Here is a 222,854-nt window from a genome sequence, read left to right as displayed (position 1 = left end):
CCCTGATCATGGCTGTCGAACCCGACGCTCATAAAGAACCGATGTGTCGCCATCCACCAATCGTTGCAGCACACGCTCACTCTGTTGATCGGTAGCCACCTTGGTTGCCAGCCAACGCCCCAATTCAGCCACACTGGCGACCCCTGCCTGACGGCTGGGCACTTGACTGAGCGAGCGCCCGGCAAAACTCCCGGACATCCGCGCCCCGTCCGTCTTGACCGCGGGCGAAATACCAACGCTGTCTATTTTCATAGCTCTGCTTAAACCCTCATACCGGCGGGTCTGGATTGCGCCTGAGCGGCACTGTCGTGTCCAGGCAGCAATTGCTGCCAGAATTCGGCGTGATCCAGCAGGTTGGCCAAGGTGGTTTCGAAGCGTAACAAGGTCAACTCGGTGGCCGGAATCTGGGCGTACAGCTGCACCAGTCCGGCTTCCTCGTCAAAACCAAAATGCAGGTCGAAGCGATACCAGCGACGGTTGAAACTAGCCAGTTGACGAAAAATCCCCTCGCCAAAGGTTTCAATCCCCGCCACATCGGCTTCCAAGACCAGCCGATCACGTCCGGGCAGCAATACCAGTGTCACGCCCAAGTGATCGTCAAACAGAAGGCTGGCAACCCCCTCTTCATCCAGCGACAAAGCAGGAAGGCCACTGCGACTGGCAAATTCGGCAAGTAGCTGATTGACCCTGATACTCAAATCCATGCATGTCTCCTCGAGCTAGGCGAATGCTAGCACCCGGCCATGCAGTGGTTTTGTCACTGACGGGCTTTTCTTTTAAGAAAAAAGCCACATCACTGCGGCTTTTTTCCTACAACCAAAATCAAATCAGGCTACGCCAGCGGCCGCTCGCCATGCCTGGTTGTGGTTCTGGGTGTACTGCGCAAGTAACTGCAGCATCTCCTTCATGAAGTTGGCGTTGTAGCTCAACTGGTCTTCGACCTTTTGCTTTTCGCTCTGGGCAATCGACGCGTTGACTTCGTCTTCCTTGGCATTGGCCTGAACCGCCGTTTGCTCGACCTGCACCGCGTTATTGGACATCTGTCCAAGTGCCTGATTTACGCCGTTGATGCTTTGCAGCTTGGCGTTGCGGTTGTCCACACCCTGCCCGGCCAGCTTCAGCGCACTGGTGTCGGCAGCTTGATCCTTGGCCCAGATCTTGCCGACTTCGACACGATCGGCATCCGAGGTTTTACCCAATGCCTGCATCTTCGCGTCGATCAGTTCGTTGCGACCGGCGATGTTTTTCTCCAGGCTTTTCTCCTGGCTGATCGCCTTGCCATTCTTGACCGCGCCGATGGCACCGGTAATCGCCGATGCCACGGCCATCACCCCGGAAATCACCGCCATCGCAATCATCAACTTGGAGCCGCTGCGCATTTCATCCACCTGGGCTTGCTGCGCGTTGATAATCGAAGTGTTCTCGCTGTCCCGCTGTACGATGCCCAACTCGCGAGCCTTCTGCGCGATGCGAAACAACAGCACCATCAGCTCGACACTGCCATTGAGTTCACTGCTGACTTTGCCCAGGCCTTCGGGCTTGAACGTTTGACGCGGCTCGATCAGATCGACGCCCGAGCTCTTTTTCGCTTCACCGAGCGGCATCATGCCGGCGGCGTGAACGGTTTCGCTGCGCGCGGCGGATTGAGTTTTTTCCAGCGGCTGAGTATTGCCAACCTGACTCAGCCCGTGAGCGCCATAACCTGTTTCAATAATCATGATGTGCTCCTCAGATAGCCGCAGGACGGCTGGAAAGATTGTGCAGGCTGTCGCCCTTGGCATTGATCATCTGGAAAATCTGTTCCATGACCTGCAAAAAGGACTCGACCATGTGACTGAGCTCTTCCTTGAGCCTGTCCATGACGGCCTGGAACTGCGTGAGCTCGGAGCGCCCCTCCAGGACATCGGCCTGTTTGACGGCTGACTTGGCCTGAAACGCCGAGCTGGCGGTTTGCGCCGCACCGTTGGCGACATCCAGCGTCACATCGGAAATCTGCATGCCGAGTTTGGCGCCATGGGAAAGCGACTGACTGGCAACGTTGCCGAACTTGCTACCCAGATCCGCCACTTTGCCGGCGAGACTGGCAGTGAGCTCGGCGGCCTTGCCACCGATTTTTGCACCCACCTTGGCGACCGCCCCCACGGCAGCCCCCCCGAAACTGACTACCGCAGCGATCACGGCGATGGCGATTTCAATCCCCATCAGAGCCGGTCCGAGCTTTTCCATCACTTCTTTGCTGATCAATCCGTCCTTCGCTGCTTGTTGCACAGCCTGGGAGACGACACCCATTACACCACCGGCAATCATCAGTGCTCCGGCAGCCGCGCCAACGCCCGTTGCCACCAGGATCGCGCCAACGATGATCGAAGCAATGGCACTGATCCAGCCAAAGATCTTGCCGATCAGACCGGACTTCTGCGCTTCTTTAGCCGCCTCGGTCGCCTCCAGAATCTTCTTCTGGTTTTCTTCTATCTTCTGCAGGTTTTGCTCACGCGCCTGCTTGATCTCTTCGATCTTGAGCTTCTTCTGCGTGGACTCCAGTTCGCCGGTCACTTTGGCCAACTCGATTTCGAAGTCCTCCACCGAGCTGAGGCGCGCCACACCCAGCCGAGAGGTTTCAGCGATAAAGCGCTGAGCCAGCGCAGTGTCCTGGCGCACCGACTGCACCAGACGATTGATGTCCGCCCGAGAGCTGGCATCCAGACGCTGCTGACTGGCTGCCAGCGGCGCGGTCAATTGCACCCCTTGAGAATGGAGGGCCTGACGGCCATCCGCTTCGACCCTGGAGACCGCAAGCGCGTCCCCTCCTCGGTCATTGCGTGGACGGGCCACCGGGTCGTTCGATTGAACATCCCCGATGGCAATCGCAACGCGATCAAACGTTATCGGATTCATTGTGTTGATCCTTTCTCGCTAATACGGCTTCCAACATGGCGCCGGCACGCTCGGCCAAAACCGCGTGCGCCGACTGTGCCGAGGCCAAGGCCCGAGCCGAGTAGAAGCCACTCTCGGCTCCGTCGAGATCACCCATTTGCAGGTGACACTCGCCGGCATGAAACGGAAATCTGGGCTCGTTGATGTCAATCACCGCGCCATAGCTGTAGCTCTGCAGTGCCAGCTCGAGCTGCCCCATGGACTGGCGACACGCACCCAGCCCGAGAAAGAAGCGAACGTCGTAATGATCGAGCATGCACAACGATTGAAAGATCTTGTGGGCGTCCTCCCACTTGCCGGCCTGGTATTGATTGAAGGCCAGTGAATAGAGCTGTTCCAGGCTGTCACCGGAGATGTTTTTGAGCATGGCCAGCGTGCCGCCATCGCGCAAAAAAGCTTCCAGTTCCTTCTCGTATTCCTCAGACAAATCTTGTTCTTGCTGGCTCATCAACCGTTCCTATATGGCATTTAGAATGTCGCGCATCACGCTGTCGTATTTCTGGACGAAACGATTCAGGGCCTCGATCGCCGAGTTGTAGCGCGAGCTGACATCGTTCAATAGTGTGGTTTTCTCACTGACCTGGTCGTTGATCGGACGGGAGCGGTCGCCCACCGTCGTGGCGAAGTTGGCAATGGGGTTGTTCTCTTTCTCGAACGCGTAGCTGTTCTGCAAGTCCCCATCTTTCATCGCACCGCTTTCCTTGGGCTCACCTGTCAAAAATGCCTTGATGCTCAGCGGCTTGCCCGCGCTGTAGGTATTGAGACCGGCCATCAACTTGTATTCCGCGCTGGCCTTCCAACTCTCCTCGGTGGGGTAGCCGTACAAGGCCTTGTCAAAAAGATTGAGCCCCGGCTCGATCTCGATTCCTGCTTTGGCCGCCAGCTTCGCGTTGATCTGCGACTGGATCTTGCTGAAGATGTTGAGCTCGGCAGTCAGCGCTTTAAGGTCGTCGCGCAACTCGTTGCGTTTGCCGTCCTGTATCAGCAGAACCTCTTCGTAAACACCGCGAACGTCATCATCGATTCGATCACTCGTCAGTCCGAAATGCGCCTTGGCGAGGAATTCTTTCAGCGGCCATGGCTGGCCTGGGTTGGCATCGGCGTACTGATTGATCAGTTGCTTGACGGACTCGATCCCGGACTTCACCTGCAGCTCATACAGACCGCCCTTCGTGATCGGTACTGGCGGCAGAAAGTAGGAGAGCAACTTGTCCATCTGCGCCGACGACAAGGGTTGGTTGTCATGGGAAAAGCTGACTTTGCGGTTGCTGATCAGCGCCCGCAGTTCTGCGAGCACATCAGTCCCGCGACCTCGCAACTCATCTGCAGGCAGTGTCTGCAACTGGTTCAGAAAACCCGAAAGGTCTTGCTGGTATTGCCTGATATCCATAAGAGGCTCCTTACACTACAAGTCCACGCATCGAGGCCGGACGACGCAGGCGTTTACCTTCATCGGCAACCGGCGGACGGCTGATCCGCATCCGCTGCACTTCCTGCAAAAGCTCTTTTTCCGCGGCTTGCACCAACGGTTGATCCTGTGACCGAAAGACCCGATCACAAACCTCGGCAGACAACCCCAGGCCTTCCCACATTTCACCGAGCAAGCGTTCGCGGTGCTCGTTGTCCTCAATCGCCCTTTCGGCAGCCTGAAGCGTTTTGGCGTAGGTTTCGTCGCGCATATCCATGACTCCTATAGTAGGGACAGGGCGATTGGCTTCCTGTCAGTCACGGTCGATTTTTTGTCGTTTTCGCATTGATTGCAGCGAACACACGTGTCCGGCCTGTAACTCGAACCAGCCGGCTTGCGGCTCGGCCGCGCCCGTCCAGCGACGATAGAAACGCTCCATCCGCTGGCCCTCCAGCGGACTTCCGGCCATCGCATCTACCTTGCCGTACAAACCGGCCTGCGGCCCGAGAACCGCGAGTACCGCTTCAGCCAGTACATAAAGCGCAGCAAAGGAATTGCCCAGACCGAGGCGTCCGTCGACGCGGCGCAGCATGACAATCCAGACCCGCGAACCTTCGCAGCGCCAGGCCAGCTCACAGCCGCCATGCACGAATCGCCAACCCAGCGACAACGAGCTCTGGCGCAGAAAATGCGGCTGAATGTCATAGCCTTTCGCTTGCAGCCAGTGCGTCAATGGATCGCCGTTCATAACGAAACCCGCCCCAAGGGCTGAATGTTGATCTGCTGGGTCAGCTCCTGATACGAGAGCACCGGCAGGCCGTAGTAATCGCCTTCAATCAACTTGCGCACGTAGCGGCGGATGTCCATCGACACCACCAGCACCGGTTTGGTCTGCATTTGCGAGAGGTCGCCGACGGTCAGCCGGACTTGTTCGAGAAAGGACTGGGTGACCGCCGGGTCCAACGCCAGATAGCTGCCGGCACTGGTCTGGCGGATGCCACCACGAATCTGCTCCTCCACCAGCTGGTCGAGCAGATAGGCCGGCAGGATGTTATTGCCGCTCGAATATTTGTAGCAGATGTAGCGTTTGAGACTGCTGCGAATGTATTCGGTGAGTTGCACCACATCCTTCTCTTTTTGCCCCCACTCGACCATGGCTTCGAGAATCGCCCGCAGGTTGCGGATCGAAATGTCCTCGCCGACCAGGCGCTGGAGAATCTCGGTCATGCGTTGCAACGGAATGATGCGTTGGGCTTCTTTCACCAGTTCCGAATAGCTGTGCTCCATCTGCTCCAGCAGGTAACGGGTTTCCTGGATGCCGATAAAGTCTTCGGCGTACTCGCGCAGCACGTGGGACAGGTGCCAGGTCAGCACCTGATCCATGCTCAGAAAGGCGCAACCGGATCGCTCCAGCCGTCCCTCGTGCTCGGCGTCGACCCACAACGTCGGCTGGCCCGGCAACACCGGTTCGCCTTCTTCAAACGGCACGCCGATCAGCTCCAACTGACTGGCCCGTTCCTGCACCAGCAACCGCGCGCTGCGCAGACGCCCACGGGCCACTGGCACTTCTTGCAGCTGAATCAGGTATTCGCCGTCTTTCAAACCGTCATTGAAGCGCAGGTGGATACCCGGAAACGGCACGCCAAAGTCCAGATAAAGCGCACGCCGCACCCGCACCAGCTCATCGTTGAGGGCAAATGCTTCGAGTTCCTGCTGCATGCTCGCGTCGACATCGATCAGCAACGGCACGGTCATGGCGAACTCTTCCTTGTCGGCCAACCGCGAGCTTTTCGGTTTGCTGCCCGAGGGCTTGGGTTTGGGCCTGGCCGACGACGCGGCGCCCGCACCTTGCGCCAATAGCGTCGGCAAGTCTCTGGGGTTGTTCTCGGCCGCCTCGCCGCGTTGACGCAACAGCATGAAATAGCCGCCACCCCCCACTACGGCCGCCAACACCATGAAGGTGATCGTCGGGAAGCCGGGGATAAGGCCGAACAACACCAGCAGCACACCACCAATCAGTAACGCCTTGGGCTGCGCCACGACCTGACCGCCGATGTCATTGCCCAGATCCGAGGCGCCATCGGACGAATCCCGGGTCACGATGATCCCGGCCGTGATCGCGATCAACAGGGCCGGTACCTGGCTGACCATGCCATCGCCAATGGTCAGCACCGAATACAGTTGCAAGGCGTCGCCGGCGCTCATGCCCTTTTGGGTCACGCCGATGGTGATGCCCGCCAGAATATTGATGAAGATGATGATCAGGCCGGCAATCGCATCGCCCTTGACGAACTTCATCGCGCCATCCATCGAGCCGAACATCTGGCTCTCGCGCTCGATCACCGCACGCCGGTCCCGCGCTTCGTTGACGTCGATGACACCGGCGCGCATGTCGCCGTCGATACTCATCTGCTTGCCGGGCATGGCGTCGAGGGAGAACCGCGCACTCACTTCGGCCACGCGCTCGGCACCTTTGGTGATCACCAGAAACTGCACGATGGTGATGATCAGGAAGATGATGCAACCGACCACCAGATTGCCGCCCACCACGAAATTGCCAAAGGTGTAGACGATCTGGCCGGCGTCGGCTTCCAGCAAAATCATGCGGGTGGTGCTGACCGACAAGGCAAGCCGAAACAGCGTAGTGATCAACAACACCGCCGGGAATACCGAGAATTGCAACGGCGAACTGACGTAGACCGACATCATCATCAACACCACCGACACGGTGATGTTGATCGCAATCAGGATGTCGAGCAGAAACGGCGGCAGCGGCAGGATCATCATGAACACCACGGCCAGCAGCATCACAGCCAGCATGATGTCCTGACGATCGCCTACCTTCCTGAGGAAATCAGACAGCGCGTTCATGGGACTCTCGCAGACTCAGAAACCGTTCGTGAGCGACGCGTGCATCGGCGATGCGCCCCTGTAACTGGCACGCGCGGCTGACACAACCCCACAGCGCCAGATCATCCTCGCCATCGGCCAGTAACTGATCGCATTGACGCTCAGCCAAGACACCTTCCTCCAGTTGCAACAACGCCACCACCAACGCACGACGCGCCTGGCAATGAGCCGGATCGACCACCAGCAGAGCTTCCAGAAATATTCGCGCACGGCCTGGCTGGCCGCATTGCAGCTGCAACCAGCCGAGCAACAGCAGCAGGTTTTGCTGTACCGGTTTCAACATCATGGGGGTCATACCTTGTGCAGCAGATGGAGAGCCATCTGCAGCAAGTACTCGTCTTCGTTGCGCGCTTGCAGCAGCGCCAATGCCGCCTGCAACTCGGGCACATCGGATGAGCGAACCTGCTGCTCGAGGTCTTTCAGGGCGTGGCGAAATGCCTGGGGCCGCAGCAGCTCGTCAAAGCCTTCCGTGGGGCAGGCAAACGCCAGCAGCCGCCGCCCGGCAAGATCTGCCGGGTACAAATTATCGAGGTGGGTCTCGATCGAACGACCATCGGGCGGCAGCACATAACGCTCGGGCAAGGCGGCGGTGCGATGGTGCTCGCCGACCTCGGTCAGCTGTTCGATGCCAATGTGCGGGGCGCTGATCCGACTCACGGTTCAAGCACCGCGCGGCGCGCCGAACTCAGGGTCCGCAACGCCTGATGCAGCACCGGGGCGGTGACGCGCCGCTCATCCAGAGTAATCAGCAATAACAGGCGATCGCTCGCCCACGCACACCGCAGCGGCAATGCCGGCCCGGTGCGGCTGAACGTCAACGCCAGCGCGCGAACCGCGCCCTGATGAACCTGATGCCACGCCAGATCCACCGCCAGCCAGAGCGTCAGCTTGCGGTCGTGCTGCTCCAGTTGCAGCGTGCCGCTTTCCTCGAACTCCAGCTGAATCAGCGCGCCTGCCGGAGCGGGCACGGCCACCCCAAGGTCCTGGCAAAACTGGGCCAGCGCCTGGTCAATCCAGTGCATGTCGTTTACTCACTGTGCCTGCCATTCGTCTTCTTCCTGATCGATGGCCAGGTCCAGCGCCAGTTGGCAGGCATTGAGCAGGTTCTGACGCTGCTCCTCATCGCTAAAAATTTCTGTCGGGATCAGACGGATCAGGCGCTTGATCTCGCGAAAGAAATGAATCCGGCGCGCCGCGTCGTTGATTGCCAGCGGCGCGATCAGACGCTGCACGTCCTGCACACTCGCCCAGCGTTTGTCGATCAACTTGATCAGCCCCCCCATAAGGTCAGAAGGCCCGTATGCCATGGACTCGTTCCCCCGTTACCAGCGCTTGCCAGAGTGCATTGACCTGGTCCGACAACCCCTTCAGCACCCGCAACTTGTGCATGTCGCTCATTACCCGTTCGAGCTTGATCGGGTCGATCCACGCCTGCTGACTATCAAGGTCGGCACTCAACGCCTTCATCAAAAATCCGGTCACGCCTTCCAGCGCGCTATTGCTGAACCGCGCATGAATGTCGTCCCACGCCGCACTCAGGCCGCGATAATCCATGACCGCATCGCGGTAGGTGTCTCGCAGTGACTGGATGTCTCCAATCCCCTGCTCTGCCGCCTCCTTCGCCAACGGCCCGATCTTTAAGCCAAGCTCGATGGCGCGGCCCCGTTCCTGGGCCATCTCCAGCAGCGTCTGATCAATCAGCTCGACTATCGCCCAGGCGTCGGTCTTGTCGGCCAGCTCTTTGCGCGCAAAGGTCAGGGCAACAAACTGATGACTGATCTCTCGAGAAAACCCCTTGAGGTACGCCTTGAGCTGCGCAAGGTTGTTCAACTGGCCACTGCCGAGGTGCGCGACGAGGGCGTCGAGTTTTTGTTGCGACTCAAGGTCCGGGACTTTCCTGAGGTGCTCTTCGAGCATTTCGAGGATTTCACTGAGCCGCGCATGGCCGTCGCTGACGCTACGCTTGGCCAACGACTTTTCAACTCGCTCGGAGAGCGCGAAGGTCAGCTCTTCAGCGGCATCAGCCATCGACTGGCTGATGGAAACGTAATGCACACGTTCGCCCTGGAAGCTGCCGGTCGGCCGGCTTTCACGCGCAATACCCGTCTCGGTCTGTCGATCCGGCAGCGACGCCGCAGGGACGACACTCTGAATAATGGCCATAGGAGCACTCGCTTGCAGGCAACGGAGATGTGGGGCCATTGTAGAAATTCGTCCGCCGAGGGCTCTGCCAAAATCAGTCGCATTTTTTTAGGCCTTGCGCCAACCAATTTCTAAAAACTTGCGACCGGCACTGAAATTACCGCAGCGAGCCTTTATTTATAGTGGCGGCCAGTCCCACTCCCAAGCCGACCATGCACCTCTCACTCGAACACATCACCGGCCAGATGCAGCAGGCCATCGATAAAGGTCGGCTGATTCAAATTCGCGGCCGGGTCACCCAGGTCACCGGCACACTGCTCAAAGCGGTGGTCCCGGGTGTGCGCGTGGGCGAACTATGCCAATTGCGCAACCCGGATCAGTCGCTGTCGCTGATGGCCGAAGTCATCGGCTTTCAGCAGCATCAAGCGCTCTTGACTCCGCTGGGTGAAATGCTCGGCATTTCCTCGAACACTGAAGTCAGCCCAACCGGCACCATGCATCAGGTTGGTGTTGGCGATCACCTGCTGGGCCAGGTACTCGACGGCCTCGGCCAGCCGCTCAACGGCAGCAGCCTCGCTGAGCCCGCAGCCTGGTACCCGGTTTACCGCGACGCGCCGGACCCCATGAGCCGCAAGCTGATCGAGCGGCCGATTTCCCTTGGCGTGCGCACCATCGACGGCCTGCTGACGTGCGGTGAAGGTCAGCGCATGGGCATTTTCGCGGCGGCCGGTGGGGGTAAAAGCACGCTGCTGGCCACTTTGATGCGCAGCGCTGACGTCGACGTCATCGTCCTCGCGCTGGTCGGTGAGCGAGGCCGGGAAGTACGCGAATTCATCGAGTCCGACCTCGGTGAGCAAGGGCTCAAACGCTCGGTGCTGGTGGTTGCCACCTCGGACCGTCCAGCAATGGAGCGGGCCAAGGCGGGGTTTGTCGCCACCACGATTGCCGAGTATTTCCGCGATCAGGGTAAACGCGTGCTGCTGCTGATGGATTCGGTCACCCGATTTGCCAGAGCCCAGCGCGAGATCGGCCTGGCTGCGGGCGAACCACCGACCCGGCGCGGCTATCCGCCCTCGGTATTCGCCGCCTTGCCGCGATTGATGGAGCGCGCCGGCCAGTCGGACAAAGGTTCGATTACCGCGCTGTATACCGTGCTGGTCGAAGGCGACGACATGACCGAACCCGTGGCGGACGAGACCCGCTCGATTCTCGACGGGCACATCATCCTCTCGCGCAAGCTGGCCGCGTCCAACCACTACCCGGCCATTGATGTACTGCGTTCGGTCAGCCGGGTGATGAACCAGATCGTGACCGCTGAACACCGTAAAGGCGCCAACCAGTTGCGCGAATGGCTGGCCCGCTACGAAGAGGTCGAGTTGCTGATCAAGATTGGCGAGTACCAGAAAGGCCAGGACCCTGTGGCTGATCGGGCCATCGAAAAAATGGACGGTATCCGGGCCTGGTTACGTCAGGGCACCCACGAGCCCAGTGATTTGCCGCACTGTCTTGAACAACTTGCGAGTCTGACCCGATGACATTACCCACCCTGCTGCGCATCAAGAGCTTGCGCGTCGAGCGCGCGGAACAGGCGCTGCAACGCCAGGAGCGGCGGGTCGCCGAGGCACACCGTAGCCATCAGTCCGCAATCGCCGAACACCAGCAATACCGAGAGTGGCGCCAGGCGCAAGAGCACCAATTGTTCGAACGCTGCAAGGCCAAGCTCATGAACCGCAAGGCGCTTGAACAATGGCAGCAACAGGTTGCCCTGCTGCGAGAAAAGGAAGCAACACTGGAACAGCGCATTGCCGAGCACGCAGAAAATCTGAGCCAGGAACACGAACGCCTGCGCCTGAGCCGACGTCGCTTGCAGGAAGCTCAGCAGCAGGTGGAAAAATTCACCGAATTGACCCGCCATGCCCTCGCCGAGGAACGGCTGTTGCTTGAGTTCAAAGAAGAACAGGAGCTCGAAGAGTTCCGTCGTGTCGAGGCCGTTTCATGAGCAGAACTTCTCCACCGGACTTCCCACAGGATGTCTTTACGCGCACACCGGCACCGGCACGGGTTGCAGCCGACCAGAGCCGTCAGGCTGAATTCGAACGGGCACTCAACCATAAACCTGACGCGAACGAGAAACGTCGGGCCGAAGCTTTGCGCAAGTCCGATAGTCGTGAACCGGGCAAAACGCCTGCGAATGCATCGCGCGTTCCGGAAGATGGTTCCCGGCACGTCACAGAGACCGCAAACCACAGACGAAAATCGCTCACCGGCCCTGAGTCAGATCCAGGCACGCCGGATGAGCGCGCTGAAAAGGACGGAGCCGGCGCGCAACCGGAGCCTGGAGCAGAACTCACGCCATCGCCCACAGGCGCGCATCAGCAACCCGCGCTTGCGAGCGAACGTCCCGTGCCTGCCACAGGCCCGCGCGAAAACACCCCGGTGACCGCGAAGAACCCCGAACCGGGTCTGCCCGTTCCGCTCGGTGGCCCTGCACTCGGGGTCGTCGCAGAAACGGCCTCTGACCAGCACAATTCTTCTGGCGAGCAAGAGCAACAGCCCCCCCTGAATACACTGATCGAAGAGCCGGCACCTGTTGCCGTGACGACTCAGACACCGGGTGACAAGCTGCTGGCTCGCTTGCTCCAAGGCGCCGAGCCGCCTGCACTGGGCAAAGACCTCGACAAACTGATGCAGACCCTGCAACTGCACATCCATGCCGGCGTGACCCGCGATGGCAGCACCACGTTATTGCAGGTGAACCTGGCGCAACTGGGACAGATCGATGTCCAGCTCGCCCATTCGCATGGGCACCTGCACGTTGAAATCCAGGCCAGCCCCGGCAGCTTGCTGCAACTTCAACTCGCCCGTGGCGATCTGATGGAGCGCCTGCAACGGCTCAACCCCGGACAACCGATCCAGCTGACCTTCAACCAGCATCAACAGGGCAGCGATCAGGGCTCGCGCCAGCGTCGGCATGTGCAGGACGAGTGGGAGCCAGACACATGAGCAGCCTGAAACTGCCGCGCGTTGAAGCTTGCGCACTGGCCTTGCAACAGAAAGTCAGTCGTTGTCGCACGCGCTACCCGCTCGCGGACGGCGAAGCCCGGCTGACGTTCCTGCCGCAGCCCGACGCGCTGGATGTGCGGCTCAATGTTCACTGGCAAGGTCTGGCCCTGAGCTGGCGCTGTCACAGTGCAAGCCTGGCCGGATGGCTTGAACCTCACTTGCAGGAAGCCGCGTTCAGCAGCCTGCCACCGCCGCTGCAATTAGCATTGCTGGAGCTGGAAAGTGCGGTGCTGCCGGGGCTCATCTGGAAAAGCATCGAACCGTGTCGACCCGAATCCGGCACGAACACACCGACGCTGGCGTTGACGCTGTCACGTGGCGCGCAGCGTCTGGTGATCTGGCTTGAGGGTGCCCCCGACGCGCTGCTTGCGTGCATGCCCGCGCGCCCATTGGCAGAGCTGACGGCAATTGCCTTGCGACTCTCGCTGCAATGGGGCCCGGTTTGCCTGCTCCCGGCGCAACTGCATTCACTGGCCACCGGTGATCTCCTGTTGCTGCCAGCGCGCCACGACGCCGCCAGCCCCTTACTCGGCGTCGTCGAAGACCGCCCATGGGCACGATTTCGCCACCACGATTCTCAACTGGAACTGCTCGCCATGCACACCGAAGCGCCCGTCGAAACCCCACAGGATCTGGCCAGCCTGGATCAACTCCCGGTCCAGGTCAGCTTCGAAGTGGGCCGTCAGACCCTCGACCTGCAGACCCTCGCCACCCTGCAACCAGGTTCGTTGATCGACCTGGCCGCACCGCTCGACGGCGAGGTGCGAATCCTCGTCAACCAGCGCTGCCTGGGCGTGGGTGAGCTGGTGAATATTCAGGATCGTCTCGGTGTGCGCATCACCCGCCTGTTGCAGGATCAGCCCGCATGATTCAACTGCCTGACGAGCTCAGCCTGATTTTCGGATTGGCGCTGCTGGCATTGCTGCCGTTCATTGCGGTCATGGCCACCTCATTCATCAAGATGACCGTGGTCTTCTCATTGCTGCGCAACGCCTTGGGCGTGCAGCAGATTCCGCCAAATATGGCCATGTATGGCTTGGCAATCATCTTGAGTCTGTACGTGATGGCCCCCATCGGTTTCGCCACCCGCGACTACTTGCGCACGCATGACGTCAGCCTCAGCAATACCGCATCGGTGGAACAATTTCTGGACGAAGGCATGGAGCCGTATCGGGCCTTTTTGAAGAAGCAGATTAATGCCCGTGAACACGCCTTTTTCGTCGACGGCACCCGCCAGGTCTGGCCCAGCGAGTACGCGGACCGCCTGGAACCCGACAGTCTGCTGATCCTGCTGCCGGCATTCACCGTCAGCGAACTGAGCCGCGCCTTCGAAATCGGCTTTCTGATTTACCTGCCGTTCATTGCAATCGACCTGATCATCTCCAACATCCTGCTGGCGATGGGGATGATGATGGTTTCGCCGATGACCATTTCCTTGCCGTTCAAGTTGCTGCTGTTCGTCCTGCTGGACGGCTGGGCGCGGCTGACCCACGGTCTCGTGATCAGTTACGGGGGCTGAGGGTGAACAACGCCGAAATCCTTCACTTCACCAGCCAGAGCCTGTGGCTGGTGCTGATTCTGTCGATGCCCACCGTGCTCATGGCCGCTGCCGTCGGCACGCTGGTGTCGCTGGTGCAGGCGCTGACGCAAATCCAGGAACAAACCCTGGGCTTTGTCGCCAAACTGATTGCCGTGGTGATCACCCTGTTTGTCACGGCCGGCTGGATGGGCAATGAACTGTATGCCTTTGCCGAACTGACGTTGCTCAAGATCCCCCTCGTGCGATGAGCATTCAGGATCTGCAACAACTGCTGCTGGCCTACACCCTGCTGCTGCCCAGAATCATCAGCTGTTTTGTGGTCATGCCGATTCTCAGCAAGCAGATGCTCGGTGGCGGCCTGGTGCGTAATGGCGTCGCCTGTTCGTTGGCGCTGTTTGCCTACCCGACCGTCGCCGGTACGTTGCCGATGACGCTCGACGGTATCGATCTGGCCATGCTGATCGGCAAAGAAGTGTTGCTTGGCCTGCTGATCGGCTTCGTCGCGACGATCCCGTTCTGGGCCATCGAGGCCACCGGTTTCATCATTGATAACCAACGCGGCGCCTCCATTGCCTCGACGCTCAACCCGACACTGGGCAGCCAGACCAGCCCCACCGGCCTGTTGCTGACACAAACCCTGATCACGCTGTTTTTCACCGGTGGTGCGTTCCTGACCTTGATCGGCGCGCTGTACCAGAGCTATGTCAGTTGGCCGGTGGCAACCTTCTTCCCGTACATCGGTAGTCAGTGGGTGGACTTTTTCTACGCTCAGTTCGGGCAACTGTTACGCCTGTGTCTGTTGCTCGCAGCGCCCCTGCTGATCGCCATGTTCCTCGCTGAATTCGGCCTGGCCCTGATCAGCCGCTTCGCGCCGTCGTTGAACGTGTTCATCCTCGCCATGCCGATCAAAAGCATCGTCGCCAGTCTGCTGTTGGTGATTTACCTGAACGTATTGATGGATCACGCCTACGACAGCCTGCTGATCGCCATCGACCCGCTGCGCCAACTGCGCCCGGTACTGGAGACGCCATGAGCGCTGAAAAAACCGAACAGCCCACGCCGAAGAAACTTCGCGATGCACGAACCAAAGGCCAGGTCGTCAAGAGTCGGGAAGTGGTGTCCACCGCGCTGATCCTTGCATTGATCGCCACACTTATCGGCTTTTCCGAATACTACATGGAGCACCTCGGGCAACTGATGCTGATGCCCGAGACGTACCTGAATCTACCTTTTGGACTGGCCTTGAAGTTGATGGTGGAAAACCTGTTCCAGGAGATGATCTACCTCTGCCTGCCACTGTTGGTCGTCGCGGCAGTGGTGGTAATCGCCGCGCATGTGGCGCAGTACGGCTTCCTGCTCAGTGGCGAATCGATCATGCCCGATTTGCAGAAGATCAACCCGGTGGAAGGCGCCAAGAAGATCTTCTCGATCCGCAGCCTGGTGGATTTTCTCAAGTCGCTGTTCAAAGTGGCGTTACTGTCGATATTGGTCTGGACGATTCTGGCCGACAACCTCGATACCCTGGTCCGCCTGCCCGGCTGCGGCCTGACCTGCATTGCACCCGTGATCGGTCTGCTGCTTGAAGACTTGCTGGTGGTCTGCGGCGTGGGCTTCATCGTGATCTCGGCGCTCGACTATGCCTTCGAGCGTTACCAGCACACCAAGCAATTGCGCATGAGCAAGGATGAGGTCAAACGCGAATACAAAGAAATGGAAGGCAGCCCGGAAATCAAAAGCAAACGGCGTCAGTTTCACCAGGAGTTGCAGTCGAGCAACCTGCGCGCCGACGTCAAACGTTCTTCGGTGATCGTCGCCAACCCCACCCACATTGCAGTTGGTATCCGCTACGTGAAGGGCGAGACACCGCTGCCGGTCGTCACCTTGAAACACACCGAAGCACTGGCCCTGCAAGTGCGGCGAATTGCCGAGGAAGAAGGCATTCCGGTGTTGCACCGCGTGCCGTTGGCCCGAGCGTTGTACCAGGATGGCCATGTTGACCAATACATCCCGGCCGAGCTGATTCAGACCACAGCCGAAGTATTGCGCTGGCTCGACAGTCAACAACAGACACCGCCATCGGAGCTGTAACACGCCTGCGCCACCCGTTTTTTTTACGGCAGGCGGAAACGGCACGCCGATCCTGCGGTCAACGCAGACCGGCGTTAACGCCTCGCAGGATGTATCTCCCGCGTAAAACCACGCATCAAAGCTGTGCCCGCCATTGCGGGCAAACTTCTCACGCTCCCATCCAAAGGACCCCGGATGCTTGAACTTGTCGCCGCATTCATCTGCCTCACTACCCTCCTCACCTTCGTCAATTTCCGCTTCATTGGCCTGCCGCCGACCATCGGCGTGATGGTCACCGCGCTGCTGTTTTCGCTACTGCTGCAAGGCTTGAGCCTGCTCGGCTACCCCGGTCTCGAAGAACGCGTGCAGCAACTGATCGGCCAGATCGACTTCGGTGATCTGCTGATGAACTGGATGCTCTCGTTCCTGCTGTTCGCAGGCGCCTTGCACGTCAACCTGAACGACCTGCGCAGCTATCGCTGGCCCATCGGCCTGCTGGCGACCTTCGGTGTATTGATTGCCACTGCGGTAATCGGCAGCCTGGCCTACTATATTTTTGCCCTGTTCGGCTGGCACGTGAGTTTCCTCTACTGCCTGTTGTTCGGCGCACTGATCTCGCCGACCGACCCGATCGCGGTGCTCGGTGTGCTGCGGACCGCCAACGCCTCGAAGCCGCTGAAAACCACCATCGTTGGCGAGTCGCTGTTCAACGATGGCACCGCGGTTGTGGTGTTTACCGTGTTGCTGGGCATTGCCCAACTCGGCGAAACACCCACCGTCGGCGCCACGGCCATGCTGTTCGCTCACGAGGCCATCGGCGGTGTGCTGTTCGGTGGTCTGATCGGCTATCTGGTGTACCTGATGATCAAGAGCATCGAGCAGCACCAGATCGAAGTGATGCTGACCCTGGCGCTGGTGATCGGCGGTTCGGCAATGGCTTCCGAGCTGCACGTTTCGGCGCCGATTGCGATGGTGGTTGCCGGCCTGATCATCGGCAACCTGGGGCGCAACCTGGCGATGAACGACATGACGCGCAAATACCTCGACGGCTTCTGGGAGCTGCTCGATGACATGCTCAATGCGCTGCTGTTTGCGTTGATCGGCTTGGAACTGTTGCTACTGCCGTTCAATTGGCTGCATGTGGCGGCGGCCAGTTTGCTGGCGGTGGCAATCCTGCTCTCGCGCCTGCTCACCGTGGCGCCGGCCATCGTCCTGCTGCGCCGCTGGCGTACGGTGCCGAGCGGCACCATCCGGATTCTGACCTGGGGCGGTTTGCGCGGTGGCGTCTCGGTGGCACTGGCGCTGGCCCTGCCACTGGGCCCGGAACGCGATCTGCTGCTGAGCATCACTTACATCGTGGTGCTGTCGTCGATCCTGTTGCAGGGCCTGACCATCGGCAAACTGGTCAAACACGCGACTCGCAACGAGCCCGCGACGGTCAGTGAACCCGCGCACCACTGATCATTTTTTGATCTGCTGCGGATCGGGCTCTTGCGCCTGATCCGCAGACTCCTTCGGTTTGCCGCTTTCGCTGCGAATCTGCGCATGGCTGATCAAGGCGAAGATGAAACTGCCGCCGATGATATTCCCCGCCAATGTCGGCCCGGCAAATACCATCCAGAAATCACTCCACGGCAATTCGCCGGCAAACACCAGATAAGACACCTCCGCCGAACCCACCACGATATGGGTGAAATCGCCGAGCGCCATCAGGTACGTGATGAGGATGATGATCCACATCTTCGAGCTCTCCATGGACGGGATCATCCAGACCATGGTGGCGATCATCCAGCCGGACACGATGCCCTTGGCGAACATCTGGCTGGCGTGGTTTTCCATGACTTTGCGGCCGATTTCGAGGAAGGCGTGATCCGTCTTGGTGTCGAAGATCGGCAATTCCAGCATCACGTACGCCACCAGAATCGTGCCGCACAGATTGCCAAACAGCACCACCGTCCAAAGGCGAACAAGCCGGCCGACATTGAGCAGGGTCGGTTTGGTCATCACTGGCAGCACGGCAGTCAGGGTGTTTTCGGTGAACAGTTGCTGGCGGGCGAGAATCACCGCGAGAAAGCCTGCGCAGTAACCGAAACTGGCAATCACCTTGAATTCGTCGCCGTCGGGCAACCGCGAAGTGAGCAGCCCCATGCCCATCAGCGACAAGCCCATGGTCAACCCGGCTGCCAGTGCCGACCACCACAGCGCAGCAATGCTGCGCTCCAGCTCCTGATCACCTTGTGTGCGGATGATTTCATGCAGCACCGCCGCGCGGGGCGGTTGGCTTTTCTCGACTTCGTGTTTTTCTTCGGTCGAGAGGTCGGGGGTCTTGCCGTCTGTCGGGGTGGTCATGGCGTGGGAACCGGTGGGGGTGGTGTTTACCTACGACTCCCGCGGCTCACGACTGTTCAGTGGCCAGATAAAGATTCGGTGGCTGCACAACCGCATTCGCGAGCAAGCCCGCTCCCACAGGGGAACGCATTCCAAATGTGGGAGCGAGCCTGCTCGCGAAGAGGCCAACGCCGATATCAGTTAGTGAGCGATTCATCTTCCTTGAACTGGTCTTTGACATACCTGATCTCGGTGCGCCCGTGCGGGGCCGGCAAGCCGTCTTCGCCGAGGTTGACGAAAACCATTTTTTCGACGGTGAGAATGCTCTTGCGGGTGATCTTGTTGCGCACTTCACAGGTCAGGGTAATCGAGGTGCGGCCAAACTCGGTGGCGGTGATACCCAGTTCGATGATGTCGCCCTGGCGCGAGGCGCTGACGAAGTTGATTTCGGAGATGTACTTGGTCACCACGCGCTGATTGCCCAACTGGACGATGGCGTAGATCGCCGCTTCTTCGTCGATCCAGCGCAGCAGGCTGCCGCCGAACAGGGTGCCGTTGGGGTTCAGGTCTTCGGGTTTTACCCATTTGCGGGTGTGGAAATTCATCTTCACTCCTGAGTGTCTTGCCCAATGATGGACGCTATCTTGGCAGACTGAGCGGTCATGCTCCATGCGGCTTCTACTATGGTCGCCATTAGCGATCTTCATTTGGCCGACAGAAACCCTTTGGAAGATCAGTTTAGACGGCTATAATCGCCCCCGTTTCAAAACGGTCATCTTCAATTGATACCGTTTTCCCGCCACCTGTCCGAGGGGCGCTGCAGCAGGTTCAACCTGTCAGGCTCGGATGGGGCGTTGACTGGCTCAGGCCGGACACTAAACGCACAACGGCGCCCATTCGCATACATTACGAATGGAGGCTCTTCATGAGCGCTGTTATCACGCCTGCAGATTTTAACGATTACAAAGTTGCCGACATGTCCCTGGCTGCCTGGGGCCGTCGCGAAACCATCATCGCCGAATCGGAAATGCCGGCCCTGATGGGTCTGCGTCGCAAGTACTCCGGCGAACAGCCGTTGAAAGGCGCCAAGATCCTCGGCTGCATCCACATGACCATTCAGACTGCCGTGCTGATCGAAACCCTGGTTGCCCTGGGTGCCGAAGTGCGCTGGTCGTCCTGCAACATTTTCTCGACTCAGGATCAGGCCGCTGCCGCTATCGCTGCTGCCGGTATCCCGGTTTTCGCCTGGAAAGGCGAGACTGAAGAAGAGTACGAGTGGTGCCTGGAGCAGACCATCCTCAAAGATGGCCAGCCATGGGACGCCAACATGATCCTCGACGACGGCGGCGACCTGACTCAGCTGCTGCACGACAAGTACCCACAAGTACTGGATCGCGTTCACGGCGTGACCGAAGAAACCACCACCGGCGTACACCGCCTGCTGGACATGCTGGCCAAGGGCGAGCTGAAAATCCCGGCCATCAACGTCAACGACTCGGTGACCAAGTCCAAGAACGACAACAAGTACGGCTGCCGTCACAGCCTGAACGATGCGATCAAGCGCGGTACCGACCACCTGCTGTCCGGCAAGCAAGCGCTGGTCATCGGCTACGGTGATGTGGGCAAGGGCTCGGCTCAGTCCCTGCGTCAGGAAGGCATGATCGTCAAGGTTTCCGAAGTTGACCCGATCTGCGCCATGCAAGCCTGCATGGACGGTTTCGAACTGGTTTCGCCGTTCATCGACGGTATCAACAACGGCACCGAAGCAAGCATCGACAAAGCGCTGCTGGGCAAGATCGACCTGATCGTGACCACCACCGGTAACGTCAATGTTTGCGACGCGAACATGCTCAAAGCCCTGAAAAAGCGCGCTGTTGTCTGCAACATCGGTCACTTTGACAACGAAATCGACACCGCTTTCATGCGCAAGAACTGGGCATGGGAAGAAGTGAAGCCACAGGTACACAAGATCCACCGTACCGGCCCGGGCGCGTTCGACGCTCAGAACGACGACTACCTGATCCTGCTGGCCGAAGGCCGTCTGGTTAACCTGGGTAACGCCACTGGCCACCCAAGCCGCATCATGGACGGTTCGTTCGCCAACCAGGTTCTGGCACAGATCTTCCTGTTCGGCCAGAAGTACGCCGACCTGTCGCCAGCCCAGAAAGCCGAGCGCCTGACCGTTGAAGTACTGCCGAAGAAACTCGACGAAGAAGTGGCCCTGGAAATGGTTCGCGGCTTCGGCGGCGTGGTCACTCAACTGACCAAGCAACAGGCTGACTACATCGGCGTCACCGTCGAAGGCCCGTTCAAGCCGCACGCTTACCGCTACTAACAGGCGCTTGCTCGCTCTCCCTGTGGGAGCGAGCCTGCTCCGGGCGGCGATCCGACGAAGGCGGTTTATCATTCAGTATCCGCGTTGTCTGACCCAGCGCTTTCGCGAGCAGGCTCGCTCCCACACGGGATTGCAGCGCCTCGAAGGTTCTTGTTTCCAAGGGTATGACCATGTCCCAAGACCGTCGCTACAGCTTCGAGTTCTTCCCGACCAAGACCGATGCTGGGCATGAAAAGCTGCTCAACGTTGCCCGTCAGTTGGCAACGTACAATCCCGATTTCTTCTCCTGCACCTATGGCGCTGGTGGTTCGACCCGTGATCGCACCCTCAACACCGTTCTGCAACTGGAAAGCGAAGTCAAAGTACCGGCCGCACCGCACCTGTCGTGCGTCGGCGACAGCAAGGACGACCTGCGCGGCCTGCTGAACGAGTACAAGGCTGCCGGCATCAAGCGCATCGTTGCCCTGCGTGGCGACCTGCCTTCCGGCATGGGCATGACCAGTGGTGAGCTGCGTCACGCCAATGAACTGGTTGAATTCATTCGCGAAGAAACCGGCGATCATTTCCACATCGAAGTTGCTGCTTACCCGGAGATGCATCCGCAAGCACGCAATTACGAAGACGATCTCGCCAACTTCGTGCGCAAGGCCCGCTCCGGCGCCGACAGTGCGATCACTCAGTACTTCTTCAACGCCGACAGCTACTTCTACTTCGTCGACCGTTTGCAGGCGCAGGGTGTGGATCTGCCGATCGTGCCGGGGATCATGCCGATCACCAACTACAGCAAACTCGCGCGCTTCTCCGATGCCTGCGGTGCGGAAATTCCGCGCTGGATCCGCAAGCAACTGGAAGCCTACGGCGATGACACGCAAAGCATTCAGCGCTTTGGCGAGCAAGTCGTCAGCGAGATGTGCGAACGCCTGCTACAAGGCGGCGCACCAGGGCTGCACTTCTATTCCATGAACCAGGCCGAACCTAGCCTGGCGATCTGGAATAACCTGAAGTTGCCGCGCTGAAGCAGCTACAAGCTTCAAGCTGAAAGCTACAAGCCAGATCAAAAGATCGCAGCCTTCGGCAGCTCCTACATTGGGATTTAGTTCACCCTGTAGGAGCTGCCGAAGGCTGCGATCTTTTGCTTTAAAGGCCCGAGACAGAGCTTGTGCAGGCACTTTCTGGCTCTTTCGCGTTTCTCGTCGTAATCTCAAGCCATGCCCTTGATCACGCAGTTATTCGCCGTGCTGGTTTTTGCTTGCCTGAGCTTCGCCGCTCGAGGCGAGAAGTTGCGTATCGTCACCGAACCGTGGGCGCCTTACGTCTACGAGGAGAACGGCAAGAGCCTCGGCCTGGACTACGAAACCACCGCAATCGTGTTCAAGCGCCTGGGCATAGAAGTCGAATGGCAATTTCTGCCGTGGAAACGCTGTCTGTCGATGCTGGAAACCGGCCAGGCTGACGGCGCGCTGGACATCTTTCACAGCGACGAGCGCGACGCCACCCTGCTTTACCCCAGCGAACCGCTGTCGGATGTCGAGTTCGTGATGTTCTATGCCAACGACCGGCCACACCCTTTCAGCAAACTCGAAGAACTCAAAGGCCTGACCATTGGCACTTCGCCGGGCTATCTGTACAGCCCCGACTTCAGCGAATCGACGCTGTTTACCCGTGAACCGGCACCGACCCACGAAGCCAACTTCGGCAAACTGCTACGCGGCCGTATCGACTTGCTCATCACTGATCGCCGCGTCGGTCAGCATTTGCTCGATCAGTTGAATATTCGCGATCAGATCAGCGAAAACCCTACAGTCATTAGCCGCCAGAGCCAGTTTCTTGCGGTTCGGCGCAATGCCGGCATGGATTTGCTGGTGCAACGCTTCGGTGCCGAACTCAAGCGTTTCAAGCGCGAACCGGCCTACGCCGAATTGAGTGCTCGCTATGGCGCAGCGCCTGTCGGGGCCGCGCCGCTGGGCAATGTCTCGGCCAACAGCAAAACCGTTGAGCAGCAGGAAAGCAGCGCGCGGTGATTGCTCTGTTATACTCCGGCGTTCCCGCCAGGCTCACGCCCGGACGCCCGGAACCGTAACAGGCCTCTCGACCCGCTACAGCGCAGCTTTGCAGCCCGCGCGAGCACTCCAGACGTGCCTTCGGAACCGCAGCAGGACCGGACGGGATTGCGTCCTCTTAAACGCCATTCGCGCCAGGCAAGACTCCCATTGGGCCAAGCCCTAACTAAAACAGGATTACTCATGTCCTTTGCTTCCCTCGGTCTCTCCGAGGCTTTAGTCCGCGCCATCGAAGATGCGGGCTATACCGAGCCTACTCCGGTGCAACAGCGGGCTATTCCCGCCGTGTTGCAAGGTCGCGACCTGATGGTTGCGGCTCAGACAGGTACTGGTAAAACCGGCGGTTTCGCCCTTCCGATTCTGGAGCGGTTGTTCCCCAACGGTCACCCGGACAAATCCCAGCGTCATGGCCCGCGCCAACCGCGCGTACTGGTCCTGACCCCGACCCGCGAACTCGCGGCCCAGGTTCACGAGAGCTTCAAGATCTACGCCCGTGACCTGAAATTCGTCAGCGCCTGCATCTTCGGCGGCGTCGGCATGAACCCGCAGGTTCAGGCCATGTCCCGTGGCGTCGACGTCCTCGTCGCCTGCCCGGGTCGTTTGCTCGACCTGTGCGGCCAGGGCAGCGTCGATCTGTCCCACGTTGAAATCCTCGTGCTCGACGAAGCTGACCGCATGCTCGACATGGGCTTCGTGCACGACGTGAAGAAAGTCCTCGCACGCCTGCCGTCCAAGCGCCAGAACCTGCTGTTCTCGGCGACGTTCTCCAAAGACATCACCGACCTTGCCGGCAAGCTGCTGCACAACCCGGAACGCATCGAAGTCACGCCGCCGAATACCACGGTCGAGCGCATCGAACAGCGCGTATTCCGTCTGCCGGCCAGCCACAAGCGTGCGCTGCTGGCTCACCTGATCACCGCGGGCGCGTGGGAACAGGTGCTGGTGTTCACCCGTACCAAGCACGGCGCCAACCGTCTGGCCGAGTACCTCGACAAGCACGGTCTGCCGGCTGTCGCGATTCACGGCAACAAGAGCCAGAACGCTCGCACCAAAGCCCTGGCCGACTTCAAGGCTGGCGAAGTGCGCATTCTGGTGGCTACCGACATCGCCGCGCGTGGTCTGGACATCGACCAGTTGCCACACGTGGTCAACTTCGAACTGCCAAACGTCGATGAAGACTACGTGCACCGTATCGGCCGTACTGGCCGTGCCGGTCGCTCGGGCGAAGCGATCTCGCTGGTCGCACCGGACGAAGAAAAGCTGCTGAAAAGCATCGAGCGCATGACCAAGCAGAAGATCGCCGACGGCGACCTGATGGGTTTCGACTCCAGCACCATCGAGGCCGAGAAGCCTGAAGTGCGCGAGCGTCCGGACGTGCGTAACCCACGCAATTCCCGTGGCCCACGCGGTGACGGCCCGAATGGCGGCGGCGGTGGCGGCGGTCGTAAAGACAAAGGCAAGGACAAGGGCAAGGAAAAACCGGCCGGTGAACGTGGCGAGCGTCCTGCCCGTCAACAGAAGCCGCGCGAAGGTACTCCGGCCCGCGAACAGCGTCAGCCATCGCAGCCGCCACGCGCTGCGGCTGATCGCGCTCCGGACGAGTTCCTCGACGACGATATCGATAACTTCGGTAACCGCGTTGACTACGTGCCCAAGCCTGCTCCAGCCGGCGGCCGCGGCCGTCGTCCAGGCGCACCGGCTCAGGGCGCAGGCGCTGGCACCGGCGCACCACGCGGCGGTCAGTCGCAAGGTCGCCAGAACGGCCCGCGCAACAGCAACGGTTCGAGCACTGGCACCCCACCAGCCAAACGCAGCGGCCCGCGCAACGGCGCACCGCGTGATGGTCAGTCGGGTCGTCGCGACGACTCATCCTCGTCCTCGCGCAACCGCCGCCCGGCCCGTGACGATCAGCCACGTAGCGAGCCAGCAGTGCAGAACCCGCGCAGCAACGGCCCAAAGATCATGCACAAGGAATCGAAAGCCGACCGCTTCCCGACACCTGAGCAGCTCGATCAACTGCCAACCCGCCCGCGCGGTGAAAAACCGGCATTGCTCACCCGCAATCGCTGAGTTAACGCCGCCATAAAAAATGCCCCGCCTCGCAAGAGCCGGGGCATTTTTTATGGCGCCACAAATACCCCTGAATCACCGCATTTCCCCTGTGGGAGCGAGCCTGCTCGCGAAAGCGGTCATTCAGCCAACATCATTGCTGACTGACCCGCCGCCTTCGCGAGCAGGCTCGCTCCCACAGGGGATGTGTGTGTCGCAGGCAATAAAAAACGCCCCCGGCCTTTCGACCGGGGGCGTTTTTGTGTGGCGGGGGAAAGTTATTTAACTTTCACGCCTTCCAGCGAGATGTCCAGATCCGCGGTTTGCGAGGAAGGACCTGGGCCCTTGATCCCGAAATCGTTCAGGTTGAGGGTGGTTTTGGCGTTGAAGCCAGCGCGCTCGCCGCCCCATGGATCCTTGCCTTCGCCGTTGAACGTGGCCTTGAAGGTCACAGGCTTGGTCACACCATGCAGGGTCAGATCACCGGTCACGTCAGCGGTCTTGTCACCGGTCGATTTGACGGCGGTGGAGACGAACTTGGCGTCAGCGAATTTGCCCACATCCAGGAAATCTTTGCTGGCGATGTGCTTGTCACGCTCGGCGTGGTTCGACCACAGGCTGGCGGTTTTCACGTCAACGGAAATCTTGCTGGCTTCAGGCTTGGCCGAATCCCAGGAGAAAGTACCGTCGAAATCTTTGAACGTACCGTGGATGAAGCTGTAACCCAGGTGGCTGATTTTCCAGTCAACGAAGGCGTGCTGGCCTTCCTTGTCGATTTTGTAGTCCGCAGCCATGGCCTGACCAGCCGAGAGCAGTGCAGAACCGATTGCCAGAGCGGCCAGAGTCTTTTTCAACATGCTTTCTTTTCCTTTGAGTCGAGGTTGAATTTCAGGCTTTGCGACCGAGCATTCGCGTCAGGGTCGCATCACGATCGATAAAGTGGTGCTTCAATGCTGCCAACGCATGGAGACCGGAAAAAATTACCAGTGCCCATGCCAGCCAGAGATGAATCACCCCAGCGGTATCTGCCTGATCCGGTAGCCCGGAAACCAGTGCAGGAACTTCAAACAGGCCAAACACCGGGATCCCGACACCGTCTGCGGTGGAAATCAGGTAACCGGCAAGCATCACAGCAAACAGCGCGAAATACAGAAACCCATGGCCGAATTTGGCGCCAATTCGGGTCATGCGGCTGTAGCTTTGCAGCGTCGGCGGCGGTGGGCTGAGAAAGCGCCACAGCACCCGCAACACCATCACACCCAGCAGCACCAGACCGATGCTCTTGTGCAGATCCGGCGCGTCTTTGCGCCAGGTGCTGTAGTAATCCAGACCTACCATCCACAGGCCGAGAGCAAACAGTCCGAAGACCGCCAGCGCCACACCCCAGTGCATGAAGATGCTGACCCAACCATAGCGCGAAGAAGAGTTACGTAGCTGCATTGCCCAAATCCTGTGAGAACTGCGAACCAAGACTAGCGAGTTATCTATCGAATTAAAGCGGAAAATTTCGCTTTGAAATATCGAGAAATACGATCAAGAGTCTGAAAGTGACGTGTTAAGGAAAGATTAAAGGCGAAAGTGTGGCGGGATGTTGTTGCCAGGCAATGGAATGGGTATGTCTGAACAGGCCCCTTCGCGAGCAGGCTCGCTCCCACAGGGAATTGCATTCCAGTTGAAGAGCCCGCTCGAATGTGGGAGCGAGCCTGCTCGCGAAAGCGATCTGACAGGCAAAAAAAAAGCGCGACATAAGCGCCGCGCTTCTTCATTCACCGCAAGGCTTTACTGCGCCTTGGTCTCGATCGTTGCCGCAGGCTTGGCTGCAGGCTTGGCCGCCGACTTCTTCGCCGGTTCAGCCTTTTTCGCCGCCGGTTTCGCCGCTGGCTTTTTCGCTTCGGTTTTGGCCGCAGGCTTCTTCGCTGCCGGCTTGGCCGCCGCTTTTTTCGCAGGCTCGGCTTTCACCGGGGCCGCTGGCTTCGGTGCTTCCACCGGAGCTGGCGCAGGTGCCGGGGTTGGCGCAGGCGCTACTGGCGCTGGAGCCGGCTCAGGCGCCTTCACAGGCTCTGGCTTCTTCTCATCATCCGAACCGCCAAACAGATTGCTGAAAAAGTTGCCCTTCTTCGCCGCCACGGCACCTGCCGCGCCTGCCGCTGCTGCGGCCGGCACCACTTTGGCCGGTTCGAACGATTTGCCTGCCGCCAGATCTTCAACCTGGCTGGCTGCACGCTGACCGGTGCGCAAGGCGCCTTCCAGGGTGCCAGGGTACAAGGTGTCGGTGTGTTCGCCGGCGAACGCTACGCGTTGCAGCGGGCGTTCCCAGATACGCCAGAACTTGCTGATCTGGCCCGGGCCGTAGGCCAGGTAAGCGCCGCCCATCGACGGGTCGGTGCTGTAGCGACGGATTTCATAACCGGTGAACGAGCCACGGGCCTGTGGATAAAACGCGTGCAGACGGATCAGCACCTGATCGACCATCTGTTTGTCGCCGAACGCCTGCATCACGCGGGAGTTGTCGCCGGACAGGTTGATCACCACGTTGGCGCCACCCTTCAGCGCCGGCTCGATCCACAACATGCCCAGACCTGCGTTGCTGTAGATTTCGCCGGACATGCGCGCCTTGCTTTCCCAAACCGGCGTCTTGAACTTCAGCATGATCTGGTCGCGCCAGCCGTAGTTGGTGCCCTTGATCGCTGCCATATGCTGGGCATCCAGCGCCGGCGTCAGCTGAATCTTGCTCAGCGCACGCAGCGGTACGGCCAACACCACGTAATCGGCCTGATAACCGACACTGCCGACCTTGACGGTCACGCCGTCCTTGTCCTGGCTGATAGCGGAAACCGGCGAGTTGGTCTTGATGGTCTTGATCTGTTTGACGAAGGCCTGCGCCAGCACCTGGCTGCCGCCGACCAGACGCGAGGCGCGCAGGTCACGGTCGGAGACGCCGCGATACACGCGGTTCTGCTGGGCGAAATACAGCAGCGACAGACGCGAAGGCTCGTCGTAGTGGGTACGGATGTCCTGGTTGATCAACTGACGCGCGGTGGCCGGCAGGTTCTGCTTGTCGAGCCAGCTCGACACGTTGATCTGGTCCAGTGCGTGCAGGGTGTTGGTCGCCGCCGGGTTTTGCGGATCGTCAATCGAGCGCGCCAGGTCGTCGAGGGTTTTCTGGTAACGCTTCAAGGCCTCGGCGGTAGCCGGTTGCTTGGTCGCCAGATCAGCGGCGGAAAAATATTCGCCGTCGATCAGATAACCCGGGGTACGCACGAATTCCGGGGCCGGCGTGGTGCCCAGCTTGAACGTCGAGACGTACTTGTTCAGCACCGGCTGCGTCTTGTCGTTGCCGATCCACTCGCTGGTGGCCATGCCCGAGCGACCGCCCATGCCTGGCTTGGCTTCCAGCAGGGTCACCTGCCAGCCTTTGTTTTGCAGCTCGTAAGCGGCGGTCAGACCCGACAGGCCGCCGCCGATCACGATTGCGGTTTTATCCTTGGCCAGCGCGTTAACGCTGAACAGCCCCAACATCACCAGCGCACAGGCGCGCAGCCAACCGACAGACATTCAGCGAACTCCGGAAAACACGTAGGAAAAAGCAGTTTTGCGGGTCAGACGACCCAAAGAACCGCGAAGAATACGTTAGCCATCAAAACGCCGCCAGCGACGTCTATCGGCTCATACAAAGTAGCTCAATTGACACAATGGGTTGTCCCCGTGCGATGCATTGCATAAGCTTGCGCGATTGTTTGCCCGCGCCTGACGCGAGCCGCCTCGAGGAGACTGTAAATGGGCCTGAATAACCAGTGGATGCAACGCGATCTCGCGGTGTTGTGGCATCCCTGCACCCAGATGAAAGACCACGAACAGCTGCCGCTGATCCCGATCAAACGCGGTGAAGGCGTCTGGCTCGAAGACTTCGAAGGCAAACGCTACCTCGATGCCGTCAGCTCCTGGTGGGTCAACGTGTTCGGCCACGCCAACCCGCGGATCAACCAGCGCATCAAGGATCAGGTCGATCAACTGGAACACGTGATTCTCGCCGGTTTCAGCCATCAACCGGTGATCGAGCTGTCCGAGCGTCTGGTGAAAATGACGCCGGAAGGCCTGAACCGGGTGTTCTACGCCGATAACGGTTCGTCCTGCATCGAAGTCGCGCTGAAAATGAGCTTCCACTATTGGCTCAATCGCGGCACGCCTGCCAAGAAACGCTTCGTCACCCTGACCAACAGCTACCACGGCGAAACCATGGCAGCGATGGCGGTTGGCGACGTGCCGCTGTTCACCGAAACCTACAAAGCCCTGTTGATGGACACCATCAAGGTGCCGAGCCCGGATTGCTACGGGCGTCCGCAAGGCATGAGCTGGGAAGAACATTCGCGCAACATGTTTGCGGCCATGGAACAGACGCTGGCCGAGCACCATGACAGCGTTGCAGCGGTGATCGTCGAGCCGTTGATTCAGGGCGCGGGCGGCATGCGCATGTATCACCCGGTGTATCTCAAGCTGCTGCGTGAGGCCTGTGACCGTTACGGCGTACACCTGATCCTTGACGAAATCGCCGTCGGCTTCGGCCGTACCGGGACGATGTTCGCCTGTGAACAGGCCGGCATCCGCCCAGACTTCCTCTGCCTGTCCAAAGCCCTGACCGGCGGCTATCTGCCGCTGGCCGCGTGCCTGACCACCGACGAGGTCTACAGCGCGTTCTACGACGACTACCCAACCCTGCGCGCCTTCCTGCATTCGCACAGCTACACCGGCAACCCGCTGGCCTGTGCGGCGGCGCTGGCGACGCTGGATATCTTCGAACAGGACAACGTGATCGAGAACAACAAGGCCCTCGCCCAACGCATGGCCTCGGCCACGGCGCATCTGGTTGATCATCCGAACGTCTCTGAAGTGCGTCAGACTGGCATGGTCCTGGCCATCGAGATGGTCAAGGATAAAGCCAGCAAAGAGGCCTACCCTTGGCAGGAACGGCGCGGTTTGAAGGTGTTCCAGCATGCGCTGGAGCGTGGCGCGTTGCTGCGGCCGCTGGGCAGCGTGGTGTATTTCCTGCCGCCGTACGTGATCACCCCGGAGCAGATCGACTTCCTTGCCGAAGTGGCCAGCGAAGGCATCGACATTGCCACCCGTGACAGTGTCAGCGTGGCCGTGCCGAAGGATTTCCATCCCGGTTTCCGCGATCCGGGCTGATTCAAAATTTGTGGTGCCTGAACTGCCGCTTTCGCGAGCAGGCTCGCTCCCACCCTGGAATGCATTCCCCTGTGGGAGCGAGCCTGCTCGCGAATGAAACCGACACCGATTCAACTGATTCACATCTTTTCAGAGACCCGAAATGAGACTGTCCCGCTTCTTTATCGACGCCCCGCTGAGCACCGGCGAACACGAATTGCCGGAAGCCCAGGCGCATTACATCAGTCGCGTGCTGCGCATGGCCGAGGGCGATGCGGTACAGATGCTCGACGGCTCCGGCCATGAGTTTCGCGGATCGCTGGTGGAAGTCGGCAAGAAACGCGTTGTCGTGCAGATCGACGAGCAGTTGCCCGGCCAGGTTGAATCGCCGTTGCAGATTCATCTCGGCCAGGGCCTGTCCCGTGGCGAGCGAATGGACTGGGCGATTCAGAAAGCCACCGAACTGGGCGTCACTGAGATCACCCCGATTTTCAGCGAGCGCTGCGAAGTACGCCTGAAGGACGAACGCGCCGACAAACGCCTCCTGCACTGGCGCCAAGTGGCGATCAGTGCGTGCGAGCAATGCGGTCGTTCGCGGGTGCCGGTGATTCATCCGCCAGTGCTGTTAGCCGACTGGATCAAGCAGACTGAAGCGGATCTGAAGCTGGTGCTGCATCCGGTGGCCGAGCCGCTGGTGAGTCATGCGAAACCTTCGACGCTGGCGTTTCTGATCGGGCCGGAGGGTGGCTTGTCCGACGCCGAGGTCGAGCAGGCCAAAGGCAATGGTTTCCACGCTGCGCGCCTCGGCCCGCGAGTGTTGCGCACCGAGACGGCGCCGGTTGTGGCGTTGGCGGTGGCTCAACAATTGTGGGGTGATTTCTAGGGCCTCTTCGCGAGCAAGCCCGCTCCCACAGTAGATCTTGGGTGTACAAAGAATTTGTGTTCACTGGAAATCCACTGTGGGAGGGGGCTTGCTCCCGAATGCGGTATGTCATTCAACAATGATGTTGGCTGACCTGGCGCCTTCGGGAGCAAGCCCCCTCCCACAGGAATCGCATTCACAGGACATAAAACATAATCGCCACAAAGTGCAGCAAACTCCCGGCAATCACGAACAAATGCCAAATCCCGTGGGCATGCCGCAACCGGTGATCCAGGGCAAAGAAGATAATCCCCACGGTGTACAAAACCCCGCCCGTGGCCAACCAAGCAAAACCGGTGGTGCCCAGCGCCGCCAGTAACGGTTTGACCGCCACCAGCACAATCCAGCCCATCACCGCATAAATGACGATCGACAGAATCCGCGCTTCGGAACGCGGCTTGATCTCTTGCAGGATGCCAATCAGCGCCAGCCCCCAGACAATCCCGAACAGCGTCCAGCCCCAGACCCCGCGCAGGGTCACCAGACAGAACGGCGTGTAACTGCCGGCGATCAGCAGGTAGATCGAAAAGTGATCAACCTTCTTCATGATCGCTTTCTTGCGCCCGCGCACGCTGTGGTACACGGTGGACGCGCTGTAGAGCACCAGCAGGGTAAAGGCGTAAATCGCCACACTGACAATCTTCCACGGACTGCCGTCCAGGCAGGCAATGACCAGCATCCACACCCCGCCAATAAACGCCGCCACCGCCCCGACCAGATGCGTCCAGGCGTTCAATCGTTCTCCGTGATACATGTATTGCTCACCTCAGTTTCGTTACCGCAGCGCGCAAGGCTCGGGCCTTGAGCGTAAAAGCGCAATGTTTCCGTTAAACACGATCCCTGTAGGAGCTGCCGAAGGCTGCGATCTTTTGATCTTGAAAAGCAAAGATCGCAGCCTTCGGCAGCTCCTACAAAGAGCGGCGCATACCGTGCACAATCGACCGACATAAAAAAGAGTCCGCGCCATGCTGATCGACGAAGAGTTGACCCTGAAAAAACTCGAGGTGTTCCTCGCTTTCATGCGCACCGGCAATCTGGCCCGCGCCGCTGCCGAGTTGCAGACCAGCAACGTCAGCGTGCACCGCGCGATTCACTCGCTGGAAAGCGCCCTGCGCTGCCCGCTGTTCAAACACGAAGGGCGCAACCTGACGCCGCTGGAAAGTGCTTACGTGCTCGAAGAACGCGCGCAGAAGCTGATTCAGGACGTGGTCGAAAGCGTGCGCCTGACCCGCGAAGCCGCCGGGTTCTCCGCAGAACGCTTCAAGCTGGGCTCGCTGTACTCGCTGACGGTGAAGACTGTGCCGCAACTGATCATGGGCCTGAAGATCCGCCGCAGCGAACTCAACATCGACCTGATCCTCGGCTCGAATATCGACCTGCTCTACAAGCTGAAGAACATGGAAGTCGACGCGATCCTGGTGTCGCTGGACGACAGCATCAACGATCCGGACTGCGAGCAGATTGCGCTGTTCTCCGACGACATCTTCCTCGCCACCCCGGCGGATTCAAGGTTCGCCCAGCGCAGTGAAGTGGATCTGGCAGAAGTGCGCGACGAGACGTTTATCACCCTGACCCAAGGCTTCGCCACCCATCAGGACGGCAATCGGGTGTTCAAGCAGGCAGGGTTCGAGCCGAAGGTGGCGATGCAGGTGAATGACATCTTCACGCTGTTGAGCATGGTCAGTTCGGGGGTGGGCTATGCGTTACTGCCGGGGCGGATTGCGGCGGTGTATGAGAACCGGGTGAAGCTGATTCCGTTGCAGGAGAAGTACCGGTTGCAGCAGCACATTGGTGTGGTGTTTTTGAAGGCCAAGGAGAGGGATCCGAATTTGTTGGCGCTGTTGGCGGAGTGTCGGATGTATGCCAATCGCCAGGCTTGAGACCGAGGTGCCTCCTTCGCGAGCAGGCTCGCTCCCACATTTGGAATGCATTTCCCTGTGGGAGCGAGCCTGCTCGCGAAGGCGTCAGGCCAGACGACTCAAAACCCGAACCTAGCCCACAATCGCGCGAACAATGAAGAACAACAGCGAAGGCCCCAGCAAGCACCCAAGCCCGGTGTGGAACGTCGCCGTCAACGCCCCATAAGGCACCAACCGCCGATCCGTCGCCGCCAGCCCGGCCGTCACCCCACTCACCGTCCCGGCCAGACCACCAAACACCATCGCCGAACGCGGGTTATCCAGACCCATCCAGCGCGCCGCGACCGGCGTGCCGACCATCACCAGAATCGCCTTGATCAACCCGGTGGCAATCGACAAGGCCATCACGTCCGACGTCGCGCCAATCGCCGCGCCCGTCACTGGCCCGACAATGTAAGTCACCGCGCCCGCGCCAATGGTGGTCATGCTCACCGCATCGCGATAACCAAACGCCCAGGCCATGCACGCGCCGACAATGAACGGCAGGATCGTGCCCAGCAGCAGCGCGATCACGCCGATCATCCCGGCCTTCTTCGCCTCGGTCGCCTGCACCTCAAACGCCGTGGCAACAATCGCAAAATCACGCAGCATCGCCCCACCCATCAAGCCGATGCCAGAGAACAGCGTCAGATCCGCCAGGCCCTTCTGCCCGCCGGTCATGGTGCCGCCGACCCATGCCAGCACCAGACCGATAACGATGGCAATCGCCGAGCCGTGAATGCGCCCGAAGGTCAGGCGTTTGGAGAGAATGACCGACACCCACATGATCACGCCGACGAAGGCGAAGGCAGTGATCAGACCGTTGTGCTCCAGACCTTTTTCGATGAGATCCCACATATCAGCGACCTCCTACTGGCGTGCCGACCGGGGTGATTTTCGCCGGTTCGTCGGGTAACGGTTCGCCCTTGTGGGAGCGGCTGATCAAGGCAATCGTGCAGCCACAGATCACCACCGAACCAATCGCCGCCAACACCGCCACCGGGCCGCCGTGCAGCGCGGTGACGACGTTCTGTTGCGCGGCCATCGCCACCACCACCGGAATGTACATGGCGCCCCAGAAGCCGACGCCCATCTCGCACTCCTTGGTCATGCCGCCGCGTTTTTGCATCCACAGCCGCGCGCAGATCAGCAGGATCATGGCGATGCCGACCCCGCCGACGTTGGATTTGACGCCCAGCAACACGCCGAGCATGTCGCCCATGATCACCCCTGCCAGCGTACAGATCGCCAGCAGCGCCACACCGTAAATAATCATTGTTGTAGTCCTCAAAGTGCATCGTCGAATGTTGTTTTTGTTGTTCGAAGCATGAGTCGGCGGTTTTAGAGTTGGCGGCCACCCTCCTCTCGCAACAGCGCCTGCAAGGTGTCGAGACGAGCACTGTCGAAGGCAGTGACGGTGCCTTGCTCGAACACCCGGCGCGCCAGCCCGGTCAGCACCGCACCGGGCGGCAGTTCGATCTGTAAACGCACGCCACGCTCGTAAGCGCTTTGCACGGTGCTGCGCCAATCCACCACGCGGCACATGTTGAAGGCGAGGTCGTCGCGCAGGGCGTCGACCTTGATCACCGGCCGAGCGCGGCTGCCGCTCAGGTAGGCGATTTTCGGGGTTTTCAACTCTACGTTGGCGAACGCTTGCGCAAGGGTTAGCGCCGGTTCGTCCAGCAGTGGGCAGTGCGAAGGAACACTCACTGCCAGACGTTTTGCCAGACCGGCGCCGCGACTGCGCGCCAGTTCAGCCACCGCTTGCATGGCCTCGTCACTGCCGGCAATCGCCACCTGATTGTCGGCATTGATGTTGGCCAGATACACCGGCGAATCCTCGCTGTGCACCTGCGCCAACAGCGTTTCGACGGTGGATAATTGCAAGCCGATGATCGCGGTCAGGCCAAAGCCCTGTGGATAAGCTTGCTGCATCAACTCACCGCGCAGGCTGACCAGATGCAAGGCATCGCTGAAGCTCAAGGCCCCGGCCACCACCGCTGCCGGATAAGCACCGATGGACAGGCCGGCGACGTAATCCGCCGTGAGTCCGCTCTGTAGCAATTGCCGTGAAGCAGCGACGCCGGCTATCAGCAGGCACAGCTGAACCGCCCTTGTGGTGCGCAACGCTTCGCTGGAATCGAGCAGCAAAACATCCTCACCGAGCACATCACTGGCCTCGACCAAAGTCTCGCGAGGCAATCGCTGCAGCATGCCCGCTTGCTGCGCGCCCTGGCCGGGGAATACCAGCAAGCTACTCACGCTGCCTGCTCCCGCGGGTTCCATGGGTCAGCCACCAGACAGGCCTGATACTCGTTTTTCAGCAACACACGTGCAGATCCGCTGGCCCACTCGCGCAATGCGACCGCACCGAATGGTGTCTGCAATTGCAGGTCGACTCGGCACACAGCCTGATCAAAAAGCGCGACCAGTTTGCGTGCCTGATTACGCGTGATCAGCTGCGGTGCGCGAAGAATCAGATCGAGATCGCTGGCCTCGTGCATCGCCTTAAATCCGCTGGCCAATTCAAACCCGGCACTGCCGCTGACACCCCAGACGCAACCGCAATCATCGAGCATCGGCCGCAATTGCTTGAGCGCACGCAGTGCCGGCAAATCACGCTCACTGTCGACGTGACACAGGGCCTCCGGGCTGACCCGACAGGCAATCGAATCGAGCGCCATGAACGCCGCCAGCCGCTGTTCACGCAATACACCGCGCACGCCCACAGCAACAAAACCCTCAGCACTCAAGGCCCGACGCACCACCACCGGTTGCCCGGCAGTGAGCGACTCAATCGCCCACGGCGGCGCATCCGCCGGCAGTTGCGCCGGCGTCATGCCCCAGAGCAGATCGTGGGCCAGCGGCGTGTTCACCACTGCGCCCTCAGCAACGCGCGCGCGCGGCTGGACGCTTCGCGATTTTTCGCACCGAGACGACCGCCCAAATCACTGCCGGTGACATCGCCGATCGCTTGCTTCAGGCACTCAGTCACCCGCGCCAGATCCTCCGCGGTCGGCTGTTCGATCTGCTGCACCGACAGGGTTTCCCAAAGCAACCCGAGGCTGGCGTAACTGTCGATGTCATAGGCCATCGGCGGCACGCTGGCGGCCAGCGCTTCCAGTTCTTCGACGCTGCGCAAAGTCACCCGCGCCGCCGACGCCTTGCCCATCGCATGCACCATCACGCCGGGATCACGCAGGGCGATCAAGCGGTTGGCCTGATAGCCGTGGGCGAGAAACGCACCGGACATGGCTTTGCCCACCAGCAGCGCAATCACCGGATGCCCGGCCAGCCGTGCACGGGCATAACTGTCCGCCGCACCGGCCAACGCCTGATGAATACCGAGGGCTTCTTCGCGACGACCATAGGCCTGGCTCGGTACGTCGACGATGGCGATCAACGGGCGCTTTTGGGTTTTGTCGCGGTCAGCGGTGATCACATCATCCACAGCCTTGGCCAAACCCCAGCCTTCCAGCAATCCGACTTCGCCGTTGCGAGCACGGGGAAAACGGTTTTCAGGATCAGCGACTACGGCCAGAAAACGTCCGAGTTCGCCATCGGCAACCTTCAACGACGGCGGCAAACCCTCTACCGCTTTCGCGCCAGCGCTCAAGGCGTTGAACCAGTTCAAACCGCGCAATGAATAACCGCTCATGAGCGCTCTCCTTGATACAGATCGCGAACCACCGACGGTTCGATTTGCTTGTCAGTGTCCAGACTCGCCAACCGTTGCAGGAACCACTCGGCCCTTTGGCTGCGCGGCTGAGTCGGCAAGCCTTGCTGCAACAACTCGCCGACCTGCTGACGAATCTTCGCCACGTCATCAGCGACATAACGATCCACCAAGCCACTGGCAAAGCGCTGCTCGCCACCGGTCAGGCTCCAGATGAAAGGCCGGTCGCGGGAGTCGTATTCTTCGATCCCGGCTTCCTGCTCGATCACTTGCGGGCCGTTCAGGCCGAGGCGTGCTTCCTGAGTCACCAGCAAATAGCTGCACAACGCGGCGGCAATCGACATGCCGCCGAAGCAACCGACGCTGCCCGCAACCACGCCAACCACCGGTTGGTACCGCTGCAAATCGACAATCGCCGCATGAATATCGGCAATCGCCGCCAAGCCAAGATTGGCTTCCTGCAAGCGCACACCCCCGGTTTCCAGCAGCAACACGGCGCGGGTCGGGATGCCTTTGCGGTTGTCCTCGGCGGCCAGTTCCAGCGCACCGGCAATCTTCGCCCCGCCGACTTCGCCGAGGCTGCCACCCTGAAATGCGCCTTCGATGGCGGCGATCACCACCGGCAAACCGTCGACGCTGCCCTTGGCGATCACCACGCCGTCATCGGCTTGCGGCACCACGCCCTGGCGTTCGAGCCACGGCGACATCACCCGTTGAAACGGGTCGAGCAATTCGCGAAAGCTGCCGGCGTCGAGCAAGGCTTTCGCCCGTTGCCGCGCGCCGAGTTCGACGAAGCTGTGCTTATTGAGAAGCGCTGCGCTGTCAGTCATGGCCGATCTCCTCGAAACCTTGTTCCAGACGCAAGCGCACCACCCCCGGCGTCGCGCCGAAATCGTGGATATCGATGGCCATCGCTGGCGGCGTGGTGCCGTCGAACATCCGCGCAAACAGATGCTGCCAGCGCAACTGCGCGCCGTTGACCGAGGTCTGCACGTTGATCGTCAACTTGCCGGCCAGCCCCGGCTCGATCAGCACTTCCAGGTCACCGGAGCCAACACAACCGACCAGCGCACGCCCGCGTGGCGGCTGCCCGGCGGGGAATTCAAACGATAGGGTTTCCATCAAAACGCTCCCTGAAGGATGCCGTCGCGCTCGATGCGATCGAGCAGCAGCGCGGCGGCGAGCAAGTCGGCGGCGCCGCCGGGCGAGGCATTCAATGCGATGAGTTGTTGATCCAGTTCATGCAGACGCCGGCGCCCGCTGAGGCTGGCACTGCCGCCAGCGTCGAGCACGGCTTGCGCACCCTGTTGCATGGCTTGCAGGCCTTGCTCTCCGGCGCGATACAAAACGCAGGTGTCGGCCAGGTCGGTCATGATCGCCAGCAGGGCGTCGAGCCGGGCGTTCTGTTCGCCGTAGCCTTTGGCGCGGCTGCGTTTGAGTTGCGGCAGGCCACGTTGCAGCACCGAGGGGAAGCCGAGTTGTGCTTCTTCACGGGCACCACGGGCGCCGTAACGCAAGGCGACTTGGGCGCCGTGGCTCAAGGGTTTGGGTGCGTGGCGATCGTCCAGCAAGGCCAGACGTGCAGCGCGCAGGGTCACGGCATTGGCGCTGGAGGATTGCGCTTCCAGCGCAGCGGCCGTCACCAACAGACCCAAGGCCCAGATCGCCCCGCGATGGGTGTTCACACCGTTGGTGGTAGCGAGCATGGCTTGCTCGCCTTCACGGCCGATGCGACCAATGCTTTCACGTAACGTTTGATTGATCTCGCTGACTTCAATAGCGGCTTCGGCCATCTCTTTGAACGCCGGCCACAACGACAATGCCGAGGCGTGCATCAGGCCCAAATGCAGATCGGTATGCGCGCCATTGCCACGACGATCGACCAGCGCCGGTTTCGGCGACAGATCCGCTTCGTCGATCAACGCGTCCACTGCCAGGTCGGCCAAGTGCTCGGCCAAGGAAAGCGGTTTCGCTTGCAGGTTGAGTGCGTGCATTACCAGCTCCTGAACTTGGCGGGCGGGTTGTAAAGGCCGCCGGACCACTCGACCAGATCGGCCACGCTCTTCGCCGCGAGCAATTCGCGGGTGGCGTCGGTGCGGCGGATGCCGAGGTCTTCGGGCAAGGCGATCAGGCCTTCGCGGCGCATGCGTTCAGTGTCTTTCGGGTTGTGGCGCAGGCCAATGGCGGTGACGCCCGCAACGGCGGCGATCATCGCCTGACGCTCTTCCAGCGAGCGCGCCTTGTACAGATAGGCGATGCCTTCTTCGGTGAGCAGGTGGGTGACGTCGTCGCCGTAGATCATGATCGGCGCCAGCGGCATGCCGCTTTTCTTCGCCACTTCCACCGCGTCGAGGGTTTCGACGAAGGTCGGTTTGCCGCCCTCCTGGAAGGTCTCGACCATTTGCACCACAAGTTTCTTGCCGCGCTCCAACATCGGTTGCTGCGAGTCGTCGTGGCGCATATCGAGCCATGCCGGCGTGCCGTGACGGCGACCGCGTGGGTCGTGGCCCATGTTCGGCGCGCCACCGAAACCGGCGAGTCGGCCACGGGTAACGGTGGAAGAATGGCCGTCTCCATCGACCTGCAACGTCGCGCCGATAAACAGATCCACCGCGTATTGCCCGGCCAGTTGGCAGAACATCCGGTTGGAGCGCAGCGAGCCGTCGCGGCCGGTGAAGAACACGTCGGGGCGCGCGGCGATGTAGTTTTCCATGCCCAGTTCGGTGCCGAAGCAATGCACGCTTTCGACCCAGCCGCTCTCGATCGCCGGGATCAATGTCGGGTGCGGGTTGAGCGTCCAGTTGCGGCAAATCTTGCCCTTCAAGCCAAGAGACTCGCCGTAGGTCGGCAGGATCAATTCGATGGCGGCGGTGTTGAAACCGATGCCGTGGTTGAGCGACTGCACGTTGTGTTTTTCGTAGATGCCGCGAATCGCCATCATCGCCATCAACACATGCACAGGCTTGATGTGCCGTGGATCGCGGGTGAACAGCGGTTCGATGTAGAAGGGTTTGTCGGCCACCACCACGAAGTCGACCCATGACGCCGGGATGTCCACACGGGGCAGTTCGCTGACGTCGTCGACCAACTGGTTGACCTGGACGATGACGATGCCGTCGCTGAACGCGGCCGGTTCGATCAGTGCCGGGGTGTCTTCGGTGCTGGGTCCGGTGTAGATGTTGCCGGCGCGGTCAGCCATGAAACCGGCCGAGAGCACGACGTTGGGGATCAGGTCCACCACAAGGCGGGCGTACAGTTCGATGTAGGTGTGGATCGCGCCGATTTCCAGCAAGCCGTCTTCCAGCAACTGGCTGATGCGCACGCTCTGGGTGCCGGCGAAGGAGAAATCGAGCTTGCGAGCGATGCCGCGTTCGAACAGGTCGAGGTGCTCGGAGCGGCCGACGCTGGGCATGATCATGTGCAGATCGTGGAGTTTTTCCGGGTCGGCCTTGGCCAGCGAGCGGGAGAGGAAATCCGCCTGCTTCTGGTTGTTGCCTTCAAGCACCACACGGTCGCCGGGATGAATCAGCGCTTCGAGCGCGGCGACGATCTTGTCGGTGGGCAACACCACACCGTCGGCCAGCCCGCGCACCTTGTCGAGGCGGCGCTGCTTCTCGTCACGCCGCCGCGTCCAGCGCGAGTCGGGGGAAATTGTTGTTGTCATGCTCACTCCACGGGGTTCGCTGTCGTGGAGCTAAGTTAGGCGTGTGGGGTGAGGGCATCAATCAAGCGCGGTGGTGAATCATTACGCTGAGCGTAACGTTCACTGCCACCTTCGCGAGCAGGCTCGCTCCCACAGGGGATCACTATCGTCCGCAAAAACCGGGGGCACTGAAGATCAACTGTGGGAGTGAGCCTGCTCGCGAAGAGGCCAGCCAAAGCAGCGTAAGTTCTGGATAAGTCCGCCGATGAGTCAGGGGGTTGGCCGGTAGGAAGTTGCTGATGCCACTGGCCCCATCGCTGACAAGCCAGCTCCCACAGGGTTTTGTGTGGTTCACAAGATTCGGATACAACCCGGACACTGTGGGAGCTGGCTTGTCAGCGATGGGGCCAGTGCAATCAGTGAAAGCTCTGGATCAATCCGTAGGCACTAACCTGTCCAGCACCCGATTAACTGCCAGCTCCGCCAGCATCACCACTTGAGCAATGCCTTGCAGGGTTTTGCGGTGCGTTCCTTCAACCATTGCCACATGGTTATGGATCATGACGGTGGCCGAGCCGAGGGTTTCGCTGGCATCTGCCAGGAGAGACTCGGTATCAGCTTCAGGGTCGGTCATGTACAGCTTGTTGGTTTTGTAGGGTGCGGCCATGATTTCGGCGGTTGGCGGGCCGAGGTAGTGGTCGAGCGCGCGCTCGGCGGCTTCGTGAAATTTCTTGGATTCGGGCGATTCGTAGGGGGATGCCGGGTCGGTGACCGGCGGGTTTGGCGTTGGTTTGAACATGGGGATGAACCTCTGTGAGGCCGCACCATCCCGCTGCTAAACGATAGGGTGGCGGCTGTGCGCAAGTTAGCAGACCGGTCAAACCCCAACCCGGCGCACCCGAAGGCGCCATGCGCACAGCCACCATCAAGTACAGGCGAATGCCTGACTGGATGAGATTTGTGCAACCGAGGTAAGGACGAGCCGGGCTGCTAAACCCGATCACTGCGAATCAGTGACCCGATCCAAGTTACGCAGCCAGCCTTGGGCGCACAAGCCGGCGGATTCTGGTGCATGCGTAGGCAGCGGCGCAAGGATTTGTAGGCCAGGGAGCCGTAACACAGAGTGTCTTTAAACAACGAGACTGAAAGTCGTTTATTGCGGACAGAGATTGAGGATTTTTCTGTCGGATTGAGGTGTGGCGACTGGCGCTTTCGCGAGCAGGCTCGCTCCCACAGGGGGTCTGTGTCGTACGCAAAATCCGGGATCACTGAAGATCAACTGTGGGAGCGAGCCTGCTCGCGAAGAGGCCGGCAAGATCAACGCAAACTCAGGATCAGTGGACCAGCCCCGCATCCACCAACAACTGCTCAAGTGCCAACAAATCCGGCACCTTCGCCACCTGTTCTCCCACCTGCACCGCCGCCTGCTCCAGCGCACACAACGGCACATCGACATAGCTCAACTGACTGCCGAGCTTGTAAGACCGTGGAATCCCCTGCACCAGCAGCGCAATGAACTTCAGCTGCGGCAGCCCACCCAGCGCATTGAGAATCACGATCCGCGCCCGCTCTCCAATCACGACTTTCTGCCCGCACGCCGATTCAAAGCTCAGCAACGGAATCTGCCGCTCACGCCAGGTTACCCGCCCCAGATACCACGGCGGCGTGTCCAGATCGAAAGCGCTGGCCTGATAGTCGATCAGCTCGGCCACGGCGACGTTGGGCAGGATCAGGTTGCGATCCGCCAGCGGCAGCAGCAGGCCGGTGAGTTGGCTGGTGCGCGCATTGTGGCGGCGCTCATGCATGTCTCTTGCTCCAGTGGGCAATGCTTTCGAGCAATACCGATTCCTGATACGGCTTGCCGAGGTAGTCGTTGACGCCGATGGCCATGGCGCGGTCGCGGTGTTTTTGCCCGGTGCGTGAGGTGATCATGATGATCGGCAGGTGTTGCAGGCGTTCGTCGTTGCGCACTTGCGTGGCCACTTCGAAGCCGTCCATGCGCGGCATTTCGATGTCGAGCAGCATCAGGTCGGGCATGTGTTCTTCCAGCAGGAGCATGGCGTCGACGCCATCCTTGGCCGTCAGCACGTTCATGCCGTGGCGTTCGAGCAAACGGCTGGTGACCTTGCGCACGGTGACCGAGTCGTCGACCACCATCACCAGCAACGGTTTCTGCGGTTCGCTGTCGATGTCCGGCACCGTCGGATACTGCGCCACCCGTGCCTGCATCGCGCGGATCGGTGCCAGTAAATCAAGAATCAGCACGACCCGGCCATCGCCAAGAATCGTCGCGCCGGACACGCCCTGCACCGCCGCAAATTGCGCGCCGAGGCTTTTCACCACGATCTCGCGAGTCCCGGCCATGGCGTCGACCTGCACCGCGATGCGCCGGTCGTTGTACTGTACCAGCAGCACCGGTAATGGCAGGCTCTGACCCAGCAGTTTTGGCCGCGATGAGGTTTTCAGCAGTTCGCCCAGATAGCACAACTCATAGCGTTGGCCGCCGTATTGATAGCTCGGTGGATCGAGACGGAAATGCCCGTCCAGATCATTCGGCAAGACGCGGACGATGCCGTCGATAGTGTTCAGCGGAATCGCATACTGATCCTCGCCGCACTGCACCATCAACGCGCGGTTGACCGACACGGTGAACGGCAGGCGAATGCGGAAATGCACGCCCTGCCCCGGCACCGAATCAATACTCATGCTGCCGCCCAACTGGCGGACTTCCTCATGAACCACGTCCATGCCGACGCCACGCCCGGAAATCTGGGTAATTTTCTCAGCGGTGGAAAACCCCGGCTGAAGGATAAACTGCAACACATCGCGGTCGCTGATCTCGGCGTCCGGCGCCAGTAAGCCACGCTTGATCGCCTTGTTCCGCACCGCTTCCAGCGGCACACCGGCGCCGTCGTCGCGGATGTCGAAAACAATGTCGCCGCCCTCGCGGGACAGATCCAGCGTGATCGTGCCCTGCGCCGGTTTGCCCGCCGCCAGCCGCGCCTCGACAGATTCCAGACCATGGTCGACGGCGTTGCGCAGCATGTGTTCCAGCGGTGCCGCCATGCGCTCCAGCACGTTGCGATCCATTTCGCCCTCAGCGTTGCCGATGACGAAGGCGACGTCTTTGTTCAACTCTTCGGCGACCTGACGGACGATGCGTTTGAGGCGCGGCAACATCCGTTCGAACGGCACCATGCGCGAGCGCATCAGGCCTTCCTGCAATTCGGTGTTGATCCGCCCTTGCTGTTGCAGCAGGTTCTCGGCGTCGTGGTTGCGGCGGTCGAGGGTTTCCTTGAGGTCGAGCAGGTCGGAGGCGGATTCGAACAGCGCCCGCGACAGTTGCTGCAACTGCGAATGGCGGTCCATTTCCAGCGGATCGAATTCCTCGTAGCCGAGACGCTCGCCATCGACTTGCTGGCGGCTGAGAATGCGCCCCTGGGTTTCGGTGTCGAGCCGGCGCAACTGGTCGCGCATACGCTCGATGGTGGTTTCCATCTCATTGAGCGCGACTTGTGCGTCATTGACTTGCTGTTCGATGCGGCCACGGAAGATCGAGGTTTCGCCGGCCAGATTGACCAGTTCGTCGAGCAGTTCGGCGGAGACCTTGACCATGTCCGCGCTGGCCTCGGCGGCCGCAGGCGCGGTCTCGGTTTTAACCGGCAGAGGCAACAATGGCGGCGCTTCAGGCGTGACCGGATGACTGAAACTCTGGATCGCATTGATCAGCCGATCCGCTGGCGGACACGGTTGTCCGGCGCGCACCGCGTCGAGCATCTGCGCCAGTCGGTCGTGGCCGCGCTGCACCAGCGCAAACAGTTCGGTCGAGGCCTGCAACGTCCCGGCGGAGAGACTTTCGTAAAGGTATTCGAGTTCGTGGGCGAGGTCGCCGATCGGGCCGATTTCGACCATCCGCGCGCCGCCCTTGAGCGTGTGCAGGTCGCGCAGCAGGGTTTCCACTTCCTGCCGATTGCCCGGCTCGGCCTGCCAGCGCAGCAGCGCCGCGCCGGAGTTTTCGATGATGTCGAAACCTTCTTCGAGGAAGATTTCCAGCAACTCCGGATCATGCCCGGCGCCTTCGTGATCAACGGTCGGTTGCGCCATTTCAGCGCTGCCGGACGCGCCCTGACGGAACTGCCGGATTGCCTCGATCAGCTCATGCGCCGGGTTCAACGGCTGATGATTCTGCAACTGTTCAAGCAGCAGCGCCAAACGGTCATGGCTCTTGTGCAGCAAGCGACCAAGCGCTTCGCTGTAGCTATAGCGCCGATCCGCCAGACCTTCGTAGAGACCTTCCAGTTCTTGGGCCAGATCCCCAATGGCCTCGACTTCGGCCATTCGCGCGCCCCCCTTGAGGGTGTGCAAATCGCGCTGTAACGACGACAGCGGCGCAACATTGTTTGCGTCGCTCAGCCAACGCTGCAAGGCTTGCCCGGCGCTGTCGAGAATGTCCACCGCCTCTTCGAGGAAGATCTCGACGATCTCATCGTCCGGTTCGCGCGCGGAGCCGGTTTGTGAAAGTTCAGCAGTCGCGGCACCCAGTTCGCGGATGCTCAACGTGCGGCTACCGTCACTGCGAATCAGGCCCATCGACGACGGATCGAGACTCTCATCGAGCAGCTCGTGCAACGCCCGAATCCGCGCAGGCTGCGGCGTGACTTCCTGGCCGGCGGCCAGTTCGTCGAGCATGTTGATCAGCGCTTCGTGGGCGTGCTGCGCTTCCTGGAAAAACCGGTCGCTGACCGCCAGGCTGCTTTCTTCGACGGCGCCATAGAGGTCGAGCAAGGCTTCGCACAACACATCGACCGGCAACAAATCCGCCAGGTGCGCACCTTCGCCGAGGGTGGTCAATTCATCCAGCAATGCGCTGAGTTCCTGGCGTTCGCCGGGGTGCTGCTGCCAGCGCTGCAAGAGGTTTTCCGCATCGAGCAGGATGTCCATGCCCTGGGCGAGGAAGTTGTTGATCAGTTGCGGGGCGTGCTTGATGCGCAGGCCGCTGCTCGGCGCATTGAGGATCGATTCCAGTCGCTCGGCGAGCAGCTCGCCCGTGCGTTTGATCAGCGACTGCGCGCCGACAATCGGCGCCAGCGGATCGTGATTGAGCTGACGCAGGCCGACGCGGAACAGGCCCTCGGCTTCGAGCAACAATTCCACTTCGTCGAGATCAAGCGGCAGTTGGTGCGCCTTGAACTCGCGGGCCAGTTGATCGAGGGGCGCCGCCAATTCGGCAATCGGCAATACACCCGCCATCGACGCGCTGCCCTTGAGGGTATGCAGGGCGCGCTGCAGCTCGTCGCTGGCCGGCAGCGGCACGTGTTCGGCGGCTTGATCGAGAAAGCGGTTGAGGCTGGCGAGATGGGTTTCGGCTTCGTTGCGGAAGATCTCCAGCAACAACGGATCGAGCGCCGCGACATCTTCCACATCTTCGGCCGCCAACGGTTGGTCGCCCTTGGCCAAGGCATGGGCGCGAGCGGCGAGTTGATCGACATCGCTGCGTTGACGCTGGCGGTTGGTGGCGAATTCGCTGATCAGTTCCGGCAGTAACAGCAGCGTGTCGGTCAGCAATTGCGCTACCGTCGTGCCCGGCTCGACGCTTTGCTCCAGCACGCGGTTAAGCAGGTTTTCCACAGCCCACGCCAGTTCGCCAAGAATCAGCGCACGCACCATGCGTCCGCTGCCCTTCAAGGTGTGAAAGGCGCGGCGCAGTTCGGTCAGCGCCGCGCGATCCTGCGGATTGGCCGACCAGCGTGGCAGGTATTCGTGGAGGACATCGAGGACCTCGTCGGTCTCTTCGAGGAACACTTCGCGCAGTTCATCGTCCACCGGTTCTTCATTGGCCGGCGGCGGCATCAGGCTGCCGGGCGTGACCAGCGCGGGCGGGTTGATCGCCGAGACCGGGCTGGCCAACACATCGGCCAGCGACTGGACGATTTGCCGGTCGTCGCGCGCCTGCAGGTCTTGCATCACCCGCGCTTCGTTGGGGCTGAGCACGTCGTCGAGCACCGGCACATGTGGCTCGCCGGGCTGTTCGCTGGGAAAGAAACCGAGACTGGCGAGGCTCTTCTGCGCGACATCCAGCAGTTGTTCGCTGGGCGCCTGCGGGTCATCGCTCAGGCGTTCAAGGTAATACTCAAGGCTGGTGATGACGTCGGCGAGGTTGTCCAGTTGCTGCCAACCCGGTTCGTGCGGATCGAGCAGCAGGTGTTCGCGAATGAAGCCGTTGCACGCTTCAACGAGACTGGCCGCACGGTTCAGCGGAATCATCGCCAACGCCCCCCGCACTTGGGTCAACAGCTCCGGCAACGGTTGCAGGTGCTGGCGATCCCAGTCGGCGTCGATGTAGTCGACGATCATGTCCTTGGCCTGTTGCAGGCAGATGCGCGCTTCCTTGATCACGATCTGATGGATCTGCGTCAGATCGGTGGTCGGCAGGCGTGAGTCTTCCGGGCTCTCCGGCTCGACCGTGCCGACCATCCCGGCCAGTGTTGCTTCGACATAAAGCAAGGCACCGGCAACGTCCATCAGGATCGCGTCGTTGGGTTCGCGCTGGCCTTGGGCGATGCTCAGGACCACCGCCAGTTGATCGATGATGACCTTGCGCGGCTGGCCGAAACCGAGCACCGCGAGGGTGTCAGCGATCTGCCGCAACGGCGCCAACAGGCTTTCCAGATCCGAGGTATGTTGGCGGTCGCTGCGCACGAACAGATCAAGGCGTTCCTTGACCCGCACCAGTTCTTCGCACAATGCCGCGAGCACCGAGCGCATCGCATCGCGGTCGGGGCCGGCCAGGCGCGCGCGTTCTTCGTCGACCATCGCGCTGTCGGGTAACGCGTCGTCCAGGGAGTAGCGATCTTTCATGGTCAGCATCTGCCCGGTGGGATGTTCGGCTTTGGCAATATAGAACAACAGGCTTTTGAGCAGCTCCGGCGGTGGCGGCTGGTTGAGGCCGCGCATGCCTTGGTCGAGCAGGCGTTTGAGCTCCTTGTCGGCGTCCTTTAACAGGCTGCGCAGCGCCGGGCTGTTGGCGATCACGCCTGCGCGCATGCCTTCGACCAAGGCGGACGCCACCTGCCACAGCGGGCTCAACGGTGCGTCGCCGCTTAGCGCTTCGAGACGGCTGAAGACTTTCGCCAGATAAGCGAGGTGCGTCTGGTCATCCTGTTCGCGCAGCAAACCGACCAGCGCCATTTGCAGCATCTGGCGTAATTTGCGCAGCACGTTCGGCAGTTCCGCCGGTTCCAGCAGCGCCAGGGCTTCCTCACTGAGCGGCGGCAACTCAGGTAATTGCGGACTGAACAGGCTGGTTTCCGAGAGCAGGCTTTCGCCCCGGGCACTGCGTAGATCGTTGAGCAGCGGCAACACTACCAGCGGCAAATCGCGGCGGGCGCTCTGCACGCGGTCGAGGTAGATCGGCAATTGCCCGAGGGCTTGCAGCAGCAAGTGCAGGGCTTCGTCGCGATGGCTGACGCGACCTTGCTGCAAGGCTTCGACCAGATGCTCCATCTCTTCGGCGAGCAAGGCTGCGCCGTAGAATTCGACCATCTGCAAACTGCCGTGAACCTGATGGATATACGCCAGACACTCGTCCAGCCCGGGAAAGGCTTGCGGATCATCGAGCACGGCTTCAATCGCCTGATGCGCCAGCTTCAGCGTTTCGGCAATTTCGCCTTTGACCCATTCGAGGGCCACATAGTCGTGCCGATCACCCATAACCACTCCACTCACGCTTTATCTGTCGCCGCCGGCAAGGTGAATCCGGACACCGAACGCCGTAACTGACTGGCCATTTTCGTCAGGTTGCCGATGCTCTCGGCGGTGGCCGTAGAGCCGGACGAGGTCTGCGAGGTGATCTGCTGGATCACGTTCATCGTCAGCGAGATCTGCCCGGCCGAAGTCGTCTGCTGCTGCGCTGCGTTGGAGATGCTTTGAATCAGCGCCGCGAGGGTCTTCGATACGCCTTCGATTTCTTCCAGGGCCACCCCGGCATCCTGCGCCAGTCGCGCGCCACGCACCACTTCGGTGGTGGTCTGTTCCATGGAAATGACGGCCTCGTTGGTGTCGGTCTGGATCGCCCGCACCAGGGTTTCGATCTGCCGGGTAGCGGCGGACGAGCGCTCAGCCAGCCGCTGCACTTCGTCGGCAACCACGGCAAAACCACGCCCGGCATCGCCAGCCATCGACGCCTGAATCGCCGCGTTGAGGGCGAGGATGTTGGTCTGGTCGGCAATGTCGTCGATCAGGCTGACGATGTCGCCGATTTCCTGGGACGACTCGCCGAGGCGCTTGATGCGTTTGGCGGTGTCCTGAATCTGCTCGCGAATGTTGTCCATGCCGTGGATGGTGTTGTGCACCACCTCGTTGCCTTTGTTGGCGATCTCTACCGACCGCTCGGCCACAGCCGAGGATTCGGCAGCGTTCGCCGAGACCTGATCGATGGATTGAGCCATGTCGTTGATCGCCGTCGAGGCTTCGGAAATCTGCTGGGCTTGATGCTCCGAGGCCTGGGCCAGGTGCATGGCGGTGGCCTGGGTTTCCTGCACGGCGGCGGCGACCTGGCCGGCGGTGAGGTTGATGGTCGCCACCAGGTCGCGCAATTGGTCGACGGAATAGTTGATCGAGTCAGCAATGGTGCCAGTGAAGTCTTCGGTTACCGACGCGGTCACGGTGAGGTCACCGTCGGCCAGATCCTCGATTTCGTCGAGCAGACGCATGATCGCGTTCTGATTGCGTTCGTTCTTCTCGGCGGTCTCGCGCAACTGCCGATTGGTTTCGCGAACCATGACCAGACCGATGAGGATGATCGAGGCCAGCGCCAGCAGGCCCAGCACATAACCGCCGATGGTGTCGGTATTGCGCCCGCCGGCAAGGTTTTCGAAACCGGTGGCCAGGTGCGAGGCTTCGTCGAGCAGGGTTTGCGAGAGGCTGAAGATATTGCTGGCGGATTCGCGAACCTTGAACAGTTCCGGCGAGGTCTCGAGGATTTCATCGACGGAGCCGGAAACGAACTGGAACAGCTCGGAAATTTCGCTCAGCCGCGCACGGGCATCGCGGTCTTCGACCTGGCTGATCTTCAGCGCCGGATTGCCCTGAAGCATGCCGTTAAGCACCTGACCAAACCGCGAGGCATCACGGCCAAAGGCATCGGCGGCTTGCAGCGAGTTTTCATCGCCGGCCAGCACGGTGTTGACCGCACCGAGGATGCGTTCGGCGAGCAGCGATTGACGCTGGGCCATCGCCACTTGCGCCGCTGGTGCACCCCGCTGGAGAAGAATCTCGACGACTTTTTCGTATTCGATCTGCAACTGCGGCACGGTTTCGGCCAGCGTCGCGGCAACCTGATGCAGCGACAGCACGGTCTGTTCGCTGGAGAGAATGGCGTCGGTGTTTTTCAGCAGGCGCTCCCAATCGAGCTGCACGGCGCGCATTTCCGGGCGCACGGTGGCCGGCGCTGGCGGCAGGCCGGTGGCCGGGTCGCCCTTCTTCAGATAACCCCAGCGCTGGGCGAAATCGTTGCGCGCATCGCTGAGCAACTTGAACGCCGCAGCCTTGCCGGCGGCGGCTTCGGTGGCGTTCTTGGCGATGCGTTGCGAGAGCACGCGCAGCTCACCGGCATGGCCGATGTACTGTTTGTCGTAATTCGCCTGGGTGTTGAGGTAAGCGAAGTTGGCGAACAGCAGCATGATGAACACGATCAGTGCGATAAACAGCACGATGATCTGCGAGCGACTGCGCGATCCTTCCGCCGGCTTGCCTGTTTTTGCTTTTGTCATCGGTCCTCGCCCTTAACCCACACCTTTGAGGCCTGCTGCAATCCCTGTGGGAGCGAGCCTGCTCGCGAAAGCGCTGGGTCAGCCAATATTTATCTTGCCTGACACGCCCTCTTCGCGAGCAGGCTCGCTCCCACAGGGGACGGTGTTGAATCTGTTATATCGCGACGCTCATGAACACCGGGGATTTGGCCAGGGCAAACAAACTGAACACCCGCCAGTTCTGCTCGCGCCGGAAATACCCTTTGACGAACTCGGCCTTGGAGCCCTGCCGTTTGCTGATCGAGATGGGCTCGAAACTACCCTGCTCGAAATGCTGCAAACCAAACACCTCATCGACCATCAGCCCGGCAAACACGTCCCCATGCTCAACCACCAATACCCGCCGCTGCTTGCGCAATGGCGACAGCTCATGCCCGAAGAAACCGCACAGGTCCATGATCGGCAGCAGCCGCCCACGCAGGTTAGCCACCCCTTTGACCCACGGTTTGACCCCGGGCAATTGGGTGAAGCGCGGTTCGTGCAGCACTTCGCTGACTTCGCCCATCGGCGCCACGTACCAGTGCTCGCCAAGGCGAAAGCCGATGCCGCTCCAGCGATCCTGGCGCGCCGGTTGCGACGGCAGGTCGGCCGCCAGCAAGCGGCAGCGCTGGTCAATCTGCCAGAGCAGTTCGAACGCGGTCAGCGATTCGCTCATGACCGCGCGATCAACCGGCCAGCACGTTGTTCAGGGTTTTGATCAGGGTTTCTTCATCGACCGGTTTGGTCAGGTAATCCTTGGCGCCCTGGCGGGTACCCCAGACCTTGTCGGTTTCCTGATCCTTGGTGGTGATGATGATCACCGGGATGTGCCCGGTGTCCGGGTCCTTGGTCAGTTGACGGGTCGCCTGAAAACCGTTGAGGCCGGGCATGACGATGTCCATCAGCACCGCGTCGGGTTTTTCCTGACGGGCCAGGGCGACGCCGTCGGCGCCATTTTCGGCCTTGAGCACTTCATGGCCGTGCTTTTCCAGCATGCCGGTCAGTTTGTACATTTCAGTCGGCGAATCATCGACGATCAGGATACGAGCCATGGTCTTCCCCATTTTTCTTGTCGACATCCGGCCCGCTGGCCGAGCGTCACTGTACGTGTCTTACTGCGGCAAAACGGCGGCGAAGCCCGGAACATGGGCCTGGATCGCGTTGAGCAATTCTTCCTTGCTGAAAGGCTTGGTCAAAAATTGATCAGAACCGACAATCCGCCCCTTGGCCTTGTCGAACAGCCCGTCGCGCGACGACAGCATGATCACCGGCGTTGCCTTGAACGCACTGTTGTTCTTGATTAAAGCGCAGGTCTGATAACCATCCAGACGCGGCATCATGATGTCGACAAAGATGATGCCGGGATGGTTGTCGGCGATCTTCGCCAAAGCATCAAAACCGTCGATTGCCGTGATGACCTCGCAACCCACATTTTTCAACAAGGTTTCGGCGGTGCGGCGAATCGTTTTCGAGTCGTCGATCACCATGACCTTCAAGGCGCTGGACTGCTGTTCCATAAGGGGGCTCTACCGTCGCCTTTGCGAATCAAATTGTCCGTTTTGCGATGAGTAATGGCTGGAAACCCTTGATGCTCAAGGGCCAGCACGATATGGCAGCCTTTTTAGCACAGTCTCCAGATGCAATCTATCGACGGGTTTTCCCTTGACCGCAAACCCGCCCGGCGCCACTCTGGCGGCACTTTTTTCATACCGATCCGGTAGCCAATTTTCGAGGAAAACCCAATGAGCGTTCGCGTCGGGATTGTCATGGACCCTATCGCCAGCATTTCCTATAAAAAGGATAGCTCGCTGGCCATGCTGCTGGCCGCGCAGAAGCGCGGCTGGGAACTGTTCTATATGGAACAGCGCGACCTGTATCAGGCCGAAGGTCAGGCGCGGGCACGGATGAAGCCGCTGCGAGTCTTCGCCAACCCGGAAAAATGGTTCGAACTGGACGCCGAGCAGGACAACCTGCTGAGCGATCTGGACGTGATCCTGATGCGCAAGGATCCACCGTTCGACATGGAGTTCGTTTACTCCACCTACCTGCTCGAACAGGCCGAAACCGCCGGGGTGCTGGTGGTGAACAAGCCGCAGAGCCTGCGTGACTGCAATGAAAAGCTGTTCGCCACGCTGTTCCCGCAGTGCACGCCGGCGACCATCGTCAGCCGCCGCGCCGACGTCCTGCGCGAGTTCGCCGCCAAACACGGCGACGTGATTCTCAAGCCGCTGGACGGCATGGGCGGTACGTCGATCTTCCGTCACCGTGCCGGCGATCCGAACCTGTCGGTGATTCTCGAAACCCTGACCGCCCTCGGCGGCCAGCAGATCATGGGTCAGGCCTACCTGCCGGCGATCAAGGACGGCGACAAGCGCATCCTGATGATCGACGGCGAGCCGGTGGATTACTGCCTGGCGCGGATTCCGGCCCAGGGCGAAACCCGTGGCAACCTCGCCGCTGGTGGCCGTGGTGAAGCGCGTCCGTTGACTGACAAGGATCGCTGGATCGCCGCTCAGGTCGGCCCGACCTTGCGTGAAAAAGGTCTGCTGTTCGTCGGTCTGGATGTGATCGGCGAGAATCTGACCGAAATCAACGTCACCAGCCCGACCTGCATCCGCGAAATCGACAACGCGTTCGGCACCGACATCGGCGGCATGCTGATGGATGCCATCGACAAGAAGCTGCAAGCCGCCGGCAAAAAGCCGCAAGCTTGATGTGCGTCACATGCAGTCTGTCGCTTGAAGCGTGAAGCCCAAGGCGTGAAACCAACATTGCGTTATCATGCGCAGCCTCTGAAAAACGCGATGTTGGTTTTCTTGTCATGACCCTCCCGTCCGATCTGCCCACAGAACTCGCCCATCGTGGCGTGCGCCCGGCCGATCGCCTCGGATTTACCCTGTTTCTCGCGGCGCTGATTCACTTGGCGCTGCTGCTGGGCGTCGGTTTCACCATGGTCGAGCCCAAGCAGATCAGCAAAACCCTGGAAATCACCCTCGCCACCTTCAAGAGCGAAAAGAAGCCCGAGAAGGCCGATTTCCTCGCGCAGGAACACCAGGAAGGCAGCGGCACGCTGGACAAGAAGGCGATTCCGAAGACCACCGAGGTCGCGCCGTTCCAGGACAATCAGGTCAAAAAGGTTACGCCGCCACCGGCCGCCAAGCCGCAAGTGCAGGAAGCCGCGCCCAAGGCGGCGGTGACCACCGTCGCGCCGAAGCCGAAAAAAGCCCCGACCAAGAAAGAAGAAAGCAAAACCGAGGTCAAACCGACCGTCGACGCGCCGGAGTTCGACAGCTCGCAGTTGTCCAGCGACATCGCCAGCCTCGAAGCGGAACTGGCCAAGGAACAACAGCTGTACGCCAAGCGCCCGCGCATTCACCGCCTGAGCGCGGCGTCGACCATGCGCGACAAAGGTGCCTGGTACAAGGATGACTGGCGCAAGAAGGTCGAGCGCATCGGCAACCTCAATTACCCCGAGGAAGCGCGGCGCAAGCAGATCTACGGCAATTTGCGCCTGATGGTCTCGATCAACCGTGATGGCTCGCTGTATGAGGTGCTGGTGCTGGAGTCGTCGGGGCAGCCGCTGCTGGATCAGGCGGCGCAGCGCATCGTCCGACTGGCGGCGCCATTTGCCCCGTTTACCGGTGATCTGTCGGATATCGACCGACTGGAAATCATCCGCACCTGGAAATTCGCCCGGGGCGACAAGCTCTCGAGCAATTAAAGACACTACAAAACCCTGTAGGAGCGAGCCTGCTCGCGAATGCGGTGTGTCATCCAACACTGATGTGACTGATCCACCGCTTTCGCGAGCAGGCTCGCTCCCACATTGGATCGGTGTGTCACCTGCATCACTAGCTTGTCAGTTCGCCCCTTGAACGCCACACTAGCGCACATGAAAAACGTCAGCCCCAGCTACCTCAAGCATCACTTCCTGATCGCCATGCCCCACATGGCCGACCCGAACTTTGCCCACACCTTGACCTACATCGTCGAGCACACGGCCAATGGCGCCATGGGCATTGTGGTCAACAGGCCGCAAGAGCTGAATCTGGCTGACATCCTTGAGCAATTGCGCCCGGACATCGATCCGCCGGGCCTCTGCCAGCATGTGCCGATCTTTATCGGCGGGCCGGTGCAGACCGATCGCGGCTTTGTCCTGCACCCGGCGGGGAAGACCTTCCAGGCCACCGCCCAGCTCGACGGCGACCTGGCCTTGTCCACCTCGCAGGACGTGCTGTTCGCCATCGCTGACGGCGTCGGCCCGGCAAAAAGCCTGATTGCCCTCGGTTACGCCGGTTGGGAAGCCGGGCAACTGGAAGCCGAAATGGCCGACAACGCCTGGCTGACCTGCCCGTATGACGCCGACATCCTGTTCAACACCAGCAGCGAATTGCGTCTGGACGCGGCGGCCCGGCACTTGGGGATCGACCTCAACCTGCTAACCAGCCAGGCAGGGCACGCCTGATGGCCCTGCGCCTGATTCTCGGCTTCGACTACGGCACCAAACAGATCGGCGTTGCCGTCGGCCAGGTGATCACCGGCCAGGCCCGCGAACTCTGCACCCTCAAAGCGCAGAACGGCGTGCCCGACTGGAACCAGGTCGAAGCGCTTATAAAGGAATGGAAACCCGACGCCGTCGTCGTCGGCCTGCCGCTGAACATGGACGGCACGCCGAGCGACATGTGCGTACGCGCAGAAAAGTTCGCCCGGCGCCTCAATGGCCGCTTCAACCTGCCCTTCTACACCCACGACGAGCGACTGACGACGTTCGAAGCCAAGGGCGAACGGCTGGCCCGTGGCGGCCAGAAAGGCAGTTACCGCGACAACCCGGTGGACGCCATCGCCGCTGCTTTGCTGTTGCAGGGCTGGCTCGACGAAAACACCGCACTGTTTGAATCCTGACTGCATTTAATTCTGAAAAGCGCTACGGCGCTTTTCTTTTGGCTAAACCCCCAGCCACGTCCGGCAGGACGCGGCTCGGGTCGAAGAAGGAGCAACCATGAGCCTGCCCAATCCCGCCGATCTGATCAGCCAGATGGCAACACGCCTCAAGGCGCACCTTGCCCAGCGTGATATCCGCGAACCGCGTTACATCGGCATCCGCACTGGCGGTATCTGGGTCGCGCAAGCCTTGCTCAAGGAATTGGGCAGCGACGCGCCGCTGGGCACGCTGGATGTTTCCTTCTACCGCGATGACTTCAGCCAGAACGGCCTGCACCCGCAAGTGCGCCCGTCCGCCCTGCCCTTCGAGATCGAAGGCCAGCATCTGGTGCTGATCGACGACGTGCTGATGAGCGGCCGCACCATCCGCGCCGCCATGAACGAATTGTTCGACTACGGCCGCCCGGCCAGCGTGACCCTGGTCTGCCTGTTGGACCTGGACGCCGGTGAGCTGCCGATCCGCCCGAACGTGGTCGGCGCGACCCTGGCGCTGGCCGCCCACGAGCGCGTGAAGCTGTCCGGCCCCGAGCCGTTGACGCTCGAACTGCAAGACCTGAATCCTTAATCCGCCCTATTGAGAGTCCCCCTCGCGATGACGCCTCTAGATACCAAGCGCCCGCTGCAGCTCAATGATCAGGGCCAGCTGCGCCACTTCCTCTCGCTCGACGGCCTGCGCCGCGAGTTGCTGACGGAAATCCTCGACACTGCCGACTCATTCCTCGAAGTCGGTGCCCGGGCCGTGAAGAAGGTGCCATTGCTGCGCGGCAAGACCGTGTGCAACGTGTTCTTCGAAAACTCCACGCGCACCCGCACCACCTTCGAACTGGCGGCCCAGCGGCTGTCGGCGGACGTGATCACCCTGAACGTGTCGACCTCGTCGGCGAGTAAAGGTGAAACGCTGCTCGACACCCTGCGCAACCTCGAAGCCATGGCCGCCGATATGTTCGTCGTGCGCCACGGTGATTCCGGCGCCGCGCACTTCATCGCCGAACATGTTTGCCCGCAAGTGGCGATCATCAACGGCGGCGACGGCCGTCACGCGCACCCGACGCAGGGCATGCTCGACATGCTGACTATCCGTCGGCACAAGGGCGGTTTCGAAAACCTCTCGGTGGCCATCGTCGGCGATATCCTGCACTCGCGGGTCGCGCGCTCGAACATGCTCGCGCTGAAAACCCTCGGCTGCCCGGACATCCGCGTGATCGCGCCGAAAACCCTGCTGCCGATCGGCATCGAGCAGTACGGCGTGAAGGTCTACACCGATATGACCGAAGGCCTGAAAGACGTCGACGTGGTGATCATGCTGCGTCTGCAACGCGAGCGCATGACCGGCGGCCTGCTGCCGAGCGAAGGCGAGTTCTACCGCCTGTTCGGCCTGACCACCGCGCGCCTGGCCGGGGCCAAACCCGATTGCATCGTCATGCACCCGGGGCCGATCAACCGGGGGGTGGAGATCGAATCCGCTGTGGCCGACGGCCCGCACTCGGTGATCCTCAATCAGGTCACCTACGGCATCGCGATTCGTATGGCCGTGTTGTCCATGGCCATGAGCGGGCAAACAGCGCAACGTCAATTCGAGCAGGAGAACGCCCAGTGAAGCTCAGCATTCTCGGCGCCCGCGTCATCGATCCCAGCAGCGGCCTGGATCAAATCACCGACATTCACGTTGAAGCCTGCAAGATCGTCGCCCTCGGCGCGGCACCGGCCGGTTTCAGCGCAGTCGAAACCATCGACGCCACAGGTCTGGTGGCCGCTCCCGGCCTTGTCGATCTGAACGTTGCCCTGCGCGAGCCGGGTTACAGCCGCAAAGGCTCGATTGCCAGCGAGACTCGCGCGGCAGCGGCCGGCGGCGTGACCAGCCTGTGCTGCCCGCCGCAAACCAAACCGGTGCTCGACACCTCCGCCGTGGCCGAACTGATCCTCGACCGCGCCCGCGAAGCCGGCAACACCAAAGTGTTCCCGATTGGCGCACTGAGCAAAGGCCTGGACGGTGAGCAACTGGCTGAGCTGGTGGCGTTGCGCGACGCTGGTTGTGTGGCGTTCGGCAACGGTCTGGAGAGCTTCCGCAATACGCGCACCCTGTGCCGGGCGCTGGAATATGCGGCGACGTTCGACCTGACGGTGATCTTCAACTCGCAGGATCACGATCTGGCCGAAGGTGGCCTGGCCCATGAAGGCGCCGTCGCCAGTTTCCTCGGCCTGCCGGGTATTCCGGAAACCGCTGAAACCGTAGCGCTGGCCCGCGACCTGTTGCTGGTCGAGCAGACCGGCGTACGCGCGCACTTTAGCCAACTGACCAGTGCTCGCGGCGTGGCCTTGATCGCTCAGGCTCAGGCGCGTGGTTTGAAGGTGACCGCCGATGTCGCGCTGTATCAACTGATCCTGACCGATGAAGCGCTGATCGACTTCAGCAGCCTCTATCACGTCCAGCCGCCGCTACGCACCCGCGCGGATCGCGATGGCCTGCGTGAAGCGGTGAAGTCCGGCGTGGTCTCAGCGATCTCCAGCCATCACCAGCCCCACGAGCGCGACGCCAAACTGGCGCCGTTCGGCGCGACCGAGCCGGGCATCAGCAGTGTTGAACTGCTGCTGCCACTGGCGATGACGCTGGTTGAGGATGGCTTGCTCGATCTGCCGACGCTGCTGGCGCGTCTGAGCGCTGGCCCGGCCGAGGCGCTGCGCCTGCCGGCGGGCAAACTGGCGGTGGGCGGTGCGGCGGATATCGTGCTGTTCGATCCAAAAGCGTCCACCGTGGCCGGTGAAGGCTGGCTGTCGAAGGGCGAGAACTGCCCGTTCCTCGGCCACAGTTTGCCGGGTGTGGTTCGTTATACCCTGGTGGATGGGCGGATCAGCCACCAGGCCTGATACCGGGCTGCCCCATTCGCGAGCAGGCTCGCTCCCACATTGGATCTGTGAACGACACAAATCCCCTGTGGGAGCGGGCTTGCTCGCGAAGACTTACTGGAAGGCGCCTCTGCCTTCGGCGTTGCGTACAGACACCTGATCATTCAGCGTCCAGAAGTCATACAGCACGCCAATAAAGAACAACCCGCCCGTCAGCAGGTAGATCAGCCCGCTGATCCATTTCCCTTGGTACATCCGGTGCACGCCGAGCGCGCCGAGAAAGGTCAGCAGAATCCACGCCACGTTGTACTCGATCGGCCCGTCGGCAAAGCGCAGATCCGCTTCGCGATCCATTGCCGGGATCAGAAACAAGTCGATCAGCCAGCCAATCCCCAGCAAACCGAAGGTGAAAAACCAGATCGTCCCGGTCACTGGCTTGCCGTAATAAAAGCGGTGAGCGCCGGTAAATCCGAAGATCCACAGCAGGTAACCGATGAGTTTGCTATGGGTGTCTTTTTCCTTCACACGGGGTAGCTGATAGCTGTTCATGAAGACCTCGTTTCACTCGATAGATAAATATTCTTGAATTCTTTGTGACTTTTTTACAGGTAGCCGACGTATGGCAAATGTTAGGCTGAGCTCCGTCAAAGCCTTATAGCACCGGACTTCTGTCAGACAATCGCGTCAATTTGCCGCTTATTTGGTTCCGTTGCCTCCAGAGTCAATCGACCAACGGACTCGGAAAGGACAAAAAAGCTGTTATAAAGTTGCGCGCTATCACTTAAGAGCCACGCCTAATGCGACCATTTTTCAAGACATGGCTAACTATTTGCCTATTAATGCCACTGGCCGCCCACGCCACCAATCGTGAGCAACGTCTTCCCAACGTTAACGGCTTTACCCCTAAATCCCATGCTTCTGCCCCATCGAGCAAAAGCAAGCAAAGCAAAGTCACCACGCTGAGCAGCAAAGGCAACAGCAAGCTGGTACCACCGATGGCGAGCAAGGAAAGCAGCAATGTCCTTAGCCGCGCGGTGAATGTGCTCGGTACACCTTATCGTTGGGGCGGCAGCAGCCCAAGTAAAGGTTTCGACTGCAGCGGCCTGGTGAAATACGCGTTCAACGACGCTACGTTTGACCTGCCACGCACCTCCAATGCCATGGCCAGCGGCCACGGCGAGAAAGTCGATCGCAAGGATCTGAAGCCAGGCGATCTGATTTTCTTCAACATCAAGAGCCGTCGGGTCAATCACGTTGCCATTTACCTGGGCAACGACCGTTTCATCCACGCACCGCGTCGTGGCAAGTCGGTGAGCATCGATACGTTGAACAAACCGTACTGGGAAAAACATTACGTGGTTGCCAAGCGGGTGCTGCCGAAAGAGCCTGCCAGCAAGCAGATGCGCGTAGTTCAACGCTGAGCTGACTGATCCAGAATCTGTTCAAGCAGTACTGGCCCCTTCGCGAGCAAGCCCGCTCCCACATTTGATTTGTGAACGACACAGATCCAATGTGGGAGCGGGCTTGCTCGCGAAGGGGCCAGTGAAAGCAACACAAGCCTCTCTCAGAAATTATCCGGCGTACGCGCCTTCTCCCGCGCATGCTCGCGGCTGATCAAGCCTTTGGTCACCAGATCCTTCAGGCACATGTCCAGTGTCTGCATCCCCAGCGACCCGCCCGTCTGAATCGCCGAATACATCTGCGCCACCTTGTCCTCGCGGATCAGGTTACGGATCGCCGACGTGCCCAGCATGATCTCGTGCGCCGCCACACGCCCGCCGCCGATCTTCTTGATCAGCGTCTGCGAGACCACCGCCAGCAACGACTCCGACAGCATCGAACGCACCATCGACTTCTCGTCTCCGGGGAATACGTCCACCACCCGGTCGATGGTTTTCGCCGCTGAAGTGGTGTGCAGCGTGCCGAACACTAAATGCCCGGTCTCGGCGGCGGTGAGCGCCAGGCGAATGGTTTCCAGATCACGCATCTCGCCGACCAGAATCACATCCGGGTCTTCCCGCAGCGCTGAACGCAACGCCGTGGCGAAACTGCGGGTATCGCGGTGCACTTCGCGCTGATTGATCAGGCATTTGCGCGATTCGTGAACGAATTCGATCGGATCTTCGATAGTCAGGATGTGGTGATGGCGATGGGTGTTGAGGTAATCGATCATCGCCGCCAGCGTGGTCGACTTTCCGGAACCGGTCGGCCCGGTCACCAGCACCAGCCCGCGTGGGGCGTCGGTGATCTTGCGAAAGACGTCGCCCATGGCGAGGTCTTCCATGCTCAGCACTTTCGATGGAATGGTGCGGAATACCGCGCCAGCGCCACGGTTCTGGTTGAAGGCATTGACCCGGAACCGCGCCACACCCGGCACCTCGAAGGAAAAGTCGGTTTCCAGATGTTTCTCGAAGTCGACGCGCTGGGTGTCGTTCATGATGTCGTAGATCAATTCGTGCACTTGCTTGTGATCCAGCGCCGGCAGATTGATCCGTCGCACATCGCCATCGACGCGGATCATCGGCGGCAGACCGGCCGACAGGTGCAGGTCGGAAGCGCCCTGTTTGGCGCTGAAGGCCAGCAATTCAGTGATATCCATAGCGCTCCTCAATTCCAGTAGAATGCCGCGAACCTTCAGACCGCCGGCGCCTCTTGATGTCCACGATAGCAGACAACATTCAACTGGTTAGTTCGCGCATCCAGGCTGCCACCGCAGCGGCCGGGCGCACTGAAAACAGCGTGCAGTTGCTGGCCGTGAGCAAGACCAAACCCACCGAGGCCTTGCGTGAAGCCTACGCTGCCGGCTTGCGCGACTTTGGCGAGAACTACCTGCAGGAAGCCTTGGGCAAACAGCTCGAACTGGCCGACCTGCCCTTGATCTGGCACTTCATCGGCCCCATTCAATCGAACAAGACTCGCGCCATTGCCGAGCATTTCGACTGGGTGCATTCCGTGGATCGCCTGAAAATTGCCCAACGCCTGTCCGAACAGCGCCCGGCCGACCTGCCGCCGCTGAATATCTGCATTCAGGTCAACGTCAGCGGCGAAGCCAGCAAGTCCGGCTGCACCCCGGCCGACCTGCCGGCCCTGGCCGAAGCCATCAACGCCTTGCCGCGCCTGAAACTGCGCGGGCTGATGGCAATTCCCGAGCCGACCGAAGATCGCGCCGAACAGGACGCCGCTTTTGCGGCTGTGCAACGCTTGCAGGACAGCCTGAATCTGCCGCTCGACACACTTTCCATGGGCATGAGCCACGACCTCGAATCGGCCATTGCCCAAGGCGCCACCTGGGTTCGTATCGGTACGGCCCTATTTGGCGCTCGCGACTATTCCCAATCTTGAAACTTTCCAGATAAGGACCTGACATGAGCAACACACGTATTGCCTTTATCGGTGCCGGCAACATGGCCGCCAGCCTGATCGGCGGCCTGCGGGCCAAGGGTCTGGAAGCCGCGCACATCCGTGCCAGCGATCCGGGCGAAGAAACTCGCGCCAAAGTCAGTGCCGAACACGGCATCGAAACCTTTGCCGATAACGCCGAGGCTATCGATGGCGTCGACGTCGTCGTGCTGGCGGTCAAGCCACAGGCGATGAAAGCCGTGTGCGAAGCGATTCGCCCGAGCTTGAAACCGAATCAACTGGTGGTATCGATTGCCGCCGGCATCACTTGTGCGAGCATGACCGCATGGCTCGGCGAACAGCCGATCGTGCGCTGCATGCCGAACACCCCGGCGCTGCTGCGTCAGGGCGTGAGCGGTTTGTACGCCACGAGCGAAGTGACTGCCGAACAACGCCAGCAAGCCGAGGAGCTGCTGTCCGCCGTCGGCATCGCACTGTGGCTGGACGAAGAACAGCAACTGGACGCCGTGACCGCCGTGTCCGGTTCCGGCCCTGCGTACTTCTTCCTGCTGATCGAAGCCATGACCGCTGCTGGCGTCAAACTCGGCCTGCCGAAAGAAACTGCCGAACAACTGACCCTGCAAACGGCTCTGGGCGCCGCGCACATGGCGGTTTCCAGTGACGTCGACGCCGCCGAACTGCGCCGTCGCGTGACTTCACCGGCCGGTACTACAGAAGCTGCAATCAAATCGTTCCAGGCCGGCGGTTTCGAAGCCCTGGTGGAAAAAGCACTCGGCGCCGCCGCGCACCGCTCGGCCGAAATGGCCGAACAACTGGGCAAATAAGGAGCCTTACATGATTGGATTGAACACCGCAGCGGTTTACGTGCTGCAAACCCTCGGCAGTCTGTACCTGCTGATCGTACTGCTGCGCTTCGTCCTGCAACTGGTGCGGGCGAACTTCTACAACCCGCTTTGCCAGTTCATTGTCAAAGCGACTCAGCCGCTGCTCAAGCCACTGCGCCGGATCATCCCGAGCATGTTCGGCCTCGATATGTCGTCGCTGGTACTGGCGATTCTGGTGCAACTGGCGCTGATGGCGTTGACCCTGCTGCTGACCTACGGCACCACCGGCAACCCGCTGCAACTGTTTATCTGGTCGCTGATCGGCGTGACCGCGCTGTTCCTGAAGATCTTCTTCTTCGCCCTGATCATCAGCGTGATCCTCTCGTGGGTCGCACCGGGCAGTCACAATCCGGGCGCTGAGCTGGTCAACCAGATCTGCGAACCGGCCCTGGCGCCGTTCCGCAAGTTCCTGCCAAACCTCGGCGGGCTGGATCTGTCGCCGATCTTCGCGTTTCTGGCGCTGAAGCTGATCGACATGCTGGTGATCAATAACCTCGCGGCGATGACGATGATGCCGGAAATCCTCCGTCTGCTGATGTGAGCTGGTTTCGTTGGGACGGTGACGACCTGATTCTGGAGTGTCACCTGCAACCTGCGGCCCGTAGCGATGATTTCTGCGGGCTGCACGGTGATCGTCTGAAGATTCGCCTGACCGCGCCGCCGGTCGAGGGCAAGGCCAATGCTTATCTGATGGGTTTTCTGGCCAAGGCGTTTGGGGTGTCCAAGAGCCAGGTCAGTTTGCTCAGCGGCGAGTTGAACCGGCAGAAACGGGTGAAGATTTGCTCGCCGAAGAAGTTGCCGGATTTGCCTGACCTGGTGCGCCCAAACTGAAGCACCGAGTCGCCCCATTCGCGAGCAAGCCCGCTCCCACATTGGAATGCGATCCCCTGTGGGAGCGGGCTTGCTCGCGAATGGCTGCACATCGGTCAGAAGCGAACACATCAGGCCCGATCGTTGCTTGCTGCTAACCCCCGTGGTCATTAGACTTACGCCTCATTTCAACGAGAGCAGGGTCGATGCCAGCTGCCTTTCCCCCCGATTCTGTTGGTCTGGTGACGCCGCAAACGGCGCACTTCAGCGAACCTCTGGCCTTGGCCTGTGGCCGTTCGCTGCCCGCTTATGACCTGATCTACGAAACCTACGGCACGCTCAACGCACAGGCGAACAACGCCGTGCTGATCTGCCACGCCTTGTCCGGCCATCACCACGCCGCCGGCTATCACAGCCCCGACGACCGCAAGCCCGGTTGGTGGGACAGCTGCATCGGCCCCGGCAAGCCAATCGACACCAGCAAGTTCTTCGTGGTCAGCCTGAATAATCTGGGCGGCTGCAACGGCTCCACCGGCCCGAGCAGCATCAACCCGGAGACCGGCAAACCGTTCGGTGCCGACTTCCCGGTGCTCACCGTGGAAGACTGGGTACACAGCCAGGCGCGTCTGGCCGACCTGCTCGGCATCGGCCAGTGGGCAGCGGTGATCGGCGGTAGCCTCGGTGGTATGCAGGCCCTGCAATGGACCATCACTTATCCGGATCGCGTACGTCACTGCCTGGCCATCGCCTCGGCGCCCAAGCTGTCGGCGCAGAACATCGCCTTCAACGAAGTGGCGCGCCAGGCGATCCTCACCGACCCGGAATTCCACGGTGGTTCGTTTCAGGAAGCCGGTGTGATCCCCAAGCGCGGCCTGATGCTGGCGCGAATGGTCGGGCACATCACTTACCTGTCCGACGACTCCATGGGCGAGAAATTCGGCCGTGGCCTGAAGAGCGAAAAGCTCAACTACGACTTCCACAGCGTCGAGTTCCAGGTCGAAAGCTATCTGCGTTATCAGGGCGAAGAGTTCTCCGGACGCTTCGACGCCAACACCTATCTGTTGATGACCAAGGCGCTGGATTACTTCGATCCGGCGGCGAACTTCGACGATAACCTGGCGAAAACCTTCGAGAATGCCACGGCCAAGTTCTGCGTGATGTCGTTCACCACCGACTGGCGCTTCTCCCCGGCCCGTTCGCGGGAGCTCGTAGACGCACTGATGGCGGCGCACAAAGACGTCAGCTACCTGGAAATCGACGCGCCGCAGGGCCACGACGCCTTTCTGATTCCGATCCCGCGCTATTTGCAGGCGTTCGGCAATTACATGAACCGAATCACGTTGTGAGAAAGCCATGAGAGCTGATCTGGAAATCATCCAGGAATGGATCCCCGCCGGCAGCCGCGTCCTCGACCTGGGTTGCGGTGACGGCGAGTTGCTGACCTGGCTGCGCGACCACAAGCAGGTCACCGGCTATGGCCTGGAAAACGACGCCGACAACATCGCTCAATGCGTGGCCAAAGGCGTCAACGTCATCGAGCAGGATCTGGACAAAGGGCTGGGCAACTTCGCCAGCAACAGTTTCGATATCGTGGTGATGACCCAGGCCCTGCAAGCCGTGCATTACCCGGACAAGATCCTCGACGAAATGCTGCGCGTTGGCCGGCAGTGCATCATCACCTTCCCCAACTTCGGTCACTGGCGCTGCCGCTGGTACCTGGCGAGCAAGGGCCGCATGCCGGTGTCCGAGTTTCTGCCGTACACCTGGTACAACACGCCGAACATCCACTTCTGCACCTTCGAAGACTTTGAAGAACTTTGCCGCGAACGTGATGCGAAGGTCATTGATCGGCTTGCTGTGGATCAACAGCACCGCCACGGGTGGGCCAGTAAGCTATGGCCTAATCTGTTAGGTGAGATTGGTATCTACCGCGTCAGCAGCCCGGTGCTTGCAGATCACCGGGTCGCTGTCTGAGCCACGACATTTCGAGGAGACGAACATGGGTCGTTTAGCGTTGTTGTTATTCACAGCCTGCCTGAGCGTCAGCGCCATGGCGGCCGACGTCATCAAGGGCGAACGCAAGGAAACCTTCGGCGACGTGACGGTGCACTACAACACCTTCAATTCCACGTTTCTGACCCCGGACATCGCCAAGGCAGCAGAGCTTGTCCGCAGCAAACACCAAGGCGTGATCAATGTCTCGGTGATCAAGGACGGCAAGCCATTGGTCGCCAACGTTACCGGCACGGTCAAAGACCTGACCAGCCAGAGCGTACCGCTGAATTTCCGCAAGGTGACCGAACAAGGTGCGATCTACTACATCGCCCAGTACCCGGTGGAGCAGCAGGAAACCCGCACCTTTGAAATCAAGGTGCAGAACGGTGACAAGATCAACACCATCAATTTCAACCAAGAACTCTTTCCCGGCGAATGATGAACCTCAAGCAACTCGTACTGGCCAGCCATAACGCCGGCAAACTCAAAGAACTCCAGGCCATGCTCGGCGACTCGGTGCAACTGCGCTCGATCGGCGAATGGAGCAAGGTCGAGCCGGAAGAAACCGGCCTGTCGTTCGTCGAGAACGCGATCCTCAAGGCGCGTAACGCCGCACGCATTTCCGGGCTGCCGGCGCTGGCCGACGACTCCGGTCTGGCGGTGGATTTCCTCGGCGGTGCGCCGGGCATCTACTCGGCGCGCTATGCCGACGGCAAGGGTGATGCAGCGAACAACGCCAAACTGCTCGACGCCCTCAAAGACGTGCCTGAAGCGGAACGCGGCGCGCAATTCGTCTGCGTGCTGGCACTGGTCCGTCACGCCGATGATCCGTTGCCGATCCTCTGCGAAGGCCTGTGGCACGGACGCATCCTGACCGCCGCCAGCGGCGAACACGGTTTTGGCTACGACCCGCTGTTCTGGGTGCCGGAACGTGACGTATCCAGCGCTGAACTGAGCCCGGCCGACAAGAACCAGATCAGCCACCGCGCCCGTGCAATGGATCTGCTGCGCCAGCGTCTGGGCCTGAAATGACCGACAGCCCCTCTGCGTCGTCGCTGATCATCGGCGGGGCCGCTTCTTCGCCTCGGGCGCCGCTGCCAACCCTGCCGCCCCTGGCGCTGTACATCCACATCCCGTGGTGTGTGCGCAAATGCCCGTATTGCGACTTCAACTCGCACACCGCCAGCCCGGTGCTGCCGGAGCAGGAATACGTCGACGCGTTGCTGGCCGATCTCGATCAGGATCTGCACGCGGTGTATGGCCGTGAAATCAGCTCGATTTTCTTCGGTGGCGGCACACCGAGCCTGTTCAGCGCCGAAGCCCTTGGGCGTTTACTGGAAGGCGTCGAACAGCGCATTCCGTTCGCTGCCGACATCGAAATCACTCTGGAAGCCAATCCCGGCACGTTCGAGCAAGAGAAGTTCGTCGCGTACCGCAAGCTGGGGATCAATCGCCTGTCGATCGGTATCCAGAGTTTCCAGCAGGAGAAGCTCAAAGCGCTCGGCCGCATCCACAACGGCGATGAAGCGGTGCGCGCCGCCGGCATGGCGCGTCAGGCCGGGTTCGATAACTTCAACCTCGACTTGATGCACGGCTTGCCCGATCAGTCGCTGGACGATGCCTTGAGCGATCTGCGCCAGGCCATCGAACTGAAGCCGACGCACATCTCCTGGTATCAACTGACGCTGGAGCCGAACACGGTGTTCTGGAACCAGCCGCCGGTGCTGCCGGAAGACGACACGCTGTGGGACATTCAAGAGGCCGGGCAGGCGCTGCTGGCCGAGCACGGTTACGCGCAATACGAAGTGTCGGCTTATGCGCAGGCCGGACGCCCGGCGCGGCATAACCTCAATTACTGGAGTTTCGGCGACTTCATCGGCATCGGCGCTGGCGCCCACGGCAAGCTCAGCCACCCGGACGGGCGCATCGTGCGCACCTGGAAGACGCGCCTGCCGAAGGACTATCTCAACCCGGCGAAATGCTTTCAGGCCGGCGAGAAAGCCCTGACCAACGATGAAATGCCGTTCGAATTCCTGATGAACGCTTTGCGCCTGACCGCTGGCGTCGAATCGCGCCTGTATCCGCAGCGCACCGGGCTGTCGCTGGAAAGCCTCGCCGAAGGCCGGGCAGCGGCAGAACAAAGCGGCCTGTTGCAGGTCGAACCGTCACGTCTGGCGGCCACCGAGCGCGGACAGCTGTTCCTCAACGACTTGCTGCAACAATTTCTGAACTGAGCCCAACCCTCAACTTCTGTCCCAAGGGAAAACGCATGGATTTGATACTCGACCTGCTCGCCACCGTCTCCCGCTGGAGCCGCAGCAACCTCTCGGAAATCGCCCTGGCGCTGGTGGGCTGCCTGCTGGTGCTGTTCGGCGCCGACTTCAAAGGCTGGGTCGAGCAACGCCTGGGCAGCATCGCCGGCGCCCTGCGCGTGCCACTGATGGCCCTGCTGTGCATGATTGGCAGCGGCGCTGCGCTGATCTACGCCACACCGTGGGTGATCAAGGGGTTGAGCCAGTTCAACAACTACAGTCTGGCACCGGTGTTGTTGGTGGTACTGGTGCTGATCGGCGTAGTCGCCGACCGCCGCTGATTCCGCAAACACCCCAAAACAACTGTGGGAGCGAGCCTGCTCGCGAATACGGTGTGTCAGTCAACATCAGTGTTGAATGAACATCCGCTTTCGCGAGCAGGCTCGCTCCCACAGGTTTTGTTGCGTGATGCTTAAGCGAGTTTTTCGAACTTCAGGTCCCACACGCCATGGCCAAGACGTTCGCCGCGGCGTTCGAACTTGGTGATCGGGCGTTCGGCCGGGCGTGGGACGCACTTGCCGTCTTCGGCGAGGTTGCGGTAGCCCGGGGCGACGTTCATCACTTCCAGCATGTATTCGGCATACGGTTCCCAGTCGGTGGCCATGTGCAGAATGCCGCCGACCTTCAACTTGCTGCGCACCAGTTCGGCGAACGACGCCTGAACGATGCGACGCTTGTGGTGACGGCTCTTGTGCCACGGATCCGGGAAGAACAGCATCAGGCGATCGAGGCTGTTGTCGGCGATGCAGCGGTTGAGCACTTCGATCGCGTCGCAATCGTAAACCCGCAGGTTGGTCAGGCCCTGAGTCAGCACACCGTTGAGCAGCGCGCCGACACCCGGACGGTGAACTTCAACGCCGATGAAATCCTGCTCCGGTGCCGCCGCGGCCATTTCCAGCAGCGAGTGGCCCATGCCGAAACCGATCTCCAGCGAGCGCGGCGCCGAACGGCCGAACACCTGATCGTAATCCACCGGCGCGTCGGCCAGCGGCAGCACGTACAGCGGCGCGCCCTGATCCAGACCACGTTGCTGGCCTTCGGTCATGCGCCCGGCGCGCATCACGAAACTCTTGATGCGGCGGTGTTGGCGCTCGTCGCCCTCTTCCGTCTGGATAGGCGTGTCGTTCGATTCAGTCATCAATGGCTCTTACTTGATCAGACCATCCAGCGGCGAAGAGGCGCTGGCATAGAGTTTTTTCGGCATGCGGCCGGCGAGGTAGGCCAGACGGCCTGCGACGATCGCGTGTTGCATGGCTTGGGCCATCATCACTGGCTGCTGGGCGTGGGCGATGGCCGAGTTCATCAGAACGGCGTCGCAACCCAGCTCCATCGCGATGGTGGCGTCGGAAGCAGTACCAACACCGGCATCGACCAGCACCGGGATCTTGGCTTCTTCGAGGATGATCTGCAGGTTGTACGGATTGCAGATCCCCAGACCGGAACCGATCAGACCGGCCAGCGGCATCACCGCGATGCAGCCGATTTCCGCCAGTTGACGGGCGATGATCGGGTCATCGCTGGTGTAGACCATCACGTCGAAACCTTCCTTGACCAGCGTTTCAGCGGCCTTGAGGGTTTCGATCACGTTGGGGAACAGGGTTTTCTGGTCGGCCAGCACTTCCAGCTTCACCAGGTTGTGGCCGTCGAGCAGCTCACGGGCCAGGCGGCAGGTGCGCACGGCTTCGATGGCGTCGTAGCAACCGGCGGTGTTCGGCAGGAAGGTGTAGCGATCCGGCGACAGTACGTCGAGCAGGTTCGGCTCGCCTTCGATCTGGCCCAGGTTGGTGCGGCGCACGGCGAAGGTGACGATTTCGGCACCCGAGGCTTCGATGGCCTGGCGGGTTTCTTCCATGTCACGGTACTTGCCGGTACCAACCAGCAAACGCGACTGGTAAGTACGACCGGCCAGCACAAAAGGCTTGTCGCTACGAACGATGCTCATGGGGAATCCTCTTTAGGGGTGAGGGTCTTGCAGAATTCGGTGCCCTTGCGGGCCGGGCAATTAGCCGCCGCCGATGGCGTGTACCACTTCGACGTTGTCGCCGTCGTTGAGCGTGGTGTCGGCATGCTGGCTGCGCGGGACGATATCCAGATTGAGTTCGACTGCTACCCGGCGTCCGGTCAGATCCAGACGGGTCAGCAGGGCCGCAACGGTTTCACCGTCGGGCAGTTCAAGGGATTCGCCGTTCAACTGAATGCGCATGCGCAAGGCCGCCATCATTTTTAGGGGCTGGCATTCTAGCCCGATCAGACGGGGCGACCCAAGCCATTCATCGTGAAATGGACTACCCGGTCAGCTCAGCCGCCAGGCGGCAAGCCCCAGGCACAGCCAGCCGATCAGGAAGGCCAGGCCACCGAACGGGGTAATGATGCCTAGCTTGCTGATGCCGGTGGTGGTCAGTACGTAGAGACTGCCGGAGAACAGCAGGATGCCGACGGTGAAGGAGACGCCAGCCCATGTGACGAGCCGCCCCTGAATCTGCGTAGCCAGCAGTGCAACGCCAAACAACGCCAGCGTGTGCACCAGTTGATAGGTGACGCCCGTGTGGAAAATCGCCAGATACTCCGGCGTCAGACGGTTTTTCAGGCCATGGGCGGCGAATGCACCCAATGCAACCCCGGTAAAACCAAAGAAAGCGGCCAGCATCAGAAAGCCACGCAGCATGTGGAACTCCAGTCAGACTCGATCGGCAGGGTCTGTATAATGGCCCGCTCCACGGGTTCGGCCAAGCCATCTCTATGCTGCGTTCAATTTTCCGTCGTCTCACGAAGGCCCTGCTCTGGTTCGCGGGCGGCAGCGTTTTGCTGGTCCTGGTGTTTCGCTTCGTGCCGCCGCCGGGCACGGCGCTGATGGTCGAGCGCAAGGTCGAATCCTGGGTCGACGGCGAGCCGATCGACCTGCAGCGCAGCTGGAAGCCCTGGGACGAGATTTCCGATGATCTCAAGGTGGCCGTCATGGCCGGTGAGGATCAGAAGTTTCCCGAGCATTGGGGCTTTGATTTCAGCGCCATTCAGGCCGCGCTGGCCCACAATGAACTCGGCGGCTCGATTCGCGGCGCCAGTACGCTGAGCCAGCAAGTGTCGAAGAACCTGTTTCTGTGGGCCGGTCGTAGCTATCTGCGCAAAGGCCTGGAGGCTTGGTTTACCGCGCTGATCGAGGTGTTCTGGCCCAAGCAGCGGATTCTCGAGGTGTACCTGAACAGCGTCGAGTGGGATGACGGGGTATTTGGCGCCGAGGCGGCGGCGCGGCATCACTTTGGTGTGAGCGCGAAGTCGTTGTCGCGGCAGCAGGCGAGTTATCTGGCCGCTGTTCTGCCGAATCCTCGGGTCTGGAGCGCCAGCCATCCGACGGCTTATGTGTCGCGGCGGGCCGGGTGGATTCGCCAGCAGATGAGTCAGTTGGGTGGGACCAGTTATCTGCTCGGGCTCAATGATTCACGCCGGGCACCTTGGGCTCGATAGCCAGTCACGAATCTTCCAAATCCTGAAAATCCCATGTGGGAGCCAGCCTGCTCGCGAAAGCGGTGTACCAGAAACATCAATGCAAACTGACACACCGCTTTCGCGAGCAGGCTCGCTCCCACAGGGGCCAGCATGTCCGCACAAATGAAAACGCCCCGATCATCGCTGATCGGGGCGTTTTTTATTGCCGAAATACCGGTTATGCGGCAATCGACAACTTGAGTTTGTTCATCGCGCTCTTCTCGAGCTGACGAATACGCTCGGCCGACACGTTGTACTTCTGCGCCAGGTCGTGCAGCGTGGCTTTTTCTTCTGCCAGCCAACGCTGGTAGAGGATGTCACGGCTGCGTTCGTCCAGCACTTCCAGTGCTTCATGCAGGTTATGGTTGGAGTTGTCGCTCCAGTCGGCATCTTCCAGTTGACGCGCCGGGTCGTACCGGTGGTCTTCCAGATAGTTGGCCGGCGACTGGAAAGCGCTGTCGTCGTCCGCTTCCGCAGCCGGGTCGAAGGCCATGTCATGGCCGGTCAGGCGACTTTCCATCTCGCGCACTTCCCGCGGTTCGACGCCGAGGCTTTCCGCCACACGGTGGACTTCCTCGTTGTTCAGCCACGCCAGACGTTTCTTCTGGCTGCGCAGGTTGAAGAACAGCTTGCGCTGGGCCTTGGTGGTCGCGACTTTCACAATGCGCCAGTTGCGCAGGATGAACTCGTGAATTTCCGCCTTGATCCAGTGCACGGCGAACGACACCAGACGCACACCCATTTCCGGGTTGAAGCGCTTTACAGCCTTCATCAGGCCGACGTTACCTTCCTGGATCAGGTCAGCCTGAGCCAGACCGTAGCCGGAATAGCTACGGGCAATGTGTACGACAAAACGCAGGTGGGCGAGCACCATCTGCCGAGCCGCCCCCAAATCCTGCTCATAGTAGAGACTCTCGGCCAGTTCACGCTCCTGCTCCGGGGTCAGCAATGGAATACTGTTCACGGTGTGCACATAGGCTTCCAGGTTCGCACCCGGAACCAACGCGTACGCAGGTTGCAAAGAATTGGTCATACGAAAAAACCTCCCACTTACATAACTCGCGCCTTTCGGCACTGCGAAAAATTGACCGGGAACTCAAGTACAAGTTCCCAAAAAAACCGCAAGGCCAATCACGCGCAAAAAAGATTCTACTTCGGCGCCAGCTCCCTGAGATGACGTGCGACTGCAATCCATGCACCGATATAACCCAACAGCACCGCGCCAAGCAAGAGCGACAGACCGTCGGCAACTGGCACTCCGGCCAGCGCGAAATCACTGCCGTACAAGCCGGCCAGTCCAACCACCGCATCGTTCAGCCAGTTCAGGCCGAACGCCAATACGCCCCAGGACAACAGTCCCGCACCGAAGCCATACAACGCGCCCATATAAAGGAAAGGGCGACGCACATAGCTGTCAGTGCCGCCGACGAGTTTAATCACTTCTATCTCGGTGCGGCGGTTTTCAATATGAAGACGAATGGTATTGCCTATCACCAAAAGTAATGCAGAAACCAGCAGCACCGTCAGACCGAAGACAAAACGATCACCAAGCTTGAGGATGGCGGCCAGACGCTCGACCCAGACTAGATCAAGTTGCGCCTGTTGTACCTTGGGCAGCTCGGAAAGTTTTTGTCTTAATGCTTCCAGGGTCGACTTGTCAACTTCGTTCGGCGTGACCAGCACTACGCCCGGCAACGGGTTTTCCGGCAACTCGCGCAGGGCTTCGCCCAAGCCGGACTGCTGCTGGAACTCTTCCAACGCCTGATCGCGGCCGACATATTCGGCATCAGCTACGCCAGGCATGCCTTTGATCTGCTCGCGCAACGCCTCGCCCTGCGCTGGGCTGGCATCGAGTTGCAGATACAGCGAAATCTGCGCCGCACGCTGCCACGAACCGCCCAGACGTTCGACGTTGTTGAGCAGCAGCGACAAGCCCATCGGCAGGCTCAGCGCCACAGCCATCACCATGCAGGTGAAAAAGCTGCCGATTGGCTGTTTGCCCAGACGACGCAGGCTGTCGAGCAGGCTGGCGCGATGGCTTTCGACCCAGGCGCGGAACAGCGTGGCGAAGTCCGGCCCGTCATCATCGTCATGTTTTTTCTTCTTCGTCGGTTGCGGATCGGCGGCCTTGGGGGCCACGCGCTCGGAAACCTTCGGACTGCGTGTCGCACTCATTCGCCTGCCTCCCCGTCGCCGATCAATCGACCGCGTTGCAAGGTCAGCATGCGGTGACGCATGCGCGCGATCAGTGCCAGGTCGTGACTGGCGATCAGCACGCTGGTGCCCAGCCGGTTGATGTCTTCGAACACGCCCATGATCTCGGCCGCCAGGCGCGGGTCGAGGTTACCGGTCGGTTCGTCCGCCAGCAGCAAGGCCGGGCGGTGAACGATGGCGCGGGCAATGCCGACGCGTTGTTGCTGACCGGTGGACAGGTCGCCCGGGTACAGATCGGTTTTATCCGACAGCGCCACGCGCTCCAGCGCCGAGTCCACACGCTTGGCGATCTCGGCCTTGGACAGCCCGAGAATCTGCAGCGGCAACGCGACGTTGTTGAACACCGTGCGATCGAACAGCAACTGGTGATTCTGGAACACCACGCCGATCTGCCGACGCAGGAACGGAATCTGTGCGTTGCTGATGGTGCTCAGGTCTTGCCCGGCCAGCAGCAGCTTGCCGCTGGTCGGACGTTCCATTGCCAGCAACAGGCGCAACAGCGTGGATTTACCGGCGCCGGAATGGCCGGTGACAAACAAGAACTCGCCACGACGGACTCGAAAGCTCAGCTCATGCAAGCCGACGTGACCGTTCGGGTAGCGTTTACCGACCTGTTCGAAACGAATCATGAACGCTCCCGCTCGGCAAACAATGCCTGGACAAAGGGTTCGGCTTCAAAGGTACGCAAATCGTCGATGCCTTCACCGACGCCGATGTAGCGGATCGGCAGACCGAACTGCTTGGCCAGGGCGAAAATCACCCCACCCTTGGCGGTACCGTCGAGCTTGGTCAGCGCCAGGCCGGTCAGTTCGACGGTCTGGTTGAATTGCTTGGCCTGGTTGATGGCGTTCTGGCCGGTGCCAGCGTCGAGCACCAGCAGCACTTCGTGCGGCGCGTCGGCGTCGAGCTTACCGATTACCCGGCGAACCTTTTTCAGTTCTTCCATCAGGTTGTCTTTGGTGTGCAGACGACCGGCGGTGTCGGCGATCAGCACGTCGATGCCACGGGCCTTGGCGGCTTGCACGGCGTCGAAGATCACCGAAGCCGAATCGGCGCCGGTGTGCTGGGCGATCACAGGAATCTTGTTGCGTTCACCCCAGACCTGCAATTGCTCCACAGCGGCGGCGCGGAAGGTGTCACCGGCGGCGAGCATGACTTTCTTGCCTTCCAGTTGCAGCTTCTTCGCCAGTTTGCCGATGGTGGTGGTCTTGCCGGCGCCGTTGACGCCGACCACGAGGATCACGAACGGTTTGTTCTGCGAAACGATTTTCAGCGGCTGCTCGACCGGTTTGAGCATCGCAGCCAGCTCGGCCTGCAGGGATTTGTACAACGCGTCGGCGTCGGCCAGCTCTTTGCGCGCAACCTTCTGGGTCAGGCGCTGGATGATCTGCGTGGTGGCTTCGACGCCTACGTCGGCGGTCAGCAGACGGGTTTCGAGGTCGTCGAGCAAGTCGTCGTCGATGGTTTTGCGGCCGAGGAACAGGCTGGCCATGCCCTCGCCGATGCTGGCGCTGGTTTTCGACAGGCCTTGCTTGAGGCGGGCGAAGAAACCGGCTTTGGTTTCCTCGGTGCGCGGGGCTTCGACAGGCGTCTCGACTGGCACTTCAACCGGCACAACCGGCGCAACGACGACGGGTGCTGGCTCAGGTTGTTGAACGACCGGCGCAACGAAAACCGGGGCAACCGGCTCTGGAGCAACCGGCGCAGGCTCGACAACCGGTTCAACCACCGGCGCCGGAGCGACCTCGGGAACAAACGCGGCAGGCGCAGGAATTGGCGGCGTCACATGGGGTGCGGCCTCTTCCACCAGTGCCACCGGCTCTTCAGCCACCGGTAAGGTCAGCCACGGCTCTGCAACCGGGGTCAGTGGCAACTCGGCAACCACTTCCGGCTCAGGCTTAAGCTCGGCCGCCGGTTGCAGCACCGGCTCGGCAATCGGCAGAACGATCGGTGCCGGCTCTTCTTCTATTACCGGAGCCGGCGCCGGGGCCGGTTCAGGAATCGCGGGCGGCTGTTCGACGACGGGTTCCTGCGGTTTCTTACGCAGCCATCCGAACAGGCTTTTCTTCTCGCCAGCCGCAGCTGGGGTCTTCTTGTCGTCGTTGGAACCAAACATGGAGGACGGCTATCTCACGGTAGCGACGCGCCATAAGGGCGCCCCGGCAAATAAATATTCGATGCAGAACAGACTGTGTTTCATCCAGCTTGTTCACGCGCAACATTTTGTCGAGGCGCCAAGGACACCTCAAAGGTCGATTATTACGAAGGACTGGAACGGCATCGTCGGCGAAAACGCAGAGTTTAGCTGACAAACTCAAAGCTTCTGCCGGAAACCCATACAACCTATCGAGCGATCAGAGGCCTGATAGGCGTGGCCGCCAGTAAAACGGATCAGTATCCTAGCACCCTCTCGCCCGCCGACGCTAAGACCAAGCGGGCAGCCCAACAGGTTAAAAAACGAATGAATGCTCTAGCCCGCCGCGCTGCAGGCCTGCTGCTCAGCACAGTCTGCCTGCCCCTTTCGGCCCTGGCGGCCGACCCGCAACCGACTCACGAATTCACCCTCGACAACGGCCTCAAGGTCGTCGTGCGCGAAGACCATCGCGCGCCGGTGGTGGTATCGCAGGTCTGGTACAAGGTCGGTTCCAGCTACGAAACCCCGGGCCAGACCGGCCTGTCCCACGCGCTTGAGCACATGATGTTCAAGGGCAGCGAAAAAGTCGGCCCCGGCGAAGCCTCGCTGATCCTGCGCGACCTCGGTGCCGAAGAGAACGCCTTCACCAGCGACGACTTCACCGCTTATTACCAGGTGCTGGCCCGCGATCGCCTGGGCGTGGCCTTCGAACTGGAAGCCGACCGCATGGCCAATCTGCGCTTGCCGGCCGACGAGTTCGCCAAGGAAATCGAAGTCATCAAGGAAGAGCGCCGCCTGCGCACCGATGACAAGCCGATGTCCAAAGCCTACGAGCGCTATAAGGCGATGGCCTACCCGGCCAGCGGCTACCACACGCCGACCATCGGCTGGATGGCAGACCTCGACCGGATGAAGGTCGAAGAGCTGCGTCACTGGTATCAGTCCTGGTATGTGCCGAACAACGCCACGCTGGTGGTGGTCGGCGACGTCACCCCGGATGAAGTGAAAACACTCGCCCAGCGTTATTTCGGGCCAATCGCCAAACGCGATGTGCCTCCAGCGAAGCAACCGCTGGAACTGGCCGAACCCGGCGAACGGCAGATCACCCTGCATGTGCAGACCCAACTGCCGAGCCTGATGCTCGGTTTCAACGTGCCGAGCATTGCTACCGCCGAAGACAAACGCTCGGTCAATGCCCTGCGCCTGATCTCGGCGCTGCTCGACGGCGGTTATAGCGGTCGCATCCCGACGCAACTGGAGCGCGGCGAAGAGCTGGTGTCCGGCGGCTCGTCGAGCTATGACGCCTACACCCGCGGCGACAGCCTGTTCACCCTGTCGGCTACGCCGAACACCCAGAAGAAAAAGACCATGGCGCAAGCCGAGGCTGGTCTGTGGAAACTGCTGGACCAGTTGAAAACCACTGCACCGTCCGCCGAAGAGCTGGAACGCGTGCGGGCCCAGGTGATTGCCGGCCTGGTCTACGAACGTGACTCGATCACCAGCCAGGCCACCGCCATCGGCCAATTGGAGACGGTGGGTCTGTCATGGAAACTGATGGACACCGAACTCGCCGATCTGGAAAGCGTGACCCCGCAAGACATCCAGAATGCCGCCAAGCTGTACTTCACCCGCGAACGTCTCAGCGTCGCCCACGTCCTGCCACTGGAGACGACTCATGAGTGAGCGCAAAACCCCACGCCTGTTTTTGCTCGGCCTGATTGCGGTCGCCGTGATCGGCTCCGCTGCTGTCTATCTGTCGCCAAGCGCTGACAGCAAGGCCAGCGAAGCGCTGGACAACGCCAAGTCCAGCCAAAAGCTGCAATCACTGGCCGAACTCGACGGTAAAGCCCCGGCCAGCCGCAAGCTCGATGTGCAGACCTGGAACACCGCCGAAGGCGCCAAGGTGCTGTTCGTCGAGGCTCACGAGCTGCCGATGTTCGACATGCGCCTGATCTTCGCTGCCGGCAGCAGTCAGGACGGCAACGCGCCGGGTCTGGCGGTGCTGACCAACGCGATGCTTAACGAAGGTGTCGCGGGCAAGGACGTCGGCGCCATCGCTCAAGGCTTCGAAGGCCTGGGTGCAGATTTCGGCAACGGTGCGTTCAAGGACATGGCGCTGGCTTCGTTGCGTAGCCTGAGTGCTGCCGACAAGCGTGAGCCTGCTTTGAAGCTGTTCTCGGAAGTCATCGGCAAACCGACCTTCCCGGCCGACTCGTTCGCGCGCATCAAGAACCAGATGCTCGCCGGATTCGAATACCAGAAACAGAACCCCGGCAAACTCGCCAGCCTCGAACTGATGAAGCGTCTGTATGGCGATCACCCGTACGCGCATTCCAGCGACGGCAATCCACAAAGCGTGCCGAAGATCACCCTCGCGCAATTGCGTGAGTTCCACGCCAAGGCATACGCCGCCGGCAATGTGGTGATCGCGCTGGTCGGCGACTTGTCTCGCGCTGACGCCGAGGCGATTGCCAATCAGGTGTCCGCCGCCCTGCCGAAAGGTCCGGCGCTGGCGAAGATCGCTCAGCCGCAGGAGCCGAAAGCCAGCACTGGCCATATCGAATTCCCGTCGAAGCAGACCAACCTGATGCTCGCGCAACTGGGCATCGACCGTGACGACCCGGATTACGCTGCACTGTCGATGGGCAACCAGATCCTCGGCGGCGGTGGTTTCGGTACGCGTCTGATGAGCGAAGTGCGCGAGAAACGTGGCCTCACCTACGGTGTGTATTCGGGTTTCAGCCCGATGCAGGCCCGTGGCCCGTTCATGATCAACCTGCAGACCCGCGCGCAAATGAGCGAAGGCACCCTGAAACTGGTGCAGGACGTCCTCGCCGACTACCTGAAAACCGGCCCGACCCAGAAAGAACTCGACGACGCCAAGCGCGAACTGGCTGGCAGCTTCCCGCTGTCCACCGCGAGCAACGCCGACATCGTCGGCCAACTCGGCGCCATGGGCTTTTATAATCTGCCGTTGAGCTATCTGGACGACTTCATGAAGCAGTCGCAGAGCCTGACCGTGGAGCAAGTCCGCGACGCCCTGAACAAACACCTGAGCACGGACAAAATGGTCATCGTCACTGCTGGCCCGACCGTGCCGCAAAAGCCGTTACCGGCCCCATCTGATAAACCTGCCGAGCAACCGCTCGGGGTTCCGGAGCATTAATGGCAACTCGATCCCCCAAAAAACCTGCGCAAAATGTCCACAATGGTGTGAACCAGTTACGCATCATTGGCGGCCAATGGCGCAGTCGCAAGCTGAGCTTCCCCGACGCGCCGGGCCTGCGCCCGACACCTGATCGCGTGCGTGAAACCCTGTTCAACTGGCTAGCGCCGTACGTTGAAGGGGCCAAGGTGCTCGACCCGTTCGCTGGCAGCGGTGCGCTGTTCCTCGAAGCGCTGTCCCGGGGCGCGGCCACGGGACAGGCACTGGATGCCAGCAATATTGCGGTCTCCAGCCTCAAAGAACACCTTGGCACCCTGCGATGCACCAATGGCCAGGTGCAGACCGCCGACGCGTTGCGCTACCTGGAAACCCAGACCGCGACTGCGTTCGACCTGGTGTTCCTCGATCCGCCGTTCAACCAGAACCTGCTGCCGGCGGTGTGCACCTTGCTCGAAGAACGCCAGTGGCTTGCGCCGGACTCCTGGATCTACACTGAAAGCGAAACCGCGCCGTCGACCCTCGGCCTGCCAGGCAACTGGCGCCTGCACCGCGAACAGAAATCCGGCCGGGTTTACTACGCGCTGTGGCAACGTACGGCAGAGATCGCCGGTTAACCGACCGGCCTGAATATGCGGCGCCCCTTCCAGCAAGGTCGCCGCTCTGCATCGAGAACCCTCGTGTCCGCTCCTTCAGAACACTTCAACCCCGCCTTCGGCCTCGGCAATCCGCACCTGCAAACCTTGTGGGGGCCGCTGTGGCGCAAAACCGTACATATCGAACGTGAACGCGAACGCCTGTGGCTTGAGGATGGCGATTTTCTTGACCTCGACTGGCATGGTTCGCACACAGCCGATGCGCCGTTGGTGCTGGTACTGCATGGATTGACCGGTTCCTCCAATTCGCCTTACGTAGCCGGCATCCAGAAAACGTTGGCCGATCAAGGCTGGGCCAGCGTCGCGCTGAACTGGCGTGGTTGCTCGGGCGAGCCGAATCTGTTGCCACGCAGCTACCATTCTGGCGCCAGCGAAGACCTCGCCGAAACCATCAGGCATCTGCGCGCCAAACGCCCGTTGGCGCCGTTGTATGCCGTGGGCTACTCCCTGGGCGGCAACGTGCTGCTCAAACACCTCGGGGAAACCGGCAGCGACAGTGGCGTACTCGGCGCGGTGGCGGTGTCGGTGCCGTTTCGACTCGACCAATGCGCCGACCGCATCGGCCGGGGGTTTTCCAAGGTCTATCAGGCGCACTTCATGCGCGAGATGCTCGCCTACATCAAGAACAAGCAACGGCAGTTTCAACATGACGGGCGTGAAGACGGACTCGCCGCGCTGGCAGCCCTTGGCTCGCTGGAAAACATGCGCACGTTCTGGGATTTCGATGGCCGGGTGACTGCGCCGTTGCACGGATTTGAGGATGCCGAGGATTACTACCGCCGCGCTTCAAGCCGCTACTTTCTCGGCGAGATTCGCACGCCGACCCTGATCATTCAGGCCGCAGACGATCCCTTCGTGTTCCCGCACAGTTTGCCGCAGGCCAGTGAGCTGTCGGCTTCAACCGCCTTCGAATTGCAGGCACGCGGCGGGCATGTCGGCTTTGTCGACGGTTCGATTCGTCAGCCCGGCTATTACCTGGAACGTCGCATACCACGATGGCTGGCGCGCGTGCCCGCATGAGCGATCAGGGCGAGTCGATCCGTTTCTGGCAAACCGTGCCACTGGCCGGGGTCGAGTTGCTGTCGGCGCGCTACATCGAGCATCGTTTCGCCCCCCATGTGCATGACGGCTATGTGATCGGCATGATCATGGCCGGCGCCCAGCGTTATCGCTATCGCGGCGCCGAACATCTGGCCGGCAGCGGCACGCTGGTGCTGATCAACCCGGACGAATTGCACACCGGGCACAAGGGCACCGAGGATGGCTGGCTGTATCGGGCGTTTTATCCCGACACCGCGCAAATCGTTTCGCTGCTGGATGAGCTGGAACTGTCCACCACGAACCTGCCGGCGTTCGGCGCCACGTTGTATCGCGATGCGGATCTGGTCACCGGGTTTTCCCGGTTGCACCATTTGCTCGAAAGCCCGGCCACCGCGCTGCAACAGCAAACGGTGTGGCGCGAGATGATGTTGCGGCTATTGCAGCGCCATGCGGCAGTGCCGGTGCCCGGACGAGCCGGCAAGGAACACCGCGCGGTGCTGTTGGGCAAAGAACTGCTGCACGCACAACTGGCAGCGCCACCGTCACTGGAAGAACTGGCGGCGGCGGTCAATCTGTCTCCGTTCCATTTCGCCCGGGTGTTCCGCCGCGCTACGGGTATGCCACCGCACACCTGGCTGATGCAACAGCGCATCGCCCAGGCTCGCGCACTCCTGCAGCACGGCTGCTTGCCGGTGGAAGTCGCCACGCGACTGGGCTTCGCCGATCAGAGCCATTTGAGCCGGCAGTTCAAGCAGGCTTATGGCGTCGGGCCCGCCGTGTACCGCAGTGCCCGACAGGTTCTTTCAGATAACGAATAACCAATGTGGGAGCGAGCCTGCTCGCGAAAGCGGTTGTTCATTGAACATTGATGTCGACTGATCCGACGCCTTCGCGAGCAGGCTCGCTCCCACAGGTGTTGGTTATTCGCCGGTGGCGATACCGCGCGACGGCTCGTTGATCCACTCACTCCACGACCCGGCGTACAGCGAACCCAACGGATAACCCGCCAGACACAGCGCAAACAGGTTATGACACGCCGTCACCCCCGAGCCGCAATAAGCCACCAGTTCCGCCGGCGAACGCTCGCCGAGTTTCGCAGCAAAGCGCTGCTTGAGCTGGTCTGCCGGAAGGAAGCGCCCGTCACTCCCGAGGTTGTCAGTAAACGCCGCACATTGCGCGCCGGGAATGTGCCCGGCAATCGGGTCGATCGGTTCCACTTCCCCCTTGAAGCGAGGTAGCGCGCGGGCGTCGATCAGGGTCAGCGTCGGCTGGCCGAGGCGCCGCTGCAACTGCTCGGCACTGAGCAGCAGGCGCGTGTCCGGCTCACCACTGAAATTACCCCGAGTGACCGACGGCGCATCGAGACTCAGTGGCAACCCGGCGGCGTGCCAGGCCTTGAGCCCGCCATCGACAATGAACACGCCGTCACGCTTGCCCAGCCATGCCAGCAGCCACCACGCCCGCGCGGCGTAGGCACCAGGGCCGTCGTCATACAGAACCACGTCGCTGTCGGCGTTGATGCCCCATGCCTGCAGCCGCTCGATCAACGTGGCCGGATCAGGCAGCGGATGGCGACCGGTCTGGCCTTTGATCACTTTGCCACTGAGGTCACGCTCAAGATCGGCGAAACTTGCCCCGGCAATGTGCCCTTCGGCGTAACTGCGTTGCCCGTAATCCGGGTCTTCGAGGGCAAAGCGGCAATCGAGAATCACCAGCCCCGGTTGTTCCTTGCGGGCGTCCAGTGTCTGCGGGCTGATCAGTTGCGCAATCGGCATAACGAGCTCCTGTGGAATATCAACGGCACTGTTTATTTCACGTCTTCGAGGGCCTGGGCCAGCGGTACATAAAATTCATCAAACAGCGCATTAACCTCATCGCGTGCCTGATCGGTGACAAAACCGGCTTCCAGCACCAACACCTGATACACGCCGCGTTTAACGGCCTGTTCGCTGAGGTGATTGGAGTTTTCCCGGGTGGTGCACAGGAAACGTACCCACGACGTCAGGATGATCCAGGCATTGAGGGTCAGGGACTCGATCTGCACACGATCCATCTTCAGGATCCCGGCGGCGACAAAGCCTTCGTAGATCGCGGCACCCTGAATGACACAACGCTGGGAAAAACGGCGATAACGGGCGGCCAGTTCCTGATCGCTGTCGAGCAGATGCTCAAGATCGCGGTGCAAAAATCGGTAGCGCCACATCGCCGACAGCAGTTCCTTGAGGTAGAAACGCTTGTCTTCGACCGTTGCGGCGCGCCCGTGCGGCGGGCGCAGGAAGCTGTCGACGAGGCTTTCGTACTCACTGAACAACACGGCGATGATCGCCTGCTTGTTCGGGAAGTGGTAGTACAGGTTGCCCGGAGAAATCTCCATGTGTGCGGCGATGTGATTGGTGCTGATGCTGCGCTCGCCCTGTTGATTGAACAGCTCGAGGCTGTTCTGCACGATGCGCTCGCTGGTTTTTATTCGTGGGGCCATGGCTTGAGCTTTAATTCAGAGTGCGGTGACGGGCATCTTACGACCTAACCGGAAATGGATAAAACAAAGCTGTGACAGGAAGTGATTTGACTTTATAGAGCATAGACTCTAAAAAGTGCCTCACTACAATAAATCCGGAGCTGATGATGACTGCCGACATTGCCTACCTGCAAACGCTGCAACAGCCACTGGTGGCACTGGATCGGCTGTTCGAGGCGCAGCGGGCCGCCTATGCCGCCAATCCGATGCCACCCGCCGCTCAACGCCAGCAATGGCTCAAGGCGCTGCGCGATTTGCTGAGCAATGAGCGTCAGGCGTTGATCGAGGCGATCAGCGCCGATTTCAGCCATCGCAGTGCCGATGAAACCCTGCTCGCCGAGTTGATGCCGAGCCTGCATGGCATTCACTACGCCAGCCGCCATCTCAGGGGCTGGATGAAATCTTCGCGGCGCAAGGTCGGCATGGCGTTCCAGCCTGCTTCGGCAAAAGTGGTTTACCAGCCGCTGGGCGTGGTCGGCGTCATCGTGCCGTGGAATTACCCGCTGTATCTGGCCATGGGCCCGCTGGTCGGCGCCTTGGCGGCAGGCAATCGGGTGATGCTCAAGCTCAGCGAATCGACCCCGGCCACCGGCCAGCTACTCAAAGCGTTGCTCGCGCGAATTTTCCCCGAAGACCTGGTGTGTGTAGTGCTGGGCGAAGCCGATATCGGCGTGGCGTTTTCCCGTTTGCGCTTCGACCACCTGTTGTTTACCGGTGCCACCAGTATCGGCAAGCATGTGATGCGCGCGGCCGCAGAGAACCTCACGCCGGTCACGCTCGAACTGGGTGGCAAGTCCCCTGCCATCGTCTCCCGCGACGTGCCGTTGAAGGACGCCGCCGAGCGCATCGCCTTCGGTAAAACCCTCAACGCCGGGCAGACCTGTGTCGCTCCCGATTACGTGCTGGTGCCGGAAGACCGGGTCGGCGGCTTCGTCGAAGCCTATCGCCAGGCGGTTCAGGGTTTTTATCCGACCCTCACCGATAACCCGGACTACACCGCGATCATCAACGAGCGCCAACTGGCCCGGCTCAACGGCTACGTCAGCGATGCCACCAGCAAAGGCGCGCTGCTGATTCCGCTGTTCGATCAGGCTCAGGGCCGGCGCATGCCGCACAGCGTTTTGTTGAATGTCAGCGACGAGATGACCGTGATGCAGGACGAAATCTTCGGCCCGCTCTTGCCGATCGTGCCGTACCGGGATCTGGAGCAGGCATTTGCTTACATCAATCAGCGCCCGCGACCTCTGGCTCTTTACTACTTTGGCTACGACAAACGCGAACAGAACCGCGTGCTGCACGAAACCCACTCCGGCGGCGTGTGCTTGAACGACACCCTGCTGCATGTGGCGCAGGACGACATGCCCTTCGGCGGCATCGGTGCCTCGGGCATGGGCCATTACCACGGTCACGAGGGTTTTCTGACGTTCAGCAAAGCCAAAGGCGTGCTGGTTAAACAGCGCTTCAATGCGGCCAGACTGATTTATCCGCCTTACGGAAAATCGATTCAGAAACTGATCCAGAAGCTGTTCATTCGCTAAACCTCGTCATCGCCGCCGGGTAATAAAAACAATGCACCCAAGCCTGACCGATACCCCTGCACTGTCACGCCGTGGCTTGCTGAAATTCAGCCTCGGCGCCACGGCGTTTCTTGCCACCGCCGGGCTTGGCGCCAGCCTCAGCGGCTGTTCGTCGAGCGTCGCGGCCAATGGTTTCGTGACCTTGCGCGACGGCGACCTGCTGTTTTTGCGTGCACTGATTCCAGTGATGCTCGACGGCGCCGTAGCGGCCGAGAAGATGCCGGGGGCCGTTGATGGCACGCTCAAATCGCTGGATTACAGCCTTGATCATCTGTCGCCGGAAATGCTCAAACTCACCCGACAATTGTTTGATGTATTGGGCATGGCCGTGACCCGTGGGCCGCTGACCGGGATCTGGGGCAGTTGGGAAAACGCCACGCCCGAGGCGCTGCGCCATTTCCTCGATCGCTGGGAAAACAGCACATTGAGTCTCCTGCGCATGGGCCACAGCTCTCTGAAGCAAATGGTGATGATGGCCTGGTACACCCGCGCCGAGTCCTGGGCGCACTGCGGCTACCCCGGTCCGCCCACTGTCTGAAACCGAGGCGCGCCCTTCGCGAGCAAGCCCGCTCCCGCATTTGAAACGCATTCCCCTGTGAGAGCGAGCCTGCTCGCGAAGGGGCCCGCAAGAACTACAAAAACAAGAGAACCTGATCGATGCCCGTACCCGATCCCTTCCGCGAAGGCCTCGCCCGAGGCTGGAAAACCTACAACGGCGCCCAGCTCACCGATGACCTGACGCTCGAAGCTGATGTTGCGATCATCGGCAGCGGCGCTGGTGGCGGCACCACGGCAGAAATCCTCAGCGCCGCCGGCTATAAAGTGCTGCTGATCGAAGAAGGCCCGCTGAAAACCAGTTCCGATTTCAAAATGCTCGAAGACCAGGCCTACAGCAGCCTTTATCAGGAAGGTATCGGCCGCATGAGCAAGGACGGCGCGATCACCATCCTGCAGGGCCGCGCGGTCGGTGGCACCACGCTGATCAACTGGACCTCGAGTTTCCGCACGCCGCAGCCGACCCTGGAACACTGGGCCAAAGAGCACAACGTCAAAGGCCACAGCCCCGACGAGATGGCGCCATGGTTCGAAAAAATGGAGCAGCGCCTCGGCGTCGCCCCATGGATGGTTCCGCCCAACGCCAACAACGACGTGATCCGCAAAGGCTGCGAGCAACTCGGCTACAGCTGGCACGTGATCCCGCGCAACGTGCGCGGTTGCTGGAACCTTGGTTACTGCGGCATGGGCTGCCCGACCAACGCCAAACAATCGATGCTGGTCACGACCATTCCGGCAACGCTGGAAAAGGGTGGCGAGTTACTCTATCTGGCCCGGGCGGAAAAGCTGCAGATCAGCGGCGATAAAATCACCAGCCTGCAATGCGTGGCCATGGACGAGCGCTGCGTCGAACCGACCGGCCGCAAAATCACCATCAAGGCGCGGCACTACGTGCTGGCCGGCGGCGGTATCAACAGCCCGGCATTATTACTGCGTTCGGATGCGCCGGATCCGCATAAAACCCTCGGCAAACGGACGTTTCTGCATCTGGTGAACATGTCCGCCGGGCGCTTCGATGAGGTGATCAATCCGTTCTACGGCGCGCCACAGTCGATCTACACGGACTATTTCCAGTGGAAGGACGGCGCCACCGGGCCCATGGGCTACAAACTCGAAGTGCCACCGCTACACCCGGCACTGGCCGCTACACTGCTCGGCGGTTTTGGCCAGCAGAACGCGGAGCACATGGCCGACCTGCCGCACACCCACGCGATGCTCGCGCTACTGCGCGACGGTTTTCACCCGGACAGCCAAGGCGGCAGTGTCGAGTTGCGCGGCGACGGCTCGCCGGTGCTCGATTACCAAGTCTCGCCGTATGCCTGGGAAGGCTTGCGCCGCGCATTCCACAGCATGGCCGAGATCCAGTTCGCCGGCGGCGCCCAAGCGGTGATGCCGATGCACGCGGACGCGCGCTACGTGAAAACCCTAGCCGAGGCGCGCACGCTGATCGATGGATTAAGTCTTGAGCTGTATCGCACGCGCCTTGGCAGCGCCCACGTCATGGGCGGCTGCGCAATGGGTGAAGACCCGAAGAGCGCCGTTACCGATAGCCTTGGCCGCCATCATCAACTGAGCAATCTGTCGATTCACGATGGCTCGCTGTTCCCCACCAGCATCGGCGCCAACCCACAGTTGTCGGTGTATGGTCTGACAGCACAATTGGCGACGTCCCTCGCCGATCGCCTGAGAAATCCATGAAAAACCGTATTATTGCGATCGTCTATAGTGCTTTCTTACCCAACAGGCGACTTGGCCGACCGGGACGGCTGCGATACCATCCGACTCCCCAACGGACTCCCGCCAGGACGACGCGATGAACCGAGTGTTGTACCCAGGTACCTTCGACCCTATTACCAAGGGCCATGGCGATCTGGTCGAACGCGCCTCGCGCCTGTTCGATCACGTGATCATTGCGGTCGCCGCCAGCCCGAAGAAAAATCCGCTGTTCCCGCTGGAACAACGGGTTGAACTGGCTCGCGAGGTCACCAAACACCTGCCGAACGTGGAAGTGGTCGGCTTCTCGACGCTGCTGGCGCATTTTGCCAAAGAGCAGAACGCCAACGTGTTCCTGCGTGGTCTGCGCGCGGTGTCGGATTTCGAATACGAATTCCAGCTGGCCAACATGAACCGCCAGTTGGCCCCGGATGTGGAGAGCCTGTTTCTCACCCCTTCCGAGCGTTATTCGTTCATTTCCTCGACGTTGGTCCGCGAAATCGCTGCCTTGGGTGGCGATATCAGCAAGTTCGTCCACCCGGCCGTGGCCGACGCGTTGACCCTGCGCTTCAAGAAGTAACGACCGTTCAAACGGCGCCCGCGTGCACTGCGGGCGCCAATGCGGCACAATTGCGCGCATTGATTTATAGCGCCCGGGCCTGCCGCCCCGGCTGGAGTTAGCATGTCCCTGATCATCACCGACGATTGCATCAACTGCGACGTCTGCGAACCCGAGTGCCCGAACGCCGCCATTTCCCAGGGCGAAGAGATCTATGTGATCGACCCGAACCTGTGCACCCAGTGTGTCGGCCACTACGACGAACCGCAGTGCCAGCAGGTCTGCCCGGTGGATTGCATCCCGCTGGACGAAGCTCATCCGGAGACTGAAGAACAGTTGATGGAGAAGTACCGCAAGATTACCGGCAAGGCCTGAGTTCTTCAGCGCCCGCTTGGCCCTCTTCGCGAGCAGGCTCGCTCCCACAGTTGGAATGCATTTCAAACTGTGGGAGCGGGCTTGCTCGCGAAAGGGCCATCAGCAACACTGCACAATCCTGATCAGCTCATTCGCGCTGCTCAAACCCTTCCCCTATACACCCCAGACACCGCACAAACGCCGCCTTCGCCGGATCAACCACCAGCGCCTGCCCCGCATCACCAATCCCGCCGCCTAGCGCGGTAAACGGCAGCGACACCACAAATGCCCCTGCACCGATCACCGTTGCCACAACCAGCAAAGGTCGGGCAATCAGCAAGTCGCCAAGCATGGCGTAGGCCGGTGGATTCTGAATGGTGTAACGCGGATCACCGCTGCCGCTTTCCGTGGCGTGAACAGCCAGGCTGGAACACAGCAGCAGGGTGACGAAGAGGGCTTGCAAGGATTTCATGGCACGATCCTTCGGGCTGAACAGTGAGACACCTCACTATAGACCGTAGGACTTTTTCGCCCTTTGCCTCAGGTCTGACAGCGCGGGCAGAACACACTGGCACGCTGACCGAGCTTCACTTCGCGCAGCCCCGTACCGCAGACCTTGCAGTGTTCACCGCCACGGCCATAGACAAACAACTCCTGCTGGAAATACCCCGGCTGCCCGTCACCGCCGATGAAATCACGCAACGTGGTGCCGCCACGCTCGATGGCGGCGGCAAGAATGCGTTTGATCTCGATCGCCAGTTTCAGATAACGCCCCCGGGAAATGCCCCCGGCCTCGCGGCGTGGATCGATGCCAGCGGCGAACAGCGCTTCGGTCGCATAGATATTGCCGACCCCGACCACCACTGCGTTGTCCATGATGAACGGTTTGACCGCCATCGAACGCCCGCGCGACAGCTGAAACAACCGTTCCCCGTCGAACAGATCGGTCAACGGCTCCGGCCCGAGACGTATCAGCAATTCGTGATTGAGCGGATCGGTACTCCATAGCATCGCGCCGAAACGTCGAGGATCGGTATAGCGCAGAGCCAAACCCGACTCCAGTTCGATATCGACATGCTCATGCTTGAGCGCCGGCAACCCGACCTCCACCAGACGCAGATTGCCCGACATGCCCAAATGGCTGATGAGCGTACCGACTTCGGCATTGATCAACAGATACTTGGCCCGCCGCTCGACCAGCACGATGCGCTGCCCGGACAGGCGCACATCGAGATCTTCGGGGATCGGCCAGCGCAACCGGCGGTCACGCACAATCACCCGGCTGACACGCTGGCCTTCCAGGTGCGGGGCAATGCCCCGGCGGGTGGTTTCGACTTCCGGCAGTTCAGGCATGGCGTCCTCGAATCAATGCGCGCCGAGGTCGCGGATCGTCTGTTTCAGGGTTTCGAAATCGTAATCCGACAAACCGACGTAATCGAGGATCTGCGGGCCGATGCTGTTCCACTCGTAGTCTTCGGTCTGATTGCCCAGCACGCGGTAGGACGCGCAAATGTGCTCGGCCATCTTGAGGATCGCCAGCAGGTTTTTCATCTGACTGTTGCGCGACGACTCGTCGTTGAAGATCGCCAGGGCGTTGTGGTGATTGGCGATGGCCGTGCTGACATGCTCCGGCAGACGCCAGGATTTGGCGGTGTAATAACCGACCACGGCGTGGTTGGTGTTGAACTCGGCGTTTTCCGTGTCCACCACCCGACATTCAGGGCTGGCATTGGCGTAGGCCTTTTCCAGCACCGACATGTAGTTGGGGAAACGTTGCAGCATCAACGGCACACCGCAATCGTGGAACAGGCCCAAGGCGTAGGCTTCATCGCCCGCCTGAGTACCAATGCGCTTGGCCAGGGTCAGGCAAGTCATCGCCACGTCCTGGGCGGTGTCCCAGAAACGGTTGAGGGTAACGATGGTGTCGTCGTTCATCTCGCCCTTGATCGACTGCGCGTTGATCAGGTTGATGATTGAGCGGCTGCCCAACAGATTCACCGCGCGCTGGATCGAGGTGATTTTGTTGCTAAGGCCGTAATACGGCGAGTTGACGATTTTCAGCAACGAGCCGGACAGGCCGGGATCCTGGGCAATCAGCTTGGCGATCACCTCCAGGTCCGGGTCGGGCATGTACTGCTCCATTTGCAGATCCACCATGATCTGCGGCTGCGCAGGCACGCTGATGCCTTGCAGGGATTGTTGAATCTGTTCGGTGGTCAGCTCTTGGGACATAAGTACACGCTCTGGGACAGGCGGCGATTCTAACCTCTAAAAACCGCGAGACGACACACCAGTGGGCAATTGTCAGGAACTTTCATCCAAGACGAGGCTTCGGACTCTGTAATAGCCGACGGACTGTTTCGGTCCGCAGCGCCAGCAAATTCCCATAGTCTCAGGAGCTTATCCATGGCCACGTCCCTCAATGGCAAGCGCGTCGCTTTTTTGGTAACCGATGGTTTCGAACAGGTCGAATTGACCGGGCCCAGGCAGGCCCTGGAACAGGCCGGTGCCCAAGTCGACATCCTTTCGGCCGAAGAAGGCACGGTCAAAGGGTGGAACCACGACAAACCGGCGGATGATTTCAAGGTCGACCAGACTTTCCAGGCCGCCAGCAGCGAACAATATGACGCCATCGTGCTACCAGGCGGCGTACAGAACTCCGACACCATTCGCATCGATCAGGATGCCCAGCATCTGGTCAAGACCGGTACTTCCGCCGGCAAACCGATTGCAGTGATCTGCCATGGCGGGTGGCTGCTGATCTCGGCTGGGCTGGTCAATGGCAAAAAAATGACCAGTTACAAAACCCTCAAGGATGATCTGGTCAATGCCGGTGCCAACTGGGTCGACCAGGAAGTGGTCAGGGACGGTCACTTGATCAGCAGCCGTCAGCCGGATGATATTCCGGCGTTCAGTCGTGAATTGATCGACGCTCTGTCGGCATAGCCTTCGCGACCGCTTTGGCGAGCAGGCTCGCTCCTCCATTTGAAACAAATTTTCAGTGTGAGAGCGAGCTTGCTCGCAAAGGGGCCATCAGCGTTTCATCGCACGCCAAACCCGACACAAGTCGCAACACGGTATACTCCCGCTCTTTTTTCCGGAGCGACGTCATGTCCCTGCCTAGCTTGCGCCTCAAAGCCAACGCCGACCGTCGCCTGCGCGCCGGTCACCTGTGGGTCTACAGCAACGAAATCGACGTGGCCGCCACGCCACTGCAAGGCTTCAATGCCGGCGATCAGGCGATTCTCGAAGCAGCCGGTAGCAAGCCGCTGGGCATCGTGGCGATGAGCCCGAACAACCTGATCTGCGCCCGCCTGTTGTCGCGCGACACCAAGGTCGTGCTGGACAAATCGCTGCTGGTGCATCGCCTGAACGTCGCCCTGTCCCTGCGCGAGCGCCTGTTCGACAAGCCGTTCTATCGTCTGGTCTACGGCGATTCCGACCTGCTGCCAGGTCTGGTGGTCGATCGTTTCGGCGACATCCTCGTGGTACAGATCGCCTCGGCAACCATGGAAGCGCATAAAGACGACGTGATCGCCGCGCTGACCCAAGTGCTCAAACCAAGCGGCATTCTGTTCAAGAACGACTCCGCTGCCCGTGACGCCGAAGGCCTTAACCGCTACGTCGAAACCGTATTCGGCCTGGTGCCGGAGTGGGTGGCGCTGGAAGAGAACGGCGTGAAGTTCGAAGCACCGGTCATTCAGGGTCAGAAAACCGGCTGGTTCTACGATCACCGCATGAACCGCGCACGCCTGGCGCCTTACGCCAAAGGCAAACGCGTGCTCGACCTCTATAGCTACATTGGTGGCTGGGGCGTGCAGGCTGCCGCATTCGGCGCCAGCGAAGTGTTCTGCGTCGATGCCTCGGCCTTCGCCCTCGACGGTGTGGAACGCAACGCTGCACTGAACGGCTTCGCCGACAAGATGACCTGCATCGAAGGCGACGTTTTCGAAGCCCTGAAAGAGCTGAAGGCCAGCGAAGAACGCTTCGACGTGATCGTGGCCGACCCGCCAGCGTTCATCAAGCGCAAGAAAGACATGAAAAACGGTGAAGGCGCCTACCGTCGCCTGAACGAGCAAGCCATGCGCCTGCTCAACAAGGACGGTATCCTGGTCAGCGCTTCGTGCTCGATGCACCTTCCGGAAGATGATCTGCAGAACATCCTGCTGACCAGCGCCCGTCACCTGGATCGCAACATCCAGCTGCTGGAGCGTGGCGGCCAGGGCCCGGATCACCCGGTACACCCGGCAATCGCCGAAACCCGCTATATCAAGAGCATCACCTGCCGCCTGCTGCCCAACAGCTGATTGGCCAATTGACGGGGAGCCCAACGGCTCCCCGTTTGCTTTGTGCAAACCCTGTTTGTCGCTTTGAACATCCCCCCAATATTATATTTTCCTACACCCATCTTTCCACCGAAGATGTAGGAAACTTCCTCACGCCTTTAATTTATCAAACTTCCTCTCACACACCAATAATAGCCCAAAGATCAGTCCGACAAAATTACTGGAATATTCCTACTTAATATCCGCTTGCCAAAAACCCATTACAAACTATTATTAATTTGTCACCACGAGGTGGCACTCATCATTAAAAACGAACAAGGAGTTCACAATGAAAGTTATCTCTATGGAAACAAACAAAATCGCAAACCTGGCTTTTCTGGTAGCGCCTAAAGCCCGCTAAGCAAGTCTAGACGCCGGGGAGTGCCGGCAACCCGGCGTCTTTACGAACTTCAACCAGAGTGAAACATCAAACATGCACATCAATCCCTATTTATTCATATTGCCGCGCACGCCTGCACAAATTATCTGGAACTACAAAGATCATATCCAGCACGAACTTGATCTGGATTTTTCATTACGCCTCAGCCAACTCATCCACGACCCCGATCTATTCGACAGTCGCAACACTATAGACATACAACTAATGAATGCGGGAATACTTACCGTTTCAAAAGTAGACACTATGGAATGGGGCTGGGACGAACTCTCAAAGATTTATCACATCGGCACACGAAACATTCCCTGCGAGCATGTTCCGCAAGATAGTCACGAGTGGTCCAGACAATACCTGGAGCACTGCAATCAGGTTCTGGCCATCACCCCGCCCAAGGCCGACCGCGCGCTCGACATCGCCACCCGACGCATTGCCTTGCCCGCCCCTTGCGCGCCCAATGACGACAGCCTGAACCGAGCCCTGCATCAACGGAAAACCTGCCGCACCTTCACCGGAGCCGCGATCGCGCTCGACGACGTCAGCACGTTGCTGCACCTGTCTTTCGGCTACCTGCATACACGCGAGACCACTCAAGACAATATTGCCGCAGGTCTCGGCGCGCGCCGCAGCAGCCCTTCCGGGGGCGGCCTGAACGCCTGCGAATGCTTTCTGCTGGCGCAAAACATCGAAGGTCTGGAACCTGGCATCTATGCCTACCATCCCGCCGAACATGCCTTGAGCCTGGTGAATCCCTGGCCGCAGTGTCCATTGGGACAAGTGCTGGCAGGACAGCATTTCATCAACAACTTGCCGTTGGGATTATTCATCACCGCCCGGTTCGACAGGCTCTGGTGGAAATACGAACATTCGCGCGCCTACCGGATGGCCTTTATCGAAGCGGGCCACCTTTCGCAATCGTTCCAGCTGGTGGCTACGGCACTGGGCCTCAATACCTGGCTGACCGGGGCATTCGACGACGATCAGGTGCAATCACTGCTCAAGATAGAAGGCGCGGAACAACCGTTGTTTTTCGTCGGCTGCGGCGAAAGTGACGGGCAGGCGATGTGCCAGGAAATGCACGACCTGCTGAACGAGGTACAGCCATGAGCACGCTCACCGGCGAGCAGGATCAAGTCCCTGTGTCCTGGGCCCTGCGATTTACCCTTGGCGACTGGAACAGCCATGCCTCGGTGCGCGTCAGTCAGGATGACTACCAATTGCCCGAGGATGTGCAGCAACAACTGGAAACCCGCTACTGGTTTCCCCCGGCTTTTCTGCCCTACCTGTCGCACCCTGCCATCGAGGCAGAAGGCAGGGCCGTCCTGCATCGTCTGACAGCCAATCATCTGGTGCACTTTCTCGACTACACCACGCTGCTCGAACATCGCATCGTCAACCGCGCCGTCGAAACCATCATTCATGGCGAATTACCCGCTTTCGTCCCTCCCCGGATGAAAAACGCCGCCCTGCAGCTGTACACGGACGAGGGTTATCACGCGCTGTTTTCCCATCGTCTGGCAGAACAGATCGCCGCACTTTACGGCATCGCCGAACGCCCGGTAATGCCGCTACGAATTACCCGATTCAACGCCTTGATTGCCCGCACCAGTGCCAGCAACCGCCCGCTTGCATGGTTTCTGCTGGGTTTCGTTTCGGAAACCATCATTGCCCGGGAACTGCTGGATGTCTGCCGCGAAAGCCTGGTCAGCAGCGTCAACGACATGTTGCGTGATCATCTGACCGACGAGGCCCGCCATAGCCGCTATTTTGCAGAGGTCTTCCACTATCTGTGGCTGACGCTGAACAGCCGCCAACGAACATTCAGCGCAAAAACACTGCTGGAGATCATCACCCTCTTCTTTGAAGTTGATGAGCGCTGGCTGCAAAAGAGCCTGCATGGCGCCGGTATTGGCGAAACGGCGGTCAGGGAGATTCTCGACAGCTTGACCCATCGGCAAGCCAGCTGTCAGCGAGCGAAAAACGGTGCAACAGCAACGCTGGATGCGCTGAGAAAAGCCGGATTCTTTGCCTTGCCCAATAATCAGAAACTTTTTGCCAAGGCAGGATTGATCGATGGCTAACGGACAACCTGTGGTAACCGCCCGAGAACGACGCGGGGCTGTGAGTCTGCTGCTGGCGATGGTTCTTCTGGGCGTATTCCCACTGGATGTTCTGCTGCCCTCGTTTCCGGCGCTGGCCGGGCACTTTCGCAGCACCCCGACGGACATCGCCCTGTCCATCAGCCTGTTCGCCGTAGGCGTGGCATTTGCTCAATTATTGATCGGACCGCTTTCCGATCTGATCGGGCGCAAAGGCTTGTTGCTCGCCGGCATGAGTGTCTCGATGCTCGGTGCCGTCGGCTGTGTGCTGAGCAACGATTACACGTTGTTTCTGCTGTTCCGGATTCTGCAGGCATTGGGTTGCGGCTGCTTCGTGCTGTCCCAGGCGCTGGTTCAGGATCTGTTCGAGGGTAAAGAGCGTGATCGCTTGCGCATTCTGATGGTCACGGCCAGCGGGATTTTCATCTCCGTATCGCCGTTGGCCGGCACCTTTTTGCAGGCCAGCCTTGGCTGGCGTGGCAGCTTCTGGGTGTTCACCGCACTGGCCGCCGTCGTAATGTTCAAAGCCTGGCTGTTTCTGGAAAACACACGACCACTGACCAAGGGCAACGCGACCGGTTTCCTCAAGGGCTACCGACGAGTGTTCGCAGACTTTGACTTCGTCGGCTATTGGCTGATTTCAGCCTTCGCGTTTGCCTGTCACTTCTCGTTCATCGTGACTTCACCACTGATCTTCATGGACCAACTGCAAATGACGGCCTATGACTTCTCGCTGATTCTGCTGATTTACGGCGCAGCCTATATTGTCGGCGGAATCGTTGCGGCGGTGTTGAGCCGCAGGATGACCCCGGACCATCAAATCATTGCTGGCCTGAGCCTGATCCTGCTGTCAGGGCTGATGCTGCTTTACCTGTCATCGAACTTCGCACTGTCGGCGGCGACAGTGCTGATGCCGATGCTGATCTGCACCGCTGGCACAACCATCACCCGCCCGGCAGCGACCTCCCGCGCCATGGACCTGTTCCCGGAGATTGCGGGTACTTCGGCATCGGCTGGCAGCACGATCATTTTCATCTGCGGTGGTTTGATCAGTGCCTTGATCAGTCTGAGCCCGGCCAATCTGCAATCTACGCTCGGGTACAGCTTTGTGCTGCTCAGCGGCGTGGCGCTGGCGGTCAACCGCCAAATCAGCCGTCGTGCCAGTCTCCTTCTGGCCAATGCCACTGCACAGCCGGAAAGCGAATAATCTGCCGGTCGTCATCCCACACGCACCGTCGGCACTGGAACAACACTTTGCGCCATTCCCTCCAGACGCCAGCGGTGTAGAATCGCCAGATTCATCGCCATTCATCCCCCGGCGGGTTTATGAGCTCAGGCTGAGGCAAGCGGCGATCCCGCAAAGCCATCGGCAACTTTAGGACACACGGCCATTTCTGAGTGTTCCAGACGTCAATAGAAGCTCTCTCCCCTTTTGCACCTGATTAGTAAGTGATTAGCCGCCCGGAGTGCTCCATGCCAGATTACCGTTCGAAAACATCCACCCACGGCCGCAACATGGCCGGCGCCCGCGCACTGTGGCGCGCCACCGGGATGAAAGATGACGATTTCAAGAAGCCGATCATCGCCATTGCCAACTCCTTCACCCAGTTCGTTCCGGGCCACGTGCACCTGAAAGACCTCGGTCAACTGGTTGCCCGTGAAATCGAACGCGCCGGTGGCGTGGCCAAGGAATTCAACACCATCGCCGTGGATGATGGCATCGCCATGGGTCACGACGGCATGCTCTATTCGCTGCCGAGCCGCGAGATCATCGCCGACTCCGTCGAATACATGGTCAACGCCCACTGCGCCGACGCCATCGTGTGCATCTCCAACTGCGACAAGATCACCCCGGGCATGCTGATGGCTGCCTTGCGCCTGAACATTCCGGTGATCTTCGTTTCCGGCGGTCCGATGGAAGCCGGCAAGACCAAACTCGCGTCCCACGGCCTCGACCTCGTCGACGCCATGGTGATCGCCGCCGACTCCAGCGCTTCTGACGAGAAAGTCGCTGAATACGAGCGCAGCGCCTGCCCGACCTGCGGTTCGTGCTCCGGCATGTTCACCGCCAACTCGATGAACTGCCTGACCGAAGCCCTCGGCCTCGCACTGCCGGGCAACGGTTCGACGCTCGCCACCCACAGCGACCGTGAACAGCTGTTCCTGCAGGCCGGCCGCACCATCGTCGAGCTGTGCAAGCGCTACTACGGCGAGAACGACGAATCGGTTCTGCCGCGCAACATCGCCAACTTCAAGGCGTTCGAGAACGCGATGATGCTCGACATCGCCATGGGCGGTTCGACCAACACCATCCTGCACTTGCTGGCTGCCGCCCAGGAAGCCGAGATCGATTTCGACCTGCGCGACATCGACCGCCTCTCGCGCAGCGTTCCACAGCTGTGCAAGGTTGCGCCGAACATCCAGAAGTACCACATGGAAGACGTGCACCGCGCTGGCGGCATCTTCAGCATCCTCGGTTCGCTGGCCCGTGGCGGCCTGCTGCACACCGACCTGCCGACCGTGCATAGCCGCAGCATGGAAGAAGCCATCGCCAAGTGGGACATCACCCAGACCACCGATGAAGCGGTGCACCACTTCTTCAAGGCAGGCCCTGCCGGTATTCCGACCCAGACCGCGTTCAGCCAGTCGACTCGCTGGGAAACCCTGGATGACGACCGTGAAAACGGCTGCATCCGCAGCTTCGAGCACGCCTATTCGCAAGAAGGTGGCCTGGCTGTGCTCTACGGCAACATCGCCCTCGATGGCTGTGTGGTGAAAACCGCCGGTGTCGACGAGTCGATCCACGTCTTCGAAGGCAACGCGAAGATCTTCGAAAGCCAGGACAGCGCCGTACGCGGCATCCTCGCCGACGAAGTGAAGGCGGGTGACATCGTCATCATTCGCTACGAAGGCCCGAAAGGCGGCCCGGGCATGCAGGAAATGCTTTACCCGACCTCGTACCTGAAATCCAAAGGCCTGGGCAAGGATTGCGCCCTGCTCACGGATGGTCGCTTCTCCGGCGGTACCTCGGGCCTGTCGATCGGCCACGCTTCGCCAGAGGCTGCGGCCGGCGGCGCAATCGGTCTGGTGCAGGACGGCGACAAAGTGCTGATCGACATTCCGAACCGCTCGATCAACCTGTTGGTCAGCGACGAAGAACTGGCTGCACGCCGCGCCGAGCAGGACAAAAAAGGCTGGAAACCGGTTGAAGTGCGTCCACGCAAAGTGACCACCGCACTGAAGGCCTACGCCCTGCTGGCGACCAGTGCCGACAAGGGTGCTGTGCGTAACAAGGCGATGCTCGACGGGCTGTAAACCTTAAGCGTCGAATAAAAAAATGCCCCGCCTGAGTGCGGGGCATTTTTGTGTCTGACCGAAATCCCAAAGTCACGGCAGATCAAACTGTGGGAGCGAGCCTGCTCGCGAATACGGTATGTCAGAAACAGAGATGGTGACTGACACTACGCTTTCGCGAGCAGGCTCGCTCCCACACTGGCCCTGTGTCTGTTACTGGATTTCCTCAGGCTTGACGATCACCCAGTTCTTGTCCGCCGTCACCGGCAACCCTTCCTTGGCCTGCGCTGCCGCATGCTTGGCCATCATGCCGTTGAGCTGAGTCATGTATTTGTCCTTGCGGTTGATCCACAAATGAATGCCGCCCTTGGCCACATCCACATCGTGGAACAGCATATAGCCGTCACTGGTTGGGGTGTCGCCACCGACCAGTACCGGTTTTTTCCACTCGTCGATGTAGGTCAGGATCGCCGCATGCTTACCGGCCATCCAGGTCGCCGGGGTCCACAGGTATGGCGTCAGTTCGAGGCCAAGGTTGGCCTTCTCGTCATATTTGCCAGCGGTGATCTGCTTGCGTGCGGTGGTCAGCTCATTGGTCTCGCGATTCTTGAGTAGCAGACTCACGCCGATGACATTTTGCGGTTTGACGTTGTAGCCGTACTTCGGATCGGCCGCGACCATGCGCACCAGTTCTTCAGAGGCCGCGGTCATCACGTAGACCTCGATGCCGTTCTCCATCAGCTTGTTGTAGAGCTCTTGCTGGCCGGTGAAGATCTTCGGCGGATTGACGTCGAGCTTCTTGACCACATCGCCTTCGTAATAGGTTGCCGGCACCGGTTTGCCCGAGGCCATCAGCTCATCGACGTAGCCTTTGAGTTCCTTGAGGGTGAACCCGGAGAACACCTGCGCCACCCACGGGTAGCAGACCATGTCGTCGACTTCGCAGAGGCGATAGTAGTAACTGAACAGGCTTTCCTTGTGGTCAGCGGTGTCCTTGAACGGCATCAGTTTCAGCGAGGGATCGAGCTTGTCGCGGGTGATCAGGCCCTTGTTTTCCATGAACGGCAGCAAGGATTCTTCAAGGTCGTAGCGGTAACTGGTGTTGTCCATGTCGAACACCGCGTAGTTACCCTTGTTGGCGTTGGCAGCGATCATCGCGTCCAGTGCCTTGGCCTGATCGGCCGGCCAGTGTTTGAGGTCAGTGGCGAAAGCCTGACCGGCCAGGCCCAAACCTACCGTCAGTGCGACAGCCAGAAATTTCGGTGCAAATTTCATCGATGCTTTCTCCCTGAGCTAAAGACATCGACGCTAACAAATAAGTGTGACAGCCCTCGTCTGTCAGCGACCGTCCGCGTCCCCATCGCGCCAGATGCATTCCCCAAAGCGACACCGGCTTATTCCAAAAGCGACTATCACCATACGTTTTTGGTATTAATTCATTGGAAATCAAACTGTTAGGCTTGCCGGTTCGCAGCAGCCCCGGAAGGCTGTTGGCAAAGTCTTTTCTGGAGTTCTCATGAATCTACCGCTGATTCTCAACCTGCTGGTGTTCCTCGCCCTGCTCTTCGGTCTGGCGCAAACCCGCCACACCTCGTGGAGCCTGGCGAAAAAAGTCCTGCTCGCGCTGGTGTTGGGCGTAGCGTTCGGCGTGGCCCTGCACACCGTTTACGGTGCCGGCAACCCGGTGCTGAAAGCCTCGATCGGCTGGTTCGATCTGGTCGGCAACGGTTACGTGCAGTTGCTGCAAATGATCGTCATCCCGCTGGTGTTCGCTTCGATCCTCAGCGCCGTGGCGCGTCTGCACAACGCGTCGTCGCTGGGCAAAATCAGCTTCCTGACCATCGGCACGCTGCTGTTCACCACCGCGATTGCGGCGCTGATCGGTATAGGCCTGACCAATCTGTTCGGCCTCACCGCAGAAGGTCTGGTCGCCGGCACCCAGGAAATGGCCCGCCTGCAAACCATTCAGAGTGACTACGCCGGCAAGGTTGCCGACCTGAATGTGCCGCAGCTACTGCTGTCGTTCATCCCGCAAAACCCTTTCGCCGACCTGGCCCGGGCCAAACCGACCTCGATCATCAGCGTGGTGATCTTCGCCGCATTCCTGGGGGTTGCCGCGCTGCAACTGCTCAAGGATGACGTCGAGAAAGGTCAAAAAGTGATCAACGCCATCGACACCCTGCAAGCCTGGGTGATGCGCCTGGTGCGCCTGGTGATGAAGCTGACCCCGTACGGCGTGCTGGCGCTGATGACCAAAGTGGTCGCCGGCTCCAACCTGCAAGACATCATCAAGCTCGGCAGTTTCGTGGTGGTGTCGTACCTCGGTCTGGGCCTGATGTTTGTTGTACACGGCTTGCTGGTGTCGGCGGCCGGGATCAACCCGCTGCGTTTCTTCCGCAAGATCTGGCCGGTGCTGACGTTCGCGTTCACCAGCCGTTCCAGCGCCGCGAGCATTCCGCTGAGCATTGAAGCGCAGACTCGTCGTCTGGGCATTCCACAATCGGTGGCCAGCTTCGCCGCTTCGTTCGGTGCGACCATCGGTCAGAACGGTTGCGCGGGTATTTACCCGGCGATGTTGGCAGTGATGGTTGCGCCGACTGTGGGCATCAACCCGCTCGATCCGCTGTGGATCGCGACGTTGGTGGCGATTGTGACGCTGAGTTCGGCCGGTGTGGCGGGCGTGGGTGGCGGTGCGACGTTTGCCGCGCTGATCGTGCTGCCGGCGATGGGCTTGCCGGTGTCGTTGGTGGCGTTGCTGATTTCGGTTGAGCCGCTGATCGACATGGGTCGTACGGCGTTGAACGTGAGTGGCGCGATCACCGCCGGTGCGATTACCAGTCAGGTGATGCAGCAGACGGATAAAGAACTGCTGGATGCCGATGAGCATGCGGAGTTGGCGCAGGCTTAAGTAGCGCCTGACAGACCGCTTTCGCGAGCAGGCTCGCTCCCACATTGGATCTGTGATCGAAACAAATCCCCTGTGGGAGCGAGCTTGCTCCGGGCGGCGTTCCGACGAAGAAGCTCTTAAGCTTTTTCCCAGACTTCGAAGTTGTACGCCGGCTTATCACCCTCAGCAGGATTCGGCACATTTGACACCAGCTTCCACTGGTTCAAATCAAATTCCGGAAACCACGCATCGCCCTCCGGGCTCAGCGCCACACGGGTCAGGTACAGACGATCCGCCTGCGCCAGCCCTTGCGCATACAACTGCGCGCCGCCAATCAGCATCAGCTCATCGACGCCCTGCGCTTTCGCCCACTCTTCGGCGCGAACCACTGCAGCCTCCAGCGACGGATAAACCTCCGCACCTTCGAGCACCAGATCGACCTGACGGCTGACCACGATGTTTAACCGGCCCGGCAGCGGACGACCGAGGGAATCCCAGGTCTTGCGACCCATGATGATCGGCTTGCCGAGCGTCGTGGCCTTGAAGTATTTGAAGTCCCCCGGCAGGTGCCAGGGCATGCTGTTGTCGACGCCGATCACACGGTTTTCACCGAGGGCTGCGATCAGGCTTAAGGGGAGTGATTTAGTCATGCCGGCGAGGATACCAGAGCCTCGCTTGACCCGATAAGCGCCACAGCGGTTATGCTCACGGCTCAATTGAGCGACGGGATGCCGCGTGACACAACTGACTCCACTGCAAAACCTCTGGTTGACCGAAACCGTGCGCCTGCGCGAAGAACACGCGGGGCCTCTGGATGATCTGGAAGCCAATCGCCTGGCCCGCGCGGCTGGCGGCGATCTGCCGAGCCGGATTCAGCGCCGTGCCTTGTGGCTGGCTGAGCGTGACGGGCTGACCAACGCACTCAAACACTGGCTGCAAGGCGCGCGTCTGGCGCTGCTGTTAATGGTGGTGCTGGCCTGCGTGACCGGCGCCGGGATGGCGTTTTCCACGCTGGGTGACGGCACGCGACCGGTGAATATTTTCTGGGCGCTGGGTACGTTGCTCGGGGTGAATCTGATTTTGCTGTTGAGTTGGGCGCTGGGACTGTTGTTCGCCGGGGAACATGGCGCCGCACTCGGCCGGCTCTGGCTTTGGCTCAGCGAAAAATTTGCCCGGGACGCCAAAGCCGCGCAGTTGCCCCCAGCGTTGCTCGTCTTGTTGCAACGGCAAAAACTCAATCGTTGGGCGATCGGCACGCTGGTCAATGGCCTGTGGCTGCTGATCATGCTCAGCGCTCTGAGCATGCTGGTGTTGATGATGGCTGCCCGGCGCTATGACTTCATTTGGGAAAGCACGCTGTTAGGCGCCGACTTCTTCGCCGCCCTGACGGATGCGTTGACGGTCATTCCGCATGCCTTGGGTTGGAGTGCGCCGCGCGTCGACATGATTCGCGTGACGCTGGACACCGACTACAACCGTGCGCTTGTTCGCCAGTGGTGGGCCATCTGGCTGGTGGGCGCGGTGCTGATCTATGGTGTCTTGCCGCGTCTGATACTGATGTTGTTCTGCCGCTGGCGCTGGAAACGGGGACGTGACCGCTTGCATCTGGACCTGAACCTGCCCGGCTACGCGCAACTGCGCGAACGCCTGATGCCGACCAGCGAACGCCTAGGCGTCACCGACGCGGCACCAGAGCATCTGCATCGGGTGGAAAGCAGCGTCAGCGAACACGCCAGCGACGGCGCATTGCTGGTGGCCATCGAACTCGACGAGCAACGCCCATGGCCGCCAGCGCTGCCGAAAAATGTCAGCAACGCCGGCATCCTCGACAGCCGCGAATCGCGCAACAAACTCCTCGAACAACTCAGTCGCTTTCCTCCGGCGCGCCTGGCGATTGCCTGTGATCCTCGGCGCTCGCCGGATCGCGGCAGCCTTGCGCTGATCGCCGAACTGGCGCGCAACGCCAGCGCCACCCGCGTCTGGCTGCTACAGGCGCCACCCGGCGAAGCGCTGGATGCTGAACGTCTCGGCGACTGGCACGTCGCGCTGCAACAACTTGAGCTGCCATTCGCCGATTGCGCGCCGTTGAACTGGCTGGAGAACGGTCATGACTGATGCCTTCAAAGCGCCGCTGAAACTCGCGGTGGTCGGCCACACCAACGTCGGCAAGACTTCGCTGCTGCGCACGCTGACTCGCGACGTTGGCTTCGGCGAAGTCTCGCATCGGCCAAGCACCACCCGGCACGTCGAAGGCGCACGTTTATCGGTGGACGGCGAGCCATTGCTCGACCTCTACGACACGCCGGGCCTGGAAGACGCCATCGCCCTGCTGGATTTTCTCGAGCGCCTGGAGCGCCCCGGCGAACGCCTCGACGGCCCCGCACGGCTGGCGCGGTTTCTCGACGGCAGCGAGGCGCGCCAGCGTTTCGAACAGGAAGCCAAAGTGCTGCGGCAACTGCTCGCCTCCGACGCTGGTTTGTATGTGATCGACGCCCGCGAACCGGTGCTGGCCAAGTACCGCGATGAACTGGAAGTGCTGGCCAGTTGCGGCAAACCGCTGCTGCCGGTGCTGAATTTTGTCAGCAGTGCCAACCACCGTGAGCCCGACTGGCGTGAGGCGTTGGCGCGATTGGGGCTGCACGCGCTGGTGCGCTTCGACAGCGTCGCACCGCCGGAGGATGGCGAGCGGCGGCTGTACGAAAGCCTCGCACTGCTGCTGGAAAATGCCCGGCCGCAACTGGAACGCCTGATTGCTGATCAGCAGGCTCAGCGCCTCGCCCGTCAGCAAAGTGCAGCGCGGTTGATCGCCGAGTTACTGATCGACTGCGCCGCGTGCCGGCGCAGTGTGGTCAGCGAGGCCGAACAGGAACAGCAAGCCATCAGCGAATTGCGCAAGGCTGTGCGTCAGCGTGAGCAGCGTTGTGTCGAAGCGTTGCTCAAGCTCTATGCGTTTCGCCCGCAAGATGCGGCGGCCAGTGACTTGCCGCTGCTCGACGGGCGCTGGGGCGATGACCTGTTCAACCCGGAAACCTTGAAGCAACTCGGTGTGCGCGTGGGCGGCGGGATCGCTGCCGGCGCGGCGGCCGGGGCTGGCGTCGATTTGCTGGTGGGCGGGATTACCCTCGGTGCTGCTGCGTTGGCCGGGGCGATTGCCGGCGGCGCCCTGCAAACGGCGCGCAGTTATGGCAGTCGTTTGCTGGGCAAGATCAAAGGGCAGCGGGAATTGACCGTGGATGACGGGGTGTTGCGGTTGTTGGCGTTGCGCCAACGGCAACTGGTATTGGCGCTGGATCAGCGTGGGCATGCGGCGATGGACAGCATTCAGGTGGCTACACCGCAGGACAAGACCTGGCGCGAGGGCAAGTTGCCCGAGGCGCTGAGCAAGGCGCGGGCGCATCCGCAGTGGTCGGCGTTGAATCCGCATGCGAAGTTGAATCAGGCGGAGCGGCAGGAGCAGATTGAGTCTTTGGCTGAAGATTTGTAGCGCCTGAGCCGGCCTCTTCGCGAGCAGGCTCGCTCCCACACTGGATCGTGGTCACAACACCAAACCTTGTGGGAGCGAGCCTGCTCGCGAATAGCGCTACTCAGTGGCACGGATTACGCACAGCCAGCAGCCGCACCGCTTTCTCCTTCAACACCCGAAGGTCCATCACCGGCACCGCCCTCTCCTTCGCCAACTCATCCCACTGGCGCATCCGCAGACTGACGGCACACAAGGGATCACGCTCGAAAGTATCCGCCTCAGCCTCCGTCATCACTCCGCCCTGATAGTCCAGCGTCCTGCGACTCGCCTCACTCAACCGCTCGAAATACCCCGGCTCACGCAGCGTCAGATAGCGCTTGGCCGCAACGTGATACTCCACCAACCGCGCCATACGCTCACTGAACCCGGCCTCTCGCAAGTAATCAGCGCCCAGTCGTTCATGGCTGACCACCCCATAGCCGCCCATGTTCTGCGCACCCTCGGCACACAAATGGCCGATGTCGTGGAAGAACGCGGCGAGCACCACTTCATCATCAAACCCTTCAGCCATCGCCAACTGCGCTGCCTGAGACATGTGCTCGATCTGCGAAACCGGCTCGCCGATGTAATCACTCGTACCGAATCGCTCATACAACCCGAACACCCGATCAATGACTTGTGCGTGACCCACCATCAGATTTCCTCCAGCAACTGCGCCACATTGCGCTCGGCCATGGCCGGGCCGACGCTCATGCCGACGCCGGTGTGCATCAGCGCCACACTCAGCCCCGACGCCGGCCGCAGAAACGAAAACGGTCCCGGCCCCCGGGAACCATAGACACCCTGCCAGCGCTCGACCACTTGTACCTTGCAGCCCAGCGTCTGTTCGGCCAGTTCAATCATCCAGTCGTCCACTTGCTCGGCATTGAACGGCGAAGGGTCGCTGCCGTAATGGTGCGAGTCGCCGATGATCAGCTCGCCGCAGGGCGTCGGGCTGATCAGCAAGTGAATGCCGTTTTCGTGCAGGTGCGGTTGATCACGCAGGATTTGCGCCTGCACTGCGGCTGCTTCCGGCAAGTCAGCGAAAGCACCGTAATGCACGCAGCTCAGGCCGGTGAGCAATGCGTGTTGCAGATTCAGCTCGACTTGCGGTTTGGCGCGGAGCATCTGCAAGCGGCAGATTTGCGGGTCGAGCGCGGCAATCGGTTCGGCCAACAGCGTCTGATAATCGTGGCCGGAGCAGACGATGATTTGCCCGGCGGTGAAAGTGCCGGCCGTGCTGTGCAGGCGCCCCGGTTCAACATCACGTACCAGCGTGGAGAAGTGAAATTCGACGCCGAGGTCGCGGCGCAGGTAATTGATCAGTGCCGGAATCGCTTCGCGCGAGTACAGCTGTTGGTCGTCCATGCCATGCAGTGCGGCGCGGTGATGGCTGAACTGGCCGCGGTACAGATCGCGCAACGCGGCACCGCGCAGCAAGTCCACGTTGTAACCGTCTTCCACGGCGCGGCCGGCGCAGAAGGCCTCAAGCAAGTGCTCTTCGGCTTCGGTTCGGGCGAACAGGTACGAGCCGTTGCGCTTGATTTGCAGGCCGGCGAGTTGCGCCCAGTCGCCCCAGATCTCGCGGCTGGCCTTGGCCAGCTCCAGCATCGGGCCGGGTGGCTGGCCGGTGACCAAGGCCTGGCCGAAGTTGCGCACCGAGGCGCCGAGGGGCGTGGCGGTGCGTTCGAAAACCGTGACTTTGAGACCGTGTTTGGCGGCGGCGTAGGCGTGGGACAGGCCCAGAATACCGGCGCCGATGATGAGCAGGTCTTGGTGTTGTGTCATTTAGAGGTGCTCTGAATGAGAGACCGCTTTCGCGAGCAGGCTCGCTCCCACAGGGGATTTTTGGTGCCCACGGACGTTGTGTTCACTGAAGATCCAATGTGGGAGCGAGCCTGCTCGCGAAGGGGCCCTGTCAGTCGATAAAGATCTTACTTGGCCGCCACTTTCTCGGACTTGCCGTCATAACGCTTGCGCCACTCGGCCAGGATCTCGTCGCGGTTCTTCGAGGCCCAGGCAAAATCGTTCTTGATCAAACGCTGCTCGTAATCGGCCGGCAATTCGGTCTGCGGCTTGGCAATCCCCGGCTGGGCGAGGACGGCGAAGTTTTCCTTGTACAGATCCATCGCTTCGGCGCTGGCGGAGAAGTCGGCGAGTTTCTTGGCTGCCTCTTCATGCGGCGTGCCTTTGATCACGGCAGTCGCTTCGATCTCCCAGCCCAGGCCTTCCTTCGGCAAAATAATGTCCAGCGGCGCGCCCTGACGTTTGAGCTGTACCGCCGGGTATTCAAAGGAAATACCAATCGGAAACTCCCCCGCCGCCGCCAGTTTGCAAGGCTTGGAACCGGAGTGAACGTACTGGCCGATGTTCTGGTGCAGGCCGTCCATGTAAGCCCAGCCCTGTTTCTCGCCGAAGGTTTGCAGCCAGGCGCTGACGTCGAGGAAACCGGTGCCGGACGACGCCGGGTTGGGCATGACGATCTTGCCCTTGTACTCAGGCTTGGTCAGGTCCTGCCAGCTCACCGGTTTGCTCAGGCCCTGCTTCTCCGCTTCGACGGTGTTGAAGCAAATGGTCGCGGCCCACACATCCATGCCGACCCACGCTGGCGGGTTGGCGGCGTCGCGGTAGTTCGCGCCGATCTTGCCGAGATCCTTCGGCGCATAGCTTTGCAGCATGCCTTGCTGATCAAGGATCGCCAGGCTCGAAGCAGCCAGGCCCCACACCGCGTCAGCCTGTGGACGGGCCTTTTCGGCGAGCAGTTTGGCGGTGATGATCCCGGTGGAATCGCGCACCCATTTGATTTCGACGTCCGGGTTGGCCTTTTCGAAGGCTTCTTTGTAGGACTTCAGTTGCTCGGCTTCGAGGGCGGTGTACACCGTCAACTCGGTTTTTGCCGCGAAGGCATTCAGGCTGAAAGTCGCGAGCACAGCAGCGGCCAGGGCCATAGGCTTGAACATGATCGTTTTCCTGTCTTTGAGTTGAGGGTTTGGGAAAATCAGTGGCCGGGCGCGGTTTGCCGCCAGGCTTGAGAACGGCGCAGCAAGCCGCGCGATGCCCACGCCAGCAGCAAGGACACGCCCGCCGAGGTGAACAGAATCAGGGTCGACATCGCCGCCGCGCCGCCGACGTTGCCGGCGTCATCCATGTTCAGCACCGCGACCGCCGCGAGGATGGTGTCGGGGCTGTAAAGGAAGATCGCTGCGGAAACCGTGGTCATCGCCGAGACGAACAGGTAGCGCACGATGTCCAGCAGCGCCGGCAGGCAGATCGGCACGGTCACGCGCAGGTAGTGCCGATACAGCGGCGCCTTGAGCGACAGCGCGGCGGCTTCGAACTCGGCGTCGAGTTGGCGCAGCGCAGTGGTCGCGGTCATTTGTGCGGTGGTCAAATAATGCGCAATGGTGCAGACGATCAGCAGCGTCATCGTGCCGTAGAGCACGTGCAACGGGTTGCCGGTGAGGTTGAAGAAGAAGACGTAACCCAGACCGAGCACCAGCCCCGGCACCGCCATCGGGATGAAACTGAGCATGCGCAGAGTCAGGTTGAGGCCACGTTGTGTGCGGGTCTTCTCCATCAGATACGCGCCAGTGAAGATCAGCACGCTGCCGATCAGCGCCGTGCCCAGCGCCATCTTCAAACTGTTGCTGTAGGCCAGCCAGCCACCGCCGGCGGTTTCGTTGAACTGGTAGTGGTTGAGCGACAGCGACAGGTTGTATGGCCAGAACTTCACCAGAGAGGAGAACACCGCCATGCCGAACACCAGAATCAATGCCGCACTGATCAGCAAAACAATCGCCAGATAGCAGCCATCACGCCGTTTCGACGGTGCCGGTTTGAACACCTGCGCGCGGCCACTCATCGAGTCGCCGTGACGCCGACGCAACCAGGCATCGACGCCGAAGCTGAACAGCGCCGGCAGCAACAGCACCATGCCGATCAACGCACCACGACCGAACTGCTGCTGGCCGACCACGGCTTTGTAGGCTTCCAGCGCCAGCACCTGATAGTCGCCACCGACCACCACCGGCACACCAAAATCGGTAATGGTCAGGGTGAACACCAGACAGAACGCGGCGAACACAGCCTGCCGTGTTGCCGGCCAGGTGATGCTGCGAAACGCCTTGGCCGGGCTGGCGCCCATGCTCGACGCGGCATCGAACAAACGCGCATCGGCCAACGACAAAGCCGAGAGCAAAATCATCAGCGCATGGGGAAAGGTGTAGATCACCTCACCCAGCACAATCCCCCAAAACCCGTAGATGTTGTCCGAGAGCAGCCCGCGCAACATGCCTTGGTTGCCGAACAGATAGACCAGCGCAATCCCCGGCAGCATCGACGGCGCCATCAGCGGCAGCAGGGAAATCCCGCGCCAGATGCCCTTGGCCGGAATCAGCGTGCGTTGCAAGGCGTAGGCAAACAGGTAGGCCAGCGGTACGACGATGGCCGCGACGCTGAGGGAAACTTTCAGGCTATTACCGAGCAGCCAGTGGAAATTCTCGCTGGTCACCAACTCCTTCGCCGCGACCCAGCCACCGCCCTGCCCGGCCTCATTGCTGAAGCCACGCCAGAAGATCGCCAGCAACGGCAGCAGCACCGCGACGCCAAGCAATACCAGCAGCAGGAGTTTGCCGCCGACGACGAAGATGCGGTCGCCGATCTCGGCACGGGAAGTCTGCTGCACTCGCTTGTGCGGTAGCGGCAGCGCGAGGTTGCTGTTCATCAGGCGAACACCTGCAGGCTGCGCGGCGGCAAGGCGACCATGATCTGCTGGGCGCCGAGGCGCGGCATGGCTTCCGGCGCCAGTTCAGCGAGCAAGGCGTGGCCGGGCAATTGATCGAGTTCGAAGCTCATGCGGCAGCGGTTGCCGAGGAAGGTGATCTCGCGGACTTTGGCCGGGAACAGGTTTTCTTCGTGCACCAGCGGATTGACGTTGATCGCTTCCGGGCGGCAGAACAGACGGCCCGAGGCGCCACTGACGCTGCCGTCGGCCAGACGCACATCCATCCCGCCAACCCGGGCGTGGCTATCGCTGCTGCGCTGGAACGGCAGCCAGTTGCCCTGGCCGACAAACTCGGCCACAAACGGTGTGGCCGGGCGGTTGTAAATTTCCTGCGGGGTGGCGTACTGCTCGACCCGGCCGTTGTTCATCACGGCGATGCGGTCGGCCATCAGCATGGCTTCGTCCTGATTGTGCGTGACCATCAGGGTGGTGATGCCGAGGTTGCGTTGCAGTTGGCGCAGCTCTGTACACAGATGCTCGCGCACCCGGGCGTCGAGGGCCGACATCGGTTCGTCGAGCAACAGCAGCGACGGTGCCGGAGCCAAGGCGCGAGCGAGCGCAACGCGCTGTTGCTGACCGCCGGACAATTGGCCCGGGTACTTTTTCTCGCTGCCGGTGAGGCCGACCAGTTCCAGCATCTCACCGACACGGCGGCGCACTTCGTCGCGACCGCTGCCGGCGAGGCCGTAGGCAATGTTCGCTTCGACGGTCAGATTGGGGAACAGCGCGTAGGACTGGAACAGAATCCCGTAGTCGCGGGCTTGCGGGGCGAGGTGCGATACGTCGCGGTCACCGAGGTACAACTCGCCGCTGTCCTGTTTTTCCAGCCCGGCGATGCAACGCAGCAGCGTGGTCTTGCCGCAGCCCGACGGGCCGAGCAGACAGACCAGCTCACCGGCGGCGACGTCGAGGGAGACGTTATCCAGCGCGGTGAACGCGCCGAAACGCTTCTGCACGCCGCGCACTTTCATCGGTGCGCCGGGGTTGGTCAGGGTGGTTGCGATGGCAGGATTCATGGGACAGACCTCATCAAGCAGATGAGGCCAATCCTAGAGTTGTAATGCGTCCGTCATGTGGCAGTGAGGCAAAAACTGGTGATAGTGGTATTCGGGGATTTTGGTTCAGGTCTCAAGTGCTGTGTTGCCTGGTCCGACGCCTTCGCGAGCAAGCCCGCTCCCACAGGGGATAGTGTTCACAACCCAAATCCAATGTGGGAGCGAGCCTGCTCGCGAAGAGGCCAGCTCGCACACTGAAGATCTCAGGCCGGGGACATTTCCTGTGCCAAGCCGAGGAACGCCGCCGGCAACCGCGCGCCCTTGCGCTCTTTCAAGCAATACAGATATTCAGGAATCTGCGGCGCATTCTCGATTGTCAGCACCCGCAGCTGCGGATCATGCGGCACTTCCTGGCGGGCAATGATGCTGATGCCGATATTGCGCAGCACCGCTTCACGAATCGATTCACGGCTGCCAATCTCCAGCAACGGCCCGAAACTCACGCCTGCGCCGGCCAGTAACTCCTCGGTCAGGCGCCGCGTGGTCGAACCCGACTCACGCATCAACAACGTGTGCCCGGCCAACGCGCTCAACGCCACATGCTCATGCACCGCCAGCGGATGATTGCGATGCACCGCCAGCACCAGCGGATCGGTGCCAAGCACCCGCCGGATCAACCGCGCGTCATCGAGCAACTGCGAAGAAGCCGCGACATCCACCCGGTAATCTTCCAGCGCTTCGAGCACTTGCTGCGAGTTGCCGATTTCCACCGACACCTCCACCTGTGGCAAGCGCTCGCGAAAGGTCTTCACCAGATCAAGAATGTAATACGGCGCGGTGGCGGCGATGCGTAACGTGCCCTGCACCTGACCGCTGTTGCGCAGGAAGAACTCGATATCGGCCTCCTGCTGCAGCAGCGCCTTGACCATCGGCAGTAACCGCGCGCCTTCGTCGCTGACGCTGAGGCGGCGGCCGCCGCGGTAGAACAACTCCACCGAATACTGGCTTTCCAGATTGCGGATCTGTGTGGTCACGGTCGGTTGGCTAAGGCCGAGTTTTTTTGCCGCCAGCGTGATGCTGCCCAGGCGGGCGACCATGTAAAACGCTTTCAGCTCGGCACTCAGCACAACCGTCCCTCTCTTCTATTTACGCAGCAGGCGCAAACCGTTGAACACCACCAGCAGGCTCACGCCCATGTCGGCGAACACCGCCATCCACATGGTGGCGAGTCCGGCGAAGGTTACCCCAAGGAAGATCGTTTTGATCACCAGCGCCAACGCGATGTTTTGTTTCAGGATGCTCGCGGTGTCGCGCGACAGGCTGATGAAAGCCGGGATCTTGCGCAGATCGTCGTCCATCAGGGCGACATCGGCGGTTTCAATCGCGGTATCGGTGCCGGCGGCGGCCATGGCAAAACCGATCTCGGCGCGGGCCAGTGCCGGGGCGTCATTAATGCCGTCGCCGACCATGCCCACCCGGTGGCCCTGCGCGTAAAGCTCCTCAATGGCTTGCAGTTTGTCAGTTGGCAGCAAGTCGCCCTTGGCCTGATCGATGCCAACCTGCGCGGCAATCGCCTGCGCGGTGTGGACGTTGTCGCCGGTGAGCATCAGGGTTTTCACCCCGAGTTCGTGGAGCTGACGGATCGCTTCGCGGCTGGTCTCCTTGACGGTGTCGGCCACGGCAAACAGCGCCAACGGGCCGGACTTGTCGAGCAGCAGCACCACGGATTTGCCCTGTTTCTCCAGCGCAAAAAGCTTTTCTTCCAATGCCGGCGAGCACAGGCCCAGCTCTTCGGCCAGACGATGGTTGCCCAAGTGATAGGTCTGGCCGGCGATTTCACCTTTGACGCCACGCCCGCCCAGCGCTTCGAAGTTATCCACACTTAGCGCGGCGAAGTTTTTATCCACAGCCGCATTAGCGATGGCCAGCGACACCGGGTGATCGGAACGCCCGGCCAGCGCAGCAGCAATCGCCGGGGCCGTCGCTTCGGCAGTCGGGTCGAGGGACAGGTAATCGGTCTGCACCGGTTTGCCGTGGGTAATGGTCCCGGTTTTATCCAGCGCCAGATAGTCGAGCTTGAAACCGCCCTCCAGGTACACACCACCCTTGACCAGAATGCCCTTGCGCGCCGCCGCCGCGAGGCCGCTGACGATGGTCACCGGGGTGGAAATCACCAAGGCACATGGGCAGGCGACGACGAGCAACACCAGTGCGCGATAGATCCAGTCGAACCACACGGCGCCCATGAACAACGGCGGGATGATCGCCACAGCCAAGGCTAGAACGAACACCACCGGGGTGTAGATTTTCGAGAATTGATCGACGAAGCGCTGGGTCGGCGCCCGCGCCCCCTGGGCTTGTTCGACGGCGTGGATGATGCGCGCCAAGGTCGAGTTGTTCGCCGCTGCGGTCACGGTGTATTCCAGCGAACCCGCCTGGTTGATGGTGCCGGCGAAGACTTTATCGCCCACGGTTTTCTCTATCGGCAGGCTCTCACCGGTGATCGGTGCCTGATCGATGGTCGAACTGCCGCTGACGACTTCACCGTCCAGCGCGATGCGCTCGCCGGGTTTTACCCGCACGCGGGCACCGAGTTCGACGCTTTTAACCTCCTGTTCGAGCCAAGTGCCGTCGGCCTGCTGCACGGTGGCCTGCTCGGGCGTCATCTGCATCAGGCCGCCGATGGCGTTACGCGCACGGTCCAGCGAACGCGCTTCGATCAGCTCGGCCACGGTGAACAGGAACATCACCATCGCCGCTTCTGGCCACTGACCGATAAGGATGGCGCCGGTGACGGCAATGCTCATCAGCGCATTGATGTTGAGGTTGCGGTTCTTCAGGGCGATCCAGCCCTTTTTGTAAGTGCTCAGGCCGCCGCTGAGGATCGACACCAGCGCAATGATCGCCACCACCCAGGTCGGCGCGGCGTTGGTGAAGTGGATAACTTCGGCGGCGAGCGCACCGACACCGGACAGCGCCAATGGCCACCAGTGTTTTTTCACCGGCGCAGGTGTTGGCGCTGCCACGCCCGCCTCCAGCGGTTCGGCGTGCATGCCGAGGGATTTGATCGCCTCGGTGATGGGCTCGGTACCCGGCAGCGTGTGGGTCACGCCGAGCACGCGGTTGATCAGGTTGAATTCCAGTTGCTCAACGCCGGCGAGTTTGCCGAGTTTGTTCTGGATCAGCGTCTGCTCGGTCGGGCAGTCCATCGCCTCGATGCGGAAGCTGCTCAGCCGGGCGTCGGCGCTTTTCGCCTGGCTCAGTTGCACCAGCGCAGGTGCCGCCGCTTTCGACGCGCAGCAGGAATCGCCGCCGTGGTCATGTTTATGCACAGGCTGCAATTTATGGCTGTGGCCATGATCATGCCCGTCACCGGGCTTATGGGAGTGCTGAGAATCGCTCATCGGGTCGCGTCCATGAAGGTGCCTGTTGCCAAGTAAAGACCCTGTAGCCACTATAGGGTCAAGCACCCTTTTGGAGAATGCCGAGATGAAGATCGGAGAACTGGCCAAACTCACCGACTGCGCCGTGGAAACCATCCGCTACTACGAACGCGAAAACCTGCTGCCGGAGCCGGCCCGCAGCGACGGCAACTACCGCGTCTACACCCAGGCTCACGCCGAACGCCTGACCTTCATCCGCAACTGCCGCACCCTCGACATGACCCTCGAAGAAATCCGCAGCCTGCTGGCCATGCGTGACAGCCCGCAGGATCAGTGTGAAAGCGTGAACACGCTGATCGACGAGCACATCCAGCATGTGAAGGCGCGGATTGATGGGCTATTGGCGTTGCAGACACAGTTGCTCGACCTGCGCCAACGCTGTGGCGAAGGGCCGGGAGCGGATCAATGCGGGATCTTGCAGCGGCTGGAAGTGAGTGGCGGGGTTGTGGCGACGGAGGTTGAGCACTCCCATGTGGGCCGTAGCCACGGCCATTAAGAACACCCGATAACCAATGTGGGAGCGGGCTTGCTCGCGAAAGCGGCGTATCAGTCGACATCTCTACGACTGACACGCCCTCTTCGCGAGCAGGCTCGCTCCCACAGGGGGTTTATGCAACGGCTTAGACCGCCATTGGCGCAGTCATTGGCGCGTGGTGCTCGTAGCCTTCCAGCGAAAAATCGCTCGGCTCGACCAGTTCCAGCCACTCCGGCTGATACACGCCCGTCTTGGCAAACTCCGGCACGCGATCGGAGATTTTCAGCTTCGGCATCGCGAACGGCTCGCGCTTGAGCTGTTCGTTGAGCATGTCCAGATGGTTTTCGTAGACGTGGGCGTCACCGATGAAATAGGTGAACCAGCGCGGCGTGTAACCGGTCAGGCGACCGATCAGGCTCAGCAGCGCGGCGCCTTCGGTGAGGTTGAACGGCGTGCCCAGACCCAGGTCGTTGGAGCGGATGTAGAGGGTCAGAGAAATCTCTTTGGTCTCGACATTCGGGTGGAACTGGTACAGCAGGTGGCACGGCGGCAGGGCCATTTCATCGAGCTGAGCAACGTTCCAGCCGTGGAACAGAATGCGCCGGCTGCCCGGATCCTTGATGATCGTGTCGACACACTGGCGCACCTGATCGATGGCTTTGTACAGCACCACGTAGGCCTGGCCGTCTTCCTCGCCTTGAGCGATCTGCTTGTAGCCATTGCTCAACGTTTGTTCGATGGCCGCTGTGTTGCTCAGCGGGATCTGTTTGTACGCCGGCCACTTGCGCCATTGCACGCCGTAGATTTCGCCGAGGTCGTCGTCGCCCTGACGGAACGGGTTGGCCAGCCACTGGGCGTTTTCGTTGGCGTTCTGGTCCCAGACCTTGCAGCCCAGCTCACGGAATTGCGCGGCATTGTTCACGCCACGCAGAAAGCCGCACATCTCGCCGATGGCCGATTTGAAGGCCATTTTGCGCGTGGTGATCGCCGGGAAACCTTCCTGCAGATCGAAACGCAGCATCGCCCCCGGGAAACTGATGGTGTTGATGCCGGTGCGGTTGGCCTGTTTGGTGCCGTTCTGGATAACGTGCGAGACCAGTTCGAGATATTGCTTCATGAGTTACCTGTATCCTTAGAGCCCCGGCGTCGCGCGCCGGTGTTCGTAGTTTAAGCCGTCGGAGCGAGCGGTGCCGCCGGCGCGCGACGATAGGCCAGCCAGATCAGGAACAGCCCGCCGACAATCATCGGTACGCAGAGTACCTGGCCCATGGTCAGCCAGTTCCAGGCCAGATAGCCCAGTTGCGCATCCGGGACGCGGACGAACTCGACGATGAATCGGAAGATGCCGTAGAACAGCGCGAACATGCCGGAAACGGCCATGGTCGGGCGCGGCTTGCGCGAGAAAATCCACAGGATCAGGAACAGCGCCACGCCTTCGAGCGCGAACTGATACAGCTGCGAGGGGTGACGCGGCAGTTGCGCCGGGTCGCTGAACGGCGGGAAGACCATGGCCCACGGCACGTCGGTCGCCTTGCCCCACAGTTCGGCGTTGATGAAGTTGCCGATACGCCCGGCGCCCAGACCGATCGGCACCATCGGCGCGACGAAGTCCATCAACTGGAAGAACGACTTGCCATTGCGCTTGCCGAACCACAAGGCCGCCAGCATGACGCCGATGAAACCGCCGTGGAACGACATGCCGCCCTTCCACACTTCGAAAATCAGCGTCGGGTTGGCCAGGTAAGCGCTCAGGTCGTAGAACAGCACATAGCCCAGACGTCCGCCGACAATCACGCCCATCGACAGCCAGAAGATCAGATCGGAGAGCTTCTCCTTGGACCAGGTCGGGTCGAAACGGTTGAGCCGGCGCGACGCCAGCAGCCACGCACCGCCAATGCCGACGAGGTACATCAGACCGTACCAATGGATTTTCAGCGGACCGATGGCCAGGGCCACCGGGTCGATCTGCGGGTAAGGCAGCATTGCGACTCCTCGTTAGAGTTGAAAGCAGAATTCCCGGGCGACGCTGCCACCTCAGGATTAAGCCAGGATTGCGACGCGATCAAAGCAGAAAGCTTAAACCCACGCAGAACAGCAAAGCGGCGAATAGCCGTTTCAGCAAGCGCGGCGACAACCTGTGCGCCAAACGCGCGCCGAGACGGGCGAACACCATGCTGGTCAGGGCAATGCCCAACAGCGCCGGCAAATAAACAAAACCGAGACTATGGGCCGGCAGCAACGGATCGTGCCAGCCCAGAATCATGAAACTTGATGCACTGGCCAGGGCAATCGGCAGACCACAGGCCGAAGATGTCGCCACGGCCTGCTGCATCGGCACGCTGCGCCAGGTCAGGAACGGCACGGTCAGCGAGCCGCCGCCAATGCCGAAAATCGCCGACGCCCAGCCAATCACACTGCCGGCCACGGTCAGACCGAGTTTACCCGGCACGGTTCGGCTGGCCTTGGGTTTGACGTCCAGCGCCAACTGCACGGCGATCACCAAGGCGAACACACCAATGATTTTTTGCAGGTTGGGCCCGGAAATCGCTTCGGCTGTCAACGCACCAAAACCGGCGCCAAGCAAAATGCCCACGGTCATCCACATGAAGATCGGCCAGCGCACCGCGCCGCGACGGTGATGCTCACGCACCGCGTTGACCGAAGTGAAGATGATCGTCGCCAGCGACGTGCCGACCGCCAGGTGGGTCAGAATCGACTGGTCAAAGCCCTGCAAAGTGAAACTGAACACCAGCACCGGGACAATGATGATCCCACCACCGACGCCGAACAGCCCGGCCAACACGCCCGCACAGGCGCCCAGCGCCAGATAGAGCAGAAATTCCATGTCCTTCTCCCAGACGCATCCCAAAACCGGAGCGGCATGGTAACGGATGCATAGCCTTGTGCTCCACTGGCGATGGATGCACGGACGCCGGATGCGTAGAGTGAGCAAAAAACACACAAGGACCACCTTATGTGCCTGATTGTTTTTGCCTGGCGCCCGGGCCATGCCCAGCCGTTGATCGTCGCGGCTAACCGTGACGAGTTTTACGCCCGACCCAGCCTGCCGCTGGCGCAATGGCCAGAGGCGCCGCACGTGCATGCCGGACGTGATCTTGAGGCCGGCGGGACTTGGCTTGGGATCGGCGCCAATGGGCGTTTTGCTGCGCTGACCAACATCCGTGATCCGCATCAGCCGCCAGCGCGCAAGTCGCGGGGCGAGTTGGTGGCGCGATTTCTCACCGGTGATCTGTCGATTGATGACTATTTGAGCGATGTGGTCGGTCGCTCGCCGGAGTATGCCGGGTTCAATCTACTGCTCGGCAACAGCCATGAACTCTGGCATTTCAATGCGCGGATGTCTGAGGCGGTGATTCTGGAGCCCGGGGTCTATGGGTTATCCAATGCCGGGCTGGATACGCCGTGGCCGAAGTTGCTCAAGGCCAAGGCGGCGTTGAGCGCGGTGCTGGAGGATCCGACGCCTGCGCGGTTACTGGACGTATTGAGTGATGCGCAGACGGCGCCGTTTGCCGAGTTGCCGGATACCGGCGTCGGGCTGGCGACTGAGTCATTGCTGTCGAGTGTGTTTATTGCCAGCCAGAGTTACGGGACGCGGGCGAGTACGGCGCTGATTGTGCAGGCGGACGGGACGCGGCGGATGGTGGAGCGGAGGTTTGGGCCGTATGGCGGGCATTTGGGTGAGGTGGAGATTCTGGTTTAACGGTGGCTGGACTGACGCCTTCGCGAGCAAGCCCGCTCCCACATTGGATCTGTGATCGACACAATTCCCCTGTGGGAGCGGGCTTGCTCGCGAAAGGCCAGCAGCCTTTTAGAGGGCTTTGTTGACCGCCGGCGGGTTGATCTTCGACAACCCAAGGTTCTTCAGCGCCAATTGCAGCGAGCTGTGGATAACTTGCGGGTTGTCGATGGTCATCAGCTCGGCCAGCAATTCCTTGGCCTTGCTCAGGTTCACCTGACGCAACATCCACTTGACCTTCGGCAAGTTGGTGGCGTTCATCGACAGGCTGTCGAAGCCCATCGCCATCAACAGCACGGCCGCTGCCGGATCACCAGCCATCTCGCCGCAGATACTCACCGGCTTGCCTTCGGCATGGGCGTCGCGCACCACGTTTTGCAGGGCTTGCAGCACCGCCGGGTGCAGGTAGTCGTAGAGATCGGCGACGCGCGGGTTGTTGCGGTCAACCGCCAGCAAGTATTGCGTCAGGTCGTTGGAGCCGACCGACAGGAAGTCCACCTGCCGCGCCAGTTCCTTGGTCTGATACACCGCTGCCGGAATCTCGATCATCACGCCGATCGGCGGCATCGGCACGTCGGTGCCTTCGTCGCGCACTTCGCCCCAGGCGCGGTGGATCAGGTGCAGGGCTTCTTCGAGTTCGTGGGTACCGGAGATCATCGGCAGCAGAATCCGCAGGTTGTTCAGGCCTTCACTGGCCTTGAGCATCGCGCGGGTCTGCACCAGGAAGATTTCCGGGTGGTCGAGGGTGACGCGAATGCCGCGCCAGCCGAGGAACGGGTTGTCTTCCTTGATCGGGAAGTACGACAGCGACTTGTCACCGCCGATGTCGAGGCTGCGCATGGTCACCGGTTGCGGATGGAACGCGGCGAGCTGTTCGCGGTAGATCGCCAGCTGTTCCTTCTCGCTCGGGAAACGCTGGTTGATCATGAACGGCACTTCGGTGCGGTACAGGCCGACGCCTTCAGCGCCGCGCTTCTGCGCCCGCGCCACGTCTGCCAGCAGGCCGGTGTTGACCCACAGCGGCATGCGGTGACCATCGAGGGTCACGCACGGCAGGTCGCGCAGGGTGTCGAGGCCCAGCGCCAGTTGTTTCTCTTCTTCGACGACTTCGGCGAACTGCTTGCGCAGCACTTCGCTCGGGTTGGTGTAGACCTCGCCGCGGGTGCCGTCGACGATCATTTCGATGCCGTCGACCTTGGCGTACGGCAGGTCGACCAGACCCATGACCGTCGGAATGCCCATGGCCCGGGCGAGGATCGCCACGTGGGAGTTACCCGAACCGAGTACCGACACCAGACCGACCAGCGTGCCTTCCGGCACCTCGCCGAGCATCGCCGGCGTCAGTTCTTCGCTGACCAGAATGGTTTTTTCCGGGTAGACCAGGTTCTGCTGGCGCTCTTCCTGCAAATAGGCGAGCAGGCGGCGACCGAGGTCTTTGACGTCCGAGGCACGCTCCCGCAGGTAGGCGTCGTCCATCAGTTCGAAACGGTTGACGTGTTCCGTGACCACCTGACGCAGCGCGCCCTGGGCCCACTGGCCGGTCTTGATCACCGTGGTGATTTCGCTGCCCAGCGAGGCATCGTCGAGCATCATCAGGTAGACGTCGAACAGCGCGCGCTCTTCCGGGCGCAACTGGGTCGCCAGTTTGGCCGACAACGCACGCATGTCGGCGCGTACGCCTTCGATAGCGGTCTTGAACAGCGCCAGTTCAGCGTCGATGTCGGTGATGGTTTTATCCGGCACCACGTCCAGATCGGCGGGCGGCAGCATGACCACCGCGGTACCGACTGCCGCACCCGGCGAGCCCGGCACGCCAACGAACTTGGCTTCCTGAATGCCTTTGCCCTGACGGCCCAGGCCACGGATCGAACCGGTGGCCTCGGCATGAGCGATAACGCCAGCGAGCTGCGCGCTCATGGTTACGAGGAAGGCTTCTTCACCTTCATCGAACTGGCGGCGTTCTTTTTGCTGGATGACCAACACGCCGACGACGCGGCGGTGGTGAATGATCGGAGCACCGAGGAACGAGGCGTAGCGCTCCTCGCCGGTCTCGGCGAAGTAGCGGTAGCGCGGGTGATCCGCGGCGTTTTCGAGGTTCAGGGGTTCTTCACGCGTGCCGACCAGACCGACCAGACCTTCGTTGGGTGCCATGCTGACCTTGCCGATCGAGCGCTTGTTCAAGCCCTCGGTGGCCATCAGGACGAAGCGGTTGGTCTCGGGATCAAGCAGGTAGACCGAGCAGACCTGGCTGCCCATGGCCTCTTTGACGCGCAACACAATAATCCCCAACGCCGCCTTGAGATCCTTGGCGGAGTTAACTTCCTGGACGATCTTGCGCAGCGTATTGAGCATGGCTCGGGGTCGAACTCCGTCGTCAGTCGCGCGCTAAAAGGCGCGGGGCAAGCTCTTTGAGGGCGCGGCGATACACCTCGCGCTTGAATGTCACCACCTGGCCCAACGGATACCAATAGCTGACCCAGCGCCAGCCATCGAATTCCGGTTTACCGGTCAAATCCATCCGCACCCGCTGCTCGTTGGAGATCAGGCGCAGGAGAAACCATTTCTGTTTCTGGCCGATGCACAGCGGTTGGCTGTGGGTACGCACCAGACGTTGCGGCAAACGATAGCGCAACCAGCCCCGAGTACAGGCGAGTATTTCAACATCTTCACGTTCCAGGCCAACTTCTTCGTTCAGCTCGCGGTACAAGGCGTCCTCCGGCGTCTCTTCAGGGTTGATTCCCCCCTGTGGAAACTGCCAGGCATCTTGATTGATACGGCGAGCCCATAGCACCTGGCCGGCGTCATTCGTCAGAATGATCCCGACATTGGGACGGAAACCATCGGGGTCGATCACGGCAACAACCTCGCAAACGCATGTCGCCGCATTGTTCCACAAAGCTTGATAAGGCGGCAACGAAGCTTCCTACCTTATGTGCACTCTTGTGAAAAGACCGTATTCTTGTCGCCTTTTTACTGACTTATCAGCGGGTAACTGCAATGCGCCTGGCACTCTTCGATTTGGACAACACCCTTCTGGGCGGCGACAGCGATCACGCCTGGGGCGACTATCTGTGTGAACGCGGCTTCCTCGACCCGATCACATACAAGGCGCGCAATGACGAGTTCTATCAGGATTACCTGGCCGGCAAACTGGATAACGCCGCCTACCTGAATTTCTGCCTGGAGATCCTCGGGCGCACCGAAATGGCCGTGCTCGATCAATGGCACAGCGATTACATGCGCGACTGCATCGAGCCGATCGTGCTGCCCAAAGCGCTGGAGCTGCTGAAAAAGCACCGCGACGCCGGCGACAAGCTGGTGATCATCACCGCGACCAACCGTTTCGTTACCGCGCCGATTGCCGTGCGTCTGGGCGTTGAAACCCTGATCGCCACCGAATGCGAGATGGTCGATGGCCGTTACACCGGGCGCAGCACTGACATTCCGTGCTTTCGCGAAGGCAAGGTAACGCGCCTGAACCGCTGGCTGGAAGAGACCGGGTATTCGCTGGAAGACAGCTACTTCTATAGCGACTCGATGAATGATTTGCCGCTGTTGGAGCAGGTGGCGAACCCGGTGGCGGTGGATCCGGATCCGAATCTGCGCGCTGAAGCCCAGAAGCGTGGCTGGCCGGTGATTTCGTTGCGCGACTGATTACGCCTTCGCGAGCAAGCCCGCTCCCACATTGGATCTGTGTCGTTCACAAATCCCCTGTGGGAGCGGGCTTGCTCGCGAATAGGGCCGACTCGGTCTCAAGCCCTACACCGGCTTGGCCCCCATCAACGCCGCAATGGCGAAAAATCCGACACCGCTGACAATCGCCAGTGCCAAATTGAATTTCCGGTTGCCAACCCCTGTCGTCCACAGCCGATTCAGCCGAACAAGTAGCCAGACCGCACTGAACGTGGCCACGGTATAGATCACGCTGGAGCCCAGAATCCAGAACTGACCCAACGGCCAGCCCACCAGGTGCACCAGCCACCAGCCGGTGAAGGGCATGCTAAACATGCCGATCAGCATCAAACACCAGATAAACAGCCACGGACGCTGCATCGTGCTGGCCGGCCCTTCGCTGCGATTACGCCAAGTCAGGGCGGCAAGCCCCAGCCCGCTCGCGATTATCACCACGGTCGCCGCGACGTGAAGGATTGTCAGGGTGGTCAGGGTTTCCATGTATTTCTCATCCTTGGGCCATGCCCATCAGCGTAGCCGCTCAGCCAAGAAACAGCTTATAGGCCGGGTTGTCGCTTTCGTCCCAGTACGGGTAGCCGATTTCCGCCAGCGCCGCCGGTACCAGATGGCGTTCGTCGTGTGGCACTTGCAGGCCCGCGACCACTCGGCCATCGGCCGCGCCGTGGTTGCGGTAGTGGAACATCGAGATATTCCAGCGCCCGCCGAGTTTGTTGAGGAAGTTGAACAACGCCCCAGGCCGCTCAGGGAACTCGAAGCGCAGCACCACTTCATCGACCACCTGCGCGGCACGCCCGCCGACCATGTGGCGGATGTGCAGCTTGGCCAGTTCGTTGTCGGTCAGGTCGAGCACCGGGAAACCCTGCTCGGTCAGGCTCGCCAGCAATGCGCTGCGCGGGTCGTTTTCCGGGTGGGTCTGCACACCGACGAAGATGTGCGCTTCGCTACCGGTGTTATAGCGATAGTTGAATTCAGTGATCTGGCGTTTGCCGATGGCTTCGCAGAACGCCTTGAAGCTGCCGGCCTTCTCGGGGATGGTCACGGCGATGATCGCTTCGCGGCCTTCGCCCAGCTCGGCGCGCTCGGCGACGTGGCGCAGGCGGTCGAAGTTGACGTTGGCGCCTGAATCGATGGCGACGAAGGTCTGGCCGCTGACGCCGCGCAATTCAACGTACTTCTTGATCCCGGCCACGCCCAGGGCCCCGGCAGGCTCGGTGATCGAGCGGGTATCATCGTAGATATCCTTGATTGCCGCGCAGATCTCGTCGGTACTGACGGTGATCACTTCATCGACGTAGTCTTTGCAGATATCGAAGGTGTGCTGGCCGATCTGCGCCACCGCCACACCGTCGGCGAAGATGCCTACGGTCGGCAGCACCACGCGCTCACCCGCGGCCATGGCGGCTTGCAGGCAGTTGGAGTCGTCGGGCTCGACGCCGATGACTTTGATGTCCGGACGCAAGTACTTAACGTATGCAGCGATGCCGGCGATCAGCCCACCGCCGCCGACCGGCACGAAAATCGCGTCCAGCGGCTGCGGGTGCTGGCGCAGAATCTCCATCGCCACGGTGCCCTGCCCGGCAATGGTGTGCGGATCGTCGTAGGGGTGGATGTAGACGTAGCCTTTTTCGTCGACCAGTTTCAGCGAGTAGGCCAGCGCTTCGGGGAAGGAGTCACCGTGCAGCACCACTTTGCCGCCGCGCGAGCGCACGCCTTCGACCTTGATTTCCGGGGTGGTCTTGGGCATCACGATAGTCGCTTTGACACCCAGCACTTTCGCCGCCAGGGCCAGCCCCTGCGCATGGTTGCCCGCCGACGCGGTGACCACGCCACGGGCGCGCTCTTCTTCGGTCAGTTGGGTCAACTTGTTGTAGGCGCCGCGAATCTTGAACGAGAACACTGGCTGCAAGTCTTCGCGCTTGAGCCAGATGTCATTGCCCAGCCGCTCGGAGAGCTGGCGAGCGTTCTGCAGCGGGGTTTCTACGGCAACGTCATAAACGCGCGAGGTGAGGATCTTTTTGACGTACTGTTCGAGCATCGGAAAGCATCACTGAGCGGGTTGGGCAGGGCCAAGGAGTCTAACCCGGCTTTTGCCCGTACGACCACACGATTGCAGAGGTTTTAGCCCGGCTTGAGGCTATAATGCCGGCCTTTCCGTTCTTACCTTGCCCGCTTCCGGAGCCCGCATGACCCAGGATCAACTCAAACAGGCAGTGGCTCAGGCCGCCGTCGACTTCATCCTTCCGAAACTCGACGACAAAAGCATCGTCGGGGTCGGCACCGGCTCCACCGCCAACTGCTTCATTGATGCGCTGGCGCAGCACAAGGGTGCGTTCGATGGCGCGGTCGCCAGTTCCGAAGCCACCGCCGCGCGCCTGAAGGGCCACGGGATTCCGGTGTATGAGCTGAACACCGTCAGCGACCTGGAGTTCTACGTCGACGGCGCCGACGAAAGCGACGCGCACCTGAACCTGATCAAGGGCGGCGGCGCCGCCCTGACCCGCGAGAAGATCGTCGCGGCCGTAGCCAAGACCTTCATCTGCATCGCCGACGCGAGCAAACTGGTGCCGGTGCTGGGCGAGTTTCCGCTGCCGGTCGAAGTGATCCCGATGGCCCGCAGCCACGTCGCCCGCCAATTGGTGAAACTGGGCGGCGACCCGGTGTACCGCGAAGGTGTACTGACCGACAACGGCAACATCATCCTCGACGTGTTCAATATGCAGATCACCAACCCGGTGGAGCTGGAAGCACAGATCAACGCGATTGTCGGCGTGGTCACCAACGGTTTGTTCGCGGCGCGTCCGGCGGATCTGCTGTTGCTGGGTACCAGCGAAGGCGTGAAAACCCTTAAGGCTGAGTAAGCCCAGTCACCCACATATTTGTGGGCAGACGAATAAACCTGTGGGAGCGAGCCTGCTCGCGAAAGCGCCAGTTCAGCCAACATCTTCATTGGCTGACACGACGCCTTCGCGAGCAGGCTCGCTCCCACAGTGTTTTGTGGTGTGGGTTAAGGTTGCGCAGGCTTTTTGAAGGCGTAAAACAGGTTCGGCTCACTCACCAGATACAACGTCCCGTCATCATCCATCGCAATGCCTTCCGCCTGCGGCACGGTTTTCTGCAAGCCTTGCCGGCCCTTGCTCAAGGACATCGTGCTCAACGGGCGCCCGTCCACATCCAGCTCCAGAATCAGCCGCGATTCATCCGACAGCGCCAGCAAATGCCCGCTGCGCTCGTCGTATTGCAGGCTCGACAGGTCACGCACAAACATCCCGGCATCACGTTTAGGGTTGTTGATCACGTGCACCGCGTAGGACTTTTCCGGGTTGAAGTGCGGGAAACCGTGCACTTCGTAGATCAGCATCGGATCGCGCTCTTTCGCCACGAACAGGCGTTTGCCCACCGAGTCATATGCCAACCCTTCGAAGCCTTTGTTGCCGCTCAGGTGCACGCCCAGGGTCATTTGCTCGGCGTCCGCCGCGTCGAGGAAAGTGGTGTCTTTCTCCAGATGGATCTTGATCAGGCGCTGCTGACGCTCGTCAGTCACCACGTAAGTGTCAGCACTGATGAACTCCACTGCCTCCGGATCACCGAAACCAATCAAGGCAATACGGCGCAGGATCTTGCCTTCCAGCGACAGCTCGACCAGTTCGGCATTCTTGTTGGTGACGGTGAACAGGCTTTTACGCAGGGGATCGTAGGTCAAGGCCGAGACATCGTCGTTCAAGCCTTCGATGACTCGCGCTTCAATCGCCACCCGATACTGATCCAGGTCGATGGCCTCACTGCTCAACGGCTGCCACAGGACGTGCAGGTTGAACCAGGCGCGCTCGAACAGGCGCATGTATTGGCCAATCGCGATCAGCATGATCAAGGCAATCACTGAGAGGATGACAAACAGAGGCTTGGGGCGGGCAAGTCGACGCATTCGGGCAGGCTCGGAATCAAAACAGGCGGATGAAATATCACGCCCGTCTGAATTGAAGCTTAATGGCCAGTAGCCTCAAACCACAAGACAACCCCTGTAGGAGCTGCCGCAGGCTCGGGCCGCGATCGGACGATCTTTTGATCTTGCTGTTCATAAGATCAAGAGATCGCAGCCTTCGGCAGCTCCTACATTGGAATCGATAAAGGCTGCTATTTCTGTTTTTCGAAGCGATAGAACAGGTTCGGTTCGCTGACCATATACAACGTGCCCGCCTCGTCCATGGTCACGCCTTCGGCGCGGGGAATGGTTTTCTTCAGGCCATTGAAACCGCCGAGCAAGGTCATGAAGCTGACTTGCTCGCCTTTCTCGTCCAGCTCTAGCAGCAGATGCGAATCGGCAGACAGCACCAGCGTGTGGCCGGTGCGCGGATCGATTGCCAACGCCGAGAGATTGCGGATATCCAGCTCATCGCTGGCCAGTTTCTGCTTGTCACCCTTGAGAGTCTGGCTGCCGTCGCTTTTCCAGGTAAACAGCGCCGCTGGCCGCTCCTCGCCCAGCCACAGTTGCTGATTGCGCGAGTCCCAGGCGATGGCTTCGAATGCCTTGTTCTGGTCTTTCGACGGGCCGAGGTCGTATTTAGGGAAATGAGTGATATTGAGTTCGCGGGTATCGGCATCGACTTTGACGATCGACAGCATGTGTTCACGCTCATCGACGATCGCCATCAGGCCGTTTTCCATGACCGTCAGGCCTTCCGGATTGCTCCAGCCCACCAGCGGCATCTTGCGCAACACATCGCCTTGCAGGGTCAGCTCGACCAGGAACGGATTCTTGCCCATCACCGAAAACAGGGTTTTGGTCTGCGGGTTGTACGCCAGGTCCGAAGCTTCGTCTTTTTCCATGCCCGGTAGCACTTTGGCATCGATCACCACGCGATAGTCCGGCAACCACACGCTTTCGCTCTGCTCAGCCGTACTCTCGAAACGCTCCAGCACCCACAGTACCCCGCGGTCGTCCCAGTGCATGGCGTACGCCAGACCGTAAGCAGCGGCGATCGCCAGCAACAGCCAGGAATACCAACGCATGGCGAAGCGTGAGCGGCGTGGGGATTTGAGCTGAGTTTGAGATGACATCGAGGGACGCGTTCCGAAAATTCAGGCTATGGGTAATAGCATAAAGAGGCGGACTAAGACGCCAGAATTGCGGAAATTATCCAGACAGGATGTGAAAAAAACGGCAAATGGCGCGATTGCCGTGTGCTGTCCCCAATCTTCAGGTCACCCACAACCATTGTGGGAGCGAACGTGCTCGCGAAAGCATTGTGTCAGGCAACGATGATGTCGACAGATCTGACGCATTCGCGAGCAGGCTCGCTCCCACAGGGTGTTGCAGTGTTGCGGTTAGCGCACGCTGCTGTTGAAGCTGCTGGCGCCGACCAGTTCCAGCACGATGTCGTCGCCGACGTTCAGCGGGCCGACGCCCACTGGCGTGCCGGTGAGGATCACGTCACCGGCCTGCAGCGAGAAGCAGCCGGCCATGTGCTGGATCATCGGCACGATCGGGTTGAGCATTGCGCTGCTGTTACCGTCCTGACGCACTTCGCCGTTGATGGTCAGGCGAATGCCGATGTCGGTCAGGTCAGCGAAGGTGCTGCCGACCACGAACGGTGCCAGCACTGCCGCGCCGTCGAACGACTTGGCGATTTCCCACGGCAGGCCCTTGGCTTTCAGCTCGGCCTGTTTGTCGCGCAAGGTCAGGTCCAGCGCCGGGGCGAAACCGGAGATCGCGTCGAGCACTTCCTCACGGCTTGGCTTGGTCGACAGCGGCTTGCCGATCAACACGGCAATTTCCGCTTCGTAATGCACCGAGCCGCGCTCGGTCGGAATGCTGAAACCACCTTCCAGCGGCACCACGCAACTGCCCGGTTTGATGAACAGCAGCGGTTCGGTAGGCACCGGATTGTCCAGTTCCTTGGCGTGTTCGGCGTAATTACGGCCAATGCACACGACTTTCCCGATCGGGAAGTGAATGCGCGTGCCGTCGACGTACTGGTGCTGATAGCTCATTTACCGACTCCTGCCTTCATTGATTCATCAAGAATTACAGATCAAACCGCGAAGATCTTGCCCGGGTTCATGATGCCGTTCGGGTCGAACACCGCTTTGACCGCTTTCATGTACTCGATCTCAACCGGCGAACGGCTGTAGGTCAAGTAATCGCGCTTGGTCATGCCCACGCCGTGTTCGGCGGAAATCGAACCGTTGTACTTCTCAACGGTTTCGAACACCCACTTGTTGACGGTGGCGCACTTGGCGAAGAACTCGTCCTTGCTCAGGTTTTCCGGCTTGAGGATGTTCAGGTGCAGATTGCCGTCGCCGATGTGGCCGAACCAGACGATTTCGAAGTCGGGATAGTGCTCGCCGACGATCGCGTCGATTTCCTTCAGGAACGCAGGCACTTTCGACACGGTCACCGAGATATCGTTTTTGTACGGCGTCCAGTGCGAGATGGTCTCGGAGATGTACTCGCGCAGTTTCCACAGGTTCTGCAACTGGGTTTCGCTCTGGCTCATCACACCGTCCAGCACCCAGCCCTGCTCGACGCAGTGTTCGAAGGTTTCCAGCGCGCTGTTGGCCACTTCTTCAGTGGTCGCTTCGAATTCCAGCAGTGCGTAGAACGGGCAGTCGGTCTCGAACGGCGCCGGCACGTCGCCACGGCCCATGACTTTGGCCAGGGCTTTGTCAGAAAAGAATTCGAACGCGGTCAGGTCGAGCTTGCCCTGGAAGGCGTGCAGTACCGGCATGATCGAGTCGAAGTCGGCGGTACCGAGGACCATCGCGGTGAGGTTTTTCGGCGCGCGATCCAGGCGCATGGTCGCTTCGACGACAAAACCGAGGGTGCCTTCGGCGCCGATGAACAATTGCCGCAGGTCGTAACCGGTGGCGTTCTTGATCAGGTCCTTGTTCAGCTCCAGCACATCGCCCTTGCCGGTGACGACTTTCATGCCCGCGACCCAGTTGCGGGTCATGCCGTAGCGAATCACCTTGATTCCGCCGGCATTGGTGCCGATATTGCCGCCAATCTGACTCGATCCGGCGGAAGCGAAATCCACTGGGTAGTACAATCCTTTTTCTTCGGCGACGTTCTGCAAATGCTCAGTGACTACGCCCGGCTGACAAACGGCGGTACGGTCAGTGAGGTTCACGTCGAGAATCTGGTTCATGTAGTCGAACGACACGACCACTTCGCCATTGGCGGCCACCGCAGCAGCGGACAACCCCGTGCGCCCGCCCGAGGGCACCAGCGCGACCTTGTGCGCGTTGGCCCAACGGACGATGGCCTGCACTTGTTCGATGGTCTTGGGGAACACGATGGCCGTCGGGGCCGGGGCGAAGTGCTTGGTCCAATCCTTGCCATACGTGTTCAGGGAGTCGGCGTCGGTCAGGACCTTGCCAGGCTCGACCAGGGTCTTCAGTTCATCAATCAGGGCAGGATTGGTCATCGACAGAACTCTCGAACAATTCATGGTCATCCTGAGAACGCTTCACGTCGCAGGAATGAGTGTTTAGCGGGGCGGCTATGCTAGCATACCGACCCCGCAGGCCAGTGCCCAAGGCCAGTTCTGCGGCGACGGCTTTCTTGCCGTCCAGGTCAATGTCTGTTGACCATTTCCTGCCATTTTTCTCCGGGATACAGGTTTACGCAGATGAGCAAGACTTCTCTCGATAAGAGCAAGATCAAGTTCCTTCTTCTCGAAGGCGTCCACCAATCGGCTGTCGACGTCCTCAAGGCGGCGGGCTACACCAGCATCGAATACCTGACAGGTTCCTTGCCGGAAGCCCAGCTCAAGGAAAAGATCGCTGACGCTCACTTCATCGGCATTCGTTCGCGCACCCAACTGACCGAAGAGATCTTCGATCACGCGAAGAAGCTGGTAGCGGTCGGCTGTTTCTGCATCGGCACCAACCAGGTTGACCTCAGTGCTGCCCGCGAGCGCGGTATCGCCGTGTTCAACGCGCCGTACTCCAACACCCGTTCCGTGGCTGAGCTGGTACTGGCCGAAGCCATCCTGCTGCTGCGCGGCATCCCTGAGAAAAACGCTTCCTGCCACCGTGGCGGCTGGATCAAGTCCGCGGCCAACTCTTTCGAGATCCGTGGCAAGAAACTCGGCATCGTTGGCTACGGCTCGATCGGTACTCAGTTGTCGGTTCTGGCGGAAGGCTTAGGCATGCAGGTGTTCTTCTACGACACCGTGACCAAGCTGCCGCTGGGCAACGCCACTCAGGTCGGTAACCTGAACGAGCTGCTGGGCATGTCCGACATCGTCACCCTGCACGTTCCGGAAACCGCTGCGACCCAGTGGATGATCGGCGAGAAGGAAATCCGCGCCATCAAGAAGGGCGGCATCCTGATCAACGCGGCGCGCGGCACCGTGGTCGAACTGGACGCCCTGGCGGACGCGATCAAGGACAAGCACCTGATCGGCGCGGCCATCGACGTATTCCCGGTGGAGCCACGCTCCAACGACGAAGAGTTCGAAAGCCCGCTGCGTGGCCTGGACAACGTGATCCTGACCCCGCACATCGGTGGCTCGACTGCCGAAGCGCAAGCCAACATCGGTCTGGAAGTGGCGGAAAAACTGGTCAAGTACAGCGACAACGGTACTTCCGTTTCGTCGGTCAACTTCCCGGAAGTGGCCCTGCCCGCTCACCCTGGCAAGCACCGTCTGCTGCACATCCACGAGAACATCCCGGGTGTGATGAGCGAGATCAACAAGGTCTTCGCCGAAAACGGCATCAACATCTCCGGTCAGTTCCTGCAGACCAACGAGAAGGTTGGCTACGTGGTGATCGACGTCGACGCCGAGTACTCGGACCTGGCGCAAGAGAAGCTGCAGCACATCAACGGCACTATCCGTAGCCGTGTGTTGTTCTGATCGCACGCTGAGCGACAAAAAAGGGAGCCTTCGGGCTCCCTTTTTCATGCACGCCGAAAATTTATTCGACGTTGACGGTGATTTTCTTCGAAACGATCGGTGGATCGAATGGCATATGGCCGCTGTCACCCAGCTCCAGTTGCAGAGTGTGTTTGCCAGGGGCCAGTTTGATTGTGGCTTCGGTCTGCGCCTTGCCAAAGTGCATGTGGTTCGCATCGTTCGGAATCGGCGCGCCGGCAGCCGGCAGTTTGTCGACGTCGATCAGCAAGTGATGGTGACCGGTGTTCTTGGTAACGTCACCGGCCGGGGCCAGCGCGACGTCCTTGGTACCAAACTTGACCTTGAACTCTTGGGAAACCTTCGCCCCGTCTTCGGGAGAAACGATGAACACTTCGGCACCCTTTGGAGCCGGGGTAGCCGCACTGGCCAGCACCGAAACGCCCATCAGTACACCCGCCAACGCTGCACGTGACATAAAGCTTTTCATTTTCTTCTCCAGTTTTTCCGTAAAATCCGTCCGGTCATGACAACTTCATGACCATTCGTTGTCGAAGGCACTCGACAACCATAGCAAAGCGAGCCTGACTCAGAGCGTCGCGTTAATGATTTCAAAGGAGTGACCATGCGCTTTTTGCCTGGCCTGATCTGCCTGCTACCCCTTTTGAGCCCACTGGCTCACGCCGAACTGATTGATGACGTCAACGACCGTGGCGAGTTGCGCATTGCCCTTGAGGCTAATACACCGCCCTTCAATTACAAGGACGGCGACACACTCACGGGGTTCGAAGTCGAGCTTGGGCAACTGCTGGCCAAGGAGCTGGATGTTCGCGCCGACTTCATCGTCACCGATGCGGGCGACCTGCTCCAGGGCGTTGAAAGCGGCAAGTACGACGTCGCGCTCAACCACATAGCACTGACACCTGAACTCAAGGATCGTTTCGACTTCAGTACGCCATACGGCAAGGTCGATTCGCAGTTGCTGGCGAAGAAGGATGAGCAGCCACGCCCGATGGTACTGGTGCAGGCGTTGACCGAGGAGAAGCCTGCTGTGAGTGCACCGGTGGAATTGGCGATTCCGTTTCAGAAGGGTAATCCGGCGTTTCAGGCCAGCCTTGCGAGCGCGATGCAGCGGATCAAAGCGGATGGGCGTCTGGCGGCGCTGTCGGCGAAATGGTTCCCCGAACCCGAGTGAACACAAAACCCTGTGGGAGGGGGCTTGCTCCCGAAGGCGTCGTGTCAGTCAATGCACATGTTGAATGACCCACCGCTTTCGCGAGCAAGCCTCCTCCCACACGGGGATTCGGGGTGGGGTTTTAATCGAGTTGTGTCAGGGCTGTTGCAGCCTGCGGCAGTTCGAGCTCGCTGAAAATCTGCACGCCATGGCGCTTGAGCAACGCAGCCGTCACGCCTTCACCACTGACTTTCACTCCACTGAACGTGCCGTCATAGGTCAGCAGATTGCCGCACGATGGGCTATTGGCTTTGAGCACCGCCACGCGGATTCCGTGTTTGTGCACCAACTCCAGCGCCTGCCGAGCACCATCCAGAAACTGCGCGCTGACATCCTCGCCTTCGGTAGTGATGACCGAAGCAACGCCATCGAGCACTTCACTACCCTGCCCGCCTGGGATCTCCGCCGCCGCCCGTGGCGTCGGCAAACCACCCGCCACTTCCGGACACAATGGCACCACGCGCCCTTCGGCAATCCACTGCTCAAGCAAATCGAACGGTCCGCTGGCCCCGCCGTCGTAACGCACGCGGTGACCCAACAGGCAGCGGCTGACCAGAATCTTTTCCATGATCAGAACGGCTCGTTGCCACGACGGCGGAACCAGCCCGTCAGCGACAAGCGCTCACGATTGGCCGGCAGCACTTCATGCGGGACTTCGCCAGACAGAAACACCACCAGGCAGCCGCCGGTGGGCTGCACGTCGTAGACGCGCTCATCGTCCAGGTACATGCGCAACTGACCGCCATCTTCCGGCAGCCAGGCCTCGTTGAGGTAGACCACCGCCGACACCATGCGCCGGTCATCATCGCGGAAGCGGTCAACGTGCTTGCGATAGAACGCACCCGGCGGATACAGCGCGAAATGGCATTCGAAGTCTTCCAGCCCGAGGAACAAGCCCCGGTTGAGTGCCTCGCGCAGGCTGTCCATCAGCTCCAGATAGCGGTCACTGGCCTCGGCCTGGCCCGGATCGATCCACTGGATGTGGTCGCCGCGAATACCCTCGCGAATCTCCGAAAACGGCCCGCGACCCACCGCCGCCGGCGCCAGCTCACCCTCGGCCTCACGTTTACGGCACTCGGCCGCCAGCTCGCGGGTCAAACCCGCGGGCAGGAAAATGTTCTGCTGCGACCAGCCGTGCTCGGCCAGGTCGTCGACGATACGTAACAGCAGCGGGTGTTCAGAGGATATTTGCATGGCGCGCATAGTATGTCGGCGGCAACAAATCCGACAGAGCCACGCAGCGGCTGGATACGAATTCTCGACAAGTAACTGCACCGCACGGAGAATAGTCCGCTGCTGACAGGAGTCCCTATGCGCCGTTTGCTTTTTTCACTGTTGATGTTCTGTGTTTTGCCCGCCTGGGCGGACGGCTACGATCAGTTGTACAAGATCGCCGGCTGGCCAGATCAACGTGCGCATTTCAATGACGCCCTGAGTGCAGCGCAGCAGCGCTATCAGAACAGCCTGCCGCCTGCCGTATTTCAAGCACTGGTCAACAACAGCAATCAGCGCTTCGCCCCCATGGCCATGGATCAGCGTGCCGAAGCACAGCTGCGGCAGAACCTCGCCGATCCGAAACCGGCCCTGTCATTTTTTCAGTCGCCGCTGGGCAAGAAAATCGTCGCCGCCGAATTGCTCGCGACCCGCCGCGATCAACTGGCAAAGAATGCCAAAGGCCTGCCGAAAATGCCGGCCAGCGACAGCCGCCTGCTGATCATCGGCCATCTCGCCCAAGCCCTGCCTGCCCGTGAAGCCGGCGCCGAAGTCAGCCTGGCGATTGCCGGCGTGGCGGCGGACAGTTTGAGTTCGATGATCCCGGGACTGCTCGGTGGTGGTCAGGCACAAGGTATGTTGAACGGTCAGCGCCAGCGCCTGATGGATCAGATTGGCGCGGACATGAACAACACGCTGCTCTACGTGTATCGCGACCTGTCGGATGAAGAGCTGGAAGAGTTTGCGACGTTTGCCGAGTCGACCGAGGGCAAGGCTTACTATCAAGCGGCGCTGGCGGCGATTCGGGCGGGGTTGGCGGTGGGGCAGAACACTTCGAATCTCAACCAATGATCTGCGCTGTCTGACCGCCGCCTTCGCGAGCAGGCTCGCTCCCACATTTGGGAACGCGTGCCCCTGTGGGAGCGAGCCTGCTCGCGAAGAGGCCCTGACAGACGCTAGAGATTCCGGCCCCTGATCCGCTTGCTCAAGAACTCGAAATACTCCTCACGCATGTCAGCCGTCTCATTGGCCAGATGATGCCGCGCCTGCGCCAACAGCAAAATCTGCGGCCGATCGAACTTCCACTTCAACACCTGCAAATTGTGCTGCCAGTCGACAGTCATGTCCGCCTGCCCCTGAATGATCAGCGGCCGTCGCGGACTTTTTTTCGCGTACTCGACCCGACTGATCCAGCGTGACAAGGCGCCGACCCACGCGGTCGGCAAGCGCTTGGGCTGCAACGGATCGGCCAGCAGAAACGGCAGGAAGTCCGGGTCATTGGAGTTTTCGCTGAAGCGCCGGGCAATGCCCCGCACGAAAGGCCGCAGCAGGTAGTAACTGAGCTGCGACCAGCCCCAGGCCCGCGGTCGCACCAGCGGCGACAGCAAAATCAAGTGACCTTGCGCCGGACTGTTCTCACCATGGTTGAGCACATGGTCGACCACGATCGCCCCGCCGGTACTTTGCCCGCACAAGTGCCACGGCTGCGGCAGCGCGATCGAATTGGCCTCGGCAAACAACGCTTGCAGGGTGTCTTGATATTCCGAGAAATCACGGATGCTCGCCCGCACCCCACTCGACAGACCGTGCCCCGGCAAATCGCAGGCAATCACCGCGAAATCCTGGTCCAGCGCCCACTCGATCACATGCCGATAGAGCCCGGTGTGATCGTAGAAACCGTGCAACAGAAACAGCGTGCCCTTGACCTTCTCTGGCCACCAGCAATGGCTGACCAGTTCGTAACCGTTCACGGCAAACCGCCCCATGCCGCGCCAGACATCGCGTTCGGGGAAGTCGGTCTGGTAGAACCGTTGATACGCTTTCGCCTCCTCGGACAACGCCTGCCACTCGGCCAGAGGCTTGAGGCTGGCGCGTAATTGATCGGGGTCGAAAGTGGCAGGCATGAGGCATTTCCAGAACGGTGAACAGACTTTATCGGCCTGCGATATTCATCTGTTGAGTCAAGCATGGCAAGCTAGCCGGCCTCTGAGGACACAAATCCATGCGTTCGCCCTACCGCACCGCACTGTTTGCCAGCCTGCTCGCGCTTGTGTGCGCCGGGGTGCTGTGGGCCGCGTATGACTGGTTTCAAGGGCGATATCTGCGCGCGTTCAGCGAACACACGGCGGTGTTTTCCGGCGATCCGTTGCGACTGCCCGATGAACTGGCCGGGCCTGGCAATATCCGCCTCGTGCATTTCTGGGACCCGGCCTGCCCGTGCAATGTCGGCAACCAGCAACACCTGACCGAGATGGTCGAGCAGTTCAACGGCAAAGGCGTCGAATTCTTTGCAGTGCAGAGGGCCGGCAGCCACGGCCAGTTGCCCGCCACGCTAAGCACACTGAAAACCATCACCGTGTTGCCCGGCTCCGAGCAGGTCCCCGCCAGCCCGGCCGTGGCGATCTGGGATCGTAACGGTAAACTGGCGTACTTCGGCCCTTACAGCGAAGGCATGACCTGCAACTCCAGCAACAGCTTCATCGAACCCATCCTGCATGCCCTGACGGACGATCGCCCGGTCAACGCCACGCACACCCTCGCGGTCGGCTGCTATTGTCCATGGCCGGTGCCAGCGCAGTAAGGCATTCCGGACTTTTTAAGGACAGCGCTGCACGGCACAGAAGGTCTGTGCTAATTGTTTGCAGCCCGACGGGCGGCAATCCCGCCAGCACAAGGAGTCACCATGAAGCGCGTGTTCACCGTTCTTGCCTTGTTCATCGTTGTCCTGCTCGCTGGCGCCGGCTGGTACGTCTACAGCAAACAGCCGACGCGCCAGGGCCAGGTCGAGCTGCGCAAGCTGCAAGGTTCGGTGACCGTGCGCTACGACGAGCGTGGCGTGCCGCACATCCGCGCCGAGAACGAAACCGACCTCTACCGTGCCCTCGGCTATGTACATGCCCAAGATCGCTTGTTCCAGATGGAAGCCATGCGTCGTCTCGCCCGGGGCGAACTGGCCGAAGTGCTCGGACCGAAACTGCTCGACACCGACAAACTGTTCCGCAGCCTGCGCATCCGCGAACGTGCAGCCAGCTACGTCACCAACCTCGATAAACAATCCCCGGCGTGGAAGGGCCTGCAAGCCTATCTGGACGGCATCAACCAATATCAGGACAGCCACGCCGCGCCCGTCGAGTTCGACGTGCTGGGCATCCCCAAGCGGCCGTTCACCGCCGAAGACAGCATTAGCGTGGCCGGTTACATGGCCTACAGCTTTGCCGCGGCGTTTCGCACCGAACCGCTGCTGACCTACGTGCGCGATCAACTCGGCGCCGATTACCTCAACGTCTTCGACCTCGACTGGCAGCCCAAAGGTGTGCTGGCGAAAGATCGCACCACTCCGAAACCGGCCCTCGCCGCCAATGACTGGAAAGACCTCAACGCCCTCGCCCGCCTCAGCGAGCAAGCGCTGATCGACAACGGCCTGCCGCAATTCGAAGGCAGCAACGCGTGGGTCATCTCGGGCAGTCACAGCCAAAGCGGCAAACCGCTGCTGGCCGGCGATCCACACATTCGCTTTTCGGTGCCGTCGGTGTGGTACGAAGCGCAACTGTCGGCGCCGGGCTTTGAGCTGTACGGCCATCATCAGGCGCTGGTGCCGTTCGCGTTCCTGGGGCACAACATGGATTTCGGCTGGAGCCTGACCATGTTCCAGAACGACGATCTGGACCTGATCGCCGAGAAGGTCAACCCGGACAACCCGAATCAGGTCTGGTATCACGGCCAGTGGACCGACATGGTCAGCACCGAGCAACAGATCAATGTGAAGGGCCAGGCGCCGGTGACGATCACCCTGCGCCAGTCGCCCCACGGCCCGATCGTCAACGATGCGCTGGGTACGGCCGCCGGCAAGACGCCGATCGCCATGTGGTGGGCATTCCTGGAAACGCCGAATCCGATCCTTGAAGGCTTCTACCAGCTCAACCGCGCCGACACCCTGGCAAAGGCCCGCGCTGCTGCCGCCAAAGTGCAGGCGCCGGGGCTTAATCTGGTTTACGCCAACGCCAAGGGCGATATCGCCTGGTGGGCTTCGGCGTTGCTGCCCAAGCGGCCGACCGGTGTCAAACCGGGCTTCATTCTCGACGGCAGCACGAATCAGGCGGACAAGGACGGCTACTACCCGTTCAGCGCCAACCCGCAGGAAGAAAACCCGGCGCGCGGCTATATCGTCTCGGCCAACTTCCAGCCTGTTTCGCCCACCGGCATGGAAATTCCGGGTTACTACAACCTCGCCGACCGTGGCCAGCAGCTCAATCAGCAGCTCAGCGACAAGCGCGTGAAGTGGACCAATGAAGCTAACCAGAAACTGCAACTGGGCACCGCCACCGGTTACGGCCCGCGTTTGCTGGCGCCGTTGTTGCCAGTATTGCGTGAAGTGGTGAGCGATCCGGCGCAGCTCAAACTGGTCGAGCAACTGGCGCAGTGGCAAGGCGACTATCCGCTGGATTCGATCAGTGCAACGCTGTTCAACCAGTTCCTCTACGACCTCGCCGATGCGGCAATGCGCGACGAGTTGGGCAATGACTTTTTCGAGACGCTGCTGTCGACGCGGGTGATCGATTCGGCACTGCCACGGCTGGCGGCGAACGCCGATTCCGCGTGGTGGGATAACCGCAATACGCCAACCAAAGAGACTCGCGCCGATGTTGTCCGTACGGCCTGGCAAGCGAGCATGGCGCACCTGAAGCTGACCCTCGGCGACGACACGTCCGCCTGGCAATGGGGCACGGCGCATACGTTGACCCATGGTCATCCGTTGGGGCAGCAGAAGCCGCTGGACCGTATTTTCAATGTCGGGCCGTTCGCCGCGCCGGGCAGCCATGAAGTGCCGAACAACCTGTCAGCGAAGATCGGCCCGGCGCCGTGGCCGGTGACTTATGGGCCGTCGACCCGGCGCCTGGTGGATTTCGCCGATCCGGCGCACAGTTTGACGATCAACCCGGTGGGCCAGAGTGGTGTGCCGTTTGACAGTCACTTTGACGATCAGGCTGAGGCGTATGTGGACGGGATGTATGTGCAGGCGCACTTCAGCGATGAGGAAGTGACGGCGAATACGCGCAGTACCCTGAAGCTGCTGCCGGCGCGGGCGCCCCAATAATCTTGTGCTGTTCAGGCGGACGCTTTCGCGAGCAAGCCCGCTCCCACCGTTGGAATGCGGTCTCCTGTGGGAGCGGGCTTGCTCGCGAAAGGGCCATCAGCAACACCGAAACCTTCAGAGCAGCACCGCAAAATTCAACCGAAACTGCTGCGGCGTCACGCCCAGCCTTCGATTGAACACACTGCGCATATGCTGCGCATCGCGAAACCCGCACTGATAGGCCACGGTCTTCAGCGGCGCCGTGGTGCTTTCGAGCATCACCCGCGCCGCATCCACCCGCGCCCGCTCGACGAACTCCGTCGGCGTGACCTTCGCCTCCCGCGCAAACACTCGGGAGAAATTGCGCGCACTCATGTTCGCCGCCTGCGCCAGATCGGCAATGGTCAGATCCCCGGTGAGATTGGCCAGCACATACAACTGCACCATCGCCACCGCCGACGTCGGCTCCGCGTGCGGTGTCAGGAACGGGCTGAACTGCGACTGCCCGCCGGAGCGCTGGGTGAATACCACCAACCGCTTGGCCACGCTCAGCGCCACCTCGGCGCCGTGATCGCGGGCCAGCAGGTACAGCGACAGATCAATCCCCGCCGTCACCCCGGCCGAGGTGTAGAGCGCGCCGTCTTCGACATACAGGCGGTCCGCCTCGACCTGCGTCGACGGACACAACTGCGCCAGCGCCTGGGCATCGTTCCAGTGAGTGGTCACCGTGCGCCCTTCCAGTAACCCGGCCCGCGCCAGCATGAACGCGCCATTGCAGATCGAGCCGAACCGCTGCGCCCGCGCACAGGCGTCACGCAGCCAGGCATCGAAGGTTTTGCCGAACTCCATGAACGGCAGCGTCGGCCCGCCCGCGACCAGCAGCAAGTCATAAGCCTCAAGGGCTGCGCTGAAATGTCGATGGGCATTCAGGGTCAGGCCGTTGGAGCAGGCCATCGGCCCGTGTTCGAGACCGATCACGTCGAGGTGATAGTAATCCTCTGGCGCGAGGAACCGGTTAGCCTCGGCAAACACATCCATGGGCCCGCTGACGTCCAGCGATTGCACGCCCGGGAACACGACGATGGCGACGGTTTTGTTCATGGCTGTTGAGGCCTCGCAGAAGTCAGCAGTGAGTTGGCACGATTTGCAGGTCGATTGGCAAGGATCGCAGCCATGCATTGATTGTTCGCGTTGCAGCGCGGGAACAGACTTTCCCCATCAGCGCCGCCCCGGCGTTTTCGACGAGGAAACCGCTCATGAACACCACCATTGCCGGCATCAAAATCCCTGACAGCGCCCTGGCCCGCGCCACCACCGAGTACATCCGCGACATCGAATCCGACCTGCTCTATCACCACTCGCGCCGGGTGTTTCTGTTCGGTGCATTGAGCGGCGAGCGTCAGCAGTTGGCCTACGATCCGGAACTTCTGTACGTCGGCGCGATGTTCCACGACCTCGGCCTGGTCGAAGGTCACCGCAGCGATGACGAGCGCTTCGAGGTGGATGGCGCCAACGCCGCCGCGGCGTTTCTCAAGCCTTACGGGTTGAGCGATGACGACATCGAACAGGTCTGGCTGTCGATTGCCCTGCACACCACGCCGGGCGTGCCCAGGCATTTGCGCCCGACCGTGGCGCTGGTGACAGCAGGCGTGGAAATGGATGTGCTGGGCATGGATTACGCGGCGTTCAGCAGCGTGCAGCGCGAAGCGGTGGTGCATGCGCATCCACGCGGGGAAGGTTTCAAGGCATGCATCATCTGCGCGTTTGCCGACGGCTTGCGCCATCGTCCGCAGACCACGTTCGGCAATGTGAAGACTGATGTGCTGAAAGATCAGGAGCCGGGGTTCAAGCCGATGAACTTTGTCGAGGTCATCCGTCAATCTCCCTGGACTGCATAAAACGAAAGGTGGGAGCGAGCCTGCTCGCGAAAGCGGTGTATCAGTCAATATTTGAGTCGACTGATACTCCATCTTCGCGAGCAGGCTCGCTCCCACATTTCGATTTGTGGCTGGCCTCAAGACCTAGGCCAACCCTGTAGTGCTTACGCTGCTTCCGGCGCAGGCGCGCGGCGCACGTCCGGCTGTTTCCACGAATCGGCAGCGCTTTCTTCGATGGCTTGCTGGATGGCTTTCTTGCGCGCTTCTTCGGCACGGCGGCTGAAGAACCAGACCAGAAAGGTCACGATCGACACCGCCAGCAGAATCAGGCTGGCCACGGCGTTGATCTCAGGCTTCACACCCAGACGCACCGCCGAGAACACTTCCATCGGCAGGGTCGTCGAACCCGGGCCGGAGACGAAGCTCGCCAGTACCAGGTCGTCCAGCGACAGGGCGAACGACATCATGCCGCCCGCCGCCAGCGATGGCGCGATCATCGGGATGGTGATCAGGAAGAACACCTTCCACGGCCGCGCGCCCAGGTCCATCGCCGCTTCTTCGATCGACAGGTCCAGCTCACGCAGGCGTGCCGACACCACCACCGCCACATACGCCGCACAGAACGTCGTGTGAGCGATCCAGATGGTGACGATGCCACGTTCCTGCGGCCAGCCGATCATCTGCGCCATGGCCACGAACAGCAGCAACAGCGACAGACCGGTGATCACTTCCGGCATCACCAACGGCGCAGTGACCAAACCGCCGAACAGCGTGCGGCCCTTGAAGTGGGTGATGCGGGTCAGCACGAACGCGGCCAGCGTGCCCAGCGCCACTGCGGCAATCGCCGTGTAGCAGGCGATTTCCAGCGAGCGCAGCACCGAACCCATCAGTTGGCTGTTGTCGAGCAGGCCGACGTACCACTTGATCGACCAGCCACCCCACACCGTTACCAGTTTCGAGGCGTTGAACGAGTAGATCACCAGGATCAGCATCGGCAGATAGATGAACAACAAACCCACGACCAGCATCAGGCTGGAGAAACGGATGCGCTTCATTCTTTACCCTCCATTTCCTTGGCCTGACTGCGGTTGAACAGAATGATTGGCACAATCAGGATCGCCAGCATCACCACCGCCAGGGCAGACGCCACCGGCCAGTCACGGTTGTTGAAGAACTCTTGCCAGAGCACTTTACCGATCATCAGGGTTTCCGGGCCGCCCAGCAGTTCCGGGATCACGAACTCGCCGACCACCGGGATGAACACCAGCATGCAGCCGGCAATGATCCCGTTCTTGGACAGTGGAATGGTGATTTTCCAGAAGCTGTTGAAGGTGCTCGAACCGAGGTCAGATGCGGCTTCCAGCAGGCTGTTGTCGTGCTTCACCAGGTTGGCATACAGCGGCAGGATCATGAACGGCAGGTACGAATAGACCACGCCGATATACACCGCAAGGTTGGTGTTGAGGATCTGCAGCGGCTCGTCGATCAGGCCCATGCTCATCAGGAAACCGTTGAGCAAGCCGTTGTTGCTGAGGATGCCCATCCACGCGTAAACGCGGATCAGAATCGCGGTCCAGGTCGGCATCATGATCAGCAGCACCAGCACCGTTTGCAGCTCTTTACGGGCGCTGGCGATGGCGTAGGCCATCGGGTAGCCGATCAGCAGGCACAGCACGGTGCTGATCAGCGCCATCTTCAGCGAGCCGAGGTAGGCGGCGATGTACAACTCGTCGCCCGCCAGCATCGCGTAGTTGCCCAGGTTCAGCAGCAGTTGCAGCTTCTGCTCGGCGTAGGTGTAGATCTCGGTGTACGGCGGGATCGCCACGTCGGCTTCGGCGAAGCTGATCTTCAGGACGATGAAGAACGGCAACATGAAAAACAGAAACAGCCAGATGAACGGAACCCCGATGACCAGTTGGCGGCCATTGGGAATTATTCGGTTGAGCCGTCGTTTGAACTTGCGCATGTTCATGAGCGAAGTACCACGCCGCTGTCGTCTTCCCACCACACGTAAACCTGATCGCCCCAGGTTGGACGTGCGCCACGGCGCTCGGCGTTGGCGACGAACGACTGCACCAGTTTGCCGCTCGGCAATTCGACGTAGAACACCGAGTGACCACCCAGGTAGGCGATGTCGTGCACCTTGCCGCTCGACCAGTTGTATTCGCAGGTCGGTTGGTCGGCGGTGACCAGCAGTTTCTCCGGACGGATCGCGTAGGTGACCGACTTGTCCTGCACCGAAGTGCTGATGCCGTGGCCGACGTAGATCTGCCGGTCGAGATCCTTGCAGGTGATGGTCGCGTGGCCTTCGGCGTCGTCGATCACTTCGCCTTCGAAGATGTTCACGTTGCCGATGAATTCGCAGACCAGACGGCTGGTCGGGGTTTCGTAGATGTCGATCGGGCTGCCGATCTGGGCGATCCAGCCCAGGTGCATGATCGCGATGCGCTCGGCCATGGTCATGGCCTCTTCCTGGTCGTGGGTGACCATCACGCAGGTCACACCGACACGCTCGATGATCTCTACCAGCTCCAGCTGCATCTGCGAACGCAGTTTCTTGTCCAGTGCGCCCATCGGCTCATCGAGCAGCAGCAGCTTCGGCCGCTTGGCCAGCGAACGCGCCAGCGCCACACGCTGACGCTGACCGCCCGACAGTTGATGCGGCTTGCGCTTGGCGTACTGGCTCATCTGCACCAGTTTGAGCATCTCGGCCACACGGGCTTCGACCTCGGCCTTGGGGATCTTGTCCTGCTGCAAGCCGAAGGCGATGTTCTGCGCCACGGTCATGTGCGGGAACAAGGCATAGGACTGGAACATCATGTTGATCGGACGTTCGTACGGCGGCATGTCGGTGATGTCGATGCCGTCGAGAAAAATGCGCCCCTCCGTGGGCCGTTCGAACCCTGCCAGCATCCGCAGCAAAGTGGATTTGCCCGATCCCGAACCGCCGAGCAGGGCAAAAATTTCGCCCTTCTTGATTTCCAGGGACACATCGTCCACGGCAATCGTCTCGTCGAATTTCTTCGTGACCCGGTCGATTTTGACCAACACCTGTTTCGGTGTCTGGTCGCCCTCGAGGGCTTTCTTATAGGCGCCGGAGGCAACTGCCATTTACGAAACTCCCAGAAAAAAACAGTGCAGTTCGCCCAATGTGGACGAACCCTGGATAGTGTGTGCCTTACATACCCGACTTGACCTTGGTCCAGCTGCGGGTCATCAGACGTTGAATGTTCGGTGGCAACTCGATCGACACGTAAGCCTTGTCGATCACAGCCTGCGGTGGATAAACCGATGCATCGGTACGGATGGATTGCTCCATCAGTTTGTCCGCCCCCGGGTTGGGGTTGGCGTAACCGACGTAATCACTGACCTGGGCGATCACCTCAGGTTTCAGCAGATAGTTGATGAAGGCATGGGCCTGCTTGACGTTCGACGAATCCTTGGGAATCGCCAGCATGTCGAACCACAAAGCGCCGCCCTCTTTCGGGACGGTGTAGGCGATGTTCACGCCTTTCTTGGCTTCTGCCGCGCGGTTCTTCGCCTGGAAGATATCGCCGGAAAAACCGATCGCCACACAGATGTCGCCGTTGGCCAGATCGCCGATGTATTTCGAGGAGTGGAAGTAGGTCACGTAAGGACGCACCGCGAGCAATTTGTCGGTGGCCTTTGCGTAGTCCTCGGGATTGGTGCTGTTGGCATTCAGGCCCAGATAGTTGAGCACGGTCGGCATCATTTCATCAGCCGAATCGAGGAACGCCACGCCGCAGCTTTGCAGCTTCTTGATGTTCTCAGGCTCGAACAGCACGCCCCAGGAGTCGATCTTGTCGACACCGAGCCCGGCCTTCACTTTATCGACGTTGTAACCGATGCCGTTGGTACCCCACAGGTACGGCACGGCGTACAGGTTGCCCGGATCGTTCTGCTCCAGACGCTTGAGCAGCGCCGGGTCGAGATTGGAATAATTGGGCAGCTGCGACTTGTCGAGTTTCTGGAACGCACCGGCCTTGATCTGCTTGCCGAGGAAGTGGTTCGACGGCACGACCACGTCGTACCCGGTACGCCCGGCCAGCAGCTTGCCTTCCAGAGTCTCGTTGGAATCGAACACGTCGTAAACCGGTTTGATCCCGGTGTCTTTCTGGAAGTCGGCCAGGGTGGTCTCGCCGATGTAGTCCGACCAGTTATAAATATGCACCGTACCGGCGGCCTGGGCACCGACAGCCATCGTCAGACCGGCAGTGGCCAGCAGGGCATTGCGCAAAGAAGAAAAAATAGGCAAGTGGAGGTCCTCTAAATTAGTTGGGCCCAAGTTGCCCCGCGTTACATGACGGCCATGGCTGCCCGGCAACAAAACCGGCGCGCAACTTACCCTCGAAAAACCGTTCCAGCAAAACTTTCTGTCATTTAATTATCCCGCTGGCCGCCCTCGCGGGGACGACGGCCAGCGGTTGCTGCGTCAAACCGGCTTATTTACCGGATTTGATCTTGGTCCAGCTACGGGTGATCAGGCGCAGCGTGGCGGCATCCAGATCGCTGATCGCGTAGAGCTGTTTCTTCACTTCAGCCGACGGATAGATGCTCGGATCGCTGGTGATGTCTTTGTCCACCAGCGGCGTGGCCGCCTTGTTGCCGTTCGGGAAACGCACGGCATTGGTGATCCCGGCCATCACTTCGGGCTCAAGCAGGTAGTTCATGAATTTGTAAGCGGCTTCGACGTTTTCGGCATCCTTGGGAATGGCGACCATGTCGTAGAAAGTACCGGCGCCTTCTTTCGGAATGGTGTAGGCCAGTTTGACCTTGTCACCGGCTTCCTTGGCGCGGGTCTTGGATTGCTCCAGGTCACCCGAATAGCCGACCGCCACGCAGATGTTGCCGTTGGCCAGATCGGAGATGTATTTGGAGGAGTGGAAATAGGCAACCGAAGGACGAACCTTGAGGAACAGGTCTTCGGCGGCTTTCAGATCAGCCTTGTCCTTGCTGTTGGTCGGTTTGCCCAGATAGTGCAGAGCCGCCGGAATCATTTCGGTCGGGGCATCGAGGAAGCTTACACCGCAGCTTTTGAGTTTCTCGATGTTCTCAGGCTTGAACACGATGTCCCAGGAATCGATCTTGTCGATGCCCAGCGCAGCCTTGACCTTCTCCGGGTTGTAACCGATCCCGATGGAGCCCCACATGTACGGGAACGCGTGTTTGTTGCCCTGGTCGCTGGCATCGCCAACGGCCTTGAGCAGGTCTTCGTCGAGGTTCTTCCAGTTCGGCAGCTTGGACTTGTCCAGCTCCTGGTAAACACCGGCCTTGATCTGCTTGGCGAGGAAGTTGTTGGAAGGCACCACAATGTCGTAACCGGATTTACCGGCCAGCAGCTTGGCTTCCAGGGTTTCGTTACTGTCGAATACGTCGTAGACGACCTTGATCCCGGTGGCCTTCTCGAAATTGGCGACCGTGTCCGGCGCGATGTAGTCGGACCAGTTATAGACGTGCAATACCTTGTCGTCCGCCTGAACCGCACCCGCCATCAAGCCCGCCATGGACAGCGCGAGAAGTGTCTTGCCAGCAAGCTTTTTACCTAATGCCTTCATGCGTCATGCTCCAAATTTTTCTTTTTTGAACCACTTTGTTCAGCGGCCGAACCCGGACAACTGGAACCGCGGCTAGTCTGGCAAGATCCGAGGCGGTCTTTCAAGAAAAGACCCGCTTTTCTGACAGCTTCGAGCGAGTGCGCCGCAGCTCCCCCGCTCGAAGCCTAGCACCTAGCCCTGCAATGCACTGAGGGTCAGGTCCAGGCACTTGCGTGCCTTTGTAACCAGCTCATCAATCTCGGCTTTGCTGATCACCAGCGGCGGCGCGATGATCATGGTGTCGCCCACGGCGCGCATGATCAGCCCGTTGTCGAAGCAGAACTGCCGGCAGATCATGCCGACGCCCTTGCCTTCGTAACGCTTGCGAGTGGCCTTGTCCTGCACCAGCTCGATCGCCCCCAGCAGCCCGACCCCGCGAACTTCACCCACCAATGGGTGATCGTTCAGTTCCCGCAGACGTTTCTGCAAATACGGTGCCGTTTCGTTGTGGACGTTCTCGATAATTTTTTCGTCGCGCAGGATGCGGATGTTTTCCAGACCCACCGCCGCCGCCACCGGGTGACCGGAGTAAGTGAAGCCGTGGTTGAAATCGCCGCCCTCGTTGAGCACCGCCACCACCGAGTCACGGACGATCAGGCCACCCATCGGGATGTAGCCGGAGGTCAGGCCTTTGGCGATGGTCATCATGTCGGGCGCAAGGTCGTAGAAATCGCTACCGAACCACTCACCGGTACGGCCGAAACCGCAGATCACTTCGTCCGCCACGAAGAGGATGTCGTACTTGGCGAGGATTTCCTTGATGCGCGGCCAGTAGCTGTCGGGCGGGATGATCACGCCGCCGGCACCCTGGATCGGCTCGGCAATAAAGGCACCGACGTTGTCGACGCCGACTTCGAGAATTTTCTCTTCCAGCTGATTGGCCGCCCAGATCCCGAACTCTTCCGGGGACATGTCGCCGCCTTCAGCGAACCAGTACGGCTGGCCGATGTGGACGATGCCCGGGATCGGCAAGTCGCCCTGCTCATGCATATAGGTCATGCCGCCCAGGCTCGCGCCGGCCACGGTGGAACCGTGATAACCGTTCTTGCGGCTGATGATGACTTTCTTGTTCGGCTGGCCCTTGATCGCCCAGTAGTGGCGAACCATACGCAGCATGGTGTCGTTGCCTTCGGAGCCGGAACCAGTGAAGAACACGTGGTTCATGCCTTCTGGCGCGACGTCGGCGATCGCCTTGGCCAGTTCCAGTGCCGGCGGGTGTGCGGTCTGGAAGAACAGGTTGTAGTAAGGCAGTTCGCGCATTTGCTTGGCGGCGGCGTCGGCCAGTTCATCGCGACCGTAGCCGATGGCCACGCACCACAGGCCGGCCATGCCGTCGAGGATCTTGTTGCCTTCGCTGTCCCACAGGTAAACGCCTTTGGCGTTGGTGATGATCCGTGGGCCCTTCTCTTTCAATTGCTTGAAGTCACTGAACGGGGCCAGGTGGTGATCGCTGCTCAGCGCTTGCCACTCACGGGTTTGCGGGTTGTTGCTGGTCATGCCAATTCTCCTTGTTATCGGTGAAGGCGCGGCGCCTGAGCACCGCACCCGGCGTATCAGACGGCGAAGAGCAGGTACTCACGCTCCCACGAACTGATCACGCGCTTGAAGTTTTCATGCTCGGCCCGCTTGACCGCGACGTAGCCCGTGATGAAAGTTTTGCCCAGGTACTTCTCGATGGTCGCGCTGTTTTCCATACGCTCCAGCGCGTCTTCGATGGTCAGCGGCAGGCGCAGGTTGCGGCGTTCATAGCCACGACCGACCACAGGCGCGCTCGGGTTGAGGCCCTCGACCATGCCGATGTAGCCGCAGAGCAGGCTCGCGGCAATCGCCAGGTACGGGTTGGCGTCGGCGCCCGGCAGGCGGTTTTCCACACGACGATTCTGCGGGCCGGCATCCGGGACGCGCAGACCCACGGTGCGGTTTTCTTCGCCCCACTCCACGTTTACCGGCGCCGAGGTGTCCGGAAGGAAGCGGCGGAACGAGTTGACGTTCGGCGCGAACAGCGGCAACAGCTCGGGGATCAGTTTCTGCAGGCCACCGATGTGGTGCAGGAACAGCTGGCTCATGGTTCCGTCTTCATTGGAGAAGACATTCTTGCCGGTCTCGATGTCGATGATGCTCTGGTGCAAGTGCATCGCGCTGCCCGGCTCGCCGGTCATCGGCTTGGCCATGAAAGTGGCAGCCACGTCGTGCTTGAGCGCGGCTTCACGCATGGTGCGTTTGAACACCAGAATCTGGTCGGCCAGCGACAGGGCGTCGCCGTGACGGAAGTTGATTTCCATCTGCGCCGTGCCGTCTTCGTGGATCAGCGTGTCGAGGTCCAGTTCCTGCAGTTCGCACCAGTCGTAAACGTCCTCGAACAGCGGGTCGAATTCGTTGGCGGCTTCGATAGAGAACGACTGACGACCGATTTCCGGACGCCCGGAACGGCCGATTGGCGGTTGCAACGGATAGTCAGGATCGTCACTGCGTTTGGTCAGGTAGAACTCCATTTCCGGCGCCACGATCGGCTGCCAGCCCTTGTCGGCATAGAGTTTCAGGACTTTCTTGAGGACGTTGCGCGGCGACAGCTCGATCGGGTTGCCTTGCTTGTCATAGGTGTCGTGGATCACCTGGGCCGTCGGCTCGATGGCCCATGGCACCAGATACACGGCGCTCTGGTCGGGGCGGCAGATCATGTCGATGTCGGCCGGGTCGAGCAGTTCGTAATAGATGTCGTCTTCGACGTAGTCGCCGGTCACGGTCTGCAACAGCACGCTCTCTGGCAGGCGCATGCCTTTTTCGGCGATGAACTTGTTGGTCGGCGAGATCTTGCCCCGGGTGATACCGGTCAAGTCGGCGATCATGCATTCGACTTCTGTGATCTTGTGGTCTTTCAACCAATCGGTGAGCTGGTCGAGGTTGTTACTCATAAATGCCTCTGGGCTGAGTCTCCTGACGTGATGTCAGGCAAAGTTTGACGCCTGGGCGTCGCGTTAAAGGGGGCTTGCTTGCGCGCAGTGCCGGCTTACGCCTGGCACCGCGCATAGACAATGAAAGAGGAGCTTACCTGCCCTTTACGCTGGCGTTGCATTTCCTGTGCAAACTCATGACGTGCACAATCATGAGCACGACGAGGAGAGCGGCACGGGCTTTGGGAGAGAAAGAGATCTATATTGGAAGGAGACGCCATAAAGCGGATGCTTGCCCGTACGTCCAGAATATCGGACGGTGCCGTCCGGGCTGCTGCAGACGAGAGCAGCGTCAACAGGCTGCGCGCCATGCTGGCTGCGCTACTGACGGATTTGTCGCCACTGATGTGATGAGCATGCAGACCGGACTGTTGCGAGCAGTCGGTGATGCCGATTAACGGCAGGCGAGACATGAAGCACCCCGGTATTATTGCTGTTATGGGTTTGATCGGAGCTTAGCCTTGTTCATTTTTTTACACAACACCCCCGTAAAAAATACAACACGGCCTGCTCAAGCCTGCGGGTGCCCAGTCGCCCAAGGACAAAAAAACGCCCAAAATTGCCCCATAAACGCCCTCACAGCGCTTTTTTAGGGCAAAAAAGGCCTCGCTTGACTTCGGCAGGCCGTTCGGGTTGACTGAAACCAGAAAAGATCAATGATTGATATTTTTAACAACAAAGGTGTTGCATCATGTCGGTACCCCCGCGTGCCGTTCAGCTCAACGAAGCGAACGCGTTCCTTAAGGAACATCCTGAGGTTCTGTACGTTGACCTTCTGATTGCGGATATGAATGGTGTGGTGCGCGGCAAGCGCATTGAACGCACCAGCCTCCACAAGGTTTACGAGAAAGGCATCAACCTGCCGGCCTCTCTATTTGCTCTGGATATCAATGGCTCTACGGTGGAAAGCACCGGCCTGGGCCTGGACATCGGCGACGCCGATCGTATCTGCTATCCAATCCCCGACACCCTGTGCAACGAGCCATGGCAGAAGCGCCCTACCGCGCAACTGTTGATGACCATGCACGAACTCGAAGGCGACCCGTTCTTTGCGGATCCGCGCGAAGTGCTCCGTCAAGTTGTTGCAAAGTTTGACGAGCTGGGCTTGACCATCTGCGCCGCTTTCGAACTCGAGTTCTACCTGATCGACCAGGAAAACGTGAACGGCCGTCCACAGCCGCCACGCTCGCCGATCTCCGGCAAACGCCCGCACTCGACTCAGGTCTACCTGATCGACGACCTCGACGAATACGTCGACTGCCTCCAGGACATTCTGGAAGGTGCCAAAGAGCAAGGCATCCCGGCCGATGCCATCGTCAAGGAAAGTGCCCCGGCGCAGTTCGAAGTGAACCTGCACCACGTCGCCGACCCGATCAAGGCGTGCGATTACGCGGTACTGCTCAAGCGTCTGATCAAGAACATCGCCTACGACCATGAAATGGACACCACCTTCATGGCCAAGCCTTACCCGGGCCAGGCAGGCAACGGTTTGCACGTGCACATTTCGATTCTGGACAAAGAAGGCAAGAACATCTTTGCCAGCGAGGATCCCGAGCAGAACGCCGCATTGCGTCACGCAATCGGCGGTGTGCTCGAGACCCTGCCCGCCCAAATGGCGTTCCTGTGCCCTAACGTCAACTCGTACCGTCGTTTCGGCGCACAGTTCTACGTGCCGAACTCGCCGTGCTGGGGCCTGGACAACCGCACCGTGGCGATTCGCGTACCGACCGGCTCGTCCGATGCCGTGCGTATCGAACACCGTGTAGCCGGCGCCGACGCCAACCCGTACCTGCTGATGGCTTCGGTGCTGGCCGGCGTGCATCACGGTCTGACCAACAAGATCGAGCCGGGCGCGCCCGTCGAAGGCAACAGCTACGAGCAGAACGAACAAAGCCTGCCGAACAACTTGCGCGATGCCCTGCGTGAGCTGGACGACAGCGAAGTGATGGCCAAGTACATCGATCCGAAATACATCGATATCTTCGTCGCCTGCAAAGAGAGCGAGCTGGAGGAGTTCGAACACTCCATCTCCGACCTCGAGTACAACTGGTATCTGCATACCGTTTAAGCGGTTGTAGTGCCAAACACAACGCCGCCGGCTCTCGCAGCCAGCGGCGTTTTTTTTATGGCCGCCTGCGGCGGTTCGGGAGCAAGCCCCCTCCCACAGGGGTTTACTGTGCACACAAAAATTTCATCTCACTGGAGATCCCTGTGGGAGGGGGCTTGCTCCCGAAGGCGTACTGGCAGACAACACACAAACCGGCTCGTACAATGCCCGCTGCCCCGCAGGAGACTTCCATGACGCGACCCGCCCCCGTTCGCAAACCCCGTGCCCGCAGTCAGGCGCGCATCGATTCGATACTCGACGCCGCGCGCACGCTGCTGGCTGCCGAGGGCGTGGCGAGTCTATCGATCTACAGCGTGGCCGAGCGCGCACAGATTCCGCCCTCCTCCGTCTACCACTTCTTCGCCAGCGTTCCGGCGCTGCTCGAAGCTCTCACCGCAGACGTACACGCAGCCTTTCGCGCCTGCCTGCAAGCGCCGATTGATCATGAGGACCTGCGCGACTGGCGTGATCTGTCACGACTGGTTGAGCAACGGATGCTGGAGATCTACGACGAAGACGCGGCGGCTCGCCAGTTGATCCTGGCCCAGCATGGTCTGACTGAGGTCACACAGGCTGACCGTCAGCACGACATCGAACTGGGCGACCTGATGCACAAGTTGTTCGACCATCACTTCGAGCTGCCGAGGCTGCCGGAGGATGTCGATGTGTTTGCCCTGGCGATGGAGTTGGGCGACCGGGTGTATGCGCGTTCTGTACAGCAGCATGGGCAAATCACGCCGCGCATGGCGGAAGAAGGGATGCGCGTGTTTGATGCTTATATCGGGCTGTACCTGCCGACGTATCTGCCCAAGCGCAATCTCTAGCGCTTTCGCTGGCGTCTTCGCGAGCAGGCTCGCTCCCACATTTGGAACGCGATCCCCTGTGGGAGCGAGCCTGCTCGCGAAGGCAGTACCACCAATACCAAGCAATGAAAAAACCCCGAAGGGCTCACACCCTCCGGGGTTGTTTTTTATCCACAGCCTTACAACTTGGCGATGGATACCTCGGTGGATTTCACAAAGGCGATCACTTCGCTGCCCACCACCAGTTCCAGCTCTTTGACCGAGCGCGTGGTGATCACCGAAGTGACGATGCCGGAAGCGGTCTGCACGTCGATTTCCGACAGCACGTCACCGAGGACGATTTCCTTGATCGAGCCTTTGAACTGGTTGCGCACGTTGATGGCTTTGATAGTCATGGCAATGATTCCTGTCGTTTGCTTGAGTTATTGAGCCCAACGCAGTTGCGTAGGCAGTGGTGAAACAGGTTCCGGCGCCGGCGGTTCGCCGGGCAGGGAGAGAACGCGGTTAAGCACTTCGGTTTCCAGTGCCGCCAATCGGTGCGAACCACGCACTCGCGGCCGCGGCAGTTCTACAGGCAGATCGAGACCGACTTCGCCGTCCTCGATCAGAATCACGCGGTCGGCAATCGCCACCGCTTCGCTGACGTCGTGGGTCACCAGCAACACAGTGAAACCATGCTGCTGCCAGAGCCGCTCGATCAGTTGCTGCATCTCGATCCGGGTCAGTGCATCCAGCGCGCCGAGTGGCTCGTCGAGCAACAACAGACGCGGTTGGTGGATCAGCGCCCGGGCCAGCGCGACACGCTGCTTCTGCCCGCCGGACAAGGCGGCCGGCCATTCATTGGCGCGATCCGCCAGCCCCACCGCTTCCAGTGCGTCCAGTGCTTGCGGACGCCAGTTGCCCTTGAGGCCGAGACCGACGTTGTCGATGATCTTTTTCCACGGCAGCAGGCGTGCTTCCTGGAACATCAGACGGGTGTCTTCCCGCGCATCGCTGAGCGGCGCAGAGCCCGCAAGCAGGTCGCCGCCAGTCGGCTGATCAAGCCCGGCGAGCAGGCGCAGCAAGGTACTTTTGCCACAACCACTGCGCCCGACCACGGCGACGAACTGCCCCGCCGGAATGTGCAGATCGATGTCACGCAAAACCTGGCGCGAACCGAAAGTCTTTTGCAGATTGCGCACCACCAGCGGTATCCCGCGCAGCAGGCGTGGAGGTTGTTGAGCAGTCATACCGCACCTCCCTTGGCAACCTGATAGGCCGGATGCCAGCGCAGCCACACACGTTCAAGTCCACGGGCTGCGAGGTCGGCGAGTTTGCCGAGCACCGCGTAAAGCAGGATCGCCAGCACCACCACGTCGGTCTGCAAGAACTCCCGGGCGTTCATCGCCAGATAGCCGATGCCGGAGCTGGCCGAGATGGTTTCCGCCACGATCAACGTCAGCCACATAAAGCCCAGGGCGAAGCGCACGCCGACCAGAATCGAAGGCAGCGCGCCCGGCAGAATCACCTGCCAGAACAGGCTCAAACCGCTCAAACCATAACTGCGCGCCATCTCCACCAGCGCCGGGTCGACGTTGCGGATGCCGTGATAGGTGTTGAGGTAGATCGGGAACAACGTACCCAGCGCCACCAGAAAAATCTTCGCCGACTCGTCGATACCAAACCACAGAATCACCAGCGGAATCAGCGCCAGATGCGGCACGTTGCGGATCATCTGCACCGAGCTGTCGAGCAGGCGTTCGCCCCACTTCGACAGGCCGGTAATAAAGCCCAGCGCCAGGCCGATGCTGCCGCCGATGGTAAAGCCCAGCGCCGCGCGCCAGCCGCTGATCGCCAGGTGCGTCCAGATTTCGCCGCTGCGCACCAGGCTCACCCCGGCTTCGATCACCGCCACCGGTGCTGGCAAGATCCGTGTCGACAACCAACCCGCCGACACCGATAGCTGCCACACCGCCAGCAGCAAAACCGGCAACGCCCAGGGCGCGAGGCTGTGGATGATTTTCTTCATGGCGCGCCTCAGCTCTGCGACGCGGCTTTGGGAAGAATGTCGTTGGCGACCATCTCGCCGAACGGGCTGACATAACCGGCGCTTTTCGGCAGTTCCGGGCGCTCGATGTCGAGGTGCGGGAACAGCAATTCGGCGACGCGGTACGACTCTTCGAGGTGTGGATAACCGGAGAAGATGAAGGTGTCGATGCCCAGATCGGCGTATTCCTTCACCCGCGCCGCCACGGTTGGACCGTCACCGACCAGCGCGGTCCCCGCACCACCGCGCACCAGACCGACACCGGCCCACAGGTTCGGGCTGACTTCGAGGTTGTCGCGACTGCCGCCGTGCAGTGCGGCCATGCGTTGCTGGCCGACCGAATCGAATCGGGCCAGCGAGGCTTGAGCGCGGGCGATGGTGTCGTCATCCAGATGCGAGATCAGCCGATCCGCCGCTTGCCAGGCTTCTGCATTGGTTTCGCGGACGATCACATGCAGGCGAATGCCGAAGCGCACGGTGCGGCCGAGCTTGGCGGCTTTGGCGCGCACCTGTTCGATCTTCTCGGCGACGGCTGCTGGCGGCTCGCCCCAGGTCAGGACCATCTCGACCTGTTCAGCAGCGAGATCCTGCGCCGCTTCCGACGAGCCACCGAAGTACAGCGGCGGACGCGGTTGCTGGATCGGCGGATAGAGCAATTTGGCGCCCTTCACACTGATGTGCTGACCGTCGTAATCAACGGTTTCGCCTTCCAGCACACGGCGCCAGATGCGGGTGAATTCCACCGAGGCTTGATAGCGCTCCTCGTGACTGAGGAACAGACCGTCACCGGCCAATTCTTCCGGATCACCACCGGTTACCAGATTGAACAGCGCCCGCCCGCCAGAGAGACGATCCAGCGTCGCAGCCTGACGCGCAGCCACCGTAGGGGAAATGATCCCGGGGCGCAGGGCGACTAGAAACTTCAGACGCTGGGTCACCGGGATCAGCGACGCCGCCACCAGCCAGGAGTCTTCGCAAGAACGACCGGTAGGGATCAGCACACCGCCAAAACCCAGACGATCCGCCGCTTGCGCGACCTGTTGCAAATAGCCGTGGTCAACAGCGCGGGCGCCTTCGGAGGTGCCAAGGTAATGGCCGTCGCCGTGGGTAGGCAGGAACCAGAAAATATTGAGGCTCATGGAGTGGTCTCCTTGGGGATTCGAATTACTGCGCGTTGGCCACAGCGGCCGGTGGGGTCCAGATCACATCCTTGATGCTCAACGGCTTGGGTATCAGCTTGAGCTGGAAGAACGTGTCAGCGATTTTCTGTTGCGCGGCGATCACTTCCGGGGTCAGGAACAGCGCGCCGTAGCCCTGGCGTTTGACCGAGGTCAGGGTGATGTCCGCCGGCAGGCCGAGCAGGGGCGCGACCTGTTGGGTCACGTCTTCAGGATTGGCTTTGGACCACTCGCCAACGGCGCGCACTTCTTCGACGAGGGTCTTGATCACCTCGGGATTTTTCTGCGCGTAAGGCTTGGTCGCCAGATAGAACTGATGGTTGTCGACGATGCCTTTGCCGTCGCGCAGGGTGTGCGCTTGCAGTTGTTTCTCAGCGGCCGCCTGGTACGGATCCCAGATCACCCAGGCGTCGACGCTGCCACGTTCAAACGCGGCGCGGGCATCGGCCGGCGGCAGGAATACAGTCTGGATGTCGGTGTATTTGAGGCCGGCGTCTTGCAGTGCGCGCACCAGCAAGTAGTGGACGTTGGAGCCTTTGTTCAGCGCGACTTTCTTGCCTTTGAGATCGGCCACCGATTTGATCGGCGAGTCTTTCGGCACGAGGATCGCTTCGCTGTTTGGCGCTGGCGGTTCGTAGGCGACGTAGAGCAGATCGGCGCCGGCAGCCTGGGCGAATACGGGTGGAGTTTCGCCAGTGACGCCGAAGTCGATCGAGCCGACGTTCAGGCCTTCAAGCAGTTGCGGGCCACCGGGAAATTCCGTCCATTGCACGTCGACGCCTTGGGCGGCGAGACGTTTTTCCAGCGTGCCCTTGGCTTTGAGCAGCACCAGCGTGCCGTACTTCTGATAACCGATTCTTAACGTATCGGCCTGAGCTTGAGTGATGGCGCCGAAGGACACAGCCGCAGCAAACAGAGCGACCAGACCGCGACGCAAAAATACAGTGCGCATAGCGCTCTCCTTTTTGCTGTTGGGTTTTGGCTGCACCTGCTTGCCCGTTGGCGGGCGAGTAAGGCCAGTACTTCAAGTTTCGATAAGGCTTAAATGCTCCAGCGAGCACTCAACAAACGTTCGTTCAACAAGCCCGGCTCCAGCGGTTTCGGCCGGCGGGCCATGGCACTGACAAACTGGTCCAGCGCTTCATGCAGACGCTGCTCCAGCGCCGGTGCCAACTGCGCCTGGGCACTGCCTTCGCCGTAAGCGATCTGGCTGTCCTCGGCAAAAATCCCCTGGAGCATTTCCTGAGCTTTCAATGCCGACAGCACTGGCTTGAGGGCGTAGTCGACCACCAGCATGTGGGCGATGCTGCCGCCGGTGGCCATCGGCAGAACAATCTTGTGGTTCAGAGCGCGTTCCGGCAGCAAATCCAGCACGGTCTTCAACGCACCGGAGAAGGAAGCCTTGTACACCGGGGTGGCGATGAGCAGGCCGTCGGCGTTTTCAATCTGCACCAGCAGGTCGAGCACCTTGGGGCTGTCGAAGCGGGCATGGAGCAGATCCTCGGCCGGGAAGTCCCGCACCTGATAGCTCACCACTTCCACCCCTTGCTCCTGCAACCAGCGTTGCGAGCGCTCCAGCAACACCCCGGAACGGGAGCGTTGGCTGGGACTGCCACCGAGTGAGACGACCAGCATTCAGACGATTCCTTGCGCGTTACAGGCGATTCGCGGATTGCGATCTCGCTTCGATGGGAGTGACCTTACCAGTTGATTTATATATCCATAAATCATATTTATTCATTTGGTTATGCGTTTTAGAGATATGTAGATTGCTTTGTTTCGGGCGAAAAAAAAGGCCGTCGAAACGGCCTGAAATCCCCTGCTTAGTGTTTCTTAATTCTCTGTTGACCGGACTGACGCCTTCGCGAGCAAGCCCGCTCCCACATTTTGGAATGCGTTACCCCTGTGGGAGCGGGCTTGCTCGCGAAAGCGGTGACGGCTACAACAAATATCTCACTGATTCATTTGTTCGGCTGCGGCGTCAGACGCAGGTACGGTTTCACCGCCCGATAGCCCTTCGGAAAGCGCTTCTTGATCTCTTCCTCGTCTTTGAGCGACGGCACGATCACCACCTCATCACCGTCCTGCCAGTTGGCCGGCGTGGCCACCTTGTAGTTGTCGGTGAGTTGCAGCGAGTCGATCACCCGCAGGATCTCGTGGAAGTTGCGCCCGGTGCTTGCCGGGTAGGTGATGGTCAGGCGGATCTTTTTGTTCGGATCGATCACGAACAGCGAACGCACGGTCAGGGTGTCGTTGGCGTTCGGGTGGATCAGGTCATAGAGATCGGAGACTTTGCGATCGGCATCAGCCAGGATCGGGAAGTTGACGAGGGTGTTCTGGGTTTCGTTGATGTCTTCGATCCACTTGTGGTGCGAGTCCACCGGGTCGACCGACAGCGCGATCGCTTTGACGCCGCGCTTGCTGAACTCATCCTTGAGCTTGGCGGTAAAGCCCAGCTCGGTGGTGCACACCGGTGTGAAGTCCGCCGGGTGGGAGAACAGCACGCCCCAGCTATCGCCCAGCCATTCGTGGAAACGAATCTTGCCGGCGCTGGAGTCTTGTTCGAAATCGGGGGCGATGTCGCCGAGTCTGAGGCTCATGGTGCTGCTCCTGATGAGTGGTTGGAGACCTCAACTGTAGCTTGGGTTTTGCCATCATGAAAAAGAATAAATAATGAGATATCTAGATCATTCGAGAATATTAAACATCTGTTCACTGGACGCTTGAGGGCATCCAGACGAACATCGGTCGCAAGGTTCGAGAAGGCCTTGAGTTGCTGTAAAGAGGGAAATGTCGGGGAGGGCTTACGGGGGTGGGCCTGACTCGAAAACGCAAAAGCCCCGTCCGGCGCGATGCCGGACGGGGCTTTTTTACATCCGCGAATCGAGACGCGCTATTACAGCAGCGGGATCGAGTAGCTGACGATCAGGCGGTTTTCATCCTGGTCGCGCTGACCGGCAATGTCGTTGCGCCACGTAGCGTTTTTCCACATGAAGCCAACGTTCTTCAACGGGCCTTCCGGAACAACGTACGCCACGGTCAAATCGCGTTCCCACTCGGAAGCGCCATTCGAGGTTTGCGCACGACCGGCGTTGTAGGTATCGATGTTGTCGCCACGCAGGTAAACCATGCCAGCGGTCAGGCCAGGCACGCCGACCTTGGCGAAGTCATAGGAGTAGCGTGCTTGCCAGGTGCGCTCGCCGGCACGGCCGAACTTCTGGATTTGCATGTCGGTGATGGTGTAGTTCGACGAACCGTCGCCCTGGTTCAGCCAAGGGAAATCGCTGCTACCGTTACTTACCTGATAGCCGCCACCAAAGGTGTGACCGGCAACGGTGTAAAGGAACAAGCCGCTGTACAGGTTGTTGTCGACTTTGCCGCGACCGTTGGCGAAACCGGCGTAGCTACCGGTGCTGAAGTAAGCAGGCGTATTGCCGTTGGCGCCGTCGTCGGAGCTGTTGAAGTAACGGAAGTCAGACTTCAGCACGCCCGGACCGATTGCCCAGTTGTGAACCAGACCCAGGAAGTGTTGCTTGTAGAAATCTTCCAGGTTGCCGTAGTAGTACTGGGCAGTCAGGTCTTTGGTGATTTTGTAGTCACCACCGGCGTAGATGAACTTGTTGCTGTTAACGGTACGCGGTGCCGCGCCATTGATAGACAGGTTCTCGTTGTTGCTGGAGTTACGACCTTTCACTGCTTCGATCTGACCGCCGACCAGAGTCAGGTCTTTGATCTCGCCGGAAGTGATCTGGCCACCCTGCCAGGTTTGTGGCAACAGACGGCCATCGTTGGTGACGATAACTGGCAGTTTTGGCTGCAGCGTACCCAGCTTCAATTCGGTTTGAGAAATTTTGGCTTTGGCAGTCAGGCCCAGGCTGGAGAAGTTATCAACAGCTTCGCCATTGGATTTGCTCGGAAAAACCGTGCCACCGTACGAAGTGGCGCTGGTTGCACCGTTGGTGCCGCCGCCAGTATCCAGACGCACGCCCAACAGGCCGATCGCATCGATACCAAAACCGACGGTGCCTTGGGTATAACCGGAGATGAAGCGCAGATCGAAGCCTTGGCCCCATTCTTCAGCTTTGCTCTGGGTAGAGTGAGCACCGGAGTCACGGTTATCGTTGTTGATGTAGAAGTTACGCAGCCCCAAAGTCGCTTTGCTGTCTTCGATGAAACCGGCGGCGCCTGCCTGCTGCGCCATAACCCCTACGGCCACAGCCAGGGCCAAGGTGGACTTGTTCATGTAAAGCTCCTCTCGTTTCTAATTCTTGTGTTCCTGGCCCGGGATCTGACGCCCCTGGGTCCTAAGATGCGCGATTAGCGCCAGACTGTGACTGACAAGTCAATCGTAACCTTGTGTGTCTACGACCAAGGTCTAATCGCAGTGATTTGGTCCGTGCAGAGTAAAGATTTCCTGATAAACCCAAAAAGAATTTATTCATTCTTTTTCATATCATTTCGGAATATGGCCATTATCTGGCCATCGCCGCCGGGATACAGCGTATCGGCGCCCAAGCTCATTCCTAAATGGTATTTGTTGGCCTTTTTTTAGATCGATTAGCTTTGGCGCAACCCCGAATCGTCAAACCCTATCGAAAAGGCGACGCCATGATGGCCAAACGCGCACTATCTAGTCAATTTGTTACAGTTTGTGTGTCAGCGCTGATTTCTTTTTCAGCCCAAGCAGCCAACATTACGGTTGGCTATCAAACCGGGATCGATCCAAGCAAAGTCCCCCAGGCCGACGGCGTCTACGAGAAAACCATTGGCGAGAAAATCGACTGGCGCCGCTTCAACAGTGGCCCGGAAGTTGTGACAGCCATTGCCTCCGGCGATGTACAGATCGGTAATCTCGGTTCCAGCCCGTTGGCTGCAGCCGCTTCGCGCAACCTGCCCATTGTTGCGTTCATCGTTTCGGCACAGATCAACGCCGCCGAAGCCTTGGTGGTACGCAATGGCAGCGGTATCAATAGCCCACAGGATCTGATCGGCAAAACCATCGCCACGCCTTTCGTCTCTACCTCCCACTACAGCCTGCTCGGCGCCCTCAAGCACTGGGGTCTGGACACCTCGAAAGTCAAAGTGGTGAACCTGCAACCAGCGGAAATCGCGGCTGCCTGGAAGCGTGGGGATATTGATGGCGCTTTTGTCTGGTCGCCGGCACTGGGGGAAATCCGCAAGACCGGCAAGACCCTGACCGACGCCGCGCAGGTCGGCCAATGGGGCGCGCCAACTTTCGAAGTCTGGGTCGCGCGCAAGGACTTCGCCGAGAAGCATCCTGAGGTCGTGGCCAAATTTGCCAAGGTCACACTGGACTCGTTCGCGGATTATGCGGCGCATAAAGACAGCTGGACTGCCGAGTCGGAGCCCGTGCAAAAAATCGCCAAACTGACTGGTGCCAATGCCGCCGATGTCCCGGAATTACTGGCCGGTTCAGCCTTCCCGGATGCCAAGGCGCAGCAAATCACCGCGCTGCTGGATGGCGGCACGGCGAAAGCAATTGGGGAGACGGCGAAATTTTTGAAGGAACAGGGCAAGGTTGAAACGGTGCTGCCGGACTATTCGCCGTATGTCAGTGCGAAGTTCGTGGCGCAATGAAAGCTTCGCGAGCAGGCTCGCTCCCACAGGAAGCCGCGTTCCAAATGTGGGAGCGAGCCTGCTCGCGAATGGAGCAACTCGGTTAAAGGGTCTTTTCGAAGATCTTCGAATTACGCTGATAGTTGTACAGCGACGCCCGCGCCGCTGGCAGACGCTCAACACTGCTCGGCTCGAACCCACGCTCACGGAACCAGTGCGCGGTACGGGTGGTGAGGACGAACAGCGTCTTTAAACCCTGCGCCCGAGCGCGGGTTTCGATACGTTCCAGCAACTCATCACCACGGCCGCCATGGCGATACTCCGGGTTCACCGCCAGACACGCCAGCTCGCCGGCATCCGAATCGGCAATCTGATACAGCGCCGCACAGGCGATGATCATGCCTTCACGTTCAACCACGCTGAATTGCTCGATCTCGCGCTCCAGCACTTCACGCGAACGACGCACCAGAATTCCCTGCTCCTCGAGCGGACTGATCAGGTCGAGCAAACCGCCGACGTCTTCAATCGCCGCTTCGCGCACCAGCTCGAATTGCTCTTGCGCCACCAACGTACCGCCGCCGTCACGGGTGAACAGTTCGGTCAGCAGCGCGCCGTCCTCGGCATAGCTGACGATGTGGCTACGCGCCACGCCGCCACGACATGCCTCAGCGGCGGCATCCAGCAGTTCCGCCTGATAGTTGCTACTGCCCAGACGCTGCAGATGCGCCGGCACTTGTTGCGGACGCAGTTCGCGCACCAGCCTGCCGTTCTCGTCGATCAGACCGAGGTCAGCGCCAAACAGCAGCAGCTTGTCAGCGCCCAGATCAATGGCCGCGCGGGTGGCGACGTCTTCGCAGGCAAGGTTGAAGATCTCCCCGGTCGGCGAATAGCCCAGTGGCGACAGCAGCACGATGGAGCGCTCGTCGAGCAGGCGGTTGATGCCCTTGCGATCGACACGGCGCACTTCGCCGGTGTGGTGATAGTCGACACCTTCAAGCACGCCAATCGGCCGCGCGGTGACCAGGTTGCCGCTGGCCACGCGCAGACGCGAGCCCTGCATCGGCGATGAAGCCATGTCCATCGACAGCCGCGCTTCGATGGCAATGCGCAACTGGCCAACCGCGTCGATCACACACTCAAGGGTCGCGGCATCGGTGATGCGCATGCCGTGGTGATAATGCGGGGTCAGGCCGCGAGCGGCGAGGCGGGTTTCGATCTGCGGGCGCGAACCGTGCACCAGCACCAGACGCACGCCGAGGCTGTGCAGCAGCACGATGTCGTGGACGATATTGCCGAAATTCGGATGCTCAACGCCGTCACCGGGCAGCATGACGACGAAGGTGCAGTCGCGGTGGGCGTTGATGTAAGGAGACGCGTGACGAAGCCAATTAACGTATTCGGGCATGAACCTGGGCCTGTAATAAATAGCAGCCGAAAAATGGGGCGAAACGGAAAACGCACAGCGGGCTGATGGTTATCGTCGGAACAGGCTTGGCGACACGCGCGCTCTCCTCATGAATACGGGTTGGAATGCTGGCAATTTACAGCGTTTGCCCGAACAAAATACATTCCCCTGTGGGAGCGGGCTTGCTCGCGAAAGCGGTGTAGCAGGTACATCAATATCGACTGACACACCGCTTTCGCGAGCAAGCCCGCTCCCACAAGGGGTAATCAGGGTTTGTCCGGGGTCAGGCAGTAATGTTCAATCAACTGTCGTAATAGATGCACGGTAGGCTGCAAACGTGACATTTCGAGGTACTCGCCGGGCTGATGCGCACAGGCGATGTCGCCGGGGCCGAGTACGATGGTTTCGCAGCCAAGGCGCTGAAGATAAGGCGCTTCGGTGCCGAACGCTACTGCTTCGGCGTTGTGGCCGGTGAGCTTTTCGGCGATGCGCACCAATTCGGCGTCTTCAGACTGCTCGAACGACGGCACTTCGGGGAACAATGGTTTGTAGTCGATCTTCACCTGATGCCGTTCGGCAACCGGGTTGAGCTTGCGCAGAATCTCGGCACGCAGCACTTTCGGGTCCATGCCCGGCAGCGGTCGCAGGTCAAACTCCAGCGAACACTGGCCGCAGATGCGGTTGGGATTGTCGCCGCCATGGATGCAGCCAAAGTTCATCGTCGGTTGCGGCACGCTGAATTGCGGATTGTTGAATTCACGCTGCCACAACAGGCGCAGACCACGTAGTTCGCCGATGGCATCGTGCATCGCCTCGAGAGCGCTGTGGCCCAGGCGCGGATCCGACGAATGGCCGCTCTGCCCGAGAATGTCGATGCGCTCCATCATGATGCCTTTGTGCATGCGGATCGGCTTGAGCCCGGTCGGCTCGCCGATCACGGCCGCACGGCCCAGCGGACGCCCGGCCTCGGCCAGCGCGCGGGCGCCGGACATCGAACTTTCTTCATCGCAGGTGGCGAGGATCAGCAGAGGCTGCTTGAACGGCTGGTCGAGCAATGGCTGCACCGCTTCGATGATCAGGGCGAAGAAACCCTTCATGTCGCAACTGCCCAGACCCACCCAACGGCCATCGACTTCGGTGAGTTTCAGCGGATCGGTCTGCCACAGCGCATCGTCATACGGCACCGTGTCGCTGTGCCCGGCCAGCACCAGCCCGCCGGGGCCGCTGCCGAAACTGGCGAGCAGGTTGAATTTGCCGGGGCTGACCTGCTGGATATCGCAGCTGAAGCCCAGATCACCGAGCCATCCGGCGAGCAAATCGATCACCGCACGGTTGGACTGATCAAGGTTCGGTTGGGTGCAGCTGACCGATGGCGCGGCAATCAGCGCAGCGAACTGGTCTTTCATGGATGGCAAAGGCATCGCTGACTCCAACTCCCGAATTGAGGTCCATCATAGAACCATCCGGCGCCAGGAATAAACCGCCGCAAAGCGTAGGAAGGTTCAGTCCTGTACACTGCACGGCCTTGGCAGCCACACATTCCCCCGGCTGCGCTCCCGATCCTGGATTTTCCGGCCATGCAGAAAGAAACCGAAATCAAACTCCGCGTCAGCCGCGAAACCCTCGCTGCCCTGCGCGAGCACCCGTTACTGAAAAAGCGCAACAAAAATGGCTGGGAACGCCGTGAGTTGATGAACCAATACTTCGACACTCCAGAGCGCGATCTGGCCCAGGCCAAAGTCGCCCTGCGCCTGCGCAAGGATGGCGATGAGGTGATTCAGACCCTCAAGACCCGCGGCCAGAGCGTCGCCGGCCTGTCCGAGCGTAACGAGTACGACTGGAAACTGCCCAAAGCCAAGCTCGACGTGAAGAAACTCGACGGCGAATGCTGGCCCGAGTCGCTGGCCGAGCTGGACAAGAAAACCCTGAAACCGATCTTCACCACCGATTTCGTCCGCGAGCGCGCCGAAATCGCCTGGGGTCGCGGCAAGGCCAAAGTGGTCATCGAAGCCGCTCTGGATCTGGGCCACGTGGTGGTCGGCAAGCAGAAAGAAGAAATCTGCGAACTGGAACTGGAACTGCGCGAAGGCGAACCTGCCGCGCTGCTGGAACTGGCTGCCGAACTGGCCGAGACCCTGGCCCTGATGCCATGTGACATCAGCAAGGCCGAGCGCGGCTATCGGCTGTACGACGCCAACAGCTACTCGCTGAGCCTGCCGGCACCGGAGCTGACCCCGGAAACCCAACTCGACGACGCTTTTGCCGCGCTGGGCTGGCACTTGCTCGGCAGCAGTCAGCGTCTGGCCGAACAGTACCGTTTCAACGGTCACTGGCGCCTGTTGCTGGACTGGGTCGAGAACCTCGCCGAAATGCGCGCCCTGCTCAGCAGCCTCGGCCAGGCCGCACCGCGTCCATCGACCCATGATCTGCGCGTGGCACTCGACGCTTTGCTGGAAGACTGGCGCCCTCTGGTTCAGGTCGGTATCGAAGATGAAGACGTGCGCAAAGCCGCGCCGGAGCAGTTCCTCGAGGAACTGGAAGACCCGCGCTGGGGCCTGTTCTCGCTGAACGCTTCGCGTTGGTTGCTGGCACGCAACTGGACCGCTGAGCGCAACGTTCGTGGCAACCGTCAGGGCGCCGCGCAACTACACAGCTGGTTGCCGCGCCTGTTGGGCGAAGAAGCCACAGCCCTGCAACTGCAGCGCTACCAGCAGCAGCCGGAAGATCTCGCCGAACAGCTACCGCGCATCGAGCGCATTCAGGTCTGGCTGCACCACGCACGTAACGTGCTGGATATTGCGGAAATGGATCGCCTGTACGGCGAGCTGAACAAATTGGCGCAACTGGCCAACGAGCCGACGATCACTGACGAATTGCTCGATGCGCGCAAGCAGCAGGCGATTGCGGTTTACCAGAATCGCGCGTGGAAAATGCTGCTGCGCATGTAACACCGCTTTCGCGAGCAGGCTCGCGCCCACATCGGAATGCACTCCCCTGTGGGAGCGAGCCTGCTCGCGAAGAGGCCAGCTGCCTTGCCTCAAACCGGCAGGCTGGTGGTGGATTTGATCTCCGACAACGCCACAATCGAATTCACTTCCTGAATCCCCGGCACCAGCGACAGCTTCTCGAAGAAGAACCGCTCATACGCCTCGATGTCCGCCGCAACAATGCGCAGCAGAAAATCCACCGCGCCCATCAGCACATAGCACTCCAGCACCTCCGGAAAACCGCGAATCGCCTCGGTGAATTCGGTGAAGTTCGATCGGCCGTGCGCGTTGAGTTTGATTTCGGCAAAGATCTGCGTGTTCAGGCCGATTTTCTTGCGATCCAGCAACGTTACCTGCCCGCGAATGATCCCCTCCTCCTTCATCCGCTGAATCCGCCGCCAGCAGGGCGATTGCGACAAGCCCACCTGCTCGGCGATCTGCGCGCTCGAAAGCGAAGCGTCCTCTTGCAGCAAGGCGAGAATCTTGCGGTCGTAGCTGTCCAGCTCGCTGTGCATAGAAAAACCTCAAACAGAACATTCTGCGAATTGATCCAGTTGATCAAACGCCAATAACGCCCATCTTAGATAAGAAATACCCGCCAGCGAATGTAAAAATTCCTCCAGTGATTTTGGAGCCCTGCCATGCCGCACCTTGAAGCCGTCAACACGCCCCCGACCCGCGCCGATGTCTGGAACGTCAGTAACGCCCACTGCCTGGCGCAGTATCAGATTCTCGCCGAGGCCGAACCGGATCTGCTGGTGCGCGTGCTCAACCTGTTCGCGCTGCAGTTTCTTACGCCTGAGCAAGTGAACGTGCAGCGAATGGACGATCTGTTGTCGATCGACCTCGTCATGGGCGGCTTGAGCTGGCATCGCGCGCAGGTGATTGCGGAAAAACTTCGTAACCTGATCAGCGTCTGTTCGGTGAATCTGCAAAACGCCGACAGCGCGTGGGATGCGCGGGCACAGGCGACTGGCTGAAAAATCCGGCAACGGCTTCGTCGGGTAGTGGCCCAACGGTCTGCAGGGCCACGACTATCCTTTTTCGCACTGTCGCTCAAAAGGAAGCCCGCATGTCCGTTCAACTTGCCACTCAGGACCGCTGGCTGGAACTCAACGATGTGTTGCGTGAACTGGTCGCCCAAGGCTTTATCTGCCAGGACTCGGCCGAGCAGGCGCTGAATGCTCGTCGTCGCAATGCCGCCCATGGCCAGATGCACCCGCTGGAATTCATCGCCAGCCAGCAACTGGACGACCTCAGTCGTCCGGGCAAACACCTCGACCTGGAAAGCCTGACCCTGTGGCTGGCGCAACAGGCCGGCCAGCCTTACCTGCGTATTGACCCGCTGAAGATCAACGTCGCCGCCATTACCCCGCTGATGTCCTACGCCTTTGCCCAACGGCACAAGATTCTCGCCGTGGCGGTCGACCGTGACTCGGTGACCGTGGCCAGCGCCCAGCCCTATGTCAACGGCTGGGAAGCCGACCTGACCCACGTCTTGAAGCTGCCGATCAAACGGGTGGTGGCCAACCCGACGGACATCCAGCGCTTGAGCGTCGAGTTTTTCCGTCTGGCCAAATCGGTCAGTGGCGCGAGCAATGCCGACCAGCAAAACAGCAATCTCGGCAACTTCGAACAGTTGCTCAACCTCGGCGCCAGTGATCAGGAGCCGGACGCCAACGACGCGCACATCGTCAACATCGTCGACTGGCTGTTCCAGTACGCCTTCCAGCAGCGTGCCAGCGATATCCACATCGAACCGCGTCGCGAGCAAGGCACCGTGCGTTTTCGCATCGACGGCGTGCTGCACAACGTCTATCAATTCCCGCCGCAGGTGACCATGGCCATCGTCAGTCGCCTGAAAAGCCTGGGGCGGATGAACGTCGCCGAAAAACGCAAACCCCAGGACGGCCGGGTCAAGACCAAGACCCCGGACGGCGGCGAAGTCGAGTTGCGGCTATCAACGCTGCCCACTGCGTTCGGCGAAAAAATGGTCATGCGGATTTTCGACCCGGAAGTACTGCTCAAGGACTTCGATCAGCTTGGCTTTTCCGCCGACGACCTGCGCCGCTGGCAGGACATGACGCGCCAGCCCAACGGCATCATCCTGGTCACCGGGCCGACCGGTTCGGGCAAGACCACCACGCTCTACACCACGCTGAAAAAACTCGCCACGCCGGAGGTCAATCTCTGCACCATCGAAGATCCGATCGAGATGGTCGAGCCGGCCTTCAACCAGATGCAGGTCCAGCACAACATCGAGCTGAGCTTTGCTGCCGGAGTCCGCGCGCTGATGCGGCAAGACCCGGACATCATCATGATCGGCGAGATCCGCGACCTCGAAACCGCCGAAATGGCGATTCAGGCCGCGTTGACCGGGCACCTGGTGCTGTCAACCTTGCACACCAACGATGCGCCGAGCGCGATCAGCCGTCTGCTGGAGCTCGGGGTCCCGCATTATCTGATCAAGGCCACCGTACTCGGGGTCATGGCCCAGCGTCTGGTGCGTACCTTATGCCCGCATTGCAAGGCGCCCCTGACCCTCGATGAAGAGGACTGGCAGACTCTGACCCGCCCCTGGCAAGCGCCCCTGCCGAGTAACGCGCAACGGGCCATTGGCTGCCTGGAGTGTCGCGACACGGGTTATCACGGCCGCGCCGGGGTCTACGAAATCATGCAATTGAGCGACAGCCTCAAGGCCTTCATCACCCCGGACACCGACCTCACGGCGATTCGGCGTCAGGCGTTCAAGGAAGGCATGCGCAGCCTGCGTCTGTCCGGCGCGCAGAAAGTCGCGGCGGGGCTGACGACTGTTGAGGAGGTGCTGCGGGTGACGCCGCAGAGTGAGCAGAAATGAGCAGATTGCCATCAATCTGTTCGTAACCCCGCTCCAGGCCGTTACACTTGCGCCATCGCAACCTCTATTGATCCATCCAACAAGGAATCGTTATGCAGACCGGAAGTGTGCTTTTACTGTTTGTGGCCCTGGCAATCGCCATTCTGTTCATGGGCTTCAAAGTCGTGCCACAGGGTTTCGAGTGGACGGTCGAGCGCTTCGGTCGCTACACCAACACCCTTAAACCGGGCCTGAACATCATCATTCCAGTGATGGATCGCATCGGTCGCAAGATCAACGTGATGGAAAGCGTGCTGGATATCCCGCCGCAGGAAGTCATCACCGCCGACAACGCCACGGTACAAATTGATGCCGTGTGCTTCTTCCAGGTGGTGAACACGGCCCAGGCCGCCTACGAGGTAAACAACCTCGAACACGCCATTCGCAACTTGCTGCAAACCAACATCCGCACCGTGCTCGGCTCCATGGAGCTCGACGCCATGCTCAGCCAGCGGGACAACATCAACGAGAGATTACTGCGCACCGTTGACGAAGCCACCGCACCGTGGGGCATCAAGATCACCCGGATCGAAATCAAGGACATCAGCCCGCCTGCCGACCTGATGGCCGCCATGTCCGGTCAGATGAAAGCCGAACGAATCAAGCGTGCGCAGATCCTTGAAGCCGAAGGCCTGCGAGCCTCGGCGATTCTCACCGCAGAGGGCAAAAAGCAGGCACAGATTCTGGAAGCCGAAGGTAGCCGGCAGGCCGCGTTTCTTGAATCCGAAGCACGGGAGCGTCAGGCCGAAGCCGAAGCCCAGGCGACCAAAGTGGTGTCCGAAGCCATTGCTGGCGGCAACGTGCAGGCGGTCAACTATTTCGTCGCGCAGAAATACATCGACGCGCTGGGCAAGCTGGCTTCGGCCAACAACAGCAAAGTCATTCTGATGCCGCTGGAAGCGAGCTCGATGATCGGTGCAGTGGGTGGCATCGGCGAGATCGTCAAAGCGACCTTCGACGGCAAGAAGGCCTGAGCCATGCCAGTTGAACTGTTCACCTTCTGGAGCTGGCTGGGGCTGGGCACTGTGTTGCTCATTCTTGAAGTGTTCGGGGCTGGCGGTTACCTGTTGTGGATCGGCATGGCCGCCGCTGCAGTTGGCGTGACGACGTTTGTCTTGCCGAGTCTGCCGTGGGAAATCCAGCTGGTGCTGTTTGCGCTGTTTTCGATCCTCTGCGCGCTGTACTGGTGGCGACGCCAGCGCACCGCGGTGCGCCGTAGCGATCAACCAAATCTGAATGTGCGGGGCCAGGAGTTGATCGGCAAAGTGTTCGTGGTCAGCGAGGCGATCATCGACGGCCGCGGCAAAATCAAGGTTGCAGATGGCGTCTGGATTGCCCGGGGGCCTGACACACCGGTCGGCGAGCGCGTTCGCGTAACGGAACAACAAGGCGTGATATTCCTGGTGGAGCGTGCTGATTAGTGTGCATGGAACCGGATCGCTAAATGACGATCCAACGCCGTAGTTAACCCCCAGGAGTCACCTAAATCATGCGTCTCAAACTTGCTGTCGCCACCCTGGCCTTGCTGTCCCTTCCTGTTGGTTCAGCGATGGCCGACAGCTTTTGGCGTAACGTCATTTCGTCCGGCGCTACCACTGGCTCGACTTACCTGACCTTCAAGGATCACAAGCTGATCGTCGCTGCGCAGGATGATGCCGGCAGCTTCGTGGCCAGCGATGGCGGCATTCGTGGGCCGTATCTGGAAGCAGCTATGCAGAAAGTCCGCGCCGACAACCCGGGCCTGCAAGCCACGGATATGGAACTGGCGAACGCGATTCTGGCGAAGAACGCCGTGGCTTCCGAGTAACAAAAAATGCCGCTCAAACGAGCGGCATTTTTTTGCCCGGATTTCCGCCTCAACACCTAACCCCTGTGGGAGCGGGCTTGCTCGCGAAGGCGTCGTATCAGCCAACATCAATGTATCTGACACACCGCCTTCGCGAGCAAGCCCGCTCCCACATTTGGACTGTGTGTATCCAGGGAAATCAGCGGTAATCGTCCACCGGCACACAAGCGCAAAACAGATTGCGATCCCCGTAAACGTTATCCACCCGATTCACCGCCGGCCAATACTTGTGCGCCTTGGTGTGCGCATCCGGGGTAATGCCCTGTTCGATGCTGTATGGCCGCTCCCAAACCCCAGTGACATCCGCCAACGTATGCGGCGCGCGTTTTAGCGGATTGTCTTCCGCCGGCCAGTTGCCGTTCTGCACCTCGGTGATTTCCGCACGAATACTCAGCATCGCGCCGATAAACCGGTCCAGCTCAGCCTTGGATTCGCTCTCGGTCGGTTCGACCATCAATGTCCCCGGCACCGGGAAGGACATGGTCGGCGCATGGAAGCCGTAATCCATCAGACGCTTGGCGACGTCCTCTTCGCTGATGCCGGTCTGCGCCTTCAGTGGCCGCAGATCAAGAATGCATTCATGCGCCACCCGCCCGTTGCGCCCGGTATACAACACGGGAAACGCGCCGGATAAATGCTGCGCCAGGTAGTTCGCCGCCAGAATGGCCACTTCGCTGGCGTCCGCCAGTTGCGGGCCCATCATGGCGATGTACATCCAACTGATCGGCAGAATACTTGCGCTGCCCCAGGGCGCTGCGCTGACCGCGCCGTTCTGCGCCAGCGGTCCATCGATCGGCACCACCGGATGATTAGCGACGAACGGTGCGAGATGCGCGCGAATGCCGATCGGCCCCATGCCCGGCCCACCCCCGCCATGGGGGATGCAGAAAGTCTTGTGCAGGTTCATGTGCGATACGTCGGCGCCGATGTCCGCCGGCCGCGCCAGCCCGACCTGCGCGTTAAGGTTGGCGCCGTCCATGTAGACCTGACCGCCGTGCTTGTGGATAACCTCGCAGATTTCGCTGATGCCCTCCTCGTACACGCCGTGGGTCGATGGATAGGTCGCCATCAGGCACGACAACCTGGCACCGGCCTCAGCGGCTTTCGCCTTCAAATCCGCCAGATCAACGTTGCCCGCGTCATCGCACTCGACGATCACCACACGCATCCCGGCCATCTGCGCCGAGGCCGGATTGGTGCCGTGCGCTGACGATGGAATCAGGCAGATATCCCGCGCGCCCTGTTGGCGACTCTCGTGATATTTGCGGATCGCCAGCAGCCCGGCGTACTCACCCTGCGCGCCGGAGTTGGGCTGCATGCAAATCGCATCGAACCCGGTGATCGCGCACAGCCAGCGCTCCAGTTCTTCGATCATCAAGGTGTAACCGACCGCCTGCTCTCGCGGCGCAAACGGATGCAGATTGGCGAACTGCGGCCAGGTGATCGGGATCATCTCGCTGGTGGCATTGAGTTTCATGGTGCAAGAGCCCAGCGGGATCATCGACTGGTTGAGTGCCAGATCCTTGTTCTCCAGTTGCTTGAGGTAACGCAGCATCTCGGTTTCGCTGTGATGAGCGTTGAATACCGGATGACGCAGATAAGGAGTCTTGCGCTGGAGATTGGCGGGAATGCCTGAAACCAGCACTTCAGCGTCAAGATCATCGACAATCAACCCATGATCGGCACCGAGCAGCACATCAAAGAGTTTCGCCACAGTGCTTTCATCACAGGCTTCATCGAGGCTCAGGCCGACTCGACCACGACCGAGAATCCTCAGATTGATCTGCGCGGCTTGGGCACTTTCGATGATCGCGGTTTGCGCACCGCCAACCTCCAGCGTCAGCGTATCGAAAAACTGCTCGTTGACCCGCTTGATGCCATGGCGCTCAAGGCCGGCCGCCAGAATGCAGGTCAGCCGATGCACGCGCTGGGCGATCCGCTTCAAACCTTCCGGCCCGTGATACACCGCGTAGAAACTGGCGATATTGGCCAGCAAAACCTGCGCGGTGCAGATGTTCGAATTGGCCTTCTCGCGGCGGATATGTTGCTCGCGGGTTTGCAGCGCCATACGCAGCGCCACGTTGCCGCGAGCGTCTTTCGACACGCCGATGATCCGCCCCGGAATTGCCCGTTTGTATTCCTCGCGACTGGCAAAAAACGCCGCATGCGGGCCGCCGTAACCCATCGGCACACCAAAACGCTGGGATGAACCGAACACCACATCGGCGCCCAGTTCGCCCGGTGGCGTCAGCAACAGCAAACTCAGTAAATCGGTGGCGACGCAGGCCAGCGCCTGCTGCGCATGCAGATGATCGATCACGGGCCGCAAATCGCGGATCTCGCCATGGCTGTCGGGGTATTGCAACAGCGCGCCGAACACCGGGTGCTGCCTCAAGTTATCCACAGCGTCGACGATCACCTCGAAACCGAAGCCTTCAGCGCGGGTCTGCACCACGGAAATGGTCTGTGGATGGCAGTTCTCGTCGACGAAAAACAGATTGCTCTTCGACTTCGCCACGCGCTTGGCCAACGCCATGGCCTCTGCAGCGGCAGTGGCTTCGTCGAGCAGCGAGGCATTGGCCAGTTCGAGGCCGGTGAGGTCGATGGTCAGTTGCTGGAAATTGAGCAACGCTTCGAGCCGGCCCTGGGCGATTTCCGGTTGATACGGCGTGTACGCGGTGTACCAACCGGGATTTTCCAGCACGTTGCGCAGGATAACGGTCGGCGTGAGGGTGCCGTGGTAGCCCATGCCGATCAGGCTGGTCCAGACCTGATTCTGCTCGGCATACCCGCGCAGTTTCGCCAGTGCGGCTTGCTCGTCCAGCGCTGGCGGCAGATCCAGTGCGCGATTGAGGCGGATGCCCGGCGGCACCGTCTGTTCAATCAGCTCGGCCCGGCTGCCGAGGCCGAGACTGTCGAGCATCGCCTGTTGTTCGGCAGCATCAGGGCCCAAGTGGCGGCGCAGGAAAGCATCGGGATCGCGTAACTGGCTCAGGGACGGCAATTGGGACATGACGGGCTCTCTCTTGGCTGGCGCTCGGCGTCAATGCAACACGGTCAAACCAGCATAGCAGCCCACATCGCCGCCAATTTTCAGAGCAACCCCTTTCCCCTTGTGGGAGCGAGCCTGCTCGCGAATGCGGTGAGTCAGTCAATTCAAATGGTTCTGACAGACCGCATTCGCGAGCAGGCTCGCTCCCACAGGGGAAAATCATCGCCCATGAAAAAGCCCCGACGAGTCGGGGCTTTGGGGGTATTGCTTGAAGCTTACTCGCCGATGGCAGCCTTGTAGGCAGCGGCGTCGAGCAGTTTTTCCAGATCAGTGGTGTTGCTTGGCTTCAGTTTGAAGATCCACGCACCGTATGGGTCGGAGTTCAGCAGTTCCGGCGAGCCGCTCAGCTCTTCATTGACGGCAATGACTTCACCAGCGATTGGCGAGTAGATATCGGAAGCGGCTTTCACCGACTCGACCACACCGGCCTGATCTTGCGCAGCAAACACTTTGCCCGCTTCGGTCAGCTCGACGAACACGACATCACCCAGCGCTTCCTGCGCGTGATCGCTGATGCCCACAGTGACGGTGCCGTCAGCTTCCAGACGTGCCCATTCGTGACTTTCGGCAAAGCGCAGTTCGGCAGGGATATCGCTCATCTTCGGTGTCCTCGAGAAATTGTCAGCGGTCTGCCCGCCGGAAAAGGTTAGATCAAAGTTTTGCCATGGCGTACGAAGGTCGGTTTGACCACTCGCACTGGATACCACTTGCCACGGATTTCCACTTCGGCGCGGTCGGCGGTGGCCATCGGAACACGCGCCAGAGCAATCGATTTGCTTAGCGTAGGAGAGAAACTACCACTGGTGATCTCCCCTTCGCCAACATCGGCGATGCGAACCACCTGATGAGCGCGTAAAACGCCGCGTTCTTCCAGCACCAGACCGACCAGTTTGTGCGCCACACCAGCGGTTTTTTCAGCCTCAAGTGCCGCGCGGCCGATGAACTGACGCGTAGTCGGCTCCCAGGCAATGCTCCAGGCCATGTTCGAAGCCAGCGGCGAAACGTCTTGATGAATGTCCTGACCGTAAAGGTTCATGCCGGCTTCAACCCGCAGCGTATCGCGAGCGCCGAGGCCGATCGGGGAAATGCCGGCCCCTACCAGATCGTTGAAGAAGGCCGGGGCCTGATCCGCCGGCAGGGCGATTTCCAGACCGTCTTCACCGGTGTAACCGGTACGGGCAATGAACCAGTCGCCGTCGACGTAGGCTTCGAAAGGTTTGAGGTGCTGGATCAGCGTGGCGCGGGACTGGGTCACCAGTTCGGCAATCTTGTGCCGGGCCTGCGGACCCTGGATGGCGAGCATCGCCAGCTCCGAGCGCTCGTGCAATCGCACCTCGAAACCGCCGAGCTGTGCCTGCATCCAGGCCAGATCCTGATCGCGGGTGGAGGCGTTGACCACCAGGCGATAACCGTCGTCGAGGCGGTAGACGATCATGTCGTCGACGATGCCGCCGCGCTCGTTGAGCATGGTGCTGTACAGAGCACGGCCGGGGCGGTGCAGGCGTTCGACGTCGTTGGCCAGCAAATGCTGGAGCCAGGCTTTGGCCTGAGGGCCATCAACGTCGATAACGGTCATATGGGAAACATCGAACACCCCGCAATCGCGGCGCACTTCGTGGTGCTCCTCGACCTGCGAGCCGTAATGCAGTGGCATGTCCCAACCGCCAAAATCGACCATCTTCGCGCCAAGGGCGAGATGCAGGTCATACAGAGGCGTACGCTGTCCCATGGGTTTCTCCTTCCGGGCGTGGCGAAGGTGCGGACAGCCGCTGTACAGCGTGAAAGCCCTGTAATAGAAGGCTTTCAGCCAATCTCAGCGAACAGATCTGTCAGACGAACCGCACCGAATGCCGCGCATTGTAGCCGCATGATTCAGGACTGACGACTAAGTGTTTCTGTGCGCGGAACGACGGATCAGGCCAATGACCGGCAATAGCCCGACCAATACCAGCGTCAATGCCGGCAGCGAAGCCCTTGCCCACTCACCTTCGCTGGTCATTTCAAAGATGCGCACGGCCAGCGTGTCCCAGCCAAACGGGCGCATCAGCAGTGTCGCGGGCATTTCCTTGAGCACATCGACGAACACCAGCAACGCCGCGCTCAAGGTGCCGGGCAGCAACAGCGGAAGATACACTTTGAAAAACAGTCGCGGCCCACTGACACCCAGGCTACGTGCTGCTTCGGGCAAAGAGGGCCGTATACGCGCCAGACTGTTTTCCAGCGGGCCATAAGCGACGGCGATAAAGCGCACCAGATACGCCATCAGCAATGCCGCCAGACTGCCGAGCAGCAGCGGCTTGCCTGCGCCCCCGAGCCAGCCGGAGAGCGGGATGACCAGCTCGCGATCCAGATAACTGAACGCCAACATGATCGACACTGCCAGCACCGAGCCGGGCAAGGCGTAGCCAAGGTTGGCCAGACTGACGCCCGAGCGGATCGCCCGGGTCGGCGCCAACCGTCGGGCGAATGCCAGCAGCAACGCGACGCTGACGGTGATCAACGCCACCATTGCGCCCAGGTACAGCGTGTGGAGGATCAGCCCGGCGTAACGCTCATCCAGATCAAAGCGCCCGCGCTGCCAGAACCAGACGATCAGTTGCAGCAGCGGAATGACGAAGGCGCAGGCGAACACCAATCCGCACCAGCTCATTGCCGCGAACGCCTTGAGCCCGCGCAGGTGATACAGCGCCTTGACCCGCGGCCGCTCGTTGCTTGCCCGATTGGCGCCACGGGCGCGGCGCTCGCCGTAGAGCACCAGCATCACCACCAGCAGCAACAGGCTGGCCAGTTGCGCGGCGCTCGACAGGCTGAAAAAGCCGTACCAGGTCTTGTAGATCGCCGTGGTGAAGGTGTCGAAGTTGAACACCGAGACCGCACCGAAATCCGCGAGGGTTTCCATCAGCGCCAGCGCTACACCGGCCCCGATCGCCGGCCGCGCCATCGGCAACGCCACGCGCCAGAACGCTTGCCACGGTGACTGGCCGAGCACCCGCGCGGCTTCCATCAGGCCTTTGCCCTGAGCAAGAAATGCAGTGCGCGCCAGCAGGTAGACGTAGGGATAGAAAACCAGCACCAGTACCACAATCACCCCACCGGTGGAGCGCACGCGCGGCAGGCGCAGGCCGGTGCCAAACCATTCACGCAGCAGGGTTTGCACCGGGCCGGCGAAATCCAGCAGGCCGACGAAGACAAACGCCAGCACGTAAGCGGGGATGGCGAACGGCAGCATCAGCGCCCAGTCGAGCCAGCGCCGGCCGGGGAATTCGCAGAGGCTGGTGAGCCAGGCGAGGCTGACACCGAGCAGCGTCACACCGATGCCGACGCCGAGTACCAGCGTCAGAGTGTTGCCCAATAGGCGCGGCATCTGGGTTTCCCACAGGTGCGACCAGATCTGTTGATCGATGGTCTGCCATGAGAGCAGCAGAACGCTCAGGGGCAACAGCACCAGCGCGGCGATGGCGAAGACGATGGGGTACCAGCGGCGTTGGGCGGGGTGGGCCACTTTTGGGTCTCTGGGGGGACTAAATGACGCTCTGCGTCACGGTTTCAGCGAATCGACGCGGAGCGTCGAGGGATGCATTCCCACGCGGAGCGTGGGAACGATCAAAACACTCAGAAAAGCCTCAGTTCCAACCCGCCCGATCCATCATCCGGATCGCTTCAGCCTGACGCTTGCCCGCCACTTCCACCGGCAAGGTGTCGGCAATGAACTTGCCCCACGCCGCCACTTCTTCCGAAGGCGCCACCGCCGGGTTGGCCGGGAATTCCTGGTTCACGTCAGCAAAAATCTTCTGCGCCTCAGGCGTGGTCATCCACTCGACCAAGGCCTTGGCCGCTTCCGGGTGTGGTGCATGTTGGGTCAGGCCGATGCCCGACAGGTTGACGTGTACGCCGCGATCGGCCTGATTCGGCCAGAACAGTTTCACCGGCAGATCCGGCTTCTGCTTGTGCAGGCGACCGTAGTAGTACGTGTTGACGATGCCGACGTCGCATTGCCCGGCGTTGATCGCTTCCAGCACCGCGACGTCGTCGGAGAATACGTCGGTGGACAGGTTGTTGACCCAGCCTTTGAGGATCTTTTCGGTCTTCTCGGCGCCATGCACTTCAATCATGGTCGCGGTCAGCGACTGGTTATAGACCTTCTTCGCCGTGCGCAGGCACAGACGCCCTTCCCAGTTCTTGTCGGCCAGCGCTTCGTAGGTGGTCAACTCGCCCGGCTTCACCCGGTCTGTGGAATAGGCGATGGTCCGCGCGCGCAGGCTCAAGCCAGTCCAGGCGTGAGTGGACGAGCGGTATTGCGCAGGAATATTGGTATCGATGGTTTTCGAGGTGAACGGCTGAAGAATGCCCATCTGCTCGGCCTGCCAGAGGTTGCCGGCATCGACGGTCAGCAGCAGGTCGGCCGTGGCGTTTTCGCCTTCGGCCTTGATGCGCTGCATCAGCGGCGCTTCCTTGTCGGTGATGAACTTGATCTTCACCCCGGTTTTCGCGGTGTAGGCATCGAATACCGGTTTGATCAGTTCATCGATACGCGACGAGTAAACCACCACCTCATCGGCGGCCTGGGCAGTGGTGCTGCCGATCAGGGTCAAGGCCAGTGCGGTCAGAAGACGCTTGGGTGCCAACATGGGAGTGGTCTCTCGGTCGGGAAATGTAGGCCAAATGATAAGGACTCACATTTACCACCTCAATCGAACTCTTTTTGAAGGAGTTACCAGATGTTGCACAGCCTGAAATTTGTGGTGGCTGTTCTGGCCCCTTCGCGAGCAGGCTCGCTCCCACATTGGAATGCATTTCAAATGTGGGAGCGAGCCTGCTCGCGAAGAGGGCATCAGCCTTAATGAAGATGTCAGGCTTTGGCGAGAGCCGGAAGATCACCCGTCAACCCGAGGGCCTCCCGCACAAACAAAGCCTTCGCCTCCGGCATCTGCTCCACCAGCTTCAAACCGGCATTGCGCAACCAGCGCACCGGCAACGGGTTAGCCTGGAACAAACGCTCGAAGCCCTCCATCGCGGCCATCAACGCCAGATTGTGCGGCATGCGTCGACGCTCGTACCGACTCAGCACTTTCACATCCGCCAGCCGCTCGCCGCGTTCAGCGGCTTGCAGCAACACTTCAGCCAACACGGCGGCATCAAGGAAACCAAGGTTCACGCCCTGCCCGGCCAGTGGGTGAATGGTGTGCGCGGCATCGCCAATCAGCGCCAAACCCTCGGCGACATAACGCTTGGCGTGGCGCTGACGCAGCGGCACGCACAGGCGCGGATCAGCACTAATTACTTCGCCGAGGCGACCCTCAAAGGCACGCTCCAGCTCGCGGCAGAAGTCCGCCTCATCCAGCTTCATCAAACGCTCGGCTTCGCTCGGGGTGGTCGACCAGACGATCGAACACCAGTCCTGCTGCCCGTCACGCTCCAGCGGCAAAAACGCCAACGGCCCGTGATCGGTAAAGCGCTGCCATGCGGTCGACTGGTGCGGCTTGCTGCTGCGCACGCTGGTGACGATGGCGTGATGCAGGTAATCCCACTCACGGGTCGCCACGCCGGTCAGGCGACGCACTGCCGAGTTGGCGCCATCCGCCGCGATCACCAGCGGCGCGCGCAATTGGCGACCATCGGCCAGGGTCAGCAGCCAGTCGTCACCGGAACGGCGCATCTGCTCCAGTCGCGCGTTGGCCAGCATGCCCAGATCGCAATCATGCAAACGTTCGAGTAAGGCATCCTGCACCACGCGGTTTTCGACGATATGGCCGAGGACTTCGGCATGCACACTGCCCGCCGAGAAGTGAATCTGCCCGGTGCCGCTGCCGTCCCAGACGTGCATATCGGTGTAAGGACTGCTGCGCCGCTGGGCGATGCCGTCCCACACGCCGAGGCGTTCGAGAATTCGTTGGCTGGCGGCCGACAGCGCACTGACACGCGGCTCAAACGGCGCTTGAGCATCGAACGGTTTGACGCTCAGCGGGCTGCCGTCGAGCAGCAGGACTTCCAGCCCGCTGTCCTGCAACGCCAGCGCCAGGGCGCTGCCGACCATTCCGGCTCCGACAATCAGCAGATCTGCGCGCATTTCCATGCTTTAAGCCTGTCTCGCTTGCGGCTTGAGCCGCACGTAAAGGGTTTTACCGACCCGCGCGACAAGGTTGCCGGCGCCGTCATGAATGTCGACCTGCAACTGCGGCAGGTATTTCTCGCCAGTGGCGGTCTGCCGGCGGACCTCGGCGAGCAAAGTCTCGTCGATGCTGAACCGGGCGAACACCGGGCCTTTGCCCGGCGCAATGAAATCGATGTCGGCGGCTTTGTCCCACACAATGTACTTCGAGCCGAGGTTCTCCATGAGCATCAGCATGAAGAACGGATCGACCATCGAGTACAGACTGCCACCGAACTGCGTGCCAACGTAATTGCGGTTGTACCAGCCCAGTCCCATCGACACCTGAACATCGCGAAAGTCGTCGCTGATGTGCCGCACCCGAACACCGGCGCCGAGGTACGGCGGGTAGAACGTCATCACCCAGCGCATCAACCGCGCCTTGCCGAACGAACGGATCAGCCAGTTACGCATCCGGGCGCGTTCCCAGGCCCATGGCCTGACGGGCAAACCAGCGCTTGGCCGGTGGCAGCAGATCAAGACCGAGCAGGCCGATGTTGCGCCCCAGCGAAACCAGCGGCTGGGTGCTGCCGAACAGGCGCGTCACCTGATCGGAGAAGCCCACGGTGAGGTCTTGATCAAGGCGCTGACGCTCGCGATAAGCCTGCAACGTGGCAAAGTCGCCCAGCGGCTTGTCGCTGGCGAGCAGCGCAGCGGCGAGGGCATCGGCATCGCGCAGGGACAGGTTGAACCCCTGCCCGGCAATCGGGTGCAGGCTGTGCGCCGCGTTGCCGAGCACGGCCAGATGCGAACGCACCTGTTCTTCGGCTTCGACCAGCGTCAACGGATACAGATGTCGCGCACCGACCTGTTTCAGCGTGCCGAGACGGTAACCGAACACGCCCTGCAATTCGCTGAGGAAATCGCGCTCACTCAAGTCGGCCAGACGCTGCGCGTCCATGCCCAAACGGGTCCAGACCAGCGCGCAACGGTTTTCCGGCAGCGGCAGCAGGGCCATCGGGCCTTCGTCGGTGAAGCGCTCGAAAGCCATGCCGTTGTGCGCTTCGCTCGGGGTGATATTGGCGATCAGCGCGCTCTGGTTGTACGGACGCTTGCGCACGTTGATGCCCAACTGCTCGCGCAGCCCCGAACGGCCACCATCGGCGAGCACCGCAAGGTCGCATTCAATCGTGGCTTCGTCATTAAGCGTCAGGCGGTAGCCGTCGGGCAGTGGCTCCATACGCGTGACTTCTGCCGGGCACCGCCAACTGATCACGTCTTTGTCGATGTGCTGCCACAGGCACTGGCCGAGCCAGGCGTTTTCCACCACGTAACCCAGTGCCGGCACGCCCTCTTCCATCGCCGACAAACGCGCGGTGGAGAAGCGGCCACGGTCAGACACATGAATCTGTTTGATCGGCTCGGCACGGCGGGAGATTTCCTGCCACACGCCCAGCCGTTGGTAGATCTGTCGCGAGCCAAAGGACAGCGCCGACGAGCGAGCGTCATAGCTCGGCTGCCAACTGTCGCCGGGGGCGAACGGTTCGATCAGGACGATTTTCCAGCCACGGGCCTTGGCCCCGGCCTGCAGGGCCAACGCCAAACTCGCGCCAACCAGACCGCCACCGATGATTGCCAGATTGACTCGACTCATGCTGCGTGTGTCCGTGCTTGCGCCATCAGCGCCTCGATGTCAGCGACGGTTTTCGGTACGCCGGTGGTGAGGATTTCACAGCCGGTCTTGGTCACTACCACGTCGTCCTCGATGCGCACGCCAATGCCGCGCCATTTTTTCGCTACGTTCTGATTGTCCGGGGCAATGTAGATGCCCGGCTCCACGGTCAGCGCCATGCCGACTTCGAGCACACGCCATTCGCCGCCGACCTTGTACTCGCCGACGTCGTGTACATCCATGCCCAGCCAGTGGCCGGCGCGGTGCATGTAAAAGGCTTTATAAGCCTCAGTCGCGATCAATTCGTCGACGTCGCCCTGCAACAGACCCAGCTTCACCAAACCTGCGGTGATGACTCGAACCGTGGCTTCGTGCGCCTGATTCCAGTGCTTGTTCGGGGCGATTTCAGCAAACGCGGCTTCCTGCGAGGCGAGTACCAATTCGTAAATCGCTTTCTGCTCGGGTGAAAACTTGCCGTTGACCGGCCAGGTGCGAGTGATGTCGCTGGCGTAGCAGTCGATCTCACAGCCAGCATCGATCAGCACCAGATCACCGTCCTTGAGCAACGCGTCATTCTGCTGGTAATGCAGGATGCAGCTGTTGCGCCCGGCAGCGACGATCGAGCCGTAGGCCGGCATTTTCGCGCCGCCCTTGCGGAACTCATAGTCGAGCTCCGCTTCCAGACTGTATTCGTAGAGTCCGGCGCGACTGGCCTGCATCGCGCGAATATGGGCCTGGGCCGAGATCCGTGCGGCTTCGCGCATCACCTTCACTTCTGCCGCCGATTTATACAGGCGCATGTCGTGCAGCAGATGATCCAAAGCAACGAATTCATTCGGCGGCTGGGCGCCGAGGTGCGCCTTGGAGCGGATCACGTTGATCCAGTCCATCAGGTGCCGATCGAATTCCGGGTTACTGCCCATCGCCGAATACACCCGGTCGCGGCCTTCGATCAGGCCCGGGAGGATGTCGTCGATGTCGGTGATGGGGAAGGCGTCGTCGGCGCCGAAGTCGCGGATCGCGCCTTCCTGGCCGGCACGCAAGCCGTCCCACAATTCGCGTTCGGCATTGCGTTCACGGCAGAACAGCACGTATTCGCCATGCTCGCGGCCGGGCATCAAGACGATGACGGCTTGCGGCTCGGGGAATCCGGAAAGGTACTGAAAATCGCTGTCCTGACGGTAGACGTGCTCGACGTCGCGGTTGCGGATGGCAACCGCGGCGGCGGGCAGGATCGCGATGCTGTTGGGTTCCATCTGCGCCATCAGGGCCTTGCGGCGACGGCTGTATTCCGCTTTCGGGATATGGGTCATGGGCAGATGGCTTTCCCTGGGTCGCGATTAATGCAGCGACGGCTTGGCGGCTGGCGGCACGTCGGCTTTCTTGGTTTCCGAGAACAGCAGCAGCGGCGCGACGCGCAGGTATTCCATGACTTCCATGTAGTCGGTTTCGCCGTCTTCGGATTCTTCCAGGGCATCTTGCACCTGAGAAATGGCGGCCAGATCCTGCAACACTTCGGTGGCTTCAGTGCTGAGCATGCTGCTGTCACGGCAGTTCAGGCCGAACCCGCTGAGGAAGCCCTGGCACCATTGGCCCAACGCAGCAGCGCGTTCGGTCAGTGGCGCGTCATCGGTCGGCAGCAGCAGAACGACGGTGACGTCGTCACCGGTCAGCTCGCCTTTGACCATCTCTTGCAGGCCGATCAGGGCGTTGCGGACGTTGTCCTGGATGTCGCCTTCGAGCAGTTCGGCGGCGTCGATCAACCAGCCTTCGTTATCGAAGCCGGCACCGGCGCAACTGCGTCCGAGCAACTGGCCATGCAGTTCGGCAGGCGAGACGTTGTGGCCGCTGGAAGTCAGCAGGGTGGCAAAGGCTTGGTACGGGGAATTCGCAATGGTCATGGGCAGCTAGGCGCCAGACGGCGCTATGTCTAGAATGAAGGCCTTGTATCCTACATCGACAGACTCGCCAAGACTATTAAAGGCTGTCCGCCAGCTAACCCATCAGACAGTGAACCCAATGGAAGACAACGACCTGCAAGCGCTGATGGCCAGACTCGAACTGCTGATTGGTCGAGTCGAGCAACTAAAGAGTCAAAACGCACTCTTACTAGCTCAGGAAAAGACCTGGCGCGAGGAACGCGCGCACCTCATTGAAAAAAACGAAATCGCCCGGCGTAAGGTCGAATCGATGATTTCGCGCCTCAAGGCCCTGGAGCAAGACTCATGAGTTCAAGCAATAGCGTTACCGTGCAGATCCTCGACAAAGAATATTCGATCATCTGCCCGCAGGAAGAACGCAGCAATCTGGTCAGTGCCGCGCGCTACCTGGACGGCAAGATGCGCGAGATCCGCAGCAGCGGCAAAGTCATCGGCGCCGACCGGATTGCCGTAATGGCCGCGCTGAACATCACCCACGACCTCTTGCACAAAGAAGAGCGCCCGGACGTCCAGGCCAGCGGCTCGACCCGTGAACAGGTGCGCGACTTGCTCGATCGTGTCGATCTGGTCCTCGCCGACGATCCGGACATCAGCAAGGGCTGATTCGCCAGGTCGCTTGAGGTATACTCGCGGCACTCCCTGGGGTGCTTGCCAGTTGACGATGTCCCTGAGCCGATTCGCACTACCCTGGAAGTTGCACGTTGGGCTGGTGTGCATGTCCGCCAGACGGAAAGCCTTAAAGTCTACTGCATCTTCCACCTTGAACTTTCGGGTTCAAGGGCTAAGTTGACAGCGGTTCATCCGGGGAGCCTGATTCGAATCCGATGGCGGTGAAAACCGCCATCGGATTTTTTATGCGTACGTTTTTGCACCCATCCTGCCGAAGCCGAACCATGACCGAACCCGCGCTGCTACCCCGCCCGCAACTCCGCCGCCTGCTGCGCAAGGCGCGCCGTTCACTGACTCCCGGTGAGCAACGCCAGGCCGCCAAAGGGCTGTTCCGGCAATTGGCGCAAGACCCGCACTTTCGCCGGGCAAAACATATTTCCCTGTACCTGCCCACCGACGGTGAAATCGATCCGCGCCTGCTGCTGCGTGAAGCGCAGCGCCGAGGCAAGGCCACGTACCTGCCGGTGCTGAGCGCCTGGCCGCGAACCAAAATGGTCTTTCAGCGCCTTCGTCCCGGCGAAAAACTCAAACCCAACCGTTTTCGCATTCTTGAGCCGCGCGCCAGTCTGGCCCGCCAGCGCAAGATCTGGACGCTGGATCTGGTGTTGTTGCCGTTGGTGGGTTTTGACGACGTCGGCGGACGGCTGGGGATGGGCGGTGGATTCTATGATCGCAGCCTGGCGTATCTGGCGCGGCGCAAGAACTGGCGCAAGCCGACGCTATTGGGTCTTGCCCATGAATGTCAGAAGGTCGAACGCTTGGCGCAGGCGAGCTGGGATGTACCGTTACAAGGCACGGTCACTGACAAGGCCTGGTATTTCGCGGGATAGACGCCGCGCAGATCAGCGGCGTCGAAAAGGCAGTTTCAGCGCTTGAAGGCTGTCGACTGTTGAACCTGTTGCGCCACTTCAATCGGTGCGTCGGTCTTGTTGGACCACAGGCTTTGCGCATAACCCGTGGTCACGACGCCAAGGCCAAACAAAATAACCAAAGTCCATAGCAAATCCGGTTTGCGTTTCATCGATTGCCCCCCTCAAGGCACATCATCACGATGACAGCAGCGGTTTCCGTTCGTAGGCCGTGCAGCAGCGTCAAGCTTTAAAGGCCGGCATTTTGCGACAACGTGAACCTGCGCGCAAACGCTGACGTCAACCGACTGTCGGTTTGTCATAAAATTGCCCGACAACTTGCCCAAAGAACGTTTCAGGAGCAAAAACCATGGCCTATTGGCTGATGAAATCCGAGCCCGACGAACTCTCGATCAAAGGCTTGGAGAAACTCGGCAGAGCGCGCTGGGACGGGGTTCGCAACTATCAGGCGCGCAACTTCCTGCGAGCGATGGCGGTCGGGGATGAGTTATTTTTCTACCATTCCAGCTGCCCGGAGCCGGGAATTGCCGGGATTGGAAAAATAATCGAAGCGGCGTACCCGGATCCCACCGCACTGGATCCAGAAAGCCACTACTTCGATCCGAAGGCCACTGCTGAGAAAAACGCCTGGAGTGCGATCGATGTTGCGCATGTCGAGACGTTTGCCCGGGTATTGAAGCTGGACTACCTGAAACAGCAGACCGCACTGGCCGAGATGCCGCTGGTGCAAAAAGGCAGCCGCCTTTCAGTCATGCCCGTGACAGCCGAACAGTGGGCCGTCGTGCTCGGATTGCGCTGAGAACTCCCCGGTCACGATTTTTTACCGGCAAAAGGGGCTAGGCTTGGCGCTCATTTGATTGACATCAAGCGACTCGAACGCTTGAACCGTCAGACTGGACGCCACAGCCGCAGGATGCCCCCCCATGTCGACGCACAGCCGCTCTTCACTTTTATACGCCGGTTCGCTCCTGGTGTTACTCGCCGCCGCTGGCGGATTGGGTTACTGGATGTCGATCAGCAGCCGTCTGGTCGAAGGGCTGTCGATGGGCAACGGACGCCTTGAAGCCACCGAAGTGCAGATCGCCAGCAAAACACCCGGGCGCCTCGCCGAGGTGCTGGTCGATGAAGGCGACAAGGTCAGCAAAGGGCAACTGCTGGCGCGCATGGACACCCGCACCCTTGAAGCCCAGCGCAACCAGGCCGAAGCCGAAGTCTTGCGCACCCGGGAAAATCTCAATGCCGCCCAGGCCAATGTGCAATTGCGCCAGAGTGAACTATTGCTGGCCCAGCAGGAACTGGGCCGCTCGCAATCGCTGTTCAAGCACGGCTTCGTCAGCGCCCAGGTGATCGATCAATTGCAGTCACGTATCGGCACCGGTAACGCGGCCGTGGCGGCCGCCCGGGCACAAGTGTCCGCCGTCAGCGCGGCGATCGGCGCGGCACAGGCGCAGGTGGCGCAGCTGACCAGCGAAATCGACGACAGCCTGTTGCGCGCACCCATCGATGGCGTGATCCAGTTGCGCATGGCCGAACCCGGCGAAGTGCTGGGTGCCGGTGGCCGGGTATTGCTGTTGATCGACCCCAATGACCAGTACATGAACCTCTATCTGTCAGCCTCGGTGGCCGGGCGTCTGGCGGTAGGCGACGAGGCGCGAGTCCTGCTTGATGCTTTGCCCGATAAACCGCTGCCGGCAAAAATCAGCTTCGTCGCGGCCAAATCGCAGTTCACCCCCAAAGAGGTCGAGACCCGCGACGAGCGGCAAAAACTGGTGTTCCGCGTCAAGCTGCGCCTGCTGCAACCCAGCGCCGTACCACAAGCCAAGCCCGGCATGCCGGGGGCCGGTTATGTGCGGATTGCGCCTGTCGAATGGCCGGCCAATCTGCAATGAGCAGCCTCGCGGTTCAGGCGAAGGGTATCGCGCACCGCTACGGCAAGCAGCAAGCGCTGAGCGAGATCGCTTTCAGCCTGCCCGCCGGCACCCGCTGCGGGCTGATTGGCCCCGATGGCGCGGGCAAGTCCAGCCTGCTGGGGTTGATTGCCGGCGTGAAGACCCTGCAGCAAGGGCAACTGGACGTGCTGGGTGGCGCGATCCAGGATCGCCGTCATCGCGACACACTCTATGCGCGCATCGCCTTCATGCCACAGGGACTGGGCGGCAACCTGTACCCCGAACTGTCGATCCGCGAGAACATCCAGTTCTTTTCGACGCTGTTCGGCCTGTCAAAGGCTGAAAGCGAGCAACGGATGCACAACCTGCTGCTCGCCACGGATCTGCTGAAGTTCGCCGAGCGCCCCGCCGGCAAGTTGTCCGGCGGCATGAAGCAGAAACTGGGGCTGTGCTGCGCGCTGATCCATGAACCGGATCTGCTGATCCTCGATGAACCGACCACCGGCGTCGACCCGCTCTCGCGCCGCCGCTTCTGGGAGTTGATCGACGACGTGCGGCGCCAGCGCCCGCAACTGACGCTGCTGGTTGCCACGGCGTATATGGAGGAAGCCGAACAGTTCGAGCATTGCTTGATGCTCGACACCGGCAAGTTGATTGCCAGCGGCCTGAGCCGCGAGCTGGCGGCCATCACCCCCAGCGGCAAACTCGATGACGCCTTCACCCATTTCCAGGGGGACAGTCTTCACAACGCTCAACCGCTGGTGATTCCACCCCGCACCGGCAACAGCAGCGACATTGCCATCGAAGCCCACGACCTGACGCTGCGCTTCGGCGATTTCACCGCAGTGGATCACGTCAGTTTTGCCATCGGGCGCGGCGAGATTTTCGGCTTTCTCGGTTCCAACGGCTGCGGCAAAACCACCACCATGAAAGTCCTGACCGGGCTGATGCCAGCCAGCGAAGGCAGTGCGACGCTGCTGGGTAACCCGGTAAACGCCAAGGATCTGGCCACGCGCAAGCGGGTCGGTTTCATGTCGCAGAGTTTTTCGCTGTATGGCGAACTCAGTGTGCGGCAGAACCTTGAGCTGCACGCCCGACTGTTCGACTTACCCAAGGCCGAAAGCGCGCACCGGATCGATGCATTGATCCAGCGCTTCAACCTGCTCAGCGTCGCCGCTCAGCCTTCCGGTGCCCTGCCTCTCGGGCTGCGCCAACGCCTGTCGCTGGCAGTGGCGGTCTTGCATCGCCCGGAGGTGCTGATCCTTGATGAGCCGACTTCCGGCGTCGACCCGGCAGCCCGCGATGACTTCTGGCGGCTGTTGATCGAACTGTCCCGCGAACAAGGCGTGACGATTTTCCTCTCCACGCATTTCATGAACGAGGCCCAGCGCTGCGATCGCATCTCGCTGATGCACGCCGGCAAAGTGTTGGCGTGCGATACACCGGCGACGCTGCAACGCCAGTTCGCCGGAGAGACGCTGGAAGCGGCTTTCGTGACATGCCTGGAACAGGCTCAGGGCACTCAACAGGCAACTGCTGTGGCCGAGCCGCAGATGGCATCGCCGACTGCACCGACAACACCGGTGCCCCGTCACGGTTTCAGCCTCGGTCGCCTGTTGGCCGTGGCCAGTCGCGAAGGCAAGGAGCTGTTGCGCGACAAAGTGCGCATGGCGTTTGCCTTGGCCGGGGCGATTTTCATGATGGTGATTTTCGGCTACGGGATTTCCCTGGATGTGGAAAACCTCGCGTTCGCCGTGTACGACCAGGATCAGACGCCGCAGAGCCGGGCTTATCTGGAGGCCTTTCGCGGCTCGCGATACTTCGACGAACAGCCGGCCATTAATGACGCACAGGAACTGCACCGGCGCCTGCAGCGCTCGGAAATCAAACTGGCGCTGGAAATTCCCCCCGGATTCGGCCGCGATCTGTACGCCGGGCGCCAACCCGCCGTGGCGGCGTGGCTCGATGGCGGCATGCCGTTTCGCGCCGAAACCAGTCGCAACTATGTTGAAGCCGTCCATTTGGCCAATCTTCAACAGTTGGCCGAGCAGAGCAGCCCTGCACTGGCCCCCCCGGCGGCCGCCAGCCTGGAAACCCGTTTTCGCTACAACCAGGATGTCGTCAGCGTTAACGCCATCGGTCCTGGGGTCATGGCACTGATCCTCGCCTTCATTCCGGCGATGCTCACGGCGCTCGGCATCGTGCGCGAAAAGGAATTGGGCTCGATCACCAACTTCTACGCCACGCCCCTGACCCGCCTGGAGTTTCTGCTGGGTAAGCAGGCGCCTTACCTGCTGGTCAGTCTGATCAACCTTGCGCTGCTGGTGGCGATGAACCGCTGGCTGTTCGGCGTACCGTTCAAGGGCAGCCTGCTGACGCTGGCGTTCGGCGGTACGCTGTATGTGTTGGCGACCACCAGCATGGGCTTGCTGATCTCGGCCTTCACTCGTACGCAAATCGCCGCGATCCTCGGCACGATGATCATCACCAGCCTGCCAACCATCCAGTTCTCCGGACTGATCGTGCCGCGCTCCTCTTTGGAAGGCGCCGCAGCGGTGATGGGCATGCTGTTTCCGGCGGGGCACTTCCTCGACATTGCCGTAGGCACGTTCACCAAAGCGCTGGACGTGCGGCAGCTGTGGCCGCAGTGCCTGGCGCTGTTCGGGTTCTTTGTCGGGTTCACCGGGTTGAGCCTGGTCATGCTGAAAAAGCAGGAGGCCTGATGCACAAGTTCGCGCACATCCTGCGCCTGGGACTCAAGGAACTGACCAGCCTGCGCCATGACAGCGTGTTGCTGCTGTTCCTGTTCTACGCCTTCACCGTGGCGATCTATATGCCCGCCGCCGGCTCGGTGATCGGCGTGCACAACGCCAGCGTGGCGATCGTCGACGAAGACCACAGCGCCCTCTCCCGCCAGTTGGCCCAGGCCCTGCAACCGCCGGAGTTTCAGACGCCGGTGCTGTTGCCTTATGCGCAACTCGATCAGGTCATGGACAACGGCCAGTACACCTTCGTCATCAACATCCCGGCACGCTTTCAAACCGACCTGCTCGCTGCGCGGCAACCGGCTATTCAAGTCAACGTCGATGCCACGGCCATGAGCCAGGCGTTCATGGGGGCCGGCTATATCGGCCGGATCTTCCAACGTGAACTGCAGGACTATGCCGGCCAGGGCGATCCCGCGGCCAAAGCGCCCGTGCAACTGACTACCCGCGCCCTGTTCAACACCAATCTGGAGGGAGGCTGGTTTCTGGCGGTGATTCAGATCGTCAACAACATCACCATTCTGGCGATCATCCTCACTGGCACGGCCCTGCTGCGCGAACGCGAACACGGCACCCTCGACCATTTGCTGGTGCTGCCACTGACGGCGCTGGAAATCATGCTGGCGAAAATCTGGAGCAACCTGCTGGTGGTGGTGCTGTGCACCTGGCTGTCGCTGGAAGTGGTGGTCAAAGGCGCACTCGGGGTGCCACTGTCTGGCTCGATGAGCCTGTTTTTGCTGGTGACTGCGGTTTATCTGTTTGCCAGTACCGCGCTGGGGATTTTTCTGGCGACGCTGGCGCGCTCGACACCACAGTTCGGCCTGCTGGCGATCCCGGTGATCATCCCGATGCTGCTGCTGTCCGGCGGCAGCACGCCATTGGACAGCATGCCGCAGTGGCTGCAGTGGGTCATGCAGGGCTCGCCCTCCACGCACTTCGTCAGCCTCAGCGCCGCGATTCTGTTTCGCGACGCCGGGCTGAGCGTGGTCTGGCCGGACTTGCTGGCGCTGACGGCCATCGGCCTGCTGTTCTTTATCATCGCGCTGGCGCGCTTTCGCAAAAGCCTGGCGTCCTGAACAGCAACAAGCGTGCTTACTGAATGATCAGGTTGTTGAACAACAGATCTTCAACCACCGGCTTGCCGGTCTCGTCATTCATCACTTGCTGGGTCTGCTTCAAGGCTTCCTGACGCAGCTTTTCCTTGCCCTCGATGCTGCCCATCGCCTCGGTGGTCTGCTGGGTAAACAACGCCACCAGTTGATTGCGGATCAACGGCTCGTTGGCCTTGACCAGTTTGGTCGCCTCATCGCCCGTCACACGCAGCGCCACGTCGGCCTTGTAGACCTTCAGTTTCGGCGTGCCGTCCAACCCGTAATTGCCCACGAACGGCGGGCTCAGGGTGATGTAGTTGACCTTCGGCGCCTCGCCCTCTTTGGCTTCTTCGGCCTGCGCTGCCACAGGCAGAGACAGGGCCAGCAACAACATGATCCACGCTTTCACAATTCGCTCCTTATCCGGTTTGCGGCCTAGCATAACGACCCGCCGCGCAAGCACAAGCTTATGGCTGACTATCAGGGTCGGGCATGCTCGTTGACCCGTTGACTGACACACCTACACTTATCGGCCATCACTCCCAAAGGAATAGCCCTGATGAAAGCCGTGCTGTGCAAAGCCTTCGGCCCTGCCGAATCGCTGGTGCTGGAAGACGTCGCCAGTCCTGTCGCGAAGAAAAACGAAATCTTGCTGGACGTGCACGCCGCCGGGGTCAACTTCCCGGACACGCTGATCATCGAGGGCAAATACCAGTTCAAGCCGCCCTTCCCGTTCTCTCCGGGGGGAGAAGCGTCTGGTGTGGTCAGCGCCGTGGGCGAGAAAGTCAGCCATCTGAAAGTCGGCGACCGGGTCATGGCCCTGACCGGCTGGGGCAGCTTCGCCGAACAAGTCGCAGTGCCGGGCTATAACGTCCTGCCGATTCCGCCATCGATGGACTTCAACACTGCCGCCGCGTTCAGCATGACCTACGGCACCTCGATGCACGCGCTCAAGCAACGCGGCAACCTGCAACCGGGTGAAACCCTGCTGGTGCTCGGTGCCTCCGGCGGTGTCGGTCTGGCAGCCGTGGAAATCGGCAAAGCCATGGGCGCGCGGGTCATCGCCGCTGCCAGCAGCGCGGAAAAACTCGCCGTGGCCAAGGCGGCCGGCGCCGATGAGCTGATCAACTACAGCGAGTCCAGCCTCAAGGACGAAATCAAACGACTCACCGATGGCCAGGGCGCCGACGTGATCTACGATCCGGTTGGTGGCGACCTCTTTGATCAAGCCATCCGCGCCATCGCCTGGAACGGCCGCTTGCTGGTCGTCGGCTTCGCCAGCGGACGTATTCCCGAACTGCCGGTCAACCTCGCCCTGCTCAAAGGCGCAGCAGTGGTCGGCGTGTTCTGGGGCTCCTTCGCCCAGCGTGAACCGCAAGACAATGCAGCGAACTTCCAGCAATTGTTCGGCTGGTTTGCCGAAGGCAAGCTGAAACCGCTGGTGTCGCAGGTGTATCCGCTGAGCAATGCCGCGCAGGCGATCAATGATCTTGGGCAGCGCAAGGCTGTCGGGAAGGTTGTGGTGCAGGTGCGCTGAGTTTTTTGACGACGTTCAATACGCCAGAATCGCTGAGAATCGATTCTGGCGTTTTTTATTCCTACATTTACTGCTTCCCTTCAGTCACAACTTTCCAAGTTGTGGCGGTAACTATCTACCGCAATACCAAAAGAAAACTACGTTAGCTTGAGCACATACAGACACAAGGAGTAACTGTATGAGCAATCAAAGCTGGCGCCCCGGCCAGCCTCTTCCAATAGCCCTCACTGAAGTGAACCCGCATGAAAAACAAACTTATTCCGAGTTTGGCAATGGAGGAGGATATCGAGAAACAGGCACTTTCCGCCCCATTGATAATGCGGACCTCGCCATGGCGAACACTTTCAAACGCATGATGATAAATGCATTACCGACTCAATACGACAAAGTCCGCGACCACCTCGACGCTAAATATAAAAACACATTACAAACTATCGAAACGGACATTAAATCAGAGCTGATAGTTGCTGGGCACTCAAACGAAGGCATCGCAAAAACGATTCAAACGTTAAATCGAGACAAAGCCATCGTCACCCATTTCATCCAGAATAGATATGCACAACTGCTAGCAGTCCAGCAACAAGCCACTAATTTTTCAGGGGGTGAGCCGCTGACGTTAAACCACCAGGAACTTATAAACGTTACAACACGCCGCTTTGCAAAAGATCCAGCTCAATTTGAGAAATCGGCAGCCCACCAATTAAAAACATACGCAAACTCTGTCCAAGCGGCTTATAAGGCTCGACTGCTCACGACTGCTATCCAGATTTTGAACCACAGATCCAACAGCCTCGATGCCAATCTCGTGAGTCTGCAAGCTCAGGAGCGGGCGCGTGTTGCGGCGCAGCAAGAGGCTCAGCGACAAGCACAGATTGCAGCTCAGCAGGAAGCTCAGGCTGCGAGAGCAAAGGCTGAAGCTGAGCATGTGGCGAAAGTCGCGGCGCAGATTGCGCAAGCAAAGGCCGAAGCCGAGCATGCGGCCAAGGTCGCAGCACAGATCGCGCAAGCTGAACGGGATGCTAGAGAAGACGCACTGTGGGAAGCGAGACAAAAGGAAGCCAGGCAACGTAAAGCAGCACAACAAGCCAAGCGGAGAAGAAAACAGATCGTAGCTTCGATCGTTGCCACCGAGTTTGATTCGAAGCTGCGTCAATTCTCTCAGAACCAACCAGAGGGTATCGATGAGAAACTGCGTTGGATAAAAGACCACTATCAAGCGCTCTATGCCGGATACCTCGCAGTGTCCAAAGCGGAAAGAGAGGTCGGTGGCGGCTACAAAACTGCGGGAAGCGAAAAGCGTTGGAGCGTATTGAATAATGCTCAAGACGAAATCAAGGCGTTAACTCGCCAGAAATACAAAATTGATAAAGTACAAATACCCTTGATTGACGGCACAATTACTGCCGTTCGACCACTTGTCGTCACCGCAGACGGCTTGATTTCCGGGTATGAAGACTCACCTTTCTCACTCGCTAAAGCACTCGGTTCCCTGAATGACCTTCGCACAACCCTCACCAGTGGGCCAATCGGCGTCTTTCTAGCTTCAATTTTCTACACTCCGACACTTGGAAACGGCGAGCTACAGCGCAATCCCGTGGTAGTCACGATACCGCTGTCTCAGTTTTACCCAGAGCGTAAATACTCCCCATCTCGAACACCTGTTCTCCTCTACTGGCTGCGGCACCGCGTAGTGGCATCCGCCCGAGAAGGACACACACGACTTTATCTTGAGTCGCCCAAAAACAGCTTTGGCGTGATGGTCAGGCAAGCCCGTTTTGACCCCCAAACAAAACTTTACACGTTCACTACCGAAGGCTTGATCCCGATTACGCTGACCTGGACTCCTGATTCACCGCCAGGTGGTGAATTATTGAACAGCACCGACCTGCCGGCTACCGACCCCGGTATCCGAATTTATCCCGGAGCGAGAGTCACACTAATCGAGGGGCGAGTAGACGAACACCCCTCCTGCGACTTTGACAATCCTGATGATTACATCCTGGAGTTTCCGATAGAGTCGGGGATCGAATCCATCTACATGATGGCCACTCGCGGCGGCCCGCGTTATGAACCGGGTACGGTGGCAGGCACAGGGCAGGTGGTTGGCGAAAATTGGTTGGGTAGCGCGACACAACCAAGTGGCTCGCCGGTTCCTGCACAGATTGCGGATCAGTTGCGTGGTCAGGATTTCAGAAACTTTGATAGATTCAGGGAAAGTTTCTGGAAAGCGGTAGCTGTGGATGGATCGCTACGGCGGCAGTTTGGTAAGGTCGATTTAGAGCAGATGGCCAATGGCGCAGCACCTTATGCGGAGCCTTTGGACACCGTTGGCGGCAGAGAGAAAATTGAAATACACCACAAGCAACGAATCGCTGATGGCGGAGATGTATACGATCTGGAAAACCTGAGTATCCTAACGCCAAAGGCCCATATAGAACTGCATAAAAAAGGCACTCAACAATGAATCTAAAAGACAGGTTAGAGGATTACACAGAGGCAGAATTCTTAACTTTTTTAAAAGGTTTTTTCGAGAATGACAGTGGTCTTTCGGGCGAAGCCTATAGCGAATACTCCTCTAAGCGGATGCGGCATTTTGAGAAAGTAACAGAACATCCAAGGAAACGGCTTGTTTTAACTCGTCCAATAGGGCGCGAAGATAGTCCAGAAGGGGCGCTCGAAGAAATTAAAGAATGGCGCAAAGCAAACGGTAAACCTGGCTTTAAACCAGAGTAATACAATGAAACAGCGTCACAAACTGTGGCGCTGTTTAGTTTCAGATCAAAGCAACTCCCGAATCTCCAAGGGCAAAAAACTCATATATTTACGTGTCGGATTGTCCCGGCAGTTCCTGACAATTGCCGGGACTTTTCTGTTAATCTTCGCAATCATCGCCAAACGCTGTTCATCCGATAATTGATGCCTGGTGAGTGAATTTGAAAGATAGGCCCGCGTATACGCAAATACGCTTGAGTCGACCCAATCGAACTCACTCATATTTCGAAGGTTTTCGTTAACGGCCCGGCATTTAACTGTTTTCAGCCATTGGTTGATGAAGCGGGTGGTCTTCGAGGCGAAAAATCATTGGCGCGACGATTTCCTGCTCTTCAGGTTTATCCCCTTCAACCACCCAAGGTTTGAACCGCCACTGCGCTATCGCGACTCGAACCGCTTCGGCCAAGTCAGGGTGAGTGCTTTCCCGAATTCTGATGTCGCTGACCGAGCCATCCGCCCTGGCGATAAAACTGACCTTCACCTCCCCCGTGATGCCCGCCCGTTGCAGCATTCGAGGATAGACAGGTTTGGGATTGTTTTCCGGGATCAAAAACTTCTCGGAGGCCAGCGTAGAACCTACGAACACCAACAAAAGCCAAGCAAAAAACCAGCGCATGATCCCCCCTTCCTTAGTGATTCGCCCTTCCCGGCAACAGCACAAAGGTTACGGAACAATGGCTTTGAACTGAATGGCGCCGCTTCGCCTTTGGATGCAGGACATTTCCCAAACCGAGACGGAAACCAGTCAAAAGCACTGGGCGAATGTCCAGAGGTAACTTTTCTGACGGACTCTTAGCCACCGCTGGTGTCGGCCACATCACCCGGCAGCAGGTGCTCCTGAACCTTCTGACTGTGCGACTGGATCAGTCGCCCCTTGCCATCGAAACGCAGCACGATGAGCCAGTCATAGACGTTATCCGGCCACTTCTGCTGGCCGGTGAGCGCTGGGCCATCGCCACCGAACGCCGTGATCAGCTTGTTGATGTGACTGTGGTGCCAGGCGATCAGCACCGTTTGCGCCTGATTGCTCCTGCGCAGTGTTTTGACGACTTGCTGGAAGTCGCCATTGTCGTAGGGCTGCTCGATGGGCAAGCGCAGACGCTCGGCCAGCGGGGTCAGGGTCAACCGCGAACGAACACTCTCAGGGCTGTCGCCAGCGGCAATCAGGCGCTGGGGAGTGAGTGTCTGGCCCGCCAGCTTCAACGGGTCGAAATAATCGGCGTAGGCCACGGCACGCTGCTCTCCGCGGGCGTTGAGCTCTCTACCGACATCAGGCTTTTCCGCGTGGCGAATGATCAGCACGGTGACATTGCGCAATCCCTGCCCGGTATTGCTCTGCGCAACACTCAGCGCCATCACTGAAACGGTCAATACGATCGCCACCACCAATCTGGGCACCAACCTGCGAACTTTCAGGGTCATCATTCAACTCTGCGCAATCAGTCTGGACTAGTGGCCGCGAGTCTAAGTCACCCCCTGTTCATAAGTGTTGAAAACGCCCTGTTCTTACAGCTGAGCGACAGGTTCGTAAAAGAACACGCGAATTCCAACATTTTCCGCTATTTGGCCGATGAGAACCGGTGCTATTTTCGGTAACGAAACTGTAACATTCGCATCCGCAGTCAAAACAAGAAATTTGGAGCTCTTGAATGTTTGCTTTCTTTCGTCCTGCCACACATCAGGCTCCATTGCCTGAAGAAAAAATAGACAGCACTTATCGGCGCCTGCGTTGGCAGATCTTCGCCGGTATCTTCTTTGGCTACGCGGGTTACTACCTGCTGCGCAAAAACTTCTCCCTGGCCATGCCGTATCTGATCGACGAGGGATATACCCGCGGTCAGTTGGGCCTGGCAATGTCGGCAATCGCGATCGCTTATGGTTTGTCGAAGTTCTTGATGGGCCTGGTGTCCGATCGATCCAACCCGCGTTACTTCTTGCCGTTCGGCTTGCTGATTTCAGCGGGCGTGATGTTCGTTTTCGGCTTCGCGCCGTGGGCGACGTCCAGCGTGACGATGATGTTCATCCTGCTGTTCATCAACGGCTGGGCTCAGGGCATGGGCTGGCCGCCAAGCGGCCGGACCATGGTGCACTGGTGGTCGCAGAAGGAACGTGGCGGCGTGGTGTCGGTGTGGAACGTGGCGCATAACGTTGGCGGCGGCCTGATCGGCCCGTTGTTCCTGCTCGGTATGGGGCTGTTCAACGATTGGCACGCGGCCTTCTACGTGCCCGCGGCAGTGGCTTTGGGTGTGGCGGCGTTTGCTTTCATCACCATGCGCGACACCCCGCAGTCGGTTGGTCTGCCACCGATCGAGCAATACAAGAATGATTACCCGGAAGGCTACGACGCCAGCCACGAAGACGAATTCAGCGCCAAGGAGATTTTCGTCAAGTACGTGCTGCGCAACAAAATGCTCTGGTACGTCGCCATGGCGAACGTCTTCGTCTACCTGCTGCGTTATGGCGTACTGGACTGGGCTCCGACGTATCTGAAAGAAGCTAAACACTTCACCGTGGACACCACGTCGTGGGCGTACTTCTTCTACGAGTGGGCCGGTATTCCAGGCACGCTGCTGTGCGGCTGGATGTCGGACAAGCTCTTCCGTGGCAACCGTGGCCTGACCGGCATGGTGTTCATGGCGCTTGTCACCGTGGCGACGCTGGTCTACTGGCTCAACCCGCCTGGCAACCCGACCATCGACATGATCGCGCTGTTTTCCATCGGCTTTCTGATCTATGGGCCGGTCATGCTGACCGGCTTGCAGGCGCTGGAACTGGCTCCGAAGAAAGCCGCCGGCACTGCGGCAGGTTTCACCGGTCTGTTTGGTTATCTGGGTGGTTCGGTCGCAGCCAGTGCAGCGATGGGCTACACCGTGGACCATTTCGGTTGGGACGGTGGTTTCGTGCTGCTGGTGGGCGGCTGCATCATGGCAATGGTTTGCCTGGCTCCCACCTTGTGGCACAAGAAAGCCATCAGTCAGAGCCGCGAAGCCATCGCCTGATCGGCTTTTGATTGGCAGCGCTTGAGCCGCGCCTCCAGATTTCGATCTGGCATGGCGTGGCTACGCAGGGCGTGGGCGGTCTGCTCGACATAATCGCGAGTGGTGCCGTAACGCCCGCAGGCGCTTTCGAACACCTGGCTCAGCACATGATCCGGCAGGTTGCCGGCATAGCTGGGCAGGTGTCGCTCCAGAACAAATCCCAACGCCTGCACCTGAGTGCCATCTTCAAGCCGGCAGTTGAGCCAGTGCGGCCGATACGACGGCACCGGCATCTCGCGTTTCCACAGGGCATACAGCGCGCTATCGAGATTGTCTTCCGGTAACCGGTAGGCGAAGCCGCTGCACGAACCGCCACGATCCAGACCAAACACCAGCCCCGGCAATTCCGGCGTACCCCGGTGCTCGTGCGACCACAGGTACAAACCGCGATGGTAGCCATGCACACGTCCACGTACTCGCTCCACCGCCGAGCATTCCGGGCGCCAGATCAACGAACCGTAGGCAAACAGCCACACCGGCCCGCCCTTGTGGCGCGCCATGGTCGATTGCATGGAGGCGAGAAGTTGTTCGTGCGTCAGCTGCGGCCCAAGATCGAGCCGCGGAGGGTAATTCAAATTCAGAAAAGCGTTTTCAATGGCGCTCATGGCGAATAGCGTTCAGCTCCCCGCGGGTAAAGAATTACTTAATAGAACGCACCGCTGTAACAATAAGGCACATATGTTTTAAGGCAATTTAAGTGCCATGGCACAGTTCTTAATTTAATTGCCTGCTGGATATATAACCTACCGATATTTATGCCGTTACATAAATACCGATCGGCTATATAGAGAGTTATAACGAATTCAGGAACGGGGGGCGTAAGCGAATACATCCGCCCGCATTTGATGAGCATCCATCCCCGATTCCACCAGCGCGTCCAGCGTGCCGTAGACCATGGCCGGTGAACCGCTGGCGTAGACATGCAGGGGCTTGAGATCAGGGAAGTCTTCGCAGACCGCCTCGTGCAGCATCCCGCAACGCCCTTCCCAGCCGCATTGGTCGCTGACGACTTTGTGCAGGAACAGATTGGGCAGTTTCAACCATTCGTCCCAGTGTTCGATGTCATAGAAATCTTCGGGACGGCGCACCCCCCAATACAGATGCACCGGGTGTTTGAAGCCGTTGGCACGGCAATGCTCGATCAGGCTGTGAATCTGGCCCATACCGGTGCCGGCGGCGATCAGCACCAGCGGTCCGTCAGGCAATTCGGCAAGGTGGGTGTCGCCGAACGGCAGTTCGACGCGCACCATCGCGTTGCGTTGCAGCTGTTCGATCAGGCTCAACGCACTGGCTTCGCGCGCCAAAACATGGATTTCCAGGTCACGCCCACCGTGCGGGGCCGAGGCCATGGAGAACGCCGATTTTTCGCCGCTCTCGCGTTCGATCATCAAATACTGCCCGGCGTGATAGCGCGGCGGCTTGCCAGCCGGAGCACGCAAACGCACACGCCAGGTGTCGCCGCCGACGTCCCGGCATTCGATGACCTGACACGACAGGCTGCGCACCGGCAGTTCTCCCAACGCGAGCACGCCATCCCACAGCAGGATGCAGTCTTCCAGCGGCTCGGCTATGCAAGTGTAGAACTCGCCGTGGTCGCGCACCGTGCCGGCCTGCTCAACCCGGCCTTCCACCAGCAACGCCGCACACACGTGGCAGTTGCCATTGCGGCAGCTTTGCGGGCAGTCGTAGCCCAGGCGCCGCGCACCATCGAGAATCCGCTCACCGGGCTGTATCTCGAGCACCGCTCCGGAGGGCTGCAGGGTTACACGCATCAATCTATTCCTAACTGATTCCAGATGGCATCGATCCGCTGGGTGACGGCGTCGTCCTTGACGATCACGCGGCCCCACTCGCGAGTGGTTTCGCCCGGCCACTTGTGGGTGGCATCCAGGCCCATTTTCGACCCCAGGCCGGAGACCGGCGAGGCGAAGTCGAGGTAGTCGATCGGCGTGTTATCGATCATCACCGTGTCGCGCTTGGGGTCCATGCGCGTGGTGATGGCCCAGATCACGTCGTTCCAGTCGCGGGCGTTGATATCGTCGTCACAGACGATAACGAACTTGGTGTACATGAACTGTCGCAAAAACGACCAGACACCCAGCATCACGCGCTTGGCGTGCCCCGGATACGACTTTTTCATGGTCACGATGGCCATGCGATACGAGCAGCCTTCCGGCGGCAGGTAGAAGTCGGTGATCTCCGGGAACTGCTTCTGCAGAATCGGCACGAACACTTCGTTCAGCGCCACGCCGAGGATCGCCGGCTCATCCGGCGGACGGCCGGTGTAGGTGCTGTGGTAGATCGGTTTGATCCGATGGGTGATGCGCTCGACGGTGAACACCGGGAAGCTGTCGACTTCGTTGTAGTAACCGGTGTGGTCGCCGTACGGGCCTTCATCGGCCATTTCGCCCGGATGGATTACGCCTTCGAGGATGATCTCGGCGGTGGCCGGCACTTGCAGGTCGTTGCCGCGGCACTTCACCAGTTCGGTGCGGTTACCGCGCAAGAGACCGGCGAAAGCGTATTCGGAGAGGCTGTCCGGGACTGGCGTTACGGCGCCGAGGATGGTCGCCGGGTCGGCGCCGAGGGCTACAGAAACAGGGAACGGTTGACCCGGGTGCTTCTCGCACCACTCACGGAAGTCGAGCGCGCCGCCACGGTGGCTAAGCCAGCGCATGATCACCTTGTTGCGGCCGATCACTTGCTGGCGGTAGATACCGAGGTTCTGGCGGTCCTTGTTCGGGCCTTTGGTGACGGTCAGGCCCCAGGTGATCAGCGGGCCGACGTCGCCGGGCCAGCAGGTCTGCACGGGCAGCATGGCCAGGTCGACGTCGTCGCCTTCGATGACCACTTCCTGGCACACCGCGTCTTTGACGACTTTCGGCGCCATCGAGATGATCTTGCGGAAGATCGGCAGCTTCGACCACGCGTCTTTCAAGCCCTTCGGCGGCTCCGGCTCCTTGAGGAAGGCCAGCAGCTTGCCGATTTCGCGCAGTTCGCTGACCGACTCGGCGCCCATGCCCATCGCCACCCGCTCAGGGGTGCCGAACAGGTTACCGAGCACCGGGATGTCGTAGCCGGTCGGCTTCTCGAACAGCAGCGCGGGGCCCTTGGCCCGCAGCGTGCGGTCGCACACCTCGGTCATCTCCAGCACCGGCGAGACGGGAATCTGGATGCGTTTCAACTCTCCGCGCTGCTCAAGCTGCTGCACGAAATCCCGAAGATCCTTGAATTTCATTGACGATGGCACCCTCAAAATAGGCGTACATCCTACCTGCTATGCAGGCCTGTGGCAGCACGTCGCGGCTTACTTGGCTGCATTCGTCTGGCCTTTCCCAGAGTTTTGCCGGTCTTGCAGACCAATAAACAGGAGTTCGAGGATCGGCGCCACAAAACGCGCACCGACTTCCGAGAGGTGATTGTCGTCCGTGTAGAGCGAGTAGCCGCCCAGTTCAGCGCGGCAAAAACCGTTTTCATCACAGAGTTTCGGCGCCGGATCGACTACCCGCACCGCCGGGTCTTTGGCCAATTGCGCGAGCAACTGGCTAATGAAGACCTGACGCTTGTGGTGTTCGGCGACCGCCAATCCGACATCGTCGACCGGACGGTCAAGCATCGCCAGACGCGTCAGGCGATACGGCGGACTAAAGGTTTGCAGCGGCACCTCTTTCACCAACCACACGCGATGCCCGCCGGCACGCAGTTGCGCAACACGGGCGCGCAAGCCCTCGGCAAGACGCTGTTCGGCGGCAGCACGGTCGTATTGCCCGTCTGGCGTTCTCAATACATGGCCCAGATCACCTTTGACGTCGCCATACAGGTACAAACTCCAGCGCGCGACCAGCACCACATCGCTGACCGATTGCTCGCCAAGACCCGCCTCGACCCGCCGATTGAAGCGTGCACAGCGCGCATCATGTTCCAGACCTTCGACCGGTATGCAACCGGGAGAACTGGCGAGGATCACGCTGACGCCGTGGGCTTTGGCACCGTCATCGAACACCGGGATCAATGCTGTAGCGTGGCTGTCACCCCAGACCATTGCCTGGCGGGGCATTTTTTCCACGCCGTAATGGCAGAACAGTTTGTCGTCCGGTGTCTTGTCATCGGCCAGACATGCCATCAGCTCGGGACGCCACTCGCGGCCCTTGGCGTATTGCAGTGCCTGATCGGACAAGCGCCACGGCAAGCCATCGGTCCAGCGCAGGGTTTGTCCGGCCAGCGCCAGCACCAGCACACCCAAGGCCCCGGCCAGCAAAATCGGCCGACGACCGGCGAGCAGACGACGCTCGCGCAACGGCGTTTCGACGAATTTCCACGACAGATAACCCAGCACCAGCGTCAGCAGAATCAGCCCGGCACTGTCGAGCGCACTCGGCTCTTCGACGCGGGCGTAGCTGGAAAACACGAACACTGGCCAGTGCCACAGGTACCACGAATAAGAGATCAGGCCGAAACCGACCATGAGCCGACTGCTCAAAAATTGACCAACAACGGTCTCGCGATGGCCGTTGGCGAAAATCAGCAACACCACACCGAGCACCGGCAGCAGCGCCGCCGCACCGGGGAATGGCGTGGATTTGTTGTAGCCGAACACCGCGAGCAGGATCATTCCCATGCCGAGCAGGCTGAGCAGTTGCGCGGCCATCGGCTTCAAGCGCCAGGCCTGCTTGGGCGCGACCGCCAACATCGCGCCGGCCAGTAACTCCCAGGCACGCATTGGCAGCAGGAAGAATGCTTTTTCCGGGTGGTGACTGACTGCCCACACGCTCAGACCGAAAGACACCAGCAAGACGCCGAACAGCGCCATCCGCCAGTGTTTCAGGCGGCTCGACAACAATGTCAGCAGCAACGGGAAGATGATGTAGAACTGCTCTTCAACCGCCAGCGACCAGGTATGCAACATCGGTTTAAGATCAGACGCGACGTCAAAATAGCCGTCCTGGCGCATGAACAGGATGTTCGAGACGAACAGCACCTGGTAGCGCACCGAGCGGCCGAGCTCTTCGTAATCCTTCGGTGCCAGCAGGAACCAGCCCACCGCCAGCACCGCGATGATCATCACAAACAGCGCCGGCAGAATTCGCCGTGCACGCCGCGCCCAGAACTCGACGAAACTGAAACGGCCGGCCTGACGCTGGTTCCAGATGATCGAAGTGATGAGGTAGCCGGAGATCACGAAGAACACGTCCACGCCGACAAAACCGCCGGTGAACCCCGGGACACCGAAGTGGAACAGCACCACGGCAATGACCGCGACTGCTCGCAAGCCGTCGATATCCCTTCGATAAGCAAGTGTGCTCATAAATCGTTAGTGCCAAATCATTAGGTTGTTTTTTGTACAGCGTCGCCGCGTTTGATGCGAGGCTCACGAACGCTGCCTGTTGTTTTGCCAACTCACAGACCTTACCAGATCGCGAATCTCCCATTCTTCGCACGAAAAACCGGCAAAAAAAATGGCGCCCCTGACGGGACGCCATTTCTCTGAGCTCAACTGGCGATGTTACTTGCGTTTCATCGACAGGAAGAACTCGTCGTTGGTCTTGGTCGTTTTCAGCTTGTCGATCAGGAACTCGATGGCGGCAACTTCGTCCATCGGGTGCAGCAGCTTGCGCAGAATCCACATACGCTGCAGTTCGTCGTCGGCAGTCAGCAACTCTTCGCGGCGGGTGCCGGAACGGTTGATGTTGATGGCCGGGAACACACGCTTCTCGGCGATCTTGCGATCCAGAGGCAGCTCCATGTTGCCGGTACCCTTGAACTCTTCGTAGATCACTTCGTCCATTTTCGAGCCGGTTTCAACCAGCGCGGTGGCGATAATGGTCAGCGAGCCGCCCTCTTCGATGTTGCGCGCAGCACCGAAGAAACGCTTTGGTTTCTCCAGGGCGTGGGCGTCAACACCACCGGTCAGCACCTTGCCGGAGCTCGGGATCACGGTGTTGTAGGCACGGGCCAGACGGGTGATGGAGTCGAGCAGGATCACCACGTCTTTCTTGTGTTCGACCAGGCGCTTGGCCTTCTCGATCACCATTTCGGCCACCTGGACGTGACGGGTCGGCGGCTCGTCGAAGGTCGAGGCAACCACTTCGCCGCGCACGGTGCGCTGCATTTCGGTCACTTCTTCCGGACGTTCGTCGATCAGCAATACGATCAGGTGAACTTCAGGGTTGTTACGGGCGATGTTCGCTGCGATGTTTTGCAGCATGATCGTTTTACCGGCTTTCGGCGGAGCAACGATCAGACCACGCTGGCCTTTGCCGATCGGGGCGCACAGGTCGATCACACGACCGGTCAAGTCTTCGGTGGAACCGTTACCGGCTTCCATCTTCATGCGCACAGTCGGGAACAGCGGGGTCAGGTTCTCGAAGAGAATCTTGTTTTTCGCGTTCTCAGGACGATCGAAGTTGATCGTGTCGACCTTGAGCAGGGCGAAATACCGCTCGCCTTCCTTTGGAGGGCGGATCTTGCCAACGATGGTGTCACCGGTGCGCAAGTTGAAACGGCGGATCTGGCTTGGCGAGACGTAGATATCGTCCGGGCCGGCCAGGTAGGAAGCGTCAGCGGAGCGCAGGAAGCCGAAGCCGTCCTGGAGAATCTCCAGCACGCCATCACCGGAGATTTCCTCGCCGCTTTTGGCGTGCTTTTTGAGCAGGGAGAAAATCACGTCCTGCTTGCGCGAACGGGCCATATTTTCTATGCCCATCTGTTCGGCCAATTCGAGCAGTTCGGTAATCGGCTTTTGCTTGAGTTCAGTCAGATTCATATAGGAATGACGTAATCATTTATGGAGGGGGGGAAATTAAGCTTTTGGCTTAATGAGGCCGCGCCGCGGAGAAGGCGACAGGATCGCGAACTAATTCGAAAAGGAGTGCGTCGGCGACGGCTAGCAGGGGGCAATGGAGAAACCAGTGCGGGGCCGAATGTACCACCTGAGTTTCGGAGCGTCTAGCCCTGAATACGCAAAAAGCCCCGCTAATTGCGGGGCTTTTTTTCAGGCACTTTACTGCGACGCTTAGATGTTGGCGTCGAGGAAAGCAGCCAGTTGCGACTTCGACAGCGCGCCGACTTTGGTCGCTTCAACGTTGCCGTTCTTGAACAGCATCAGCGTCGGAATACCACGCACGCCGTGCTTGGCCGGGGTTTCCTGGTTCTCGTCGATGTTCAGTTTGGCAACGGTCAGCTTGCCTTTGTAGGTCTCGGCAATCTCGTCCAGAACCGGAGCGATCATTTTGCAAGGGCCGCACCATTCAGCCCAGTAGTCGACCAGTACAGCGCCTTCGGCCTTGAGTACGTCGGCTTCGAAGCTAGCGTCGCTAACGTGTTTGATAAGATCGCTGCTCATGGAATTCTCCAGGTTGTAAGCAAAAAAACGTGGCCCATCATATCCGCCCTGCCCCGGTTCAGGAAGCTGCAGATGATTGAGTCTTGCTATGGTGCCCCATGAGTCTGGGTATAGCTCAAGTCACGCCGTGGCGGGGGCGATGAAGGCAATCCCGGTGCGCAGCGCGGCGTTGCGCACATGCTCCTGCATGGCTTTTTGCGCGGCACCCGAAGCGCGGCGAGCCAGCGCACGGAGGATCTTGCGGTGTTCCTGCCAGGTTTCCATGGCCCGCTCGGCACGGATGAACGGTAGTTTCTGGCTCTCGAGAAAGATCTCGGCACTGGCGGTGAGGATGCTCAGCATCGCCTGATTGCCGCTGGCCAGCAGGATTCGCCGGTGGAAGTCGAAGTCCAGCTTCGCCGCCGCCTCGAAGTCGCCGGTCTTCAGTTGCTCGCGCATCGCCGCGACGTTGTCTTCCAGCGCATCCAGATCGAACGTGCTCAACGTGACCGCCGCCAGCCCCGCCGCAAAGCCCTCCAGCGCATAGCGCAACTGAAAGATATCCAGTGGCGACGCCTGTGCCGCGAACGGCCAGCCCAGAGCCTGATCGCCGCGCGACAACTCCACAGGCGACTGCACGAAAACACCCTTGCCCGGCTGAATGCTGACCACCCCAAGCGCACTCAGCGACGACAGCGCTTCACGCAATGAAGCCCGGCTGACGCCCAGCTGCAACGCCAGATCCCGTTGCGACGGCAAGGCATCGCCCGCGCCGAAACCCTGTTCGGTGATCAGTTTGCGGATCGCTTGCAGTGCCACTTCGGGTACCGCGCGGGAAATCGAATTCATGTTTTTTCAGACGCGCCAGGCCAATGTGCGCCTAGTTGTAAAGCTATTCGCCGAGTCCGGCAAGTCGTGCCCCAGCGGGGTTCGATGTTCCCTTGCGATGCGCCATCGCAGTGCGAAAAACAACCTGACTGTTCAGACCAGTAAGACCGAACAAAACCACTGAAACCGCGGCCTGCCGAGGCAAAACCCGGGTATTGGCACGGCCCATGCTCTGTCCGATCGCAGAAATCACTTCCCGCCGATCCGGAGATTGTCCATGACCCAGCGTTACAGCGCCCTCCTCGCTTCCCTGTTTGCCGGCCTGCTGTTGTGCCAGGCCCCCGCCCACGCCGACGGTCTGGACGACGTGGTCAAACGCGGCACGCTGAAAGTCGCCGTGCCTCAGGACTTCCCGCCGTTCGGCTCGGTCGGCCCGGACATGAAGCCCCGTGGCCTGGACATCGATACGGCGAAACTGCTGGCTGATCAATTGAAGGTCAAACTCGAACTGACCCCGGTCAACAGCACCAACCGCATCCCGTTCCTGACCACCGGCAAGGTCGACCTGGTGATTTCCAGCCTCGGCAAAAACCCCGAGCGCGAGAAGGTCATCGACTTCTCCCGCGCCTACGCGCCTTTCTATCTGGCTGTGTTCGGCCCGCCTGACGCGGCGATCACAAGCCTTGATGACCTCAAGGGCAAAACCATCAGCGTCACCCGTGGCGCCATCGAAGACATCGAGCTGAGCAAAGTCGCCCCCGAAGGCGTGACCATCAAGCGCTTCGAAGACAACAACTCGACCATTGCCGCCTATCTCGCCGGCCAGGTTGACCTGATCGCCAGCGGCAACGTGGTCATGGTTGCGATCAGCGAGAAGAACCCGAAGCGTGTGCCGGCGCTGAAAGTGAAGCTCAAGGATTCGCCAGTCTACGTCGGCGTGAACAAGAACGAAGCGGCGCTGCTGGCCAAGGTCAACGACATCCTGACCACCGCCAAGGCTGACGGCGCACTGGAAAAGAACTCGCAGACCTGGCTGAAAGAGCCGCTGCCGGCCGATCTCTGATCGACTGCGCGGGAGACCTTCATGGCTTATCAGTTCGATTTCATGCCGGTGGTGCAGAACACCGACCTGCTGTTGCGCGGGGCGCTGTTCACCCTTGAGCTGACAGCCATCGGCGCGGTGCTCGGGGTGGGCGTGGGGATCGTCGGGGCGTTAGTGCGGGCGTGGAACATCCGTCCGTTCTCGGCGATCTTCGGCGTCTACGTCGAGTTGATCCGCAACACACCGTTTCTGGTGCAGTTGTTCTTCATCTTCTTCGGTCTGCCGTCGCTTGGCGTGCAGATTTCCGAGTGGCAGGCGGCGGTGCTGGCGATGGTGATCAATCTCGGCGCGTATTCGACCGAGATCATCCGCGCCGGCATTCAGGCGATTCCAAAAGGGCAACTGGAGGCCGCTGCGGCGCTGGCGATGAGTCGCTTCGAGGCGTTCCGCCACGTGGTGTTGCTGCCGGCACTGGGCAAGGTCTGGCCGGCCCTGAGCAGCCAGATCATCATCGTCATGCTCGGCTCGGCGGTGTGCTCGCAAATTGCCACCGAAGAGTTGAGCTTTGCCGCCAACTTCATTCAGTCGCGCAACTTCCGCGCCTTTGAAACCTACGCGCTGACCACGCTGATCTACCTGTGCATGGCGCTGCTGATCCGCCAACTGCTCAACTGGTTCGGGCGCCGCTACATGTCCAGGAGCAGCCAATGAGCGACTTCACGTTCTGGGACATCCTGCGCAACCTGCTGATCGGCCTGCAATGGACACTGGCACTATCGCTGGTGGCATTTATCGGCGGCGGGCTCGTCGGGCTGCTGATCCTGATCATGCGCATTTCGAAAAACCCTCTGTCGAGCAACATCGCCCGCACCTGGATCGAGCTGTTCCAAGGCACGCCGCTGTTGATGCAGTTGTTTCTGGTGTTCTTCGGCGTGGCGTTGGCCGGAATCGAAATCTCGCCGTGGATGGCCGCAGCGATTGCCCTGACGCTGTTCACCAGCGCTTATCTGGCGGAGATCTGGCGCGGCTGCGTCGAGGCGATACCCAACGGTCAGTGGGAAGCTTCGTCGAGCCTGGCGCTCAATCCTTTGGAGCAATTGCGCTACGTGATCCTGCCGCAGGCCCTGCGCATCGCCGTGGCGCCAACCGTGGGCTTCTCGGTGCAAGTGGTCAAAGGCACCGCCGTGACCTCGATCATCGGCTTCACCGAGCTGACCAAGACCGGCGGCATGCTCGCCAACGCCACGTTTGAACCGTTCATGGTCTACGGCCTCGTCGCCCTCGGCTATTTCCTGCTCTGCTACCCCTTGTCCCTCAGTGCGCGCTACCTGGAAAGGAGACTGCATGCCTCTGCTTAGAATTTCCGCCCTGCATAAATACTACGGCGATCACCACGTGCTTAAAGGCATCGATCTCAGTGTCGAGGAAGGCCAGGTCGTGGCAATCATCGGGCGCAGCGGTTCGGGCAAATCGACCCTGCTGCGTACTCTCAATGGTCTGGAGTCGATCAACGACGGCGTGATCGAAGTCGACGGCGAATACCTTGATGCCGCCCGCGCCGACTTGCGCAGTCTGCGGCAGAAGGTCGGCATGGTGTTCCAGCAGTTCAACCTGTTCCCGCACCTGACCGTGGGCGAAAACGTGATGCTCGCGCCGCAAGTGGTGCAGAAAGTGCCGAAAGCCAAGGCGGCGGAGCTGGCGCGCAAGATGCTCGAACGCGTAGGCCTGGGGGAAAAGTTTGATGCGTTCCCGGATCGGTTGTCCGGTGGTCAACAGCAGCGCGTGGCGATTGCCCGAGCGCTGGCGATGTCGCCGAAGGTTTTACTCTGCGACGAGATCACCTCGGCGCTCGACCCGGAACTGGTCAATGAAGTGCTCAGCGTGGTGCGGCAATTGGCCAAGGAAGGCATGACGCTGATCATGGTCACCCACGAAATGCGTTTTGCCCGCGAAGTCGGGGATAAATTGGTGTTCATGCACCATGGCAAAGTGCATGAGGTGGGGGATCCGAAGGTGTTGTTTGCCAATCCGCAGACGGCGGAACTGGCGAACTTTATTGGCACAGTTGAAGCGACAGCCTGAAATTGCCGTAGTGACGGGGCGGACGCCTTCGCGAGCAGGCTCGCTCCCACAGGGGATGCGCATTCCAATGTGGGAGCGAGCCTGCTCGCGAATGGCCACGCCGCGATCTCCAGACTTTCTGCGCTGAATCAACGGTTTGAACCATGCGCGTTGGCGCCAGCGTTTGATCGTGGCACGATGTCGGGGTTATCGACCGAGACCCCCTGACCATGCCGCAATCCCAAGCCAAGAATCTGTCCCTGATCGCCGCAATCGACCTGGGCTCGAACAGCTTTCACATGGTCGTGGCCAAGGCCCAGAACGGCGAAATCCGCATTCTCGAGCGCCTCGGCGAGAAGGTACAACTGGCCGCCGGCATCGACGACGCGCGCCAGCTCAACGAAGAATCGATGCAACGTGGCCTTGATTGCCTCAAGCGTTTTGCCCAACTGATCAACGGTATGCCGCTGGGCGCGGTGCGCATCGTCGGCACCAACGCCCTGCGTGAAGCGCGCAATCGTCTGGAGTTCATCCATCGCGCCGAAGAAATCCTCGGCCACCCGGTGGAAGTCATTTCCGGCCGCGAAGAGGCCCGTCTGATTTATCTGGGCGTGTCGCACACCCTCGCCGACACCCCGGGCAAACGCCTGGTCGCCGACATCGGCGGCGGCAGTACCGAGTTCATCATCGGCCAGCGCTTCGAGCCGTTGCTGCGCGAAAGCCTGCAAATGGGCTGCGTCAGCTTCACCCAGCGCTACTTCAAGGACGGCAAGATCACCCCGGCCCGTTACGCCCAGGCGTACACCGCGGCGCGGCTGGAAATCATGAGCATCGAACACGCCCTGCATCGCCTGACCTGGGATGAGGCCATCGGCTCTTCGGGCACCATCCGCGCCATCGGTCTGGCGCTGAAGGCCGGCGGCCACGGCACCGGTGAAGTGAACGCCGAAGGCCTGGCCTGGCTCAAGCGTCGACTGTTCAAGCTCGGCGACGTCGACAAGATCGATTTCGACGGCATCAAACCTGACCGCCGGACGATTTTCCCGGCGGGTCTGGCGATTCTCGAAGCCATCTTCGACGCCCTCGAACTGCAACGCATGGACCACTGCGACGGTGCGCTGCGTGAAGGCGTGCTGTACGACCTGCTCGGCCGCCATCACCATGAAGATGTGCGCGAACGCACCCTGACCTCGTTGATGGAGCGTTACCACGTCGATCTGGAACAGGCCGCGCGGGTTGAACGCAAAGCCCTGCATGCCTTTGACCAAGTCGCTGCGGACTGGGAGCTGGATGACGGCATCTGGCGCGAACTCCTTGGCTGGGCAGCGAAAGTGCACGAAGTCGGTCTCGATATCGCCCACTATCACTACCACAAGCATGGCGCCTACCTGATCGAGCACTCGGATCTGGCCGGCTTCTCCCGCGAAGACCAGCAAATGCTCGCCCTGCTGGTACGTGGCCACCGCCGCAACATTCCCAAGGACAAATTCGCCGATTTTGGCGAGGACGGCGACAAGCTGATCCGCCTGTGTGTGTTGCTGCGCTTTGCGATCCTGTTCCACCACATCCGTGGCACCCAGGCGATGCCGCAGGTGGTGCTGCACGCCAAGGGCAACACTTTGGATGTGGAATTTCCGGAAAACTGGCTGGATGAGAACCAACTGACTCAGGCGGATTTCGGGCTTGAGGCGGATTGGCTGACGCGGGTTGGCATTGTTCTAACCGTCCACTAATACACCGCAAATCGCCCTGTAGGAGCTGCCGCAGGCCGCGATCTTTTGATTTTGAAAGCAGATCAAAAGATCGCGGCCTGCGGCAGCCCCTACACAGGTCGGTGTATCAGGTACAAAAAAGGCGATCCCGTGGGATCGCCTTTTTTATTGGGCTGAAGATCAGCTGCTCACCGGCAAAATCGGGCTGCCCAACCGCTCCAGCAACGTCGCCTGCGCACTGCGCGGGTTCTGGTTGCCGGTTGGCGTGTTGCGGATGTAACGGCCATCCGATTGCAGGCTCCAGCTGTGGGTGTTGTCGGTCAGGTACAGCTCCAGCTCTTTCTTCACCCGGGTCAGCAGTTTCTTGCCTTCCACCGGGAAGCAAGTCTCGACGCGCTTGTCGAGATTGCGCTCCATCCAGTCGGCACTGGAGAGGAACATCTGCTCCTCGCCGCCGTTGAGGAAGTAGAACACCCGGGTGTGTTCAAGGAAGCGGCCGATGATCGAACGCACATGGATGTTGTGCGAAACCCCGGCAATGCCCGGCCGCAGGCAGCACATGCCACGCACCACCAGATCGATACGCACGCCCGACTGGCTGGCCTTGTACAGCGCGCGGATGATCTTCGGATCGGTCAGCGAGTTGAACTTGGCGATGATGTGCGCCGGTTTGCCTTCGACGGCGAACTGGGTCTCGCGGGCAATCATGTCGAGCATGCCCTTCTTCAGGGTGAACGGCGCGTGCAGCAGCTTCTTCATGCGCAGCGTTTTGCCCATGCCGATCAACTGGCTGAACAGTTTGCCGACGTCTTCGCACAAGGCGTCGTCGGAGGTCAGCAGGCTGTAGTCGGTGTAAAGCTTGGCGTTACCGGCGTGGTAGTTGCCGGTGCCGAGGTGCGCGTAACGCACGATTTCGCCGGCCTCACGACGCAGGATCAGCATCATCTTGGCGTGGGTCTTGAAGCCGACCACGCCGTAGATCACCACCGCACCGGCCGCTTGCAGACGGCTGGCCAGTTGCAGGTTGGATTCTTCGTCGAAACGCGCTCGCAGCTCGATGACCGCAGTCACTTCCTTACCGTTGCGCGCGGCATCGACCAGCGCATCGACGATTTCCGAGTTGGCGCCGGAGCGGTACAGGGTCTGGCGCACCGCCAGAACATGCGGATCCTTGGCGGCCTGGCGCAGCAGATCGACCACCGGAGTGAACGACTCGAACGGGTGCAGCAGCAAAATATCCTGCTTGCTGACCACGCTGAAAATGTTCTCGCTGTTTTGCAGCAGTTTCGGGATCTGCGGGGTGAACGGCGTGTATTGCAGCTCCGGATGACTGTCCAGACCGGTGATGCTGAACAGACGCGTCAGGTTGACCGGGCCGTTGACCTGATACAGCTCGGTCTCGCTCAGGTTGAACTGCTTGAGCAGGTAGTCAGACAGGTGTTTCGGGCAGGTGTCGGCGACTTCCAGACGCACCGCGTCACCGTAACGACGCGAGAACAACTCGCCACGCAGGGCGCGGGCCAAGTCTTCGACGTCTTCGGAATCGAGCGCCAGGTCGGCGTTTCGGGTCAGACGGAACTGGTAGCAGCCCTTGACCTTCATGCCCTGAAACAGGTCATCAGCGTGAGCGTGGATCATCGACGACAGGAACACATAGTTGTCGCCAGCGCCGCCGACTTCTTCCGGCACCTTGATGATGCGTGGCAGCAGACGCGGCGCCGGGATGATCGCCAGACCGGAGTCACGACCGAAGGCGTCGATGCCTTCGAGCTCGACGATGAAGTTCAGGCTCTTGTTCACCAGCAACGGGAACGGGTGCGTCGGGTCGAGGCCGATCGGGGTGATGATCGGCGCGATCTCGTCGCGGAAGTAACGGCGCACCCAGGTCTTGAGCTTGGTCGTCCAGTTACGGCGACGGATGAAACGCACCTGATGCTTTTCCAGCTCTGGCAGCAGGATATCGTTGAGGATCGCGTACTGGCGATCAACGTGACCGTGGACCAGTTCGCTGATCCGCGCCAAGGCTTGATGCGGTTGCAGGCCATCGGCACCGGCTTGTTCACGGGCGAAGGTGATCTGCTTTTTCAGGCCGGCGACGCGGATCTCGAAGAATTCGTCGAGGTTGCTGGAGAAGATCAGCAGGAACTTCAACCGCTCCAGCAACGGATAGGACTCGTCCAGCGCCTGTTCCAGCACGCGGATGTTGAACTGCAGTTGCGAGAGCTCGCGATGGATGTACAGGCTGCTGTCATCCAGGCCCGGAATCGCAATCACCGGCGCCGCCGCAGCAGGTTCGGTGACCGGCGCAGGTGGCGCAGGCTCCAGTTCCGGCGGGGTTTCGGTGATTTGTTCCACCACCGGCTGAGCTTCTTTTACTGCAACTTCAGTGAGTCCTTCGGTATTCATTGAATGTTCCTGGGAGGGCTATTTCTGCTCTCGTAACAATTGAGCGGCGCGGACAGCAAAGTAAGTCAGGATGCCATCAGCGCCGGCACGTTTAAAGGCGGTCAGTGATTCGAGAATCACCGCCTCGCTCAACCAGCCATTCTGGATCGCCGCCATGTGCATGGCGTATTCGCCGCTAACCTGATAGACGAAGGTCGGCACCTTGAAGGCATCTTTTACCCGGAAAAGAATGTCCAGATACGGCATGCCGGGTTTGACCATGACCATGTCAGCGCCTTCAGACAAGTCGGCGCCGACTTCGTGCAGCGCTTCATCGCTGTTGGCCGGGTCCATCTGATAAGAAGCCTTGTTCGCCTTGCCCAGGTTCGAAGCCGAACCCACCGCATCGCGGAACGGCCCGTAATAGGCGCTGGCGTACTTGGCCGAGTAGGCCATGATCCGCACATTGACGTGACCGGCGATTTCCAGCGCTTCGCGGATCGCCTGAATGCGCCCGTCCATCATGTCCGACGGGGCAACGACCTGAGCGCCAGCCTCGGCGTGGGACAGCGCCTGGCGGACGAGTGCGTCGACGGTGATGTCGTTCTGCACGTAGCCATCTTCGTCGAGAATGCCGTCCTGACCGTGGGTGGTGAACGGGTCGAGCGCGACGTCGGTGATGACGCCCAGCTCCGGGAAGCGCTCACGCAGGGCGCGAGTGGCGCGCTGGGCGATGCCTTCAGGGTTCCAGGCCTCGGCGGCGTCGAGGGATTTGCGTTCTGCGGGAGTGACCGGGAACAGCGCCAATGCCGGAATCCCCAGCTCGACCCAGTGCGCCGCTTCTTCAAGCAGCAGATCGATAGTCAAGCGCTCTACACCGGGCATCGAAGCAACAGCTTCGCGGCGGTTTTCACCGTCGAGCACGAATACCGGCAGGATCAGGTCATCGACTGTCAGCACATTTTCCCGCACCAGACGGCGCGAAAAATCGTCACGACGATTGCGGCGCAGGCGCGTGGCAGGGAACAGACGGTTGGCGGGGGTAAAGCTCACGGCGGACTCCTGAGCCCGCGCAAACGGGCGAGCGTGACAGTTATAGACGGCCATTATGACCAACAGATGACAGTTGTGTGAGACCTGTGTCACGTAGCCGCATTCCATTCTCAGTGTAGGAATTGTTCACGTCGAGACACATTTCGACACTTTCATGAATGTGTCCGAAGGGTTAGGCTGCGCGTTCATTTCGCCAGCACCCAGACAATGCTCCAACAATTTCTGCATGACTTCGGCTACTTTGCCTTGTTCCTCGGCACGTTCTTCGAAGGCGAAACCATCCTGGTGCTCGCGGGCTTCCTCGCGTTTCGTGGATACATGGATATCAACCTGGTGGTGGTCGTGGCGTTCTTCGGCAGCTATGCCGGCGATCAGTTGTGGTACTTCATGGGGCGCAAGCACGGGCGCAAATTGCTCGCACGCAAACCGCGCTGGCAACTAATGGGCGACCGGGCACTGGAGCACATTCGCAAGCATCCGGACATCTGGGTCCTGAGCTTCCGCTTCGTGTATGGCTTGCGCACGGTAATGCCGGTGGCGATCGGCCTGTCGGGTTATCCACCGGGACGTTACCTGCTGCTGAACGGCATTGGCGCCGCGATCTGGGCCACTGCGCTGGCCGCTGCCGCTTACCATTTCGGCGCGGTGCTGGAAGGCATGCTCGGCAGCATCAAGAAATACGAGCTATGGGTGCTCGGCGCACTGCTGGTACTGGGCGTTGGCCTGTGGCTGCGCCGCCGCTTCAAGAATGCGCGTCTGGCGAAGCAGGTCTACGCCGATGAGCAAGCCGCAAAAGCTGCGCAGTTACATCAGGCCGAACAGGCCAAAGTCGTCGTCGCCCCTAAGACGCCAAACGAGTAATTCGCTGGCGAACGCCATACAGCCCGATACCACTGAGCAGGCTGTAACCGAGCAAGCCAGCCCATGCCACCGGGCTGGCCGGCCATAGCCCGACCACCGGCGCCAGCCACACCAGTGGCACATTCGATGCCAGCCGCAGCAGTTCCACCTTCAGCGCCCAAGGGCGATTCTCCAGGGTTACGCCCAACGCAAACAGACCGAACGCCACCGCACTCCAGCCGAGCACCAGCGCGGCGGTCGGCAGACTCTGCTCCAGATTCATCAGATAGCTGCCCAGCGCGATGTATACGCAGAACTGCGCCGCGACATACCACTGCTGACGACTATCGAGCACTACTTCGAACTTGCGGAACCGGCTCAGGTCCGGCTTGTTCATCGGGTGCTTCGCGGCGACGTCTGCCGGCCGCCAACCGGTGCGCATGAACCAGATCCGCAGCTTGTCCCATTTGCTTTGCGCACGGCGTGCGTCGTCCCATAGCTGCGCATAAAACTGCAGGCTGGCCCACAGCGGATTCCAGCTCGCCAGTGGCGTGGTCACGCCGAAAATCACTGGTTCGTTGTCGTCCTCTTCCTGGAACGTAGCGAACAGCCGATCCCAAATAATGAACACCCCGCCGTAATTGCGATCCATGTAGAGAGCGTTCTGTGCATGGTGAGCCCGATGATTGGACGGCGTGACAAAGAACCACTCGAACCAGCCAAGCTTGGGGATGTGTTGGGTGTGCACCCAGAATTGATAAAGCAGATTCAGCGCCGCAACGCTGACGAACACCAGCAGCGGCACGCCGAGCACCGCCATCGGCAGGTAGAAGATCCAGCTCAGCAGAAAACCGGTGCTGGTCTGGCGCAACGCCGTCGAGAGGTTGTAGTCCTCGCTCTGGTGGTGCACCGAATGCGCCGCCCAAAGGATGTTGCGCTCATGACCCATGCGGTGCAGCCAGTAGTAGCAGAAGTCATAGAGGACGAAGGCAAACACCCAGACCCAGAGGCTTTGCGCCGGCAGCCTGAGCAACGCGAGATGTTCCAGGGCAAAGGCATAGGTCACCAGCCCGACGCCTTTGGTCAGCAGCCCGGTAGTCGTCGACAGTACGCCGGTGCTGATGCTGTTCACCGCATCGGCCAGGCGATAGTGGCTGACCCCGCGCCAACGGTCGGCGATCAGTTCGACGACGATCAGAACGAAGAAAAACGGCACCGCATACAGAATGAAGTTCATGACGTGCCCCAGGCCTGTCCCATGCAGCAGATCGTAGGCCTGGCGGCGAATTTACCCTATGGCAACGCGCGACAATTTAGTGGACATTTAGCGCCATGAATCTGGAGAGAAACCCATGAGCAAAAAAGTTGCAGTGATCCTGTCCGGCAGTGGCGTGTACGACGGCGCCGAAATCCAGGAAAGCGTCATCACCCTGCTCCGCCTTGATCAACGCGGTGCGCAGGTACAGTGCTTCGCCCCGAACATCGCACAATTGCACGTGATCAATCACCTGACCGGCGAAGAAATGCCCGAGTCGCGCAACGTGCTGGTGGAATCGGCGCGCATTGCCCGCGGCAACATCAAGGACATCCGCGACGCCGACGTCGAAGACTTCGATGCGCTGATCGTGCCGGGTGGTTTTGGCGCGGCGAAGAACCTCTCGAACTTCGCCATAGAAGGCGCCGGCTGCACCGTGCAGCCAGATGTTCTGGCCTTGGCCGAGGCCTTTGCCGAGGCGGGCAAACCGGTGGGACTGATCTGCATCTCGCCGGCACTCGCGGCGAAGATCTACGGCCCGGGCGTGATCTGCACCATCGGCAACGATGCCGACACCGCCACGGCGATGAACAAGATGGGCGCCACCCACGAAGACTGCGCGGTCAGCGACATCGTCGAAGACAAGGCGCGCAAACTGGTGACGACTCCGGCTTACATGCTGGCGCAAAACATCAGTGAAGCGGCTTCGGGGATCAATAAACTGGTCGACCGCGTCCTCGAACTGACCCACGAAAACGACGCCTGATTTCCTGGCCGAATACAAAACCAATGTGGGAGCGGGCTTGCTCGCGAAGACGTCAGGTCAGACAACTCTTCGTTGACTGACACACCGCCTTCGCGAGCAAGCCCGCTCCCACAAGGGCTTTTTGTAATTTTCAGGGTTTACGGGTCAGCCGTGTGAGGATCCGGTCCAGCGCATTGGCAAACGCCTGCTTCTCGCGATCACCAAATGGCGCCGGGCCGCCGCTCATCTGGCCCTGCTCACGCAGGTCGGTGAACAGGTTGCGCACCGCCAGGCGCTCGCCCATGTTCTGCGCGTCGAACTCTTTGCCTCGCGGATCCAGCGCCGACACGCCCTTTTTCACCAGCCGATCGGCCAGCGGAATATCGCTGCAGATCACCAGTTCACCGGGCACCGCGTGCTCGACCAGATAATCGTCCGCCGCATCCGGGCCGCTCGGCACCACGATCAGTTTGACGATGGCCAGCCCCGGTTTGGTCTGCGGCTGCCCGGCCACCAGCACCACTTCGAACTGGCGCTTGAGCGCGAATTTCACCACCAGATCCTTCGCCGCCCGTGGGCAGGCGTCGGCATCGATCCATACACGCATTTTCAACCTCCAAAAAATTCGCGAGCAGGCTCGCTCCCACAGGATATAGCCATCCATGTGGGAGCGAGCCTGCTCGCGATTATGAGCGCAGCGAATGCCTTTAAGCCGCGACCCGCTTCTTCTCAGCCAACCGACTACGGCTATACAGCACGATGATCGCCACAATCGCCACTGCCTGCGCCGTCAGCGAATAGGCATCGGCATGAATGCCCAGCCAGTCGAAATCAAAGAACGCCACCGGCCGCGTGCCGAAGATCCCGGCTTCCTGCAACGCCTTCACGCCATGCCCGGCAAACACCACCGACAGCGCACACAACAGCGCGGCATTGATGCTGAAGAACAGCGTCAGCGGCAGTTTCGCCGAACCGCGCAGGATGACCCACGCCAGACCGACCAGCAGCACCAGCGCCGTCGCGCCGCCTGCCAGCACCGCGTTGTGTCCGGCTGGACCGGCCTGCAACCACAGGGTTTCGTAGAACAGGATCACTTCGAACAGTTCGCGATACACCGAGAAAAACGCCAGGATCGCAAAGCCAAAACGCCCGCCACCGCCGACCAGACTGCTCTTGATGTAATCCTGCCAGGCCGCTGCGTGGCGACGATCGTGCATCCACACACCGAGCCACAACACCATCACACTGGCGAACAGCGCCGTAGCGCCTTCAAGCAGTTCACGCTGCGAACCGCTGACATCGATCACATACGCCGCCAGCGCCCAGGTCGCCAGGCCGGCCAGCAGCGCCAAACCCCAACCGACGTTGACGCTGCGCACCGCCGATTGCTGACCGGTGTTGCGCAGGAACGCGAGGATCGCCGCCAGCACCAGAATCGCTTCCAGGCCTTCGCGCAGCAGAATCAGCAGACCGGAGATAAAGCTCAGCGACCAGCTCAAGCCATCACTGCCGAGCAGACCGGCGGATTCCTTGAGTTTGCCTTTCGCGGCCTCCAGACGCTGCTCGGCCTGGGCCACCGGTAAGCCGTCCTGCAACGACTGCCGATAAGCCATCAGGGATTTTTCCGTGTCTTTGCGCACATTGGCGTCGACGTTATCCAGCGAGCTCTCTACCAGTTCAAAGCCTTCCAGATACGCCGCCACCGACAGGTCGTAGGCCTGATCGTGTTCGCCTGCACGGTAGGCCGCGAGGCTCTTGTCCAGGGTCGCGGCGGTGTAGTCGAGCAACTGCGCCGGGCCGCGCTTGACCTGCGGCGGTTGCGCACGCTGGGCGCGGAACGTCGCGGCAGCTTGCGCGCCTTCGGCCATTTGAACTTCGGCCGGGGTCTGGCGGGCCAGATCGGCGATGTTGTAAGTCTGCTCGGACTTGGCGGCCGAGGCATCGGCGCTGAGCCCGGCGACATAAGTGGCCATGTCCCAACGCTGGCGATCATCCAGTTGATCGGCAAAGGACGGCATGTCGGTGCCTTCGACGCCTTGACCGAGGGTGCTGTAGATCGCGTAGAGGCTCAGGTGATCCAGACGCGCAGCATCGCGCAGGTTGGCAGGTGGCGGCGTCAGGCCGACGCCGGCCGGGCCATCGCCAGCGCCCGTGTCACCGTGGCACACCGAGCAGTGCTGGGCGAAGAGTGGCGCGGCTCGCGCCGGATCCGGGGTGATGATCGGCGCCTGGCTGACTTCATAGGCCACAGCCAGTTTCGCCCCCAGTTGCCGGGCCTGACGGGCAACTTCCGCGCCGTCCTGTCGGGCGGTGACCGCCGTGCGCAAGGCGACCACGCCCTGCTCCAGTCCGGCCTTTTCCGGTTTGGCTGGCAAATCCGCGATCAGCCCCTGCAACACCTGAATGAACTCCAGTTGCTCGCGGTATTCGGAGTCGTCGACGACCTTGCCCGCTTCCACAGTCGGCGGGTAGTCGGCACTGATGTAATCGAGCATGTGCAGCGCTTGCGGCGCGCCTTCCACCGCATCGGCCAGCAGGTTCGAGCAACTCAGGGCGCACAACGGGAACAACAGCCAGGCCAGAAAACGGGACGGCGCAGTCATGAACGAATCTCAATTGGTAATACGAAGTAACACATTGTTCACTTCCAGTGAGATTCCCTCAAGCTTTGTCAGCGCGACGGTCGTTTTTTCAGTGTAAAGGTGCCGCCGATGCTCGGTAGTGTCCCTGCATGAACTGGACGAACGCCCGCACCGTGAAGGCGACATGCCGAGACAAACAGCCCCTATACTGCCTCACCTCCCGCCCTTGCCGTTCAAGGAAGAACCTGACTCCATGCGCCGTTGCCTGCCGTTTTGCATCTTGTTCAGCGCCATCATTCAGGTGAGCGGTTGCGCCGCTTACCGCGATTACGATGCAGAGATGCAGCAGACCATCGATCAGATGGCGGCGGGCAACCTCAACGAAGCGCTCTATCTGATGGAGCTGAATAATCCCTGGGAAGACAAGGATCTGCTGTATTACCTGGAAAGAGGCGCCATTCTCAGTGCCGGCACGGCCCTGCCAAAAAGTCAGGAAGCCTGGCGCACGGCTGACCGGATGATTGTCCAGCGCGAAGAAGCCGATCCCTCCGCAGGCATGAAGCTGCTGGCCCGGTTCGGCAATGAAATGGGCACCATGCTGGTCAACGACAAGCTGTTGCGCTACGAAGGTTACGACTACGAAAAAGTCATGCTGACCACAGAGATGGCCCTCAACCAACTGGCGGAAAGCGATTTCGACGGTGCTCGTGCCGACATCAAGAAGACCCACGAGCGCGAAACCCTGATTGCCCGCCAGCGGGAGCGACAATACGAAGAGGCTGAAGAGCAGGCCAAAAGTCAGGGAGTCACCCTGCACTACAAGGATCTGCAAGGCTATCCGGTCACCGTCCTCGACGCCCCGCAAGTGATTGAACTGAAGAACGGCTACCAGAGTGCGTTCAGCCATTACCTGGCAGGTTTCACCTATGAGGCTTTGGGCGAACGCACGCTCGCGGCACCGGGTTATCGCCAGGCCATTGAGTTGCGCCCGGGCGTACCGTTTCTCGAGAAAGCCTTGCGCAATCTGGACAAGCCGGCGCCCGCCGCCGATGAAAGCGAAGTCCTGGTCGTTGTCCAGGCCGGTTTTGCTCCGGCGCGCAGTTCGGTGCAAGTACCCATCCCGGTGCGGCTGAACGAAAACCTGACGATTGTCGCGCCGATCTCGTTTCCGGTGATGGTGCCCGACACCCTCACACCGCCTGTACCGAGTGTGCTCGTCGACGGAAAACAATACCCGTTGACGATGATCAACAGCGTTACTGACATGGCCATGCGCACCTTGCGCGATGACATGCCGGCGATCATCTCGCGCGCCATGTTCCGCGCCAACATGGCCGCCATCAGTCAGGCTCAAAAGAATGAACGCGATCCGGCCAAGGCTTCGCTGGTGGTTACTGAACACGATCCTTTCGAAGAAGCGGATACGCGCACCTGGCGCACCCTGCCGGACAAAACCCTGGTCGCCCGGCTTCGCCTGAAAAAAGGCCTGCATCGCGTGAGCTTCCCATACTTGCGTGCAGCGGACGGGTTCACCGTGCGTGTCGACCAGAACCATCAGGTGTTCAACCTGCGGGTATTCATGGGCATGAACCACTACGTGGGGTCTGCGCTGGTGCTACCCGAAGTATCAGAGCCTGCTGCCGTTGGCAGTCCCGGGCCATAATGGCACCTAACTAACTGGTGCAATTAAAAAGCTATTACATAGCCATCAACAGCCGCTTATAATGCCGCGCCCTCGCTATCGCGATGCGGCATAAAAGCTCCTCTGGTTATGAGGAATTGGCAGGGGGCCAGCGCCACTGTCGATGGGTCACACCAGCCCGACCAGCATCCGCGGCTGTAGTTACTCCAGGGAAGAAGTACCCCCCATGGCATTCCGCGCCCCCACTCTGATTGCGCTCAGCGCCGTCACTCTGCTGTCCGGTTGTTCGGCGTTTCGCAACTACGATTCCGAATTGGCCCAGACCAACCAGCAACTGGCTTCCGGCAACGTCGATGCCGCGCTGACCCTGCTGGAAAAGAACAACACCGGCCCCGACAAAGACCTGCTCTATTACTTCGAGAAAGGTGAACTGCTGCGCGCCAAGGGCGACCTGTCTGGCAGCCAGAACGCCTGGACCAGCGCCGACCAGGTGGTCGGTCAGTGGGAAGATGCGGTCAAACTCGACACCGGCAAGTACCTGGCCCAGTTCGGTAGCTTCATCGTTAACGACAAAGTCCGTCGCTACGAAGGCTACGACTACGAAAAGGTCATGCTGACCACGCAGATGGCCCTCAATTTGCTGGCGGTCAACGACTTCGACGGCGCGCGCACGGCGATCAAGAAGACTCACGAACGTGAAGCGGTGATTGCCGACCTGCGCGACAAGGAGTACCTCAAGAGCGAGGAAGAGGCCGAGAAAGAAGGCATCAAGACTCAGTACAAAGACCTGCAGGGTTATCCGGTCGCCAGCCTCGACGCGCCGGAAGTGGTCGGTCTGAAGAACAGCTACCAGAGTGCGTTCAGCCATTACCTGGCCGGTTTCGTCTATGAAGCCCTCGGCGAAAAAGATCTGGCTGCACCGGGCTACCGCAAGGCCGCCGAACTGCGCCCGAACACGCCGCTGCTGGAACAGGCGCTGGTCAACCTCGACAAGCCGACCAAGAGCGATGACAGCGACATCCTGATCGTGGTGCAAAGCGGCCTGGCGCCGTCGCGCGATTCGATCCGCGTACCGTTGCCATTGCCGATCTCCAACAACGTGGTGATCACCCCGCTGTCGTTCCCGATCATCAAGCCGGACACCTCCACCGCGCCGTTCGCGCAGATCGGTGTCGACGGCCAGCAAGTCAATCTGACCGCCCTCAACAGCACCACTGCCATGTCCCGCCGCGCCCTGCGCGACGACATGCCGGGGATTATCTTGCGCACCACCGTGCGCGCGATCAGCAAAGGCGTGGCGCAGAAGCAGATTAACGAAACCAACCCACTGGCCGGTCTGGCCGTGGGTATCTCTTCAGCTGTGCTCGAAGGTGCCGATACCCGTACGTGGCGTACCCTGCCGGACAACACCCAGGTGGTGCGTCTGCGCTTGAAGAAAGGTGAACACCAAGTCACCCTGCCGAGCGCCGTGGGCGGTTCGGTGGTCAAGGTCACCGTCGATCAGCGTTATCAGGTGATCAGCCTGCGTGCCGTGGGCAATCAGGTGTTTGCTGGCGGTCTCGCCGCCCACGTGATCCCGAGCGCCGCTGCGACCAACGTCGCCAGCCTCAAACAACCTTAAGAACGGAGTCTTTGCATGCGCTTCAAACTCATCGCCGTCGCCGCCCTCGCCTTGTTGGCCAGCGGCTGCGCCACCCCGCCACCACCTGAGCCGGGCAGCGCCGCGAGCAAAGTCGTGGCCATGGGCCCGCAAAAACACATCGTCGTCGGCGCCATGCGCGTCGCTCGCGAAAACGGCTTCATGACGGTCAACGTGCAGTTGAGCAACACCCTCAACAGCAACAAGATTTTCTACTACCGCTTCGCCTGGCTCGGCCCGGAAGGCTTCCCGGTCGCGGAAGAAGAAGTCTGGAAAAGCCAGATGATGTACGGCGCGCAGACCAGCTTCATCCAGGCTATCGCCCCGACGCCGAAAGCCGTGGATTTCCGTCTGGAAATCAAGACGCCGTAAGCCTGCCACCCTATTCCTGTTTTAGAGAGCACTGTCATGTTTGTACGTTTTTCCTGCATCGCCGTTATCGCCCTGCTGGCTTCCGGTTGCGCCAACACCTCGCCGACCCTGGGCAGCAAGAACATCAGCTACGGCGACACCAAGGCCGTTGAAACCGTCACCAACGAATTCGGTTCGACCGACCTGCAAATGATCGCCGAGTCGATGACCCGCTCCCTGGCCCAGTCCGGCATTCTGCAGGGCCGCCCGGTGGTTCAGGTCTACGACGTGAAGAACAAGACCAGCGAGTACATCGATACCCGCGAAATCACCACCAGCATCAAGACTCAGCTGATGAAAACCGGTGTTGCCCGCTTCGCCAGCGACAACAACGCGATGCAAAGCCAGGTTGACCAGCTCAAGCTGCAAAACCAGAGCGGTCTGTACAAGAAGAGCACCGTGGCCAAGACCGGCAACATGGTGGCTGCCAAGTACCGCATCGAAGGCTCGATCAGCTCGATCGTCAAGCGCAGCAGCGATTACAAAGACGTCTTCTACAAATTCAGCCTGCAATTGATCGACGTCGAAAGCGGTCTGGCCGAGTGGATGGACGAAAAAGAGATCCGCAAAACCACGGAGCGTTAATCGATGCGTGCATGGATTGGCATGATGGCCCTGGCTTGCGCGTTTGGCGCGCAAGCGGCCCCGAAAGTCGCGGTGACGGATCTGGCGTATCAGGAGCGTGTGGAGCAATACATCCACATCGTTTCGGCGCAGAGCAACCACCGCGAGAGTTACTACAGCGCCAGCGGTTCTTCGAGCTACAACGAGATCGAAGCCACCACCAGTTACATCGAACAGGGCGAACTGCGCAAATTCACCGGCGACATCAAGGGTGAAATTCTGCGCACCGGCATGTTCCAGCTGGTGCAAGGCACGCCGTACACCGCGTCGTCCAAGGGTGATGTCTACGACGTGATCAAGCGCATCAAGGCCGGCAACTTCAAGGGCGCCGACTATGTGCTGTTCGGCACCGTGTCAGACATCGACTTCACCCAAGACGTGAACGACCTGGCGCACACCGACAGCTATTCGGCGGTGCTGGGCCTGACGCTGGTGGCGGATTTCAGCCTGATCAACACCAAGACCTTCGAAATCACGTCGGCCTTCACGGCGATGGGTGAAGCGCAGGACACCAAACTGGTGAACGGCCGTGACATCAAGATCTCGCTGAACCGCCCACGGGTGGTGCGCGAGGTGTCGAAGGCGCTGGGTGAGGACGTCGCCGGGCAGCTGAGCCAGCAGCTCGGTGGTGGCAGTTACGAGCAGCCGCGCGAAGCGCCGCAACGCAACAATCTGCCGCGTGATACCGCGCCGGTAATCCTGCGCTAAGCATCGTTCACACGCTCTGCGTGGGAATGCCGCGAACAAAAAAGCAGCCTACGGGCTAATGCCGATCAGTTAAGCCCTTTTGCTTGACCTTTGGCCGCAAGAAATCAAAATCCGATGCCTGAATAGGCATCGGATTTTTTTATGCGTCTGGCTCGGGCACTGGAACTCACCCACAACTTCGTCTCGACTCCCAACTCCCTCGAAGGGTTGGACTCGTTGCTTGATCCATCTCTGGTCGAACAGGCATTGGAGCAGGCCGGTGTAGCCACTTTGCGCAGGCGACGCTTACCTTTGG

At 60.4% G+C, this 222,854-nt stretch carries 220 protein-coding genes, 1 other RNA gene and 1 riboswitch (1 of these 222 running past the window's edge); of the genes, 99 read left to right on the top strand and 122 right to left on the bottom strand.

Features of this window, described 5'->3' with window-relative positions; all coding sequences use genetic code 11:
- From CKW18_RS31360 to sctW, 15 genes are all read right to left on the bottom strand, one after another.
- Positions 1-10: the start of a YscW family type III secretion system pilotin gene (locus CKW18_RS31360; protein WP_095187050.1), read on the bottom strand. 407 nt of this gene lie to the left of the window's left edge; only the first 10 of its 417 coding nucleotides appear in the window; its start codon is at positions 8-10; the stop codon falls past the left edge of the window.
- Complete coding sequence (locus CKW18_RS31355) at positions 7-252, bottom strand: T3SS regulon translocated regulator ExsE family protein (protein WP_170947193.1); 246 nt, start codon at positions 250-252, stop codon at positions 7-9. The genes CKW18_RS31360 and CKW18_RS31355 overlap by 4 nt, the downstream gene beginning before the upstream one ends.
- Before the next feature lie 8 nt (positions 253-260).
- Positions 261-704, bottom strand: a complete 444-nt coding sequence (locus CKW18_RS01100; protein ID WP_095187048.1) for a type III secretion system chaperone — start codon at positions 702-704, stop codon at positions 261-263.
- 123 nt (positions 705-827) lie between these two features.
- Positions 828-1,718, bottom strand: coding sequence for a YopD family type III secretion system translocon subunit (locus tag CKW18_RS01095; protein ID WP_095187047.1), 891 nt, complete (start codon positions 1,716-1,718; stop codon positions 828-830).
- A 10-nt stretch (positions 1,719-1,728) separates the two neighbouring features.
- Positions 1,729-2,895: a type III secretion system translocon subunit SctE gene (sctE, locus tag CKW18_RS01090; protein ID WP_095187046.1), complete on the bottom strand. Its 1,167-nt coding sequence runs from the start codon at positions 2,893-2,895 to the stop codon at positions 1,729-1,731.
- Positions 2,876-3,382, bottom strand: a complete 507-nt coding sequence (locus CKW18_RS01085) for a SycD/LcrH family type III secretion system chaperone (protein WP_095187045.1) — start codon at positions 3,380-3,382, stop codon at positions 2,876-2,878. The genes sctE and CKW18_RS01085 overlap by 20 nt, the downstream gene beginning before the upstream one ends.
- A gap of 9 nt (positions 3,383-3,391) precedes the next feature.
- Entirely contained in the window at positions 3,392-4,324 is a 933-nt protein-coding gene (locus CKW18_RS01080; RefSeq protein WP_095187044.1) for a virulence-associated V antigen, read from the bottom strand.
- A 10-nt stretch (positions 4,325-4,334) separates the two neighbouring features.
- Positions 4,335-4,613 (bottom strand): LcrG family type III secretion system chaperone, encoded by a 279-nt coding sequence (locus CKW18_RS01075; RefSeq protein ID WP_095187043.1) that lies wholly within the window; start codon positions 4,611-4,613, stop codon positions 4,335-4,337.
- 42 nt (positions 4,614-4,655) lie between these two features.
- On the bottom strand, positions 4,656-5,090 hold the full coding sequence (locus CKW18_RS01070) for an LcrR family type III secretion system chaperone (protein WP_095187042.1): 435 nt from the start codon (positions 5,088-5,090) through the stop codon (positions 4,656-4,658).
- Positions 5,087-7,213, bottom strand: a complete 2,127-nt coding sequence (sctV, locus tag CKW18_RS01065; RefSeq protein ID WP_095187041.1) for a type III secretion system export apparatus subunit SctV — start codon at positions 7,211-7,213, stop codon at positions 5,087-5,089. Before sctV ends, CKW18_RS01070 begins: the two co-directional genes overlap by 4 nt.
- The gene (locus tag CKW18_RS01060) at positions 7,197-7,538 is read right to left on the bottom strand and encodes a type III secretion protein (protein WP_095187040.1); all 342 of its coding nucleotides are present in this window, start codon (positions 7,536-7,538) and stop codon (positions 7,197-7,199) included. Before CKW18_RS01060 ends, sctV begins: the two co-directional genes overlap by 17 nt.
- A gap of 5 nt (positions 7,539-7,543) precedes the next feature.
- On the bottom strand, positions 7,544-7,909 hold the full coding sequence (locus CKW18_RS01055; protein WP_095187039.1) for a YscX family type III secretion protein: 366 nt from the start codon (positions 7,907-7,909) through the stop codon (positions 7,544-7,546).
- Positions 7,906-8,274 carry a type III secretion chaperone SycN gene (gene sycN, locus CKW18_RS01050; RefSeq protein WP_095187038.1) on the bottom strand — a complete coding sequence of 123 codons (369 nt, stop codon included), beginning with the start codon at positions 8,272-8,274 and terminating at the stop codon, positions 7,906-7,908. Before sycN ends, CKW18_RS01055 begins: the two co-directional genes overlap by 4 nt.
- Before the next feature lie 9 nt (positions 8,275-8,283).
- Complete coding sequence (locus CKW18_RS01045) at positions 8,284-8,559, bottom strand: TyeA family type III secretion system gatekeeper subunit (protein WP_095187037.1); 276 nt, start codon at positions 8,557-8,559, stop codon at positions 8,284-8,286.
- Complete coding sequence (gene sctW, locus CKW18_RS01040; protein WP_095187036.1) at positions 8,540-9,415, bottom strand: type III secretion system gatekeeper subunit SctW; 876 nt, start codon at positions 9,413-9,415, stop codon at positions 8,540-8,542. The genes CKW18_RS01045 and sctW overlap by 20 nt, the downstream gene beginning before the upstream one ends.
- 191 nt (positions 9,416-9,606) lie before the next feature.
- Here sctW and sctN point away from each other — a divergent pair, with 191 nt between their 5' ends.
- The 9 genes from sctN (at position 9,607) to CKW18_RS00995 (ending at position 17,525) form a co-directional block, all read left to right on the top strand.
- Positions 9,607-10,929 (top strand): type III secretion system ATPase SctN, encoded by a 1,323-nt coding sequence (sctN, locus tag CKW18_RS01035; protein WP_095187035.1) that lies wholly within the window; start codon positions 9,607-9,609, stop codon positions 10,927-10,929.
- A complete protein-coding gene (locus CKW18_RS01030; protein ID WP_095187034.1) occupies positions 10,926-11,393 on the top strand; it encodes a type III secretion protein in 468 nt (155 codons plus the stop codon). The genes sctN and CKW18_RS01030 overlap by 4 nt, the downstream gene beginning before the upstream one ends.
- 404 nt (positions 11,394-11,797) lie before the next feature.
- Entirely contained in the window at positions 11,798-12,397 is a 600-nt protein-coding gene (locus tag CKW18_RS30475; protein ID WP_170947192.1) for a type III secretion system needle length determinant, read from the top strand.
- A complete protein-coding gene (gene sctQ, locus CKW18_RS01020) occupies positions 12,394-13,326 on the top strand; it encodes a type III secretion system cytoplasmic ring protein SctQ (RefSeq protein ID WP_095187032.1) in 933 nt (310 codons plus the stop codon). Before CKW18_RS30475 ends, sctQ begins: the two co-directional genes overlap by 4 nt.
- Positions 13,323-13,976, top strand: coding sequence for a type III secretion system export apparatus subunit SctR (sctR, locus tag CKW18_RS01015; protein WP_095187031.1), 654 nt, complete (start codon positions 13,323-13,325; stop codon positions 13,974-13,976). The genes sctQ and sctR overlap by 4 nt, the downstream gene beginning before the upstream one ends.
- Before the next feature lie 2 nt (positions 13,977-13,978).
- On the top strand, positions 13,979-14,245 hold the full coding sequence (sctS, locus tag CKW18_RS01010; protein ID WP_095187030.1) for a type III secretion system export apparatus subunit SctS: 267 nt from the start codon (positions 13,979-13,981) through the stop codon (positions 14,243-14,245).
- Positions 14,242-15,030: a type III secretion system export apparatus subunit SctT gene (sctT, locus tag CKW18_RS01005; protein WP_095187029.1), complete on the top strand. Its 789-nt coding sequence runs from the start codon at positions 14,242-14,244 to the stop codon at positions 15,028-15,030. The genes sctS and sctT overlap by 4 nt, the downstream gene beginning before the upstream one ends.
- The gene (sctU, locus tag CKW18_RS01000; RefSeq protein ID WP_095187028.1) at positions 15,027-16,085 is read left to right on the top strand and encodes a type III secretion system export apparatus subunit SctU; all 1,059 of its coding nucleotides are present in this window, start codon (positions 15,027-15,029) and stop codon (positions 16,083-16,085) included. Before sctT ends, sctU begins: the two co-directional genes overlap by 4 nt.
- 174 nt (positions 16,086-16,259) lie before the next feature.
- Positions 16,260-17,525, top strand: coding sequence for a sodium:proton antiporter (locus CKW18_RS00995; protein WP_095187027.1), 1,266 nt, complete (start codon positions 16,260-16,262; stop codon positions 17,523-17,525).
- Here CKW18_RS00995 and CKW18_RS00990 read toward each other — a convergent pair whose 3' ends face one another.
- Positions 17,526-18,413, bottom strand: coding sequence for a formate/nitrite transporter family protein (locus tag CKW18_RS00990; protein WP_095187026.1), 888 nt, complete (start codon positions 18,411-18,413; stop codon positions 17,526-17,528).
- A 176-nt stretch (positions 18,414-18,589) separates the two neighbouring features.
- Positions 18,590-18,997 (bottom strand): acyl-CoA thioesterase, encoded by a 408-nt coding sequence (locus tag CKW18_RS00985; RefSeq protein WP_095187025.1) that lies wholly within the window; start codon positions 18,995-18,997, stop codon positions 18,590-18,592.
- A 198-nt stretch (positions 18,998-19,195) separates the two neighbouring features.
- A riboswitch (S-adenosyl-L-homocysteine riboswitch) is annotated at positions 19,196-19,294 on the top strand.
- Between the two features lie 23 nt (positions 19,295-19,317).
- Here CKW18_RS00985 and ahcY point away from each other — a divergent pair.
- The 4 genes from ahcY to CKW18_RS00965 all read left to right on the top strand — a co-directional run bounded on the left by ahcY (position 19,318) and on the right by CKW18_RS00965 (position 24,857).
- Positions 19,318-20,727, top strand: a complete 1,410-nt coding sequence (ahcY, locus tag CKW18_RS00980) for an adenosylhomocysteinase (RefSeq protein WP_007913721.1) — start codon at positions 19,318-19,320, stop codon at positions 20,725-20,727.
- A 170-nt stretch (positions 20,728-20,897) separates the two neighbouring features.
- The gene (gene metF / locus CKW18_RS00975) at positions 20,898-21,743 is read left to right on the top strand and encodes a methylenetetrahydrofolate reductase [NAD(P)H] (protein WP_095187140.1); all 846 of its coding nucleotides are present in this window, start codon (positions 20,898-20,900) and stop codon (positions 21,741-21,743) included.
- A gap of 192 nt (positions 21,744-21,935) precedes the next feature.
- Positions 21,936-22,748: an ABC transporter substrate-binding protein gene (locus CKW18_RS00970; protein ID WP_095187024.1), complete on the top strand. Its 813-nt coding sequence runs from the start codon at positions 21,936-21,938 to the stop codon at positions 22,746-22,748.
- Positions 22,749-22,970: 222 nt separating this feature from the next.
- On the top strand, positions 22,971-24,857 hold the full coding sequence (locus tag CKW18_RS00965) for a DEAD/DEAH box helicase (protein ID WP_095187023.1): 1,887 nt from the start codon (positions 22,971-22,973) through the stop codon (positions 24,855-24,857).
- Positions 24,858-25,114: 257 nt separating this feature from the next.
- On the opposite strand, the gene CKW18_RS00960 is transcribed toward CKW18_RS00965, so the two are convergent.
- The 3 genes from CKW18_RS00960 to CKW18_RS00950 all read right to left on the bottom strand — a co-directional run bounded on the left by CKW18_RS00960 (position 25,115) and on the right by CKW18_RS00950 (position 28,391).
- Positions 25,115-25,693, bottom strand: coding sequence for a YceI family protein (locus CKW18_RS00960; protein WP_095187022.1), 579 nt, complete (start codon positions 25,691-25,693; stop codon positions 25,115-25,117).
- A 31-nt stretch (positions 25,694-25,724) separates the two neighbouring features.
- Positions 25,725-26,276 carry a cytochrome b gene (locus CKW18_RS00955; RefSeq protein ID WP_095187021.1) on the bottom strand — a complete coding sequence of 184 codons (552 nt, stop codon included), beginning with the start codon at positions 26,274-26,276 and terminating at the stop codon, positions 25,725-25,727.
- Between the two features lie 339 nt (positions 26,277-26,615).
- Positions 26,616-28,391: a flavin monoamine oxidase family protein gene (locus tag CKW18_RS00950; protein WP_095187020.1), complete on the bottom strand. Its 1,776-nt coding sequence runs from the start codon at positions 28,389-28,391 to the stop codon at positions 26,616-26,618.
- Positions 28,392-28,613: 222 nt separating this feature from the next.
- Between CKW18_RS00950 and CKW18_RS00945 the strand changes: the two genes are divergently transcribed.
- A complete protein-coding gene (locus CKW18_RS00945; RefSeq protein WP_095187019.1) occupies positions 28,614-30,020 on the top strand; it encodes an adenosylmethionine--8-amino-7-oxononanoate transaminase in 1,407 nt (468 codons plus the stop codon).
- 142 nt (positions 30,021-30,162) lie between these two features.
- On the top strand, positions 30,163-30,882 hold the full coding sequence (locus CKW18_RS00940; protein ID WP_095187018.1) for a 16S rRNA (uracil(1498)-N(3))-methyltransferase: 720 nt from the start codon (positions 30,163-30,165) through the stop codon (positions 30,880-30,882).
- A gap of 175 nt (positions 30,883-31,057) precedes the next feature.
- Here CKW18_RS00940 and CKW18_RS00930 read toward each other — a convergent pair whose 3' ends face one another.
- Positions 31,058-31,675 carry a hemolysin III family protein gene (locus tag CKW18_RS00930; RefSeq protein ID WP_095187016.1) on the bottom strand — a complete coding sequence of 206 codons (618 nt, stop codon included), beginning with the start codon at positions 31,673-31,675 and terminating at the stop codon, positions 31,058-31,060.
- 211 nt (positions 31,676-31,886) lie between these two features.
- Between CKW18_RS00930 and CKW18_RS00925 the strand changes: the two genes are divergently transcribed.
- A complete protein-coding gene (locus CKW18_RS00925) occupies positions 31,887-32,801 on the top strand; it encodes a LysR substrate-binding domain-containing protein (RefSeq protein ID WP_095187015.1) in 915 nt (304 codons plus the stop codon).
- Between the two features lie 111 nt (positions 32,802-32,912).
- Here the strand turns inward: CKW18_RS00925 and madM are convergent, their stop codons facing one another.
- The 16 genes from madM to pilG all read right to left on the bottom strand — a co-directional run bounded on the left by madM (position 32,913) and on the right by pilG (position 51,443).
- Entirely contained in the window at positions 32,913-33,677 is a 765-nt protein-coding gene (gene madM / locus CKW18_RS00920; RefSeq protein ID WP_095187014.1) for a malonate transporter subunit MadM, read from the bottom strand.
- A 1-nt stretch (position 33,678) separates the two neighbouring features.
- Positions 33,679-34,095, bottom strand: coding sequence for a malonate transporter subunit MadL (gene madL / locus CKW18_RS00915; RefSeq protein WP_095187013.1), 417 nt, complete (start codon positions 34,093-34,095; stop codon positions 33,679-33,681).
- Between the two features lie 65 nt (positions 34,096-34,160).
- Entirely contained in the window at positions 34,161-35,081 is a 921-nt protein-coding gene (gene mdcH / locus CKW18_RS00910; protein WP_095187012.1) for a malonate decarboxylase subunit epsilon, read from the bottom strand.
- The gene (locus CKW18_RS00905; RefSeq protein WP_095187011.1) at positions 35,078-35,698 is read right to left on the bottom strand and encodes a malonate decarboxylase holo-ACP synthase; all 621 of its coding nucleotides are present in this window, start codon (positions 35,696-35,698) and stop codon (positions 35,078-35,080) included. The genes mdcH and CKW18_RS00905 overlap by 4 nt, the downstream gene beginning before the upstream one ends.
- Positions 35,692-36,477, bottom strand: a complete 786-nt coding sequence (gene mdcE / locus CKW18_RS00900; RefSeq protein WP_095187010.1) for a biotin-independent malonate decarboxylase subunit gamma — start codon at positions 36,475-36,477, stop codon at positions 35,692-35,694. Before mdcE ends, CKW18_RS00905 begins: the two co-directional genes overlap by 7 nt.
- Entirely contained in the window at positions 36,474-37,325 is an 852-nt protein-coding gene (locus CKW18_RS00895) for a biotin-independent malonate decarboxylase subunit beta (protein ID WP_095187009.1), read from the bottom strand. The genes mdcE and CKW18_RS00895 overlap by 4 nt, the downstream gene beginning before the upstream one ends.
- Complete coding sequence (locus tag CKW18_RS00890; RefSeq protein WP_007913697.1) at positions 37,318-37,617, bottom strand: malonate decarboxylase subunit delta; 300 nt, start codon at positions 37,615-37,617, stop codon at positions 37,318-37,320. Before CKW18_RS00890 ends, CKW18_RS00895 begins: the two co-directional genes overlap by 8 nt.
- Entirely contained in the window at positions 37,617-38,489 is an 873-nt protein-coding gene (locus CKW18_RS00885) for a triphosphoribosyl-dephospho-CoA synthase (RefSeq protein WP_095187008.1), read from the bottom strand. The genes CKW18_RS00890 and CKW18_RS00885 overlap by 1 nt, the downstream gene beginning before the upstream one ends.
- Positions 38,489-40,159, bottom strand: coding sequence for a malonate decarboxylase subunit alpha (gene mdcA / locus CKW18_RS00880; RefSeq protein ID WP_095187007.1), 1,671 nt, complete (start codon positions 40,157-40,159; stop codon positions 38,489-38,491). The genes CKW18_RS00885 and mdcA overlap by 1 nt, the downstream gene beginning before the upstream one ends.
- A 412-nt stretch (positions 40,160-40,571) precedes the next feature.
- Positions 40,572-40,937 (bottom strand): DUF6124 family protein, encoded by a 366-nt coding sequence (locus tag CKW18_RS00875; RefSeq protein ID WP_095187006.1) that lies wholly within the window; start codon positions 40,935-40,937, stop codon positions 40,572-40,574.
- A gap of 535 nt (positions 40,938-41,472) precedes the next feature.
- On the bottom strand, positions 41,473-41,943 hold the full coding sequence (locus tag CKW18_RS00870; protein WP_095187005.1) for a chemotaxis protein CheW: 471 nt from the start codon (positions 41,941-41,943) through the stop codon (positions 41,473-41,475).
- Entirely contained in the window at positions 41,936-47,848 is a 5,913-nt protein-coding gene (locus CKW18_RS00865) for an Hpt domain-containing protein (RefSeq protein ID WP_095187004.1), read from the bottom strand. Before CKW18_RS00865 ends, CKW18_RS00870 begins: the two co-directional genes overlap by 8 nt.
- Before the next feature lie 11 nt (positions 47,849-47,859).
- Positions 47,860-49,908 carry a methyl-accepting chemotaxis protein gene (locus tag CKW18_RS00860; protein ID WP_095187003.1) on the bottom strand — a complete coding sequence of 683 codons (2,049 nt, stop codon included), beginning with the start codon at positions 49,906-49,908 and terminating at the stop codon, positions 47,860-47,862.
- 154 nt (positions 49,909-50,062) lie between these two features.
- Positions 50,063-50,602, bottom strand: a complete 540-nt coding sequence (locus CKW18_RS00855) for a chemotaxis protein CheW (protein ID WP_095187002.1) — start codon at positions 50,600-50,602, stop codon at positions 50,063-50,065.
- Between the two features lie 10 nt (positions 50,603-50,612).
- Complete coding sequence (gene pilH / locus CKW18_RS00850; RefSeq protein ID WP_027926574.1) at positions 50,613-50,978, bottom strand: twitching motility response regulator PilH; 366 nt, start codon at positions 50,976-50,978, stop codon at positions 50,613-50,615.
- 60 nt (positions 50,979-51,038) lie between these two features.
- A complete protein-coding gene (pilG, locus tag CKW18_RS00845; RefSeq protein ID WP_007913673.1) occupies positions 51,039-51,443 on the bottom strand; it encodes a twitching motility response regulator PilG in 405 nt (134 codons plus the stop codon).
- Between the two features lie 225 nt (positions 51,444-51,668).
- Here pilG and gshB point away from each other — a divergent pair, with 225 nt between their 5' ends.
- From gshB to CKW18_RS00810, 7 genes are all read left to right on the top strand, one after another.
- Complete coding sequence (gene gshB / locus CKW18_RS00840; protein WP_095187001.1) at positions 51,669-52,640, top strand: glutathione synthase; 972 nt, start codon at positions 51,669-51,671, stop codon at positions 52,638-52,640.
- 107 nt (positions 52,641-52,747) lie between these two features.
- The gene (locus tag CKW18_RS00835; protein ID WP_095187000.1) at positions 52,748-53,647 is read left to right on the top strand and encodes an energy transducer TonB; all 900 of its coding nucleotides are present in this window, start codon (positions 52,748-52,750) and stop codon (positions 53,645-53,647) included.
- A gap of 171 nt (positions 53,648-53,818) precedes the next feature.
- Positions 53,819-54,391: a YqgE/AlgH family protein gene (locus CKW18_RS00830; RefSeq protein WP_095186999.1), complete on the top strand. Its 573-nt coding sequence runs from the start codon at positions 53,819-53,821 to the stop codon at positions 54,389-54,391.
- A complete protein-coding gene (ruvX, locus tag CKW18_RS00825; protein WP_064589634.1) occupies positions 54,391-54,828 on the top strand; it encodes a Holliday junction resolvase RuvX in 438 nt (145 codons plus the stop codon). Before CKW18_RS00830 ends, ruvX begins: the two co-directional genes overlap by 1 nt.
- Positions 54,829-54,925: 97 nt before the next feature.
- The gene (pyrR, locus tag CKW18_RS00820; RefSeq protein WP_095186998.1) at positions 54,926-55,432 is read left to right on the top strand and encodes a bifunctional pyr operon transcriptional regulator/uracil phosphoribosyltransferase PyrR; all 507 of its coding nucleotides are present in this window, start codon (positions 54,926-54,928) and stop codon (positions 55,430-55,432) included.
- 27 nt (positions 55,433-55,459) lie between these two features.
- The gene (locus tag CKW18_RS00815) at positions 55,460-56,464 is read left to right on the top strand and encodes an aspartate carbamoyltransferase catalytic subunit (RefSeq protein ID WP_007913665.1); all 1,005 of its coding nucleotides are present in this window, start codon (positions 55,460-55,462) and stop codon (positions 56,462-56,464) included.
- Positions 56,461-57,732 carry a dihydroorotase gene (locus CKW18_RS00810; RefSeq protein ID WP_095186997.1) on the top strand — a complete coding sequence of 424 codons (1,272 nt, stop codon included), beginning with the start codon at positions 56,461-56,463 and terminating at the stop codon, positions 57,730-57,732. The genes CKW18_RS00815 and CKW18_RS00810 overlap by 4 nt, the downstream gene beginning before the upstream one ends.
- 93 nt (positions 57,733-57,825) lie before the next feature.
- Here the strand turns inward: CKW18_RS00810 and CKW18_RS00805 are convergent, their stop codons facing one another.
- Entirely contained in the window at positions 57,826-58,260 is a 435-nt protein-coding gene (locus CKW18_RS00805; RefSeq protein ID WP_095186996.1) for a TM2 domain-containing protein, read from the bottom strand.
- Positions 58,261-58,508: 248 nt separating this feature from the next.
- Here CKW18_RS00805 and CKW18_RS00800 point away from each other — a divergent pair, with 248 nt between their 5' ends.
- The gene (locus tag CKW18_RS00800; RefSeq protein WP_095186995.1) at positions 58,509-59,132 is read left to right on the top strand and encodes a C40 family peptidase; all 624 of its coding nucleotides are present in this window, start codon (positions 58,509-58,511) and stop codon (positions 59,130-59,132) included.
- Positions 59,133-59,275: 143 nt separating this feature from the next.
- Here CKW18_RS00800 and CKW18_RS00795 read toward each other — a convergent pair whose 3' ends face one another.
- A complete protein-coding gene (locus tag CKW18_RS00795) occupies positions 59,276-60,310 on the bottom strand; it encodes a type IV pilus twitching motility protein PilT (protein ID WP_007953348.1) in 1,035 nt (344 codons plus the stop codon).
- Positions 60,311-60,366: 56 nt separating this feature from the next.
- Between CKW18_RS00795 and CKW18_RS00790 the strand changes: the two genes are divergently transcribed.
- The 10 genes from CKW18_RS00790 (at position 60,367) to CKW18_RS00745 (ending at position 67,353) form a co-directional block, all read left to right on the top strand.
- Complete coding sequence (locus CKW18_RS00790; RefSeq protein ID WP_095186994.1) at positions 60,367-61,053, top strand: YggS family pyridoxal phosphate-dependent enzyme; 687 nt, start codon at positions 60,367-60,369, stop codon at positions 61,051-61,053.
- 23 nt (positions 61,054-61,076) lie between these two features.
- Positions 61,077-61,895: a pyrroline-5-carboxylate reductase gene (gene proC / locus CKW18_RS00785; protein WP_095186993.1), complete on the top strand. Its 819-nt coding sequence runs from the start codon at positions 61,077-61,079 to the stop codon at positions 61,893-61,895.
- Positions 61,896-61,905: 10 nt separating this feature from the next.
- Positions 61,906-62,496, top strand: a complete 591-nt coding sequence (locus CKW18_RS00780) for a YggT family protein (protein ID WP_095186992.1) — start codon at positions 61,906-61,908, stop codon at positions 62,494-62,496.
- Positions 62,493-62,786, top strand: coding sequence for a DUF167 domain-containing protein (locus CKW18_RS00775; RefSeq protein WP_095186991.1), 294 nt, complete (start codon positions 62,493-62,495; stop codon positions 62,784-62,786). The genes CKW18_RS00780 and CKW18_RS00775 overlap by 4 nt, the downstream gene beginning before the upstream one ends.
- A gap of 185 nt (positions 62,787-62,971) precedes the next feature.
- Positions 62,972-64,111 (top strand): homoserine O-acetyltransferase, encoded by a 1,140-nt coding sequence (locus tag CKW18_RS00770; protein WP_095186990.1) that lies wholly within the window; start codon positions 62,972-62,974, stop codon positions 64,109-64,111.
- A gap of 7 nt (positions 64,112-64,118) precedes the next feature.
- A complete protein-coding gene (gene metW / locus CKW18_RS00765) occupies positions 64,119-64,739 on the top strand; it encodes a methionine biosynthesis protein MetW (RefSeq protein WP_095186989.1) in 621 nt (206 codons plus the stop codon).
- A 25-nt stretch (positions 64,740-64,764) separates the two neighbouring features.
- Positions 64,765-65,199, top strand: a complete 435-nt coding sequence (locus tag CKW18_RS00760; RefSeq protein ID WP_095186988.1) for a DUF4426 domain-containing protein — start codon at positions 64,765-64,767, stop codon at positions 65,197-65,199.
- Positions 65,196-65,792 carry an RdgB/HAM1 family non-canonical purine NTP pyrophosphatase gene (gene rdgB, locus CKW18_RS00755; protein ID WP_095186987.1) on the top strand — a complete coding sequence of 199 codons (597 nt, stop codon included), beginning with the start codon at positions 65,196-65,198 and terminating at the stop codon, positions 65,790-65,792. The genes CKW18_RS00760 and rdgB overlap by 4 nt, the downstream gene beginning before the upstream one ends.
- Entirely contained in the window at positions 65,789-66,994 is a 1,206-nt protein-coding gene (gene hemW, locus CKW18_RS00750) for a radical SAM family heme chaperone HemW (protein WP_095186986.1), read from the top strand. The genes rdgB and hemW overlap by 4 nt, the downstream gene beginning before the upstream one ends.
- 35 nt (positions 66,995-67,029) lie before the next feature.
- Complete coding sequence (locus CKW18_RS00745; protein ID WP_095186985.1) at positions 67,030-67,353, top strand: DUF3392 domain-containing protein; 324 nt, start codon at positions 67,030-67,032, stop codon at positions 67,351-67,353.
- Positions 67,354-67,484: 131 nt separating this feature from the next.
- Here CKW18_RS00745 and trmB read toward each other — a convergent pair whose 3' ends face one another.
- The 4 genes from trmB to CKW18_RS00725 all read right to left on the bottom strand — a co-directional run bounded on the left by trmB (position 67,485) and on the right by CKW18_RS00725 (position 69,737).
- On the bottom strand, positions 67,485-68,210 hold the full coding sequence (trmB, locus tag CKW18_RS00740; RefSeq protein ID WP_007913622.1) for a tRNA (guanosine(46)-N7)-methyltransferase TrmB: 726 nt from the start codon (positions 68,208-68,210) through the stop codon (positions 67,485-67,487).
- Positions 68,211-68,219: 9 nt separating this feature from the next.
- Positions 68,220-69,014 carry a thiazole synthase gene (locus CKW18_RS00735; RefSeq protein ID WP_047297148.1) on the bottom strand — a complete coding sequence of 265 codons (795 nt, stop codon included), beginning with the start codon at positions 69,012-69,014 and terminating at the stop codon, positions 68,220-68,222.
- A 60-nt stretch (positions 69,015-69,074) separates the two neighbouring features.
- Positions 69,075-69,275 carry a sulfur carrier protein ThiS gene (gene thiS / locus CKW18_RS00730; RefSeq protein WP_167394879.1) on the bottom strand — a complete coding sequence of 67 codons (201 nt, stop codon included), beginning with the start codon at positions 69,273-69,275 and terminating at the stop codon, positions 69,075-69,077.
- Between the two features lie 90 nt (positions 69,276-69,365).
- Complete coding sequence (locus tag CKW18_RS00725) at positions 69,366-69,737, bottom strand: DUF423 domain-containing protein (protein WP_095186984.1); 372 nt, start codon at positions 69,735-69,737, stop codon at positions 69,366-69,368.
- Between the two features lie 74 nt (positions 69,738-69,811).
- Here CKW18_RS00725 and mtgA point away from each other — a divergent pair, with 74 nt between their 5' ends.
- The gene (gene mtgA, locus CKW18_RS00720; RefSeq protein WP_095186983.1) at positions 69,812-70,534 is read left to right on the top strand and encodes a monofunctional biosynthetic peptidoglycan transglycosylase; all 723 of its coding nucleotides are present in this window, start codon (positions 69,812-69,814) and stop codon (positions 70,532-70,534) included.
- A 199-nt stretch (positions 70,535-70,733) separates the two neighbouring features.
- Here mtgA and rpoH read toward each other — a convergent pair whose 3' ends face one another.
- From rpoH to ftsY, 4 genes are all read right to left on the bottom strand, one after another.
- Complete coding sequence (rpoH, locus tag CKW18_RS00715) at positions 70,734-71,588, bottom strand: RNA polymerase sigma factor RpoH (protein WP_003229146.1); 855 nt, start codon at positions 71,586-71,588, stop codon at positions 70,734-70,736.
- A 116-nt stretch (positions 71,589-71,704) separates the two neighbouring features.
- On the bottom strand, positions 71,705-72,730 hold the full coding sequence (gene ftsX, locus CKW18_RS00710; RefSeq protein WP_095186982.1) for a permease-like cell division protein FtsX: 1,026 nt from the start codon (positions 72,728-72,730) through the stop codon (positions 71,705-71,707).
- The gene (gene ftsE / locus CKW18_RS00705) at positions 72,727-73,398 is read right to left on the bottom strand and encodes a cell division ATP-binding protein FtsE (RefSeq protein ID WP_008065082.1); all 672 of its coding nucleotides are present in this window, start codon (positions 73,396-73,398) and stop codon (positions 72,727-72,729) included. Before ftsE ends, ftsX begins: the two co-directional genes overlap by 4 nt.
- The gene (ftsY, locus tag CKW18_RS00700; protein WP_095186981.1) at positions 73,395-74,885 is read right to left on the bottom strand and encodes a signal recognition particle-docking protein FtsY; all 1,491 of its coding nucleotides are present in this window, start codon (positions 74,883-74,885) and stop codon (positions 73,395-73,397) included. The genes ftsE and ftsY overlap by 4 nt, the downstream gene beginning before the upstream one ends.
- On the opposite strand from ftsY, the gene CKW18_RS00695 reads away from it, so the two are divergent.
- From CKW18_RS00695 to CKW18_RS00670, 6 genes are all read left to right on the top strand, one after another.
- The gene (locus CKW18_RS00695; protein WP_095186980.1) at positions 74,884-75,078 is read left to right on the top strand and encodes a hypothetical protein; all 195 of its coding nucleotides are present in this window, start codon (positions 74,884-74,886) and stop codon (positions 75,076-75,078) included. The two genes, ftsY and CKW18_RS00695, sit on opposite strands and share 2 nt — an antisense overlap.
- Positions 75,079-75,230: 152 nt before the next feature.
- Positions 75,231-76,586: a pitrilysin family protein gene (locus tag CKW18_RS00690; RefSeq protein WP_095186979.1), complete on the top strand. Its 1,356-nt coding sequence runs from the start codon at positions 75,231-75,233 to the stop codon at positions 76,584-76,586.
- On the top strand, positions 76,579-78,069 hold the full coding sequence (locus CKW18_RS00685) for a pitrilysin family protein (protein WP_095186978.1): 1,491 nt from the start codon (positions 76,579-76,581) through the stop codon (positions 78,067-78,069). Before CKW18_RS00690 ends, CKW18_RS00685 begins: the two co-directional genes overlap by 8 nt.
- Entirely contained in the window at positions 78,069-78,683 is a 615-nt protein-coding gene (rsmD, locus tag CKW18_RS00680; RefSeq protein WP_095186977.1) for a 16S rRNA (guanine(966)-N(2))-methyltransferase RsmD, read from the top strand. The genes CKW18_RS00685 and rsmD overlap by 1 nt, the downstream gene beginning before the upstream one ends.
- A 63-nt stretch (positions 78,684-78,746) precedes the next feature.
- Positions 78,747-79,742: a hydrolase gene (locus CKW18_RS00675; protein WP_095186976.1), complete on the top strand. Its 996-nt coding sequence runs from the start codon at positions 78,747-78,749 to the stop codon at positions 79,740-79,742.
- Positions 79,739-80,581 carry an AraC family transcriptional regulator gene (locus CKW18_RS00670; protein ID WP_095187138.1) on the top strand — a complete coding sequence of 281 codons (843 nt, stop codon included), beginning with the start codon at positions 79,739-79,741 and terminating at the stop codon, positions 80,579-80,581. Before CKW18_RS00675 ends, CKW18_RS00670 begins: the two co-directional genes overlap by 4 nt.
- A 102-nt stretch (positions 80,582-80,683) precedes the next feature.
- Here CKW18_RS00670 and CKW18_RS00665 read toward each other — a convergent pair whose 3' ends face one another.
- Together CKW18_RS00665 and CKW18_RS00660 are read right to left on the bottom strand one after the other, a co-directional pair.
- Positions 80,684-81,538 (bottom strand): sulfurtransferase, encoded by an 855-nt coding sequence (locus CKW18_RS00665; RefSeq protein WP_095186975.1) that lies wholly within the window; start codon positions 81,536-81,538, stop codon positions 80,684-80,686.
- Positions 81,539-81,570: 32 nt separating this feature from the next.
- The gene (locus CKW18_RS00660; RefSeq protein WP_095186974.1) at positions 81,571-82,242 is read right to left on the bottom strand and encodes a TetR/AcrR family transcriptional regulator; all 672 of its coding nucleotides are present in this window, start codon (positions 82,240-82,242) and stop codon (positions 81,571-81,573) included.
- A gap of 146 nt (positions 82,243-82,388) precedes the next feature.
- Here CKW18_RS00660 and CKW18_RS00655 point away from each other — a divergent pair, with 146 nt between their 5' ends.
- The 5 genes from CKW18_RS00655 (at position 82,389) to CKW18_RS00635 (ending at position 87,060) form a co-directional block, all read left to right on the top strand.
- A complete protein-coding gene (locus CKW18_RS00655; RefSeq protein WP_095186973.1) occupies positions 82,389-83,819 on the top strand; it encodes a coniferyl aldehyde dehydrogenase in 1,431 nt (476 codons plus the stop codon).
- 31 nt (positions 83,820-83,850) lie between these two features.
- Positions 83,851-84,396 (top strand): twin-arginine translocation pathway signal protein, encoded by a 546-nt coding sequence (locus tag CKW18_RS00650; RefSeq protein WP_095186972.1) that lies wholly within the window; start codon positions 83,851-83,853, stop codon positions 84,394-84,396.
- A gap of 119 nt (positions 84,397-84,515) precedes the next feature.
- A complete protein-coding gene (locus tag CKW18_RS00645) occupies positions 84,516-86,111 on the top strand; it encodes a GMC family oxidoreductase (protein ID WP_095186971.1) in 1,596 nt (531 codons plus the stop codon).
- Positions 86,112-86,226: 115 nt separating this feature from the next.
- Entirely contained in the window at positions 86,227-86,706 is a 480-nt protein-coding gene (gene coaD, locus CKW18_RS00640) for a pantetheine-phosphate adenylyltransferase (RefSeq protein WP_003229157.1), read from the top strand.
- Between the two features lie 102 nt (positions 86,707-86,808).
- Positions 86,809-87,060, top strand: a complete 252-nt coding sequence (locus CKW18_RS00635; protein ID WP_003195146.1) for a YfhL family 4Fe-4S dicluster ferredoxin — start codon at positions 86,809-86,811, stop codon at positions 87,058-87,060.
- Between the two features lie 127 nt (positions 87,061-87,187).
- Here CKW18_RS00635 and CKW18_RS00630 read toward each other — a convergent pair whose 3' ends face one another.
- From CKW18_RS00630 to CKW18_RS00620, 3 genes are all read right to left on the bottom strand, one after another.
- Positions 87,188-87,511, bottom strand: a complete 324-nt coding sequence (locus CKW18_RS00630; RefSeq protein WP_095186970.1) for a multidrug transporter — start codon at positions 87,509-87,511, stop codon at positions 87,188-87,190.
- Between the two features lie 68 nt (positions 87,512-87,579).
- Positions 87,580-88,392 carry a bifunctional DNA-formamidopyrimidine glycosylase/DNA-(apurinic or apyrimidinic site) lyase gene (gene mutM, locus CKW18_RS00625; protein WP_095186969.1) on the bottom strand — a complete coding sequence of 271 codons (813 nt, stop codon included), beginning with the start codon at positions 88,390-88,392 and terminating at the stop codon, positions 87,580-87,582.
- Between the two features lie 12 nt (positions 88,393-88,404).
- Positions 88,405-89,217, bottom strand: a complete 813-nt coding sequence (locus tag CKW18_RS00620) for an HDOD domain-containing protein (protein WP_170947197.1) — start codon at positions 89,215-89,217, stop codon at positions 88,405-88,407.
- A 228-nt stretch (positions 89,218-89,445) separates the two neighbouring features.
- Here CKW18_RS00620 and CKW18_RS00615 point away from each other — a divergent pair, with 228 nt between their 5' ends.
- The 6 genes from CKW18_RS00615 (at position 89,446) to ilvD (ending at position 97,172) form a co-directional block, all read left to right on the top strand.
- Positions 89,446-89,985, top strand: a complete 540-nt coding sequence (locus CKW18_RS00615; protein ID WP_095186967.1) for a type 1 glutamine amidotransferase domain-containing protein — start codon at positions 89,446-89,448, stop codon at positions 89,983-89,985.
- Positions 89,986-90,149: 164 nt separating this feature from the next.
- A complete protein-coding gene (locus CKW18_RS00610) occupies positions 90,150-91,346 on the top strand; it encodes a class I SAM-dependent rRNA methyltransferase (RefSeq protein ID WP_095186966.1) in 1,197 nt (398 codons plus the stop codon).
- Positions 91,347-91,797: 451 nt separating this feature from the next.
- The gene (locus CKW18_RS00605) at positions 91,798-92,865 is read left to right on the top strand and encodes a SagB family peptide dehydrogenase (protein ID WP_095186965.1); all 1,068 of its coding nucleotides are present in this window, start codon (positions 91,798-91,800) and stop codon (positions 92,863-92,865) included.
- Positions 92,862-93,839: a diiron oxygenase gene (locus tag CKW18_RS00600; RefSeq protein ID WP_095186964.1), complete on the top strand. Its 978-nt coding sequence runs from the start codon at positions 92,862-92,864 to the stop codon at positions 93,837-93,839. The genes CKW18_RS00605 and CKW18_RS00600 overlap by 4 nt, the downstream gene beginning before the upstream one ends.
- On the top strand, positions 93,832-95,064 hold the full coding sequence (locus CKW18_RS00595; protein ID WP_095186963.1) for an MFS transporter: 1,233 nt from the start codon (positions 93,832-93,834) through the stop codon (positions 95,062-95,064). Before CKW18_RS00600 ends, CKW18_RS00595 begins: the two co-directional genes overlap by 8 nt.
- Before the next feature lie 266 nt (positions 95,065-95,330).
- Positions 95,331-97,172 (top strand): dihydroxy-acid dehydratase, encoded by a 1,842-nt coding sequence (gene ilvD, locus CKW18_RS00590; RefSeq protein WP_095186962.1) that lies wholly within the window; start codon positions 95,331-95,333, stop codon positions 97,170-97,172.
- Positions 97,173-97,364: 192 nt separating this feature from the next.
- Here the strand turns inward: ilvD and CKW18_RS00585 are convergent, their stop codons facing one another.
- Complete coding sequence (locus tag CKW18_RS00585; protein WP_095186961.1) at positions 97,365-98,426, bottom strand: phosphorylcholine phosphatase; 1,062 nt, start codon at positions 98,424-98,426, stop codon at positions 97,365-97,367.
- 241 nt (positions 98,427-98,667) lie between these two features.
- Here CKW18_RS00585 and CKW18_RS00580 point away from each other — a divergent pair, with 241 nt between their 5' ends.
- Entirely contained in the window at positions 98,668-100,059 is a 1,392-nt protein-coding gene (locus CKW18_RS00580) for an L-cystine transporter (RefSeq protein WP_095186960.1), read from the top strand.
- 116 nt (positions 100,060-100,175) lie between these two features.
- On the opposite strand, the gene CKW18_RS00575 is transcribed toward CKW18_RS00580, so the two are convergent.
- Positions 100,176-100,688, bottom strand: a complete 513-nt coding sequence (locus CKW18_RS00575; protein WP_095186959.1) for a dihydrofolate reductase — start codon at positions 100,686-100,688, stop codon at positions 100,176-100,178.
- Positions 100,689-100,773: 85 nt separating this feature from the next.
- Between CKW18_RS00575 and CKW18_RS00570 the strand changes: the two genes are divergently transcribed.
- Both CKW18_RS00570 and CKW18_RS00565 read left to right on the top strand, forming a co-directional pair.
- On the top strand, positions 100,774-102,153 hold the full coding sequence (locus CKW18_RS00570; RefSeq protein ID WP_095186958.1) for a DUF2868 domain-containing protein: 1,380 nt from the start codon (positions 100,774-100,776) through the stop codon (positions 102,151-102,153).
- The gene (locus tag CKW18_RS00565; RefSeq protein WP_095186957.1) at positions 102,146-103,522 is read left to right on the top strand and encodes a GTPase/DUF3482 domain-containing protein; all 1,377 of its coding nucleotides are present in this window, start codon (positions 102,146-102,148) and stop codon (positions 103,520-103,522) included. The genes CKW18_RS00570 and CKW18_RS00565 overlap by 8 nt, the downstream gene beginning before the upstream one ends.
- A 100-nt stretch (positions 103,523-103,622) precedes the next feature.
- Here the strand turns inward: CKW18_RS00565 and CKW18_RS00560 are convergent, their stop codons facing one another.
- The 7 genes from CKW18_RS00560 to CKW18_RS00530 form a co-directional block, all read right to left on the bottom strand.
- Positions 103,623-104,195 carry a phosphonate degradation HD-domain oxygenase gene (locus CKW18_RS00560; protein ID WP_095186956.1) on the bottom strand — a complete coding sequence of 191 codons (573 nt, stop codon included), beginning with the start codon at positions 104,193-104,195 and terminating at the stop codon, positions 103,623-103,625.
- A complete protein-coding gene (locus tag CKW18_RS00555; RefSeq protein WP_095186955.1) occupies positions 104,195-105,328 on the bottom strand; it encodes a TIGR03364 family FAD-dependent oxidoreductase in 1,134 nt (377 codons plus the stop codon). The genes CKW18_RS00560 and CKW18_RS00555 overlap by 1 nt, the downstream gene beginning before the upstream one ends.
- A gap of 146 nt (positions 105,329-105,474) precedes the next feature.
- Positions 105,475-106,500 carry a putative 2-aminoethylphosphonate ABC transporter substrate-binding protein gene (locus CKW18_RS00550; protein WP_095121567.1) on the bottom strand — a complete coding sequence of 342 codons (1,026 nt, stop codon included), beginning with the start codon at positions 106,498-106,500 and terminating at the stop codon, positions 105,475-105,477.
- A gap of 38 nt (positions 106,501-106,538) precedes the next feature.
- Positions 106,539-108,263, bottom strand: a complete 1,725-nt coding sequence (locus CKW18_RS00545; RefSeq protein ID WP_095186954.1) for a putative 2-aminoethylphosphonate ABC transporter permease subunit — start codon at positions 108,261-108,263, stop codon at positions 106,539-106,541.
- Positions 108,263-109,339 carry a putative 2-aminoethylphosphonate ABC transporter ATP-binding protein gene (locus CKW18_RS00540; protein WP_095186953.1) on the bottom strand — a complete coding sequence of 359 codons (1,077 nt, stop codon included), beginning with the start codon at positions 109,337-109,339 and terminating at the stop codon, positions 108,263-108,265. The genes CKW18_RS00545 and CKW18_RS00540 overlap by 1 nt, the downstream gene beginning before the upstream one ends.
- A 242-nt stretch (positions 109,340-109,581) precedes the next feature.
- Positions 109,582-110,445: a LysR family transcriptional regulator gene (locus tag CKW18_RS00535; protein ID WP_095186952.1), complete on the bottom strand. Its 864-nt coding sequence runs from the start codon at positions 110,443-110,445 to the stop codon at positions 109,582-109,584.
- 15 nt (positions 110,446-110,460) lie between these two features.
- Entirely contained in the window at positions 110,461-112,722 is a 2,262-nt protein-coding gene (locus CKW18_RS00530; protein ID WP_095186951.1) for a heavy metal translocating P-type ATPase, read from the bottom strand.
- A gap of 85 nt (positions 112,723-112,807) precedes the next feature.
- On the opposite strand from CKW18_RS00530, the gene cadR reads away from it, so the two are divergent.
- Complete coding sequence (cadR, locus tag CKW18_RS00525) at positions 112,808-113,257, top strand: Cd(II)/Pb(II)-responsive transcriptional regulator (RefSeq protein ID WP_008088440.1); 450 nt, start codon at positions 112,808-112,810, stop codon at positions 113,255-113,257.
- Between the two features lie 124 nt (positions 113,258-113,381).
- On the opposite strand, the gene CKW18_RS00520 is transcribed toward cadR, so the two are convergent.
- The 3 genes from CKW18_RS00520 to CKW18_RS00510 form a co-directional block, all read right to left on the bottom strand.
- Complete coding sequence (locus tag CKW18_RS00520; RefSeq protein ID WP_095186950.1) at positions 113,382-114,353, bottom strand: thymidylate synthase; 972 nt, start codon at positions 114,351-114,353, stop codon at positions 113,382-113,384.
- Between the two features lie 50 nt (positions 114,354-114,403).
- Positions 114,404-115,219, bottom strand: a complete 816-nt coding sequence (lgt, locus tag CKW18_RS00515; RefSeq protein WP_095186949.1) for a prolipoprotein diacylglyceryl transferase — start codon at positions 115,217-115,219, stop codon at positions 114,404-114,406.
- 79 nt (positions 115,220-115,298) lie between these two features.
- Positions 115,299-116,081: a sulfite exporter TauE/SafE family protein gene (locus CKW18_RS00510; RefSeq protein WP_095186948.1), complete on the bottom strand. Its 783-nt coding sequence runs from the start codon at positions 116,079-116,081 to the stop codon at positions 115,299-115,301.
- Between the two features lie 129 nt (positions 116,082-116,210).
- Between CKW18_RS00510 and CKW18_RS00505 the strand changes: the two genes are divergently transcribed.
- Entirely contained in the window at positions 116,211-116,957 is a 747-nt protein-coding gene (locus CKW18_RS00505; protein ID WP_095186947.1) for an NRDE family protein, read from the top strand.
- A gap of 108 nt (positions 116,958-117,065) precedes the next feature.
- Here the strand turns inward: CKW18_RS00505 and ptsP are convergent, their stop codons facing one another.
- Both ptsP and CKW18_RS00495 read right to left on the bottom strand, forming a co-directional pair.
- Positions 117,066-119,345, bottom strand: a complete 2,280-nt coding sequence (ptsP, locus tag CKW18_RS00500) for a phosphoenolpyruvate--protein phosphotransferase (protein WP_095186946.1) — start codon at positions 119,343-119,345, stop codon at positions 117,066-117,068.
- A 22-nt stretch (positions 119,346-119,367) separates the two neighbouring features.
- On the bottom strand, positions 119,368-119,847 hold the full coding sequence (locus tag CKW18_RS00495) for an RNA pyrophosphohydrolase (RefSeq protein ID WP_003229203.1): 480 nt from the start codon (positions 119,845-119,847) through the stop codon (positions 119,368-119,370).
- 143 nt (positions 119,848-119,990) lie between these two features.
- On the opposite strand from CKW18_RS00495, the gene CKW18_RS00490 reads away from it, so the two are divergent.
- Entirely contained in the window at positions 119,991-120,647 is a 657-nt protein-coding gene (locus CKW18_RS00490) for an HAD family phosphatase (protein WP_095186945.1), read from the top strand.
- 105 nt (positions 120,648-120,752) lie between these two features.
- Here the strand turns inward: CKW18_RS00490 and CKW18_RS00485 are convergent, their stop codons facing one another.
- On the bottom strand, positions 120,753-121,166 hold the full coding sequence (locus CKW18_RS00485) for a DUF2269 family protein (protein WP_095186944.1): 414 nt from the start codon (positions 121,164-121,166) through the stop codon (positions 120,753-120,755).
- Between the two features lie 40 nt (positions 121,167-121,206).
- Positions 121,207-122,721 carry a threonine ammonia-lyase, biosynthetic gene (gene ilvA / locus CKW18_RS00480; protein WP_095186943.1) on the bottom strand — a complete coding sequence of 505 codons (1,515 nt, stop codon included), beginning with the start codon at positions 122,719-122,721 and terminating at the stop codon, positions 121,207-121,209.
- 148 nt (positions 122,722-122,869) lie between these two features.
- On the opposite strand from ilvA, the gene rpiA reads away from it, so the two are divergent.
- Entirely contained in the window at positions 122,870-123,544 is a 675-nt protein-coding gene (gene rpiA, locus CKW18_RS00475) for a ribose-5-phosphate isomerase RpiA (RefSeq protein WP_095186942.1), read from the top strand.
- Positions 123,545-123,690: 146 nt separating this feature from the next.
- Here the strand turns inward: rpiA and CKW18_RS00470 are convergent, their stop codons facing one another.
- The 4 genes from CKW18_RS00470 to CKW18_RS00455 all read right to left on the bottom strand — a co-directional run bounded on the left by CKW18_RS00470 (position 123,691) and on the right by CKW18_RS00455 (position 128,110).
- Positions 123,691-124,608, bottom strand: a complete 918-nt coding sequence (locus CKW18_RS00470) for an SdiA-regulated domain-containing protein (RefSeq protein WP_095186941.1) — start codon at positions 124,606-124,608, stop codon at positions 123,691-123,693.
- A 209-nt stretch (positions 124,609-124,817) separates the two neighbouring features.
- Positions 124,818-125,741 carry an SdiA-regulated domain-containing protein gene (locus CKW18_RS00465; RefSeq protein WP_095186940.1) on the bottom strand — a complete coding sequence of 308 codons (924 nt, stop codon included), beginning with the start codon at positions 125,739-125,741 and terminating at the stop codon, positions 124,818-124,820.
- A gap of 267 nt (positions 125,742-126,008) precedes the next feature.
- Positions 126,009-126,674 (bottom strand): fumarylacetoacetate hydrolase family protein, encoded by a 666-nt coding sequence (locus tag CKW18_RS00460; protein WP_095186939.1) that lies wholly within the window; start codon positions 126,672-126,674, stop codon positions 126,009-126,011.
- A gap of 41 nt (positions 126,675-126,715) precedes the next feature.
- Positions 126,716-128,110 carry an FAD-binding oxidoreductase gene (locus tag CKW18_RS00455; protein ID WP_095186938.1) on the bottom strand — a complete coding sequence of 465 codons (1,395 nt, stop codon included), beginning with the start codon at positions 128,108-128,110 and terminating at the stop codon, positions 126,716-126,718.
- A gap of 204 nt (positions 128,111-128,314) precedes the next feature.
- Here CKW18_RS00455 and serA point away from each other — a divergent pair, with 204 nt between their 5' ends.
- Entirely contained in the window at positions 128,315-129,544 is a 1,230-nt protein-coding gene (gene serA / locus CKW18_RS00450) for a phosphoglycerate dehydrogenase (protein WP_095186937.1), read from the top strand.
- 61 nt (positions 129,545-129,605) lie between these two features.
- Here serA and CKW18_RS00445 read toward each other — a convergent pair whose 3' ends face one another.
- A complete protein-coding gene (locus tag CKW18_RS00445) occupies positions 129,606-130,031 on the bottom strand; it encodes a DUF4399 domain-containing protein (RefSeq protein ID WP_085612012.1) in 426 nt (141 codons plus the stop codon).
- Positions 130,032-130,166: 135 nt separating this feature from the next.
- Between CKW18_RS00445 and CKW18_RS00440 the strand changes: the two genes are divergently transcribed.
- Positions 130,167-130,736 (top strand): transporter substrate-binding domain-containing protein, encoded by a 570-nt coding sequence (locus tag CKW18_RS00440; protein WP_095186936.1) that lies wholly within the window; start codon positions 130,167-130,169, stop codon positions 130,734-130,736.
- A gap of 121 nt (positions 130,737-130,857) precedes the next feature.
- Here the strand turns inward: CKW18_RS00440 and CKW18_RS00435 are convergent, their stop codons facing one another.
- Both CKW18_RS00435 and CKW18_RS00430 read right to left on the bottom strand, forming a co-directional pair.
- Complete coding sequence (locus CKW18_RS00435; RefSeq protein WP_095186935.1) at positions 130,858-131,343, bottom strand: DUF523 domain-containing protein; 486 nt, start codon at positions 131,341-131,343, stop codon at positions 130,858-130,860.
- Between the two features lie 2 nt (positions 131,344-131,345).
- A complete protein-coding gene (locus tag CKW18_RS00430) occupies positions 131,346-131,978 on the bottom strand; it encodes a 2OG-Fe(II) oxygenase (RefSeq protein WP_095186934.1) in 633 nt (210 codons plus the stop codon).
- A gap of 108 nt (positions 131,979-132,086) precedes the next feature.
- Between CKW18_RS00430 and CKW18_RS00425 the strand changes: the two genes are divergently transcribed.
- The gene (locus CKW18_RS00425) at positions 132,087-132,839 is read left to right on the top strand and encodes a DUF2059 domain-containing protein (RefSeq protein ID WP_095186933.1); all 753 of its coding nucleotides are present in this window, start codon (positions 132,087-132,089) and stop codon (positions 132,837-132,839) included.
- 104 nt (positions 132,840-132,943) lie between these two features.
- Here the strand turns inward: CKW18_RS00425 and CKW18_RS00420 are convergent, their stop codons facing one another.
- A complete protein-coding gene (locus CKW18_RS00420) occupies positions 132,944-133,891 on the bottom strand; it encodes an alpha/beta hydrolase (protein WP_095186932.1) in 948 nt (315 codons plus the stop codon).
- 98 nt (positions 133,892-133,989) lie between these two features.
- On the opposite strand from CKW18_RS00420, the gene CKW18_RS00415 reads away from it, so the two are divergent.
- Complete coding sequence (locus tag CKW18_RS00415) at positions 133,990-134,568, top strand: DUF6436 domain-containing protein (protein ID WP_095186931.1); 579 nt, start codon at positions 133,990-133,992, stop codon at positions 134,566-134,568.
- 102 nt (positions 134,569-134,670) lie between these two features.
- Complete coding sequence (locus CKW18_RS00410; RefSeq protein ID WP_095186930.1) at positions 134,671-137,082, top strand: penicillin acylase family protein; 2,412 nt, start codon at positions 134,671-134,673, stop codon at positions 137,080-137,082.
- Between the two features lie 114 nt (positions 137,083-137,196).
- Here CKW18_RS00410 and CKW18_RS00405 read toward each other — a convergent pair whose 3' ends face one another.
- Positions 137,197-138,162, bottom strand: coding sequence for a GlxA family transcriptional regulator (locus CKW18_RS00405; protein WP_095186929.1), 966 nt, complete (start codon positions 138,160-138,162; stop codon positions 137,197-137,199).
- 155 nt (positions 138,163-138,317) lie between these two features.
- Here CKW18_RS00405 and CKW18_RS00400 point away from each other — a divergent pair, with 155 nt between their 5' ends.
- The gene (locus CKW18_RS00400; protein ID WP_095186928.1) at positions 138,318-138,959 is read left to right on the top strand and encodes an HD domain-containing protein; all 642 of its coding nucleotides are present in this window, start codon (positions 138,318-138,320) and stop codon (positions 138,957-138,959) included.
- Between the two features lie 143 nt (positions 138,960-139,102).
- Here the strand turns inward: CKW18_RS00400 and CKW18_RS00395 are convergent, their stop codons facing one another.
- The 8 genes from CKW18_RS00395 to CKW18_RS29580 form a co-directional block, all read right to left on the bottom strand.
- Positions 139,103-139,993: an ABC transporter permease subunit gene (locus tag CKW18_RS00395; RefSeq protein ID WP_095186927.1), complete on the bottom strand. Its 891-nt coding sequence runs from the start codon at positions 139,991-139,993 to the stop codon at positions 139,103-139,105.
- Positions 139,990-140,871, bottom strand: coding sequence for an ABC transporter permease subunit (locus tag CKW18_RS00390; RefSeq protein WP_170947196.1), 882 nt, complete (start codon positions 140,869-140,871; stop codon positions 139,990-139,992). Before CKW18_RS00390 ends, CKW18_RS00395 begins: the two co-directional genes overlap by 4 nt.
- Before the next feature lie 35 nt (positions 140,872-140,906).
- On the bottom strand, positions 140,907-142,049 hold the full coding sequence (locus CKW18_RS00385) for an ABC transporter ATP-binding protein (RefSeq protein WP_095186925.1): 1,143 nt from the start codon (positions 142,047-142,049) through the stop codon (positions 140,907-140,909).
- 67 nt (positions 142,050-142,116) lie between these two features.
- Positions 142,117-143,214 carry a polyamine ABC transporter substrate-binding protein gene (locus CKW18_RS00380; RefSeq protein WP_095186924.1) on the bottom strand — a complete coding sequence of 366 codons (1,098 nt, stop codon included), beginning with the start codon at positions 143,212-143,214 and terminating at the stop codon, positions 142,117-142,119.
- A gap of 187 nt (positions 143,215-143,401) precedes the next feature.
- A complete protein-coding gene (locus CKW18_RS00375) occupies positions 143,402-144,514 on the bottom strand; it encodes a polyamine ABC transporter substrate-binding protein (RefSeq protein WP_095186923.1) in 1,113 nt (370 codons plus the stop codon).
- Between the two features lie 171 nt (positions 144,515-144,685).
- On the bottom strand, positions 144,686-146,050 hold the full coding sequence (locus tag CKW18_RS00370) for an aspartate aminotransferase family protein (RefSeq protein WP_095186922.1): 1,365 nt from the start codon (positions 146,048-146,050) through the stop codon (positions 144,686-144,688).
- A 56-nt stretch (positions 146,051-146,106) separates the two neighbouring features.
- Positions 146,107-147,465, bottom strand: coding sequence for a glutamine synthetase family protein (locus CKW18_RS00365; protein ID WP_095186921.1), 1,359 nt, complete (start codon positions 147,463-147,465; stop codon positions 146,107-146,109).
- Positions 147,466-147,560: 95 nt separating this feature from the next.
- A complete protein-coding gene (locus tag CKW18_RS29580; RefSeq protein WP_141233054.1) occupies positions 147,561-147,917 on the bottom strand; it encodes a glutamine amidotransferase in 357 nt (118 codons plus the stop codon).
- 278 nt (positions 147,918-148,195) lie between these two features.
- Between CKW18_RS29580 and CKW18_RS00360 the strand changes: the two genes are divergently transcribed.
- Positions 148,196-149,572, top strand: coding sequence for a glutamine synthetase family protein (locus tag CKW18_RS00360; protein ID WP_007913842.1), 1,377 nt, complete (start codon positions 148,196-148,198; stop codon positions 149,570-149,572).
- Positions 149,573-149,802: 230 nt separating this feature from the next.
- Complete coding sequence (locus CKW18_RS00355) at positions 149,803-150,435, top strand: TetR/AcrR family transcriptional regulator (RefSeq protein ID WP_095186920.1); 633 nt, start codon at positions 149,803-149,805, stop codon at positions 150,433-150,435.
- 158 nt (positions 150,436-150,593) lie between these two features.
- Here CKW18_RS00355 and CKW18_RS00350 read toward each other — a convergent pair whose 3' ends face one another.
- From CKW18_RS00350 to CKW18_RS00315, 8 genes are all read right to left on the bottom strand, one after another.
- Positions 150,594-150,809, bottom strand: a complete 216-nt coding sequence (locus CKW18_RS00350) for a molybdopterin-binding protein (protein ID WP_003229256.1) — start codon at positions 150,807-150,809, stop codon at positions 150,594-150,596.
- Positions 150,810-150,836: 27 nt separating this feature from the next.
- A complete protein-coding gene (gene ssuB, locus CKW18_RS00345; RefSeq protein WP_095186919.1) occupies positions 150,837-151,643 on the bottom strand; it encodes an aliphatic sulfonates ABC transporter ATP-binding protein in 807 nt (268 codons plus the stop codon).
- Positions 151,640-152,422: an aliphatic sulfonate ABC transporter permease SsuC gene (ssuC, locus tag CKW18_RS00340; RefSeq protein WP_095186918.1), complete on the bottom strand. Its 783-nt coding sequence runs from the start codon at positions 152,420-152,422 to the stop codon at positions 151,640-151,642. The genes ssuB and ssuC overlap by 4 nt, the downstream gene beginning before the upstream one ends.
- A gap of 8 nt (positions 152,423-152,430) precedes the next feature.
- Positions 152,431-153,579 (bottom strand): FMNH2-dependent alkanesulfonate monooxygenase, encoded by a 1,149-nt coding sequence (gene ssuD / locus CKW18_RS00335; protein WP_042561643.1) that lies wholly within the window; start codon positions 153,577-153,579, stop codon positions 152,431-152,433.
- Between the two features lie 25 nt (positions 153,580-153,604).
- Entirely contained in the window at positions 153,605-154,570 is a 966-nt protein-coding gene (locus CKW18_RS00330; RefSeq protein ID WP_095186917.1) for a sulfonate ABC transporter substrate-binding protein, read from the bottom strand.
- Between the two features lie 89 nt (positions 154,571-154,659).
- Positions 154,660-155,253, bottom strand: a complete 594-nt coding sequence (gene ssuE, locus CKW18_RS00325) for an NADPH-dependent FMN reductase (RefSeq protein WP_095186916.1) — start codon at positions 155,251-155,253, stop codon at positions 154,660-154,662.
- Between the two features lie 326 nt (positions 155,254-155,579).
- Positions 155,580-156,218 carry a peroxiredoxin gene (locus CKW18_RS00320; protein ID WP_095186915.1) on the bottom strand — a complete coding sequence of 213 codons (639 nt, stop codon included), beginning with the start codon at positions 156,216-156,218 and terminating at the stop codon, positions 155,580-155,582.
- Between the two features lie 296 nt (positions 156,219-156,514).
- On the bottom strand, positions 156,515-157,861 hold the full coding sequence (locus CKW18_RS00315; protein WP_095186914.1) for an OprD family porin: 1,347 nt from the start codon (positions 157,859-157,861) through the stop codon (positions 156,515-156,517).
- A gap of 368 nt (positions 157,862-158,229) precedes the next feature.
- Here CKW18_RS00315 and tauA point away from each other — a divergent pair, with 368 nt between their 5' ends.
- Positions 158,230-159,216, top strand: a complete 987-nt coding sequence (gene tauA, locus CKW18_RS00310) for a taurine ABC transporter substrate-binding protein (protein ID WP_170947195.1) — start codon at positions 158,230-158,232, stop codon at positions 159,214-159,216.
- 82 nt (positions 159,217-159,298) lie between these two features.
- Here tauA and argA read toward each other — a convergent pair whose 3' ends face one another.
- Positions 159,299-160,600, bottom strand: coding sequence for an amino-acid N-acetyltransferase (argA, locus tag CKW18_RS00305; RefSeq protein ID WP_095186912.1), 1,302 nt, complete (start codon positions 160,598-160,600; stop codon positions 159,299-159,301).
- Positions 160,601-160,866: 266 nt separating this feature from the next.
- The gene (gene argE, locus CKW18_RS00295) at positions 160,867-162,021 is read right to left on the bottom strand and encodes an acetylornithine deacetylase (RefSeq protein ID WP_095186910.1); all 1,155 of its coding nucleotides are present in this window, start codon (positions 162,019-162,021) and stop codon (positions 160,867-160,869) included.
- 156 nt (positions 162,022-162,177) lie between these two features.
- Here argE and CKW18_RS00290 point away from each other — a divergent pair, with 156 nt between their 5' ends.
- Positions 162,178-163,548, top strand: a complete 1,371-nt coding sequence (locus tag CKW18_RS00290) for an inorganic triphosphatase (RefSeq protein WP_095186909.1) — start codon at positions 162,178-162,180, stop codon at positions 163,546-163,548.
- Between the two features lie 89 nt (positions 163,549-163,637).
- Here the strand turns inward: CKW18_RS00290 and CKW18_RS00285 are convergent, their stop codons facing one another.
- The gene (locus tag CKW18_RS00285; protein ID WP_016983809.1) at positions 163,638-164,102 is read right to left on the bottom strand and encodes an Lrp/AsnC family transcriptional regulator; all 465 of its coding nucleotides are present in this window, start codon (positions 164,100-164,102) and stop codon (positions 163,638-163,640) included.
- Positions 164,103-164,228: 126 nt separating this feature from the next.
- On the opposite strand from CKW18_RS00285, the gene CKW18_RS00280 reads away from it, so the two are divergent.
- From CKW18_RS00280 to CKW18_RS00260, 5 genes are all read left to right on the top strand, one after another.
- Positions 164,229-164,567 (top strand): hypothetical protein, encoded by a 339-nt coding sequence (locus tag CKW18_RS00280; protein ID WP_095186908.1) that lies wholly within the window; start codon positions 164,229-164,231, stop codon positions 164,565-164,567.
- Positions 164,568-164,659: 92 nt separating this feature from the next.
- The gene (locus CKW18_RS00275) at positions 164,660-166,444 is read left to right on the top strand and encodes a GspE/PulE family protein (RefSeq protein WP_095186907.1); all 1,785 of its coding nucleotides are present in this window, start codon (positions 164,660-164,662) and stop codon (positions 166,442-166,444) included.
- Positions 166,445-166,536: 92 nt separating this feature from the next.
- Positions 166,537-167,457, top strand: a complete 921-nt coding sequence (locus CKW18_RS00270) for an SPFH domain-containing protein (protein WP_064116343.1) — start codon at positions 166,537-166,539, stop codon at positions 167,455-167,457.
- 3 nt (positions 167,458-167,460) lie between these two features.
- On the top strand, positions 167,461-167,904 hold the full coding sequence (locus CKW18_RS00265) for an NfeD family protein (protein WP_095186906.1): 444 nt from the start codon (positions 167,461-167,463) through the stop codon (positions 167,902-167,904).
- Positions 167,905-167,969: 65 nt separating this feature from the next.
- On the top strand, positions 167,970-168,290 hold the full coding sequence (locus CKW18_RS00260) for a DUF2388 domain-containing protein (protein ID WP_169843014.1): 321 nt from the start codon (positions 167,970-167,972) through the stop codon (positions 168,288-168,290).
- Positions 168,291-168,468: 178 nt separating this feature from the next.
- Here the strand turns inward: CKW18_RS00260 and gcvP are convergent, their stop codons facing one another.
- The 10 genes from gcvP to CKW18_RS00210 all read right to left on the bottom strand — a co-directional run bounded on the left by gcvP (position 168,469) and on the right by CKW18_RS00210 (position 181,042).
- On the bottom strand, positions 168,469-171,342 hold the full coding sequence (gene gcvP / locus CKW18_RS00255; protein ID WP_095186905.1) for an aminomethyl-transferring glycine dehydrogenase: 2,874 nt from the start codon (positions 171,340-171,342) through the stop codon (positions 168,469-168,471).
- Between the two features lie 254 nt (positions 171,343-171,596).
- Positions 171,597-171,980, bottom strand: a complete 384-nt coding sequence (gene gcvH, locus CKW18_RS00250; RefSeq protein ID WP_095186904.1) for a glycine cleavage system protein GcvH — start codon at positions 171,978-171,980, stop codon at positions 171,597-171,599.
- Positions 171,981-172,027: 47 nt separating this feature from the next.
- Positions 172,028-173,110 (bottom strand): glycine cleavage system aminomethyltransferase GcvT, encoded by a 1,083-nt coding sequence (gcvT, locus tag CKW18_RS00245; protein WP_095186903.1) that lies wholly within the window; start codon positions 173,108-173,110, stop codon positions 172,028-172,030.
- Between the two features lie 156 nt (positions 173,111-173,266).
- Complete coding sequence (locus CKW18_RS00240) at positions 173,267-174,883, bottom strand: iron ABC transporter permease (protein ID WP_095186902.1); 1,617 nt, start codon at positions 174,881-174,883, stop codon at positions 173,267-173,269.
- A 121-nt stretch (positions 174,884-175,004) separates the two neighbouring features.
- Positions 175,005-176,009 carry an extracellular solute-binding protein gene (locus tag CKW18_RS00235; RefSeq protein WP_095186901.1) on the bottom strand — a complete coding sequence of 335 codons (1,005 nt, stop codon included), beginning with the start codon at positions 176,007-176,009 and terminating at the stop codon, positions 175,005-175,007.
- Positions 176,010-176,230: 221 nt separating this feature from the next.
- Positions 176,231-177,448, bottom strand: a complete 1,218-nt coding sequence (locus CKW18_RS00230) for a 2-octaprenyl-3-methyl-6-methoxy-1,4-benzoquinol hydroxylase (RefSeq protein WP_167394913.1) — start codon at positions 177,446-177,448, stop codon at positions 176,231-176,233.
- Positions 177,449-177,457: 9 nt separating this feature from the next.
- The gene (locus CKW18_RS00225) at positions 177,458-177,943 is read right to left on the bottom strand and encodes a DUF4442 domain-containing protein (protein WP_095186899.1); all 486 of its coding nucleotides are present in this window, start codon (positions 177,941-177,943) and stop codon (positions 177,458-177,460) included.
- Complete coding sequence (gene ubiH, locus CKW18_RS00220; RefSeq protein WP_095186898.1) at positions 177,936-179,123, bottom strand: 2-octaprenyl-6-methoxyphenyl hydroxylase; 1,188 nt, start codon at positions 179,121-179,123, stop codon at positions 177,936-177,938. Before ubiH ends, CKW18_RS00225 begins: the two co-directional genes overlap by 8 nt.
- Positions 179,120-180,454, bottom strand: a complete 1,335-nt coding sequence (gene pepP / locus CKW18_RS00215) for a Xaa-Pro aminopeptidase (protein ID WP_095186897.1) — start codon at positions 180,452-180,454, stop codon at positions 179,120-179,122. Before pepP ends, ubiH begins: the two co-directional genes overlap by 4 nt.
- A gap of 27 nt (positions 180,455-180,481) precedes the next feature.
- Complete coding sequence (locus tag CKW18_RS00210; protein WP_095186896.1) at positions 180,482-181,042, bottom strand: YecA family protein; 561 nt, start codon at positions 181,040-181,042, stop codon at positions 180,482-180,484.
- 118 nt (positions 181,043-181,160) lie between these two features.
- On the opposite strand from CKW18_RS00210, the gene CKW18_RS00205 reads away from it, so the two are divergent.
- From CKW18_RS00205 to CKW18_RS00190, 4 genes are all read left to right on the top strand, one after another.
- Complete coding sequence (locus tag CKW18_RS00205; RefSeq protein ID WP_016985919.1) at positions 181,161-181,370, top strand: TIGR02449 family protein; 210 nt, start codon at positions 181,161-181,163, stop codon at positions 181,368-181,370.
- Positions 181,367-181,684, top strand: coding sequence for a cell division protein ZapA (locus CKW18_RS00200; RefSeq protein WP_003229305.1), 318 nt, complete (start codon positions 181,367-181,369; stop codon positions 181,682-181,684). Before CKW18_RS00205 ends, CKW18_RS00200 begins: the two co-directional genes overlap by 4 nt.
- Before the next feature lie 30 nt (positions 181,685-181,714).
- Positions 181,715-181,893, top strand: a non-coding RNA gene (ssrS, locus tag CKW18_RS00195) — 6S RNA.
- Between the two features lie 81 nt (positions 181,894-181,974).
- Positions 181,975-182,580, top strand: coding sequence for a 5-formyltetrahydrofolate cyclo-ligase (locus CKW18_RS00190; RefSeq protein WP_095187137.1), 606 nt, complete (start codon positions 181,975-181,977; stop codon positions 182,578-182,580).
- A 35-nt stretch (positions 182,581-182,615) separates the two neighbouring features.
- Here CKW18_RS00190 and CKW18_RS30470 read toward each other — a convergent pair whose 3' ends face one another.
- Complete coding sequence (locus CKW18_RS30470) at positions 182,616-182,771, bottom strand: hypothetical protein (protein WP_095186895.1); 156 nt, start codon at positions 182,769-182,771, stop codon at positions 182,616-182,618.
- A 197-nt stretch (positions 182,772-182,968) separates the two neighbouring features.
- Here CKW18_RS30470 and CKW18_RS00180 point away from each other — a divergent pair, with 197 nt between their 5' ends.
- The 4 genes from CKW18_RS00180 to CKW18_RS00165 all read left to right on the top strand — a co-directional run bounded on the left by CKW18_RS00180 (position 182,969) and on the right by CKW18_RS00165 (position 188,349).
- Complete coding sequence (locus CKW18_RS00180) at positions 182,969-183,418, top strand: EVE domain-containing protein (RefSeq protein WP_095186894.1); 450 nt, start codon at positions 182,969-182,971, stop codon at positions 183,416-183,418.
- 124 nt (positions 183,419-183,542) lie between these two features.
- Entirely contained in the window at positions 183,543-184,508 is a 966-nt protein-coding gene (locus tag CKW18_RS00175) for an HlyD family secretion protein (protein ID WP_095186893.1), read from the top strand.
- Positions 184,505-187,231: a ribosome-associated ATPase/putative transporter RbbA gene (gene rbbA / locus CKW18_RS00170; protein ID WP_095186892.1), complete on the top strand. Its 2,727-nt coding sequence runs from the start codon at positions 184,505-184,507 to the stop codon at positions 187,229-187,231. The genes CKW18_RS00175 and rbbA overlap by 4 nt, the downstream gene beginning before the upstream one ends.
- The gene (locus CKW18_RS00165) at positions 187,231-188,349 is read left to right on the top strand and encodes an ABC transporter permease (protein WP_095186891.1); all 1,119 of its coding nucleotides are present in this window, start codon (positions 187,231-187,233) and stop codon (positions 188,347-188,349) included. The genes rbbA and CKW18_RS00165 overlap by 1 nt, the downstream gene beginning before the upstream one ends.
- 16 nt (positions 188,350-188,365) lie before the next feature.
- Here CKW18_RS00165 and CKW18_RS00160 read toward each other — a convergent pair whose 3' ends face one another.
- On the bottom strand, positions 188,366-188,773 hold the full coding sequence (locus CKW18_RS00160) for a flagellar basal body-associated protein FliL (RefSeq protein ID WP_095186890.1): 408 nt from the start codon (positions 188,771-188,773) through the stop codon (positions 188,366-188,368).
- Between the two features lie 150 nt (positions 188,774-188,923).
- Between CKW18_RS00160 and CKW18_RS00155 the strand changes: the two genes are divergently transcribed.
- From CKW18_RS00155 to CKW18_RS00145, 3 genes are all read left to right on the top strand, one after another.
- Positions 188,924-189,901 carry an NADPH:quinone oxidoreductase family protein gene (locus tag CKW18_RS00155; protein ID WP_095186889.1) on the top strand — a complete coding sequence of 326 codons (978 nt, stop codon included), beginning with the start codon at positions 188,924-188,926 and terminating at the stop codon, positions 189,899-189,901.
- Between the two features lie 178 nt (positions 189,902-190,079).
- Positions 190,080-192,365 carry an S-type pyocin domain-containing protein gene (locus CKW18_RS00150; RefSeq protein WP_095186888.1) on the top strand — a complete coding sequence of 762 codons (2,286 nt, stop codon included), beginning with the start codon at positions 190,080-190,082 and terminating at the stop codon, positions 192,363-192,365.
- Positions 192,362-192,634 (top strand): bacteriocin immunity protein, encoded by a 273-nt coding sequence (locus CKW18_RS00145; RefSeq protein ID WP_095186887.1) that lies wholly within the window; start codon positions 192,362-192,364, stop codon positions 192,632-192,634. The genes CKW18_RS00150 and CKW18_RS00145 overlap by 4 nt, the downstream gene beginning before the upstream one ends.
- A gap of 292 nt (positions 192,635-192,926) precedes the next feature.
- Here the strand turns inward: CKW18_RS00145 and CKW18_RS31350 are convergent, their stop codons facing one another.
- Both CKW18_RS31350 and CKW18_RS00135 read right to left on the bottom strand, forming a co-directional pair.
- Positions 192,927-193,289 (bottom strand): energy transducer TonB, encoded by a 363-nt coding sequence (locus CKW18_RS31350; RefSeq protein ID WP_371857594.1) that lies wholly within the window; start codon positions 193,287-193,289, stop codon positions 192,927-192,929.
- A 176-nt stretch (positions 193,290-193,465) separates the two neighbouring features.
- On the bottom strand, positions 193,466-194,095 hold the full coding sequence (locus tag CKW18_RS00135; protein WP_095186886.1) for a flagellar basal body-associated protein FliL: 630 nt from the start codon (positions 194,093-194,095) through the stop codon (positions 193,466-193,468).
- 227 nt (positions 194,096-194,322) lie between these two features.
- On the opposite strand from CKW18_RS00135, the gene glpT reads away from it, so the two are divergent.
- Entirely contained in the window at positions 194,323-195,672 is a 1,350-nt protein-coding gene (gene glpT / locus CKW18_RS00130; RefSeq protein WP_095186885.1) for a glycerol-3-phosphate transporter, read from the top strand.
- Here glpT and CKW18_RS00125 read toward each other — a convergent pair.
- The 7 genes from CKW18_RS00125 to CKW18_RS00095 all read right to left on the bottom strand — a co-directional run bounded on the left by CKW18_RS00125 (position 195,648) and on the right by CKW18_RS00095 (position 203,881).
- Complete coding sequence (locus CKW18_RS00125; RefSeq protein WP_095186884.1) at positions 195,648-196,316, bottom strand: gamma-glutamylcyclotransferase; 669 nt, start codon at positions 196,314-196,316, stop codon at positions 195,648-195,650. The two genes, glpT and CKW18_RS00125, sit on opposite strands and share 25 nt — an antisense overlap.
- 198 nt (positions 196,317-196,514) lie before the next feature.
- Positions 196,515-197,483, bottom strand: a complete 969-nt coding sequence (locus CKW18_RS00120) for a CDP-6-deoxy-delta-3,4-glucoseen reductase (protein ID WP_095186883.1) — start codon at positions 197,481-197,483, stop codon at positions 196,515-196,517.
- Complete coding sequence (ubiD, locus tag CKW18_RS00115) at positions 197,483-198,949, bottom strand: 4-hydroxy-3-polyprenylbenzoate decarboxylase (RefSeq protein WP_095186882.1); 1,467 nt, start codon at positions 198,947-198,949, stop codon at positions 197,483-197,485. The genes CKW18_RS00120 and ubiD overlap by 1 nt, the downstream gene beginning before the upstream one ends.
- Positions 198,950-199,018: 69 nt before the next feature.
- Positions 199,019-201,016, bottom strand: coding sequence for an acyltransferase family protein (locus tag CKW18_RS00110; RefSeq protein ID WP_095186881.1), 1,998 nt, complete (start codon positions 201,014-201,016; stop codon positions 199,019-199,021).
- 198 nt (positions 201,017-201,214) lie between these two features.
- The gene (gene rho / locus CKW18_RS00105; RefSeq protein ID WP_042561678.1) at positions 201,215-202,474 is read right to left on the bottom strand and encodes a transcription termination factor Rho; all 1,260 of its coding nucleotides are present in this window, start codon (positions 202,472-202,474) and stop codon (positions 201,215-201,217) included.
- A gap of 249 nt (positions 202,475-202,723) precedes the next feature.
- Positions 202,724-203,053, bottom strand: a complete 330-nt coding sequence (trxA, locus tag CKW18_RS00100; protein WP_003206727.1) for a thioredoxin TrxA — start codon at positions 203,051-203,053, stop codon at positions 202,724-202,726.
- A gap of 120 nt (positions 203,054-203,173) precedes the next feature.
- On the bottom strand, positions 203,174-203,881 hold the full coding sequence (locus CKW18_RS00095; RefSeq protein ID WP_095186880.1) for a FadR/GntR family transcriptional regulator: 708 nt from the start codon (positions 203,879-203,881) through the stop codon (positions 203,174-203,176).
- A 256-nt stretch (positions 203,882-204,137) separates the two neighbouring features.
- On the opposite strand from CKW18_RS00095, the gene CKW18_RS00090 reads away from it, so the two are divergent.
- The 5 genes from CKW18_RS00090 (at position 204,138) to ppx (ending at position 208,696) form a co-directional block, all read left to right on the top strand.
- A complete protein-coding gene (locus CKW18_RS00090) occupies positions 204,138-204,923 on the top strand; it encodes a transporter substrate-binding domain-containing protein (RefSeq protein WP_083353795.1) in 786 nt (261 codons plus the stop codon).
- Between the two features lie 21 nt (positions 204,924-204,944).
- Complete coding sequence (locus CKW18_RS00085; RefSeq protein WP_095186879.1) at positions 204,945-205,613, top strand: amino acid ABC transporter permease; 669 nt, start codon at positions 204,945-204,947, stop codon at positions 205,611-205,613.
- Positions 205,610-206,260 carry an amino acid ABC transporter permease gene (locus CKW18_RS00080; RefSeq protein ID WP_095186878.1) on the top strand — a complete coding sequence of 217 codons (651 nt, stop codon included), beginning with the start codon at positions 205,610-205,612 and terminating at the stop codon, positions 206,258-206,260. The genes CKW18_RS00085 and CKW18_RS00080 overlap by 4 nt, the downstream gene beginning before the upstream one ends.
- Positions 206,247-206,984 (top strand): amino acid ABC transporter ATP-binding protein, encoded by a 738-nt coding sequence (locus tag CKW18_RS00075; protein WP_095186877.1) that lies wholly within the window; start codon positions 206,247-206,249, stop codon positions 206,982-206,984. The genes CKW18_RS00080 and CKW18_RS00075 overlap by 14 nt, the downstream gene beginning before the upstream one ends.
- Before the next feature lie 209 nt (positions 206,985-207,193).
- Positions 207,194-208,696 (top strand): exopolyphosphatase, encoded by a 1,503-nt coding sequence (gene ppx / locus CKW18_RS00070; protein WP_095186876.1) that lies wholly within the window; start codon positions 207,194-207,196, stop codon positions 208,694-208,696.
- 159 nt (positions 208,697-208,855) lie between these two features.
- Here ppx and ppk1 read toward each other — a convergent pair whose 3' ends face one another.
- Positions 208,856-211,081, bottom strand: a complete 2,226-nt coding sequence (ppk1, locus tag CKW18_RS00065) for a polyphosphate kinase 1 (protein WP_095186875.1) — start codon at positions 211,079-211,081, stop codon at positions 208,856-208,858.
- A gap of 18 nt (positions 211,082-211,099) precedes the next feature.
- On the bottom strand, positions 211,100-212,113 hold the full coding sequence (hemB, locus tag CKW18_RS00060; protein WP_095186874.1) for a porphobilinogen synthase: 1,014 nt from the start codon (positions 212,111-212,113) through the stop codon (positions 211,100-211,102).
- A 207-nt stretch (positions 212,114-212,320) separates the two neighbouring features.
- Here hemB and CKW18_RS00055 point away from each other — a divergent pair, with 207 nt between their 5' ends.
- A complete protein-coding gene (locus CKW18_RS00055) occupies positions 212,321-212,974 on the top strand; it encodes a DedA family protein (RefSeq protein ID WP_095186873.1) in 654 nt (217 codons plus the stop codon).
- Here CKW18_RS00055 and CKW18_RS00050 read toward each other — a convergent pair.
- Positions 212,955-214,190, bottom strand: a complete 1,236-nt coding sequence (locus CKW18_RS00050; RefSeq protein WP_095186872.1) for a sterol desaturase family protein — start codon at positions 214,188-214,190, stop codon at positions 212,955-212,957. The genes CKW18_RS00055 and CKW18_RS00050 overlap by 20 nt on opposite strands.
- A 115-nt stretch (positions 214,191-214,305) precedes the next feature.
- On the opposite strand from CKW18_RS00050, the gene elbB reads away from it, so the two are divergent.
- A complete protein-coding gene (gene elbB / locus CKW18_RS00045; protein WP_095186871.1) occupies positions 214,306-214,974 on the top strand; it encodes an isoprenoid biosynthesis glyoxalase ElbB in 669 nt (222 codons plus the stop codon).
- A 130-nt stretch (positions 214,975-215,104) separates the two neighbouring features.
- Here elbB and CKW18_RS00040 read toward each other — a convergent pair whose 3' ends face one another.
- Positions 215,105-215,560 (bottom strand): YaiI/YqxD family protein, encoded by a 456-nt coding sequence (locus CKW18_RS00040; protein WP_095186870.1) that lies wholly within the window; start codon positions 215,558-215,560, stop codon positions 215,105-215,107.
- Positions 215,561-215,660: 100 nt separating this feature from the next.
- Positions 215,661-217,556 (bottom strand): cytochrome c/FTR1 family iron permease, encoded by a 1,896-nt coding sequence (locus tag CKW18_RS00035; protein ID WP_095186869.1) that lies wholly within the window; start codon positions 217,554-217,556, stop codon positions 215,661-215,663.
- 232 nt (positions 217,557-217,788) lie between these two features.
- On the opposite strand from CKW18_RS00035, the gene CKW18_RS00030 reads away from it, so the two are divergent.
- The 6 genes from CKW18_RS00030 to CKW18_RS00005 form a co-directional block, all read left to right on the top strand.
- Positions 217,789-219,198 (top strand): COG3014 family protein, encoded by a 1,410-nt coding sequence (locus CKW18_RS00030; protein ID WP_095186868.1) that lies wholly within the window; start codon positions 217,789-217,791, stop codon positions 219,196-219,198.
- Positions 219,199-219,403: 205 nt separating this feature from the next.
- Positions 219,404-220,798 (top strand): COG3014 family protein, encoded by a 1,395-nt coding sequence (locus CKW18_RS00025; RefSeq protein ID WP_095186867.1) that lies wholly within the window; start codon positions 219,404-219,406, stop codon positions 220,796-220,798.
- Between the two features lie 15 nt (positions 220,799-220,813).
- Complete coding sequence (locus tag CKW18_RS00020) at positions 220,814-221,188, top strand: YcfL family protein (RefSeq protein ID WP_095186866.1); 375 nt, start codon at positions 220,814-220,816, stop codon at positions 221,186-221,188.
- A 36-nt stretch (positions 221,189-221,224) separates the two neighbouring features.
- Complete coding sequence (gene lpoB, locus CKW18_RS00015; RefSeq protein ID WP_007911129.1) at positions 221,225-221,812, top strand: penicillin-binding protein activator LpoB; 588 nt, start codon at positions 221,225-221,227, stop codon at positions 221,810-221,812.
- A gap of 3 nt (positions 221,813-221,815) precedes the next feature.
- Positions 221,816-222,559 (top strand): penicillin-binding protein activator LpoB, encoded by a 744-nt coding sequence (locus CKW18_RS00010; RefSeq protein WP_095186865.1) that lies wholly within the window; start codon positions 221,816-221,818, stop codon positions 222,557-222,559.
- Positions 222,560-222,700: 141 nt separating this feature from the next.
- Positions 222,701-222,854: transposase domain-containing protein (locus CKW18_RS00005; protein ID WP_170947191.1), on the top strand; the 154-nt coding region annotated here is incomplete at its 3' end.

Origin of the sequence: Pseudomonas sp. Irchel 3E19, from assembly GCF_900187585.1 — a bacterium.
GTDB classification, from domain to species: Bacteria; Pseudomonadota; Gammaproteobacteria; order Pseudomonadales; family Pseudomonadaceae; genus Aquipseudomonas; species Aquipseudomonas baetica.
This window is presented reverse-complemented; position numbering and strand designations above follow the sequence as displayed.

What these genes read in the sequence shown, in the direction of transcription:
- CKW18_RS31355 (WP_170947193.1), bottom strand. Translation starts at nt 252, where the DNA reads ATGAAAATAGACAGCGTTGGTATTTCGCCCGCGGTCAAGACGGACGGG.
- CKW18_RS01100 (WP_095187048.1), bottom strand. Translation starts at nt 704, where the DNA reads ATGGATTTGAGTATCAGGGTCAATCAGCTACTTGCCGAATTTGCCAGT.
- CKW18_RS01095 (WP_095187047.1), bottom strand. Translation starts at nt 1,718, where the DNA reads ATGATTATTGAAACAGGTTATGGCGCTCACGGGCTGAGTCAGGTTGGC.
- sctE (WP_095187046.1), bottom strand. Translation starts at nt 2,895, where the DNA reads ATGAATCCGATAACGTTTGATCGCGTTGCGATTGCCATCGGGGATGTT.
- CKW18_RS01085 (WP_095187045.1), bottom strand. Translation starts at nt 3,382, where the DNA reads ATGAGCCAGCAAGAACAAGATTTGTCTGAGGAATACGAGAAGGAACTG.
- CKW18_RS01080 (WP_095187044.1), bottom strand. Translation starts at nt 4,324, where the DNA reads ATGGATATCAGGCAATACCAGCAAGACCTTTCGGGTTTTCTGAACCAG.
- CKW18_RS01075 (WP_095187043.1), bottom strand. Translation starts at nt 4,613, where the DNA reads ATGCGCGACGAAACCTACGCCAAAACGCTTCAGGCTGCCGAAAGGGCG.
- CKW18_RS01070 (WP_095187042.1), bottom strand. Translation starts at nt 5,090, where the DNA reads ATGAACGGCGATCCATTGACGCACTGGCTGCAAGCGAAAGGCTATGAC.
- sctV (WP_095187041.1), bottom strand. Translation starts at nt 7,213, where the DNA reads ATGAACGCGCTGTCTGATTTCCTCAGGAAGGTAGGCGATCGTCAGGAC.
- CKW18_RS01060 (WP_095187040.1), bottom strand. Translation starts at nt 7,538, where the DNA reads ATGATGTTGAAACCGGTACAGCAAAACCTGCTGCTGTTGCTCGGCTGG.
- sycN (WP_095187038.1), bottom strand. Translation starts at nt 8,274, where the DNA reads ATGCACTGGATTGACCAGGCGCTGGCCCAGTTTTGCCAGGACCTTGGG.
- CKW18_RS01045 (WP_095187037.1), bottom strand. Translation starts at nt 8,559, where the DNA reads ATGGCATACGGGCCTTCTGACCTTATGGGGGGGCTGATCAAGTTGATC.
- sctW (WP_095187036.1), bottom strand. Translation starts at nt 9,415, where the DNA reads ATGGCCATTATTCAGAGTGTCGTCCCTGCGGCGTCGCTGCCGGATCGA.
- sctN (WP_095187035.1), top strand. Translation starts at nt 9,607, where the DNA reads ATGCACCTCTCACTCGAACACATCACCGGCCAGATGCAGCAGGCCATC.
- CKW18_RS01030 (WP_095187034.1), top strand. Translation starts at nt 10,926, where the DNA reads ATGACATTACCCACCCTGCTGCGCATCAAGAGCTTGCGCGTCGAGCGC.
- sctQ (WP_095187032.1), top strand. Translation starts at nt 12,394, where the DNA reads ATGAGCAGCCTGAAACTGCCGCGCGTTGAAGCTTGCGCACTGGCCTTG.
- sctR (WP_095187031.1), top strand. Translation starts at nt 13,323, where the DNA reads ATGATTCAACTGCCTGACGAGCTCAGCCTGATTTTCGGATTGGCGCTG.
- sctT (WP_095187029.1), top strand. Translation starts at nt 14,242, where the DNA reads ATGAGCATTCAGGATCTGCAACAACTGCTGCTGGCCTACACCCTGCTG.
- sctU (WP_095187028.1), top strand. Translation starts at nt 15,027, where the DNA reads ATGAGCGCTGAAAAAACCGAACAGCCCACGCCGAAGAAACTTCGCGAT.
- CKW18_RS00995 (WP_095187027.1), top strand. Translation starts at nt 16,260, where the DNA reads ATGCTTGAACTTGTCGCCGCATTCATCTGCCTCACTACCCTCCTCACC.
- CKW18_RS00990 (WP_095187026.1), bottom strand. Translation starts at nt 18,413, where the DNA reads ATGACCACCCCGACAGACGGCAAGACCCCCGACCTCTCGACCGAAGAA.
- CKW18_RS00985 (WP_095187025.1), bottom strand. Translation starts at nt 18,997, where the DNA reads ATGAATTTCCACACCCGCAAATGGGTAAAACCCGAAGACCTGAACCCC.
- ahcY (WP_007913721.1), top strand. Translation starts at nt 19,318, where the DNA reads ATGAGCGCTGTTATCACGCCTGCAGATTTTAACGATTACAAAGTTGCC.
- metF (WP_095187140.1), top strand. Translation starts at nt 20,898, where the DNA reads ATGTCCCAAGACCGTCGCTACAGCTTCGAGTTCTTCCCGACCAAGACC.
- CKW18_RS00970 (WP_095187024.1), top strand. Translation starts at nt 21,936, where the DNA reads ATGCCCTTGATCACGCAGTTATTCGCCGTGCTGGTTTTTGCTTGCCTG.
- CKW18_RS00965 (WP_095187023.1), top strand. Translation starts at nt 22,971, where the DNA reads ATGTCCTTTGCTTCCCTCGGTCTCTCCGAGGCTTTAGTCCGCGCCATC.
- CKW18_RS00960 (WP_095187022.1), bottom strand. Translation starts at nt 25,693, where the DNA reads ATGTTGAAAAAGACTCTGGCCGCTCTGGCAATCGGTTCTGCACTGCTC.
- CKW18_RS00955 (WP_095187021.1), bottom strand. Translation starts at nt 26,276, where the DNA reads ATGCAGCTACGTAACTCTTCTTCGCGCTATGGTTGGGTCAGCATCTTC.
- CKW18_RS00950 (WP_095187020.1), bottom strand. Translation starts at nt 28,391, where the DNA reads ATGTCTGTCGGTTGGCTGCGCGCCTGTGCGCTGGTGATGTTGGGGCTG.
- CKW18_RS00945 (WP_095187019.1), top strand. Translation starts at nt 28,614, where the DNA reads ATGGGCCTGAATAACCAGTGGATGCAACGCGATCTCGCGGTGTTGTGG.
- CKW18_RS00940 (WP_095187018.1), top strand. Translation starts at nt 30,163, where the DNA reads ATGAGACTGTCCCGCTTCTTTATCGACGCCCCGCTGAGCACCGGCGAA.
- CKW18_RS00930 (WP_095187016.1), bottom strand. Translation starts at nt 31,675, where the DNA reads ATGTATCACGGAGAACGATTGAACGCCTGGACGCATCTGGTCGGGGCG.
- CKW18_RS00925 (WP_095187015.1), top strand. Translation starts at nt 31,887, where the DNA reads ATGCTGATCGACGAAGAGTTGACCCTGAAAAAACTCGAGGTGTTCCTC.
- madM (WP_095187014.1), bottom strand. Translation starts at nt 33,677, where the DNA reads ATGTGGGATCTCATCGAAAAAGGTCTGGAGCACAACGGTCTGATCACT.
- madL (WP_095187013.1), bottom strand. Translation starts at nt 34,095, where the DNA reads ATGATTATTTACGGTGTGGCGCTGCTGGCGATCTGTACGCTGGCAGGG.
- mdcE (WP_095187010.1), bottom strand. Translation starts at nt 36,477, where the DNA reads ATGAGCGGTTATTCATTGCGCGGTTTGAACTGGTTCAACGCCTTGAGC.
- CKW18_RS00895 (WP_095187009.1), bottom strand. Translation starts at nt 37,325, where the DNA reads ATGACTGACAGCGCAGCGCTTCTCAATAAGCACAGCTTCGTCGAACTC.
- CKW18_RS00890 (WP_007913697.1), bottom strand. Translation starts at nt 37,617, where the DNA reads ATGGAAACCCTATCGTTTGAATTCCCCGCCGGGCAGCCGCCACGCGGG.
- CKW18_RS00885 (WP_095187008.1), bottom strand. Translation starts at nt 38,489, where the DNA reads ATGCACGCACTCAACCTGCAAGCGAAACCGCTTTCCTTGGCCGAGCAC.
- mdcA (WP_095187007.1), bottom strand. Translation starts at nt 40,159, where the DNA reads ATGACAACAACAATTTCCCCCGACTCGCGCTGGACGCGGCGGCGTGAC.
- CKW18_RS00875 (WP_095187006.1), bottom strand. Translation starts at nt 40,937, where the DNA reads ATGTTCAAACCAACGCCAAACCCGCCGGTCACCGACCCGGCATCCCCC.
- CKW18_RS00870 (WP_095187005.1), bottom strand. Translation starts at nt 41,943, where the DNA reads ATGCATGAGCGCCGCCACAATGCGCGCACCAGCCAACTCACCGGCCTG.
- CKW18_RS00865 (WP_095187004.1), bottom strand. Translation starts at nt 47,848, where the DNA reads ATGGGTGATCGGCACGACTATGTGGCCCTCGAATGGGTCAAAGGCGAA.
- CKW18_RS00860 (WP_095187003.1), bottom strand. Translation starts at nt 49,908, where the DNA reads ATGACAAAAGCAAAAACAGGCAAGCCGGCGGAAGGATCGCGCAGTCGC.
- CKW18_RS00855 (WP_095187002.1), bottom strand. Translation starts at nt 50,602, where the DNA reads ATGAGCGAATCGCTGACCGCGTTCGAACTGCTCTGGCAGATTGACCAG.
- pilH (WP_027926574.1), bottom strand. Translation starts at nt 50,978, where the DNA reads ATGGCTCGTATCCTGATCGTCGATGATTCGCCGACTGAAATGTACAAA.
- pilG (WP_007913673.1), bottom strand. Translation starts at nt 51,443, where the DNA reads ATGGAACAGCAGTCCAGCGCCTTGAAGGTCATGGTGATCGACGACTCG.
- gshB (WP_095187001.1), top strand. Translation starts at nt 51,669, where the DNA reads ATGAGCGTTCGCGTCGGGATTGTCATGGACCCTATCGCCAGCATTTCC.
- CKW18_RS00835 (WP_095187000.1), top strand. Translation starts at nt 52,748, where the DNA reads ATGACCCTCCCGTCCGATCTGCCCACAGAACTCGCCCATCGTGGCGTG.
- CKW18_RS00830 (WP_095186999.1), top strand. Translation starts at nt 53,819, where the DNA reads ATGAAAAACGTCAGCCCCAGCTACCTCAAGCATCACTTCCTGATCGCC.
- ruvX (WP_064589634.1), top strand. Translation starts at nt 54,391, where the DNA reads ATGGCCCTGCGCCTGATTCTCGGCTTCGACTACGGCACCAAACAGATC.
- pyrR (WP_095186998.1), top strand. Translation starts at nt 54,926, where the DNA reads ATGAGCCTGCCCAATCCCGCCGATCTGATCAGCCAGATGGCAACACGC.
- CKW18_RS00815 (WP_007913665.1), top strand. Translation starts at nt 55,460, where the DNA reads ATGACGCCTCTAGATACCAAGCGCCCGCTGCAGCTCAATGATCAGGGC.
- CKW18_RS00805 (WP_095186996.1), bottom strand. Translation starts at nt 58,260, where the DNA reads ATGAACAGCTATCAGCTACCCCGTGTGAAGGAAAAAGACACCCATAGC.
- CKW18_RS00800 (WP_095186995.1), top strand. Translation starts at nt 58,509, where the DNA reads ATGCGACCATTTTTCAAGACATGGCTAACTATTTGCCTATTAATGCCA.
- CKW18_RS00795 (WP_007953348.1), bottom strand. Translation starts at nt 60,310, where the DNA reads ATGGATATCACTGAATTGCTGGCCTTCAGCGCCAAACAGGGCGCTTCC.
- CKW18_RS00790 (WP_095186994.1), top strand. Translation starts at nt 60,367, where the DNA reads ATGTCCACGATAGCAGACAACATTCAACTGGTTAGTTCGCGCATCCAG.
- proC (WP_095186993.1), top strand. Translation starts at nt 61,077, where the DNA reads ATGAGCAACACACGTATTGCCTTTATCGGTGCCGGCAACATGGCCGCC.
- CKW18_RS00780 (WP_095186992.1), top strand. Translation starts at nt 61,906, where the DNA reads ATGATTGGATTGAACACCGCAGCGGTTTACGTGCTGCAAACCCTCGGC.
- CKW18_RS00770 (WP_095186990.1), top strand. Translation starts at nt 62,972, where the DNA reads ATGCCAGCTGCCTTTCCCCCCGATTCTGTTGGTCTGGTGACGCCGCAA.
- metW (WP_095186989.1), top strand. Translation starts at nt 64,119, where the DNA reads ATGAGAGCTGATCTGGAAATCATCCAGGAATGGATCCCCGCCGGCAGC.
- CKW18_RS00760 (WP_095186988.1), top strand. Translation starts at nt 64,765, where the DNA reads ATGGGTCGTTTAGCGTTGTTGTTATTCACAGCCTGCCTGAGCGTCAGC.
- rdgB (WP_095186987.1), top strand. Translation starts at nt 65,196, where the DNA reads ATGATGAACCTCAAGCAACTCGTACTGGCCAGCCATAACGCCGGCAAA.
- hemW (WP_095186986.1), top strand. Translation starts at nt 65,789, where the DNA reads ATGACCGACAGCCCCTCTGCGTCGTCGCTGATCATCGGCGGGGCCGCT.
- CKW18_RS00745 (WP_095186985.1), top strand. Translation starts at nt 67,030, where the DNA reads ATGGATTTGATACTCGACCTGCTCGCCACCGTCTCCCGCTGGAGCCGC.
- trmB (WP_007913622.1), bottom strand. Translation starts at nt 68,210, where the DNA reads ATGACTGAATCGAACGACACGCCTATCCAGACGGAAGAGGGCGACGAG.
- CKW18_RS00735 (WP_047297148.1), bottom strand. Translation starts at nt 69,014, where the DNA reads ATGAGCATCGTTCGTAGCGACAAGCCTTTTGTGCTGGCCGGTCGTACT.
- thiS (WP_167394879.1), bottom strand. Translation starts at nt 69,275, where the DNA reads ATGCGCATTCAGTTGAACGGCGAATCCCTTGAACTGCCCGACGGTGAA.
- CKW18_RS00725 (WP_095186984.1), bottom strand. Translation starts at nt 69,737, where the DNA reads ATGCTGCGTGGCTTTCTGATGCTGGCCGCTTTCTTTGGTTTTACCGGG.
- mtgA (WP_095186983.1), top strand. Translation starts at nt 69,812, where the DNA reads ATGCTGCGTTCAATTTTCCGTCGTCTCACGAAGGCCCTGCTCTGGTTC.
- rpoH (WP_003229146.1), bottom strand. Translation starts at nt 71,588, where the DNA reads ATGACCAATTCTTTGCAACCTGCGTACGCGTTGGTTCCGGGTGCGAAC.
- ftsX (WP_095186982.1), bottom strand. Translation starts at nt 72,730, where the DNA reads ATGAGTGCGACACGCAGTCCGAAGGTTTCCGAGCGCGTGGCCCCCAAG.
- ftsE (WP_008065082.1), bottom strand. Translation starts at nt 73,398, where the DNA reads ATGATTCGTTTCGAACAGGTCGGTAAACGCTACCCGAACGGTCACGTC.
- CKW18_RS00695 (WP_095186980.1), top strand. Translation starts at nt 74,884, where the DNA reads ATGGAGGACGGCTATCTCACGGTAGCGACGCGCCATAAGGGCGCCCCG.
- ftsY (WP_095186981.1), bottom strand. Translation starts at nt 74,885, where the DNA reads ATGTTTGGTTCCAACGACGACAAGAAGACCCCAGCTGCGGCTGGCGAG.
- CKW18_RS00690 (WP_095186979.1), top strand. Translation starts at nt 75,231, where the DNA reads ATGAATGCTCTAGCCCGCCGCGCTGCAGGCCTGCTGCTCAGCACAGTC.
- CKW18_RS00685 (WP_095186978.1), top strand. Translation starts at nt 76,579, where the DNA reads ATGAGTGAGCGCAAAACCCCACGCCTGTTTTTGCTCGGCCTGATTGCG.
- rsmD (WP_095186977.1), top strand. Translation starts at nt 78,069, where the DNA reads ATGGCAACTCGATCCCCCAAAAAACCTGCGCAAAATGTCCACAATGGT.
- CKW18_RS00670 (WP_095187138.1), top strand. Translation starts at nt 79,739, where the DNA reads ATGAGCGATCAGGGCGAGTCGATCCGTTTCTGGCAAACCGTGCCACTG.
- CKW18_RS00665 (WP_095186975.1), bottom strand. Translation starts at nt 81,538, where the DNA reads ATGCCGATTGCGCAACTGATCAGCCCGCAGACACTGGACGCCCGCAAG.
- CKW18_RS00660 (WP_095186974.1), bottom strand. Translation starts at nt 82,242, where the DNA reads ATGGCCCCACGAATAAAAACCAGCGAGCGCATCGTGCAGAACAGCCTC.
- CKW18_RS00655 (WP_095186973.1), top strand. Translation starts at nt 82,389, where the DNA reads ATGACTGCCGACATTGCCTACCTGCAAACGCTGCAACAGCCACTGGTG.
- CKW18_RS00650 (WP_095186972.1), top strand. Translation starts at nt 83,851, where the DNA reads ATGCACCCAAGCCTGACCGATACCCCTGCACTGTCACGCCGTGGCTTG.
- CKW18_RS00645 (WP_095186971.1), top strand. Translation starts at nt 84,516, where the DNA reads ATGCCCGTACCCGATCCCTTCCGCGAAGGCCTCGCCCGAGGCTGGAAA.
- coaD (WP_003229157.1), top strand. Translation starts at nt 86,227, where the DNA reads ATGAACCGAGTGTTGTACCCAGGTACCTTCGACCCTATTACCAAGGGC.
- CKW18_RS00635 (WP_003195146.1), top strand. Translation starts at nt 86,809, where the DNA reads ATGTCCCTGATCATCACCGACGATTGCATCAACTGCGACGTCTGCGAA.
- CKW18_RS00630 (WP_095186970.1), bottom strand. Translation starts at nt 87,511, where the DNA reads ATGAAATCCTTGCAAGCCCTCTTCGTCACCCTGCTGCTGTGTTCCAGC.
- mutM (WP_095186969.1), bottom strand. Translation starts at nt 88,392, where the DNA reads ATGCCTGAACTGCCGGAAGTCGAAACCACCCGCCGGGGCATTGCCCCG.
- CKW18_RS00615 (WP_095186967.1), top strand. Translation starts at nt 89,446, where the DNA reads ATGGCCACGTCCCTCAATGGCAAGCGCGTCGCTTTTTTGGTAACCGAT.
- CKW18_RS00610 (WP_095186966.1), top strand. Translation starts at nt 90,150, where the DNA reads ATGTCCCTGCCTAGCTTGCGCCTCAAAGCCAACGCCGACCGTCGCCTG.
- CKW18_RS00605 (WP_095186965.1), top strand. Translation starts at nt 91,798, where the DNA reads ATGCACATCAATCCCTATTTATTCATATTGCCGCGCACGCCTGCACAA.
- CKW18_RS00600 (WP_095186964.1), top strand. Translation starts at nt 92,862, where the DNA reads ATGAGCACGCTCACCGGCGAGCAGGATCAAGTCCCTGTGTCCTGGGCC.
- CKW18_RS00595 (WP_095186963.1), top strand. Translation starts at nt 93,832, where the DNA reads ATGGCTAACGGACAACCTGTGGTAACCGCCCGAGAACGACGCGGGGCT.
- ilvD (WP_095186962.1), top strand. Translation starts at nt 95,331, where the DNA reads ATGCCAGATTACCGTTCGAAAACATCCACCCACGGCCGCAACATGGCC.
- CKW18_RS00585 (WP_095186961.1), bottom strand. Translation starts at nt 98,426, where the DNA reads ATGAAATTTGCACCGAAATTTCTGGCTGTCGCACTGACGGTAGGTTTG.
- CKW18_RS00580 (WP_095186960.1), top strand. Translation starts at nt 98,668, where the DNA reads ATGAATCTACCGCTGATTCTCAACCTGCTGGTGTTCCTCGCCCTGCTC.
- CKW18_RS00575 (WP_095186959.1), bottom strand. Translation starts at nt 100,688, where the DNA reads ATGACTAAATCACTCCCCTTAAGCCTGATCGCAGCCCTCGGTGAAAAC.
- CKW18_RS00565 (WP_095186957.1), top strand. Translation starts at nt 102,146, where the DNA reads ATGACTGATGCCTTCAAAGCGCCGCTGAAACTCGCGGTGGTCGGCCAC.
- CKW18_RS00560 (WP_095186956.1), bottom strand. Translation starts at nt 104,195, where the DNA reads ATGGTGGGTCACGCACAAGTCATTGATCGGGTGTTCGGGTTGTATGAG.
- CKW18_RS00555 (WP_095186955.1), bottom strand. Translation starts at nt 105,328, where the DNA reads ATGACACAACACCAAGACCTGCTCATCATCGGCGCCGGTATTCTGGGC.
- CKW18_RS00550 (WP_095121567.1), bottom strand. Translation starts at nt 106,500, where the DNA reads ATGTTCAAGCCTATGGCCCTGGCCGCTGCTGTGCTCGCGACTTTCAGC.
- CKW18_RS00545 (WP_095186954.1), bottom strand. Translation starts at nt 108,263, where the DNA reads ATGAACAGCAACCTCGCGCTGCCGCTACCGCACAAGCGAGTGCAGCAG.
- CKW18_RS00540 (WP_095186953.1), bottom strand. Translation starts at nt 109,339, where the DNA reads ATGAATCCTGCCATCGCAACCACCCTGACCAACCCCGGCGCACCGATG.
- CKW18_RS00530 (WP_095186951.1), bottom strand. Translation starts at nt 112,722, where the DNA reads ATGAGCGATTCTCAGCACTCCCATAAGCCCGGTGACGGGCATGATCAT.
- cadR (WP_008088440.1), top strand. Translation starts at nt 112,808, where the DNA reads ATGAAGATCGGAGAACTGGCCAAACTCACCGACTGCGCCGTGGAAACC.
- CKW18_RS00520 (WP_095186950.1), bottom strand. Translation starts at nt 114,353, where the DNA reads ATGAAGCAATATCTCGAACTGGTCTCGCACGTTATCCAGAACGGCACC.
- lgt (WP_095186949.1), bottom strand. Translation starts at nt 115,219, where the DNA reads ATGCTGCCTTACCCGCAGATCGACCCGGTGGCCCTGGCCATCGGTCCG.
- CKW18_RS00510 (WP_095186948.1), bottom strand. Translation starts at nt 116,081, where the DNA reads ATGGAATTTCTGCTCTATCTGGCGCTGGGCGCCTGTGCGGGCGTGTTG.
- CKW18_RS00505 (WP_095186947.1), top strand. Translation starts at nt 116,211, where the DNA reads ATGTGCCTGATTGTTTTTGCCTGGCGCCCGGGCCATGCCCAGCCGTTG.
- ptsP (WP_095186946.1), bottom strand. Translation starts at nt 119,345, where the DNA reads ATGCTCAATACGCTGCGCAAGATCGTCCAGGAAGTTAACTCCGCCAAG.
- CKW18_RS00490 (WP_095186945.1), top strand. Translation starts at nt 119,991, where the DNA reads ATGCGCCTGGCACTCTTCGATTTGGACAACACCCTTCTGGGCGGCGAC.
- CKW18_RS00485 (WP_095186944.1), bottom strand. Translation starts at nt 121,166, where the DNA reads ATGGAAACCCTGACCACCCTGACAATCCTTCACGTCGCGGCGACCGTG.
- ilvA (WP_095186943.1), bottom strand. Translation starts at nt 122,721, where the DNA reads ATGCTCGAACAGTACGTCAAAAAGATCCTCACCTCGCGCGTTTATGAC.
- rpiA (WP_095186942.1), top strand. Translation starts at nt 122,870, where the DNA reads ATGACCCAGGATCAACTCAAACAGGCAGTGGCTCAGGCCGCCGTCGAC.
- CKW18_RS00470 (WP_095186941.1), bottom strand. Translation starts at nt 124,608, where the DNA reads ATGCGTCGACTTGCCCGCCCCAAGCCTCTGTTTGTCATCCTCTCAGTG.
- CKW18_RS00465 (WP_095186940.1), bottom strand. Translation starts at nt 125,741, where the DNA reads ATGTCATCTCAAACTCAGCTCAAATCCCCACGCCGCTCACGCTTCGCC.
- CKW18_RS00460 (WP_095186939.1), bottom strand. Translation starts at nt 126,674, where the DNA reads ATGAGCTATCAGCACCAGTACGTCGACGGCACGCGCATTCACTTCCCG.
- CKW18_RS00455 (WP_095186938.1), bottom strand. Translation starts at nt 128,110, where the DNA reads ATGACCAATCCTGCCCTGATTGATGAACTGAAGACCCTGGTCGAGCCT.
- serA (WP_095186937.1), top strand. Translation starts at nt 128,315, where the DNA reads ATGAGCAAGACTTCTCTCGATAAGAGCAAGATCAAGTTCCTTCTTCTC.
- CKW18_RS00445 (WP_085612012.1), bottom strand. Translation starts at nt 130,031, where the DNA reads ATGAAAAGCTTTATGTCACGTGCAGCGTTGGCGGGTGTACTGATGGGC.
- CKW18_RS00440 (WP_095186936.1), top strand. Translation starts at nt 130,167, where the DNA reads ATGCGCTTTTTGCCTGGCCTGATCTGCCTGCTACCCCTTTTGAGCCCA.
- CKW18_RS00435 (WP_095186935.1), bottom strand. Translation starts at nt 131,343, where the DNA reads ATGGAAAAGATTCTGGTCAGCCGCTGCCTGTTGGGTCACCGCGTGCGT.
- CKW18_RS00430 (WP_095186934.1), bottom strand. Translation starts at nt 131,978, where the DNA reads ATGCGCGCCATGCAAATATCCTCTGAACACCCGCTGCTGTTACGTATC.
- CKW18_RS00425 (WP_095186933.1), top strand. Translation starts at nt 132,087, where the DNA reads ATGCGCCGTTTGCTTTTTTCACTGTTGATGTTCTGTGTTTTGCCCGCC.
- CKW18_RS00420 (WP_095186932.1), bottom strand. Translation starts at nt 133,891, where the DNA reads ATGCCTGCCACTTTCGACCCCGATCAATTACGCGCCAGCCTCAAGCCT.
- CKW18_RS00415 (WP_095186931.1), top strand. Translation starts at nt 133,990, where the DNA reads ATGCGTTCGCCCTACCGCACCGCACTGTTTGCCAGCCTGCTCGCGCTT.
- CKW18_RS00410 (WP_095186930.1), top strand. Translation starts at nt 134,671, where the DNA reads ATGAAGCGCGTGTTCACCGTTCTTGCCTTGTTCATCGTTGTCCTGCTC.
- CKW18_RS00405 (WP_095186929.1), bottom strand. Translation starts at nt 138,162, where the DNA reads ATGAACAAAACCGTCGCCATCGTCGTGTTCCCGGGCGTGCAATCGCTG.
- CKW18_RS00400 (WP_095186928.1), top strand. Translation starts at nt 138,318, where the DNA reads ATGAACACCACCATTGCCGGCATCAAAATCCCTGACAGCGCCCTGGCC.
- CKW18_RS00395 (WP_095186927.1), bottom strand. Translation starts at nt 139,993, where the DNA reads ATGAAGCGCATCCGTTTCTCCAGCCTGATGCTGGTCGTGGGTTTGTTG.
- CKW18_RS00385 (WP_095186925.1), bottom strand. Translation starts at nt 142,049, where the DNA reads ATGGCAGTTGCCTCCGGCGCCTATAAGAAAGCCCTCGAGGGCGACCAG.
- CKW18_RS00375 (WP_095186923.1), bottom strand. Translation starts at nt 144,514, where the DNA reads ATGAAGGCATTAGGTAAAAAGCTTGCTGGCAAGACACTTCTCGCGCTG.
- CKW18_RS00370 (WP_095186922.1), bottom strand. Translation starts at nt 146,050, where the DNA reads ATGACCAGCAACAACCCGCAAACCCGTGAGTGGCAAGCGCTGAGCAGC.
- CKW18_RS00365 (WP_095186921.1), bottom strand. Translation starts at nt 147,465, where the DNA reads ATGAGTAACAACCTCGACCAGCTCACCGATTGGTTGAAAGACCACAAG.
- CKW18_RS29580 (WP_141233054.1), bottom strand. Translation starts at nt 147,917, where the DNA reads ATGTCTCGCCTGCCGTTAATCGGCATCACCGACTGCTCGCAACAGTCC.
- CKW18_RS00360 (WP_007913842.1), top strand. Translation starts at nt 148,196, where the DNA reads ATGTCGGTACCCCCGCGTGCCGTTCAGCTCAACGAAGCGAACGCGTTC.
- CKW18_RS00355 (WP_095186920.1), top strand. Translation starts at nt 149,803, where the DNA reads ATGACGCGACCCGCCCCCGTTCGCAAACCCCGTGCCCGCAGTCAGGCG.
- CKW18_RS00350 (WP_003229256.1), bottom strand. Translation starts at nt 150,809, where the DNA reads ATGACTATCAAAGCCATCAACGTGCGCAACCAGTTCAAAGGCTCGATC.
- ssuB (WP_095186919.1), bottom strand. Translation starts at nt 151,643, where the DNA reads ATGACTGCTCAACAACCTCCACGCCTGCTGCGCGGGATACCGCTGGTG.
- ssuC (WP_095186918.1), bottom strand. Translation starts at nt 152,422, where the DNA reads ATGAAGAAAATCATCCACAGCCTCGCGCCCTGGGCGTTGCCGGTTTTG.
- ssuD (WP_042561643.1), bottom strand. Translation starts at nt 153,579, where the DNA reads ATGAGCCTCAATATTTTCTGGTTCCTGCCTACCCACGGCGACGGCCAT.
- CKW18_RS00330 (WP_095186917.1), bottom strand. Translation starts at nt 154,570, where the DNA reads ATGCGCACTGTATTTTTGCGTCGCGGTCTGGTCGCTCTGTTTGCTGCG.
- ssuE (WP_095186916.1), bottom strand. Translation starts at nt 155,253, where the DNA reads ATGCTGGTCGTCTCACTCGGTGGCAGTCCCAGCCAACGCTCCCGTTCC.
- CKW18_RS00320 (WP_095186915.1), bottom strand. Translation starts at nt 156,218, where the DNA reads ATGAGCCTCAGACTCGGCGACATCGCCCCCGATTTCGAACAAGACTCC.
- CKW18_RS00315 (WP_095186914.1), bottom strand. Translation starts at nt 157,861, where the DNA reads ATGAACAAGTCCACCTTGGCCCTGGCTGTGGCCGTAGGGGTTATGGCG.
- tauA (WP_170947195.1), top strand. Translation starts at nt 158,230, where the DNA reads ATGGCCAAACGCGCACTATCTAGTCAATTTGTTACAGTTTGTGTGTCA.
- argA (WP_095186912.1), bottom strand. Translation starts at nt 160,600, where the DNA reads ATGCCCGAATACGTTAATTGGCTTCGTCACGCGTCTCCTTACATCAAC.
- argE (WP_095186910.1), bottom strand. Translation starts at nt 162,021, where the DNA reads ATGCCTTTGCCATCCATGAAAGACCAGTTCGCTGCGCTGATTGCCGCG.
- CKW18_RS00290 (WP_095186909.1), top strand. Translation starts at nt 162,178, where the DNA reads ATGCAGAAAGAAACCGAAATCAAACTCCGCGTCAGCCGCGAAACCCTC.
- CKW18_RS00285 (WP_016983809.1), bottom strand. Translation starts at nt 164,102, where the DNA reads ATGCACAGCGAGCTGGACAGCTACGACCGCAAGATTCTCGCCTTGCTG.
- CKW18_RS00280 (WP_095186908.1), top strand. Translation starts at nt 164,229, where the DNA reads ATGCCGCACCTTGAAGCCGTCAACACGCCCCCGACCCGCGCCGATGTC.
- CKW18_RS00275 (WP_095186907.1), top strand. Translation starts at nt 164,660, where the DNA reads ATGTCCGTTCAACTTGCCACTCAGGACCGCTGGCTGGAACTCAACGAT.
- CKW18_RS00270 (WP_064116343.1), top strand. Translation starts at nt 166,537, where the DNA reads ATGCAGACCGGAAGTGTGCTTTTACTGTTTGTGGCCCTGGCAATCGCC.
- CKW18_RS00265 (WP_095186906.1), top strand. Translation starts at nt 167,461, where the DNA reads ATGCCAGTTGAACTGTTCACCTTCTGGAGCTGGCTGGGGCTGGGCACT.
- gcvP (WP_095186905.1), bottom strand. Translation starts at nt 171,342, where the DNA reads ATGTCCCAATTGCCGTCCCTGAGCCAGTTACGCGATCCCGATGCTTTC.
- gcvH (WP_095186904.1), bottom strand. Translation starts at nt 171,980, where the DNA reads ATGAGCGATATCCCTGCCGAACTGCGCTTTGCCGAAAGTCACGAATGG.
- gcvT (WP_095186903.1), bottom strand. Translation starts at nt 173,110, where the DNA reads ATGGGACAGCGTACGCCTCTGTATGACCTGCATCTCGCCCTTGGCGCG.
- CKW18_RS00235 (WP_095186901.1), bottom strand. Translation starts at nt 176,009, where the DNA reads ATGTTGGCACCCAAGCGTCTTCTGACCGCACTGGCCTTGACCCTGATC.
- CKW18_RS00230 (WP_167394913.1), bottom strand. Translation starts at nt 177,448, where the DNA reads ATGCGCGCAGATCTGCTGATTGTCGGAGCCGGAATGGTCGGCAGCGCC.
- CKW18_RS00225 (WP_095186899.1), bottom strand. Translation starts at nt 177,943, where the DNA reads ATGCGTAACTGGCTGATCCGTTCGTTCGGCAAGGCGCGGTTGATGCGC.
- ubiH (WP_095186898.1), bottom strand. Translation starts at nt 179,123, where the DNA reads ATGAGTCGAGTCAATCTGGCAATCATCGGTGGCGGTCTGGTTGGCGCG.
- pepP (WP_095186897.1), bottom strand. Translation starts at nt 180,454, where the DNA reads ATGACCCATATCCCGAAAGCGGAATACAGCCGTCGCCGCAAGGCCCTG.
- CKW18_RS00210 (WP_095186896.1), bottom strand. Translation starts at nt 181,042, where the DNA reads ATGACCATTGCGAATTCCCCGTACCAAGCCTTTGCCACCCTGCTGACT.
- CKW18_RS00205 (WP_016985919.1), top strand. Translation starts at nt 181,161, where the DNA reads ATGGAAGACAACGACCTGCAAGCGCTGATGGCCAGACTCGAACTGCTG.
- CKW18_RS00200 (WP_003229305.1), top strand. Translation starts at nt 181,367, where the DNA reads ATGAGTTCAAGCAATAGCGTTACCGTGCAGATCCTCGACAAAGAATAT.
- CKW18_RS00190 (WP_095187137.1), top strand. Translation starts at nt 181,975, where the DNA reads ATGACCGAACCCGCGCTGCTACCCCGCCCGCAACTCCGCCGCCTGCTG.
- CKW18_RS30470 (WP_095186895.1), bottom strand. Translation starts at nt 182,771, where the DNA reads ATGAAACGCAAACCGGATTTGCTATGGACTTTGGTTATTTTGTTTGGC.
- CKW18_RS00180 (WP_095186894.1), top strand. Translation starts at nt 182,969, where the DNA reads ATGGCCTATTGGCTGATGAAATCCGAGCCCGACGAACTCTCGATCAAA.
- CKW18_RS00175 (WP_095186893.1), top strand. Translation starts at nt 183,543, where the DNA reads ATGTCGACGCACAGCCGCTCTTCACTTTTATACGCCGGTTCGCTCCTG.
- rbbA (WP_095186892.1), top strand. Translation starts at nt 184,505, where the DNA reads ATGAGCAGCCTCGCGGTTCAGGCGAAGGGTATCGCGCACCGCTACGGC.
- CKW18_RS00165 (WP_095186891.1), top strand. Translation starts at nt 187,231, where the DNA reads ATGCACAAGTTCGCGCACATCCTGCGCCTGGGACTCAAGGAACTGACC.
- CKW18_RS00155 (WP_095186889.1), top strand. Translation starts at nt 188,924, where the DNA reads ATGAAAGCCGTGCTGTGCAAAGCCTTCGGCCCTGCCGAATCGCTGGTG.
- CKW18_RS00150 (WP_095186888.1), top strand. Translation starts at nt 190,080, where the DNA reads ATGAGCAATCAAAGCTGGCGCCCCGGCCAGCCTCTTCCAATAGCCCTC.
- CKW18_RS00145 (WP_095186887.1), top strand. Translation starts at nt 192,362, where the DNA reads ATGAATCTAAAAGACAGGTTAGAGGATTACACAGAGGCAGAATTCTTA.
- CKW18_RS31350 (WP_371857594.1), bottom strand. Translation starts at nt 193,289, where the DNA reads ATGCGCTGGTTTTTTGCTTGGCTTTTGTTGGTGTTCGTAGGTTCTACG.
- CKW18_RS00135 (WP_095186886.1), bottom strand. Translation starts at nt 194,095, where the DNA reads ATGACCCTGAAAGTTCGCAGGTTGGTGCCCAGATTGGTGGTGGCGATC.
- glpT (WP_095186885.1), top strand. Translation starts at nt 194,323, where the DNA reads ATGTTTGCTTTCTTTCGTCCTGCCACACATCAGGCTCCATTGCCTGAA.
- CKW18_RS00125 (WP_095186884.1), bottom strand. Translation starts at nt 196,316, where the DNA reads ATGAGCGCCATTGAAAACGCTTTTCTGAATTTGAATTACCCTCCGCGG.
- CKW18_RS00120 (WP_095186883.1), bottom strand. Translation starts at nt 197,483, where the DNA reads ATGCGTGTAACCCTGCAGCCCTCCGGAGCGGTGCTCGAGATACAGCCC.
- ubiD (WP_095186882.1), bottom strand. Translation starts at nt 198,949, where the DNA reads ATGAAATTCAAGGATCTTCGGGATTTCGTGCAGCAGCTTGAGCAGCGC.
- CKW18_RS00110 (WP_095186881.1), bottom strand. Translation starts at nt 201,016, where the DNA reads ATGAGCACACTTGCTTATCGAAGGGATATCGACGGCTTGCGAGCAGTC.
- rho (WP_042561678.1), bottom strand. Translation starts at nt 202,474, where the DNA reads ATGAATCTGACTGAACTCAAGCAAAAGCCGATTACCGAACTGCTCGAA.
- trxA (WP_003206727.1), bottom strand. Translation starts at nt 203,053, where the DNA reads ATGAGCAGCGATCTTATCAAACACGTTAGCGACGCTAGCTTCGAAGCC.
- CKW18_RS00095 (WP_095186880.1), bottom strand. Translation starts at nt 203,881, where the DNA reads ATGAATTCGATTTCCCGCGCGGTACCCGAAGTGGCACTGCAAGCGATC.
- CKW18_RS00090 (WP_083353795.1), top strand. Translation starts at nt 204,138, where the DNA reads ATGACCCAGCGTTACAGCGCCCTCCTCGCTTCCCTGTTTGCCGGCCTG.
- CKW18_RS00085 (WP_095186879.1), top strand. Translation starts at nt 204,945, where the DNA reads ATGGCTTATCAGTTCGATTTCATGCCGGTGGTGCAGAACACCGACCTG.
- CKW18_RS00080 (WP_095186878.1), top strand. Translation starts at nt 205,610, where the DNA reads ATGAGCGACTTCACGTTCTGGGACATCCTGCGCAACCTGCTGATCGGC.
- CKW18_RS00075 (WP_095186877.1), top strand. Translation starts at nt 206,247, where the DNA reads ATGCCTCTGCTTAGAATTTCCGCCCTGCATAAATACTACGGCGATCAC.
- ppx (WP_095186876.1), top strand. Translation starts at nt 207,194, where the DNA reads ATGCCGCAATCCCAAGCCAAGAATCTGTCCCTGATCGCCGCAATCGAC.
- ppk1 (WP_095186875.1), bottom strand. Translation starts at nt 211,081, where the DNA reads ATGAATACCGAAGGACTCACTGAAGTTGCAGTAAAAGAAGCTCAGCCG.
- CKW18_RS00055 (WP_095186873.1), top strand. Translation starts at nt 212,321, where the DNA reads ATGCTCCAACAATTTCTGCATGACTTCGGCTACTTTGCCTTGTTCCTC.
- CKW18_RS00050 (WP_095186872.1), bottom strand. Translation starts at nt 214,190, where the DNA reads ATGAACTTCATTCTGTATGCGGTGCCGTTTTTCTTCGTTCTGATCGTC.
- elbB (WP_095186871.1), top strand. Translation starts at nt 214,306, where the DNA reads ATGAGCAAAAAAGTTGCAGTGATCCTGTCCGGCAGTGGCGTGTACGAC.
- CKW18_RS00040 (WP_095186870.1), bottom strand. Translation starts at nt 215,560, where the DNA reads ATGCGTGTATGGATCGATGCCGACGCCTGCCCACGGGCGGCGAAGGAT.
- CKW18_RS00035 (WP_095186869.1), bottom strand. Translation starts at nt 217,556, where the DNA reads ATGACTGCGCCGTCCCGTTTTCTGGCCTGGCTGTTGTTCCCGTTGTGC.
- CKW18_RS00030 (WP_095186868.1), top strand. Translation starts at nt 217,789, where the DNA reads ATGCGCCGTTGCCTGCCGTTTTGCATCTTGTTCAGCGCCATCATTCAG.
- CKW18_RS00025 (WP_095186867.1), top strand. Translation starts at nt 219,404, where the DNA reads ATGGCATTCCGCGCCCCCACTCTGATTGCGCTCAGCGCCGTCACTCTG.
- CKW18_RS00020 (WP_095186866.1), top strand. Translation starts at nt 220,814, where the DNA reads ATGCGCTTCAAACTCATCGCCGTCGCCGCCCTCGCCTTGTTGGCCAGC.
- lpoB (WP_007911129.1), top strand. Translation starts at nt 221,225, where the DNA reads ATGTTTGTACGTTTTTCCTGCATCGCCGTTATCGCCCTGCTGGCTTCC.
- CKW18_RS00010 (WP_095186865.1), top strand. Translation starts at nt 221,816, where the DNA reads ATGCGTGCATGGATTGGCATGATGGCCCTGGCTTGCGCGTTTGGCGCG.